Genomic DNA, 230,686 nt, shown 5'->3' with positions numbered 1-230,686 from the left:
CGCCAATTGCTACGGCTGTTGAAGTTGTGCTCTTGACAACACTGACATTAGGTGCAGATACAGAAATTACGACGGTGTTGGAGCTTGCGCTGCCGCTAAGCGGGCGGCCGCTTGGCAGAACAAATGCAAAGTTCGCAATAGCTTGATTTGAAAGCTGCTGCGGATTCGGCAGGGAATCAATGATGACAGAGAAGGTGACGGACACGGTAGCATTAGGAGCAACAGCACCAATATTGATGCCTGTTACAGGGTCAGTACCTGGCTGAGGCTGCCCTCCCACAAGGACACTGTTGGGCTCGAAGATTGCACCAAGCGGGATATTGTCAGTTAACGTCACATTCCCAGCAAAATTTCCTGTATTGCTGACGTCGATTCGGTAGCTGACGGTGTCCCCAAGCGTGGCGTTAATAGAATTTGCACTTTTAACGAGTGAGATTACGGGCTGATAGACAGGGGTATTAACGACATTGGACATCGTCATGCCCGAGAATACACCGGATGTAAAGGTAATATTTGCTTGGTTTCCGATTTGTCCGGAAACTGGAATAGAAGTAACGCTGAGCTTGAACGACACTGTTACCGTATTGGATGAAGGAATTAATCCAAGGGCAATTCCCGATGCAGGTACTCCAGGTGCAGGATTGCCATTTATCGTCAAGCTGCCAGCAATGAATGTTGCTCCGTCCGGCACAGGATCTGTAAGTACAACATTATTGATCGATTCAATGCCGCTGTTTGTTACGGCTACTGAATAAGTAATGATGTCTCCAAGCGCGGCATCGACCGTCGTTGTGCTTTTGACGACCGCTACGTTAGGTGCAGAAACGGGAACAGATAATACGTTTGATTGTGTGGAGCCATTCAGGAGCCTGCCATCTGGCGGTGTAAATGTATAAGCTCCTATGGCTTGATTCACAAGTACCTGCGGGTTTGGAAGTGTTGTAATTACTGTCGAATAGGTAACAGTTATCGGCACCCCGGGCAAAACGCTTCCCACATTAATGCCGGTTACAGGAGATTCTCCAGGATGCGGAACTCCGCCGACGACGACGCTGTTTGGCGCAAACGTTGTTCCAGTCGGAAGTATGTCAGTTAACGTGAGTATTCCTGCAAGATTCCCAGTGTTGCTTACAACTACAGTATAAGTAACGGTGTCTCCAAGCGTAGCATTGCTTGTATTCGCGCTTAATTGCAAAGAAATTTGCGGCTGAGTTACAGGAGTTGTTGTCGTATTGGACGAGGATGAAGCTGAGAATACACCTGATGTAAAACTAACGGTTGATTGATTCGTTATTTGTGTTGGGACTGCCATCGTTACTCTCACCTCAAAAGTTACGGTAGCCGAACCGCCAGGGGCGAGGGTACCGATTGGGATACCGGTGGATGGAGCTGAATCCGCCCGGGGAGTGCCGTTAATGAACACGCTATTGCTAATAAAGGCAATATTATCGGCTAAAGGATCGTTAACAACAACATGGTTAACAGGAGCAATACCGTTGTTGGTTACAATGGAGGTATAGGTAAAGGTATCGCCCACAACTACGGAAGTGGGTGCTGCAGATTTCACTAAATTTACGTTTGGCAGTGACACAGGTATTGATACGGTATTAGAAGCCGATGCCCCATTTAATTGACGACCGTCCGGCAGTGAGTAATTGTAGGGTGCACTTGCTTGGTTGACGAGAAATTGAGGTGAGGGCAGCGTTGCAACAGTTACGACAAAGCTGATTTCTGTCATGGTCCCAGGCAGTACATTCCCGATGGGTATCCCAGTTACAGGATTTAATCCGGGAAAGGGTACGGAATTTATGAGCACGCTGTTTGTATCGAAAACAGCGCCGGCTGGGATATTATCCGTTACGTTTACTGTTGCGCCAATATTACCGCTGTTTTGGACTCTTAATGTGTAAGTATAAGTGTCGCCTATCGTTGCATTTTGTGTGCTTGCAAGCTTAACAATAGAAATGATGGGCTGGTACACCGGAATTTGAACCGTTTCGGATAATGATGATCCTGTAAATGAACCAGATGTATAGCTGATGGCCGCACGATTAGATATGACAGCAGGATCGGGTAGCGATGTTACCTGTGCCTGAAATACGATAGTAACGCTGGCAGATTGATTAATGGTACCGATAGAAATGCCGACATTCGGGTTTGCAGTTGTTGCGACCCCGTTAATTGTTGCGCTTCCTGCAATGAAAGCTGCGCTGCTGGTCAACGTGTCGGAGATGTTGACATTTGTAACGGGTACGACACTGTTATTCACAGCAACAATCGTAAATGTCAAAATGTCACCTACAGCAGCTGCGGTGGCGTTGACAGCTTTAGTAATTGTGACATTTGGGGCTTGGGCAGTGAGCGTGATCGTATTGGAGCTGCTGCTTCCACTTAAGCTTCTGCCGCTAGGCAGCTGATAGGTATATAAGCTTGAGGCTTGATTGACCAAAGTTGGCGGCGACGGAAGCGAGCTTAACAAGATCTGAAATGAAATGCTGGATACGCCGGAAGCAGGCAAAGCGCCAAGTGAAATGCCTGAAACGGGACTGCTGCCGGGAAGTGCTGTTCCATTAATGATGACACTGTTTGGCACAAAGGTTGAGCCGGTTGGGATATTATCCGTTAAGGTCACTTGGGCAGCAATATTTCCACTGTTTTTTACGCTGAATGAATAGGTTATTGTTCCTCCAACAGTAGCGTTCGTAGGCGTACCGTTTTTTGTAATGCTGATAATTGGTTGATATACAGGCGTTGTTACGCTGCCAGACAGTGAGAGACCTGTGAAAACGCCAGAGCTGTAGGATACCGAAGCCTGGTTAACTAATGCACCTGAGCTTGGAATAGAAGTTGCGCGAATGGCAAAAGTAACGTTGACAGAGCTGCTTGGCGCAATGGTTCCTAAACTGATGCCGCTCGCGGGATTTGCAGTTGGTTTGGATACGCCAGCTACAATTACGCTCCCAGAGGTGAATTCCGCTCCAACAGGAATGATGTCTCCCAATGTGACATTGGTGACGGATTCGATACCGCTGTTCGTGACGACTAAGGAATAGGTTAATGTTTCACCTACAGCGATGTCGGTTAAGCTAGCGCTCTTCGTGACAACAACATTTGGAAGTCTTACAGGAACTGTAACCGTATTTGAAGATAATGAGCCGGGAAAGATTCTTCCGTCAGGTATTTGATACGTATAGGTGGCTGATGCCTGATTCACAAGCTGAGGTGGAGATGGCAAAACATTTACTTGCACTTGAAACGTGATCGTTGACGATCCCCCAGCTGCAATCGTTCCTATGGCTACTCCCGCAGATGGATTCGCACCTGCTACAACGACTCCGTTGACACGGAAGCTATTCGGTATAAAAGATGTTCCCGCAGGTATATTGTCCGTCAGGTTGACAATGGCTGCTGAACTGCCGGTATTCGCAACGAGCAGTGTGTAGACTACTAGATTACCAACTGTTGCGTTCTGTGTGTTCGCACTTTTTACAATAGATAAATTAGGGGCATAAACAGGGATAGTGACAGTATTTGATGGAATAACGCCTGTAATATTGGGACCGCCTGCTATGCTTTGAAACGTAAAGGCCGCATTGGCTGTGCTTGAAAGCTGAGCGTTGCTTGGCAAGGAGGTTACGGTAGCATGATAGGTAACGGTGATGGAGGTTGCCAGGTTTAATGAGCCTAGCGGCGCTCCGGTTCTTATGTCGAATGTCGGTTTCGAGACGCCGCCTACAACGACGCTGCCTGGTACGAACGTAACGCCAGCAGGCAAAGTATCGGTTAAGACGATACTGGCTGCGTTTGCTGTCCCTGAGTTGTTGACCGTGACCGTGAAGGTGATGATGTCGCCGATGGTAGGCCCTGTTGCATTCTCGCTTAGCGTTACATTGATAACGGGCGCATTAATATTGACTTGGATGGCATTCGCGTTTAGTACATAAGCATCCCCAGAGGTTGTAAGTGACAAAACGGCTGAGCTCTGGTTGTTCGTCAGCCTAGCGGAAATATCAACATTTGTAATATCCCAGCCCTGTCGACCGCCAATGATGTTCGTGCCGGGTGTGCCATTTATTTGATTGCGGTCCCCGAAAGTTCCAGTTGTGTTTAATGCACCGGAATCATTGTTAATTTGTGAGGCGAAAAAATTGTTAGCGAAATTGTTCGTGCCAGATAGAGCGACTAAGCTAGCTGCCGTCGGGCCGAACAACGCTTGATCACCTGTTCGGTTTGCATCTCCTTCCTGAGCGCTAAACAACGCCCTGCCACCTAAGGCTCCTGAGATCGGCGTGGCAAATCCGGTAATTGTCGTGTTGACCGCTGCCGAAGTGCTTTGAACCAAAATAGCGCCAACCCGCAGCGACATGTTGCGAAACGGAAGTGAAGGATTCTGATAAATGACGGCGAGGGTCCAGCCAGCATGGTTAGCAGTTGAATCGCCGGGAATAACAATCGTTCCGACTACGCCGCCTGTTATATATGTACCCGCACCGGCCGCCAGCACAAGCGAGGTGACATTGGCTGAACGAGTATAGCCAAGTGCGCCTCCCCCCAAATCGAACGTATTGCTAGTTGCTGCATCAGGAGTGATGCTTGAGGTTCCGAGCGGTGTAATAAACGTAACGGGATTGTTAATGGCTGCGGTTAGATTAACGGTTCCGTTGACATAGGTGCCGCCCCAAATAAGCTCTGCATAAAGAACAGTGCTTCCAGTGGGGAGAACGAGAACGGCGGCAGAACTATTCTCCAAATAGTTGCTCGTCGTTCCAAGCGGGTACGTGCCGTACCGAGCTGCTGTATTCGTAGTACTGAAAGCACCTATACTATCGGAAGTACCAGGGGTTCCAGCTACTTCTGAGCGGCTGAGACCTAGCGTATTCCCCGTAAATGTAATGGCGCCAGTTGCGTTTAATGTTGATCGGACGACCAGAGGTATCGTATTCACCCCCCTTCAAAAACTAACTTTCTTGGAAATATGAGTGGATAGATTAGCTTATGAGCCTTTAATCACAATTTTGTTTGTCTTTTTAAAATTATGTTTTTGAACTTTACAGCGTTGGTTTAATATCGTCCAAGAATAAAGTCTAATTCCGTCCAATTAAACGCTTTCATTTACAAGATATAATGATAAAAATGCTTTCAAAAAGTGAGGTTTGCGGTGATGAGACAGAAACAGATACAATGGTTTGCAAGCACGGAAACCAAGCGATGGTTCAATAAAACGATAGAGGAAGCCGGTAATGGAAACCATAATCTTACATTCTCAGGTGAGAGCTTTCAGCGGTTAGAAGGGTTTGGAGGCTGCTTTAACGAGCTTGGTTATGCTGCTCTGCAGCATCTGCCGGAGGAAGAACGCAGTCAAGTGATGCATGCGCTCTTTCATCCCGAAGGCGAGCATAAATTCAGTATTTGCAGGCTTCCGATTGGCGCTAGCGATTATGCACTGGAATGGTATAGCTTAAACGAAACAGACGGAGACTTAAGTATGGAGCATTTCTCCATTGCCCGTGATCAACAACATTTGATTCCTTATATTAAGGAAGCGCTAAAACTTAATCCTGAATTGAAACTGTTCGCCTCTCCGTGGAGCCCTCCGACCTGGATGAAATTTCCGAAGGCGTACAATTACGGCACGCTACGCTGGGAGAAAGAAATTTTAGAAGCGTACGCGCTCTATTTTGTAAAGTTTGTAGAGGCATACAAGGCAGAAGGCATTACGATTCACCAGGTTCATGTTCAAAATGAGGTGGTTGCGGATCAGAAGTTTCCTTCCTGCGTATGGACGGGCGAGCAGCTTCGTGAATTTATACGTGATTATTTGGGACCTGCCTTCGAGAGCCACGGACTCGATACAGAAATATGGCTGGGCACAATTAATGCGCCGGAAGCATGGGATGAATGGCTGAAGAAGAAGGCAACTGATTTTGATGCGTATGCCAATACGGTGCTAAGCGACCCTGAAGCTTATAAATATGTGAAGGGCGTTGGCTATCAATGGGCGGGCAAGCATGCTTTGCAGCGTACCGTCCAAAGCTATCCTGAGCTTCGTTATATGCAAACGGAAAATGAATGCGGTGACGGTGAAAACAGTTGGTTCTATGCAAGATATGTGTTTAATCTCTATCATCATTATTTTACGAATGGCGTGAACGCGTATATTTACTGGAACATGGTGCTGGAACCAAAAGGCCGCAGCACATGGGGTTGGGAGCAAAATGCGATGCTGACCGTAGACAAGGAAAAGCAGCTTGCCATCCGTAATCCGGAGTATTATGTGATGAAGCATTTTGCCCATTTCACTTCGCCTGATGATCGAAGAATAGGGCTGAAAGGTCCATGGTCAGGCAATGCGATTGCTTTCGAGAAGCCGGACGGCACACGCATCATCGTCTTAACGAATCCATTCAAGGAAAAAAGGGAGCTGCGTTTGTCCATCGGCTCCAAACTCCAGCTGCTTGAGCTGGAACCCGAATCCTTTCATACAATTGTCATTCCATGTGGATGATGAAAGCATATAAACTAACGCCAGCAATCGATGGGGCGTTAGTTTTTTGCACACAATAGCTAGAAGAGAAGCGGGAGGCGAGAGAGCAAATGTTGGCCAAGCTAATCCGTTTACTGACAGAACCCTTCCGTCGCAGTATTCGGAATAAATTGATTTTTACGATGATTTTTTTATCCGTTATTCCGATTATAGCGGTTACTGCCTTAGCCGCCGAAAACAACCGAAAGTCGATGGAAGCGGAAGTTATCGGAACGAATTTATCCAATATGAAGTGGACTGGCGTCTACTTGGGCGAGCAGTTCTCGCAATTGAACAATCTCGTTTATTCCGTACTCATCAGCCCTCATCTTAGTGATTATTTGGCAAGCACAGAGGGTTCACTGCTCATTAACCAATTCGCCGCTCAAAAAAATATTATGGATACGCTGAGCAATTTGTTTTATTCCGCAGGAAATCATGTCATCGGCGTTGAGCTGTTTTTGAAAGAGCCGCGGAAACTGTTTACCATAAGCGGGAATCAGTATGATTTGGAAACGTCGCCTGCAATCCCTTCTCCATATAAGCAGCTATTTGAGGAAAATAAAGATTTTCTTATTCAATCCAATACTTTGGATGAAGGTCACTTTCAATTGATTCGGAGCATTAACCGTTTTGAGAATCGGGAGAAGCTAGGCGGCATCTCGCTTAAAATTCGCTGGTCGATGCTTGATCAGACGCTCGATTTGATAGGCCGAGGCAAGGATCATCAGGTTCTGATCGCGAGCGAAGACGGAAATGTGCTTTATCAACGTTTCGGGGAGCGCCCGTCGGATAACATTATGCTGCGGATCAAGGAAACAACAGAGGATCAAGGTTATTTCCGCATGTCGAAGGAGTACGTGTTCTATAACACGATTGATCCCGTCGGCTTGAAGCTGATTACGATTATTCCGACCAGCTTTATTAATAAGAGCGCGCAATCGACGATGCGATTTGGCCTTATCGTAGGCGCAATTTCTATCGTACTGTCCATTTTGATTGCTATTTTGTTAGCATGGCGGACGGCCACGCCAATTGTTACGCTCGCAAGATCGATGCAGGGCCTTGGCATCATCAAGGAAACGGAGCTGCCTCAAAGCAATCGCGTAGATGAGATCGGCTTGCTTGAAACGAAGCTTTACAACATGTCCTACCGCATTAGAGAGCATATTAAAACGGAATACAGTATCAATCTGGAGAAAAAAACCGCGGAGCTTAAAGCACTCCAAGCGCAAATCAATCCGCATTTTTTGCAAAATACACTTCAAATGATCGGCAGCATGCTCTTTACGAAAAAACCTGCGGAGAGCTATGAAATCATTCGATCGCTTAGCGATATGTTTCGGTATGTCATTCGCGATCCCAACGATCTCGCCTCATTAAAAGCAGAAATCGATCATTTAAACAATTATATGCTTATCCAGAAGCAGCGTTTTTACTCCAAGCTTACCTATCACACGGAAATGGACGAGTCCTTGATGCTTTCTCCGATTCCGAAGCTGACGCTTCAGCCAATTGTTGAAAATGCTTTTTTCCATGGACTAGAAAATAAATCAGGTCATTGGGAGCTTAGCGTGAGCGTAGTGCGCGAGCATGATAAAGTTCGAATACGAATCCGTGACAATGGCGTCGGCATACGCGAGGATAAGCTTGCCGACCTGCAAAAGCGGCTTCACCAACATAGCGGACAGGTTTGGACGCACGGCAATCGCATCGGCATTCAAAATGTTGCGTCCCGCATTCAAATGCATTTTGGCCCAGACTATGGGATTACGATTGAAAGCGAGTTAGGAGCGGGAACGACGGTCACCGTCTCTATTCCAATAGCAGGGGGAGATCAGCATGCTTAAAGTATTTATTGTGGATGATGAGAGCTGGGCGAGAGACATAATCAAAGCGTTCGGAGAGTGGGAACGCCTCGGCATGGAAATTGTAGGAGAAGCAGAGGACGGTACCGAAGCGCTTCGAATGATGGAGGTTATGCAGCCTCATATTGTCATTACGGATATGCGGATGCCCGGAACAGATGGCGCTGCACTGCTGCAACAGCTTAATGATCAATTTCCAGCAATCAAGACGATTGTCGTCAGCGGGTATGATGATTTTCAATATGCCAAACATGCGCTTCGCTTCAAGGCGATGGATTATCTGCTTAAGCCTGTTGATCCGAAAGAGCTAAATACGGCACTGCAAAATTGCAAAAACGGGCTTGAAGCTGTTCAAATGGAGCGTGGAACAATATCACTGGATCTTGATATTTCATATACATTGGCTTCGTATAAGAAGCTTTTAAAGTTACGTTTCAATGAGCTGAATACAGATGGCGTTAAGACAACGCTTGATCAAATGATGAAGGAGCTTGAACAGAGCGGAATTACGAAAGCGTTCATGCTGGAGCAGGTTGTACAAGAGCTGCTTCTGCTGCTTAAGGAATTAATGAATGCTAATTCACAAGACAGCGACTCGCTGCATGCGCCGTATGGTCATGAAATCACCCAGTCAAGTGAGAATACAGCTGCTTTTCTTACCCATCATTATGTGACTACATTGGAGCAGCTTATTCATCAGCGGAAGTTCAAAAACAAATTGAATTTGGATGAAGTCAGGCTGTATATGGAAAAACATTATACGGAGCCGGTTACGCTGGAGCAGCTCGCTAGAGCTTTTTTTGTGAGCAAGGAATATTTGAGCAAAGTGTTCAAGCAGGAGTATGGGCGCAATGTCACGGATTATATGCTGCACCTGCGCATGGTGAAAGCGAAAGAGTGGCTGATGGATGAGAGCATTCCTATTAAAGCGATTGCTGAAATGGCGGGCTACGAGGATATCACCTATTTTTATCGAGTGTTTAAGAAGCATTTTGGCATCGCGCCAGGTGAGATGAGGAAGAGCAGCGAGGTTTAAAAATGTCCAACGAAAGAGTCTAATTCTGTCCAATTAAACGCTTTCATTTTTTAGATACAATGAAAGCGTAAACAAAACAAGCTTCTGGGAGGTCAAATGAGATGAAAAAATTAGTTAAAGGCTTACTCGTTACGATGCTCGCGACAACAATGTTAGCTGGCTGCGGCAGCAATACAAATAATGCTGGCAGCACAGATGGGGGAGCAAGCGGCGGCGGTGAAGCGAAGAGCGTAAAGCTGAAAATGTTCATTGCTCAGCCTCGTTTTAAAGAGCATTACGATAAATATATTGCTGACTTCGTAGCGAAAGAAAAAGCAGAGAAAAACATCGACGTGTCGGTTCAGCTCGAAATGCCGACAGCCGATAATGCGGCGCAAATTTTGAAGACGCGCCTTGCCTCCAATGATGCACCTGATATTTTCGCGCTTCATGCCATTAACGAAATTCCTTCTTACTACAAAGCAGGTTACTTAGAGGATTTATCCGATCAGCCTTTTGTCGGCAAGCTGCTGGACAGCGTTAAACCGTCGGTTACAACGACAGATGGTAAAGTCGTAGCCGTTCCTCTGGAAACATTGTCATGGGGCTACTTGTACAACAAAAAGATCTTTACGGATCTTGGCATTACGCCTCCAAAAACGTTGACAGAAATGAAAGCGGTTGTCGAGAAGCTGAAAGCGAATAAGGTAACGCCTTTTGTGCTTTCATATAAGGAAGCTTGGATTCCACAGCTAGTGCTGCCGCTCGCAGCAGGCGCACTTATCAATACGGAGGACGCTGATTTCATCGAACGGATGAATAAGGATGAAGGCTCCTTTACAGAGCTAAAAGCAATGTTCGACATCTTTGATCTTATTAATGCGAACGGAACGGAAAAAGCGACAGAAGTGGGCGGCGATGATGGCGCAGCAGCGTTTGCGGCAGGCAAAGGCGCAATGTGGCTGCAAGGTCCGTGGTACGCAGAAACGATTCTTAAATCCAATCCGGATCTTGATTTTGGCGTAGCACCGCTTCCAATCAATGACAATCCAGATGCGACACTTATTAACCTTAGCGCTTCGACTTCCCTAGCTGTCTCTAAGAGCACAAAAAACAAGGAAGTCGCGCTGGATTTCATCAACTACATTCTGGATGATACTGCTTCAAATGCTTTCTTCCAAGCGCTTAAATTCAACCCAATCTCCACTGTGCATACGTATGAGAGCTATCCATGGGTAAATGATGCAACAGCTTATGTGAAAGAAGGCAAGTCTTATCAAGACCCAGCTATTCCTCAATCCGTGAAGGATGAAGTGGGCAAAGGGCTGCAAGCATATTATGCCGGTCAATTATCGCAAGATGATGTACTCAAAGCACTCGATAAAGCTTGGAAATCGTACAACAAGGTAAATAAATAAACCACACATGCTCGGGATGAAGGGGAGACAAGGAGATTCTGCTTCGCTTCATCCCGATTTTAAAATATAAGAAAGTATATCATTTTCTCATACTTATCTTATATTTCACCGTCAAAGCTACTCAGCGTCTAAAGGACGCCGAAGACATCATTGCGCAGTAAAGACACATAGGAGAGGGGCGGATACTGTGCCGATCAAGAGCTACAAAAAATACATCTCGTTATTTACGTTTGTCGCGCCCGCTTTTATTTTGTACGCGATCTTCCTGCTGATTCCAACGCTCGGCGGAATGTTTTACAGCTTCACGGATTGGAATGGCTTGAATCGTGACTATGACTTTATTGGAATGGGCAACTTTATTGAAGCGCTAAGAGACGATCCCGATTTTGTCGGTTCGTTATTGTTCACCTTGAAGTATGTGCTGTTCATGGTTGTGCTGCAAAATGTATTTGCGCTGCTGCTGGCTGTATTTATTGAATCACGCCGCAAAAGCAAAGGTTTCTTTCGTACCATTTTCTTCATGCCCAACATGATAAGCACGATTATCAGTGCATTTATGTGGACGTTTGTATTCGCGCAGGTTCTTCCTCAGCTGGCAGAAAAGACAGCGCTTACGTTTCTGGACCAAGCTTGGATCGGTGATCCAAAAGTAAGTTTCTTCTCGATTCTGACCGTTTCCCTCTGGAACGGCGTCGGCTACATGATGATTATTTATTTGGCAGGGCTGCAGGGTGTGCCTCAAAGCTTGAAGGAAGCAGCTGTTATCGATGGCGCTACCGCTTTCCAAACGTTTCGCAATGTGACCTTGCCGATGATTTCACATGCGATTACAATCTGTTTCTTCCTTACGCTAAACGGCGCGTTTAAAGTGTTCGAGGTTGTATATGGCTTAACAGGCGGAGGACCAGGACGAAGCACACAGGTTATTACGATGAACATTTACGAGGAAGCCTTCTCAAACAACTTCCGATATGGTTATGCCAGCGCAAAATCGGTCATTCTATTCGTGATTATTCTCATCTTCACATTTATCCAAATTCGTGTCATGAAGAAAAGAGAGGTGGAAGCATGAGACAGAAGAAATCAACCTCCCTCCTTATTACCATTTTCCTGTCGATCGGGGCTGCGATCTCTTTTTTCCCGATTTACTTGGCGGTTATTAACTCGTTTAAGACACAAGGTGAGATGTTCAAGTCGTTCGTCTCGCTGCCATCGAAGATTCAATTCGATAATTATGTAAATGCTTTTCATCAAATCAATCTGCTGGGCAGCACACTCAACTCGATCATTATTTCGGTGCTCGGCATCGGCGGAATCATCTTTTGCGCATCGCTTGCTGGCTATAAGCTGTCACGTACGAGCGGAAAGATAAGCAATTTGATTTTTTTCCTGTTTATCGCTTCCATGCTTGTGCCGTTTCATTCGATTATGATTCCATTGACTAGAATGGCCAAAGCCTTGTCTGTTCAAGGCAGTACGTATGGGCTTGCAATCATATATATTGGACTTGGCGTCAATATGGCGATCTTTCTGTATCATGGCTTCGTGAAGTCTATACCTAAGGAGCTGGAGGAGGCGGCGCAAATTGATGGCTGCAATGAATATCAAACGTTCTTTAAAATTATTTTCCCGCTGCTTGTGCCGATTACAGTGACGATAGCGATTTTAGATTTCCTCTGGATCTGGAATGATTTCCTGCTGCCGCTGCTCATGCTGACGGACGTAAGCAATTACACACTTATCTTATCGACAAACACGCTGTTTGGTGAGTATAACAAGGAATGGTCGCTTATTTTGGCGGCGCTCGTACTGACTGCGATTCCAGTCATTATTATTTACTCCTTCTTCCAAAAGTTTATTATGCATGGGATTGCCGAGGGGGCTGTTAAAGGATGAATAAATTGTTATATGGCGTCGCTTATTATGACGAATATATGCCTTATGAGCGATTAGATGAGGATATTCGGATGATGAAGGAAGCAGGCATTAACGTGGTTCGAATCGCGGAATCGACATGGAGCACACATGAGCCGCAAAACGGCGTATTCGACTTCTCATCCGTAGACAGAGTGCTGGATGCGATGCACAAAGCCGGTATCGCCGTCATTGTTGGCACACCAACCTATGCCGTGCCTGCTTGGATGGTCAAAGAGCACCCGGATGTACTTGCGGTAACCCCTCGCGGACCGGGAAAATACGGCGCTCGCCAAATTATGGATATTACGAATGCTGCTTATCTTTTCTATTCAGAGCGAATCATCCGCAAGCTCATTAGCCGCGTAAGTACACATCCAGCCGTTATTGGCTATCAGACGGATAATGAAACGAAACATTATGACACGGCGGGGCCAAATGTTCAACTGCAGTTTGTCAAATATATGAGGGATACTTATGAAACGCTAGACGTCGTTAATCAGCTGTTTGGGCTTGATTATTGGAGCAATCGCATCAACAGCTGGGAGGAGTTCCCTTCCGTTGTCGGCACAATCAATGGCAGCTTAGGCGCGGAGTTCGCGAAGTTCCAGCGGAAGCTGGTAAATGATTTTTTGGCATGGCAGGTCTCTATCGTGAACGAATATAAGCAGCCGGGACAATTTGTAACTCAAAACTTTGATTTTGAATGGAGAGGCTACTCTTTTGGCGTTCAGCCTTCCGTTGATCACTTTGCTGCTTCGGAGCCTTTTGACATTGCTGGCGTCGATATTTATCATCCTTCGCAGGATGATTTAACCGGCATCGAAATCTCGTTTGGCGGCGACATGGCAAGATCGCTCAAAAACGATAATTACTTAGTGCTCGAAACGCAGGCACAAGCCTTCCCGCATTGGACGCCGTATCCCGGGCAATTGCGCTTGCAGGCGTTTAGCCACCTTGCTTCCGGCGCCAATATGGTCGCGTATTGGCACTGGCATTCGATTCACAATTCGTTCGAAACGTATTGGAAGGGGCTGCTCAGCCATGATTTTCAGCCTAATCCTGTTTATAACGAAGCTAAAACGATCGGTGCGGATTTTGCTAGGCTGAGCGAGGAGCTTGCCAGCCTCCGCAAAAACAATCAAGTGGCTGTAATGGTCAGCAACGAGGCTTTATCTGCAATGGAATGGTTTAAGCTTCCAGATGGAAAAACCTACAATGATGTTGTTCGCGCTCTCTATGACGAATTGTACAAGCTTAACGTCGAGGTCGATTTTATTCAGCCGACCTGCACCCATTTGGATAAATACAATATGATTGTCGTACCAGCGCTTTACGCTGCCCCTTCAGAGACTTTGGAGCGATTAAATGAATTCGTACGAAGCGGAGGACATGTGGTTTATTCGTTCAAAAGCGGCTTCGCCGACGAGGTCGTTAAGGTACGTACTTCACAGCAGCCCGGTATCATACAAGCAGCTTGCGGCATATCCTATAGCATGTTCGTAACGCCAAATCATGTCGGGTTAAAAGGGGCACTGATCGATCAGAGTATCGAGGCGAAAGAGGTTGAAGCGTGGATGGAGCTTATCACGCCAACAACCGCTGAAGTGCTGGCTTATTATGATCATGCGCAGTGGGGTGAATATGCAGCGATTACAAGAAATAACTATGGAAAAGGAACGGCTACCTATATAGGATGCTTGCCTAGCCCTGCTGTTATAAGACGTGTGCTATGCGAGGCTTTGCAGAATGCAGGTCTTTGGGGCGCAGAGCAAGAGCTTGTTTTTCCAATCATCGTGAAATCGGGCTTGAATACTAGCGGAAAGCATATACGATATTATTTCAACTACTCAAATGATACCGTTACATTTGACTACAAGCATCAGGACGGTACTGAGCTGTTGAATGGTAGTAAAGTTACAAGTGGACAACAGCTGGAGCTCGCACCATGGGGATTTCTCATCATATCAGCCTAAATAGTAGGAACCTTCCGATCACTTTTACTGTGATTTTGAAGGTTCTTTTGTACTTTGTAAGCGATTTAGGCGGGCTTCATGTTCTTGATCTTGACGCAACTTAATAACTTATGTATCATTACTTACGTAAAGTAACTAGGTCGGCGAACAAAATATGTACTCTTGCCTTGGATATAAATATAGGAAAGCGGTGTTTGAAATCAACGAGAAAATACAACAAGTTGCTCAGCCTTCGAAGGAACGAGCAGATGTGTTCGAATTTGGCATTTACACATTAGGTGATATAAGTACTGATCCTATCAGTAAAGTATCGCCAAATGCGAGAGAGCGTTTGAAGGAAATCGTCGCAGCTGCCAAGCTTGCAGATGAGGCGGGCATTGATGTATTTGGAGTGGGTGAGCATCATCGCTTGGACTTCGCTGTTACATCTCCACCTGTTCTGCTTGCTGCAATCGCGCAAGCGACGAAGCGGATTCGGTTAACGAGCGCAACGACGGTGCTTGGAACATCAGATCCAGTTCGAGTATTCGAGGATTTCGCTACACTTGATTTGCTCTCGGATGGACGCGCGGAAATTATTGCGGGACGAGGAGCGTATATAGAGTCATTTCCATTGTTTGGGTATGAGCTTGAGAGCTATAAGGAGCTCTTTCAGGAGAAGCTTAATCTGCTGCTTGCATTAAATGAAACCGAGCATATCACTTGGAATGGAAAATATAGAACGCCGCTGCTGAATGCTGAGATTGCACCTCGTCCAGAGCAGGCGCAGCTGCCCGTATGGGTCGGTGTCGGCGGTACGCCTCAGAGCGCGGAGCTCGCAGGAAGTCATGGTCTAGGAATGGCCCTTGCCATCCTTGGCGGAGATCCAGCTCGATTTAAACCGCTTGTAGACGTATATCGTGCTGCTGGTGTTCGCGCAGGCTATAAACAAGAAGCTCTAAAAGTAGCGATCACAAGCCATGGTTATATTGCCAACTCGACTGAGCAAGCAAAGGATGAATATTATCCTTATTATGCTCATTATGTAAGCCAGTTTATGGGAGGCAAGCAGAGGGGCGAGTCGATGGCACGCGAGCAATTCGAACAATTGGCAAGTCCAATCAATGCGCTGGCTGTAGGCAGCCCGGAAATGCTTGTTGAGAAAATTTTGGCGCAGCATGAGCTCTTTGGTCATCAGCGCTTCATGGCTCAGTTTGATATCGGCGGCATTCCGTTCTCAAAGGTAGCGGCTTCCATTGAGCTGCTGGCGACGAAGGTTGCGCCAGTTGTACGCAGAGAACTGAGCAAATAAAAGATTGCTAAGTCAGATTAATAGTGAATATGAAGACTGTTCAATGCCATGAAGTGGCGGCGGCAGTCTTTTTTTAATGTTATTGGATGTCCCATTTGGTTCATTATTTATTCGTGGTACGACTCATTTCGTTATTCAAATTGCTGGCAGCGAATACTATACTCGGTTTTATAGAATGATGTTCAAATACGGGAGGCGCTCACGATGGAGTTTTTAGATCTATTAACCAATCCGGACAATGTTGAAATGGAGTGGGAAGAGGGATGGGTTCGCGCGTCATTCCGTTCACGAGAATGGTATGCAGGCGAAACCGTCATTTCATTTGAAACGAGGGCTAATCGTATGGCCGTTCGATTAAGTGCAGGTCAGACGCCAGTTAGGCGGCTTCATCTGAGATGGCAGCGAGAACTGGACATCGGGGGCATTCGTGTTCTGGGTGACCAATGGGAACGAGGTTACGGTGATTTGGAATGGCGGGGTTTAGTTGCTGAGCGTGAAATGCCTTGGTATTTCCTGTTGTCAAAAGGGGGACGTACGCATGGTTATGGCGTAGAGACCGGTACAAGCTCCTTTTGTTATTGGCAAGCGGATGCAGGCGGAATTAGCCTGACACTTGATGTTCGCTGTGGTGAAGCGGGAGTGCTGCTTGGTGATCGAACGCTCGAGGCTGCGGTCATTGTAACGAGAGAAGGTGCGGAAGGCGAATCGGCATTCGGTGCGGCAACGGCTTTTTGCAGAATGATGTGCAAGCAGCCGATTCTGCCTTCACAGCCTGTGTATGGGGGAAACAACTGGTATTATGCCTATGGGAATAGCTCGACAGCTGAGATAATCGCAGATTCAGAGCGCGTGTCAGATTGGTCTTCTTCGGTCGATAACCGTCCGTTTATGGTCATTGATGACGGTTGGCAGCTCTGCAGCGGCGGGGGCAGCTGCAATGGTGGGCCTTGGGAACCCAATTATCAGTTTTCTGATATGCAGAAGCTGGCCAGCGATATGAAAGGAATCGGCGTTCGTCCTGGCATTTGGTGCAGACCGCTATTAGTCGCAAACAGTGTGCCAAATCATTGGAGAAGATATGGTGGCCACAATGTGGGCAGCATCTATTTGGACCCAAGCGTACCTGATGTGCTTGACTATGTAGGCAATGAAATTCGCAAGCTGCATGATTGGGGTTATGAACTGATTAAGCATGATTTTTCCACTTTCGATATTTTTGCCAAATGGGGCTTTGAAATGGGCGCATCAATGAGTAATCATGGTTTAGCTTTTGCTGATCGCACGAAGACGACGGCGGAAATTATTGTCGCTTTGTATAAGAAGATTGCAGAAGCTTCAGCGGACAGTTTAATTATTGGCTGTAATACAGTAGGGCACTTAGCAGCGGGCTTGGTTGAAATTCAGAGGACAGGTGACGATACGAGCGGTAAGGAATGGGAGCGTACACGTAAAATGGGTGTCAACACGCTTGCTTTCCGCATGCCGCAGCATGACACTTTCTTTGCGGCTGATGCGGATTGTGTTGGCTTGACCGACGATGTCCCTTGGCATTTGAACAAGCAGTGGCTGGAGCTATTGTCCGAAAGCGGAACACCGCTGTTTATTTCCGCAGACCCAAAGGCGGTTGGCGCGGAACAGGAAGCAGCGATTCGCAAAGCGTTCGAACGAGCGTCTAAACCGCTGCCGCCGGCTGAACCGCTGGACTGGTTTGATGATCGCTGTCCGTCTCGTTGGCAGATAGCCGGAGAGGAGCGGCATTTCAATTGGTATGCTGAACGCGGCGTACAATTGAATGAGCGTCCTCAAGTTACTCTGAGGTAGCAGAGGGAACGGAGCTGGATAAATGACCAGCATGAGGCTCCACCTCAAGCGGCGTTAAATAGCTTATCGTTGATTTATGCTGTCTCCGATAGGCGCCAGGCGTTAATCCTGACCATTTGGCGAACTGCCTAATAAAGCTTTGCACATTTTCGAATCCGATTCGGAATGCGATTTCTTCAAGAGGTATGTTTCGCATGACAAGCATATGCATCGCCTCTTGCTGTCTAATGATCGATAAATATTGACGAGGCGACATGCCGTACGCTTGTTGAAACAAACGGCCGGCATGTCTGCGGCTAATGCCTGTCTTAGCTGCAATGGTTTCAAGCCAGTTGCTCGTTGAGGAATCTGTACCGAGCTCATTGAAGGTGCTGATGAGCGCCTCAATTTCCCTCGCGATCCGATCAGCAAGCGGCTGTTCATTTGGTTCATTGATGGAGAGTAAGGCTTCGCTCTGCACGAACTCCTCCAAATGCACCAGCATTTCATTACAAAGCATAAAGACGCGGTGAGCAGAAGGATTCTGCTGCAAGCATGAAATAAGTGCTTTTAGCAGCGGATTCAGGCGTTCATTGAGCGGATGATCTCTCGCAAATAAATACTCTCCGCAAGCTCGAAAGGCGTAGAGCAGCTTGCTGTCCACATTTTGCAAATGAAGGACAAAACCGTGCATCGTCTGCTGATCGGGAACAATAAAGTCATGGAGCTTCATGGGAGGAATGAGAATAATATCACCTTCATGCTGCGTGAAGCTCTCGTTTCCAATACGAGCGATTTGATCGCCTGTTAGGACAATATTGATCTCCAGCATCCGATGATGGAGATGTAAATCGCATACAGGGCCTTGGCCGGCTTCGAACGTGCGCATGCCGTATAGGATAAGCTGTTCTTTATAATTAGGAAATGATTGGTTGAGGGCAGGATTAAGATTGCTCATCATAGCTCCTTTGTAAACGGAATTATTCATACCTTTATTATCTCTCTTACCGCTCAACAATAGCAATCCAAAGACAACCGAGAGGAATGAGACTATCGTGAAAATCGTATTGATTGGCGGAGGAAGCTTCGTATTTGCGCCAACGGTACTCGAAGATATCATCGTAAAGGAGAGGCTTGCAGGCTGTGAGCTTGTCCTTGTTGATCCAAATCTGGATGCGGCTGAAGGGATGGCAGCAGCTGCAAGAGAAATAGCAAGGCAGTTAGAGGTAGACATGCTTGCGACTGCAACGGTAAACAGACGAGAAGCGCTAATAGGTGCGGACTTTGTCATCGTATCCGCCTCGGTTCAAGGTGCACGCCGTTGGCAAATCGATTTTGATATATTACATGCATTAGGGATGGCCGATCAAGCAAGGGAATGTGGAGGCATGGGGGGCTTGATGAATGCTTTCCGGTCCATTACGCTGATCATGGATATTTGCCGTGATATGGATGAGTTGTGCCCGCAGGCGTGGATTCTGGATGTAACGAATCCACTGCCTCGTGTCGTAACGGCAGCAGCACGTTATTCATCGATTCGCATAGCTGGATTTTGCAATATTGCGTATCGGGGTGCTGAGGGCTACACATTCTTGCCAAAGCTGCTCGGCAAATCGGCCTCTGAGGTATCTATCGTAACTGCTGGACTTAATCACTTTGCATGGGTGATGGAAATAAAAGATAGCCGCACGGGTGAGGACCTTCTGCCTAAGCTTATCCAATATATTGAAGAGGAGAACTGGTCTGATCAAGATGAAGAGACGCAGCGCGAGCTTCGTATTTCTAAGCGATGGCTGCGCGAGTATGGGGCAATCGCGGCTGGACATGTTGATCATCATGCGGAATATCTTCCTTATCAAGAGGACATTCATTACACGACAGCACCTCCATATCATGGATCGTTCGAAGAACGCAGCAGACGCTTGGAAGAGCTGAAGCAGATTGGTGCAGGCAAAATGCATTATGATCGTTTATTTGACCATGGCAGCTGGGAGCATCCAGTAGCGCTTGCTCACGCGTTATATACAGGCAGCGGCCTTCAGATTGATATTTTGAACGTTAAGAATGACGGCGCAATACCGGGTTTTCCTTCGGATCGAATCGTAGAAATACCAGTAACCGTATCAGGCGGCATGATTCATCCGGTAGAGGTTCCAGATTTCCCAGAGCCGCTGCTTCAATTGTGCCGTGCGATTTCGGATGTTCATGAGCTTGTCGTTGAAGCAGCAGTGACGGGCAATGTATCTATTGCGAAAAAAGCGATAGACGCTGATCCGGCTATTGAAAATAAAGAGGCTGCTTATCAAGCTTTGGAGCAGATGCTCGAAAGCCATGCTGATTTACTGCCACAGTTTCATTCGTAATGTCTTTGCGAAATAGAACGATAGAAATGTTCACAGGAGAGCTCCTTCTTAGAAATAAGGCGGCTCTTCTTTTTATTGTTCTGGAATTTACATCCGATAAATGCGAATGCACATAGCCGCTAAGTGATGGAGATGGTACAATTATAGGAAAAATATTTAAGGGAGAGACGCATGGAAGTTTCTAGACTAGATGAATTAAGACAAGCGATCGATCAAATCGATCACGACATCATTTCCTTGCTTGCAAGGCGGTTTCAATTAACGGAAGAAGTGGGTATGTACAAAGCAGCAAACCATCTCGCTGCACAAGACCTGAGCCGGGAAGCCCAACAATTTGATAAAATAAAGAAACTTGCGAGCAGCCATGATTTAAATCCAGAGACAGCAGCTTCGATTTATAGATGCTTAATGGATGTTGTTATTTCACGGCATAAGGAAGTTGAGCAAGTTTACGCGCTGAACAATCGTGATTAGCTGATATAGAAATACAATATTATTTAACTACTGTGTGACGAAGAAAGGGATGGAAACGATGATTTTATATGAGAAGGAAGACGCATTCATATTGATCGCACAACATGATCATGCGAGAATATCCGGAGATCTTGTTTCTGCCTGGCAGAGCCAGTTATTTCATAGTGAGGAACGAAAAGATGAATTAGCTTACGCTGCATATGAGCATGATAGCAGCTGGATTGATTTGGACCGTATCCCGCTTTGGAATGATGCAGCAAATATGCCGTTTTCGTTCCGCGATTTTCCAGGCAACATCCGCTTTTTCTTCTATTCTTTGGATCATGTTCAGAAAACGAGCGAATACGCCGCTTTGCTCGGCAGTATTTTGTATACGACGCTTGCTGAAAGGTTCAGAAATGATGATACGATTACGTTTGTAGAACGTGAATTTGCAAGACAAAGCGCGATCATCGAGCGACTTCAGCTGGACGTTAGCCTGCTTCAGCTTCATGCGAAAACGCTGCTGCTTTGTGATGAGCTGTCGCTGTTTGTATGTATGGAGCAGCCGGGAACACCTCGAAATCAATATGAATGGTTTGCTAATGGGTTTCCCTATTGGTTCGATCGTACGGGACAAACCTCATTGATAGCGGATTGGAAGGATGAAACGACCATCCAATTGCATCCATTCCCTTTCAAACATGAGGTGGAGACTTCATTATCTTATAAAGAAGTAAGCAAGGCGGACATTGCTGTTTATGGGATCGCAGAAGCTTATCAGCGTGCAGAGCTGCTTGCGCATAAGATTCGTTTTCAGCAAGCGCCATAGGAATAGTCATCGCTAGAAAGAAGGATACCGCATACTTGCTGGTATCCTTCTTTTTTAATCCCTCGATACTTACTTAACAGGCCCCATTGAAGTGATTTCTAAATCTACCTTTACACGCACTTCAGCATTCGCAAATGCTTCACCCCAATGATCCTCTACCTTGCAAAATTTCTCGTATTCCTTTGCTCTTGCATACACTCCAAGCCCTATGGGATCGATTTTATGTTTTTGCAGTTTCTCGATAATGCTCGTAAATTGCTCCTGCATGAGAACAGCTACTTGTTTTTCCAGCTTTTTATCCTCCTTCTCTACATTGAAAGGGAATAGATGCTCGGAGAGACTGCCCCTTGTCTTCACGTGGATATCAAACTTGAATTTATTGTTTTCATAGGTAGTTTTGATTTTTGTTTTTATTTTGGCGCCAGTTAGGCTCAAAATATTCGTTTCGAATGGCCCGTTTACAGGCTCACCGGGAATGGGATAGGACAAGCTGAAGCCCGGTGCCGCTTGTTTCTGCAAAATACTTAGCAGGATCGTTTCTTGGGGGCCCAATGAAAGCTCATATTTGCCTTTCGGATTCAGCAAAGCGGAGCCTTTCAGCCTAACCTGATTATTGACGATCTTCACTTCTGCAATGTAAGGCGTTAAGCCTTTATCATAAAACTGCCTGTGAAATTCTTGGGCGGTCGTCGCATACGTTTCCGATTTTATCGATTTAGTGTCCACCATGCCTCTGAGAAGAATAGGAAGCAGCGGCTGATCAGGAGGATTTAGTGAAAATACCTCATCTAAAGAGCCATCAACAGCAATAACTCTGTCGGTTACTGTGTTTCTTGCATCACGAAACAACACATCAAGCATTGGAAACCAATCCTCGTAACTCAGAAAATGTCTGCCAAGGAGAATCACTTGGTAATTTCGACCTTGGATGGAGCCGCTTGATTGCGAGTCTTGAATCGCTTTGGATTGCCGAAGCGAATTAGCGCTGCCTGACGTTTCTTGACTCTTTTTCTTTATGTTTTTGCTGAAAACAGGAACGGAAGAATAAAAATGAAATTTCTCATTTTTATCCAAATCCATGCCAAGAGCAAGCGGTGTTGCCGCATTTTCTAAATACAGCTGATCCCCGCAGGCGGATGCAGTAAGGCAAATCGTAATGAACAAGCAACATACAAAAAAGAGGCGCAGCTTCATAGATCAGCCCTCCGGTGTATTCGTTTGTAAATGACCATGTATATCAGCAGTAGACTAGGGAGTATACATTCCATCCCAAAACCAAACCAAGTAAGCCATAATTCCATTTGATCGCTTTGCTTGAATGAGGGGATGTGAATTAAAGTAGCTATCGCAAGAATAATGCACAAGATGCGTAATGGTACACGATGGCTGCTTAGCCCGAAAACCTTGCTTATGCAAAAAGAGACGATATACATAGACGGAATCCAAACGAGTGAGAAGACGAACAAATAAAACGCGATGAAAGGCACCTCAATCCGTTCAATAAAGCGAAATTCAATTGTTTTGAGAATACTGATGATTGGATCATTATAAAGTGTGATTTCATGGGGACTGAAGTAAATGAAGCATATGATTGTAATAAATAGATGTACAGATAGGGTAATCGTATTGGATATAAATAGTGAAGCAGCAGCTTTATCCTTCTTAACTAAATAAGGATAAAATATAAAAACGGCAGCCAGGCCCAGATTCGGATAAATCGTTGCTTTCACCGCCGACAGGACAGGCAGCCAGCCTACTTTTAATATGGGCAGCAAGTTGAGCCAATGAGCATATTTGAGGGTAAATAGATAAACAAAGGGCAACCAGCATGATATGACAGCAACTAGTTCTGCATATCGTCCCAAGATGCGCGGTCCGTTTATAGCGATTTTATAAGCGGGTATTAACAGCAGAATCATGAGTATGTAGGACTGGGTGTTTGGCATCAGCCAAATTTTAATAATCAAGATAGTGCGCACAAGACCGTCGTACATAAGAGAGAGGAAAAACAAGGCCAACAATAGGGTGAATCCTTTGGCAAGCCATTTCCCCATCATTGCAGGCAGCGCATCAATTAATGTTTGATCAGAACAATGTCTCATCACCATAATAATGATATACCCGCATAGAAGACTGATGGCATAACCAATTAGAATGGAAATCCAGCCATCTGTTCCTGCTATTTCTGCTAATTTCCTCGGTAAGGAAAGGACGGCAACACTAATCTGAATACCGGAAATAATAAAAATAAATTGCATCGAAGTTATCGTATTACCTTCGGTGTTCGTCAATGTGCTCCATCCTCCTTCCGAGTGTTTGTTTGACGTTTTTCTTGAAGCGGGAGTGCGTTTTTTGGTCTTTTTTCCATCAGCCATAATGGTGCTCGTATTAGGGTATCCTTCAAATCTGAGAAACGGAGCGGAGCCAGTGGGCTTCCATAAGGCATACCAAGCGATTTAAGCGTTAATAAATGAGCGATCATCGTCATCAAACCAACGATGATCCCGACAAATCCGAACAGTGAGGATAAAATCATGAGCATGAAACGAATTAAGCGAACGGCTGCAACCATATCGTAGTTCGGCAAAATAAATGAAGAAATGGCTGTAAATGCTACAACGATAACCATAACATTGCTTATTAAGCCTGCTTGAACGACAGCTTGTCCAAGCACAATACCCCCAACGATGCCAACCGTCTGGCCAACGGGGGCAGGCAGCCGGACGCCAGCTTCACGGAGCATTTCCAAAGTGATTTCCATTATAATGGCCTCCACAAAAGGTGGAAACGGTACTTGTCCGCGTGATTCTCCCAGGGTGAGAAGCAGCTTCATTGGAATGATCTCGATATGGAAGGAAACAACTGCGATATAAAAGGCAGGCAAAAATGTAGCAGTAATAAATGCAAACATTCGCAGCAGCCTCAAAAAGGTTGCAATGGACCAACGAGTACTATAATCGTCGATGCTTTGGAAATAAGAGTAGAAGCTGACTGGAGCAACGAGTACGCTTGGCGAACGGTCGACGACAACGACACATCTTCCTTGCAAAATTTGCGATGCTGCAGAATCTGGCCGCTCAGTAAGAACGAATTGCGGGAAGAGTGAGTAGGGATTATCCTCGATCAGCTCTGCCAGCTCACCGGTGTTTAAAATGACGTCTACGTCAATCTTTTGAATGCGATCCTTAAGATCGTTTAACAATTGAGGATTCATTACATCCTCTAGGTAAATAATCGTTACGGAGGTCTGGCCGCGCCGACCGACAATCAGCCGTTTCATTTTTAATTCGCGATTCGGGATATAACGTCTGATCATAGCGATATTTTGGCCGCTGGTTTCGACAAAGCCTTGATGGGCGCCTTTTAAGGAGGCTTCCATTTGTGGATCTTCAATTGCCCGCTGCGGCCAGCCGCTTGTGCCAAGCACATAGGCCGCCTCTCTGCCGCTCACGAATAATATGGATTTGCCGTGCAGTATTGCTATCTCAATTTGGTACCAATTCGTTTCGGGTACGATTTGTCCAATGGTCATCATTAACTCATCACCGGGTTTTCCCCCGCTCGAATCTAGCTGCAAGGGACGAAGGACGTCACTATTAATTGCTGCTCCATCTGTCAGCCCATCGATGTATATGAGTGCTGCTTGCTCAGTTGTTTGCTTGATCGTTAGTTTCCTTATGACTAAATCGCTTGTATCCGAAAAAATTTCTTTTATACGTTCTATGTTTATTTTCAGGTCTGAGCTGATAGGTTCTGTTTGATCCATTGTTATCCTCCCATCCTCGCTGCCGTCTTGATTGATACACCTATTTTGCCACGGTTTACCATAGCTATACGCATGCAAAATAAATACCCCCTTGCGAAAGAGCAAGGGGGCATAATTGATGTTATATGTTATTTTGCTTTACTGACGGCCTATGAGCCTGATTTAAACAAAGTTGCAATCGAGCCGCCTTCGGTAATGATTTTAATGGCGGTTGCAAGGAGCGGGGACATCGGCAGTACGACAAATTTACTCGAATGCTCTTGACCGATACTGATCGTATCTGTAATAACGACTTCGCGGATGTTCGGATGATCCAGCTTCTCAAGCGCATTGGCTGAGAACAGGCCATGTGTTGCACATATGTAGGAATCATGCGCGCCTTTTTTCTTAAGCGCCTCTACGACGTTTACAATTGTGCTGCCTGTATCAATTAAGTCTTCAATAATAATTGGTGTCATATCTTCAACATCACCGATGATATGCGTGATTTCAGACTGATTATGAGCGGGACGATTTTTGATCATGATCGCAAATGGACAGTCCAGCAAGCCGGCAAGTTTCTCGGCTGTTGTAGCTCGGCCCGCATCTGGCGATACGACAACAGGGTTTTTAATGTTTTTGCTTCGCAAATAATCAATGATCAAATCGAGCGCCGTTAAATGATCGACTGGAATATCGAAGAAGCCTTGAATCGGATCAGCATGCAAATCGACGGTAATGATTCGGTTTGCTCCAACGGTAGTCAATACATCGGCTACCATCTTAGCGGAGATGGGCTCCCTCGGTGCCGACTTTCTTTCCTGACGTGCATAACCATAGTAAGGCATAACGATATTAATGGTTTTCGCTGATGCTCGTTTGGCAGCGTCTATCATGACGAGAGTTTCGATTAAATGCTCATTAACGGGATGGGATAGTGATTGGACGATGAATACGTCACAAGTACGAATAGGTTCTCCGTATGAAACATGAATCTCACCGCTTTGATGCCTTGATATTGCAACATTGCCTAGCGGGAGCTCAAGTTCTTTACATAACTCCTCAGCCAACTTCTGGTTCGAAGTGCCGGAGAAAATTTTAATCTTTTGCATGTGATCCTCCTAAATGGTAGCTACAAGATGCTACGTTAAACGACATTATTAGCTCAATCATAACAAACAAAACAAAAGAGGACAAATATTTGCTGAAACGACTTTTCTATTGGAACAAATAATGAAAGGTGATAAAGTGGATCAAGGAAAAAGTGCCACAGAATGAGATGCCCTACTTGCTTGCTCAGAAAAAAATCCAAACTCAAAATCAATTCACTGGCATTAAACGGCTTTGGCTGATCCTCTTGCTTGGATCGCTCTCCGCGTTTGGGCCGTTGTCCCTTGACATGTATTTGCCGGCGCTGCCGCAGCTAACGGATGATTTCGTTACAAGCGCGTCTCTTGTTCGGCATCAGCTAGCGGAATATTGCTTATCATGATATTAATTGACGCGCCGCTCGCTGCGATTCTTGTGCCATTGTTTTTTGTTGTAGCAAGCGTTGGTATTATTTCGACGACTGGCTTCTCCTTAGCAATGCAAAAGCATGGCTATGCTGCGGGAAGCGCATCTGCATTGCTCGGGTTATTATCCTTTACATTTGGGGGCATGATTTCACCGCTCGTAGGTCTTGGCGGCAGCGCAAATGCGCTCCCTATGGGAATTTGGATAGCCATTGCAGAGCTGGGTGCTGTAGCCTGTTATATTCTTTTGATCAAAAAGCCGTTTCGAAAGCGCTAATCCAACGAGCCTGCCATCCAGCTTAAGCAGTGCAAGCTGCTTTGGATCGGCTCTTTTTTTTGCTGTTCAGGTAGGTGTATAATGTGTGCTTAGAAGGAAGTGGAAGCATGTCCAGAGAAAAAAGAGCTTATGAGCTGGTCGCATTGAAGGAGATAGCAGAGACACTTAACAGCACAAACGACATGGATCAAATGCTGAATGATGTGCTTGCCAAGCTGCTTCAGGTTACAGGTTTTACTACGGGCTGGATATTTATGATTGACAATAAAAGTGAAAATCTTTGCGTGGCTACACATAATTTGCCTCAAGGTTTAGCGGCAAACAATCAGGCGGTCATGTGCGGCGAGGTTTGCTGGTGCATTGAAAGCTTTAAGCAAAACAAGCTGGATCAAGCGGTAAATATTATAGAATGCTCAAGAATTACATATGCCATAACGAACAAGCTTGGTGATAATGAGGGTGTTACTCATCATGCGACGGTTCCGCTAAGAGCAGGAACGGATCAATTCGGCTTGTTAAATGTTGCTGAAGCTGGCAAGGATCGTTTTACTGAGGAGGAGCTTGCACTTCTGCAAGCCGTTGCTTATCAGATCGGGACGGCGATTAAGCGAATCCGCCTGTATCAGGTGCAGGAGCAGCATGCGATTCATTATGCGAAGCTTGGTGATGTTATTCAGAAAATAAACGCCATACAAGATATAAATCATCTGCCGCTGCAAGCGGTGAGCCATATAGGCGATACGTTCAACTGGCAGCATGTATCGTTATTTATGTATGAACAAGAGCAATTATCGCTTCGCGCACATTATACAGACAATCACGTCCGAAAAGAGTGGCTTTCTCTTGCCATCGATCAAGGCGGGATGGTGAGCAAAGCGTTTCATGAGAATCGTCTTGTCAAACAGTCCGAATGCGACAGCAATTCCTGCTCGTCCTTATCATCCATAGGGATACCACCGTTCTCATCAGCAGTCGCAATACCGCTTCGCATTCGCAGCCGCCCGATTGGCGTTCTGTTTGTAAGCAGTCAGTTAGGCAAGCAGTTTGATGATTACTTAGAGGACTTCATGTATTCGCTTGGGGATCATTTCACGTTAAGCGTAGAAAATTTGCGGGTATATGAGCAGCGGCGCGAGCTCGCGCGCATGGAAGAGCGAAATCGAATGGCTAGAGATTTGCATGATTCGGTTATTCAAAAGGTTTTCTCTTTATCCTTTCTAGCGAAGGGCGCCGAGACGGTGCTGGCAGGCAAAGAACCTGTCGTGGAACGATCATTACAAGAAATAAGACAGCTGTCACAGGAAGCGCTGAAGGAAATGAGAACGCTGATATGGCAGCTGCGGCCGGCAGGTCTTGAGCATGGGTTGATTACTGCGCTTAAGCAATATGGCAAGAGCATGGATTTAACCGTGTATGAGAAGGTGGAGGGCGTTCGCGAGCTTCCGCGTGCGATTGAAGAAGCCCTTTGGAGAATCGGGCAAGAGGCGCTTAATAATGTAAGGAAACATGCAGATACGAATACCGTTTATGTGCGGCTCATCAAAACAGAGTCTCGCGCCTGCTTGGAAATTTTGGATCGAGGCCGCGGTTTTTCGCAAGAGAAGCGTAAAGGAAAACTGACCATGGGTATGCTAACGATGCGGGAACGTGCAGAAACGCTTGGCGGAGAGCTAACGATAACGGGCGGAAAAGGGCAACCTACAATGGTAACAGCTGTTTTACCAATTGCAACGGAAATGGAAATGTGGGAAGAGGAATGAGGAACTGTTTTGACGATAAAAATATTGCTCGTTGATGATCATCAAATTGTGTTGAAGGGAATTTCTTTTTTTCTAAGCATGCAGCCTGATTTTGAGCTGGTGGGTGAAGCGAATAACGGCAAGGAAGCGGTAGAAAAAGCTGCTGAACTAAAGCCTGATATCATACTGATGGATCTGAACATGCCGGTTATGGACGGGATCGAGGCGAGCAATTTAATCGCTAGGCAAAATCCGGATATTAAAGTGCTTGTGCTCACCAGCTTCTCGGATCGCAGTCATATCGTGCCTGCTCTACAATCCGGAGCTGCTGGGTATATGCTGAAGGATGTAGAACCTGATCAGCTTGCAGAAGCGATTCGCAGCGCCTATAAAGGGAATATTCAGCTGCATCCGGATATAGCGAGTGCGTTACTCGCTCAAGTATCGCCGCAGATTAGTTCGGTGAAAGGGCTGCCTATTCGTGAGTTAAGTGAAATATTGACTCCGAGAGAGCTAGAGGTGCTGCAATTGCTTACCAAAGGAATGAGCAACAAAGATATTGCTCACTCGCTCACTGTAGCGGAGAAAACAGTCAAAACGCATGTGAGCAGCATTTTAAGCAAATTGGATTTAACGGACCGAACGCAAGCTGCGTTATACGCGGTGCAGTTAATGCGAGAACCTGAATAACACGCTGACGTAAGACTATAGTCGTAAGACTAGCTCTCCGCCTTTGGCGGTTTTTTTATGTCGATTTTTCGGTCTATTTACCGATGATTGTTGCTCTAAAACTATATACAATTAAGGTACTTACAAAAAGTAAACACACATCTTGGAGGGAAATATACAATGAGTACAGTATTATTTATTAAAGCAAACGATCGCGGAATCGAACAAGCAGTCAGCGTTAAGCTATATCAATCTTTCCTAGACAGCTTTAAAGCTAGCCATCCAGAAGACACAGTGGTTGAGCTTGATTTGTTCAATGAAAACTTGCCTTACATGAACGCTGATATGATTAACGGCAACTTCAAAGCAGCTCGCGGTTATGACCTTACACCTGAAGAGCAAGCAGCTGTAGCTGTTTCGGACAAATATATGAACCAATTTCTTGCAGCGGATAAAGTGGTTTTCGCATTCCCGCTTTGGAACTTCACTGTTCCTGCAGTATTGCACACTTATATCGACTACCTTTCACAAGCTGGCAAAACGTTCAAATATACAGCTGAAGGCCCAGTTGGTCTGATCACTGATAAAAAAGTCGTATTGCTTACTGCTCGCGGCGGCATTTATTCCGAAGGCCCTGCAGCTTCGGTTGAAATGGCACATAACTTTATCCGCACAGTAATGGGCTTCTACGGTGTGACTAACCTAGAGAGCATCATCATTGAAGGTCACAACCAACTTCCTGACCAAGCAGAAGCTATTGTAGCAAAAGGTCTTGAGGAAGCAGCAGCATCAGCTGCTCGTTTCTAAAACAACCGTTTAAATGCGAAGGCAGCCGGATAATTTCGGCTGCCTTTTTGCATGTGGATGAATTCAAACCGTTAATAAAAATTTGCGGTGCGATACGTGATCGGGTACGATGGCGATAGGAGAGCATGGACGAAAAGGTGATAAATCAGAGCTGATACAGGAAGAGGTATGATGTCTATGGACTTGAAAAAGCTGCGTTATTTTATCGCAGTAGCAGAAGAGCTGCATTTTAACCGTGCTGCCCAAAAACTGAATATGACTCAGCCTCCACTGAGCCAACAAATTCAAGTTCTTGAGGAAGAGCTTGGTGTGAAACTTCTGGAACGAACCAAGAGACAGGTTCGACTTACGACAGCCGGTGCGATATTTTTGGAGGAATCGAGAAACATAGTTGCTCAATTGGAACGATCGATAAAGATGACACAACTTGCAAGTGAAGGGAAAATAGGCAATTTATCCATCGGGTTTGTGGATTCAGCAGCAGGCGGTATGATGGTCAATGTTCTAAAGAAATATCGAGAACGTTTCCCAGATGTACAGGTTACATTATCTGAAATGACATCTGCTGAGCAACTGAAAGCACTGCATGATGGAGAAATTGATGTTGGATTCCATCGGTTGCTGGACCCTTCAAAACATATCACATCCAAACTGTTCACGAACGAATCACTTGTTGCCGTATTACCCAAAACGCATCCGTTAGCCAATCAACCAACCGTTTCACTGCATTCATTGAGGGAAGAACCCTTTATCTTGTCACCACATCATATGGGGGCTTCATTTCATGACCTGATTGTAGATTTTTGCAGGCAGCATGGATTTCAGCCCCGCATCGTGCAGGAAGCTGTTCAAATGTACACGATTGTAAATCTGGCAGCTGCAGGCATAGGCATCTCAATTGTTCCCTCTTCGGTTTCCGTTTTTCAACGCAGTGATGTCGTATTTCGATCATTTGATGAGGATACACCGCGTGTCCCTCTTTATGCAGCCTGGAAAACAGAGAAGAGTGAAACGGTTCTGACTCATTTTCTAAAAGCAGTGGAGGAAACAGCCGCTAAACAGACAAGCTGATTTGTGTGAACGCTCTAACCTGTTTTACTAGCATCAAACTGAGCAACGTCTTTTAATATGTTATTTATTTGCACTACGATCTCAGCATCTAGACTAACTCCTGCCGCTTTTACGTTTTCCAATACCTGCTCCGGCTTAGAGGCGCCAATGATAACGGAGGACACCTGCGGATTTTGCAAAACCCACGCTACCGCGAGCTGTGGCAGCGTTAAGCTGCATTTTTGTGCAATCGGCCCTAGTTGTTCTATTGCCTGAAGGACTTCTTTATTCAACCATTGTCCTGCCAAACGTTTGAAAAACGGCGAACCAGCGGCCGTAGAAGCGCGCGAGCCTTCTGGAATTGGCTTGTCAGGTGCATATTTACCGGAAAGGATACCTTGCGCCAGTGGTGACCAGACAATCTGACCAATTCCTTCACGCTCGCAAGCGGGAATAACCTCGGCTTCAATAACCCGCCATAGCATAGAATATTGGGGTTGACTTCCAACAAAAGGAACTTTCAGCTCCCTTGCCAAAGCCGCTCCTTGCGTTATCTGATCTGCTGTCCACTCACTTACGCCGATATACAAAACTTTTCCTTGTCGAACCAAATCGGAAAACGCCACAAATGTCTCTTCAAGCGATACGGTCGTATCGAATCGGTGAGCGTAATAAATATCAATATAGTCCGTCTGTAATCTGCGAAGTGAAGCATGGCATGATTCCATAATATGCTTGCGTGATAACCCTCTATCGTTATGCCCATTCCCTGTTGGATGAAAAACCTTCGTGCACAATTCAATACTTTCACGACGTATTCCCTTTAAACAATGACCTAAGACCGATTCCGCCCTCGTCTCCGAATAAGCATCAGCTGTATCGAAAGTTGAAATTCCAGCGTTTAGTGCAGCATTTACGCATGTTTGTGCGGTGTTGTCATCCACTTGTGCACCGTGGGTTATCCAGTTTCCGAGAGCCACTTCGCTTACTAATAAGCCGCTTTTACCTAGTTTCCTATAATTCATGTTTCATTCCTCCTTTCAATGTAAATCTGATTATAGCAACCTATATTTAATATTGAAAATATATAATAATCGCATTATTAAGTTGATTTATGTATTAATGAAATCGAAGGACGAAAGGTTCTATTGTCGCTGGATATAAAAAAAGGTTGACTTGATAAGCGGATCAATGTTTTCATTATATAGACCGATCGTTATAATCGAGGAGTGAATCAATGTCGGAAAAACATAATACAAGGCATGCCATACTTGATACGGCAGCTAGGCTTTTTTTTACGCAGGGCTATCATGCGACGGGATTAAGCCAAATTATTAAAGAAAGTGATTGTCCGAAGGGATCTCTTTATTATTATTTCCCAAACGGCAAAGAAGAGCTTGCGCTGGAATGCATTAACTGCACGAAGGAGCTTGTGATTGAGAAATGGAGAAAGAAATTTGCCGATTATGAGGACCCTGCTGAAGCCGTTCAGGCTTTTGTATTTGATATGGCTGATGACGCAGAGAAGTTTGATTATAAGGGTTATATGCCGTTTAGCTTCTGGATGGCAGTCGAAACCTCATCGATTAGCGAGAAGCTGAGAGCAGCTGGACAAGGTGTATTTGCAGCATGGCAGAACGTGATTTCCGAGAGGCTGGTTCAACTTGGAATGGAAGAGACTAGAGCAGTTGAGGTTGGCGTCGTCACCGTTTCCTTATTGGAAGGTGCGCTTATTCTAACGCTGACGAATCGGGACAAGCAGCCGTTGTTATCCGCAGCGAAATGTTTGCCGTATATCATTAATAAATGTCCTTCTCTATGAGAAGTCATGAATAAATGCTAGATAGATAATAGGAGAGTGGAAGGCTTGCAAGCAACAATGACAGAATCGAAACAAAATACGGGGCAAAAATATAAAGTAATCCCCATTATGATTTCATTATTATTAAGCGGCTTTATCGGAATGTTTAGTGAAACGGCATTAAATGTAGCACTAAGCGATTTAATTCGCGTCTTTGATATCACGGCGCCAACGGTACAGTGGTTGACGACGGGATACTTGCTGACGCTCGGCATATTGGTTCCCGTATCGGGACTGCTGCTCCAGTGGTTCTCTACAAGGCAGCTATTCATAGCCGCACTTAGTTTCTCCGTACTAGGAACATTGGTAGCGGCGCTCGCACCAAGCTTTGAAGTTCTAATGGCTGCGCGTGTTATCCAAGCAGTCGGAACGGCGCTTTTGCTGCCGCTTATGTTTAACACAATTCTTATTATTTTCCCGGCTGAGAAGCGGGGAGCGGCAATGGGTGTAATTGGGCTTGTTATTATGGTTGCGCCTGCTGTAGGCCCAACGATTGCAGGACTCTTGATTGAAAACTTAAGCTGGCACTGGATTTTCTGGTTGTCGCTTCCGTTCCTAGTCATTGCACTATTATTCGGGATTATGTATATGCAAAATGTATCTACCATAACAAAACCGAAAATTGATATTTTTTCTCTCGTATTCTCAACGCTTGGGTTCGGCGGTATTGTGTTTGCCTTTAGCAGCGCGGGTGAAGGTGAAGGCGGCTGGGGCAGTACAAAAGTGATTGCGACCATGATCGTTGGTATATTGTCCCTTGCGATTTTCGCTGTTCGTCAATTGACGATGAAGCAGCCGATGATGAATTTACGGGCGTTTAAGCATCCGATGTTTGTTGTAGGAACGTTAATGGTATTTATTTGTATGATGGTTATATTATCTTCTATGCTCGTTCTGCCTATGTATTTGATCAGTGGACTTGGTCTTAGTGCACTGACAGCTGGCCTCATTATGCTGCCAGGTGGACTTATTAACGGAATTATGTCTCCCATTATGGGCAGCCTGTTCGATAAGTTTGGTCCTAAGTGGCTTGTTATTCCAGGTCTTGTCATCGTTGCCGCTGCGCTATGGTTCTTCTCAGGCATAACGACAGCATCAACGATTACATTAATTATTGTCCTTCATTCATGCTTGATGATCGGTATTTCGATGGTATGGATGCCTGCACAAACAAACGGGCTCAACCAGCTGCCACGCGAGCTGTACCCGGATGGTACGGCGATTATGAATACACTGCAGCAGGTCGCTGGCGCTATCGGTACCGCAGTTGCAGTAAGTATTATGACCGCAGGAATGACCGGCTTTATGAAGGATGTGGCTGATCCTACAGATCCAGCCAATGCTCCGCTTGCGTTGACAGCAGGAATTCAGAACGCATTTATTTTCGCTATGATTGTTGCCATTATCGGTTTGATCGTTGCTTTCTTCATTAAACGGGTTCATGTGAGCAAACAGCATTAATAGATTTGAATACCAGAGACAGTCTATGGGAATATGGACTGTCTCTTTTTTGATAGAACGATTGACTGTGAGAACAATTATCAATTACAATGATTGAAAATATGCTGTAGACAAGCATTTGCAATACTAAAGGCGGGTCAATCCATGAAAAAGATTTTACTTATTGAGGATGAAAGAAATTTAGCGCGTTTTATTGAGCTTGAGCTGCGTCATGAATCGTTTGAGACAGTTGTTACTTATGATGGCAATAGTGGTCTAGAGCGCGCCTTGCGAGAAGAATGGGATGTTATTTTATTGGATCTTATGCTGCCTGGCATGGACGGACTTGAGGTTTGCAGGCGTATTCGGGAATCAAAAGCAACACCTATTCTTATGCTGACAGCGAGAGACAGCGTTACAGACCGAGTATCTGGCCTTGACAGCGGGGCGGACGATTATATCCCGAAACCGTTTGCGATTGAAGAGCTGCTTGCACGTCTACGCGTTGTATTTAGGCGACAGGATATGATTGCATCAGATCAGCGTTCCATTTTGTCTTCTGGCGAGTTAAGTGTTGATTTAGACGCTAGAATCGTTAGCAGAGGCGAACAAATCATAGAGTTGACTAAGCGGGAATACGGATTGCTGCTTGCTTTCATGCAAAATCCAAACCGTGTCTTCTCACGCGAAACGCTGCTTGATACCGTATGGGGTTACGATGCGGCTGTCGATACGAATGTTGTTGATGTATATGTGAGATATTTGCGCAATAAGATTGATGTCCCCGGAGGAACGAGCTGCATTCAAACGCTGCGCGGTATTGGGTATGTGATGAAAAAATGAATAATTTGCGCGTAAGTTTCTCACGAATACCGATCGAGTGGAAGCTGACATTATGGTCGGCGCTGCTGTTATTTCTTTTATTTGCTGCGTACAATACCGTTCAATATATGTTTGTAGAGAAGTGGATGAATAAACAAGCAGAGACGAACACACAGGAAGACATGCGGGAAATATTAAACTATTTATTGGAAAAGGAGTTCACTTTCGAGCAATCGGAGCTGACTTCAATACGAAGCTTTCTTGAAAAAGTAAATGGTAAAAATCAGCTAATCCGCGTGCTTGATGAAGATGGAGCACCGATCATGATTGTCTCTGATAATCTAACAGAGCAGTGGTTAAGTGCTTATCCTTCTTCGAGTTTAGCTGCCAAAGGGTCGTGGTTTCTTGACCAAAACCTGCTGCTTATGCGCAGCCCTTTAACGATCTTCTCGTTTAATGGAACAATCGAAATTGTGAAAAACATCGAGGATTTTGAGAAGCTTAGTTCAGCTTTTTTTCGAATTATGTTAATTTGCTGTGTCGGTGCCATTATTATAAGCGGCATCGGCGGAGGATTGCTGGCGCGTCAGCTGCTAAAGCCGCTTCAAGCGATGAATGTTGCGATGACCGGCGTAAAGCAGAAGGGCTTACAAGAAAGGGTTCAGCTAAACGAAAATAAAAATGATGAAATTGCAACGCTCATGAAGCTGTTTAATGAAATGATGGATCAACTTGAGCGCTCGTTCGGGCAACAGAAACAATTTGTAGAGGATGCTTCTCATGAGCTAAGAACGCCAATTGCCATCATTGAAGGGCATCTCGCACTACTGCAGCGCTGGGGAAAGGATGACCCTGCAGTTCTGGAAGAATCTCTGCAAGCTTCGTCGCAGGAAATTGCTCGACTGAAAGGACTTGTACATGAGCTGCTGGCATTGTCTCGTGCAGAGAAAGAGCCGACTTACGGGAATGAGATGAGCAGCCATTCGAAGCAGAAGATGGAACAGCTTATTAGAAATGTAGAGGTGCTTCATCCGGAGTTCACTTTTCATGCTGATTTGAGTCTTTTGTCAGACGTAGATCTATTTGTGTCTGAGCAGCATTTGGAACAAATTATGCTCATCTTACTTGATAATGCAGTCAACTATTCGGGAGAAAGCCGAAGAATAGAGCTTTGTTGCTTGTTAGGGGAAACGGATGCTGTCATTCAAGTCACAGATTTTGGCGTTGGCATATCTGATCAGGATTTACCGCTCGTTATGAATCGTTTTTACCGCGCAGACCGTTCGAGGAGCGGCACAAGCGGCGGTCATGGACTCGGTCTGGCGATTGCGAACCGTTTGGTGCAACGATATGACGGTAGTTTGCTCATTGAAAGTAAACTTCATCAAGGTACCACCGTTTCAGCTGTTTTTAAACGAGTTACCCGAAAATGAATGTCGGGTAGCTTTTTTTTATTTTCACAGCATTTTCTCATTTTAGTAGGTTACAATAGGAACTGTTGAATTGGTGGTAATGATTTTCATTATCAAATTAAAAGTGGGAACGAGAGGTATGACCAAGATGAAAAAGAATTATATCGTAAGTGTCGTATTGTTAACGATGCTGACAGTGCTCGTATTAGCAGGTTGTGGAGCGAATAATGCAGGAAACGATAAGACGAATGCTTCTTCGCCATCGCCAGAGGCGAGCCCAGCAACGACTGAAGCAGCCGGTGGAAGTAATGATACGAGTAAGAATAACAACAAAGAGCAAGTCGTAAACGTGTTTACAGCAAGACACTATGATGTTGACAGCCAGTTGTTTGATGCCTTTACGAAAGAAACAGGCATTAAAGTCAATGAAATTAAAGGTACAGCAGAAGAGCTCGTTGAACGTTTGAAGCGAGAAGGAGAAAGCTCAGAAGCAGATCTGTTCATTACAGTAGATGGCGGCGTTCTAAATTATGCGAAGCAAAATGAAGTGCTTCAACCGATCCAATCCACAACGGTTGATAGTAATGTACCCGCAGAGCTGCGGGATAACGAAAATAATTGGGTTGGCATTGCAACCCGTGCACGCGTTATCGTTTATGCCAAAGATCGTGTGAAGCCGGAGCAGCTGTCCACCTATGAAGATCTTGCAAATGCCGCATGGAAAGGGAAAGTATTGGCGCGCTCGTCTGCCAGCCTTTATAATCAGTCGCTGCTTGCTTCATTCATCGAACTAAATGGAGAGCAAAAGGCTGAAGAATGGGCGAAGGGGATTGTAGCAAACTTTGCTCGTGATCCAGAAGGCGGAGATCGCGACCAAGCGAAAGCGGTCGTTGCTGGTCTAGGTGATGTTGCGATTATGAACACTTATTACGTTGGGCAAATGTTGAATTCGAAGGATATGGAAGAGGTTAAGGTTGCAGAGAAAATTGGCGTATTCTTCCCGAACCAAGAAACGACAGGCACACATCTTAACATCAGCGGTGTAGGCCTTACTAAGCATGCTAAGAATAAAGATAACGCTGTTAAACTGATCGAATTCATGACAGGCAAGGATGGGCAAACGCTGTTAACGCAAGGAAGCTTCGAATTTCCTGTAAATGCTGCTGCAGAAAAGCCTGAGTTGTTAAAGGGCTGGGGTGACTTTAAAACACAGAAGCTGGATTTCTCCAAGCTGGGCGATCATAACAAAAAAGCAGTCGAGCTTCTGGCTAAGGCAGGTTGGAAATAAAAATGATGGCTTCCATCTCTTTGCGAAATTTAAAGAGAATATTGAACGGCTGGGTTATATTGAGCGTAATAGGGGCCATCATGGCCCTTATTCCGTCTCTTTATATTTTTTTCGGTTTGTTTGACAAACCGAATGAAAACTGGCAGCAAATCAAAGAGTATATGCTGTTTGAATCTGTCGTTCAATCTTTATATCTTGTAGTAGGATCGGTGTTTTTCTCCGTTATCATCGGCGTGTCGCTTGCATGGCTTGTTGCAGCCTATGATTTCCCGATGCGGAAGTTCTTTCACTTTGCATTTTTGCTGCCACTGGCTATTCCACCATATATTGCAGCTTATACTTACGGTTCTATGCTGAGCTACACGGGCAGTATACAAGTTTTTATGCGAAATACGCTCGGCGTAACCCCTAACCAAGCTTATTTTGATATATTGTCCATGAAAGGCGCTATTTTCATATTTTCAATGTTTTTATTTCCTTACATTTATTTGATGACCAAAACCTTTATGGAGAAGCAAAGCGCAGCTTTCATAGAAAACGCAAGATTGCTCGGCAAAGGGCAGCTTCATATCTTTTTTCGAATCGTATTGCCTTTGTCGCAGGCTGCAATTATCGGCGGAGCCAGCCTCGTCGCATTTGAGGTACTGAATGATTTTGGAGTAACCAAACATTTTGGCATTGCTTCGTTTACTGCAACGATTTTCAAAACATGGTTTGGTATGTATGACGTTGATTCTGCCCTGAGATTATCTGCACTCCTAATGAGCGCTATTATTGGATTGTTTATTATGGAGAGACTCCTTCGCAGGCGAAAAATGTATCATTCCGCGACAAGCAAGCTTAATCCGCTTAAACGAAGGAAGTTATCCTATTTAGGGACAGCTGCTGCTATTTTTGTGAGCACGGTTATATTTGCCCTCTCGTTCGCTATTCCAGTAATTCAGCTCCTCGTTTGGGCGAGATGGACCTATCAAGATGTATTGAACAGCAAATTTGCACAGCTCGTCTCCAACACGCTTTTGGTTTCCATTGTTGCGATTACTGTGTTGATGCTGCTTGCCGTTATTGTCGCCAATGTAAGCCGCAGCCTGAATCGATCGCTTTTGTCGCTTGCAGCAACGAAGCTAATTTTAATGGGCTACTCTATCCCGGGTGCTGTTTTGTCCATTGGCGTGCTTGCTTTGTTTATTTCTCTAGACCATCAATTAAGCGGCGTCTACTCATGGTTAGGCTTTGGATCGAGCAAGCTCGTGCTCAGCATGTCGCTCGTGATGCTTATTTTCGCCTATGTAATCCGCTTCCTTGGTGTAGGATTTAATGCGGTGGAAGCGGGATTTGATAAAATAGGCAATCGTTATTCTGAAGCTTCCAGAACGCTTGGCATAGGTATGACGGCTACCTTCTTCAAAGTGGACTTGCCATTAATAAAAGGCTCCATATTAGCAGGCTTCCTGCTTACCTTTATGGAAATTATGAAGGAGCTGCCGCTGACGCTGCTGCTGCGCCCATTTAATTTTGAGACGCTAGCGACTAAAGCTTATCAATATGCAAGCGATGAGCAAATTCATCAAGCTTCGGTACCGTCTTTATTTATAATCACGGTGGGTATGGCAACTGTTTTTGTTTATCATTGGTTGGGAGAGAAGAAATCCAGATGAACTTTTTTGAGCTGACTAACGTTTCTTTTAGCTATGATAATGGGAAAAAGAGTGTATTAGAAAACTTTACGATGCAAATGCAGAAGGGTGAAGTTGTTGGAGTGCTTGGTCAAAGCGGTTGCGGAAAAAGCACGCTGCTGCGGATTATTGCCGGGCTTGAGATTCCTGCCTCGGGACGTATTGCCGCTGGCGGCAGGGTTTTAGTGGATGATCAGCAGTTTATTCAGCCTGAGCAGCGCGGCATAGGCATGGTTTTTCAGGATTATGCGTTGTTTCCTCATCTGACTGTCGGTCAAAATATATTATTTGGTTTGCATCGATTATCAAGAAAAGATAGATTCAAACGGCTGGATGAAATGCTGGAGCTGATCCAGTTAAAGGATTTCGTCAAGCGATATCCGCATGAGCTTAGCGGCGGTCAGCAGCAGCGTGTTGCTTTTGCTCGTGCGCTTGCCCCGTCTCCCTTGATGCTGTTGATGGATGAGCCATTCAGCAGTTTGGATTCACACTTAAAGCAAAGCATCAGGGAGGAGCTGAAGCAATTGCTTCACCAAGCCCAAATTACGTGTATGTTCGTCACCCATGATCAAGAGGATGCAGCTGCTATTTGCGATCGAATCATTCAAATCCCATATAGACAAACCCCAGCAATCCCGATATGATTGATTAAATAATCGCATAATTGAATAGAGAAGGTGCAAACAAAAGCATGCTTTTGTTTGCTTAATAGGGAAGTCCGGTTCAATGCCGGCGCGGTCCCGCCACTGTATGTGAAGAGTGATTCTCTGCAAATGCCACTGTCCGATTCAAGGATGGGAAGGTGTGAGAATCGCGTTGACGCACGAGCCAGGAAACCTGCCTTTTTTATTTTGTTTCTCATTCTTCGGGGGTAAAGAATGTGGAGGCGTAATCGTTTTGCAGGACGCATCATATATTTTAGTTATATACGGTTGCTATTCTTACATTCGACATGCAGATCCCCTAATAGAAGGGGGTCTTTTTTTTTATTGTTAAGGTTTGTGTGAATGAGATAAAAAGGAGTAGAAAAGAGACGATGGCAAAGATCTGCAAGAAATGGTTACCAAGCTTAATCATCCTATGGCTGGTGATTGGTTTATTAGCTGGCTGCGCCAGTCCGGCACAGAGCGTTAATTCCACTACCAATCAAGTGCAAACCAGCAACGAAGGACAAGTGGAAAAAGAAGCGGAGAAAGCCGCTGATGAGCAGCCAACGAGTACTTCAGCATCAGAAACAACAGAGGCAACGCAGTTGCCTAGCAAAGATCAAGATAAAGCGAAGGCAACTGACGACGCTGGCGATAAGCAAGCAACGCCTTCCCCGAAGCCGAAGCAGACAAATGAGCCGAAATTGGATGATCCCAAAACGAAGCCTACTGCTTCTGCGAAACCAAATAAAACAGATGGCGCGGCTACTGCGAAGCCCGTCACCCCTGCTGCTACGCCAAATCCTGTGCAGACGGTTACGATTTCTATTGTCGCGGACAAAGATACGGGAACGGTGCTCCCTCCAACAGCTGTAGAGTTCAAGAAGGATGATACCGTTCTTGATGTATTGAAGAAAATTACGAGAAAAAACAAAATACAAATGGAATACAGAGGTGTTAAAGGCGGTGCATATATTGAAGGCATCGATAATATTTACGAATTCGATTTGGGCGCGAAGAGCGGCTGGATGTACCGAGTAAACGGTGAGTTTCCTAACAAGGGCGCCGGGGTTTACAAGGTTAATGAAGGCGATGTTATTGAATGGTTGTACACGACTGATCTTGGCGAGGATATAGGAGCAAAATTCGATGAATAGTGCGTTCGGTTCGGTACATCCGGTTACGAGCTTCAGTTATTATGCAGGAGTCATTACATTCGGCATGCTCTTATTTCATCCTGTTTTCTTATTGACGTCACTTGCTGCGATTACGGTAATTATTGTCATTCATGGCGAAGGGAAGCGGCTGCTTAAGCTGCTTCCTTATTATGTTCTAATGGGCGGTTTAGTTGCTGTTCTTAACCCGCTGTTTTCTCATCGCGGGCGGCATATTTTATTTTATTTTATGGATCAGCCGATCACGTTGGAAGCTATTTTATATGGTGTGACGATGATGCTCTCTTTATTGTGCATTTTATTAGCCTTTGTATCGTTTCAGCAGATTGTTACGACGGAGAAATGGATGTATTTATTTTCAAGAGTCGCTCCGCGAACTGCACTGCTAACCTCGATGTCGATTCGGTTCGTACCGCTTTTCTTGCGGAGACTGGATCAAATTACTACGGTTCAACGAATAAAAGGGGTTTCGATTCTCGAAGGCAGCTTGAAAAAACGGAGCAAGGACGGCATGCTGCTTGTTCGTGTGTTGTTGACCTGGTCCTTGGAGGAGGCGCTTCAGACCGCTGATTCTATGAAAGCTAGAGGGTATGGCGCAGCTAAACGAAGCTCTTATGTCATCTATCGTATGGATCGTAGAGATTGGTATGTTCTATTGTTTCTTGGAGCAATGGCACTAGTATGCATTTGGGGCTGGATGCAAGGTTTTGGTGTGCTTACTATTTATCCGCGTCTGGAAACAATGCAGTTTCATAGGGGGGAAGGCATTGCATACGCTTGCTATTGCGCCTTTCTGTTAACACCAGTCGTACTTGAAGAAATGGAGAGAAGGTCATGGAAGTAATTCAGATTGATCAATTGACGTTCCATTATCCGGAATCAACGGTTGCAGCACTCGATAACATCACTTTAAATATCAAGCCAGGCGATTTTGTCGTTCTTTGTGGGGCATCCGGCTGCGGCAAAACGACGCTGCTTCGGCACTTGAAAAAAGAAACGCAGCCTACGGGGAAACGCTCAGGCACCATTAAGTATAATCGTGTATTGCTAGAGGAGCTGCCTGCGGTCGAGGCGGCTGAACATATCGGCATGGTGTTTCAAAATCCTGAAAATCAAATTGTGATGGATCAGGTATGGCATGAGCTGGCTTTTTCCATGGAAAATGTCGGTTATGGGCAAGCGGTTATGCGTAAACGACTAGCCGAAATGAGCCATTTCTTTGGGCTGGATGAGCTGATTAACAAATCCGTTCATGAAATATCGGGGGGACAGAAGCAGCTGATCAATCTTGCTTCAGTATTGCTGCTGCAGCCAAAGCTGCTTCTATTAGATGAGCCCACCTCGCAGCTTGATCCGGTAGCGGCACGAGATTTTCTGCAGTTTATTTATCGGCTGAATCAGGAAATGTCGATGACGGTTATTATAAGCGAGCATCGGCTGGAGGATGTTATTCCACTTGCAGATCGAATCATTCTGCTGGAGGAAGGCAAAGTGAAATATGACGCGCCGCCGAGAGAGCTATGCAGGCTCGTTGGTGCTGATGCAGCACAAAAAGAAATGCCATACCTGCCTTCCGTTACGAAGCTGTTTCTATCTACCCAGAAGGCTGGCAACCTACCAGAAGCAAATCAAATTCCGCTTACCGTGCGTGAAGGGAAGAAGTGGCTCTCCAATGATTTCGGTGTACATACAATAGCCGCAAATCAATCAGTAATCAACGAAAGCAGAGAGCTCGAAAAAAAGGAATGGCTGCTTGCTTGTGATGAAATAACGTTTAAATACGAAAAAGCGAGTGCAGAGGTGTTGAAGAAGCTGTCGCTTAACGTGTACAAGCATGAGTTTTTGGCGGTGCTCGGCGGCAACGGGGCTGGAAAAACTACGATGCTGCAAATGATGGCCGGATTATTAAAGCCGCAGCGAGGCAAGCTGAAGCGGGATAAATCGATTAAAGTCGGTTATTTGGCGCAAAATCCACTGCTTTATTTTAGCTACGATACAGTTGAAGAAGAGCTTCAGCGAATGGCGGATTACGCCAAACTCGATGATCGGGATCGGAAAATAGCTCAGGTTGTCGATTCCCTGCAGATTTCCTCTATTTTGCCGAAGCATCCTTATGATTTGAGCGGAGGAGAGCAGCAGAGAGCGGCGTTAGCGTTAGTGCTGCTAGGTGAGCCGGATGTTCTATGCTTGGATGAGCCGACAAAGGGGCTTGATCCCATAGCCAAGCAGCGAACAGCGGAGCTGCTGCAGCAGTTATGCGATGCAGGCAAAACCATAGTCATGGTCACGCATGATATTGAATTTGCTGCAGAGCATGCAACGCGCTGCGCGATGCTGTTTGATGGAGCAATATCTGCTGAGGCGGAGCCGGCACAATTTTTTGGCACTAATTATTTTTACACAACAGCCATCAATCGAACGGTGCGGGAATGGCTGCCAGAAGCGCTGACGACAGAGGATGTGATTGCAACGTGGGCAAAATAAAGCTCTGGTTCATAGCCAGCATTGGACTGTTCATCGCAGCTATGGCCTTATCCTCTGCCATTACCGATGATCATTATTTAATGCTAAGTATCGTGCTGCTATTTGTCACGATGATTCCTTTTTTTGCAAGGTTTGAGAGACGGAAGATCGAAGCGCGCGAGATTGTTATCCTTGCTGTGCTGGCGGCGATTGCGGCCATCAGCCGCGTACCGTTTGCACCGCTGCCGAGCGTTCAGCCCACATCTTTCGTCATCATTATTGCTGCGATTGTGTTTGGAGCTGAATCGGGCTTTATTATGGGCGCAATAGCTGCAGTCGTATCGAATATCTTTCTAGGTCAAGGCCCGTGGACGCCGTGGCAAATGTTTTGCTGGGGAATGATCGGGGCTAGTGCGGGGTGGCTGCGGCATACTTGGCTCATCAAAACAAAGACCGGCTTGCTCATATTTGGTTTCGGATGGGGCTTCTTGTTTGGCTGGATCATGAATATTTGGTTTATCATCGGATTGCCAGACGCGCTGAGCTGGAATTTGATTTTTGTTTCCTACATTCAAAGCTTTTATTTTGATCTTGCGCATGCGCTGTCCAATGTTTTTTTTCTTGCCGTGTTTGGGAGCAGCTGGATTGCCATATTGCAGCGCTTCAAGAGGAAATACGGTTTATTGGAATCATAGGTTATGTGCCGTTTCCCCCTCGAACCTATATTAATGCTACAATAGTATAAAAACACGAGGGGACGAATTCGGCTGCATAGCTAATTATATGCTCCGGAAAAAATGATGGATGATACAGAACCTCTTGCTACCAAACCATGCGTTATTTGCAAGGAAACGAAACCGCTCTCTGAGTTTCTGCGGCGAACGGGCAAACGAGCCGGCGCTGGTGCAAGGCGCGGTGCATGCCGAGCTTGCAGGCAAGAGAAAGCGGCTTTAGCTTCATTGCCTGATGTTCAACTTAATGATTATAAAGCAATACGAAGAAAAGCTCATCCCCGCAAACCATTCCCGGTTCCACCGTTGACATCCATAACGCTGCCGAATGATCCGGCAGTACTAAAGCCTACGCGTCAAGGTACGATTTGGATGAGAGGCAAGACGGATAAAGGACGGCGCTGGTATCAAGAAATTGAGCCAGAACTTGCGATAACGCTGGTGAAGGAGCATGCTGCGGTTATCGTCAATCGCCATACGATACGCCGATTGTTCAGCAATAAGGAATTCCGGCGCTACATCTTGGAGCGTGACCATCACGTTTGTTATTTTTGCGGGGAGCAGGGGGATACGATCGATCACATGCTGCCGCGCGCTAAGGGCGGGCATACAACGCCGGATAATTGCGTCTGTGCTTGCAATGCTTGCAACCAATCGAAGGCGGATCAAGACCTGCAAACGTTTATGAACAGTGATGAGCTTATTCCTTAGAAGCATTAATGAATGATTGAGTGATCCGTATGTTGTACTGCTTTCGTAACAACTGACGTTTATACAAAAAAAGACTGCATAGTTCGCCTTGATGAAGGGCGACTACGCAGTCTTTTTTTGTATTAGATGCCTGCACTTGACGCAAACAATTTAGCGAAACGGTTTAAAATCGCAGCAGCTTCCTTTTTGAGCAGCGGATCTTTCGAACGAAAATCTGTACCTTCATCTGTCGATTTTATTTCTGGTCCATATAAACGAGCTCCAACAATGAATTGAACCGCTTCTTCAGCCCAACCTGAAGTCTTGCCGCTCAGCTTCGCTGGAATGGGAGGGAAACCAAGAAAACGTGATAATCGATAGATAATGACAGCAGCTTCTTCCCTTGTAATCGTTCGGTCTGGTTCAAACCTCTGGGCTGAAGTACCGCTTAATACGTGAATCTCTAGCAAGGTTTGAATTTCTGTTTCATATGGATGAGCCTTTAGATCCGCGAAATTAGAGGGCTGGTGTGATTTGGTAATACCAGCTAGTTGTACAATCTGAGCTGCGAATTGTGCACGAGTCGTTTTTCCATCTGGTTCGAAAAGAGTAGACGTTTGATTCAAAACCCCGCCCAAATCACGTAAAGTATAAATGTCATCGGCATATGGATGATTGCGCGGTACGTCTGAATAGTTGGGTGATGGGGTTATGCGTTCGCACCAAGCATCAATAAGTAAATAATAAAAGTATGAGATATTGCCAGCTTCATCTTTTTTAAATGCGCCAAGTTTTCCATCTTCATCTTGGAACAGCAGCTCGCCAACGGGTTTTAGTTTCCTGGTGCTATTGGGTCCGGCAACGGATAAATAACCATCTTCAGCCTTTACTTTGTAATAAATGAGCGGGGCGCGCAAATACTGGTAGCTGCCTTCAAAGTGTGCTAATTGTGCCTTGGTAAGTGTAATAGCTGGCCGCTCTTTCTCTGTTTTAGGGTAATAATGATCCATAAACGCGGCGAACAGCTGCTCACGTATATCGCTGGCATCGCTGTTCGTTACAACAAATCCGCCTACCTTTTGTTCAGGCAGCAGCCACATCCACGAATGATAGCCCTCCAAATCTCCGCCCTTTCCAATGACAGTCTCACCATTGAAATGTTCTTGGAAAAACATCTCAAAACCTAAAGCCATGTTCGGAATTTCTGAATGAATGCCAACCTGTACCCGCTGCATCTCCTTAACTGTATTTTCCTGTAAAATACGATTTTCACCAAGCTTGCCGCCATTTAATTGAGCGAGCATAAATTTGCTCATATCCGTGCCTGTTGCGAACATGCCCCCGTCTGGCGCTATTGTAGGCATGAGCTGGTATTGCGGCCAAGGCTCCTTTAATTGGTTATAGCCGGTAGCAAGGTTTTCCAGTACTTTATCCGTCATCCGGAAATCACTGTTTGTCATTTGCAGCGGACGGAATATTTGATCATCAATGACTTGTTCGAATGGCTTGCCAGTCACATTTTGCACGATTAATCCTTGATAATTGAAAGCTAAATTATCATAGCGATAAGCCGCTCCCGGCTTACGCACGATGGTAGGTAAATTCTCTTTAATATATTGTTCGAGAGGATAGTCTTTGCGGGTCGCATCTGGAGCAGTCAACACATCTGTTTTGTCGAAACCTGTTGTATGAGTCAATAAATGTCGCATCGTTAGTTTGCTGCCGGTCTTATTGGGAATCGTCACACCTTTCAAATAGGGGCTTACATCCTGATCCAAATCTATTTTGCCTTCTTCTACGAGCTGCATGACGGCTGTTGCTGTAAACACTTTGGATATGGAAGCTATTCTGAACATGGTTTTATCAGGATCAACAGGTTTCTTGCTCTCCACATCGGCATAACCATAACCTTTGTTCAGCAGCACTTTATCATTGCCCACCACTACCACTGCACTTCCAGCTAGCGAGCTCGCAACCTCTGGACGTTTAAAGAACTCATCGACAAACGCCTCAACTTCCTTAGCATCCTTGGGGCCAGCTGCATCTGCTGCCTCAACGCTCCTTGCAGGAAATGAGATGGCTGAAAAGGCGATCACTGCTGCGAGCAGGGCGGGAGCCCAAGCTTTCCTGCTTTTCCTTCTTTGTTGAAACACCAACATCATTGATTTCCATCCTTTCGATTAATATGTAATTTATTTCCTCTTAACTTTAATGGAATCGCCGTTTCATCAAATCAGTCATTGGTCTAATTGTTACCTAGACTTTAGTCGAAAGGGTAGGTTTTGTTTGCAAGGTTTATGAAAATTGTTATTCGTTTGAGCTAGCAAATGAGACAAAGAGCAGCATTTATACGGCTAAATTCGACAATAACAAAAATATATTTTGTTATTATAAAGTTATTTATTATTTTTATTGCATAAATAATGTTATTTATGTTATCTTCTCAATAACGAAATGCTGCTTGTAAATTTACCCATGCAGCAAGATGCTCCTGTTCAAGTAACTTAGCTACTTACGTCTACTAAACGTAGAAAGGAGGTGGTTTATTTTTGAAAGCGTTTTCTGACGGGACTAATTATACTATCGCAAGGCGAATGTCCCAAAAGCATAGCTTCATCATTATGAATTAGAGGTGACGAATGAAATGGGTTTTAACTACCGATGGGGAACACGGAAGGTTTTGTTTTATGCTTTGATTCTAACGTATGTTATGGGTGCCATTCCTCTCTACCCTTATGTAAACGCGACTGCATCAGCTATTAAATATGAAGCAGCAAATGCAGAAGTAGAGGGCGCTGCACAATTCTTGACTACAACTGCAGGAGGTGACATTCAATATATTGGAAACGGTTACATTTCATTTTTCACTGGTGATCCTGGAGCAGCAACCTTTCATGTTCAAGCAGCAGCAGCTGGCTTATATAAGCTGAACATTGGTTATTACTCGCCTTATGGACGGAAGGTAACGTCGCTGCTCGTAAACGGTCAGAGCAACGGGGAGATTGAGCTGCCTGCAATTGCGGAGGCGGGCTCCGTTACAGCAGAAGCTTCCGCAGGGAAAGTTATGCTGAAGCAAGGCGACAATACGATTCGTTTTGAAAGAGGCTGGGGTTATTATGGCATTGAATACATTTCACTTGAATCCGCGGATACCGTTAATGTGCCAGATACCAGCCAATATGAAGCGGAAGCGGGGATTTTGGCGGGTGGAGCAGAAATACGCTCTACTGGAAACGGCTATTCCGGCGACGGTTATGTTTTTATTCCAGGAGGATCTGTTCAGTTAAATGTATCTGCTCCTGCTGAAGGCTTTTATACGCTGGATTTTGGTTACAGAGCTTCTTACGGCTTCAAAAAAACGCTAATAACCGTTAATAAAAATCAAGCCGGGGCTTCAGGGTTTGAAGTTGATCTTAATGAATCAGCTGAATTTGTTGAAATATCGGCAGGTAAGGTTTTTTTGAATGCAGGAAACAACACGATAACCTTTGATGCCAATTGGAGTTGGTATGACATTGATTATATAAAGCTCACTCCAATGCCTATCGAGAATAAAGAGCATCAGGTTCCAAAGTCGTTGATCAACCCAAATGCAACAAGGGAAGCGCGTGCGCTCATGAATTATTTAGTTGATAACTACGGCAAAAACATCATTTCCGGTCAGCAGGAATTATCTGATGCGGAGTGGATTTATGAAAAAACCGGCAAGCTTCCTGCGATGGTTTCCTTCGACCTTATCGACTATTCTCCTACTCGGGTAGCTCATGGTACGAAGTCAGAGGAAACAGAAAAAATGATGCAGTGGGCGGAGAGAGGCGGGATCGTATCCCTTTGCTGGCATTGGAATTCGCCAAACGGTTTAATCGATGTGCCGGGCAAAGAATGGTGGAGAGCCTTCTACACCGACTCCACAACGTTTGATGTTGAGTATGCGCTTAGTCATCCGGATTCAGAGGAGTATAAGCTGCTGCTCAGTGACATTGATGTGATTGCCATTCAGCTGAAGAGGCTTCAGGATGCGAATATTCCAGTTCTATGGAGACCACTGCATGAGGCAGAGGGAGGCTGGTTCTGGTGGGGCGCCAAAGGACCAGAGTCCGCCAAGCAGCTATATCGATTGATGTATGAGCGGTTAACAAACGAGCATCAATTGAACAATTTGATTTGGGTGTGGAACTCCGTGTCATCGGACTGGTATCCAGGAGATGATGTGGTTGATATTATTAGCACCGACATTTACAACCAAGCAGGCGATTATAGCCCAAATATTAATAAATATGATCGTCTAGTAGAGGTCGTCAAGGATCGCAAGCTTGTGGCGCTACCGGAGACCGGAACGATTCCAGATCCTGATTTGCTGCCTTTATATGGTGCAGACTGGAGCTGGTTCAGCACATGGACAGGTGATTTTATTAGGAACGGTATTTATAATTCGGCCGAGCATCTTACTCATGTCTTCAACCATGAATATGTCATTACGCTCGATGAGCTGCCCAGCAACTTGTCAACCTACGGCTTGAAAGCGCCAGAGTGGATCAATGCTGAGTTACAAGCAGCAAATGTCAATCAAACGAGCGCCACCTTGTCATGGAGCGGTGCATCAAGCGAGCAGGAAATCATAAATTATTTGATCTATAAAGACGGTATTCAACTGGCTGCGGTGAATGGCTCCAGCAGCAGCTATGAGGCGAGCGGACTAGCAGCGGGTACAAAATATACGTTTAAAGTAGAAGCGGTTACACGAGATGGAATTTGGAGCGTTGGCGGCCCTCAATTTGAAGTAACCACTTTGTCTGAGCCCATCGTAACGCCGTCTAATCCAGACACTAGCCAGCCTCCTGCAGCGGGATCGAGCAGCAAACAAACGATTCAGCTAAATAGCGCGGAGTTTGAGGCAGCTGTCGCCAAAGCTCAAAATAGTACAATCCTTGTTACCGGGACTCCAGCAGCAGGAGCTAAGGAGGTAAAGGTCAATATTCCAGCTGAGCAAATAGCCAAGGCTATAGACAAAGGTCTTGAGCGGATAGAAGTGAATATCGGTTATGCTGCGATTACAATTTCACTTTCCGAATTATCAAGCCATTTAAGCGGAACATCTGCAACGATTACGTTCACATTCTCTATTGTCGATCCATCCCAAATGAGCGATCTTGCCCAAGCTAAGATTGGTGGCGCGCAGGTTTATGATTTGAATCTTGACATTGACGGAAAGAAAATAACAACATTTCATGCAGTATCCTTAAAAGTTGCTTTGAATTATTCACTAGCCTCAGGCGCGAATCCAAACATGATCGTGACATACCACATCAAAGAAAGCGGCGAGCTTGAGGTTGTAAAAAACAGCTATTACGATGCAGCAACAAAAAAAGTTATTTTTCATCCCACTCATTTCAGTCAATATGCAGCTGCGGCAGTAGATGTTTCATTCAAGGATAAAGGCTCATCCGCAGCAAGCCAGGACACGATCGATTATTTGGCTGCAAGAGGCATCGTACAGGGAAAAGGCAATGGTTTATTTAAGCCTCTTGACCTTGTGACAAGAGCGGAGTTTGTTCAAATCATTATTCAAGCGTTTGATTTGAATGACGATACCGCCAGCAACACATTTAACGACGTTCCGAGTGATGGCTGGTATACCAAGGCTGTTTCAACAGCTCAAAAGCTCGGGCTTATTAGAGGAAAAGAAAACGGAAGCTTTGGTACGCGCGAAGCCATGACTAAGCAGGATGCGGCAGCAGTGTTGGAACGCGTCGCCAAGCTTATTGGAAGTACAGCACTCAAAAGTAATGATTCCATATTAGCAAAGTCAGTTGTGAACCGTGAGCAAGCGGCTGAAATGGTTTCTAATTTGATGCGGTTTCTCGATTAAGGAAAACGAAGAAAGCAGCAGATGATGAAAGGGGGTTGTAGGCTCTCATCAATATGTCATCGTCTTTAAAGTAACAGGCAGCCAGATCAAACACTAAGAACCGAGACTGCAAAAACAAAAAAACAGTTGGAGGGATTTAGTTATTATGATGATCAGGAGATTGAAAATGACGTTTATGCTTGTGCTTATGCTGGCTTTGGTAGTGCCTTTTATCGCAACTGAACAAACCCATGCGGCTAACGGTTTTTATGTAAGCGGAAACAATTTGAAGGATGCAAACGGGAACAACTTTGTCATTCGAGGTGTCAATAATGCTCACGCATGGTTTGATACACAAGCGTATGATGCGCTAAGCACGATTAGCTCGAAAAAAGCGAACGCTGTTAGAATCGTCTGGACGACAAGCGGTTCGGCATCGCGGTTGCAGCAAATTATCGATCGTTGCAAACAGCTCGGCATGGTTGCTATTGTTGAACTGCATGATGCAACAGGCTCTAACAGCGCAACTGCTTTAAATAATATGGCTAACTATTTTGCCAGCAGCGCGGTTAAAACGATTTTGACGAGCAATGAAAAGTATGTGCTCGTTAATATCGCTAATGAATGGGGCGATGGGAATCTTGCGGATACCGCTTGGCGCGATGCGTACAAGACGGCTATTTCAACCATTCGAAATGCTGGAATTCATAACACGATAATCGTTGACGCCTCAGGCTGGGGACAAAATTCTTCACCAATCAAAGCATATGGCAACGCACTCCTTACTCATGATCCGGATCATAATGTCATGTTCTCCATTCATATGTACGGCTCATGGAATGACTCTTCTCGGATTGGCACGGAGCTGCAAGCGATTAAAAATTTAGGTTTGGCTGTTATGGTTGGAGAGTTTGGCTATAACTACAATAACGGCAATAACAACTTGGGAAGTCAAGTTAATGCACAAGAGGTCATGAACCAAAGTCAGGCGAAAGGCATCGGTTATATGGCATGGTCATGGACAGGAAATGATTCGGCCAATTCGTGGCTGGATATGACGACAAGTGATTGGCAGACGCTAACTTCATGGGGCAATCTTGTCATTAACGGAACAAATGGCATTTGGGCTACTTCTATAAAAGCTTCCGTGTTTAACAGCAGCAGCAGCTCTACGTTGTACGATTTTGAAGGCGGAAATGCACAAGGGTGGACGGCATCAAACGTTGCTGGCGGGCCTTGGTCTGTAACGGAATGGGCGGCAAGCGGCAGCAGCTCGCTCAAAGCAGACGTTACGTTAGGCGGCGGTCAATTTTATTTGCAATATGCAGGTGCTAATAATTTCATTGGCAAATCTTCTGTTTCTGTTAAAGTGAAGCATGCTGCATGGGGAAGCTTTGGCAGCGGCCTGCAGGCGAAGCTGTTTATTAAGACGGGCTCCGCTTACACTTGGTATGACTCAGGAACGGTAAACATCAATTCATCGGGGTCATCTACGATTTCACTGAGCTTATCTGGAGTAGCCAATTTGGGTGATGTGCGTGAAGTAGGCGTTCAGTTCATTTCACCTACTAACTCAAGCGGATCAACTTCGGTTTATGTAGACAGTGTTGTGCTGCAATAACGAAATGGCTGGAGCGATTCACCGACGATTAATTTGTATAATAAAGCAGGACTTCCCGCATCGCCATTTCGAACGGATTTTTAAACGAAGCACTACTGCGAAAAGAGGATGACCGCGATGGTCATCCTCTTTTTATGTTTAATTTCTGAAAATAATCTCAGCTTGGATAAGGGTCCTCTCGTAGCTCGTTGTTGCGTTGAGTATTCTCCAAAGCATCTGATCAACAGCACGTTTGCCGAGCAGTTCCTTATCTACATTAACAGTAGCCAAAAAAGGAATCTGAGGATGGGTATTGTCAAAGCCGGTGAAAACGAGCGTTTCTGGAATATACATGCCGATATTTTTCAATGTATCTAACGCAAAAGAGGCAAATATATCATTGGCGCAAACAAATACTTCAGGTAAACCATGCTCCTCAATAGCAGCTTTGAATGTATCGTGAAAGTTTTCAATTTCCGGTCCCATTAGGGAAGGAATTTGCTTTAGTTCAATATCATTGTCCTCGAGAGCTGAACGGAAACCAAGGAATCGTTCATAGAAGCTTTGCGCATCTCTAATATTTCCTAAAAATTGATAGTTTTTGTAGCCTTTTGTAATGACGGCGTTCATTATTTCTCTCATGCTGGACAAGTTGTCTGTAAAAATCGAGTCGCAGTGAAAGTTTGGATCGTAATGATCGACCATTACGACAGGAATGCCGAGCCGTTTAATATCAAGCAACACAGAGGTAGAAATAGAGCCTACAGTAATAATGCCCATAATGGCTTCTGGGTTTAAAAGTGAGAACATGGAGTCGTTAGTAGGCTCGGTTAATGTAAGGATGTTAATGCCCTTTTGGTTCAGCCTTGTAGATATGCCGTTAAATATTGGACCCCAATATAAGGAATCAGTATTTTGATAACGAACATTTGGGAAAAGCACTAGTATGGTTCCGGACCAGCTTCGTGATTCTGTATCCATCAGTTCGCTTGAAACAGGAGGCGTCTGAGCGTCCTTAAAATAACCGAGCTGTCCTGCAGCTCTTAATATCACTTCTCTTGTTTGTGGACTAACCCCCGATTTCCCGGATAACCCTCGTGAGACTGCGAATTTTGACAACCCTGTATAATCGGCAATTGATTGAATCGTTACCTTCCGGCGCATAAATTTCATCCTACCTTAATTAGTTAGTTTGCCAAGCCATCTATATGTAAAGAAGTCCATTATTATATGTGAAGAAATGCTAGTCATTATTTTACCGTATTGTTACTAACAATTAAACTTGTTTTTTAATTGCTAAAAAACATTAAACATCATTATTTTATTTAGAGTTTTATTTAGGAAGTTCATTCACCTCAATGCTTTATTATTGTCTTTTTGTTATTTTGTTATGTAGATAAATATAGCTGTTTTTTCAAGGGTATACAAGCGATAAAACGGAATTTAACTTATTTTTTTAGAAATATTAGTGCATTTAGATAACAAATAAAAAACAATTGACCAGTTTTGTTTTTGATGTTATATTCGTTATGCAAAAAGAAATAACAAATTACGGAAATCAAATAACGAAAAGGCGGTGAAGTTAGCTGTTTGGTTTTTCAAAGTTTAGGAATGAAAGCGCTTTTAAATGGGGATTTTTACTTTATACCAACTGATGAATGTAAAAATGGGAGGTTCGGTCATGAGAAAAATACAAGGTTTGTCCATTTTGGTGTTATGTTTCATGCTCATACTTACAGCTTGCAGCGGCGGGAACGGCGGAAATAAAGGAACGAATAACGCTCCAAAAGAAAGCGCTGTCACTGATCCGACTGCAGCACCTGAGGAATCCACAGCAACACCAGAACCAGTCGATATGGGGGGACGCGTTATTAAAGTAGCTGCATGGTGGGATTTGACACCAGCAGGAGCTACGGCTTCCGAGAAAGAGCGTCTCGCTAAGATCGAAGAAGTTGAAAAAAAATATAATGTGAAAATCGAATTCGTAAACGTTCCTTTCGAAGAATACATGCCGAAGTTTACGGCTACTGTCCTGACAGGTGAGCCTTTTGCAGACATCGTTCAAATGGAATACAAAGCAGCATTGCCGGCTGTATTGAAAGGCCAGCTGCTTCCGATCAGCGAGTTTACAACTTCAGCTAATAACATCAACAACGATGCAAACTTGATGGCTAAAGCGCCTGCTATTGCTGGCGGCGAATATGCATTTGACAATCCAGGCTCAGGCGGTACAGCCATGCACTACAATCGCGATTTGTTCAAAAAACTTGGCCTTCCGGATCTTCAAGAGCTTTACACAGGCGGCCAATGGAACTGGGACAAGTTTTTGGAAATTGCAAAGCTAGCAACTAAGGATACAGACAATGACGGAAAAATTGACGTTTATGGCTTCTCAGGCTGGTCCATTGATATTTTCCGCAACTTTACTGCTGCAAACGGCGGCAAAATCGTTGACGAAGGAACAGGCGTTCAAGGCTTAACCGATCCAAAAACGATTGAAGCGGCAGAGTTTGTGAACCGACTATATAACGTTGAGAACGTTATGAAAATTAAAACAGGCGACAGAATGAATTATGAAGAATTCAACACGTTTAAAGACGGCGATGTAGCGATGTTCCAAGCACCGGTATGGAATATTGGTGATTTAACGTTCGATATCGGCGTTGTGCCTATTCCGAACGGACCTCAAGGAAGTCCAGAAGTTACGTATGCGAACCCGGGACAAGCGGCTAAATTTATTCCAAAAGGCGTAAAAGACGCGCAATTGGTTTACCAAATTTACGAAGAAACATTTGATATTACTCAAACCGAAGAGTTCCCTAGCCAAGAGTGGCTGGAAGGTCTCTACAATCACGAGGAAGATGTAGCTATGCAGCGTGATCATATTACGAACACAGGCCAAATCTTGCTGGATGATGCTTATCCTGAATTCCCGACTGGAAAGTTCGTTACAGATATTATCGTAAATAATCAATCAGTGACTGCGACTGCAGAGAAGTATAAGCCGGAAGCAGAAGCGTCAATAGCCAAGCTTTCTAAGTAATTGAAGGCAGCGGTTTAATGTATAGGTCGGGGGACGTCTTTCATGACTTCCCCCGATTGTATGAGAACGAGGAAAATAAATGCTAGAAGATATATGGGCTTATATTTCACCATCAAACGTGAGCTTCCCCGCCTATGGACGGAGAAACCGTTTATGCATGTAAGGAGGACCTCTGGTGATAAGCAATTTGCGGCTAACCAATATGGCAAGGAAGCTAGTCCCTTTTGTTTTGGCAGTTTTAATGGTGCTTCCGTCAGTGCCTAAGGCGCATGCAGTCGGCAGTTCGGATAATGCGCTGACGGAGGAGTCCGTTCAATCCGGATCGACGAACATCTCGGCTTATAATGAACAAAAATATCATGAATATGTCTCGCAATATGAGGCGGCTGCCCGTCCAGAGCGTGAAATCGTATTAGAAGCAATCAATTACAGCCATGTAGAGGGTGCTGAGTTCGAGAAGCTTAACAACTACGAGGGCATGGACGGATCTTCCTTGTTAACAGGCGAATCGGGCAAAGTGGAATGGTCATTTGATGTGACTGATGCGGGTCTTTATAATCTTTCTTTGCTCTATTATCCCATTGAAGGAAAAAGCTCAGCGATTGAACGGGATTTATTCATTGACGGAAAACGTCCGTTCAGAGAAGCTGCTTTCCTGCAGTTTGACCGTGTTTGGGATAATCAAGCAGCTCAAGTTGTTCAGGACAATCAAGGCAATGATCTCAGACCAAAGCAAGTGGAGAAGCCGAGATGGAGCGAGAAAACATTTCAAGATTCCGATGGTTACGAGAATGAACCCTTCTTATTTTATTTTTCGCAGGGCAAACATACGATTACGCTTGAATCTACACGGGAACCGATGGTCGTTAAACAATTGAAACTATTTCAACAGCCTGCTCCACTAACCTATGAACAGTTGCTTAAGCAGTATGAAGCAGATGGTATGAAGGCGACGAGCGGCCATTTGATTACGATTGAAGGCGAGGCTTCCACAGCAAAGTCTTCACCTACCTTGTATCCGCTAAGCGAGCGTTCAAGTGCTGCAGTATATCCTTACAGCTCTTCAAAAATAAAAATTAATACGATTGGCGGCTTGAATTGGCGTCTACCTGGTCAATGGATGGAATGGGAAATTGATGTCCCTGAAACGGGGCTTTACCAAATTGCCTTTAAAACGCAGCAAAACTTCGTTAGAGGTATTTATTCAACTCGTACATTAACCATTGACGGCGAAATTCCTTTTAAGGAAATGGAAAAGGTTGCGTTTCGTTATAAGAGCTCCTATCGGCTTGATGTGATGGGTGGAAAGTCTCCTTATTTATACCGCCTGGAAAAAGGAAAGCATACACTCAGGCTTGAGGTAAGCCTAGGCGAGTTTGCCCCGCTCATTCGAGAGGTTGAAAGCAGTCTTTATAATTTGAATGAAATGTATCGCAAAATATTGATGATTACGGGAACAAAGCCCGATGAATACCGTGATTATCAGATTGAGAAAAAAGTTCCCAACATACTTAACGTTTTTGAAGAAGAAAGTGAACGTCTTAAAACGATTGCCGCGCAGCTCGTCAAATTATCAGGACAATCCAGTGACCAAGAGGCTCTTCTAAAGACGATGTCACTGCAATTGGATGAGATGGTTGAGAAGCCGGATACCATTCCGAGAAGGCTTGGAGCCTACAAGACAAACACGGGCGGACTAGGAACTTGGGTTCAGCAAGCAAGGCAGCAGCCGCTTGAGATCGATGCGCTGTATGTCGCCTCACCAGATAAGAAATTCCCTAAAAAAGGGATGGGCTTCGCCGCGAATCTTAAGCATCAATCTGCAACTTTTATTTCTTCTTTCTTTACGGATTACAATCAGATCGGAAATATTTCTGAGGACGCCGACCAAAGGTCGATTACCGTATGGATCGGAAGCGGACGGGATCAAGCCAACACGATGAAGGCGATGATTGACGAAACCTTTACATCCGTTACCGGCATTAATGTCAACTTGAAGCTGGTAAACATGGGAACACTGCTGCCTGCAACGCTGGCGGGCCAAGGTCCCGACATCGCCATGCAGATTGAAAATGATTTGCCTGTTAACTTTGCGATGCGCAACGCTTCAACTGATTTGACACAGTTTGCTGATTTCGAAGAGGTGAGGGAACGTTTCCGTCCAAGCGCAGTTGTTCCATACAGCTATGATGGCGGGGTTTATGCGTTGCCGGAAACACAAACGTTCAACATGCTCTTTTACCGTAAGGATGTGCTTGATCAGCTGGATCTGGAAATTCCGCAAACTTGGGATGAAGTTTCTAATTTACTAGCCGTTCTAAGTAAAAATCATATGCAATTCGGTTTGCCAGTTGTGGCACAAGCTGCTGTTCAAGGGCAAAACATACCGCCAAACTCGATGTATGCGGCACTATTATTTCAGAATGGCGGACAGCTTTACCGCAATGATGGCAAAGAATCCGATCTAGATTCACGCATTGGCATCGAAACATTCAAGCAATGGACGGAGTTTTATACCGACTATAAATTAGAACGGGAATATGATTTCTCCAATCGCTTCCGTACGGGGCAGATGCCAATAGGCATTGCAGATTATACAACCTATAACCAGCTTTCTGTATTTGCGCCAGAAATTCGCGGCATGTGGGGTTTCGCCCCTGTTCCGGGAACCATACAGAAGGATGGCTCCATTAATCGTGAGGTGCCAAGCGGAGGCAGTGCTGTCGTAATGATGAAGAAGGCGAAGGACAAGGAAGCATCATGGGAGTTCATGAAATGGTGGACCAGCGAAGCGACACAAACGGTGTTTGGTCGTGAAATGGAAGGTTTGATGGGCGCAGCAGCCCGTTATCCGACTGCCAATATTAAGGCACTCGACAGCTTGCCATGGCCGGTTGCCGATTACGAAAACTTGAAGGCGCAATTTGAATGGGTACAAGGGGTGCCGGAAGTGCCAGGCGGATATTTCACAGGCCGACATTTGTTTAATGCATTCTATAAGACGGTTGTTGGTCAAGTGCAGGCGCGCGAATCGATTATGGACTATGTCCAATATATGCAGGATGAAATTACAACGAAACGAAAAGAGTTCGGGTTGCCGCAATAATGGAGGGAGGGTCAAGCGTGCAAAATTGGTGGAACCTGAAGCTGCGGGAAGTGAAAGCAAACAAACACTCCTACATATTGCTGGCGCCTTACATGGTTCTGTTCGCCGTGTTTACAGTACTGCCGGTTTTGGTGTCGGTGGTGCTTAGCTTTACGTACTTCAATATGCTGGAGTTTCCAAAGTTTGTCGGCTGGCAGAACTATACGCGCTTATTTCTAGATGATGATGTTTTCCTCATTGCCGTTAAGAACACGCTGTTGTTCGCTGTAATAACGGGACCGATTAGTTATATCGCGTGTTTTGTTTTTGCATGGATTATTAATGAGCTGTCTCCAAAGCTGAGAGCGATAATGACACTCGTATTTTATGCGCCGTCCATATCCGGAAACGTGTATTTTATATGGCTGATGATTTTCTCCGGCGATCGTTATGGTATTGCCAACGGTTTTTTATTGAAGTTGGGCATCATTTTGGAGCCGCTTCAATGGTTGAAAAAAGAGGAATACATTTTGCCGATCATCATTCTTGTTCAGCTTTGGCTTAGTCTTGGAACGGGCTTTCTTGCATTTATTGCAGGTTTGCAAACCGTTGACCGGACATTATATGAGGCTGGCGCAGTCGATGGCGTGAAGAATCGCTGGCAGGAGCTTTGGCACATTACATTGCCTTCGATGCGGCCGCAGCTGATGTTCGGGGCAGTGATTCAGATTACGACGGCATTTGCAGTGGCTGATGTTTCGATCGCTCTCGCAGGGTTCCCAAGCGTCAACTATGCAGCGGAGACGATAGTTACTCACTTAATCGATTTCGGTACTACCCGTTTTGAGATGGGTTACGCTTCTGCCATTGCTTCTGTGTTATTTATGATTATGGTGGGATCGAATCTCATCGTTCAAAAACTTCTTCGCAGGGTAGGTGAATAAGTTCATGAACTTCTCCTTTCGAATCCCGAGGAAACGGGTAAATCGATCGTTCTGGGGCAGCTTCTCGCTTTTTGTTTTGCTTACGGCGTTTGGTGCGTTCATGATCGTGCCGCTAATCTATGCGATCAATAATGCCTTTAAACCGTTGGATGAAATATTTATGTTTCCTCCGACATTATTTGTTCGAAACCCGACCATGAACAACTTTATCGATTTATTTGCATTGTTAGGCAATTCATGGGTTCCTTTTTCAAGGTATATTTTCAACACGGTTTTCATTACCGGCATGGGTATCATTGGACATGTACTGTTAGCGTCGGCAGCTGCTTATCCGCTAGCCAAGCATAAGTTTCCAGGTAAAAGCTTCATGTTCAGCATTGTCGTTTTATCCTTGATGTTTACGCCAGCCGTAACAGCTATTCCAAACTATATGATCATGTCATGGTTAGGCTTGATCGACACGTATTGGGCAGTCATCATTCCTGCTTTTGCTTATTCGCTTGGTCTCTATTTAATGAAGCAATTTATGGAGCAAATTCCTGATGTGCTGTTAGAGGCGGCAAAAATTGATGGAGCAAGCGAATATCGTATTTTCTGGACCATCGTAATGCCAAATGTAAAACCGGCATGGCTGACGCTAATTATTTTGCTTTTCCAAATTCTTTGGGGCAGCGATGGGAATGGCTTCATTTACAGCGAACAGCTTAAATCGCTGCATTTTGCAGCGAATCAAGTTGTGGCAGGCGGTATTGCTCGCGCAGGAGCGGCGGCAGCAGTAGCACTCATTCTGATGAGCGTTCCGATTACGCTGTTCGTTTTCTCGCAAAGTCGAATTATTGAAACGATGGCGACTTCAGGAATGAAAGATTAAAGGGGGGAATGCACTTGTCAGCGAAAAAATGGTTTCTCGTCATCGCGGCGGCTTCCCTAATGTTTATTACCGCAGCGCCTGCACCGGCGACTGCAGCGTCGACGCCATATGAGAGCTACAACTATAACTATTGGGAAGAAGCAGTTCCAGCACCGGCGGCTTATGTACCCAAACTCTCTATATCCGGAGCTGATATCGGCATCGGTGACTTTTTAGAGCCAAAGGATATGGTCGTGTCTGCAAGCGGGCTCATATACATTGTGGATAGCGGCAATGGCCGAATTGTTATTTTAGATGATCAGTGGAAAGTGAAAAACATCATTAACGAGTACGAGAAGGACGGAGAAAAGATCGGTTTTAAAAATCCGTCGGGACTATTCGTTGATGAGGAGGAGCAGCTTTATGTTGCGGATACGGACAACGGGCGAGTTGTCGTGTTATCGAGCGACGGTGAATTGCTTCGAATAATCGAGCAGCCCAAATCTGATGTTTTGGCAAGTGATTTTAAATTTATTCCGTTAAAGGTAACGGTAGATAAAGCCAAACGGGTTTATGTCGTAGCGCAAGGCATCTACGAAGGCATCATGCAGTTTGATGAGAAAGGCCAGTTTATCGGATATGTAGGGACAAACAAAGTGCAGCGGGACTATACGGAAGTCATATGGCGCTTGCTTTCAACCAAAGCACAGAAAGCGCAAATGGTGCTGTTTATTCCAACCGAGTTTTCGAATATCGATATCGATGCCAAAGGATTTGTCTATGCAACGAACATCGATCCTGACTCTAAGGAACCAGTAAAAAGACTTAATCCATCAGGTGAGGATGTGCTGAAGCGCTTCGGTTACTTCGATGTGCTAGGGGATATTTTGTTCAGGCGCGCTGTTGGCCCTTCCAAGCTAATTGATGTGAAGGTACTCGAAAACGGAATGTACAGCGTGCTTGACGGAAATCAAGGCAAAGTATTTACCTACAATGACGAAGGCGATTTGCTCTATGTGTATGGCGGTAAGGGAAATCAGCTCGGTACGTTTAAAATACCGGTCGCCGTCGAGCATTTGGGTGAAAAACAACTGGTGCTTGATCGTGGGAAAAGCAATATTGTCGTATTTGAGCCAACGAAGTTTGGTGCCAGCGTAAACGAGGCGGTGAAGCTGCATTACACCGGTGAGGATAAGCTGGCGGTACCGATTTGGCAAGAAGTGCTTCGGTTAAACAGCAACTACGATATTGCGTATATAGGCATTGGCAAATCATTGCTGATGGAGCGGAAGAACGGGGAAGCGCTCGAGTATTTCAAGCTAGGCATGGACCGCGATAGTTATTCCGTAGCTTACAAAAGGTACCGCAGGGAAGTAATGAAGGAACATTCAGGAACCTTTCTAACAATGCTGATCGTCCTAGCAGCTGCATGGCTTGCGTTCAAGCTGGTAAGCTCTCGTATGAAAAAGAGGAAGCTTATGATGTCGGACTTTGCATCGCAAACCGCTAAGGAGGGCAGATCGCTATGAAGCAGGATTTCATCAAGTTTCCGCTGCATTTAATCGTTCATCCTTTTGACGGCTTCTGGGATATGAAGTATGACGGGAAAGGAAAAGTAAAGGTCGCATTAGCTATTTTGCTGCTCGTCATCGTTTCTGTTATTTTACAAAATCAGTTTGCAGGTTTTCTGGTGAACTATAATGATCCACGTCATTTGAACAGCCTGACTCAGCTCGTTACGATTGTATTTCCTTTCTTTCTTTGGTGTATATCCAATTGGGCGATTACAACCTTAATGGATGGCGAAGGCAAATTCAAGGAAATTGTTATGGCGACGGGTTATGCGCTCGTTCCTATGGTCATTCTTTATGTGCCCATGACCATTGCGAGCCGGTTTATGGTACAGGAAGAAACGGCTTTTTATTATTTAGTCATGTCTATATCCACCATTTGGTTTCTAGCGCTTCTATTTGTCGGTACGATGACGGTTCATCAATATTCGGCGTTCAAAACGATTATTACGATGCTGCTGACGGTAATCGTAATGGGCATTATCGTATTCCTTGGGACGCTAGTGCTGAGTATGATGCAGCAAATTATCGATTTTATTATCAATATTTATCGTGAAATCATTTTCCGTACGTAAAGGAGGCCGCACCCGTGAAAAATCGTAAAAAGCTGGTTGCGGTGCTGGCCTGTACCGCAGCAATTTGTATCTTGGTCTGCTCCGTATTGCTATTCACCAGTCGTGGAGCTAAAGCCGTTAAAGCAGCCGCTTATATGAAAATGACAACTGAGCTGGAAGCTGGAGCCGCAATTAAGGAAATGCCTGATTCTTCAAAAGGTGTGCCAGGCATGCAGCTTGTAGCGGACAATTCCGAATTATCGTTATACTACAGCGCCGAAACGACAGAGGTCGCTGTGAGGGATAAACGGCAAGGCCAAATCTGGTACAGCAATCCGCCCAATCGGAGTGAGGATGCTATCGCATCGGGCTTCGAGAAGGAAATATTGTCTTCTCAGTTGACGGTACTGTTCCGGGATTCAATCGGTACGCTGGATACATTCACCAACTTCACGGAAAGTATCGCAAATAAGCAATTTACAGCTGAGAGCATTGAGAACGGCATTCGTATCACCTATACGATTGGCGATACGTCAATCGGCGTGGATGCCTTGCCAAGGTATATAAGCAAAGTGCGATTGGAAGAGAAGGTGCTCTCCAAGCTGGATGCGCCGACGGCCAAATATGTGGGATTGCGCTATTATCCCAAAGCGGACAATAAGGAAGTATTAGAGAGACTAGATGCGCAGGTTTCCAAGCCGCTTGTATTGAGCAAACTGACGGCGGCATTCGTCAAGGCTGGTTATTCCGATGAGGATCTTGCTTTCGACAATGAGGAAAATGGCGTTGCAGGCGGCGGCGAATCGAGCAAACCAAACTTCGTTATTCCTTTGGAATACCGCATTGATGGCGGTTCGCTGGTTGCATCCGTTCCAGTCAATCAGGTCAAAGAAAGCGGAGGCTATCAAATTCGCAGCATCGAGATGCTTAATTTCTTTGGCGCTGCAGATAAGGAAAACGAAGGATATATGTTCGTGCCGGATGGAACCGGAAGCTTGATCCATCTTAACAACGGCAAGGTAAAGGAAGAGCAATACGTACAAAGAGTATATGGCCTTGATCCGAACGATAACAGCTACCGCCGCGGTCAAGTAAGCGAGAGTGCTAGAATGCCGGTATTTGGGATGAAGGCAGGGAGCGCAGCATGGTTTGCGGTGATTGAAGAAGGTGATGCTGTTGCCAGCATCGCTGCTGATATCAGCGGTAAAAAAAATTCCTACAATTATATTCACAGCAGCTACTCATTGCGTGGAGAAGATGAGCTTGAGCTTTACACAGGCTCAAAGATTCAAGAAATCCAGCTGTTGAGTGAAGAGATTTATAAAGGCGATATTCAAATTAGGTACAGCTTTCTCTCTGGCGATAAGGCGAGCTATTCAGGAATGGCAGAGCTTTATCGTAACAGGCTTGTAGCTGAAAACAAGCTTCAGCCATTAAAAGATGATGATAGGCTTCCATTTTATTTGGATATTCTAGGAACGGTCGACAAGCGGAAATCATTCCTTGGCGTACCGTACAGCTCCGTCGTTTCCATGACATCCTTTGAGCAAGCCTCACAAATGGCTGAACAACTGAAGTCGGATGGGGTTGATCGATTGCTCATGCGTTACACAGGCTGGTTCGGCAACGGCGTCAATCATCAGACACCAGTAAAGCTGAAAGTGGACAGTGAGCTCGGAAGCAAGTCCAGCTTCATTAAGCTAGCGAATCAACTGGAGCAATCCGGCGGGATGTTGTTCCCAGATGTAGCCTTTCAGCAAATTTATCATGATGATGGAGGTTTTGTTCCATCCTCTGATGCATCGCGGTTCGTTACACGGGAGGAAGCAGAGCTTTATCCTTATAACCGAGCGCTTAATCGAATGGATATGCTATTAGGCTCGTATTATTTGTTGTCACCGGCAAAGCTTCCCTACTTCGTTGATACGTTTATGAAGAAATATGATTCGCTTGGCATGCGGGGAATATCGCTGCGGGATCTTGGAAACGTGCTGAGCTCGGACTTCCGTACGAGCAGAGTCATTCAACGCGAAACGGCTAAAAAAATCGTTGAGGATGAGCTGAGCAAGGTGGATGAGCGCGTCGATCAAACGATGCTTACGGGCGGAAATGCTTATGTATGGCCATTCGCAGATCATCTTATAAATGTGCCAACGTCATCCAGCGGCTTCGTGCTAACGGATGAGGAAGTTCCATTTTATCAAATGGTTATTCATGGATATGTCGATTATGCTGGCGGTGCGATTAACTTAGAGGATGAGCAGGATATTCAGCAGCAGCTGCTTCGTTCGGTAGAGCTTGGCTCAGCGCCGCATTTTTCATGGAGCTATGAACCATCGTCTAAACTGAAATTCACTCATTTTGACAAGCTGTTCTCTACCCATTACAAAGACTGGTACGATCAAGCGCTGTCGATGTATAAGGAAGCAAACGATGTGCTCTCCGGTGTGAGAAACGCTCAAATGGTGAAGCATATTCGCCATCAAGACGGTGTCGTAGAGATGCGATACAGCAATGGGAAATCAATTATTGTCAATTACACAGATAAGCAAGTCAGCGTTAACGGAAACAAAGTTGAAGCTCAAAACTATTGGGTAGGAGGTGAGCGTTAATGAATGGATATAAGCTAGCTTTGCGGCACAAACGCTCACTTCTAGGCGTAGCATTTATTTTCCCATGGCTGCTGGGCTTCATATTTATGTTTGCGACACCGCTCATCCAATCTATTAAATTCAGCTTCAGCAAGCTAACGGTGGAACCGACTGGATTTATATTGGAATCGGTTGGCTGGGCGAATTTTAAAGAAGCGTTGTTCGTGGATGCTACCTTCAATCGGATTTTGACCCAATCCGTTTCAGAAATGGTTTTGAATGTACCGATGATATTATTTTTCAGCCTTTTCTCTGCTACGCTGCTTAATCAGAAGTTTCGTGGCAGAATACTCGCGAGAGCGATATTTTTCCTTCCGGTCATACTCGCTTCCAATGCGATTTCAGCTGCAGAAACAGCGGGTCTTATTAATCTAGTAGGCGATTCATCGGTCGTAAGTGAAATGGGTGAAGCTTCTTCCACCTATAATATTATGTCGATGGTCATGATACTTAGCGACATAGGATTGCCGCTATCGTTCGTTGACTACATCGTTCAGGCGATTACTAGAATCTATGAGATTATTACAAGCTCTGGCGTGCAAATTCTTATTTTTCTAGCTGCTTTGCAGTCCGTTCCAGGTGCCATGTATGAGGTGGCTAAGATGGAAGGCGCTACAGCCTATGAATCGTTCTGGAAAATCACATTTCCATTAGTTAGCCCGCTCATTTTGACCAATGTCATCTATACGATTATTGATTCATTCTCGGGCAGCGCAGTTACGGATATGATTTTCTCGACGGCATTCACCACGCAAAACTTTGGGCTCAGCGCAGCGATGTCTTGGGTTTACACGTTGATTATAAGCGTTGTTTTGGTCATTATCGGAGTACTGCTATCGAGAAGAGTACATTACAACTGAGTGATTAACAAAGGAGGAAGCTGCATATGGAGGCTTCACAGGCTGTTCGCAACGAGGACAATAAATATCGGCTGCAGAAAATGAAAAATAAGACGATCGATACGTTGTACGCCATTTTTCGTTACGCGCTTGTTATTGGCATCTCGTACATCATCATTTATCCGCTGCTTATGAAGTTTTCTGTCGCTTTCAAAGACAAAGTCGATATTTACAATCCGACAATTTATATGGTGCCTGTTCACTTTACGCTCGACAACATCAAAATGGCGATGGATATTTTACACTACTTTCCTCTTCTAGGAAATACGCTTGTCTTTGTTATTGTGACTACGCTGCTAACGACAGCTTCTTGCGCGCTTGCAGGGTACGGTTTCGCCCGTTTTAACTTCCCAGGCAGCAATGTGCTGTTCGCTCTGGTCATATTAACGATTCTAGTTCCGACAAGCACGTTGATGGTTCCGATGTATCTTCATTTTAGAAGCTTTGACATACTCGGAGTCATTCATCTTGTGACGGGTAAGGAAGGCGTTAATTTGCTCAATACGTATTGGCCTTCTATTATAACGTCTGCGACGGCAATCGGATTGAAAGCGGGACTGTTCATTTATATTTTCCGCCAGTTTTTTAAAGGAATGCCTAAAGAGATAGAGGAAGCGGCATTGATTGATGGCGCTGGCGGAGTGAAAACATTTTTGAAAATCATGCTGCCGAACGCCGTTCCGCCAATCATTACTGTCGTGCTGTTCTGTTTCGTTTGGCAGTATAATGATACCTTTTTCACTTCGCTGTTCATGAGTGAATCCGCACTTATGCCGATTAAGATTTCGACATTGTCAGCCCAAGCGAATGCGTTGCTTCCAGGTTTGCTGGGGGTAGCGGCCGGAGGCGGTAATGTTAAGGCTGATCCGAACCATGTAGCAATGATTATTGATACGGGTATTTTGCTTGCTATCATACCGCTAATCATTTTGTACTTAGTCGTTCAGCGTTATTTCGTTGAAAGTGTGGAGCGGAGCGGTATTATCGGTTAGCAGGCAGTAGATTAAGTGAGGATATATAAATAGAAATGATAATGAAGGAGAGAAACCATAAATGTTGAATGTGAAGCAGCAATCCCGTTTCATAGTGGAACCTAAGCTCATAAACCCGAATGCAGACGATCATGCGAAAAGGCTGATGACCTATTTATGCGACATTTATGGAACTCGTATATTGACCGGTCAGCAAATCGGTGTAGTATCAACACCTGAGCTTGAAATATTGCATGAAGTGACTGGGAAATACCCAGCTGTTTATGGCTTTGATTTCATGAATTATTCACCCTCGCGCACAGAGCGCGGGGCCACATGCTCCGATACAGACATTGCGATTGATTGGTGGCAAAGCGGCGGCATCGTAACTTTTTGCTGGCACTGGAATGCGCCTAAGGATTTAATCGATTTGCCCCCTGACCGAACGTGGGGCAGCGGTTTCTATACAAAAGCAACGACGTTTGATGTGCAGAAGGCGATGAATGATAAAGAGTCAGAGGATTATAAGCTGCTGATCAGAGATATTGATGCGATTTCCTCCGAGCTGAAACGGCTGCAGGATGCAGGGGTACCGGTATTATGGAGACCTCTGCACGAGGCTTCAGGAGGCTGGTTCTGGTGGGGCAGCAAAGGGGCTGAGCCCTGCGTTCAATTGTGGAAGCTGATGTATGACCGAATGACGAACGTGCATAAGTTGAACCATTTGATTTGGGTATGGAATGGACAGCATGCGGATTGGTATCCGGGCGATGAGTACGTCGATATTATTGGAGAAGATATTTATCCCCCTGAGCAAAATTACGAGTCGCAGCTTGATCGTTTTGAGAAGGCACTCGCTTACACAAGCATGAACAAAATTATTGCTTTGTCGGAAAATGGACCGATTCCTGATCCTGATCTTATGCTGCAGGATCGCGCACTCTGGGCATGGAATTGCACGTGGTATGGCGATTTTGTCTACAATACAGTGAATGGACACCGAGTATATGCCGAGAAGTTTACAGATAGGGAACAGCTTATCAAATTTTATAATCACCCTTTCTCGTTAACGAAGGATGAGCTGCCTGATTTGAAAAATTATCAGCTGCGAGAATAGCGGGTGGATGACATTCATCGCAAGGACTAATACTTGTGCAAGGAGCACGCCATTTATGACTTTGTCGATTTGGAATCACAGAAGCAATCTGCATCGAACGCGGCATAGAATCCAAGAGGGACGCTTGACGGTGGGTTTTATTGGAGGCTCGATCACCGATGCAAGGCCGCGTCATAACTGGCCGGAGCCAGTCATTGCCTGGTTCACGGAGCAATACCCGGATCTGCGTATCACGGTTGAAAATGCAGCGATCGGAGCAACGGGCAGCGATTTAGCTGCTTTTCGCGCCAAACGTGATTTAATTGATACGCATTGCGATTTGGTTTTTATTGAATACGCAGTTAATGATGAAGGCGAGTCAACCTTGAAGCGCAATCGCTCGCGCGAAGGATTAATAAGGCAATTGCTCGCTGATGGCCAGCGCGATATCGTCATCGTATACACGTATTCGCAAAATATGTACAACGCCATTACACAGGGCTTGGTACCGGATACGATTAATGAATTTGAGCGGATAGCAGAGCATTATGAGCTAAGCTCGGTATGGATGGGTTTGTACGCTTTTGAGGAAGTCAAGAAAGGCAAGCTGCGCTTTGAAGAATGGCTACCAGATGGTCTTCATCCGACAAGCAGAGGAAGCTTGAGCTATGGGCAAAGTGTAATTGCATATCTCCAGAAGGAATTATCGCACGCGGATCACGCGGTGGAGGCTGATCAGGTTTCATACTTGATACCAAAGCCGCTGGATACACAATGCTGGGATGATGTATTCGACTTATCTTTTCATCACATTCATACGAGAGGTTCTTGGGCCATAAGGAGATGGCCTCATCTGGAGTGGATCGATCAAGTGCTCGAGACATCGGCCATTGGAGCAGAGTTGTCCTTCTCCTTCGAGGGAAGAGGACTCGTTCTTGGCTTTGACTTCGGGAGAAGCTCAGCTGAGTTTCGATACCGAATAGATGATGGGGAGTGGCAAGTGATGGAGCGGGAGAGGCCATCATGGGTCCAGGATGATGGGTGGTATCGCTTAAGCTGTTTCGGAGATGATTGGGTGAGCGGCCGTCACCGCTTCGAGCTTGAAGTCATTCATGGCAATCGACCAGAATGCACAGGCACTAATTTCCGGCTCGCGAAAGTGGGGATTATCAGGTGACCGCCTTAAGGAGCAGGCGAGTTGTCATTAGTGCGCTGGCTGTCTGCTTAGCGCTTCTAGGCGCCGCTTTAGTCGTTACATTGGCTGTGCTGCCAAGCTCAAACAAGGAAGAACCATTTTTGAAATACGAAGCGGAGTCCGGGCTGCTTCAAGGTACTATGGTTTCTCAAGAAGGGGAGGGCTTCTCTGGCTCAGGCTTCGTTACTGATTTTACGGATGAGCAGGACCAGTTAACGTTTGAGGTTGTTGCTCCAAAGGCAGTATTATACAATGTATGGGTCAGCTACCGGGCGCCAAATGGCAATAAAGTAGCTGGCATTTCATTGAATAATCAGCCCCACGGCGAATTGGTTTTACAGCCCAATGATCAATTTTCGGAGCTCAAGGCAGGGAAGCTGCTTTTACAAGAGGGCACGAATACGATTAGCCTGACTCGAGGCTGGGGTTATTACGATATCGACTATATTAAGCTGCAAAAGACGAAGCCTGAAACGAAACATCAGGTCTCTGGTGAATTAGTGAATGGGAATGCTTCTGCAGAAGCCAAAAAGCTAATGAATTATTTGGTGAAAAACTATGGCAAGTCGATGTTGTCGGGTCAAACCGAACTGGATAATGTTTCTTGGATTGAAAAGGTTACCGGTAAAGAACCAGCGATGGTCGGGTTTGATTTAATCGATTATTCCAAAACAAGAGCAGAGCACGGAGCTATCTCGTATGAAGTGGAAAAAGCAATTGGCTGGCATAAGCAGGGCGGCATTACAACCTTCTTATGGCATTGGAACGCTCCCACCGGCATAATTGACGAGCCGGGAAAAGAATGGTGGCGGGGCTTTTATGCTGATTCGGTAACCTTTGATTTGGAGAAAGCTTTGAGTGACACCGAATCGGAGGAGTACAAGCTGCTGCTAGCTGATATCGATACGATTGCCGTGCAGCTTCAAAGGTTAAAGGACGCCCATGTACCCATATTGTTTAGACCGCTTCATGAAGCAGAAGGCGGGTGGTTCTGGTGGGGAGCAAAGGGTCCTGAGCCGGCAAAGCAGCTTTACCGAATCGTATACGATCGACTGGTCAATAAGCATGAATTAAACAATCTCATATGGATCTGGAATTCGGTCCAGCCCGAATGGTATCCAGGAGATGACGTAGTGGATATCGTTAGTGTAGATAGTTATCCAACCCCTGGAGATCATTCTCCAGCCATTAATTATTTTGATAATCTCGTCGCTCTAGTCAGCAATAAAAAACTTGTTGCAATGACCGAAAATGGTTCCATTCCTGACCCGGACTTAATGAAAGCGTATGGTGCGAATTGGTGCTGGTTTGTCACCTGGGAAGGCGATTATTTAAACGATGGAAAACATAACAGCCAAGAGATTTTGAAAAAAATCTATAATCATTCAAATGTGACAACACTGGATGAACTTCCAGACTTGTTTGGTATGAAGAAAGCTGTAGATAAAGAAGAATGACAGGCGATAGGAAGACACATATTCTTAGGAGGACAAAATGAGAGAAACACAACTAGTGCTAAGTAATTGGAAATTCAAAGCTTGTCAGGAGCAAGAATGGATGGAAGCCATCGTGCCTGGCTGCGTTCATACGGATTTGCTGCGCAATGGCATCATTAAAGATCCTTTCTATAAAACAAATGAGCATGACTTGCAATGGATTGACAAAATAGATTGGGAATACGAGACTCATTTCGACGTAAATGATCAAATGTTAAATGCCTCAAGTATTGAACTCGTATTCGATGGATTAGATACGTATGCAGACGTTTATGTAAATGGCAATCATGTATTGTCAGCAGACAATATGTTCAGAACATGGAAAGCAAATGTAGCGTCTATGGTGAATGCCAAAGATAATGTATTGTTGATTAAATTCCGCTCCCCTGTGCAAGAGGATTTGCCGAAAATCGAGAAGCTTGGCTATAATCTACCAGCTAGTAATGATCAATCAGAACTTGGCGGACTGGGTGCTCAGAAGATAAGTATTTTTGCAAGAAAAGCGCCTTATCATTATGGCTGGGACTGGGGTCCACGATTCGTTACGAGCGGTATTTGGCGTGAAGCTAGACTAGAGGGCTGGTCCGACAGCAAAATTACCGATGTATATGTGAAGCAGGATCAGGTAAAGGCTTCGAAAGCTAGCTTAACAGTAGATGTGGAAATTGAGTCGGAGCATGAATGGAACGGCTTAGTGAAGTTAAGTGCAGGGGGACAAACTTGGGAGCAGGCTGCGCACTTAAAGCAAGGGATCAATGTGATTCAACTGCCTGTTGATATCGAGAATCCGAAGCTTTGGTGGAGCAGAGGACTTGGCGATGCTCATTTATATACATTTACAGCAGAGCTTTGCAAGGAAGAAGAGTTGATAGCTGCAAAGTCCGTTCGTACGGGTCTTCGCTCCATTCGATTGGTACGAGACAAGGATGAGGTAGGAGCCTCGTTTTATTTTGAGCTTAATGGCGTTCCTGTGTTTGCGAAAGGTGCAAACCATATCCCTAATGACAGCTTCATAACAGAAGTAACGGATGAGCGATATAGACATGAAATTGTTTCAGCTGCGGAATCGAATATGAATATGCTTCGGGTATGGGGCGGCGGTATATATGAGCAGTCGGTGTTCTATGAGCTTTGTGATGAGTACGGCATCTTGGTGTGGCAGGACTTTATGTTCGCATGCAGCATGTATCCTGGCGATGAGGCCTTTCTAGAAAATGTTCGCTTGGAAGCAGAAGAAAATGTGAAGCGGCTGCGCAATCATCCTTCCATCGTGCTGTGGTGCGGCAATAACGAGATTGATTCGGCTTGGGCACAATTTGATGAGAAGGGCGGCTGGGGCTGGAAAAAAGAATATACATCGGAGCAGCGCGCTGTCATTTGGTCGGACTACGAGGCGGTTTTCCATGACATTTTACCTGATGCGGTTGAAGCCTATGCGCCAGGAACACAATATTGGCCATCCTCACCGCTTATATCGCTGTCGGGGGACATTAACCAGCATGCGCATCCGCTATCTACAGAGGGAGATGTTCATTACTGGGGAGTATGGCACGCAGTTGAGCCATTCGAGAACTACAACCTGAAAATCGGCCGTTTTATGAGTGAATACGGCTTCCAGTCATTCCCTGAGTATGATACGGTGATGAAATTCGCAACGGAGCAGGATTTGGCTCTGGATTCTAAGGTAATGCGCGCGCATCAGAAGAATGGCGACGGCAACCGTCTCATTAAAGAATACATGGATATTTATATGAGCGAGCCTAAGGACTTCCCTGCTTTTCTTTATATGAGTCAGGTGCTGCAAGCAGAAGCGATGAAGATGGCGATTGAGGCGCATCGTCGCAGCATGCCATATTGCATGGGAACGTTATACTGGCAAATGAATGATTGCTGGCCAGTAGCTTCTTGGGCAGGCATGGATTATTACGGGAAATGGAAAGCTATGCAGTATTATGCGAAAAGGAGCTTCGCCGATACAATGCTGTCTTTTGACAAGACAGATGACGGCGTCATCAACATTCATGCAGTAACGGATTTGCTGGAATCGTTGAAAGGCGAGCTCAGATTATCGCTATACGACTTTGCAGGCGTGTTAATTAAGCAGGAAACCACTCAAGTGTCCATAACAGGAAATAGTGCAGCAATTGTAAGCTCGATAAACGAGCTGGAATGGCTGACAGGCTGCGAAGCAAACCGTGTTGTATTGTATGCAGAGCTGACCCAAGGCGGTAAGCTGATAGACAGCAAGGAACATTATTTCGTGAAAGCGAAAGAACAGAAGCTTGCTTCAGCGGTTATTCGAATTTCAGAGGTTGAAGGCAGCAACGGTACGTCGTTCTCGCTGGAGACGGATGTGCTTGCTAAGCAGGTCTGGATTACTGCAGAGCACGAGGGCATGTTCACGGACAATTTCTTTGATTTGATACCGGGTGTAGCTAAAATCGTAGAGTTCCGCTTGCGCGAAAGTGGAGAAGCAGCAAGTAAGCCAATTGCAGCGGGCAAGGTACAAGCTCGTTCAATGATCGATTTTTTGGCTGAGGACAAATAAAACGAAGTGAAAAAAACAGATAATAGGAGGCGCCTATAAGGGGTGCCTCCTTTTCTTAATGTTCAATACGATACTGCTTGAGCGGGAATATCGTCATTATTTCGACAATCTTGTCTCGCATTAACTCTTTACTGCGAGAAAGGATTAATGTATTATCGTAATAAAGGTTTTGACTTTATTTAGTAAGGGTGAAATGTATGAACGAGAAAATTGAAGTTAAACCACGAAAGGCATTGGAAGTGATGAAGCCCTACTCGCCAGGTAAACCAATTTGGGAGGTTCAGAGCGAATATGGCCTGCAGCATGTAATTAAGCTGGCCTCTAATGAAAATCCGTTAGGGCCTTCTCCAAAAGCGATAGAAGCCATTCAAATCGCCTTGAAAGATCTTCATCGTTATCCTGACAACCAGTCTCAGCTATTGAAGAAAACCATTGCCGATTATTACGACCTGCATGCAGATCAAGTCATTGTTACTAACGGCGGAGATGAGCTCATCACGCTTGTAGCAGAAGCTTTTTTGGATGCGGGTGATGAGATTATTGTGCCGGGACCTACATTCAGTGAATATGAGTTTGGTGCTCAGTTGATGGGAGCTAAAACAATCGTTGTCCCGCTCAATGATGCTTTTCAATATGATGCAGAAGCTATTGTTGCTGCAGTGACTGATCGTACCAAAATTATATATCTATGTTCTCCAAATAATCCAACAGGTACTTATGTAGCTCAAAAAGATTTGAAATATATCCTCGATACAATCCCAAAACGTATCATGGTTATGCTCGATACAGCTTACAGCCACTACGTTTCGGAGGAGCTGTATTCGGATGGAATGGAATTTGTAAGAGCAGGCTACCCGCTCATCGTGCTAAAAACCTTTTCGAAAATTTACGGTCTTGCAGGTATTCGAGTAGGCTATGGGGCTGCCCCTCAGAAAATAATTCAGAGCATTCTTCAAGTGAAGGAGCCGTTTAATGTTAATGCACTTGCCCAGACAGCAGCAGCATCAGCGATCGGTGATGAAGAGCATGTTTTAAGATCGCAAGCACTGGTTGCCAAGGAACGTGAGCGCATGTACGCTTCATTTGACCAGCTTGGAATCAAATATACGCAAAGTATGACCAACTTTGTACTTGCTGAGCTTGGGCCGGAATCGGAGTCCATCTACATGCGTTTAATGGCTAAAGGGATTATCGTTCGCCACGGAAAAACGTGGGGCTTGCCGCTCCATGTGCGTATCTCAATAGGTATGCCGGAAGAAAATGATCAGTTTATTGCCGCATTAAGCGAAATACTTGGTTCGGTTTAGTCTTTAGTAAATAATTATGCCGCGATGTTATTAAGAGCAGCCAACGAGTGGAAATTCGTCGGCTGCTCTTTTTTTGATCGATGCGATTAACCAGTAAATTCTTGAACCCATGCCCCTTTGTAATATCCAACTCCAATTTTAGTGAAACTGGATTTCAAAATATTTGCGCGGTGCCCAGGGCTGTTCATCCAATCCTTCATTACTTGATCAGGAGTAGGCTGGCCTTTAGCAATATTTTCACCAGCAGAACTGTACGTAATATTGAATTGTTTCATCATGTCGAAGGGAGAACCATAAGTTGGTGAATTATGATCAAAGTAGTTGTTGTTAATCATATCCTGTGCTTTAACCAAAGCCATTTTGGATAAAGATCCATCCATGCTGAGTGCAGGCAACCCTGATTTCGATCGTTCAGAATTGACGAGTTGGAGCACCTGCTGTTCATATTGTCCAGAGGAAGAAGGAGCTTTCTCCGCTGGATTTTGAGTCGTTGGATTTTGAGTGGTCGGGTTTTGAGTTGTTGGATTCTGTGTCGTTGGTTGTTGAGCTGGGTATTGACCTGGGTACTGAGACGGAAATGGATAAGGATACTTATTCACGAGTCCATTTGCTCCATCGCCCAACAGCCAATCTGGAATGTTGTTGTACTGCGAGCCCTTCATTGAAACGGTAGGATTCTTCATCATCGGTGTAGAGATTGAAGAGGCCTGGGTTGTGTGTGGAGTTGACGTAATAATAGGTGTTTTGGTTGATGTGTAACCAAGAGCAGAGTGCTTATTGGTTGACATCCTTGGATTTGACGAACAGCCTACAGCTAAAATAAGTAAAGCTAAAATGAAAAATTTCCGCATGTACATACTCCTCAACGTTAGAATAGTGTGCTTGCTACCCGATATATAATTTCCTGACCAAGCTGTTGTTATCCCGGAGAAAAAAGGGATTTAATCTTTTTTTAAAAGAAGACTTGCTTATTACAAATGCCTATGGTATATTATCAATACAAACAACAAATTTAACCTTGAATTCACATATTGAAAAGGTTGTCATTTGTATGATGATATCTTTTTCAATGTGTGATTTTTAGTTTTTCTGGAAAAAACATGTTAATATACTTTTGGAGGTAATCAATTATGGAACAAGGTACAGTAAAATGGTTTAACGCAGAGAAAGGCTTCGGTTTTATCGAAGTTGAAGGCGGCAATGACGTATTCGTACATTTCTCCGCAATCCAAGGCGACGGTTTCAAATCACTTGACGAAGGTCAACGCGTTGAGTTCAACGTAACTCAAGGCAACCGTGGACCACAAGCAGAAAACGTTGTAAAACTATAGTATCAAATCAAAACCCCTTAACTTCGGTTAAGGGGTTTTTTTTATACATTAATCAAGTTATAAATGATCCTTATAGCAGTGGCCATACCAGTAATGTATTTGCACCAGAAAACACAAAAAAACCAACTCGAGTGAATAAACGCTCGAATTGGTTTTAGAGTGGAAATATTAGCGAAGATTTGGAATGTTTACTTCTGGATTAACGTCTGCTTCATAATCGATGCCATCTGTCTCGAAACCGAACAGCTGGAAAAATTCACGACGATAACCTTCAAGATCAGAAAGATCATATACATTTTCTGTAGAGAGCTTAGCCCAAACATCGGCAACCTCAGCTTGGATTTCTGGTCTCATCTCCCAATCATCAACGCGGATAAGGCCTTTTTCATCAACCAGCGTTTCATTTTTGCCGTATAGACGTTCTGAGAATAAACGATACATTTGTTCAATGCAGCCCTCATGAATGCCTTTTTCTTTCATCACTTTATAAAGGGCGGAAATATAAAGTGGCACAACTGGAATCGCGGAGCTTGATTGCGTTACGAGCGCTTTGTTAACGGAAACGAATGCGCGACCGCCATTTGTGCTGAGCTGTTCATTAAGGCGGTGAGCCGTAGCTTCCAGATCATTTTTAGCAGCGCCAATTGTACCTTCACGATATACTGCATGTGTAATTTCAGGTCCAATGTAAGAGTAAGCAACTGTAGTTGCGCCTTCAGCAAGTGCTCCAGCTTTCTCAAGCTCGTCAATCCACATCTGCCAGTCCTCGCCGCCCATAACAGCAATCGTTTGACGAAGCTCGTCTTCTGTTGCCGGCTCGATTGTAGCTTGCGTTACATCGCCGTTATGGAAGTTAACGGTTTTGTTCGAATACGTGCCGCCAAGCGGCTTGATAACGGAAGAAAACGTTTCGCCTGTTTTTGGATGCGTACGGCGCGGAGAAGCAACGCTGTAGACAACGAGATCAATTTGACCTAGTTCCGTACGGATCAAGTCGATTGTTTTTGCTTTAATTTCATCAGAGAAAGCATCTCCAACGATGCTAAAAGATTTGCGTCCAGCAGCTGCAGCAGCTTCCTCGAAAGCAGCGGAATTGTACCAGCCAGCGGATGCTGTGCGTGCGCCTTCAGCAGCTTTGTCAAAATAAACGCCAATTGTATTAGCGCCAGCAGCGAAAGAAGAAACGATACGTGAAGCAAGACCATAACCTGTTGAAGCTCCAATGACGAGCACGTTGCGCGGGCCTTCAATGCTTGGTTGAGCGTTTACGTAATCGATTTGACGTTGTACTTGTTGTGCGCAGCCCTCAGGATGTGCTGTCGTACAAATAAAGCCACGTGTTTTTGGTTGAATAATCATATTAGAATATTCCTTTCCATAATGGAATTTGTTTGTATGCGTTATGTAACGGGACAACTCTCTCCCATTTTACCGATTTTTATGGAAGAAGGGAAGTTCTCCATTCGTGACAAAAGCATTTATTTGCACAATTTCTTATTTTTTCTCAAATAAATAAGCGCCAAGAAAGCATCTCTGCATTCTTGGCGCTTATTTATGTAGAAATTAACGACGTCCTGACAGCTGCTGTTCAGCCATTTGAACGAGCCGGCGTGTAATTAATCCGCCGATAGAGCCCATATCGCGAGTGGTCATATTGCCATAATATCCGTCTTGCGGAAGTTGAATGCCAAGCTCTTGGGCCACTTCATATTTAAGCTGCTCTAGAGCTGCACGGGCTTGCGGTATAAGAAGTTGATTCGTACGATTTGCCATCTTTTCTCAGCCTCCTTCTTGAACCTATTATGTGGATACGAGGGAGAGTTTATTCATATCATTCACCTAAATTTACCTCCTATTTTTGAAGTGAAATCATGCTAAAATGGTTAAACGGAAAGGGGGCGCCGTAATGTTCGTGGAACCCATGTTATTAACGGAATATGAAAAACCTTTTGATGATGATGATTTTATATTTGAACCCCTATTGGATGGACATCGCCTGCAGCTCTCCTTTATGGGAAGCAAGGCTGCTTTATATACTCGGCATTTCAATGAAGTTACGCGGCAGTATCCCGAATTACATAATGTACCGCTGAGGGAGCCTGCGGATGTTCTGTTAGATGGCGAGGTAACCTATGTAAACCCATTTACAGGAGCGATTGAGTTCGAGTCGCTGCAGGAACGTTACAGGTTGAAGAAGGAGCCGAGTATCCGTGAAGCCAAAAGGACGAAGCCGGTCCAGTTTTTTGTATTTGATATTCTTTATTACAACGGGCTTGATTTAAGGCAAAAACCGCTGCTTGAGCGAAAGCGGCTGCTGGAATATATTTTGGAGGATAATGCCTATTTCAAAAAGATGCTGTACGTGGAGCGAGAGGGTGCGGCTATTTTTGATCTTGTAAGAAGATCGGATTTGGAGGGCATTGCCTGCAAGCGCAAGGATAGCACCTACGCTGAGGGACGTCAGGAGAGCTGGCTAAAGGTGATAAATGATGATTATAAATCGTTATCGATGGCTTCAGATCAGAAAAAAACCTCAATTGCTGAGTAAAGGTATTATTAATATTCTTATTAATAACAACGAATTTGCGTAGATGATTTTATATGGAGTGAGATGAATGCTGTCGGCAAAAGCTGATGGCATTTTTTTGCGTTTATTTCTTTAACGAAGGAATGAAATACTGCCTATGAAAAACGGTTTTCAATCGAAAGGGGAGTTATGCGATGTTCAAATATTTTAGCAAACTGCTTGCATTGGTTCTTGTTTGCTTATTGCTTGTACCTGCACCATTAATTGTGGCTGCTGAAGGTAATACAGAACACGTTCAGATTATCTTGGATAGTGCAAACCAGAGCAAAATCAAATCCGATGAGAAAGGCATGTTTATTTTTTATTCATTTCATCCATAAAAGGAAAATATGATCATCTTATTGAATACATGTAAGATAGCGTGGTTATTCATTAAAGCAGAACAGGACGTGACTTCATTTTGATGTCTATTTTTAAGAATGAAATTGTCGAGAAAGAATATTGTCTTTGTTATGAGAAATGCTTGGACATGTTTGAAATGGAATACAAATCACTGTACCTCCCGACATCCTTCGGAGAAACCCATGTGTTATGCTTCGGCGATTCAAGTAAGCAGCCATTGCTGCTTCTGCATGGAATGACCATGAGCAGTACAATGTGGTATCCCAATATAAAGCAGCTGACTCAAGAACGCTGTGTATATGCAGTTGATGTAATGGGCGATTTTGGGAAGAGTAAACCAACAGCTGTAATAAAAAACAAGCAGGCTGCGCAGCAATGGCTTCTTGAAGTTTTGAACGCGCTCCTATTTGACAAGGTAGACATCGCTGGCCATTCTATGGGCGGCTTCTTAGCGCTTAATTTTTCAATCGCTTACCCAGACCGCGTTTCCAAGCTCATTCTTTATGCCCCTGCGGGTACCTTCCATAAAATAAGCTATAATTTTTTTATGAAGGTTTACCCTGCGTTATTGTTTCAATCAGAGAAATGGGTCGATAATGCTTTTCGTTGGTTCTCGGGCAGGGGGGAGCAGTTAACACCTATCTTTCGCACTCAAGTTATTGCAGGGTATCGCCATGCCAAGCCTCTTTTGCAGGTAATGCCTTCCGTATTTCCTATAGAGGAATTTCATAACTTCAAAGTTGCTACTTTGCTTCTTGTTGGAGATAAAGAGGTCATTTATCCTGCTTTGAAGGCAATAGCCTATGCGAAAAAAGCGATTCCTGGCCTTGAAGCTCATTTAATCGAAGGAGCAAGTCATTCACTAACGATGGAGCAAGCGGAAATAGTAAATGATTTAACGCTGCAATTTCTAAGAAAGTGATTTCGTTTTCTATTTCGTTTTCTATTAAGTTGTTTCATATCCCTTATATATGGTTAAGAATGTTATAGAAGCTTGCGATTGATTCACGATAAACAGAAAAAAAGCTGCTATCGCAAAGGGCGATAACAGCCAAATTCTATATTATAAAATTAATTTGTGACGCGTCTTGCTGTAACATAACTTTTGGACCAGTAGCTGGAGGTCATGTCCGACACGGTAACGCCAGTGCTTGTAGCGCTGTGGATAATTTTGTTGTTGCCTGCATAAATAGCGACATGGCTGATCGTCTTGCCATTCGTTTTAAAGAAAACAAGATCGCCCATGCTGAGTGAACCCTTAGGAACCTTCTTGCCAACCGTAGCTTGTGCTACAGATGTGCGTGGAAGAGAAACATCAAGTCCTTTGAACAAAAATTGAGTGAAAGATGAACAGTCAAAAGCGTATGTAACGCCTGCCGGTGCACCGAATTTATATGGAGTGCCGATAAATTCTTTTCCTGTAGAAACAAGATTAAGTGTTTCAGGTGTAGCTGCATGTGCCTTTGGAGCAAAAGTTCCGATTGTGAATGCCGATATGACGATAGCGCTGCAAATGCCTGCTTTGGCAATCGATTTCAGTAGGTGTAATTTTCTCATGCTGTCAGGTTGTCCCTCCGCGTTTCGTTTTATGTATTATGACTATAACACATCCGCAAAAGGGCTATTTTCACTCATGAGAACAAAAGGGCAGGTATAATAAGGATTATGAGCGATTATGAGAATTAAATGAAAAAATATTAATAATCCGCGTATTCCCGCGAATTAAGGCATATTTATGCCTCTTGCGCTTACTAGAAGCGTGTACCATTGCTCTCTCGTCATAAGTTCCGATTGCTTCACCGCATCCTTACAGGCTGCTATCCGCTTAGGATTTACAGTGCCGATTACAGGCTGAATACGAGCGGGATGCTTCATTAACCAAGCTAGTACGATGGCTTCCGGTGTCGTTTCATTTTCTTCAGCTATTTGTTGTACGAGAGCAGCTGTTTTCAATTCTGACTCCGATGCGTTTTCGGATACTCTTCCAGAAAATTTCCCCTGTGCCAGTGGCCCCCATGCTTGAATTTGTATATTTTCCATTTGCATCAATTCCATAAGACCTTCAGCAAAGTTGTCTTTTAAACCTGCCTTTTGGTTGACATGCACACCTTGATCGATGAAATCATGACGAAGTAGACTCATCTCCAGCTGATTTACGACAATAGGATCGGGCAGCGAGCGCTGCAGGAAACGAATTTGTCCCGGGCTCATATTGGATACGCCAAAGTTGCGAACCTTGCCGGATAATTTCAGCTTCGTAAAAGCTTCTGCAATTTCATCCGGCTCCATAAGCGGATCAGGACGATGAAGCAGCAAAACATCTAAGTATTCTGTGCCAAGCCTCTCCAATATGCCATCAACAGACGATAATATATGCTCTTGCGAGAAATTGAAGCGACCAGGTAAAATGCCATCCGAGAGCTGAATGCCTACTTTGGATTGAATGACGAGCTGCTCACGAAGCTTGGGCTGCTGTTTAAGAATTTGACCGAATACGGATTCTGCTTTGCCTCTTGTGTAAATGTCCGCATGATCATACATCGTAATGCCGATTGATAGCGCGGCTTCTATCGCTTCCTCTGCTTGCTTGATATGACTAGGGGTAATCGGGTCTGCAAGATCCCAGCTTCCGCCAAAACCCATACAGCCTAACACGAGACGGCTATCGGATATTCCACGACGCTCTAAAGGCATCATTTTCATTCGTAATCAACCTCCAAAATTTATATTCGCTCTGTGACGATTTCTATTATACCTTTCTATTTCTGTACATATAAGCACTGAAAAAAAGTTCACTAACTAACCTTAGGGCGTATAGGACATGGAAGCATCACCGTTTCATATGATAGATTGCAAGCGCTTCATATAGATGCTACATTACTAGTATTACATATCATTAGAGTAAGTTGATAAAAAAAGCATATCTATTAATAGGAGGAATATCGTTTGGCACTCATTACTTGCAACTTTTTTTCTGAGGCACTGGGCCTCAGTACATCGATGACCGTTATTTTGCCGCAGCAGACGACATCGCAAATTGGTATGAATAATCGCAGCAGTCAGAAGCTTCATAAAACGTTATATTTACTGCATGGCTTGTCTGATGATGATACCATTTGGATGCGCAGAACTTCTATCGAACGTTATGTAGCCGAGCAAGGTTTTGCGGTTATCATGCCGAATGTGCATCAAAGCTTTTATACGGATATGGCATATGGCAATAAATATTGGACGTTTCTAACCGAAGAGCTTCCGGCCGTTGCTCGTTCTTTCTTCCCTCTATCTGATGCCCGTGAAGATAATTTTGTCGCGGGCTTATCGATGGGCGGTTATGGAGCATTCAAATGGGCATTAAGGCATCCGGATCGTTTTGCCGCAGCTGGCAGCTTATCCGGTGCGCTGGATATGGCGGATATGGTGAAACGGAGCGAAATGACTGATCTGAAGCGTCTGTTCCATCTCATATATGGTGATAAAGAAATTAAAGGCACGGATGATGATTTGCTGCATCTTGTAGCGGGGAGTGCCAAGCTGGATTCGGCGGCTAAGCCTCTGCTCTATCAGTGCTGTGGTACGGAGGATTTTCTATACAATGATAATATCGCCTTCCGTAATGCGAGCGAGCAGGCTAATTATCCTTTAACTTATATTGAAGGCCCAGGCAATCATGAATGGAGCTATTGGGACACGCATATCCAGCAGTTCTTAGAATGGCTGCCAAAACAAAACGAATAAGAAGGAAGCTATCATGCCGAGAGGCTGGTAGCTTTTTTTTTATTCGAAGGGTTGCAAAATGTATCCGCTACCATTATGATTTGGTTAGGATTAACGTTTAAGTATTTGGATAAATAAATATGTTAATCCAACTATTTATCAAAGTCTATTTATTCTATTATATTGAAGCGAGGTCGATTCATTTGGCAAACCGCATAACCATTAACGCTGATTTGGCTGCAGGTACGATTAATCGCAATATTTATGGACATTTCTCTGAGCATTTGGGACGTTGTATTTATGAAGGGATATGGGTAGGAGAGGATTCTCCTATTCCGAACACAAACGGGATTCGCAATGATGTAGTTGCAGCGCTTAAGCAGCTGAAAATTCCAGTTCTTCGTTGGCCGGGGGGCTGCTTCGCGGACGAATATCATTGGAAGGATGGCATTGGGCCGCGCGAGTCGCGCAAGCGGATGATCAACACCCACTGGGGCGGTGTTGTTGAGAACAATCATTTTGGCACGCATGAGTTTTTGATGCTGTGTGAAATGCTGGAATGCGAGCCTTACATATCAGGAAACGTGGGCAGCGGCACCGTTCAGGAAATGTCGGAGTGGGTGGAGTACATGACATTTGACGGCGTATCGCCAATGGCAGAACTGCGTACAGAAAACGGCAGGGAAAAGCCGTGGAACGTGAAATATTTTGGCGTCGGCAACGAGAACTGGGGCTGCGGCGGCAACATGCGTCCTGAATATTATGCGGATCTGTATCGCAGATATCAAACCTATGTGCGCAATTATGGCGATAACAAAATCCATAAGATCGCTTGTGGTCCAAACGTAGATGATTACGGCTGGATGGACGTTGTCATGCGGGAAGCGCATGGGATGATGGATGCGATATCGCTGCATTATTACACCATTCCGGGTGAGTTTTGGACGCAAAAAGGTGCTGCAACAGGCTTCTCCGAGGATGAATGGTACGGTACATTAAAGAAAACCTTTTATATGGACGAGCTGATTACACGCCATTCGGCTATTATGGATCGTTATGATCCGAAGAAGCGGGTAGGCCTTATGGTTGATGAATGGGGTACGTGGTACGATGTGGAGCCGGGTACAAATCCAGGGTTCCTGTATCAGCAAAACACAATTCGTGATGCGCTGGTTGCTGGAATTACGCTTCATATCTTCCACGATCATTGTGACCGGGTACAAATGGCTAACATTGCTCAGGTGATCAATGTGCTGCAATCGGTCATTTTGACTGAGGGTGAGAAAATGGTGCTGACGCCAACATATCACGTTTTTGATATGTATAAGGTGCATCAGGATGCAACGCTTCTTACCACTTCGATTGACAGTCAGGATTATGCGCACAATGACCAGAAGATTCCGCAAGTATCCGTATCTGCTTCGAAGGACGCGAGTGGCCGCATCCATGTAAGCTTGTGTAATTTGGACAATCAGTCCGAAGCGGATGTGGAGATTGATCTTCGCGGCCTAGCAGGTGCAGGGCTTAAGGTTTCGGGTACAGAGCTTACAGCTTCCGTTAAGGACGCGCACAACAATTTTGAAAATCCGGAAGCTGTTGCGCCAACCGCATTCCAAGCTTTCACTGTTAATGGATCAAAAATTAGCGCGAAGCTCTCCCCAATGTCGGTAACGGTGCTAGAGCTGATCTCGGAATAGGGATACCTCCAGCGATGAGCAGCAAAAATGCGTGCAAAGGCTGTCGTGATGATTACCTTGTCACTGATGAGCAGATCGATCGGATTTTGGCGGCGCCGATGTTCCAGTCCGAAATTAGTGTGCCGGATGATGTGTACGAGCAGCGCCTACAGCAATGTAGAGGCTGCCCGAAGTTTCAATATGGTACGACATGTACCGTATGCGGGTGTTTCGTACGTATTGCCGCCAAATATAAAGAACGTGCTTGTCCGAATCCTGGGGATAGCCGCTGGCCAAAATATGCATGAAAATATATGATTAAGAATCTTAGAGCTGCTCTCTGTCTATATAGAGAGCAGCTCTATTTATTTTTAAAAAGGAACGGCGGAAATTCATAACTTTTAACCTGATATTGCAAATACATTCCAAATTCATCTTTGTACAATAAAACTATCGATTGGATTGCTAAATGGTTATGCACATCTCTCATTACTATTCTATGTAGATGAAAGGGACGATTTCATTGAAGAAATGTAAGCGTTTTATGTCGGCTGGTTTGATCGTTTTATTGCTTGCTATGGCACTCCCAAGCTTTGCGTTTGCAGCGGATACGCCGGTGTTCGCACTTACTCAGGAGAAATCGGATAAGGATATTAAAATTGTCGTTACTGCCGATAAGCTAACCGATATGTACGCTTATGAGGTGAAGCTGTCATTTGATGCAAAGAAGCTTCGTTTTAAGAGTGCCAGCAGCAGCATTGCAGGATTCTCGATATCGCCGATCGTCGAAGGCAATCAAATTATGTTTGCTGCGACGAAGATAGGGAACAAAGCAGGAGAAAATGGTAAAAGCGTATTATCAAGCTTTCTATTCGAGCCAATAGGAAATGGAGATACCGAGGTATTGCTCACAGATGCGAAGCTTGTAAAAAGTACCCTCGATTCCAGTACGCTGAAGCCTAATGTGAAGCTTACCGCTAACCTAGGAAATTCAGCATTTTCATTCAAAGATATTGCGGGGCACTGGGCAAAAGGATCCATTGAACGAGCTGTTAATCTAGGTTTTGTTAACGGTTATACGGACGGAACCTTCAAACCAAATGCAGAGGTTACCCGCGCGGAATTTGCAGCGATGCTCGTCCGAGCACTAGATTTGAAGGCTGATCTTGCAGCAGATATATCGTTTAAAGATGCAGGCAGCATACCAAGCTGGGCTTCCGCTTTCGTTGGAACTGCAGTAAAAGCTGGCATTATAACAGGGTACGAGGACAATACATTCCGCCCTAGCAAGCCAATTAATCGCGCGGAGATTGCGGTAATGGTCGTTAGAGCGCTCGAATGGAAGGTTGATCAGGCGAAAAAATCGTCGTTTGCAGATCGGAGCCAAATTCCAGCTTGGGCGGAGCCTTTTGTTGCGATGGCTGCCGAAGCGGGCATCATCAAAGGCAGAGGCGAAAATAAGTTTGCACCAAGCGCTAATGCGACTCGAGCTGAAGCCGTTACTCTCTTGCTTGCTTTGATTGACTCAAAGCAATGAAAAAAACGATTCTAGTGATTTCCGTTTTTTTGTCAGCTACGGTCTTGGGTTTGTTTTTCATATTAAATTCGGATCAAACGAGCGGCAATGCAGGCGATAAGCTGGATGCATCCGCGCTGGAGAGCGTATTAAGTGTGAATCAGGAAGCTGCTTTGCACCGCAAAGCGACTTCAGGAGTGAAGGCGCCTGCCTTTACGCTCAAGGATCTGAACGGAATAACCCACACCGTAGCGGGTGCAGAAGATAAACCGATTGTATTGCAGTTTTGGGCGAGCTGGTGTGAGGCATGCAGTGTTGAAGCCCCCACCTTAAGGAAGCTGCATGAGAAATACGAAGATAAGGTCGATTTTTATGGCGTGAATCTATCATCAGAAGAAAAACAAGCAAGCGCAATTGAAACGTTCATCGAGGAAAATGAATGGCGGTTTACGAATTTACTGGATGCCAATAAACGTGCCTCTTATTTATACGAGCTGCATGCGCTGCCAACTACGTTTATTATCGATACGGACGGCACGGTACTGGATACATTTCATTTGATAGATCCGATGGAGTTTGAGAGCAAGCTGGATATGTTAACGGAGGGGAGGTGAGCTTGCATCATATACTAGCAGCTGAATTGAAACGCAAGCTTAGCATGAGCTTGCGATTGCAAGAATTAAGATTGAGGAGTGAAGCTGGATGTGGTTCAGTGCCAGGCTGAAATCAATGATTGTTTTACCGCTCATTTTTTCAATGTATGTTAGCATTTTTCTGCCAGCAGTTCATGTAGAAGCTGCGACTGGAGCAGAGCCGGTTTTTTTCGAGGATCATTTCAATCGTTCCATCATTAATGAAAATTGGACGGTCATCGATGGAATATGGTCAACGGCAAATGGCAAAATGACCGGAGAAAGCGGATCGGGATCTAAAGCTTTGGTTAAGCAAACCGAAATACAAGATGGCACCGTGGAGGCAGATATAAGCCTTGCCAGTCGCAACGGTGATGCGGGATTGCTTTTCCGAACGGTTAGCGCAGCGCCAGGGGCGGACAATGTGAAAGGTTATTACGCAGGCATTTCCGCGCAAGGAACGGGCAGCGTATTTCTAGGCCGTATGGACAACAAATGGACTGAGCTGAAGCGAACTTCGATAGCGATTAATCCTAATGTAGTTTATCACTTTAAAGTTAGCGTTGCCGGATCGCAAATTAAGTTTTATGTCAATGATAAGCTGGTGTTGGAACAATCGGATACGACCTATACGAAAGGTCAGGTCGGCGTAAGGCTTTACCAATCCCAGCCGACCTATGACAATCTCAAACTTTCAAATGATAAGGGGGAGCTCGCATTTACGGATTCATTTGATGCCCCAGCGGATGGGCTCACATTGCCGAGTTGGCATGCTGCTCAAGGCGAGTGGGAATTGCAATCGGGCGGGATAACGGTAAACGCTGGCGCAAATCAGGCTTTGCTCGTAAAAGATACGGTGTTCACCGATTTTACAGTGGAGACTGATATTAAGCTGCCGCTAGCTGCGGGTACTGCAGGACTTTTGTTTCGAACTAAGCTAAGCGGTGAGGGAAAGGTGCTCCAAGGTTATTTTGCAGGACTGCGAAATGATGGAAACTTGGTTCTTCGCCGGCTAACGGATAAGTGGACCGATCTGAAAGTCGTTAAGGCGCTGGATACGGTCACTGCGAACAAGTTTTATCAATTGAAGGTCGTAACCTATGGGAATGGCATCAAAATATATGTGGACGATATGCATAATTCCATTCTGGAATACACCGATGACAGTGAACAAAAGTTTACCTCAGGCGGCATTGGGGTATGGGCGGATGAGTCTGAGCCGCTATTTGACAATTTTATTGCAACAGACTATGCCGTACCGGCGGAGTCGTTCCAAGAGCTGGTCAAAAATAAAGATCCGCTTGTACAAACACCGTTTGTGCCGCTTCCGCTTGGATCGGTCAAAGCTGATGGTTGGCTGCTTAAGCAATTAGAACTAATGAAGGATGGTGCAACCGGATACGCAGAGGATTTATACGGAGAGCTCAGCACAAATTCGGAGTGGCTGGGTGGAACAGCGCCAGAATCGAACTGGGAACGCCCTATCTATTATGTGAAGGGGTTGGTCGCGCTCGCTTATACGCTTGACGATCCGGAGCTGATTGCAAAGTCGCAAAAATGGGTCAATTGGATGTTGAATAGCCAGCGTGATGACGGCTTCTTCGGTCCTGCCAGCGACAATGATTGGTGGCCGCGCATGGTTGCTATTTATGTGCTCAAGGATTATTACGAGGCGACAAATGATAAGCGAGTGATTTCTTTTCTTACGAACTATTTTCATTACCAGCTGAACAATCTAGACCAGCGTCCGCTTAGGGATTGGGGACAAATCCGCAGCGGCGACAATATGAATGTCGTCCTCTGGCTGTACAACCGTACAGGAGATGAGTTTCTGCTGCAGCTCGTTGAGAAGCTGCATAAGCAAGGCGGTGATGAGACTGACATTTTTACGAACGACCATTTTTTAACAGCCGCTAAGATTAATCCTGATAACTTTTACTCGCAGCATACAGTCAACGTCAATCAATCGATTAAAACCCCCTCTATTTATTATCAACTATCGAACATTGAAGCAGATAAGCTTGCATTTCAAGCAGGCGTAGAGCATCTGAATCAATCACACAATCAAATTACCGGCATGAATTCAGGAACAGAGATGCTCGCAGGGTTAGCTTCAACGCAAGGGGTTGAGCTTTGTGCCATTGTGGAACGGGTACACAGCAACGCGGTTGCAGCCATGATTACCGGTGATCCGGCAATCGGAGATGCGCTGGAGAAAATTACTTTTAATTCGCTTCCGGGTGCAATGAGCAAGGATATTAAAACCCATCAATACTATTCGCTGCCGAATCAAGTGCAAAGCGGCGTAACCGATCATGGCTATAAGCAAAATTACGGAAATGGCACCGTACAATCGCCTTATTCGGGTTATCCTTGCTGTCGTTTCAATATGCATATGGGCTGGCCTTATTTTGTGAAGGACATGTGGGCGGGTACTTCGGATGGCGGGCTTGGCGTTATTGCCTATGGACCGAGCCGTGTATCAGCCAAAATCAATGGAGCGAATGTAACCGTTAAGGAAACGACGAACTATCCGTTCGAGGATCAAATTCGGTTTACGATTGAGGAAGCGTCCAAGAGTGTGAATTTCCCGCTGAAGCTGCGTATTCCGGAATGGACGGACAAAGCAGTTATCACGGTGAATGGGCAGCCGCAAGAGGCAGTAGTATCCGGCCAATATTTTACGATTGATCGGCAATGGACAAAAGGCGATACCGTTGTATTGACGCTGCCAATGGAGCTCAAAACGTCGTCTTGGGTCAACAATTCAATTGGCATCGAACGAGGACCGCTCGTATTCTCTCTGAAAATCGATGAGAACTGGGTAGAGCAGTCTAATCCAGCGCCGCAAGTGAAGGCGCCTGGCTTCAAGGAATACAGCATCAATGCGCAGTCCCCTTGGAATTATGGTTTGCTGCTTGATCGCGACAACCCAGCAGATTCGATTCAGGTCGTCGTATCCGATATGCCGGATAATCCGTTCATACAGGAGACTACCCCGATAAAGCTAATTGCGAAAGGGAAGAGAATCCCGTCATGGGGCAAAGCAGCTAACGGGGTATCAGCCGCAGAGCCGCCGGTTGGTCCTGTATTTTCCGCAGAGCCTACGGAGGAAATTACGCTTGTTCCGTTTGGAGCAGAAAACCTGCGGGTTACTTATTTCCCTGAGGTGACTGAGGAAACGGGCATTCAACCTTATAAATATGAGGCGGAAAACGCCCAGCTGTTCAAGGCGACGGCTCGCAGCAATAATGTGCATGCATCAGGCTCAAGCTACGTTGGCGGCATCGATTATGCCGACAGCTACGTTAACTTTAATCAGGTTGAGGTTCCAGCAGCAGGGACGTACAAAATGTTCATTTGGTACGCACAAAATACGGGGAATTATCAGCCAGCTGCTGCAAAAATTATGGTTAATGAAGGCGAAGAGCAGTCCTTGCAGCTCGCAGGGACGATTAATTGGGGCCGATTTATGGCTTCAAGCGTCAACGTTGAGCTGAAGGAAGGGGTTAACTCGATCAAGTTTATGCGGGGTTCTGGACCAAATCCAGGCTTTTATGAGCTAGACTACATCGCATTGTCAGCAGCTAGTAAAGAAGCTGTTGAGCCTTCGGATCAAGGGACAGCTGTACTGACAGGTGCTGCAAGCGTACCGAGCGGTGCTGATCTGAATCTTACCTTAGCGGTTCGAAATGTTACGGACAGTGTGTATCAGAGCGTTTATGCGCAGGACGTTACGGTAACCTTTGATCCAAGCAAACTAAGCTTCTCGGGTGCGGCATCACTACGAGAGGGGCTGAATGTACTTGAACCCAAAGAGCTTGAGCCGGGCAAAATTCGGATATTAGCCTTTGGAGAGGGGGCAGCCCTTTCACCAAACGAAGACTGGCTGAAGCTGACTTTCCGAGCTGGCATAGCAGATGAAACGGTAAATACCTCTATAACGGTAACCGACGTTAAGCTTGCAAACGCAGAAGGGCAGGAGCAGCTGCTGCTTGAAGCTCAGCATCATCTTCAGATACAGGCAGCTCCGGGTGATAAGTCTGCACTGCTGGCGGCGTTATCGCAAGCGCAGGCTTTGTATGATGGAGCGGAAACAGGAACAGAACCGGGACAATATCCTCCTGCGATGAAGCAGCAGCTGCAATCGGCTATCAACAAAGCAAAGCTGGTTGCTGATGACGAGAAGGCAACGAAAGCTGAAATTGCAGCCGCGATGACGAAGCTGAATGCTGCAGTAGAAGATTTCCTTGCCGGTGTCATCAAGCCAAGTAACGGTGACGTGAATCATGATAATAAAATTACTGTTGGCGATTTGGCGATTGTAGCTTATTCGTATGGCAAATCCAGCAGCGATCCGAATTGGCAGCAGTTCCAAAAGGCAGATTTGAATCATGATGGCAAAGTGGATATTGAGGATCTTGCATTACTCGCTCGTTTGATTCTTGGCTAAACGGTACAAGGGGGAAGGCGCATCACTTCCTCCACTAGATTTGGGTATCGATACTATGAATCTTTGGAGGTTCCGTTCATGTTGAATATAAGAAAAACAATGAGTACGCTTGTGGCATTATCTATGATATTTAGTATAGTAGCTTCCGCAATCTCCTTTGCACCCCGGGCTGCGGCAGCAGATGCAGGGGGGATGGCAGCTTCGCAGCAGCATGGGCTGATGGCTGAATATTTCACTGCGGGAGGGCCGCCCAATTTTGCTTTTGGAACCTTTAAAGGAGCTGGCTACGATTCGAATTTGGATATTTCCAATTTAGAGCCGGCTATCAAAATGTTTACAGGACAAGAAGATCGCGTCGGCATCAGATGGACGGGTTTCATTCAGCCTAAGCTTTCTGAGGACTATACCTTTTACATTACAGGTGATAATGGCTTCCGACTTTGGGTTGATAATAAGCTTACGATCGACCACTGGATAGCGGACTGGGACAAAGAGCAAACTTCAAAGCCTGTCACTTTGGTTGCAGGTCAGAAATACAGCATTAAGCTGGAGTTGTTCGAAGACACGGGCGGCTCGAATGTTCACCTGCGCTGGTCTAGCAAGAGCTTAGCGAAGGAGGCAGTTCCAACAGAAGCGTTTTACTTGCCAGACGGTTTCGCGCTTGGAGGTATCGTGTCCGAGGATGGTTTGCAAGTTGAGCTGCCATTCCAACAATCTTTGAAGCCAATCACTGCTGAATTTGTTAAGCATCTGAAATTGCGTATCGTGACGGGCGATTTGCCTATTCTGTCGGCAGCTTTGAAGGATGGGGACGATAAAGTCGTCACCGTACTGCTGAAAGATCCAATGTACTCTAAGGATGTAGGCAATGTTAAAGTAATCTACGATGGCAAAGGCGGACTGGAAACGGTGGCGGGAGCTGCTGTAGCTAGCTTCGATAAACCTGTCTACAATGGTTCGAAATATCAGATCATGTCCCCTTGGGCGGAGGATGTAGACAAAGAAAACGTACTGCCTGAATACCCAAGACCACAATTAGCGCGTGAAAAATGGATGAATTTGAATGGGGAATGGGAGTTCCAAGCAGCCCAGAAAGGAGAAGCTGTTCCTGTAGGTCAAGTGCTGAAGGAGAAAATTCTTGTTCCGTTTGCAGCAGAAGCAAAGCTTTCGGGCATTAACCGCGTTGAGGATCTCATGTGGTATAAGCGCTCCTTTACCGTACCTGAGAGCTGGGATGGTGAGCGAGTGAAGCTGAATTTTGGCGCGGTTGATTACTTGGCAACGGTGTATGTCAATGGACAATCGGTAGGCAGCCATAAGGGAGGTTATACCTCATTTAGCTTTGATATTACGGATTATCTTGTGCCTGGGGAAAATGAGCTTATCGTCCATGTACTGGATGAGACGGATATGGGAGCAGACCAAGCGGTTGGCAAGCAAACGGTCAAAAAACTCGGCGGCATTTGGTATACCTCCGTATCGGGTATATGGCAAACGGTGTGGCTTGAGCCTGTAGCCGCTGCACATATCGATAAACTCGACATGGTAACAGATATTCAAAACGGCATCTTGAAGCTGAAGGCAGCTGCTATCGGCGTTGAAGGACAAACGATTGAAGCAGTTGTTTTGGAAAATGGAAAAGTGGTGGGAACCGCAACAGGAGCAGCTGGAGCTGAGATTGCAGTGGCAGTTCCAAATTCACGGCTTTGGTCCCCAGATGATCCTTATCTATATGATTTAAAGGTGTATCTGAAGGATGGAGCACAAACGGTAGACGAGGTTTCAAGCTATTTTGGCATGAGAGAGATTACGCTCGGCAAGGTAGACGGTATAACAAGGCCGCTAGTAAATGGGAAATTCGTCTTCCAGATGGGTCCGCTTGATCAAGGTTTTTGGCCGGACGGCATATACACGGCACCTACGGACGAAGCATTGAAATTTGATATCGAGGCGGTTAAACGCGTCGGCATGAATACGATTCGCAAGCATATTAAGGTGGAGCCTGCACGCTGGTATTATTGGGCAGATAAGCTAGGCGTACTCGTATGGCAGGATATGCCTAGCCTTGAGGATCGTCAAGGAAATAAAGGGTCAGATATTACACAAGCAACGAAGACGCAGTGGTTTAAAGAATACAAAGAGATGGTCGATCAATTGCGCAGCGTGACATCGATCATTGTGTGGACGGTGTTTAATGAAGGCTGGGGACAATTTGATCAAGGCGGGCAAATGACGAAGGATGCTACCAGCTATGTAAAAAGCCTTGATTCGACTAGGCTCGTTAACAGCACAAGCGGCTGGTGGGATGCGGGCGTCGGCGATTTGAATGATATTCATCGCTATCCTGATCCCGGCGCTCCGAATTACAGCGATACAAGGGCAGCTGTGCTTGGCGAATATGGCGGTTTAGGCTTGCATGTCCCAGGGCATGAATGGAGCCCACTCGTATTCTCCTATCAATTAATGAATAGCAAAGAACAGCTGACTTCTACTTATATCGCCTACATCAACAGGCTGAAGCAGCTGAAGGAATCAGGCCTGAGCGCAGCCATTTACACACAAATTACAGATGTGGAATATGAAATTAACGGCTTATTGTCTTACGATCGCAAGGTTGAAAAAATGGATTTTGATCGAATTGCGACCGCGCACCGTGAGCTCATCGGCACAGCAACCAAAGGGGATTTGCTCGCTGAAATTGCCAGAGCAGAAGGAATGCTGAATCTCGCGAAAATAGGCGCAGGAGCCGGCGAATATGAGAAATCGACTGCTGATTCCTTTAAGGCTGTCATTGATTTAGCTCGCGAGACAGCTCAAGATGAGGCTGCAATGCCTGCACAAATTCAAACAGTCCTTAAATCTCTCCAAAACGCGCGTGAGCAATTTTTTGTATCGGTAAACGATCCCATTCCGGCGGGTTCTTCCGTTGATCCGTTTAATGAGGCGACGCTAGACAGAGCTTGGTCTGTCTTTAAGGCAGACAACTCCAAATGGTCGCTGACACGCAAACCAGGCTTTTTAAGCTTGGACACTTCACCAGGCGACACATTCGGAAATTCAAATAACTTGCCGAACATATTTTTAAAGGATGCGCCAGCAGGCGACTTCGTCATTACAACAAAAGTGGAAGCTCCTGTACGCAAAAACTTCCAGCAAGCGGGACTGTTCATTTGGCAAAATGAGGACAATTACGTTAAGCTGAGCCATGTTTGGGATACGGAAGCTACAACTGGCAAAAGCCTCGAAACCGCATATGAGAAAAATGCGGTTTATGTTAAAGCGACAAACATGGTCAGCCATCCAGGTTACGATACGTCCTATTTGCAAATCAAGAAGGTAGGCAATGTCGTTTCTACTTTCTATTGGGATGGCAGCGCATGGAAACCTGCGGCAGACCCGATGACTGTTAATTTAAGCAATTTGAAAATCGGCTTCTATGGTTTATCTTCGGGTGATAAAACGTCAATCCAAGCGAATTTCGATTATTTCTCGGTTGGTCCTGCTCAATTGTCGGATAAAACAGCGCTTCAAGCGGCAGTTGTATCTGCTGAAGCCAAACTTAATTCCGCTGTTGCAGGTACAGAGCCCGGTCAATATCCGCAGTCTGCAAAAGATGCATTTGCTGCTTCAATCGCAACAGCTAAAGACGTATTGGCTCTTGCAACTGCAGATCAAGCGGCAGTAGATGCAGCGTTGGCGGCACTCGGCAAATCGGTTGCTGACTTCGCAGCTTCTGTAGTACCTCCTGCTGTGAAAGACGCGACAGCTACGATTGCCGGAGCGGCACTGGTGAAAGCGGGTCAATCCTTCGATGCAACGGTTGGATTGTCAGGCGTAACGGAGGAGAAATATTCAAAGCTGTATGCGCAAATTTTAACAGTTAGCTTCGATGCTGCGAAATTAACGCTGACTGGCGCAACCTCCTTGCAGCAGGATTTCAGCATCCTTGAGCAAAAGGTTATCGAGCCCGGCAAGGTGAGGATTGTAGCTGCAGGTCAAGGCAAAGGCATTGATGCCAATTCGGAATGGCTGAAGCTGAGCTTCTTGGCAGCTGTTACGGGGAGCACAGGCAATACAGCCATTCAAATTAGCGACTTTACAGTTGCTAATAGCTTGGGAGAAGAACTTGAAGCAAAATCAGCATCCCATACGCTGCAAATTAGTGCCGTTGTTGATGTGACGGGCTTAAATCAGGCAATAGCCGCAGCGGAAGCCATTTATGATGGAGCGGTAGTCGGCACACAGCCTGGTCAATATCCGGCAGCAGCAAAAGCAGCGTTCGGTGAAGCCATTGCCACAGCGAAAGCCGTTGCCGTTAACCCGAATGCAAGCGAAGCGCAAGTGAGCGCAGCTATTGCTCAGCTAAGTGCGGCAGTGACGACGTTCCAAGCTTCCAAATTGTCAGGCGATATTAATAACGACAATAAGGTATCGATTGGCGACCTCGGCATCGTAGCATCTGCATATGGCAAAACAAGCGCAGATCCGAATTGGTCGCAATATAAGAAATCCGATCTAAATGCGGATGGCAAAATTGATATTGTGGATATCGCGATGCTTGCAAGATGGATTCTGGGGTAACATTTCGTTAGATTCTGCTTACAATAAAGAAGAGGGTGACCCGAAGCAACGGACTGCTTGGGTTCCCTCTTTTTTTTGTCGGCTTTTGTGGGTTTAAGTTATTAATATGGATGCTGATAATACTGATGGCCATACATTTGATTGTAATAGCCTTGGTTAGGTTTAGCTTGGTTAGATTGAATAGCTTGATTAGGCTGATATGCTTTATTGGACGGCAACGTTTGGTTTGGCTGCAATACTTGATTGGATTGCAATACTTGATTCGATTGCACTGGAGCTTGCTGCTGCATTGGAGCTTGATTAGGCTTTTGCATATTTTTGCTTTGGCCTTGTACGGGATTATAGCTGCAATTGCTCGGAGGTCCCAAAATAACGGTGTCCTTTAAAGGTGCTAATGCATTTTCTAATTTTTCTTGATCTAAGCAGTAGGTATACGCAAGGATGTTGGTTGGAGTTAATCTTAAAATATCGGAGCCAAAAATAACTTCTGGGATTGGCGCATCAAAGATGGCTAGCAGATGAGTATTATCGACGGTCGCCATTTCATAGTGCCACCAGCCTTGCGGAATGTTGACGACTTGAGCAGGTTGTACCAAGTAATGAAGGAACTCGTTCGTAAAAGGGTTCATAAGCGCTATTTCTGCTGATCCTGATATGCAATATACGAGTTCAGAGGCATTCTGATGGTAATGAGGCTCAACGACATTGCTTTTGCTAAGGTAGATATCAAGAAGCGACGAATTGCCTAACGTATTCAATTGCTTCACTGAAAGCAAGTTGATGTAGTTGTATGGATCTTTTTTGAAAAAAGTACTATTGTTCAAATCATAAGCAAATTCCGTTTGTGGAGACGTATAGTCCATATAAGAAGTCATTTGTAAATCCTGCCCCTCTTTCATTAGCTGGTTAAATGTTTACTGGGATAGGATATGTGTTTGCCCATATGATGGTGAAGGTTACTGGAAAAAAACAAGGCAGACAAGTGCATGAATAACGATGCACTCGTCTGCCTATTCGTTTATTTATAGCTTGGGAGCCAGCTGCCATGAGCTTCGATGAGCTCATCACAAAGCGATACAATGTCATCCATAGACAATTCTGCTGAGGTATGCGGATCAAGCATTGCAGCGTGATAAATATGATCCCGCTTGCCAGTAATTGCCGCTTCGATCGTTAATAGCTGCGTGTTGATGTTCGTACGGTTTAATGCTGCAAGCTGTGGCGGAAGGTCGCCAACATAGGTTGGTGTAACGCCATTCGCATCAACGAGGCATGGCACTTCTACGCATGCTTCCTTCGGCAGATTCGTAATAAGTCCAGTATTCATCACGTTGCCGCCAATTTTGAACGGGTTGTTCGTTTCAATTGCTTCGAGAATGTAAGAAGCATATTCATGGCTGCGGCAGTGCTCCAGCTTGCTGTCATTAATAAGTGAATCGCGCATGGATTTCCAGCCTTCAATTTGACTAACACAGCGGCGAGGATACTCATCGAGAGGAATGTTGAAACGCTCGATCAGCTCTGGATAGTTCCGTTTGATGAAGTATGGATGGTATTCCGCATTGTGCTCGGAAGATTCGGTGATATAGTAGCCGAATTTCAGCATGAGCTCGTAACGAACCATATCATGATGTTTCTCCAATTGCTTCTCGGCTGCACGGCGTTTGATTTCCGGGTAAAGATCAACTCCGTCTTTGCTTGCTTCAAGCAGCCATGCCATATGGTTGATGCCTGCAATTTTGTACTTAACGCCCGTTGTGTCCATACCCAAATGATCAAATAAATGCGGTACACAAACTTGTACACTGTGGCATAAGCCAACCGTTTTCACGCCGCCATAGGTGTTCATGACATTCGTGAGCACGGCCATTGGGTTGGTGTAGTTAAGGAACAGGGCATCTGGACAAACCTCGTTAATATCGCGAGCGAAATCCAGCATCACAGGAATCGTGCGTAGATTACGGAAAATGCCGCCAATGCCTACGGTATCGGCAATCGTTTGGCGCAAGCCGTATTTTTTTGGAATCTCGAAATCGGTAATCGTACACGGATCATAGCCGCCAACTTGAATGGCGTTTACGATGTATTTGGCTCCGCGAAGCGCTTCTTTCCGGTCGGTATAGGCTTTAATCTGGCAAGTGCTTTCACTTGTTTTTTTAATATTAAGCAGCATTTGCTCGGAATCGAGAAGACGCTCCGCATCAATGTCAAATAAAGCGATTTCAAAACCTTGCAGTGCAGGTGTTTGCATGACATCTCCAAGAATGTTTTTGGCAAAAACACTGCTTCCTGCGCCGATAAAAGTAATTTTAGACATTAGACAATAGCCTCCTATTGGATGATTGCTGACTCCTTTAGTATAAGGAGAACAACTGCAAATGAATATGGAAGGAACGAAGCATTATATGGAGAAATGTTGCATCATTTAGTATGCTTAGAGAAGTCAGCTTATTGGAGGTGCATGGATGGAAACGCATCATCGTATAACCATGAGTATTAATACAGCTCCGCTGAAAGGCGAAATGTCGGTCTTGTTCAGCGGAATCGGCGAACCGGTCGCGGGCCATTTTATAGGACCGGCTGTTCATGATTATTATTTAATTCACATTGTACTGGATGGGGAAGGCACATTTGAAGCGCTGGGGAAGACGTACTCTTGCAGCGCGGGGGATGCCTTCATCATTTTTCCGGATATTTTGGTCAAATACGAGGCAAGCCTGCACAATCCTTGGAAATATACATGGGTAGCCTTCTCGGGAGATATCGTGGAAGCTTCTCTTCGTTCGATTGGGATCACGCCAGACCTTGCTGTTATACGTGGATTCTCGCTGCCGACGATTTATCGGATGTTTCGGAAAATACGCAAAGGTATGGAGAAAACGAATGCCCCAGCGCTTGGCAATATGGAAGCTTCGGGCTGGCTGAGATTAATATTTCATGAGCTTGGACGAATGAACCTTACGAGAATAACCGAAGAGATCGTACCAGAATCTCGTTCTTACCGCCAAATTGATCAGGCAATTCGCCTCATATCGCTCCAATATGGACAGCAGCTCTCTATTGAAGGAATCGCTCAAACACTCGGCTATCATCGCGCGCATTTAACGAGGCTGTTCAAGGATGCGACGGGGCTGCCGCCCATGCAATATTTACAAAAGGTACGAATGAAGAAAGCAGAGGAGCTGCTTGAAGGCGAGCTTACGATCGCCCAGATTGCCTCATCTGTTGGATTTAATGACCCGCTCTTTTTTACGAAGCAATTTCACAAATGGAGCGGACAATCGCCTACGGAATTTCGGAAGAACTTGAATAAGCAATAGAACGATAAACGAGCGGAAAATAGATAGATGGGCATTCGAATGCAGTGGATAATTTCTCCATAAATGCAACCTAAGTAATCATTAAAGAGTCTATGATGATGAGGATGAAGAGGAGGGATTTTTGGTGAGGTTCAAGATTTGGTTTGTTTTGCTAGCAGCGGTTTGCATTCTTAGTGCTTGCGAAAAGGAAGAGAATAATGGAACAACGAATAGCAGTGGGAAAGTGGTCTCTAGCGTGTCTGAGGAGATGCAATCTTCCAATCAAGAAAAACAGTTATCAGATGATATGAACGAAGTTATTTCAAATTATATTATTCAAAAATACGATTCCGTCTCCTCTCAAACGGAAAAACAGTTTGAGGTGCATGAGGTTTATGGCACAAGCGAATCATCGGGTATCATTACGGTGTATATGTATTCCTATTTTGGCGGATTTAATAAATTTTCGGGGCTAGAAATTCAAGCAGGGCATTCCTTGCCTGCGGTCATTCGCTTGAAGAAAAAAGCAGAGGGATATGTTGTAACCGAATATACTGAACCGAAAGACGGCAGTCTTTATCAATCTTCGTTGAAAAAAATGTTTCCCAAAAAGTATTTGGATATATTGCATAATAAAAGCGGCATTTTAGAGAATTTGCAAAAAGAAATGGACAATAAAGTGCAGCAATGGTTGGACGAATAGTACTGCGAATCACCCGTCCCAACGGGTTTATTTTAAGATAAAAATCAAGAAACTAGCAGTTACTTTAAGTATAGTATGTATATTTCATATAATATAGTGACCTTTTTTTCACTACTTACATAATGATACAAACTTCTCTAGAATAGAGATGCGAGCGTGCTTAAGGCAGCATTTCGATTGCTATTTTACAATTCATGAGGAGATGAGTAGAGATGCAATTTCGTCATTTAGGGAAAAGTGGATTGAAGGTTAGTGAAATCAGTCTAGGAAGCTGGTTGACATACGGCGGTTACGTAGAACGTGAAAATGCGGTGAAAGCGATTCAAACAGCCTACGGGCTTGGCATTAATTTTTTTGATACAGCGAATGTATATGAGAGAGGGGAAGCAGAGAAGCTGATGGGAGAAGCGCTTCGTGCTTTTCCACGGGAATCTTATGTGCTCGCAACGAAAGTGTTTGGACAGATGGGTGATGGTCCAAATGATCGGGGACTATCCCGCAAACATATTATGGAGCAGTGCAATGCCAGCCTGAAACGGCTTGGAGCAGATTATGTGGATCTATATTACTGCCACCGCCATGATCCAAGTACGCCAATGGAAGAGACGCTTCGTGCGCTTGATGATCTGGTACGCCAAGGCAAAGTGCTGTACGTTGGCGTTAGCGAATGGACAACCGCGCAAATGGTGGAAGCGCATGCAATTGCTGATCGTTACTTGCTCGACCGAATCGTAGTTAACCAACCGATTTATAATATGTTTAACCGTTATATCGAGAAGGAAGTCATTCCTTACGGAGAGCGCGGCGGTATTGGACAAGTCGTGTTCTCGCCGCTCGCTCAGGGACTACTGACGGGCAAATACAGTTCCGTGAATGATGTGCCTGCGGACAGCCGTGCAGCGAAGCTTGATGGCATGCGCAAAGGTGTGACGGAAGAGAAAATCAATAAAGTGCGCGAGCTGAGCGTGGTGGCAGCAGAGCTGGAATTAACGGTTGGTCAGCTGGCGCTTGCTTGGATTTTGCGCCAGCCGAATGTATCTAGTGCACTCGTTGGAGCTAGCAATCCTGCACAGGTGGAAGAGAACGTGAAGGCATCTGGTGTCGTGCTAAGCGCTGATATTACGGAGCGGATTGAACAAATATTAGGAGCATAAGAAGGAGTGAATGAAGTGCCGAAAGTAGTTGTTACAGGCGGCAGCGGCATGCTGGGGAAATGGGTAGTTAAGCATTTTGTTGAGCAGGGATACGTGGTTGTGAATGCGGATGTGAAACATCCAGCCGAACCGCTATGCCGTACCGTAATCGTTGATTTGAACCATTTGGGTGAAGTGTACGGCGTATTGGCTGGGGCGGATGCCGTTGTGCATTTGGCTGCCATTCCAGTTGCGTACTCGCATCCGAATGAGATTACCTTTCACAACAATGTGATGTCTACCTACAACATATTGGAAGCTGCAGCGGGTCTTGGCATCCGCAAGGCAGTTATTGCTTCGAGCGAATCCTCTTATGGCCTCGTATTTGCCAAAGAGAAGTTCGGGCCTAAGTATGTTCCCGTCGATGAAGAGCATCCGCAGCTTCCTGAGGACAGCTATGGCTTGTCCAAAATTGTAAATGAACAAACAGCGGATATGATAAACCGTAGAACAGGCATGCAGGTTGTTTCATTCCGCCTAGGCAATGTTATTGCACCAGAAGCGTATGAGCGATTCGAGTCATTTATCCATGATCCCGAGCAGCGCGAGCGCATTCTATGGAGCTACATTGATACGAGAGATGCGGCGGAAGCTTGTCAGCTCGCTATTGAAGCAGAGGGGCTCGGAAGCGTGGCGCTTAATCTTGCAGCGGATGATAGCAGCATGGCGCTGCCAAGCCGTGCGCTAATGGCAGCTCGTTTCCCTCAGGTCAATGATTTCCGCAAGCCGCTGGAGGGGAACGAAACATTGCTCTGCAATGAAAAGGCTAAACGTCTACTCAACTGGAAGCCAAAACATCAATGGCGCGATTACGTCAACGGGTAAAAGGAAAGTCGAGTCTGAGAAAAAAATTATACGTTGAACGTTATTTTAGGACTGTTTTGGGGTAAACATGCTTATAAGCGAAAGGAGCTGATGAAGCATGTTAGATAATGAAAACAAGCCGCAGGAGGTTCCTGAGACAAATCCAGGACAGGAGCCGGAAATTATCCCCCCGGATTCGCCGGTAATTAAGCCCGACCAGCCTATTCCGGAAATTGAGCCGCAGACGATCCCGGAAATTAAACCGGAGGTTGAACCTGAGATCAAGCCGGACATTCCGCCTGAGGTTCCACCAAAGCAATACTAGAGTTAACGTTCATATGCAATCAACAATTAAGGCCGGATTTCTCCGTAAAAGGAGGAGCTCCCGGCCTTTTTTTGTTTGTATATTTGTCCAAACACCACAAGTTATGGCTCCATATACTGCTTAGAGAATAGGTTATGGAGGTGTGAAGCAATGATTACGATTAGTTTATGCATGATTGTAAAAAACGAGGAGCAGGTACTGGAAAAATGCTTAAACTCCGTCAACGACCTAGTTGAAGAGATCATAATTGTAGATACGGGATCAACAGATAAGACAAAGGAAATTGCAGCTAACTACACAAGTCGAATCTTTCATATGGATTGGAATGACGATTTTTCGGCTGCGAGAAATTTTTCTTTCAGCCACGCTGCTCAAGATTATATTTTATGGCTCGATGCAGACGATTGGCTGCAAGAAAACGATAGAACGAAGCTCAGCTTGCTTAAACAAACGATAGATCCAACTGTGGACTCCGTCAGCATGGATTATTATGTTGGATTCGATCCTCTTGGACAGCCTACAGCTGTCATTCAAAGAAACCGGCTGGTGAAGCGTTCCAAGCAATTTCAGTGGCATGATCCCGTGCATGAATATTTGGCAGTTGAGGGAAATGTGATCTTCTCTGATATTGCTGTGAGTCACGGGCGCGTCCATACAAACTCGGAACGAAATTTGCGTATTTATGAAAGAATGCTTGCGAAAGGAGACGTTCTCTCCAATCGGCAATTGCTGCACTATGCAATGGAGTTAACCGCTAATAATTATTTTGAAAAGGCAATTGAGATTTATGAAGCTATTATTTCTGATCGCGCAAGCTACTTTGAAGATCAATTGCTAGCTTGTGATCGAATGGCTCATTGTCATCATGAGCTTGGCAATAAAGAGCAGGAGCTGCATTCTCTTATAAAAACATTCAACTATGATATCCCGCGTGCTGATTACGTATGCCGTATCGCTTATTATTTTCAGGAAAACTATGATTATGAGAAAGCGATTAACTGGTACCAATTGGCACTGAAGCTGGAAAAACCGGAAAAACGTCTGCTTGGCATTAATCACATGGCTTGGACATGGTTTCCCCATTTGCAGCTAGTGGCCTGTTACGGCAAGTTAGGGAAACTAGAGCATGCGTATAAACATAATGAGATTGCTCTTTCGTATGCCCCCACGGATACAAACCTATTAGACAACAAACAATTGCTAGAGAAACGACTAGGCAAAAGAAAGGCTGGAAGCTAGCAGGATCATAACTATGTTACTCTTTATTTTTAATAAAACAGCCTGATTCATCTTTGCTAGACAAGTACCGTCTCTATTAATCGATTCGATCCATATAATAATGTATTGCTAGAACAACTAGTTTTGTTACTAGCTAAATAAATAGGGTTAGAAGGAGGGAAAAGCATGACTGTTACAAGAGCAAGGAAGGTAAAACAAAGCAGTAAAAGGCTTATCTGCAAAGAGGTTGTCTGCAAGCGACCTGTCAGCAAGAAATTGATCTGTAAGCCAGTGAGAAGTCGCAAATCCGCGTTCAGAGCTGTTTCTGGAATCGATCAGAATCTTCTTGATGGTACAACTGCCAAAGTTCTTTATCAAGTGGAAGAGTTGGATCTCAACAATGAATACAACCCGGCTAACTCAACTTTTCGTCCAAAACAAAAAGGCGTTTACGCTCTTTTTGCAAGTGTCTTCTTTCAAACGGTTACGGTCACAACCTTTACGCTTGATTTGGAGATAAGAGTAAATGGCGTGCCAAGAATTTCAGATCAAGAAGATTTTACAAATACAAGCGGCATTATAGAGGCCAGTGGTCTTGTACAATTGCAGGCTCGTGATCGAGTACAGGTTTTTGCTACCGTTTTGAATAAGAATGTCCAAATCCAAAGCGGTTTAGCTACTCGTTTTGAAGGAGCAAGAATAAACTAAAAAAGTGCCTGGAGGTTTCCTCTAGGCACTTTTTTACAAGCTTAGCTAGAGTGAAGTGATTTCCTTCACGGATCGACGAATAATCAGCTCTGCCGGCAAAACGATTTTTTTCCATGGCAGCGCTGCTTCACGCTCTTGTATGCGGTCAACTAGCATTTGCATGCCCATGTAGCCGAACTGATAAGCCTGCTGAGCGGCTACGGTAAGGAATGGTTCTACTTCTGAATAAGGTCCAAGATCATCAAAGCAAACGATGGACATATTGTCAGGAACGCTCATTCCGCGTTCACGGAACAGTCGTAAAATTTCTACAGCAAGCACATTGTTGCCCGCAACGATAGCCGTTGGAGGAGGGGAGAGCTGATCGAACCACTGGCCCATTTCGGTCAAATCGTTTAAAGGACCAAAGCTGGTCTCAAATACATATTTCTCGTTGTAGTCCAGGTCATTGAGCTTCATGCCGTCTTGATAGCCTTGCAGTCTTAATCTCGCACTGGAGATGGAGGAAGAACCATTCACCATCGCTATTGTGCGATGCCCTTGTGAGGCTAGATGCTCAACAAGTCTTCTTGCACCGTCTCTGCTGTCACCAAGCACGATATCGCAGTCAATGCCCGGCACCTCACGGTCAAGCAGTACAAATGGCACATTATGCTTGCGCAGCGAATTTAAATGAGGAAGAGAGGGATCGCCAGCAGGAGCGACAAGAACGCCGTCAACGCGAGTCGTCAAGATGGTCGTCACATAATCGGCTTCTTTTTCCAGATTTTCGTCGCTGTTCCCAAACAGCAGACGATAACCCGAACGTTTGGCAGCATCTTCCGCTCCGCGTGCGAGCGTCGTATAGAAAGGGTTCATAATATCAGTTATGAGCAGGAATAGCAGCTTCGTTTGCTGGAGTACGAGGCTTCGCGCCGTTTGATTCGGAACATAACCCAGCTCCTCCATAACACGAGTTACCTTCGTTCTCGTTTTTTCGCTTATTTTACCAGTGTTATTGATAACTCTGGAGACGGTCATAGCGGAGACGCCTGCCTTAGCGGCTACATCATATATCGTTACCATTTCGTAATCCCCTTATGGATAAATCGTAGATTCTATCATACAAAAAAGTAGTCATTGACAGCAAGCCTTATTGTTGTTATTTTAATGTTATCGGTAACATTATTATAACATAATGGAGGTTTTAATATGACAGATACTAGCTTTCGTTTTCAATCAGGGTTTCCAAAGATAGGTATTCGACCAACGATTGACGGAAGAAGAAAAGGCGTTCGCGAATCGTTGGAAGAACAAACCATGAACATGGCAATCGCGACTGCTAAGCTTTTATCGGACAATTTGCGTTATCCAAACGGCGAACCGGTTGAATGTGTCATCGCTGACAGCTGTATTGGCGGAGTAGCTGAAGCAGCAGCCTGTGCGCAAAAATTTGCAACCTCTGGCGTAGGGGTATCGATAACGGTAACCCCTTGCTGGTGCTATGGCACGGAAACGATGGATATGGATGCAAGCATTCCGAAGGCGGTATGGGGCTTTAATGGGACAGAACGTCCAGGCGCGGTGTATCTGGCAGCTGTACTATCGGGTTACGCGCAAAAAGGGCTTCCAGCCTTTGGCATCTATGGTGAGCATGTTCAAGATTCTGGCGATACTTCCGTTCCGTTTGATGTGAAAGACAAACTGATTGGATTTGCGAAAGCAGGCCTGGCGGTTGCTTATATGCGCGGTAAATCGTATTTGTCGATGGGTTCTGTATCTATGGGTATCGCCGGTTCAATCGTAAATGACGCTTTCTTCCAAGAATATCTTGGCATGCGTACCGAGTACATCGATATGACTGAATTTGTACGCCGTATGGAAGAGAACATATATGATACAGCGGAGTTCGAGAAAGCGCTTACCTGGGTGAAGGAGAAATGTATCGAAGGAGCGGATAACAATGCTGCGGATATCCAGACGTCAAGAGAGCGTAAAGATGAGGACTGGGAAACGGTTGTGAAAATGACGCAAATCGCCCGTGATCTGATGATTGGCAACCCTGAGCTTGCCAAACTTGGCTTCGGCGAGGAAGCTGGCGGCCATAACGCGATCGTCGCTGGATTCCAAGGTCAGCGGCAGTGGACGGATCATTTTCCAAACGGTGATTTCATGGAATCCATACTTAATTCATCATTCGATTGGAACGGCATAAGGGCGCCTTATATGGTAGCTACGGAAAATGACAGCTTAAATGGCGTGGTAATGCTCTTCGGATATTTGCTTACGAATACCGCTCAAATTTTTGCCGATGTCCGCACGTATTGGAGCCCAGAATCTGTGGAGCGAGTCACGGGACACAAGCTGGCGGGTGCAGCTGAGAACGGTTTGCTCCATCTGATCAACTCCGGTTCAGCAACGCTTGACGGAACAGGAGAGCAGACGAAGGATGGCGAACCGGTCATGAAGCCGTTCTGGGAAATATCAGAGGAAGAAGCGCAAAAATGTTTGGATGCTACGTCATGGCGGCCAGCTTCGGTCGAATATTTCCGCGGAGGCGGTTACTCCTCTGATTTCTTAACGCGCGGCGGCATGCCGATGACAATGTCTCGCATTAATTTGGTGAAGGGCATTGGCCCCGTACTACAAATCGCAGAAGGTTATTCGGTAGAATTGCCGCAGGATGTCCATGACACACTCGACAAACGTACCGATTCGACGTGGCCGACAACATGGTTTGCACCAATCTTGACGGGTGAAGGGGCTTTCGGTTCCGTTTATGAGGTAATGGATAATTGGGGTGCAAATCACGGCTCTATCAGCTATGGACACATCGGAGCTGATTTAATTACGCTCGCTTCGATGCTGCGGATTCCGGTTAATATGCATAACGTTTCGAGAGAACGTGTATTCCGCCCAAGAGCATGGGGATTGTTCGGTACGGCGAATCCAGAGAACGCCGATTACCTAGCTTGTCAAAATTTCGGGCCTATCTACAAATAAATCGGAGGTTTTACAATGAGCAGCACGGACATTCGCAACGAGCTATGCAAATATGCTCGCAAAACAGTAACGAACAAGCTGGTTGTAGGACCAGGCGGCAATATTAGCGCGAAGTTTGAAGGCAAAATGTATCTTTCGCCAAGCGGATTTGCTCTTGATGAGGTTGAGCCGCATCAATGGGTCGAGGTAGATATTGAGACTGGGGAAATAACAGATATCGGTCTTCGTCCATCATCTGAGGTGCTGATGCATCTATATGCCTATCGTGCTAATCCGGATATTGGGGCAATCGTCCATACGCATCCGCCATATTGCATTGCATTCACGTTAGTTGAGCAGGAGCTTCCAATTATGTTTCCAGATCAAGCAGCGCTCGTTGGCAAGACGGTGTACGTTCCATATGTGCTTCCGACGACGGATAAGCTCGCTGATGCATACGTAGCGAAAGTAAATGAAGCAAGCTCAGTACTGCTTGGCAACCATGGCTTAGTAACGTCTGGTCGCAATTTACGCGAGGCTTACTATCGTACGGAGGTCGTTGAGGAAAGCACAAAAATTTATTTGATTGCCAAGGCGATTCGTGAGCCTAAGGTGCTGACGACAGAAGAGTTTGAAGAGATCGCATCGCTGGAGAGCGAAGCTTACCGCATCGAATTACTGCAAAAGATGAAGTGATTCGGTGCCCATTCGTGAAGCGCTAGCTTTAGTTAAAGGAGGCTTTAAGCATGACGAAGCTTGCGACTGTGCTCGCGTTTGATTTGGGCGCAAGCAGCGGCAGGGCGTTAATCGGCGAGCTGCTGCTTGATAAGGCAAGCGGTCAGCGCTTGCTGAAGGTGACGGAAATTCATCGTTTTCCGAATCAGCCGGTTTCTGTACACGGTCATTTGCACTGGGATATTTTGCGCCTGCTGCATGAGCTGAAGTTTGCCATTCGCAAAGCCTTTCAAGAAGGCTACGCTCCGCAAACGTTAGGCATTGATACATGGGGCGTAGACTTTGGGCTGCTCGATAATAATGGCGAGCTGCTTGGCAATCCATATCATTACCGTGATTCGCAAACAGATGGAATAGTAGAAGAGCTGCTCGAACGGTTTGGCAAAGACCGATTATATGAGCAGGGCGGCTTGCAGTTTATGCCCTTTAATACGATAAACCAGCTGTATGCGATGAAGAAGGCGGCATCGCCGAAGCTTGCGGCAGCTAGAACGCTGCTGCTTACGCCTGATTTGCTTGCTTATTTCTTAACAGGCGTGAAGGTGTGCGAGTTTACCATGGCGACGACTACGCAGCTATACAAGCCTAAGGAACAGCAATGGAATATAGAGTTAATGGATGAGCTGGGCATTCCAAATCGGTTGTTTCTTGATCCGATTCATCCGGGTACGAAGATTGGACAGTTAACGGCAGAGGTTTGCGCCGAGCTGGATGTCCCTCCGATTACAGCGGTTGCTGTTGGAACGCATGATACCGAATCAGCGGTTGCAGCTGTTCCTGCGGATGGTGAATCGGGCTTTGCATATCTAGTTTGCGGAACATGGTCGCTGCTTGGGACCGAGCTTGCAGGTCCAAACGTCTCAAGAGAAGCGCAAGATCTTGATTTCTCTAATGAAGGAGGCGCTCAGGGAACCTATCAGCTGCTCAAAAACATTATGGGACTTTGGATATTGCAAGAGTGCAAACGGGAATGGGAGGAGCAGGGGAACGATTGGACGTTTGCAGAAATCGTGACGCAAGCGGAAGCGGCTGAGCCTTTCCGCAGCTTTATCCATCCCGACGATCCGATGTTTTTTGCACCTTCCGGCATGATCGGGCGCATACAAGCTTATTGCGAACAAACGTCTCAGAAGGTTCCGCAGTCTATAGGTGAAATTACTCGCTGCATTTTGGAGAGCTTGGCATTAAGGTATCGGCAGGCGCTGGCTCAAATGGAAGAATTGACGAAGCAGCGTTTTGATGGCTTGCATATGGTTGGCGGTGGCATTCAGAATAGGCTGCTTTGCCGCCTAACGGCTAATGCGATTGCCCGTCCGGTTTGGACGGGACCAGTAGAAGCAAGTGCGATTGGCAATATGCTCATGCAGCTCGTCGCGCTAGGTGAATGCGGCAATCTTCAAGAAGCAAGGAAGCTTGTAGCTGCATCGTTTAAGGTAGAGGAATTTGCTCCTGAGCAGCAGAATGAGTGGAATTATGCGTTCGAAGCTTATGAGCGTGTTGCTAGAGTCAAATAACTCATATGATTATATCGATACCGGGAGGAGGAGGTTAGCATGCTGATTGGGATATCGAAACTGATTTCTCCAGAGCTGCTGAAGGTGCTCAGCGAAATGGGACATAGCGACGAAATCGTGATTGCCGACGGCAACTTTCCCGCGGCAAGTCATGCCAAGCGGCTCATTCGTGCGGATGGGCATGATGTACCAGCGCTGCTTGACGCTATTTTGCAGCTGTTCCCTTTAGATCAATATGTTGAGAAGCCAGCAGCACTTATGCAGGTGGTTCCGGGTGATACGGTTGAAACCCCAATTTGGGAGCAATACCGCTCGATTATCGAGCAGCGTACCGGTCTATCGGAGCCATTTGAGCAGGTCGAACGTTTTGGATTTTACGAGCGGGCGAAGCAGGCTTATGCGGTAATTGCTACAGGTGAGAGTGCGCTTTATGCCAATCTTATTTTGAAAAAGGGCGTTATTTAAAAATACCGACTAATTATGTTTCATATTATGGCTTCATATTTGGAGGCTGCCTTCACGGTTAAATACCGAGGGCAGCCTCTTTCTATCTCTACAACTAGACAGCAAGCCAGCCATCTACTATGATTTGTATATGAAACCGCTCTCATAAAAATATCCTATTTTGTCGGCAGGAGGAAAATAGGTTGCGCAAATCGATAATTGTTAGCTTGTTTGCAGTGTGCTTGGTCATCTTGTTTTTTACGCTGACCTCCATGGTTAAAGTGTTCTCCTCCGAATTGATTGAACCTGCATTAACGGCAGAGCAGCACAATAGCTACCGCCTTGTCCTCATAACGAGGGAGCTGGATACCCCTTTTTGGGCGAAGGTGGAACGGGGCGCTAAAGCTGCAGCAGAGCAAAATGGTGCAAGTCTTGAGGTGTGGGGGACATATGGCACAAATCGGGATGATTTTCTGAAAAATATTGAGGTTGCGATTGCTTCTAAAGTAGATGGAATCATCGTACAGGGGCTTGATACGGACGAATTTAAAAGTTTAACAAAGGTGAAGGCGGCAAGTAGAGGTATACCCGTCATAACGGTAGCGAACGATGTGCCGATGAACGAGAGTTTGCGCAGAACGTATGTAGGCTCGGATCATTTGGAAGCGGGGAGCATGATTGCGCGGCAGATGGTGTCGGATATGGGCTTTGTGGGCAAGGTGGTTTTGATGGTGTCAGATCGTCAGGAATACTTCCAAAGAACGCGCTTAACGGGCATATTGAATGTACTGAACGCCTACCCGAAGATTATAACCAAGATCGTAGCTGCAGGAGATTCCCGTGAGGATGTGGCGGCGGCAACAAATGAACTGCTTAATGAGGAGCCGGATGCGGATGCGTTCATCGCAGTTTCGGCGAATCATGCGGGTTCGATTATTCAGGAAATAAGCAAGCGAATGCGAGTGGACAACTTTTTTATCTATTCCTTCGATGATTCACCGGAGACGCTTACGTTGATGCAGCAAGGAAAGATAGATGCCTTAATTGCGCAATCCCCAGAGGCGATGGGCGAGGAAAGCATCGCACTCATGATCAAATGGCTGACAGGCGAGCAGGTTCCACTAAACCCTGACGGTTACTTCACAGATATTCGGGTCATGCGGGCGGAGGATGCCAAATGAACAGCATTCAGCGTAAAATATTGACGATGTCGTTAATCGTGCTGTTTATAATGGTTACGATTTGGATGGTGCTCACCTACTATAATCAGAAGACGCAGGAGCAATACAATGATATTTTGCAGCGTTATTTGCGCATGAATGAGGTGACTGATCGCAGCCATCAGACGATTACGGCATTAAATGATTATTTGCAGAAGCCAACAGCACTCAAGCAGCAGACGCTGAATCAAAGCAAGGAAAACATAATGATGGCGAAGCAGCAAACGATAAGCCTTCGAAATAAGGATAATGCTTTTACGCTGACGAGCTTTATCAATATGATTGATAGCTTGGTGGCGTCGGCGGATTTGTCAGTCATGTTTTTGGAGCAAGGCAATGGGGAGCAATCAGCTGAAAAATTTGAGGAAGCGACCCGCATCGACAAATACATAGCAGAGACCACAGTAACGCTCATCGACAAGGAAGTACGGACGTACGATGCTTTTTACCGCGGCATTATTGAACAAAGCGCGGAGCTGAAGCGGCTTGGCATATGGCTGCTTTCACTAATCACGATTATGCTGCTGCTGTTTACTTATTGGTTTTCGCTTAGCATTACAAGACCTATCCAGAAGTTGACGATAGCTGCAAAGGAATTATCGCGCGGCAGATTCGATAAGCCTATAGCAGTACACTCCAATGATGAAATTTCATTCCTCGCCAAAACCTTTGATCGCATGCGGATCAATATTAACAATCTCATCTCCGAGATTCAGCAGAAGGCACAGCTCGAAAGCGAGCTTCAGCAGAATAAGCTGCTCCTGAAGGAAAGCCAGCTTATTAGCCTTCAAAGCCAGATTAACCCTCACTTCTTATTCAACACCTTAGATATTTTATCCAAAAAAGCATACCTAGACGGCTCGGAGGAAACGAGCGATCTGATTGCCAACGTAGCGGGCTTGCTTCGTTATAATTTGCGCCGACTTGACAGGGCAGTCACGCTTGAAGAAGAGCTGTCTGTCATATTGAAATACATCGAAATTCAAAGTGCGCGTTTTACAGATCGGCTTAGATTTGTACTAGAGGTGGATGAGAGCTGCCTGCAGCTGCTGCTGCCCTGCTTAACGCTTCAGCCCATTATCGAAAATGCAGTCATCCATGCGGTTGAGCCGCTTGAGGATGGAGGCACGATTTCACTTCGCATCTATGAGAAGGATAATCTTGTTCTTATTGAAATTGAGGATGATGGCACAGGCATGACGGCGGAGAAGGCCAATCATATTTTGACAGAAGGTGGAAATGCGGATGGCGTAGGCCATTCAACGGGGATCGGCTTCAGCAACGTAGTGAAACGGCTGAGGTTGTTTGTCGGTGACGACGACGTTATAGAAATTAGAAGTGCGCCGCAAGAGGGAACGAAGGTAACGATAAAAATGCCAATCGTAGGGAGTGCAGCTGAGCATGTTGAAATTGTTAATCGTTGACGATGAGCAAGTAGAACGGGAAGGCTTGCAGGCTATTTTGCAAAAAGGTTTTCCTTCTTGTCAATTTATGCAAGCAAAAAATGGGGCTAGAGCCATCGAGACGGCAAGCGAGTGGCAGCCTGATCTTATATTGATGGATATCAAAATGCCCGGCGTTAACGGCATCGAAGCAATCGAGAAAATCTCGGTGTTTCTGCCTTCGGCCAAATTTATTATGGTCACCGCATACGACACGTTTGACTATGCAAGGCAGGCTATCAAGCTTGGGGTTAAGGATTATTTGCTAAAGCCAAGCAAGGCAAGTGAAATCACAACAACCATTGGCAAGGTCATAGAGGAGATTATGCGTGAAAAAAGCGAGCTCGCGCTCAGGCAATACGAGGAGGAAGCGCTGAGGAAAGTGATGCCTATTGTCGAATCAGATGTCGTGACACAGCTGCTCTTCGACCATGTGCATGATGTCCATATCGACGATATGCTGGGGCTGCTTGGCAGAGAGCGGACAAGCGAGGCATTTGTTATGCTCGTCATGCTGCCAATCCATTCAACGTCAGAAGTTCTGTATGGTGAGATTAAAGCGAAGGTGAGACAAGCTGGAAGCGGCTGGGTAGGTGCGATGTCTGCTCGGCAAATTCCAATCGTCATTTTTCGAGATGCCAGTAAAACCTATCGTGCTCAAGCAGCCTCGCTTGTCCAGCAGTTTTTACTGCTGCGGCAGCGCGAAGTTGGCGGAGATTTATTTGTTGGAATCGGAGATTCCTATAAGGGATTAGAAAACGTGAAGTTGTCATATCAAGAAGCTTTGCTTGCAACGGCTAATGCCTCGCTGCCTGCGAAACATCAATTTTATGGTGAAATCGAATCTCGTAGTCCCTTTGCGGGCGGGTATCAAGATAAACAAACGGAAAAACAATTTGTCGATCACATTCGATTAGGGAAATGGGATATTGTACGCAAGATGGTGATGGAGCTAATCGTCGTCCATGATCAGCATCATGCTTCCTTGGAGCAATCTGCCCAATGGGTGCTGGAGAGATTGTGGATTATAGCCCGTGTCGCAGAGGAGATGGGGATCGAAGTGGAGAAGCCGTTATTTTCGTTCCAAGTGACGCAGTATCAGCAGCTGCGTACAGAAACGGAAAGCTTGCTTACTAAGCTGATCGAAGGTATCGTCACTCATCAGAGCAGAGTACAGCCGGATGCGGCTTTGCAAATGAAGCAGTATATCATTGAGCATTCAGAGAAGGATATATCGCTGGAGCTGATGTCGCAGCGATTTGGCTTAAGCCCTTTTTATATGAGCAAAATGTTCAAGGATCAGGAAGGCATGAATTATATCGATTTTTTAACCGAATGCAGAATTGAGAAGGGCAAGAAGCTGATGGCTGATCCCGATCGAAGCTTAAAGGAAATTACTTATGAGATTGGCTATAACGATCCTAATTATTTCAGCAAGGTGTTCAAAAAGGTATGTGGAGTATCGCCGACCGATTACCGCAGAGCCATCCTTGGCAAAAGAGCCTAAGCAGGGCTGTTCGCCTTAAAAAAATGCAGACGATAGCAAAAGAGTACTGGAAGATGGCGGCTCTCTGCTTCCAGCGCGATGTTATATTAGAAATGTAAGCATTTACATTTTTTTATAAAAGGGAGCGAAGAAAATGGGGAAACGGTTTACAAGAGGCGGGGTTGTATCGCTTGTACTAGCTCTAGTCATCGTAATTTCGGCATGCTCTAGCGGCAATGGAAACAATGGGAACGCGGGGTCCAAGTCAACCGATAAAGAAGCAACAACAAAAACGAACAACGTAAAATCAGGCGACGACAAAATTGTAATCGGCCTTTCACTCGATACGCTGCAAGAGGAACGCTGGCAGCGCGACCGTGATTTGTTCATCGCAGCAGCCGAGGCGCTTGGCGCTAAGGTAGAGGTGCAAGCAGCAAACAGCGATGACGCGAAGCAAATTTCTCAGGCAGAAAACTTAATAAGCCAAGGTGTAGATGTGCTAGTCGTCGTCCCTCATAATGCAGAAGCAACGGCAGCGATTGTTGAAAAGGCTCATGCGGCCGGTATTAAAGTGCTTGCTTATGATCGTTTAATCAAAAACTCTGATTTGGATCTATACATCTCCTTCGATAATGAAAAGGTAGGCGAAATGCAGGCTGAGGCGATTATTAAATTGGCTCCAAAAGGGAAATTCGTATACATCGGCGGTGCCGAGACGGATAATAACGCCCATTTATTTAAAAAAGGCGCATTTAATATTTTGCAGCCGCTCATCGACAGCGGTGACATCCAAATCGTATTCGATCAATGGACGAAGGATTGGAACCCAGCTAACGCGCTGGCTAATATGGAGAATGCGTTAACTGCTAATGATAATAAAATCGATGCTGTAGTCGCAGCGAATGATGGTACAGCAGGCGGTGTTATTCAAGCGCTTGCAGCGCAAGGGCTGGATGGAAAAATTCCTGTTTCTGGCCAAGATGCCGAGCTTGCGGCAGCACAGCGTATCGTTGAAGGAACACAAACGATGACGGTATACAAACCAATTAAGGATTTGGCTGAGAAAGCGGCCGACCTTGCAGTGAAGATGGCCAAAGGCGAGGATGTAGGCGCTGATAAAACAGTTAACAATGGTAAAATCGATGTGCCGTCCGTGCTGCTTAATCCAGTAGCTGTAGACAAAACGAACATGGATGCTACCGTCATTGCAGACGGCTTCCATTCCAAGGACGATGTTTACAAAAACGTGAAGTAGCTGCTTGACTAGGTAAGGGGGAAGAAGCGGGGTGCCATGACGCTCTTCCCCTCTTTGCCATTTGCGGAGGTGAGGAAGGAATGACGGCGGCATTAGAAATGCGTAATATTACGAAGCAATTTCCTGGCGTTAAAGCGTTGAACGACGTGACCTTTTCGGTGAAAAAAGGAGAGGTGCATGCACTGTGCGGTGAGAACGGAGCAGGAAAGTCGACGCTCATGAAGGTATTGAGCGGTCTATACCCGCACGGCACCTACGATGGGCAAATACTCATTAACGGTGAAGAGAAGCGCTTCGATAAAATAAAGGACGCGGAAGAAGCGGGTATTGCAATTATTTATCAGGAGCTTGCTCTAGTAAAGGATTTATCGATTGGCGAAAATTTATTTCTCGGCAAAGAACCAGCGGTATTCGGAATTATTAACTGGGAGCGCGTATTCAAGGAGAGCGAGCGGTGGCTGAAGGAAGTCGGCCTTCTGGATGTGAATCCAGAGCAATTGATCGGCGGCCTTGGCATCGGCAAGCAGCAGCAAATCGAAATTGCAAAGGCATTGTCTAAGAATGCGAATATTCTTATTCTCGATGAACCTACAGCTGCTTTAACGGAGCAGGAAGTTGATATATTGCTTAATATTTTGCGTGAGTTTAAAAAACGCGGCGTTACTTGCATTTACATTTCTCATAAGCTTAACGAGGTGTTTGCGATTGCAGATACCGTTACGGTACTGCGAGATGGTCTGGCGGTTGGCACATACGACGTGGCTGATGTGAATGAGGATAAAGTCATTTCACTGATGGTTGGACGCGAGCTCAAGGAGCGATTCCCGCGCGTGGAAGCAAAGCCCGGCGAAGTCATGCTCAAGGTGACGGATTATACGGTTATGAATCCAGAGCGGCAAGGTAAAAAAGTGATCGATCATTTAAGCTTTGAGGTGCGCAAAGGTGAAATATTAGGCATTGCCGGTTTGATGGGAGCGGGGCGAACGGAGCTGGTCATGAGCTTATTCGGTTCTTATCCAGGTCAAAGCAATGGAAAGGTTGAGATCGACGGGAAACCTGTAAAGATTAAGCATACGCGGCATGCTATAAAAGCTGGACTGGCGCTCGTTTCGGAGGATCGAAAAAAGTATGGGCTTGTTCTTGGCATGGATATTAAAAGCAATGTCAGTCTAGCAAGCCTTGCAGCTATATCCTCAGGCGGGGTGCTTCGCCCTAATGAGGAGATTGCGGCAGGCAATCAATATTTGAACTCTTTACGAGTGAAAGCGAATTCAGTGGAGACGATTGTAGGAACTTTAAGCGGCGGCAATCAGCAGAAGGTCGTACTCGGCAAATGGCTGATGACGAATCCGAAAATTTTAATTTTGGACGAACCGACGCGGGGCATCGATGTTGGCGCCAAATTTGAAATTTATAATATTATGAACGAATTGCTTATGCAGGGCGTGTCCATCATTATGATATCGTCCGAACTCCCAGAGCTGCTAGGCATGAGCCACAGAATTATCGTCATCGCAGAAGGAAAACAAACGGGTGAGTTTAGGGCAGAGGAAGCAACACAAGAGATGATTATGACGGCTGCTACGGGAGGAAAAGGACGATGAGCATGAATCAAGAAACGGTGATAAGCCAGACAAAAACGAAGCAGCGGCCGCAATGGCTGAAATTTGACGCACGCGCGTATACGATGATCGGGGCATTAATATCGATTTGGGTTTTATTCTCGCTGCTGCATGACCGGTTTCTATCGCCGACGAATATATCAAACTTGTTTCTACAAATGTCGGTTACCTCTATACTGGCTATCGGAATGGTGCTCGTCATCGTCGCAGGGCAAATTGACTTGTCGGTTGGCTCCCTTGTCGGCTTGACGGGTGGTATCGCAGCAATTCTAAACGTGTGGTACGAGTGGAATACGATACCGGTTATTTTAGCTACCTTAGGTGTGGGTGCGGCGATCGGTTTTATTCAAGGCTGGATTATCGCTTATCGGGCGGTGCCGGCGTTTATTGTGACACTTGGCGGGATGCTCATATTTCGGGGTATTTTGTTTGGTACAACCGGTAGCGTTACGATTGCTCCGCTGACGCCATCGGTGAAAGCCATTGGTCAATCTTATGTGGGGGATATTATCGGATGGATATTTGGCATTACTGCTTTAGCCATTGCGGGATATCTTGTCATGCGGAAGCGAGCAGCAAGAGCTAAATTTGGCTTTGATGTTGAGCCGTTTGCCGTCAGCGTGCTGCGATTAGGCGTCATTGGCGCCATTGTTATTGGATTCGTTTATTTAATGAACAGCTACAAAGGTATTCCTGTTCCATTTGTTATGGTTATTGTGCTGGCACTTATTTTTACGTTTATATCAAAAAATACGACCTTTGGCCGTCAAGTATATGCGATTGGCGGCAATCCGGAAGCTGCGCGATTATCAGGCATTAATATTAAGCGCCGCATATTGCTCGTGTTCGTTCTCTGCAATACGCTAGCAGCCATAGCTGCACTAGTGCTGACTGCTCGCTTAAATGCAGCAACAATGAGTGCAGGTCAGAACTATGAGCTGGATGCCATTGCGGCTTGCGTAATCGGCGGAACGAGCTTGATGGGCGGTACGGGCACCATCGTTGGCGCGATTATTGGAGCTCTCGTAATGGCCAGCTTAGATAACGGGATGAGCTTAATGAATCTTGAATCCTTCTGGCAGTATATCGTAAAGGGCGGCATACTGATTCTTGCGGTGTACGTCGATATTTACACACGGCAGCGCAAGAAGGTTTAAGTGTGAATTCAGGCAATGAGCTAAGCTTGAGCATCAGGGAGTTTTGCTGGGAAACCGTTTCTCCCTGATGTCCTGCTAATCTATCATTTGAAATATTCCTCGCGCAAAAGACTGTAATAAGCGATGTCCTCATATACATCCCACTTTAGGAAATGCTGGCGGAAAGTGCCTTCGTATTGCATGCCGTTTTTTTTCATAACGCTTGATGAGGCAGGATTTTTTGTCATGGCAGCTGCAACAATTTTATTAAGTGCAAGCTCCTCGAACCCAAACTGTAAAACTCGTTTGACGCCTTCTGTAACATACCCCTGATTCCAGTACCGTTTGCCTAACCAATAACCAAGCTCAGCTCTTTTATGATTATTATTTATTGTCATGCCGATGCTTCCCATAAACGTATGGTTTCTTTTATCGATCAGAGCAAATGTGTAGCCTGTTCCTTCTTGATCAATTTCAGCGCGTCGGGCAATAAAGGCAGCAGCTCCGCCTTCTGGATAAGGATAAGGAATATTTAGAGTGGTGCTTGCAACATCAAAATCGTTTATTAGCTGCTGTAGTTCCTCGGCATCTCCAGCTTCAAATGGTCTGAGTATTAATCTGTCGGTATGAAATACAGTCATAGCATGCACCTCCAAATTGTAAATTTTAATTAAGTATAAAGAAAAAAATGGAAGTTGCAAGGGTTTTTTATTGATTATTTAGAGCGATAAAGCATTCGAAAGGCTTTTGGTTTCGTGCTCGTGTGTTTCGTGAAGCAGCGAACAAAATAAGGAAAGGAGCCGAAGCCTGTTTCTTCAGCTATTTTGCCGATAGGTTCATTCGTGTGGATAAGCAGCCGCTTCGCTTGCTCAATACGGTGGCGCGTGACGTACTCAAGGGGAGTGCACCCAAATGTTTTTTTCATACAAATCGCAATATAATTGGGGTGAAAATGCAGCTCCTCTGCCATTTTCTTATAACTAAGCGGGTCTTGATAGCTGCGCCGGAGGAACAGAGCGGTTGCTTCGGCAATTTGCAAATAAGGACTATCCACCGCCGATTGATTTTGATCCTGAAGCAGTTGGAGGAGGATGTGGAAAATTTGCTGCTGGGTCCACCGCGATTGGGCAGAGGGCTGCTCCTGCAGTTTCAGCAGCTCGCGTATTTTCTCTTCAATGGCATGAGGGACAAGCAGACGCTTCTGCTTTGGAAGCTGGAAAGGGAAATACTCGATCGGAGCAAAGGGCTGCCCCTCCTGTGAAATGGAGAAAGGCAGCCGTTCATGTGATTCACTCCAATCACCGACCGTTTGAAAGTGCAGCCAATAAAAATGGGTTTCCTCGGTGCAGGGCATAGTCGTTCGATGAGAACGGTCAGGTCGAAAAATAGCATAATGGCCTGCCGAAATATTGAACTCCTGTCCTTCTTCCTCCATGTATAAACTACCGCGTGTTACGTATATAAGATCGAATACGCCAATGTTTGAACGATCAGCATGTCTGCCAAGTATAGGATAAGTGTCCTCGCCGCCATGAATGAAATGAGGCATGGGGGGACAAATGAATTGTAACATTCAGGCTTCACTCCTTGCTTAGTCATTACGGGATAATCATATGCGATAATTGCAGTTTGAGTAAAGATACGATAAAACCAAGATGTTGTGATTGGATAAAAAGTGGTTGAGATCAGCTATCCAATCGGGCAAGTCCCGCATGGTATATTCGGTATGCATTCATCATGGCATGAAGGAGTGGTACAGAAGCATGGGACAATTACATGAAGCATTTGGGGCGCTGCCGCTTGGCAGCATTAAGGCAGAAGGCTGGCTGTATAATCAGCTTCGAATACAAGCGGACGGACTTACGGGTCATCTGGAGGAGCATTGGGCGGATGTTGGCCTGAACAATGGTTGGATAGGAGGGGAAGGCGAGAGCTGGGAGCGCGGCCCCTATTATTTGGACGGGCTGCTGCCGCTTGCGTATATACTGGGCGACGAGAAGCTGATCGCGAAAGCGAACCGTTGGATAGAATGGTCGCTCGCCAGCCAGCAGGAGAATGGCTTTTTTGGGCCTGCACATATTACGACGGTTAATAATGACCTGGATAAGAAGCAGGACTGGTGGCATTTCATGATTATGCTTAAGGTGATGATGCAATATGAGGAGGCAACGAACGATGAACGAATCGTTCCATTCCTTAGCAAATTTTTCGGTTATGTAAGCTCGATTATTGAGGAGCAGCCTTTGCGCGGCTGGGCGAAGTCTCGCGGTTCCGAAATGCTGTTATGTATTTTATGGCTATATAAGAAGACGGAAGATGCGGAGCTGCTCAAGCTGGCTGATATTGTTGCCCGTCAAACACTGGATTGGACGGATATTTTCCATGACTTCCCGTTCTGGAGAAAAGTGGAGCAATGGGATTTTCGAACACATGTTGTCAATGTGGCGATGGGTATCAAGATGCCAGGCATCTTATATGAGCTGTATGGTGAGAGTGTTCAGCGTGATGCGGTTCATCGCGGCATAGACAGCTTGATGACTCATCATGGGCAAGCGCATGGCATGTTCTCCGGCGACGAATGGCTGTCGGGTACACATCCAAGCCAAGGGGTTGAGCTTTGCGCAGTCGTTGAGTATATGTATTCGATGGAGCAGCTTACTCGGATTTTTGGCGAAGGGCGATTCGGTGATATATTAGAGAAGGTGGCGTTCAACGCGCTGCCAGCTACGATTTCAAAGGATTGGAGCGCGCATCAATATGATCAGCAGGTGAATCAAATTGTTTGTAATGTAGCGCCTAGAAATTGGAGCAATGGGCCAGATGCCAATCTATTTGGCTTAGAGCCTAATTTTGGCTGCTGTACTTCAAATATGCATCAGGGATGGCCGAAGTTTGCTTCTCATCTGTGGATGACGGATGCAGCCGGAGGTTTGGCAGCTGTATCGTATGCTCCATGCCATGTCCAAACGTCAGTTGCAGACGGCGTTGCAGCTGAGGTGCGAGTAAGCGGACAATATCCTTTCCGTGATGAAGTGACGATCGAGCTAGTGCTTGAACGTTCCGCTACTTTTGCTATTTCACTGCGTGTGCCGGAATGGTCCGTCAATTCGAGCCTGCTTGTGAACGGTGAAACTATTGTTTTAAACCCAGTAAAAGGTTACGCGCGAATTGAACGGGAATGGCAAGACGGTGATAAGCTGCTGCTGAAGCTGCCTATGGAGGTTCGTACCGTTTCGCGTAATTTGTACGCAGTAAGCGTAGAACGTGGACCCTTAGTCTACGCTCTGCCGCTGGTGGAAAACTGGCAGCTGCTTAGGCCGCGTGAACGGTTTCATGACTGGGAAATATATCCGGGTTCTCCATGGAAATATGGCCTGCTTGCGGACACGAGCTTTGAGGTAATAGTGAGCGAAGATGCGATTCCCTATCAGCCGTTTGATGCGGCTGCTGCGCCGATCCGCTTGAAAGCAAGCGGCAAGCTTGTTGCAGAATGGCGGATGGAAGGCAACAATGCGGGTACTCCGCCTCTTAATCCGGATACAGAGGGTCAGCCGGTGACTGAGCTGGAGCTGGTGCCATATGGCAGCGCGAAGCTGCGAATCGGTGAATTCCCACTGCTTGGAGAGCGAAAGCCGGTTATTTGGAGATAAGCAAAGTGACATCGCACGCTTTACAACAAAATGGCGGTGCAGGAGTTCCTGCACCGCCATTTTTCTATTAAGGCTATATTTTATACTTATTTCTGCATCATCATTTTTTCTTGAAAAACGCATTGAAAAGTTCAGCTGTTTTTTTCTGGTCAGGCGAGATCGAGAAGAGAACAAAATCTCCGTTGCGCAGGATTTGATAGTTTAAAGCTTGTTCGTATTGATCTTGCACATAGGTTTCGAATACTTTTTGCACAGCCTCGGCACGTTTCTTGAACAGCGCTTCAATGTCGGAAAAGTCTTTCTCTGACTTGAGCTGAACGACGGAAAACTCTCCAGCTTGAATCATTATCATCGGTTGATAGAAAATGCCGTCAATCAGCATCGTTTCCGGGTCTATGCCATAGCTGTCTTTTATTCGTTCGCCTTCAACTTCCGAAAGCGACCCAAGCCCTGCATCGGCTTTTATTTTGGCTGCGATATCAGCAACGGTGACCGCACCAGATGGATTGCCTGGATCTGGTTTCGTCGTCGGCTTCGGTGTAGGAGACGGCGTAGCAATCGGCAGGGTGGATGGCTTCGGTGTAACCGTTGGTTTAATGATCGGCTTCTCGGTTGGTGTCTCATTGTTTGGCTTCTCAGTTGGTACTGGAGAGGCTGGGTTCTTGGTCGGCTTTATGGTTGGCAAAGGTTTAGCTGAGGCTGCTGGTTTCTTCGTTGGTTTCGCAGTCGCAGCAGGTTCATCAGTTTTTGCTGGTTGTTTAGTTGGTGCAGGTGTGGCCGTCTCTACAGCATCCGTTGGAGCTGTGGTGGCTGTCGGCGCTTCAGTAGTTATATCCTCAGTCGCAGTAGGGAGTGGTGCCTCGGTAGGCTTGTCCGTTGCGGTATTTCCACCTGATATTGAAGAACTGCTCTCGTCATTATTCAATGGTTTGCCGGCGCTGCTGCAGGCAGCTGCAATGACCGTTATGAGTATAACCATGGATATGACGGAGAAGTATTTCGTTTTAAGCATAAACATCCAATTATCTCCTTTAATCATCGTTGTAAGTAAGACGCAGGCAAAGGCCAAAAGGTTGCTGTACGCTCATCTGCCGCTATTGCAGCTTACGTGCCTGCGAGGGGGTAATCCCTTTGTACTGCTTGTATAGCTTCGTAAAATAGTTCGGATTCTCACAGCCTACCTTTGCTGCAATTTCAGTAATCGTGTCATTGCTTTCGCGCAGCAGCCGCTCGGCTTCATTCATGCGATTGACATTGACATATTCGACGAAGGTGCGTCCTGTCAGCTTTTTGAACAGCTTGCAAAAATGGTAGGGATTGAGGCTGACTTGCTTGGCGGCCTGCTCAATCGACATTTTTTCGCGAAAATCAGATTCAATACGCTGAATGAGCAGCTTGAAGCGGTCGCGATTGACAAAGTACGGTTCCGCCGGCATGCCTACCAGCTGACGCTCGATGAAAGTGCGGGAAAGAAGCGTAAATAGAGCATAGAGCTTTGATTTGACGATAAGCTGATAGGCTGGCGGCTTGGCAATCAGCTCGGTAATTGCTTCTTCCAGCAGCGAGTAATGCTGAAGGCAGGACTCATCCTGCTCGGCCGGCTTTACGGGATAACGAAGCCTACCCTCCAAATAAGGCGCAACAAACTGCGCATGCAGCGGATCATGCACCCAATCATTGAAGAGGGATGCGTTGAAGACGATACAATCGTAATAAATATTGTCGTAACCCAGTGCATAGCCGACATGAAGACCGCCGCCTGGGATGAGCAGCACTTCTCCGGGCTTGACGACAAATGGACGGCTGTCGATATGGAAGAGAGCACTGCCTTCTCTCATGATGATAATCTCGAAATGCTCATGCCAGTGTAAATAAAGGAAACATTCATTTGGCGTTACATTATAGGCACGGTTTTGGAAGAGCTGAAATGGATACGCTTTTTGCTCTAGACGCGTATTTTCCCATAGCTCTTTCGGATAGCTCATCTACAGCACCTCCAACACAAGATTCGACTAGTATTGCGCAAGATTGTATAGAGAAATATGCAAAACTCCTAGTTATAATGAAGTTGTTGAGAATACTATAAGCCAATATTGGAGTGATATACAAGGATGAATAACAAATTGAGAATTGGAACGCTTGTCGGCGGAGGGAATGCGGATCAGATCATTCCACAAATCGTAAAGCACGGATTTGAATCGTTTAACTTAACTTTCTGGCAAACGACTGGTGAAACAGATCTTATGGAGATGGCTAAACGGGTAAGAGCGCTCGCAGATGAACATGACTTTGTGGTTCCAGCTGTAAGCGTTTTCGGAAACCCACTAACGGGAGAAGGAAACAACGCAGATACGCTTGCGAGCTGGGAGCGTCTGATTGATCATGCGCATCTGTTTGGAGCTGATATTGTATCTGGGTTCACAGGCCGCTTGACGAATCAACCGATTGACGAGTCCATTCCGAAATTCAAGGAAGTTTTCGGAGAGCTCACACGCAGAGCAGCGGATAAAGGTGTACGGATTGCTTTTGAAAACTGCGATATGGGCGGAACCTGGGCGACAGGCGATTGGAATATTGCCCATAACCCGGCAGCCTGGGAACTTATGTTTAATGCGGTGCCGCTGGACAACATCGGATTGGAATGGGAGCCTTGCCACCAAATGGTCAGCTTAATCGATCCGATTCCGCAGCTGCGCAAATGGGCGAATAAGGTGTTCCATGTGCATGGCAAAGATGCAACAATTGCATGGGATATCGTGAAGGAGCACGGGGTACACAGCAAGCAGCAGTTTGTATGGCACCGTACACCTGGTTTTGGCGATACCAACTGGAAAGATATTATTACGATTTTGAGACAGAACGATTATAAAGGCACAATTGATATTGAGGGCTGGCATGATCCTGTTTATAAGGACGAGCTGGAAATGACGGGACAAGTACATGCGCTTAATTATTTGAAAAACTGCCGCGGCGGCGATTTTGTTCCTAACCCGGTATAGAAAATAATAGAGTTCAAAAAAGGAGAGAATACAATGTCGATTAAGCATCGTGTAGTCGTAGCCGGCTGCGGAGGCATGGCGAATACTTGGGTAGACTACGCCAAAGAACGGGAAGACACTGAAATTGTCGGGCTTGTTGATATTAAGGAAGAGTTTGCGCAAGCGATGGCTGAACGCAAGGGACTTCATTGTCCAACCTTTACCGACATTAAAAAAGCGATCGCGGAGACAGATGCAACGATCGTATTTGATGTGACCATTCCTGCAAGCCATTATACAATCAGTACGACGGCTCTAGAGATGGGCTGCCATGTATTCGGAGAAAAGCCGCTTGCAGAATCGATGGCTGATTGCAATGCAATCGTACGTATTGCTGCCGAGTCGGACAGAACACATGCCGTAATGCAAAATCGGAGGTTTGACCCGCGTATTCGTGCATTTCGGCAATTGCTTGAGGAGGGCACGATCGGCAAACCAGGTTTTGTAGGCGCAGACTTTTTTCTAGGCGCACATTTTGGCGGGTTCCGCGATGCGATGGACAGCCCATTACTGCTGGATATGGCGATTCATACCTTCGATCAGGCGAGATTTATTATTGGTGCTGATCCTGTTTCTGTCTATTGTCATGAGTTTAATCCTCCAGGCTCTTGGTATGCAGGAAATGCCAATGCGATATGTATTTTTGAGATGTCCGACGGTTCCGTATTTAATTATCGCGGGTCTTGGTGCGCGGAGGGGGCGTCCACAACATGGGAGGCTTCTTGGAGAGTAACTGGCGAGCATGGTACAGCGATTTGGGAAGGAGATAACAACCCGTACGCGGAGATCGTGGTTAGCGGTGACCAGAGTGGGAAATTCATACGTGACTATAAACGAGTAGAATCCCAGCTTCCTGAAATGGAAAATACGCATCATAAAGGCTGTTTGGACAATATGTTCGCTTCGCTTGAGGCAGGCAGCAAGCCGGAAACGGATTGCAGCGACAATATTTATAGTATGGCGATGGTTCTGGCATCACTTGAGAGTGCAAAAACCGGTCAAAAGGTACAAATTGCTGGCTTTATGGAAGCAGCCGCAGGCAAATAAATCATAGGTAAACAAAAGAGTGACTCCTAGCTGATGCAGCTGCGGGGTCGCTCTTTTGTTTTGCATAAATGTCCGAATTCATTAAAAAAAGACCTATATTTCTAAATACGAACGATGGTCGTTTTTTCTACAATTGGAGGTGAAAACGGAAAGAGGTGAAGGACCATGGGCACCGATTATGTGCTGCATATGAAAGGAATTAGCAAATCGTTTCCTGGCGTCAAGGCGCTTTCAAATGTTGATTTTGGTCTCAGGAAAGGCGAGATCCATGCGCTCATGGGAGAGAACGGCGCAGGAAAATCGACGTTGATTAAAGTAGCGACCGGCGTGCACAAATGGGATGCTGGAGAGGTGTTGCTAGCTGGCAGGACGATAGCTCCAAAATCTCCGCTGGAAGCACAGCGGCTTGGCATAAGTACGGTATATCAAGAGGTCAATTTATGCCCAAATCTCAGCGTGGCTGAGAACATTTATATTGGTCGTCATCCCAGAAAACGCGGATTAATAGACTGGGACAAAATGTACCAAGGCAGCGAGCGGCTGCTGGAGCGTCTAGACCTTGCGATTGATGTTAAGCAAACATTATCGCATTATTCGGTTGCTATTCAGCAAATGGTAGCCATTGCGAGAGCTGTTGATATTTCGAACGGTATTCTTATATTGGATGAGCCTACGTCAAGCCTTGATGCGAATGAGGTTAAACAGCTGTTCAAAGTTATGCGCATTCTGAAGCAAGAGGGCATGGGCATCTTATTTGTTACTCATTTCCTAGACCAGGTATATGAAGTAACCGACCGGATTACGGTGCTGCGCAATGGGATGCTCGTCGGCGAATACTTAACGAAGGATCTGACCAAAACAGTGCTTGTGTCCCATATGATCGGCAGGGAATGGAGCGTAGAAGAAGCAACAGGGAAAAAGGCAGTAGAGCGAACGGCTGGCGGAAACTTTTTGGAGGCCAGCTCGCTTGGCAAACGAGGCAGCATTAATCCTATCGATCTTCAGATCGGGAAAGGGGAGGTGCTTGGTCTTGCAGGACTTCTTGGCTCTGGCCGAACAGAAATCGCTAAACTCATCTTTGGCATCGACAAAGCGGATGAAGGCAGCTTGACCATTGACGGCGAGCTTATTTCTTCTATGTACCCGCAGAAAGCTATTCAGAAAGGGCTTGGATTCACGCCAGAGGATCGCAAAGTAGCAGGCATCATAGGAGAGCTTACCATTCGTGAAAATATCGTTTTGGCGCTGCAAGCCCGTAAAGGCCTCTTCTCATTCATACCGCTGCGCAAGCAAAAGGAAATCGCCAATCATTACATTGAGCTGCTAAAGATCAAAACGCCAAGCGCGGAGCAGAAGATTGAAAATCTAAGCGGCGGAAATCAGCAAAAGGTTATTTTGGCGAGGTGGCTTGCTACGCAGCCGAAGCTGCTTATTCTGGATGAGCCGACACGCGGAATCGATGTTGGTTCCAAGATGGAAATCCGCAAGCTCATTCTTGATTTGGCGGCAACAGGCATATCGATCCTCATCATATCGGCGGAGCTAGAGGAAATCGTTCAATGCTGCAATCGGATTATCGTTTTACGCGATCGGATTAAGATCGGCGAGGTCGCCGGCGCAAACATGCGCGAGAACATTATTATGGAAATGATTGCGAAGGGAGCGGAAATGTATGGCGGGTCTGACGGGATTGGCGCGTAGTTTAAGCAAGCAGAAAATCATTTGGCCGATTCTGGCACTCGCTGTATTGTTTCTTTTCAATTTGATCGTCATCCCTGATTTTTTTCGAATGGAATGGAAGGACGGTCATTTATTCGGCAATTTGATTGATATTTTGAAAAATGGATCGCCGCTCATCATCATTGCTATTGGCATGACTCTAGTCATTGCTAAAGAGGGAATTGATATATCCGTAGGATCAGTTCTCGCTATTTCGGGGGCTATCGCGGTATTTATGCTCGATGGGTATCCACTTTGGCTTGTCATTCTAGCGGGTGTATTTGCAGGATTATTATGCGGATTATGGAATGGGATGCTGGTTGCGATGATTGGCATTCAGCCGATGGTGGCTACCTTAATTTTGCTGACGATTGGCCGAGGAATCGCTCAACTAATTACGAGCGGGCAAGTGCTTACGACTAACGATAAGGCGTATCAGTTTATTGGAAAAGGGCATTTGCTAGGGATGCCGTTTCCGCTGTTCATTGCAATGGCTGTATTTTTACTCGTATATCTATTCAAAACGCGTACCGCGTTCGGACTTTTTCTAGAGGCTGCTGGCGGCAATAAGACAGCGAGCAGCTATGCGGGTATACGTCCTAAAGTAATCTTCATGACCGCATATACGATTACGGGCATTTGCGCCGGTATTGCCGGCATTATTATTAGCGCAAACGTAGCAAGTGCCGATGCGAACAATGCTGGACTGTGGATAGAGCTGGATGCTATTTTAGCTGTCGTAATTGGCGGAACCTCGATGCGTGGCGGACGCTTCTACCTTGGCGGAACGATCTTCGGAGCCTTGTTCATCCAAAGCTTGACGACGACGATTTATTCTTTGGGTGTTGAGCCTTCCAGCATTTTGCTCGTTAAAGCGGTTGTTGTTATTATCGTCTGCTTGATTCAATCCGACTTATTCCGGCAGTCATTCAAATTGGTGAAAAAGAAGGTGGCGGCATAATGAAGCTGATTTCTCTGAAAATTAGCCATAACAATATTATTGTTTTGGCTACGCTGCTTCTTTTGTTTATTTTGTACGGGTCAGGTGCTGCGCTTTACAAGGGCTTTTTCTCCATGCAAGTATTTTTGAATCTTTTTATAGACAATGCCTATCTCATTATTGTGGCCACAGGCATGGCATTCGTCATTATTAAAGGCGGCATCGATTTATCCGTGGCTTCGGTCGTTGCGCTGATCAGCATGGTGTCGGCGTCACTCTTCCAGCATGGGGCAAACGCGCTTGTTGTAACGATCGTTGCTCTCGTCATTGGTACGCTGTTTGGGGCAGGGCAAGGGTATTTGATTCAGCGCTTTCAGCTTCATCCTTGGATTGTCACGCTGGCGGGAATGTTCCTCGCTAGAGGGATTAGCTTTCTCATCAGCACGGAGAGTATCGTTATTAGCAATTCAGTTTATGTGAAGCTCTCCCAATACAAAATTTATTTGTGGGGCGATCATTTTATAACGATTAGTGTCGTCATTGCGATTGCCGTTGTTATCGCTGCTCTCCTGATCGGGCGGTATTCCTCCTTTGGCAGGGCGGTGTATGCGATTGGCGGCAGTGAAAAGTCTGCTGTTTTGATGGGGCTGCCTGTTGCTCGAACGACGATTCTTGTATACACCTTAAGCGGTTTGTTTTCTGCAATTGGGGGCATCGTGTTTACACTTTATATGCTGTCGGGCTATTCGCTGCATTTGATGGGTATGGAAATGGATGCGATTGCGTCGTGCGTTATTGGCGGTATTTTGCTCACTGGCGGATTTGGTTATTTGATCGGGCCAACGCTCGGCGTGCTTTGTACAGGCATTATACAAACGATCATTATGTTTCAAGGGACGCTCAGCTCTTGGTGGACCAAGATTACTATTGGATTTTTATTGTTTCTTTTTATGGCTTTTCAACGAATTATTGTGATGAGAAAAGAAAAAAACGCCTTGCCAGCTTCCAAAAATAAACCGAAATTTGAAAATAAAGTCGTTAATTTGTAAATACAGAACATTTGCAACATTTGTATATTGAGAGTGTAGCCAATACAAGTTCGATAGGGAGGAAATAAGAATGAACAGAAAGAAACCGTTTATCGTCACGATGCTAGCTGCGATTATGCTGGTAGGCTTGATCGCCGGTTGTGGCAACAACAGCAATAATGGGGGCAACAAACCAGTAAGCGGAAATGCAACAAACAAGCCAACAGAGAATGCGGCAACGGAAGCACCACCGGAAGCGAACAAGAAGCTGGTTGTAGGATTCGCGCAAATCGGTGCGGAAAGCGGCTGGCGTGATGCTGAGACCGATTCGGTTAAAGCGACATTTAGCGAAGACCCGAACTTCGAGCTGAAATTCTCTGACGCACAGCAAAAGCAAGAAAACCAAATTAAAGCGATCCGTACGTTTATCGCCCAAAAAGTAGATGCCATTGGACTTGCGCCAGTCGTAGAGTCAGGCTGGGAAACGGTATTGAAGGAAGCTAAAGATGCGAATATTCCAGTGTTTTTGCTAGACCGCGGCATTACAAAAGGCAATGAGGACTTGTATGTATCGTTTATCGGTTCCGACTTTATTCTCGAGGGTCAAAACGCAGCGAAATGGATGATCGATGAGTTTGGCGCTGGCGCTCAGGTCAACATCGTTCAATTGGAAGGCACAGTAGGTGCAAGCGCAGCGAATGACCGTAAAAAAGGATTCGAGGATGCGATTGCTGGCGAAGCCGGCTACAAAATCGTTTATTCCCAAACAGGCGATTTCACTCGCGCCAAAGGCAAAGAGGTCATGGAAGCTTATTTGAAAAAGGATAAAAACATCCAAGTTGTCTACGCACATAATGACGATATGGCGCTAGGCGCGATTCAAGCGATTGAAGAAGCGGGCTTGAAGCCAGGTACAGATATTAAAATTATAGGCGTTGACGGCATTAAAGCAGCTTTTGAAGCGATTGCAGAAGGTAAAATGAATGTTACTGTAGAATGTAATCCATTGCTGGGACCACAGCTGAAGCAAGCGATTCTCGATTACAAAGCTGGCACTACGCTCGAAAAATGGATTAAATCGGATGAGGACGTTTATTTCGGCCAAAAAGCAATCGATGCGCTGCCAAATCGCAAATATTAATCATTATGGCAATTGAAGATAGGTAAATTACGAGACTGCAGAAGAGAAAAATCTCTTATGCAGTTTCGTTTTTCGCATTTCAAAGGAAATGATCACTATTTGATGAGGACGGATTGAATGTTTATGCTAAGCGGTTTATTTGCGAATCGTAGTATCCGTTTCAAGCTTTTATTTTATTTCGTCATCATTACTTTATTTTCAATCGCTGCGCTCAGCATTCTGGGCAGCACCTTATACAAAAATGCTATTGAAGAGGAAACGAACGCACATACGGTGCAAATGATGAATCAGGTAAAAAACCACATTGAAGTATATATAAAAGAAATGGATAACATTATTTATTATTTGTCACAGGACGCGTCGGTCATCGAATTTATGAGAAGGTCGAATAATGAATCAGGGCAGCTGAAGCTGCTGGATTCTAAGGTGAGGAAACTTCAGAGGGTCTATATAGAGAAGCATGTAGAAATTGCTGGAGCAATGATTGTGAGCCGCAACAACCAATTCGCAAGCAGCGGTTTAGAGCCGATTACGAGAGATTTTATGACGGAAGAGCAGTGGTATAAGAAGGCAGCTCTTCAGCCGGAGCATATTCATTTGTTCAGCCATCCGATTGGGAGAAATATTAGAGCAGAGCAAAATTTAAGCGCTGATCAGGTGCTGTCGTTCGTGCGGGCTGTAAAGGACCCGTTGACCGGCCAAGTGCTTGGCGTTATTTTGATCGATATGAAATTAGACATTATTCAGGCGATTGTAGAATCGGTATCGCTAGGGAAAAGCGGCTTTATTTTTATTATGGATGAGAATGGCGGTGTCGTGTATTCGCCAGTCAATCCGATTGTGTACCGCATTTCGGGCGATTGGATGGAGGGGCGCTCTGGCAAAGTCATTCGCCAAGTTAATGAGCTTGAATACCAGATGATCTATAATACCTTTCCAGAGTTTGATTGGCGAATCGTCGGCGTGTTTCCGCTTAAGGAGTCGCTTCAAGTTGTTGCGGACATTCAATTTTATACCGTTATTATTGCGCTGGTCACGCTGCTGCTTGCCTTTATGGCATCTTGGTATTTCACTAATGCGATCGTTCGTCCCGTTGGGAAGCTGCGCAGTTTAATGAAGAAGGTAGAAGAAGGAGAGCTTCATCTGCGCTTTCCTAGTAAAACGAAAGATGAGATCGGACAGCTGGGCAATAGCTTTAACCATATGGTGCAGGAAATTGACAATTTGATTCAACTCGTATATTTGGAGCAAAGGGAGAAACGCGAGGCCGAGCTGAAAATATTGCAAGCACAAATTAAACCCCATTTCCTCTATAACACGCTGGATACGATTCAGTGGATGGCACAGGACCGGGATGCCGATGATATCGTCGATATCGTAGTTGCCTTAACTCATCTCTTCCGAATCAGCCTTAGCAAAGGACGAGAGGTTATTCCGCTTAGCGACGAGATTCAGCATGTGGAGAGCTATTTGATTATTCAAATGGCCAGATATGAGGATAAGTTATCCTTCGAGATCGACATTCCGCAGGAGCTGCAGACGCTAAGCGTGCTCAAAATCATTTTGCAGCCGCTCGTCGAGAACGCGATCTATCATGGCATCAAAGAAAAGCTGGCTAAAGGCACGATTCGTATACATGGCTCTGCAGAAGACAATAAGCTGGTTCTCGTCGTTGAAGATGACGGCGTCGGGTTTGAAGCGGAGCGGCTGATTCAGATGAATGAATCGTTTCATGCTATCCGGCAAAGCGGCGAGGATCGAGGTTATGGATTGTACAATGTGAATGAACGAATCAAGCTGTCATATGGCTCTGGTTATGGTCTTACCATTGAGAGCGAGCGGGGACAAGGCTCCAAAATCGTGGTAAAACTACCGTTAATGGTTGGATAACTTGAAATGGCTGGGGGTATGGAGATGTGGAAGCTGCTTATAGCGGATGATGAGCCCAAGATTCGCAGAGGATTAGCCAAGGTGCTTCCTTGGGAGGAGCTTGGCATAGAACTGGTAGGCGAAGCCGAGAACGGCTTGCAAGCGCTTGAGCTTGCGGAAGAGCGTAAGCCTGATATTTTGTTTGTTGATATTTGCATGCCATTTGTAGACGGGCTGGAGTTCATTGAGCGGCTGCGGCAAACGCTGGAACGCAGCATTGTGATTGTTATTTCAGGACATGATGAGTTTCGTTACGCACAGCAGGCCGTAAAGCTGCATGTATTTGAATATATGCTCAAGCCTGTAATGAAAAGCAAGCTGGAGACTGTTGTACGCAAAGCAATCAGCGAGCTTGAGCAGAAACGAGACAAGGAGCAAAAGCTGGAATGGATGGATAAGCAGCTCAAAACCAATTCCGTCGCGATTCGGGATACGTTTTTGTTGAAATGGCTGGAAGGCATTATTGCGCCTGAGGAAATTCATAATCAGACCGCCTTCCTAAGGCTTGGCTGGGTAGATGCTGTCGGCATGATCGCCTTTAAGGTGATTCAAAACGTGGAATCCGGCAAGGCGATGCGCGTGTGGGACCGCGACCTTCTGGAGTTTGCTTTGAAAAACATTACGGAGGACCTGCTTGCTGGCAATGGAGCAGGCAATCATGTTGTGCTTAACGATAAGAAAGGTCAAATCATCGTCATGGGCTGTATAGACAGCTATAACGAATGGCTCAAGTTAGGACAGAAAATTCAAGATAAAATGGAAGCGCTTCTTGAAAAAACGATTATTTTTGAGCAGCAGGCAGTGGAGAGTATCGAAGAGTTTCCGAAGCTGTACCGTACGTTGTCAAGAGAGCTTGGCAGCAAAGGCAGTTTGTCTCCGATCGTTATTTTGACGAAAAAATTTATTGATCGTAATTTCTACATGCCTTCGCTGACGCTTGGTGATGTCGCTGAAGGTGTGCAGGTTAGTCCTACTTATTTAAGCAAGCAGCTGAAGCGGGAGCTTGGGCTTTCTTTTATCGATTATTTGACAGAGGTTCGAATTCGGAAAGCGATTCAATTGATGAGCGATCCCATGTTCAAAGTGTATGAAATTGCAGAGAAGGTAGGGTACAGCAGCCAGCATTATTTCAGCAGCGCCTTTAAAAAGGTGACTGGAACCTCGCCGATGGTCTATAAGAAAGGGATACGTTCATGATTGGAAGAAAGGCAGCAGGTTTTCTTATCCTTTGCTTGATTTTTGTGGCTTTGGTTGTATGGACGAGGGCGTGCGTAATGAACGAAAAGGTTGTGAAAAATGACAGCGGATACAATTATTTGATCGGGGTGTCCCAGCCCAATTTGAGCGAGCCTTGGCGCGTGGCCATGAATGAGGAAATTCAGCAGGAGGTCAGCAGGCACTCGGATATGCGGGTCATCTTCACCGATGCCGCGCAAAGCAGCGAGCAGCAGGCGAAGGATGTGAAGAAGCTGGTTGGATATGGCGTCGATCTGCTCATCATATCGCTTGATGATCCAGTAGCTCTCACACAAACAGTAAGCTCCGTTTACGAGAATATTCCTGTTATCGTGCTCGGAAGAGGCGTGACAGGATATGATTATACGCTATATGTCGGTACGGACGATGAAATGATTGGCAGAAAAGCAGGCGAATTTGCAATGGAAACGCTGGGTGAGTCGGGCGGTAAAATTATTGAAATGCAAGGGTTGGCCGGTTCTCCGACCGTTGAAGAACGCAGCAATGGATTTAGGGAAGCGATTCATAATTCCAAACTTAGCATCGTGCAGACGATGAATGCGGATTGGCAGCGCGATCGAGCGGAGGATCTGCTAACGGATTGGTTAAAAGATCAACCCGAGGTTGACTTAATCTTTGCCCATAATGAAGCGATGGCGTTAGGCGCATATCGTGCAGTACAGAAGCTTGATAGGAATGATATTAATATTATTGGCATCGATGGCGTCAATTCTGAAAACGGCAGCCTGCTGCTCGTCTCGGAGAACAAGCTGACAGGCACTTTTACAAGTCCCCCTGGCGGCAAGGAAGCGATTCGTTATGCGGTCGATATATTGAATAAAGAAAAGGGAATTCCCAAAAAAGTTATTTTGCGCAGCCAGAAAATAACGAATCAACTGGAGGGGAAGGGCGAGCCGCGCGTTACGCATTCACCAGCGCCTACGCTCCAAGAGGCACAATCTCCGATTGTATTAGGGTTTGCACAGGTGGGTACGGAAAGCGGCTGGCGAATCGCAAATACAAAGTCGGTGATTAATGCGGCAAAGGAAGCAGGCGTGGAGCTGCTTTATGAGAATGCGGAGCAGTCGCAGGATAAACAAATTGAACTGATTCGGCAGTTTATAAAGAAAAAGGTGGATGTGATCGCCTTCTCACCGAAGACGGAGACCGGCTGGGAAGAAGTATTGAAGGAGGCGAAGGAGGCAGGAATTCCAGTCATACTGTCTGATCGTGAAGTGAACGTAAGCGATGATACGCTGTGGACAGCTTACATCGGTTCAGATTTTCGCGAGGAAGGCAGAAGGGCGGCAAGATGGTTGATTCAAGAGGCAGAGGAAGGACAAAGCTATCAATTCGTCGAGCTGCAAGGAACAGCGCACTCTGCACCAGCTGTTGGGCGGATGCAAGGGTTCAAGGAGGTTATCGAAACCGATAAAAACTTCACCTTGCTTGAATCATTGCAAGGCGACTTTACGAAGAAGAAGGGCAAAGAGCTGATGGCGGCGGCGCTGAAACGGCATGGCTCTGCGATAAACGTCGTTTATTCCCATAATGATGATATGGCTTTAGGCGCTATTGAGGCCATTGAGGATTTTGGCTTGCGGCCGGGTAAGGACATTACGATTATCTCTGTTGATGCTACTAAGTCAGCTCTTAAAGCATTAAGTATCGGAAAGCTTAACTTTGCAGTTGAATGCAATGCGCTGCTTGGTCCTCAGCTCATGAAGGCGGTTAAGGATTTGTCAGAGGGCAAGGAGCTTCCGATGAAAATTATTACTGCTGAAGGTGTTTTTACGCAGGAATCTGCCAAAATGGCGCTAGCAAGCCGTGAATATTAATAGAAGGAGAGGCTGTTAAAGTTGACAAGGTATGCCATCAAGAGCAGAATAAAAATATTACACTACGAAATGAGGCATAGCCCATGTCAAACCTTATTGATAGAGTGAAAAAGCTATCAGCAGGTTTTGATGAAGAAACGTTGCGAGCGATTGAAATAAACCCTTTGCTTGTCGAAGCGGGTGCCCTTCAAGCGGTAGCTCCATATATAAAGGAAAAGCAGTATAGTCAGGTTGTTATTGCTGCGGATGCGATTACATACAACATTGCTGGGAAACAACTTGAGGAAGCCATTGCAGCGCAAGGTATTTCTGTTCATGTGACGATTATAAAGGCGGACCGCCAAGGCGATGTCATTGCGGATGAAGCATCGATCGTGCAGCTCTTATTGGACATTCAACTGCGCAAAGCACAGGTAGTCATTGCAGCAGGCTCAGGAACGATACACGATATCTCTCGTTATGCCGCTTATACAGCGGGCATTCCCTTTGTATCTGTTCCGACTGCGCCATCTGTTGACGGCTTCAATTCCAAAGGAGCACCGATTATTATTCGCGGTGAGAAGAAGACGATCGCAGCCATTGGCCCCGATGCGATATTTGCTGATTTGGAAATCCTCGCAGCGGCGCCAGCAGTCATGGTAGCTGCTGGTTTTGGCGATATGCTGGGGAAATATACATCGTTATTTGATTGGAGCTTTGGCGCAGCTGAAGGCGGTGAGCCCTATTCAGAAGAGGTTGCTGAAATTACGCGTATTGCACTTAACAAATGTGTAGAGAATGCTTCTTTAATTGCTACCCGTGACCAGCAAGGCATTCGCATACTTATTGAAGCGCTTATTGATTCCGGCCTTGCCATGCTCTTATTCGGTCAATCGCATTCGGCGTCCGGATCAGAACATCATTTGTCGCATTTCTGGGAAATGGAATATATTCGCCTTGGCAAAAGACAGCTGCTGCACGGTGCAAAGGTTGGCGTAGCCTGCGCGGAAATTTCCAAGCTATATCACCAGCTTGCTGCTGAAGAAGAAGGTCTAGCTTTTACAGCTAATCCTGAGAAGGTACGGGAGGCCATTGCCGCACTTCCGGATGAAGCCCAGATTAGAACGTGGCTGAAGCAGGTTGGCGGTCCGACAACGACGGAGGAGCTTGGAGTTGATACGGAGCTGCTCACGGCAAGTTTGCAGAAAGCCCATCTCGTTAGGCCAAACAGATATACGTTACTAAGCGCGTATAATTCTATTTAAGCAAAAAACGGCTCCATCCTTTGAAACAAGGATGGAGCCGTTATTATTTTGGAGTGATTTAATTTAGAAGTTGAAATTATCTGGATCTGGGCCAAAACGGTGATCTTGGTTAAGCGCACTGATTTGAGCCATTTCCTCAGACGTTAGCGTGAAATCGAAAATATCTCCATTTTCTTTAATGCGAGCCGGAGTAATCGATTTTGGTATCGTAACGACCTCGTTTTGCAGATCCCAACGAAGCACCACTTGAGCAGGCGATTTGCTGTATTTGGCAGCAATATCAGCGAGCACGCTTTGATCCAGGTTTCCTTGCATAAGCGGGCTCCAAGCCATTAGCTGAATGCTGCGGCTCTTGGCAAAAGCGTGAAGCTCCGTTTGTGTAAGAAGCGGGTGGTATTCCACTTGATTGACCATAGGAACAAATTCACCTGCTGTAATGACATCCTGTAGATGATGGATTTGGAAGTTGCTCACGCCAATTGCACGTACATAACCGTCACGGTACAGCTTTTCAAGCGCGCGCCAAGTTTCCAAGTACTTATCCTTTACAGGCCAGTGGATGAGCAATAGATCAACAACTTCAATGCCAAGTTTCCGTCTGCTGTCTTCAAAGGCAGTCAGCGTGGAATCGTAGCCTTGATGAGCATTCCAAATTTTTGTCGTTACAAAAATTTCGTCGCGCGCGATCCCGCTGTTGCGAATACCAGCGCCAACCCCCTCTTCATTATTGTAAGCTGCTGCTGTATCGATGCTTCTATAACCAGCTTCAATCGCAGAGGCGACCGTTCTTTCCGCTTCCCCATCATCTTTCACTTTCCAAACGCCAAGGCCAAGCCAAGGCATTTTTACTCCGTTACTTAATGTGGTATGTGCTGTTAGGGCATGAGTCATTTATCGTAACCTCCAGTTAAAGTGATAATTCCAAAATAGCTTTAACATCTTGTTTTTCCAAACGCTTGAATGAACCAATCGTGCCATAACGTACAGCTTCCTCAGCCATGCGATCCAGTTTGTCGCTTCCGATCTCAAAGTCGGCAAGACGTGACTCAGCGCCAATTTTCGTGAAGAAATCACGAGTCGCTTGAATGCCTTCAAGAGCGATTTCGTTGTCTGATTTGCCTTCTGGATTCACATTCCATACACGAGTTGCATATTGAACGAAACGATCCACCCGCTCTTCATAAACGTACTTCATCCAGTTCGGGAAAATAACAGCCAAGCCTGCGCCGTGCGGAATATCGTAAATGGCGCTCACTTCATGCTCAATGCCGTGCGAAGCCCAGTCATTGCTCATGCCAACGCTGATAAGACCGCCATTCAAAGCCATCGTACCACACCACATAAGGTTCGCGCGAGCAGCCGCATCCTCAGGGTTTTCAAGAGCTAACTCAACATTCTCAATTACCGTTTGCAAAATGGATTCGCAGAAGCGCTCCTGCAGCGGAGTATTTGGCGTTAAGCTGAAATATTGCTCGAACACATGGGACATGATGTCCACAGCGCCGTTAACGGTATGGTTGCGAGGAACCGTGTACGTAAGCGTAGGATCGAGAATCGAGAATGCAGGATACGTATGCGAGCTGCCAAAAGCACGCTTTAAGTTTTCTTCCCAGTTCGTAACGACCGAAGAGCCGTTCATTTCCGAACCTGTTGCAGCCAGTGTCAAAATCGTACCAAGCGGAAGCGCTTTTTGAATAACAGCTTTGCCTGTGAAGAAATCCCATACATCGCCTTCATAAGGAACACCTGCAGCGATAGCTTTGGCTGCATCAATAACGCTGCCTCCACCAACGGCTAGAATGAAATCAACGCCTTCAGCGCGGCAAATGTCGATCCCTTTTTTGACGGTAGTTAAACGCGGGTTTGGTTCAATATTAGGAAGCTCGTGCACCTTGATGCCAGCTTCTTGAAGAAGGCTTACGGTTTGATCGTACAAGCCTGTTTTTTTGACGCTGCCTGATCCGTAAACGAGCAGGACTGTTTTGCCGTATTTGGAGGTTAATTGGCCTACTTGCTTGGCTGTACCTTCACCAAACACAATATGAGTTGGATTAACGAATTGAAATGAGTTCATCTTAATTCCTCCTAAAACTATTTAGATAACTAAAAAGGTAACTAAATATCTTTTGAGTTATGTATACGCCGTTTATTTTAGTTAATTCTACTCCATAAGTCAAGGTGGAGCAGGGAAGTGTTGAAAGGATAACTTTTTAGTTATATAATGATTTGAAATTAGCTAGAGACAGGGGAAGCAGCAATGGAAATTGAAGTGAGCAGCCGCAATATGAAGTTTCTTGAATGCTTCTCATCACACACACGGGTCAAAATGATTGAATTGCTAGGCGTGCAGCCTATGAATATAAAAAGCTTATCCGAGGCGCTAGATATAAAGTCTCCTATCGTTACAAGACATATTCATATGCTGGAGGAAGCCGGCATTGTTCGCAGCGAAAGCGTGGCGGGCAAGCGCGGCATGCAAAAGATATGCCATCTCCAGCTGTCGCAGGCGATGCTGGTTTTTAAGAGTGAACCAGTCACGGACGAAACGAAGCGTTACTCGGTTTCACTTCCCGTGGGACATTATTCTTCGTACCAAATTAAACCAACCTGCGGACTGGCATCCGATACTCAAATGATCGGGATGTGCGATGATCCGCGTTATTTTGCCGATCCAGAGCATGTCCATGCTAAAGTCTTATGGTTCGGTTCAGGATTTGTGGAATACCGTATACCTAATTATATGGTGAACAACGAAATGCCAGAGTCGCTCGAAATCGCGATGGAGATCTGTTCGGACACGCCTTGCAGCGTCAACCACCTGCCATCGGATATTGCTTTTACGATTAACGGTGTCGGTGTTGGAACGTGGACGTATCCAGGCGATTTTGGAAGCTCGCGAGGGTTGTATACTCCCGAGTGGTGGCATAAAAATATTCAGTATGGATTTATGAAAACGATCCGCGTCAATCAGCAAGGATCTTACATTGACGGGATAAAAGTATCTGATGTTACGATTGGCGAGCTAATGCTCGCGTATGACAAAGAAATTTTATTCCGCATCTCATCCAGCACAACGACGAGAAATTGCGGCGGCGTTACGCTGTTTGGCAAAGGATTCGGAAATTATAACCAAGATATTGAAGTGACGCTGCGCTGCCAGTAAGGAATGCTGCGTAGTGTATATAATGAAGAGATGCCCCTTTAGGTTTTTGACAACCTTGAGGGGCATCTTTTTTTGTTTGTCTACTAAGTATATGCTTGCTGCCCGTAATTGTGGGAATAGCTTGTAAGTCGAAAAAATAAAAAGAAAACGACAAATATACATTTTTGTTTGTGTTTGAAATAATCGTATTCAAACACAAACAAATGTGGTATGATCAATTCAAACAAATACAAAACATCATTCGGAGGTATATCCATGGTACAAAGTTTGTGGGAAAACGAAAAAGCATCGCAGTTGGAAGGCGGATTGGCTGAGCTCGTATATCGCTCCAACATCATTGGTGCAGATCGCAGAGTTTGCAATTACGGCGGCGGCAATACATCTAGCAAAACAATCGTAAAAGATTTCCGCGGTCGCGACGTTGAAGTGATGTATGTGAAGGGCAGCGGTTCGGATCTTGCTTCTATGAAAGCAGGCAATTTTACTGGACTGCGGATGGATGATATCCGTCCATTATTTGAACGTGCTGAAATGCCGGACGAAGAGATGGTTGCTTACCTAGTCAACTGCATGATCGATTCGAAGCACCCGCGTGCGTCGATTGAAACGCTATTGCATGCTTTTCTTCCATTTAAACATGTGGATCATACACATCCCGATTCTATTATTAGCTTGTGCTGTGCGGATAACGGCAAAGCGCTTGCGAAGGAAATTTTCGGCGACCGTTTCGTCTGGGTTCCTTATGTACGACCAGGCTTCAATCTCTCCAAAATGATTGCCGAGGGTGTTCTTGCCAATCCAAATGCCGAGCTAGTGCTGATGGAAAAGCACGGCCTTGTTACTTGGGGCGAGACAAGCGAGGAATGTTACGCGCAAACGATCAAAATCATTTCCGAGGCAGAGGCATTCATTGAATCTCGTTTTGACGAGGCTTCATTGTTTGGCGGCGTGAAATACGAGGTGCTCGAAGCTGATGTTCGCAAAAGCGTAGCTGCACAGGTTATGCCTACAATTCGCGGCGCAGTGAGCGATGCGAAGAAGATGATTTTGACATTTGACGATGAAGCGGATGTGCTTGCATTCGTAAGCGGGAATAATTCTCCAACATTATCGCAGGTCGGCGCTGCATGTCCGGATCATTTGGTGCATACGAAGGTTGTTCCATTGTTTATTGACTGGACGCCAAATGCAGAGGATATCGATGGTTTGAAGGCGAAACTATCAGAAGGAATCGCTGCATATAAAGAGCAATATAAAGCTTATTTTGAACGCAACAAAAATGAAGGCGACGTCATGTTTGAAGCAGCGCCTCGCGTCATTCTAATTCCGGGTATCGGTATGATCAACACCGGCAAGAGCTGGGCGATGGCACAAGTGAGCGGAGCGCTATACCACCGTGCGATTGCCGTGATGCGCGGCGCAACAGCATTAGGTGATTTCGTATCGCTTAGCGAGAACGAGTCGTACAACGTGGAATACTGGCCATTAGAGCTTTACAAATTGTCGCTTGCTCCGGCTGAGACGGAATTTTCGCGCAAGGTTGCTTTCATCACAGGCGGCGCTGGCGGTATCGGAAGTGAAACAGCACGCCGTTTAGTATCAGAGGGTGCGCATGTTGTGCTTGCAGATCTTAATCTTGAAGGCGCGCAAAAGGTTGCCTCAGAGATTAATGAGAAGTTTGGCGAATGCCGAGCAACAGCCGTGAAAATGGATGTAACGAGCGAAGAGCAGGTCAAAGCTGCTTATGCGGAGACAGCACTTGCTTACGGCGGCGTGGACATTATCGTGAACAACGCTGGTCTTGCGACTTCAAGCCCATTCGACGAGACATCACTTAAGGAATGGAATTTGAATATGAATGTGCTTGGAACAGGTTATTTCCTAGTCGCTCGCGAAGCGTTTAAATTAATGAAGCAGCAAAGCATTGGCGGCAACATGGTGTTCATCGGATCGAAAAACTCTGTGTACGCGGGTAAAAATGCATCTGCTTATAGCTCGGCAAAAGCGCTTGAAGCTCATTTGGCACGCTGTATCGCAGCTGAGGGCGGCGAATTCGGCATTCGTGTAAATACGATTTTGCCGGATGCGATTTTGCAGGGGTCGGCAATTTGGAACGGCAGCTGGCGCAATGAACGTGCAGCGGCTTATGGCATTGAGCCGGATCAGCTGGAAGAATACTACCGCAAGCGCACGACGCTGCTCGTCAACATTTATCCGCGCGACATCGCAGAGGGCATTGCATTTTTTGCCTCCTCCAAAGCAGATAAAACAACAGGCTGTATGTTAACTATTGACGGCGGCGTACCTGCTGCATTCACCCGTTAGGAGGTTAGGCGATATGATCCAAGGGAGAGGCGAGAAATCTTGGTATATACCGGATGGTTATATACCGCCAGACAGCACGGGAACGCTTACCAGCCATGAATCGATATGCGTGCTGAATTGCTCCACCGAAGAAGCCATTATTCATATTACGATTTATTTTGAGGATCGCGAGCCGATGGAAGATATTCAAGTTGTTGTTCCTGGCAGACGAACAAACCATATCCGAACCAGCTCATTAATGAAGGAAGGGGCGTCGATTCCAATCGGCGTTCCTTACGCCATTGAGGTGCTGAGCAATATTCCAATCATTGTACAATACAGCAGATTAGATTCGACGCAGGCAGAGAATACGTTGATGTCTACGATGGCTTTTCCAATCAAATAGGTTCAAAATATAAATGAGAGGGTGTTCCATAATGACTGATCGCGCTTATACGTTTTTTGAGGAGCAGCAGAAAGAAAGAGGCATTAACATTGAAGAGGTAAAAGCAAAATTGAAAGCGCTCAAAATCGAAACACCTTCATGGGGATATGGTGATTCCGGTACTCGTTTTAAGGTGTTTCAGAAGGAAGGCGTGCCTCGCAATCCGTTTGAGAAATTTGAGGATGCTGCACAGGTGCATCGTTTGACAGGAATCGCTCCGTCTATCGCTATCCATATTCCTTGGGATAAGGTAGAGGATTACGGCAAGCTTAGAAGTCATGCGGAAGATCTTGGACTATCGATTGGAGCGGTAAATCCGAATCTATTCCAAGATGAAGACTATATGCTTGGAAGTGTAACGAATTCCGATGCTGCAGTGCGCCGGAAAGCGACTGATCACTTGCTTGAATGCGTAGATATTGCCAAGGAAACGGGCTCGCGTGAATTTAGCTTATGGTTCGCCGACGGTACAAACTATCCAGGACAAGGACATATCCGCAAGCGTAAAGCTTGGATGCAGGAAGCTTTGGCCGAAATGTACAGTGCGATGACGCCTGACATGCGTATGCTGATTGAATACAAATGTTTCGAGCCGGCGTTCTATCATACGGATCTTGCGGACTGGGGCATGGCTTACAACTTGGCGCAAAAGCTAGGGCCGCAAGCGGAAGTGCTTGTTGATACAGGCCACCATCTGCCAGGCGCGAACATCGAGCATATCGTTGCTTATTTGCTGGACGAGAAACGTCTGGGAGGTTTCCACTTCAACAGCCGCAAATATGCGGATGATGATCTAATTGTAGGTTCTGTGAATCCTTATGAGCTGTTCTTGATTTTCTATCAAATTTTGAGCGCAACAGGCGATGCGGATGCTGCTGTTCGCGGCAATGCAGAAAGCATTACGTATATGATTGACCAGTCGCATAATATTGAGCAAAAAATCCCTGCCATGCTGCGCTCCGTCCTTAACGTGCAAACCCAGCTGGCAAAGGCGCTGCTCATTAACCATGATGAAGTGAATGATGCTGCTGAACGCAATGATGTTCTTGGCGCTGAGGATGCTGTGCGCCGCGCATTTGAATTCGATGTTACACCGCTTTTGCACGCGATTCGCGAAGAGCAGGGCTTGCCGCATGATCCAATGAAAGCATACCTAAGCAGCAGCTATGGCAAAGACATATTGGCGAGAGGCAAGGGCGGTGCCAGCTGGTGACCATCCTTGCTTACGATCTCGGAGCAAGCAGCGGAAGAGCGCTGCTTGGCAGGCTGAATAATGGCAAGATCGAGGTAGAGGAGCTGCACCGGTTCTCCAATGATCCGGTGCAGGTCGGCGATCGACTGCACTGGGATATTTTGCGACTGCTACATGAGTTAAAGCAAGCGCTGCTGCTAGTTAAGCATCGCGACATTACGCTGGACAGTCTTGCGATTGATTCTTGGGCCGTTGATTTTGGCTTGATTGGAAGCAATGGGGAGCTGCTTGGCAATCCTTATCATTATCGCGATCATCATACGGATGGCGTAATGGAGCAGGTAGTAGAGGAATTGACGGCAACGGGGATATTTGCGAAGACGGGTATTCAGTTTCTGCCGTTTAATACGATTTACCAGCTGGCTGCTTTGAAGAAGGCAGATTCACCGCAGCTGCGGGATGCCAAACATTTTCTAATGATTCCGGATTTGCTCCGATATTTTTTGACGGGTGAGAAATATAATGAGTTTTCCAACGCAACGACAACGCAGCTGTATAACCCTGTTACCGGCAGCTGGGACGAGGAACTGATTCGCTCGATTGGCATTTCGCCGGAACTGTTCGGTGAGGTTGTACAGCCAGGGGCGAAGGTTGGCAGCTTGCGAGCTTCCCTATGCGAGGAGCTTGGCATAGAGTCCGTTCCTGTTTATGCAGCAGCGGAGCATGATACGGGCTCAGCGGTTGCCGCAGTGCCTGCACTTGAAAAGTCATTTGCTTACTTAAGCTGCGGCACTTGGTCGCTTATGGGTACAGAAGTCGACGAGCCAGTCATTAATGAATTGTCGCAGCAGCTGAACTTTACGAACGAAGGCGGCGTTTATGGCACGTATCGTTTGCTGAAGAACATTATGGGGCTGTGGATTTTGCAGGAATGCAGACGTTCATGGGAGCGGGCAGGAATTTCTTATACGTTCCCCGAATTAGTAAAGCTTGCCGAAGAAGCTAAGCCATTCGCTGCGTTTATTGATCCGGATGATCCGTTGTTTTTGCACCCAGGTGATATGCCTGCTAGAATAACGGAGTATTGTTTGCGCACAAGGCAGAAGGCACTTGCTGATACAGGGGCGATTGTACGGTGTATTTTGGAGAGCTTAGCCTTGAAGTACCGAAATGTGCTAGAGTTAACAGAGCAATTGTCTGGTCAAGCTTTCAGCGGTTTGCATATGGTTGGCGGCGGCATCCAAAATACGCTGCTCTGCCAATGGACTGCAAATGCGATTGGCAAGCCGGTGTGGGCAGGGCCCGTGGAAGGCAGCGCAATTGGCAACATGATAGTGCAGTGGATTGCCAATGGTCAGATTGCTGATATTTGGGAAGCGCGCAAAGTGATACGCGAGTCATTCCCAGTTGATGTGTATGAGCCAGAGCAGCATGAGGCTTGGGAGAGCGCATATCGTGCTTTTAAAGAAACAACAGGAATCGCTTAAGCAGCGAATACAAATATAAGTAAGAAAGAGGTACGTTATGCTGGTCCATGAACGATACGATAAAATTGTACAGCTGGTAAATGAGAGAGGCAGCATCCGGGTTACGGAGCTGAGCGAGCTATGTCAGGTGACCGAGGAAACGATTCGGCGTGACCTTGACCGCTTGGAGCAAGCCGGACGTTTGCGCCGCTCCCATGGCGGTGCGGTTAGCGTAAAGGATCAGCAGCCGGAAATTCCGTATTTCGAGCGGGAGATTACGCATGCGGAGGAGAAAAAACGAATTGCTGTGGAAGCGATTAAGTTGATTCAGCCGAATGAGCGTATTTTGCTTGATGCGAGCTCGACGGCTTGGTATATGGCGGCAAGCATGCCGGATATTCCTCTAACGGTGCTAACCAACTCCATCAAAGTTGCGATGGAGCTGAGCAGCAAAGAGAAGATTGAAGTCATCTCGACGGGCGGCATTTTGGCTTCGCGTTCATTGTCCTATGTTGGTCCGTTAGCCGAGCGTTCTCTTGATGCATATCATGTGGATAAAGCATTTCTCTCCTGCAAAGGTGTCCATTTGGAGCGCGGCGTAAGCGAGTCGAACGAGCTGCAAGCACGTATCAAGCACAAAATGGTAGGTATGGCGGATCAAGTTATTCTGGTCGCCGACTCCAGCAAGTTCGGCGTTCAAGCGTTTACCCATGTGGCTGATTTAGATGATGTAGATGCAATCATTACGGATGAGCGGCTGCCAGCAGCGATCTTATCGCAGCTTAAGGAAAAACAAATTTCCGTTACAACGGTGTAGAGCATAGATGGCGCTGGCTTCAGTAGAAGCGCAGCGCCATTATTGTTGTATAGTATAGGGTTACTGGCGAAAGTGAGCTGTAAGAGTTTATATGTTCTTACAGCGGTAAAAGTGGCGTTTCAGAGTGCTTGTAAGCACATATAGGTTCTTATTGAGCAACTTAACAGGCTGGTTACCTACGAAAGAATGCTGTAAGCGCATATGTGTTCTTACAGCGTTGAAAGTCACGTTCATGAGTGTCTGTAAGCACCAATAGGTGCTTATTGAGCAACTTAACAGGCTGGTTACCTACGAAAGAGAGCTTTAAGCACATATGTGTTCTTACAGCGGTAAAAGTGGCGATTCTGAGTGCTTGTAAGCACAAATAGGTGCTTATTGAGCAGCTTAACAGGCTGGTTACTTACGAAAGAGAGCTGTAAGCGCATATGTGTTCTTACAGCGGTAAAAGTGGCGATTCTGAGTGCTTGTAAGCACATATAGGTGCTTATTGAGCAACTTAACAGGCTGGTTACCTACGAAAGAGAGCTTTAAGCACATATGTGTTCTTACAGCGGTAAAAGTGGCGTTTCTGAGTGCTTGTAAGTACATATAGGTGCTTATTGAGCAGCTTAACAGGCTGGTTACCTACGAGAGAATGCTGTAAGCGCATATGTGTTCTTACAGCGTTGAAAGTCACGTTCATGAGTGTCTGTAAGCACCAATAGGTGCTTATTGAGCAACTTAACAGGCTGGTTACCTACGAAAGAATGCTGTAAGCGCATATGTGTTATTGCGGCGGTAAAAGTAGCGTTTCTGAGTGCTTGTAAGCACAAATAGGTGCTTATTGAACAACTTAACAGGTTGGTTACCTACGAAAGAATGCTGTAAGCGCATATGTGTTCTTGCGGCGGTAAAAGTGGCGTATCTGAGTGCTTGTAAGCACATATAGGTTCTTATTGAACAGCTTAACAGGCTGGTTACCTACGAAAGAATGCTGTAAGCGCATATGTGTTCTTACAGCGGTAAAAGTTACATTGTTGAGAGTCTGTAAGCACCTATAGGTGCTTATTGAACAACTTAACAGGTTGGTTACCTACGAAAGAATGCTGTAAGCGCATATGTGTTCTTGCGGCGGTAAAAGTAGCGTTTCTGAGTGCTTATAAGCACAAATAGGTGCTTATTGAACAACTTAACAGGTTGGTTACCTACGAAAGAATGCTGTAAGCACATATGTGTTCTTGCGGCGGTAAAAGTAGCGTTTCTGAGTGCTTGTAAGCACAAATAGGTGCTTATTGAACAACTTAACAGGCTGGTTACCTACGAAAGAGAGTTGTAAGCGCATATGTGTTCTTACAGCCGTAAAAGTTACATTGTTGAGAGTCTGTAAGCACCTATATGTGCTTACAGAATACAGCGGCAGTTTGGTTATCAGCGATAGAGAGCTTTAAGCACATGTGTGTTCTTACATCTAAAACATTTTTCACATAAAAAATTTTACCAAACTTGTCTGACAACCTGATATTATAGAAGTATAAGTTACGAAAGGGGTGCGGGTATGAAGGTCTCATTATTTATTACTTGCTTAAGCGATGCGTTATATCCAAGGGTCGGCGAAGCGATGGTGCGCTTGCTGGCAAAGTACGGTGTTTCATTGGAGTTTCCGACGGTGCAAACCTGCTGCGGACAGCCGGCCTACAACAGCGGCTATTGGAAGGAAGCGAGGGAGTCTGCCAAAACGATATTGGATGCGTTTGAAGACAGCGACTTCGTTATTTCACCATCAGGCTCCTGCACGGGAATGATTCACCATTATCCGAAGCTGTTCGAGGATGATCCGGTCATGCTGAAAAGGGCCAACAAGCTTCAGATCAAGTCTTATGAATTCACACAGTTTCTGGTGCAGGTGCTTGGCGTTACGGATGTTGGCGCTGCATTTCCTCATAAAGTGACATATCATCCTTCCTGCCACGGCAGTCGGATACTTGGCGTAAAGGATGAGCCGCTTGCGCTTATTCAGAATGTGAAGGGACTTGAGCTTGTACCGCTCCCATTTGCTGAGGATTGCTGCGGCTTTGGCGGAACATTCGCTGTCAAGATGGCTGATATTTCTGGCGCAATGGTGACGGAGAAGGTCGATCATGTGCTGGAGACGGAAGCGGAAGTGTTGGTCGGGCTAGATATGGCTTGTTTACTCAACATTGCTGGAAACCTGCGTTATCGCAACGAACCCGTCCGTGTTATGCACTTGGCTGAGTTGCTATATGAAGGGGTGAAATAAGATGGCTGTCGTGAAAAAGGAAGCTACAGTAAAAGCAAGAGCGGATCTTGCACTCAACGACGAATTTTTGCGCAAAGCGGTGCGATTCACAACAGAACGGCTGCGCAATGGGAAGAAAAAAGCGACTGACGAGCACGGGAATTGGGAAGAATGGCGGGAGCGGGGCAGACAAATTCGTCTTCATACGATCGCGCATTTGGATTATTATTTGAATCTGTTTGTGAACAATGCCCGCGCAAACGGCGTTCATGTCCATTTTGCGAGTACGGCTGAGGAAGCGGTCAAGCTGACGCTAGACATAGCAGAGCATGCGAATGCGAAGTCGGTCGTCAAATCCAAGTCAATGGTTTCAGAGGAGCTGCATCTTAATCATGCGCTTGAATCCATTGGCGTTGAAGCGGTAGAAACCGACTTAGGCGAATATATTATTCAGCTTGCAGGTGAAATGCCATCCCACATCGTCATCCCAGCCATTCACAAAAACCGTTATCAAATCGCCGAATTGCTGTCCAAGGAGGCTGGTTATACGCTGCCGCCGGATACGACGGCGCTTGCAGGTTTCGTTCGCAAAAAGCTGCGCGAGAAGTTTTTGGAGGCTGAGATCGGGATGACCGGCTGCAACTTTGCGATTGCGGAGACGGGATCGATGGTGCTTTTTGAAAATGAAGGCAATGCTCGGATGGTGAGTACCGTCCCTAAAACGCAAGTTACGTTGATGGGTATGGAGCGAATCATTCCATCGTGGTCTGATCTTGAGGTGATGGCTACATTGCTGCCGCGCTCGGCAACTGGACAAAAGCTGACGATGTATATGAATGGCATTACAGGCCCGCGCCGCTCCGAGGATGCAGACGGCCCGGACGAAATGCACATCATTATAATTGATAATGGCCGTTCTTTGCAGCTTGGCGATCCTGAGTTCCAAGAGCTGCTCAATTGTATTCGCTGCGGTGCATGTCTGAATGCTTGTCCGGTATATCGCCACATTGGCGGTCATGCTTATGGCAGCACGTATAGCGGACCAATTGGAGCCGTGCTTACGCCGTCCTTGAACAAAAACATCGCCGAATGGGATGATGTCGCCAATGCTTCCAGCTTATGCGGCGCTTGCTATGAGGCATGTCCGGTCAAAATCCCCCTTCATGATATGCTTGTTTATTTACGCAGACGCAAGGTGGAAAGTGGAAATGGCAGCAAAATGGAGTCCATCGGTATGCAAGGCTTCGCCACCGTTATGGGCAATTCCTCGCGACTTGGCGGGGTACTGCGACTCGGTAAGCTCGGTCAGAAGCTCGTCGTACGAAGCGGCGTCATTAAGACGAAGCTTGGGCCGCTAAAGGGCTGGAACACTTATCGTGTGACACCTAGCCTGCCGAAGGAATCGTTCCGTGATCGCTGGGATACGCTTGATCAGGAGCTGAAGCAGGGTTTAAAACAGATGGAGCCGTCCATGCAAAATCGGATGGAGGAGCTTGTACGTACTCGTGAGCATGAGGAGAAGCAAAGTAAAGGAGGACATGGTCATGGCTGAGACACATAAACAATGGCTGGAAAAGCTTGAAGCAGATTCACGGGCGAAACAGGAGCTTTTTATGAATGATATTGCGGCAAAGCTGAGGCATCCGAGAATGACACATAAGCCGCAGCATCCTTTTCGCGGTGCTCCCGATTTTTGGAATTCATTCGAATGGCCGGAAGAAGAGCGAATCAAACAGTTTACAGACAATTTTCTTTCAGTAGGCGGTCATGTAGCCCGTCTTCCATCGATGGATGATGTGAAATCCTTTATCGTTTCCAAAGCGGAGGAAATGAGTGCTAAATATATTATTCGTCAAAATCAGCCAGAGCTGGATGAACTCGATCTTGAAGGCGCTTTGAAGGGTTCGCAGGTATCAGTGTGGAATACGGATGCTGAGCAGCATTGGCGCGCACGTGCAGCTGAAGCAGATTTTGGCATCGTGATCGCGGATCATGCCGTTGCCTATACGGGTTCAGTTACCGTATTATCAGCTCCGAATAAAGGGCGGTCCGTCAGTTTGCTGCCAACCGTACTTATTATTATTATCCCGATCGAACGTTTAAAAACGAGGCTTGGCGAAGTGCTCGTGACGTTTGATGAAGCGGGACGCGAGCAGCTGCCAGCAGGTATTCATTTTATTACTGGCCCAAGCCGCTCATCCGATATTGAGAATGATTTGACTATCGGTGTTCACGGACCAGGCATCGTGTATGCGCTGTTAGTAGGGTAGCTGTAAAGTAAAAAGGTAGGAGAAGCGGCTTGACGTTGTTAGAAGGCAGTGCATGCCGTTTAAGGTTGGAGGTGAGAGGTTATTCCGTCATTAGAAGTAGAGAAGCTGTCAAAACGCAATCATTACGAAGAAATTACCGAGCAAGTGAAGCGTCTTATTATAGATGGCAAATTAAAAGTGGGAGATAAGCTTCCCTCTACGAAACAAATGTCCGAGCAATTTGGGGTAGGGCGCTCGACTACCCGCGAAGCGCTGAGCGCACTTAAAGCGATGGGCTTGATTGAAATTCGGCAAGGAGGCGGCTGTCGCGTCATTCGCAGCGTACCGATTGATATGGAGCTGCCGGAGCTAGCGTCTCTTCGTATGAACCGAAAGACAGTGCTGGAATTACTGGAAGCTCGCGAATCGCTTGAGGTTTCCAATGCTGCAATCGCAGCTGTAAAGCATACGGATGAGGATCTTAAACAGCTGAGCCAAATTATCGATGAGATGGAGCGTGCCGCTGGTGATGAGTCCGAAGGTGAGAGACTGGATCTACGATTTCATCTCACGCTTGCCAATGCGACCCATAACACGATCATGGTACGTTTGTTCGAATCGATTATGAATCATATCGAAACAGCTATCCATGACATTAGGCGGGTGGAGCTTTATTCGAGCGCGGCTGTAGCGGAACGACTTTATAGGGAGCATTCTACAATAGTTGAAGCGATTGCGAAAAAGGACCCTGAGCTTGCAGCTGAGCGAATGAAGCAGCATTTGAAGCATGTTGAGAGCATCGTGCTGAAGCATTTGGGAGAGAGGTAGCTAAGTTGTGCTTTCAACAGGATAGAATGAAATGCTGCCCTGGGGGCAGCATTTTCATCGTGAATTTGCTTGAGGGGTCACTAATAATGTCTTACCTAATTAAGATATTTGCTTGTTGCTCGGCATGCAGAAGGTGTTCCCTAACACGGACGACCTCGCCGATAATAATTAGAGCTGGGCTAATCAAATTCATAGTGACGGCGAGTGTATGAATATTTGCAATGGTTCCGATAATCGTTCGCTGATCCTTTGTCGTTCCTCGTTCGATGATAGCCACAGAAGTCGTAGTTGCTTTTCCGTGTTTCAGCAGCTCTTCTCTAATGAATGGCAACTGGTTAACTCCCATATAAATGGCAAGCGTATCGACGCCATGCGCAAGTAAATCCCATCGGATTGGCGATTTGTCATTATGACATCGGCTGCCGGTCACGCAAGCGAAGGAGGCTGCGTAGTCACGATGTGTTACAGGTATACCTGCAGCGGCGGCTGCGCCGATCGCAGATGTAATGCCTGGCACGATCTCGTAAGGAATTCCCTTTGCGGCAAGCTCGAGTGCTTCTTCGGCGCCGCGTCCGAAGACGAACGGGTCTCCGCCCTTTAGGCGGACGACCTTTTTTCCTTCCAAAGCATGTTTAATTAGTGCCTCATTTATAATATTCTGCGGCATCGCATGATTGCCTGGTGACTTGCCGCAGTAGATTAGTTCGGCATCGGGTCCGGCATAGTCAAGCAATTCCTTATTGACAAGCCGATCGTACAAAATAAGATCAGCGATCTGAATACGGCGCATTGCTTTGACAGTAATAAGTTCAGGATCTCCAGGGCCTGCTCCGACGATATAGACGATACCATTCGTGTTTATCTTCATACGCTACTGATTTCCGCGGTATTCAAAACCGATTTTTCTGAAGGAACGTATGCGTCTTTGTTACAGATCGCTTCCGCGAGATAACCGCAAACCACCATTTGAAAGGCTCTTAAAGTAGCTTTTGCTATTCCGGCTTCGACCATGGCATTCAGTACTTCGGTAGGCTTTACATACGACATACATCATTCCACCTTATATCTTTATATAAATGGAGCCGCTTTTGTGGTCGATTTCTGTTTCAAAGGTTTTAATACAACCGTCATCAGGCTCTTGTGCATTGCCGCTCTTAAGATCAATCTTCCAATCGTGTAGCGGACAATGGACGGTTGAACCACAAACCATACCCTCTGACAGTAAACCGCCTTTATGAGGGCAGCTGTTCTCTACGGCAAGTACACTTCCGTCTGTCAGACGGAACATCGCGATTTCGAATTCTTTGACTTTAATTCTACGTGAGCCTTTCACATCAATGTCGGAAAGGTTAGCTACCAATAGCTTCGTTGTCATAGGTAAATCCTCCTACATTTGTACCGGCTGCGCGCCAGGTAATTGCTCGAAATTTTTACGTAAGTTATCATTCTCGACGATTTGTTTCCAAGGGTCGGTCGTTAAGCTGAGCGTTTTCTGAATACGTTCCACAAGAGCGAGGCGGTCTTCACGGTTCTCGAGCGCTTTCTTAATGGGAGCAAGGCCTATACGCTCCACCCAGTGTGCGGTACGCTCGTTCCACGTTGCGTTTTCACGGTAATATTGTAAAAAAGCAGATGACCATTCCATAACTTCATCCTCAGTTTTAACGATGCAGAGTAGATCAGTAGCTCTTACTTTCACGCCTCCGTTCCCGGCGATATGAATTTCCCAGCCTCCGTCGATAGCAATGATACCAACATCCTTGATTGTAGCTTCCGCGCAGTTACGTGGACAACCGGATACCGCCAGTTTTACTTTGGCAGGTGCCGTCAAACGCTCGAATGCTTTCTCCAATCGAATGCCCATACCCATAGCATCCTGCGTGCCGAATCGGCAAAAGGTGGATCCGACACATGTCTTCACGGTACGCAGTGTTTTGCCATATGCGTGACCGGATGGCATATCGAGCTCTTCCCATATTTTTGGAAGATCCTCTTTTTTGACCCCAAGTAGATCGAGCCTTTGTCCTCCAGTGAATTTAACTAAAGGAACTTCAAATTTCTCAGCGACCTCTGCAATTTTCTTTAGGTCTGCAGGAGACGTTACGCCACCATAAATGCGTGGTACGACCGAATATGTGCCATCCTTCTGAATGTTCGCATGGTATCGTTCATTCGTAAAGCGTGATTCCTTTTCATCGACATATTCCTCGGGATATAACATGCCTAGATAATAGTTAAGTGCAGGGCGACACTTCGTGCAGCCTTCTGGATTATGCCATTCGAGCACATTCATAACCTCTTTGGTACTCATTAGACGCATCCGAGTCATTTCTGAAACAATTTCATCACGGCTAAGCGTTGTGCAGCCGCATATACCTTCCTTTACAGGTTCGCCAATAGCATCGCCAGCATATAAGTTAAGTAGGCCTTCAACTAAAGCCTTACAACCGCCGCAGGAAGCGGAAGCTTTCGTGCAGGATTTAATGGCGCCGACGGTAGTACAGCCTTTTGTTGTAATTGCTTCGGCGATCATTCCTTTTGAGACACCGTTACAACCGCAGATGATTTCATCATCAGCCATGGCTTCAAGCCTGTTATTGCCCGAGGACTGCCCCATAAGATCAGAGGATATGCCGAGCAACAGCTCCTTCTCGCGTCCTGTGATAGATACTTCGTTCTTAATAGAAGCAAAAAATTCCGCGCCATCTGATATGTCACCGAAGAGTACTGCTCCGACCAGCATTCCGTCTTGAATGACAATTTTCTTATACGTACCTGCCAAATCGTCTTGAAACTTTAGCGCGCGTGTACCAGGAGCATCACTGAAACGTCCTGCTGAGAACACATCAACGCCTGATACCTTGAGCTTGGTGGATGTGACTGATCCCATATAGCCTGTCGTTTCGACGTTTGCCAAATGCTTGGCTAGTACAGCCCCTTGCTCGTATAGCGGAGCTACCAATCCATAGGTAATGCCGCGGTGCTCAGCGCATTCCCCAACAGCGTAAATACCAGGAATATTGGTTTGCATAAAATCATTGACAACGATACCACGATTAACTTCAATGCCACTGGCTCTAGCCAGCTCGATGTTTGGCCTGATTCCTACTGCCATAACCACCAAATCACCATCAACCTCAGTGCCATCGGTAAAGGTTAGCCCGGAAGCGCGTCGTTTACCTTTAATTGAAGCAGTGCTTTTCTTCAAAAGAAACTGCATGCCCTGTGCTTCTAGTTCACGTTGCAACATCTTAGATGCTGCTTCATCCAATTGTCGTTCCATTAAATAGGGATGAATATGAACAACGTTTACTTCCATTCCTAGATGAAGAAGCCCGCGAGCGGCTTCAAGACCGAGCAAACCGCCACCGATCACGACTGCTTTCCTATAATTTTTGGATGCATCGATCATCGCTTCGCAATCATTAATGTCTCGAAAGCCGATGACGCCTTCCTTGTCAGCGCCGGGCAGTGGCAGCATAAATGGATTGGAGCCAGTTGCGATAATAACCGCATCGTATTCCACTTCAATGCCTAAGTGAGAGGTAATCTTTTTACGTTTTGTATCAATGTTTGTAACCTTATGTCCAGTATGCAGTTTAATGTTATTTTCTTTGTACCATTCCCAGTCATTAATGACGATTTCATTCATATCCGCTCCTCCGGCAAGGACTGAGGATAACATAATGCGGTTGTAATTGGGATGAGGCTCGGAACCAAAAATTGTAATGTCGTAGCGCTCCGGGGCAATCTTGAGAAGATGCTCAATTGTTCTGACACCCGCCATACCATTGCCGATAAGTACTAATTTTTTTGAAACAGCCATAGTCTACCTCTCCTCTTCATCTCTGTCTGTTTGAAAATAAATAAAGCCTGCTTCATGTTCAAGGAAGGATGTACGTCTCCCTAGATCACGAAAGCAGGCTTCTTTGCCGCTTCAAACGAATACACCATTGTATTCGAGAATGTTTGGTTTCTAATAGCGTAAATATACAATGACACAGCACTGAATGTCAATATATATAACATCAAATTAATAAAAATCTGATTATCGACAAAAAAGAGGTTTTTGTGTTATATATAGTAACAATGATATTGATTGGTGTTGAGACTTTTCTAAAGTCTAATAGGAGGGAGTGCTTCTATTTGCGTTCTTTGTTAGTGGTGGATCGTACTGTGACAACGGGAGCAGAAGCAGCTTCTTATATGGAACTAATTCCTGAAAATCAAACGCTAAAATATAGGCTTACAACCTTTGGTTATCATGTCGTATGCATAAATGACGCGAAAAAGGCTGGAAAACACTTAAGCAGCGCAGATGCAATTATTTTACACTTACCATTGAATGACACTAAAACTTGGGGTGAGGTTCTTCTGAAGCAGAGGTCTTTGCCCATGCTCTGGTGGTGCAGTGCCTCGATGGCTTCTTTATCCGCAGCTTTTTGCGAGGATGAAGTGCCGATTGACGGGATTTTGACAGCTTCAATGAGTGAGCAAGAACTTCACTGGGCACTTCATTTCGCATCCAAACAATATTTCTTGAGGCAGCAATGGCAGAATGAACGTAAACAGCTGGAGAGCCGGCTTGAGGAACGGAAGTGGGTTGATATGGCAAAGGGAATCTTGTGCAAAATTAAAAATATTTCCGAAGCTGAAGCATACGATTTGCTTCGTAAGCAAGCGATGAATGAACGCAAGCGTATGGTTGACGTCGCAACGTCAATTGTTAAGGTTTATCAAATCCTTCAAGATTCAAAATAAAGGAGCCATACGATGATTACGAATCTATTAAAGGAAGTTGCCAGAGGTAAGAGGGGCGCCCGCGATCTAAGTTACGAAGAGGCGCTGGGAGCAGCGAATGCCATTCTAGATTTGAAAGCTACCCCAGCACAAATCGGTGCATTTTTTATAGCTGAACGAATGAAGATGGAGAGTGTTGAAGAGCTTGAAGCGTTCGTGTCTGTCTGTCGTAAACATGCTTATCGAACTTCTCTGCAGCAAGGACTAGATTGTGCTGGGCCATATGACGGGCGGAAGAAGTCGTTCTTTAGTACGTTTGCGACGGCCTTTCTGATTACAGCGGCTGGACTTCCGGTCACTCTCCATGGAACAGCGTCGTTACCTCCAAAGTGGGGGATAACGCTGCACGATTTACTTTTAGAATTAGGAATAAATGCGGAGCTTGTTCCACGTGAGCAGATTTTAAAAGCAGCGATGGATACGGGTGTGCTTTATGTTCCAGCTGAGCAATGGTGCCCACCACTGAAGCAATTGCGTTCGATTCGATTAGAGCTTGGCATGCGAACGGTGCTCAACACGGCGGAGAAGCTAATCGATTACTCCCATTCCCCTTATTTGGTATTCGGCGTTTATCATAATACAGTCTTTGCAAGAATGGCTCAATTGGCCACTAATTTACGGTATAGAAAAGCACTCATTGTACAAGGGGTGGAAGGATCTGAGGATCTGTTCATCGAGCGTCCGACTCGTACGTATATCGTCGAGAATGGTGAATCTAGTCTTCAAATTATCGATCCCGGCACGTATGGATTAGAGACTCATATCCCTGACGCGGATTGGACTCCAGCTGAGCAAATTCGTATAACGGAAGCTGTCCTGCAAGGGGAAGGACATATTGCCTTCGTCAACCAGGTGCTTTTAAATGGGGCGGTACGACTGCAGATCGCAGGGAAGGTGGACTCTATAGAAGAAGGGATTTATACATGTAAGCATTTGCTTGATACAGGTGCTCCATGGGAGCTTTATAGCAAATGGCAAGGCGCGATGCGCGGTAGCGGCATTGCCATTCTATGAGGGTCTAACGGAATTAGCGATCGGATCGATTGCGTAATAATTACTGTACTGAGGAGATGGCGAGCTGCTTCAAACTCCGAAACGGCTGTACATAAAGAACTCTTTAAATGACGAAAAAATACCCTTGGATTAAGCAAACAGCTTAATCTAAGGGTATTTGGTTCGGATATAAGAAAGTGTATCATTTTCTCATCCTTATCTTATATTTCACCGTCAAAGCTACTTCAGCGTTTAAGGACGCCGAAGGCGTTTTTGCTTGAACTAATCAATTAATTCCATATTAAACATTAACTTGAGAAGCATCTGTGATAACGTCTAGACGGGCTTTACCGCCTTTAGCCATCCATTTATGTTTCCATTTCGATTGCATGACCGTTAACAAAATAAGAGATGCCAGCGTCACAAAGCTGAGGATCAAGAAGCCGGAAGTATATGAGCCGGTAAATTGATAAAGATTTCCGAGAATGAGAGGGAGCGCATACCCGCCTAAGCCGCCAGCAGCCCCGATAATACCTGTCATGAGGCCTAGTTCGCTGCCAAAGCGCTGCGGTACAAGCTGGAATACAGAACCGTTTCCTGCGCCGAGACACATCATTCCGATGAAAAGTAAAGTAATGACAACAGGCAGTGTGGGCAATGATGCTACTGCAGCAAGCATCAAACCTGCGCCGCCGTAAAGAATAGTGAGCATCCTTGCGCCGCCAATCCGGTCTGAAAGATAACCGCCGACGGGTCTAAAGAAACTGCCTGCAATGACGCAGAAGGTTGTGAAATCAGCGGCTCTGACTGGCGATAATCCATATTGTGTGTTGAAGAAGATGGTCAAATAGTTGGAGAGTCCGACGAATCCGCCAAAGGTTACGCAGTAGAAAGCACAGAACACCCATGCATCACCTTGTTTTAAAACTTGTGCATATTGTGATAGCTTCTTAGGCGCAGGACGGTTCGGACTATTTTTGGCAAAGATCGTGAAGATAATAAAGACGATTATGATCGGAATGAGAGCCAGTCCAAAAACCATTTCCCAGCTGCCGTAATGCTGCGCCAAGCGGTTAGCAAACAAGGTAGAAATGACTGTGCCGCTATTTCCAGCCCCAGCTATCCCCATTGCAAGTCCTTGATGCTCCTTGGAATACCACTGGCTGGCAAGCGGCAAGGCTGCAGCAAATGAGGCGCCAGCAACGCCGAGCAGAAGGGCTACGATATAGAGCTGATCCAAGGAATGCACGAATTTCCAGCCCATTATTAATGGAATAAGAGTAAAGAACATTCCGAACTGAGCTGTTCGTTTGGGGCCGATATAATCGGTCATGAAACCTAACACTAATCTTAAAATAGAACCTCCTAATATAGGAAGAGCTACGAGGTTTGCTTTTTGAACAGGGTCCATCGGATAATCGGCCGCAATAATGACGCTGAGAGGACCAATAAGCACCCAAATCATAAAACTCATGTCAAAATAAAGAAATGCACTAAATAAGGTAGGTTTGTGCCCGCTTTGCCAAAATCCTTTTCTCTCCATCCCAATCTCTCCCTTTTCTAATGGTATAAACTAAAAAAGCCGCAATCCGTCCTTATTAAGGAACGAAATACGGCTTCATTGCCATAGGCAGCACATCATTGTGCGACCTCTTGTATGCATTGGATCACAAACTTTGTAACCCCAACTCGAATTATAGGTCGGCGTAATATTTATGTCAATATACATTACATATAAATATTTTTCGGTAAAATGATTCTGGTTACGTTATATATGTTGACATGTAAAATAACATGAACTAATCTATATATTATAGAACGAGTACAGCACAGTGGCGTGCTAACTCTTGCGGCAATGATGCCTTTTCCCAGACGCGGGAAAGGGCTTTTTCTGTTCATTTTAGTACAAATCATTAGCTGGAGGGATAACATGTCGGTCCTAAATCCAATTCAACCGCTTACGGCATCCGTATCAATCGCTTTAATGAAATTGACAAGAGAAATGAAGGAGCCGATATGTGAAACGGTATCGTTAGAAGATTGTATATCCAGAGTACTTGCTCATGATTTTGAAGGCCCATTCTCCTTGCCGCCTTTCCGCCGAGCCGCAATGGATGGATACGCCATTTACGCAGCTTCGTCGGGAGGTGCAAGCAAGGAAAGGCCGGTGTTATTACAGGTTAAAGGGGAAATTCGGTCGGGTCAATCAGAGCATATGTACGATATGGAGTCAGAAATGATGACTGCGGTTCGTATTTTCACCGGTGCTCCCGTGCCTGCTGGCTATGATGCGATTGTCGTGCAGGAAGCAGCACGCGAACGAATGGACCTGCGAGGTTTTTCATCCATTCAAATTGATCGTGCTTACCCAAAAGGGCAACACATTGCCGAGAAGGGCGAGGATGTCCTAAATGGGATGAAGGTGCTATACCGTGGAACGGCTATCAAATCGAAAGAAATCGCCATTTTAGCTTCTTTTGGGCAAACAGAAGTACAGGTATATAAAAAACCTCTCGTTACGATTATTCCGGTTGGGGATGAATTGCTTGTGCCAGGCGACAGCTTGCAATCCGGAAAAATTTTTGACGCGAACAGCTTCATGGTAAGCGCTCGGCTTAGGGAGCTTGGAGCCGCGGTCATTCGTCAGAGGCCTATACCCGATTGCCGGAAAACGATAGAAAACGCACTTAAGGCGGCGCTAGAGCAATCAGAAATGATCGTAACTACAGGAGGTGTATCGGTTGGTGATTACGACTTCGTAAAGCTGGCAGCGGAAAGCATCGGCGGTATACCTTTGTTTACTAAAGTTGTCATGCGGCCGGGAACACCTACATCTGCCTATCGCTTTGGATCTAAGCTGCTCATATGCTTATCCGGGAATCCATCTGCATGCTTCTCAGGTATCGAGCTGCTGCTTCGTCCCGCAATATTAAAGGCTGTGGGAAGAAATGATTTTCGGTCCGAGTGGATGGAAGGGCGTCTAATCGATGCCATAGACAAACCGTCCCCTTATCCAAGATATGCGAGAGCATTTGTCTATCGCTCGGAGAAGGAATGGATGGTAGAGCCGCTGCGTCATGATAAGTCCGGTAATGTTGCTGCCTTCGCTAGAGCCAATGCTATCGTACAAATACCAGCCGGAGGGGCCGGCGCTTCAGCTGGGCAAGAAGTTCGCTTTGTTTCATTAACAATCTAGGAAATTGCACGAGTGGATGTGAACTAGATGAGTAGAGAGAAGCTAGTCGTTATAGGAAATGGAATGGCAGGTATGAAATGTGTCGATGAAATCATCAGGCTTGCGCCAAATAAATTCCGAATTACGGTATTTGGCAATGAGCAGCATCCGAACTATAACCGTATTTTATTATCAAAGGTGCTTCAAGGAGACTCTTCTATTGACAGCATCGTCATTAATGATTGGTCTTGGTATGAGGAACGGGGAATTCATCTTTATACAGGCGAGACCGTCGCTCATATTCATTCGGATTCACAATATGTAACGACCTTATCCGGCATTCGAGCCGATTATGATCATCTCATTATAGCAACCGGCTCTTCAGCCTTTATACCGCCCATAGCAGGAGTTCATAAATCTGGTGTCATATCGTTCCGTAACATTGATGATTGCAAGACGATGATCGAATACGCAAAAAAATATAAAAAAGCTGCCGTTATCGGCGGTGGCTTACTAGGGCTTGAAGCTGCACGAGGTTTGTTAAATCTCGGCATGGAGACAGATGTCATTCACAATGCACCTTATTTAATGAATCGTCAGCTCGATCGTATGTCATCCGACATGCTTCGCAAAGAATTGGAAGAGCAGGGCATGCGATTCTGGCTGAGCAGGGAAACGGAAAGCATTACCGGACTAAATCGCGCCAAAGGCATACGCTTTACGAACGGCAGTTCATTAGAAGCAGATTTGATCGTCATTTCCGTAGGAATCCGTCCAAACGTCGAGCTGGCCCAAAAGAGCGGCATCGATACCAATAGAGCGATCATCGTGGACGATTACATGCGAACGAGCAAGCCCTATATTTATGCTGTTGGAGAATGCGCGGAGCATCGCGGCGTCGCATATGGATTAGTTGCACCGTTATATGAGCAGGGTAAGGTGCTGGCCAAAAGCATTTGCGGACATATTTCAGAGCCCTACTTGGGCTCGGTACCTTACGCACAGCTCAAGGTTTCGGGGGTCGAGGTTTTTTCAGTTGGTGAAATTCGTCCGGAAGAAGCAGAGACAGCAATTCAGCAGTTTGATGGCATTCGTGGAACATATAAAAAAGTGACAATGAAAGAAGGTACGGTTCGCGGAGCTATATTGTTTGGCGATACGGCCGAAGGAACAACCTTGCTTGGCTTAGTGAAGAGAAGGGCAGCTGTTGCGGAGCTTATTGCTCCTCCGAGTGTGGGAGGCAGCAGTGCAAACGATGAACTAGCTGCTAATATGCCAGAGCGTGAGACAGTCTGCGCCTGTAATGCAGTAAACAAATCTGCTATCATGTGCGCTGTAATTGAAGATGGACTGCAAACGCTCGAACAGGTTCGAGACCGTACGAAAGCTTCAAGTTCCTGCGGAGGCTGCCGTCCCATCGTCGCAGCCATCGTCCACTATTCGCTTCAACATGGCAAAGGTGCTTTGGAAGCAGCGGTTCCACCCATTTGCAGCTGCACCGATACCAGTCACGAGATGCTGAAACAATATATTGCTGCCAATCAGACGTCTACTATTCATGAATTAAAAACAACATTAGGCTGGAAAAGTTTTTCCGGCTGCAACGTTTGCTCATCTGCCCTACAATATTATTTAGAGCTTTATCATCCAGAGACTACAATTCGTGACAGAAATATCACAGCTGAATGCAGCTTCAATGTAGACACAGCTCCTACAAATCCAGATTTAATAAGTGGTCTCCATGCAGAGTTTGATTCGGTTTCCCTTAGGAGTGAGCTGCAAAGCTGCTGCGCAAGCTTACTTTTCCCAGCACCAGTAAAGGCAGCCATTACGTCCAGCATTCAATATCCGGTTGGGATACTTGTTCATGATATCGGAATTACAGGAGCGCCAGCAGGGTGGGAAATTTATGCTGGAGGGCATGCAGAGCATCCCGTTAAGCAAGGGCAACTTATCGCTGTAGCAGAGTCAAATATGCAAGCATTGGCATTGTCAGCAGCACTCCTCCAGCTTTACCGGGAGAATGCCGAATTTGGCGAGCGGATGTGGAAATGGGTGGAGAGAGCAGGCATCATCGATATTAGAGAAATCATTCTCGATAGCCGCTGCCAGGTAGAGCTTAACCGCCGCGCACAGTTAGCTGCCGCAGCGCAACAAAGGATGGAAGGACTTGGTGAGGGCATATGCAGCAATCGTTAGGTATTCATATGAGCAAGGATTCAGGCTTCGTCATGGATACGCAATGTCCGTTTTGCAGTGTGCAATGCAAGATGCGCATAACGAAAGAACTGCCTGTTCTAGGCTCAAGCAGGCCTTCGTATGTGATTGAAGGAATTGCTAATGCTGCTTCGGAAGGACGTCTATGCGTGAAAGGCATGAATGCACATCAGCATGCAACTAGTACAGAGCGTCTGCTTCAGCCATTAGTAAGGAAAGATGGTCAGCTTGTCTCTGCATCATGGGAGGAAGCATTAAGCACCATTAGCAGCAGATTCCAAGCCATCGCCAAGGAGTATGGCCCTGATTCCCTTGGCGTATATGGAGGTGGGTCGCTGACTAACGAGAGCGCCTACTTGCTCGGGAAGTTCGCCAGAGTTGCGCTCGGAACAAAGTATATCGACTATAACGGTCGATTTTGCATGTCTGCTGCAGCGTCTGCTGGCAACAAAACCTTCGGTATCGATCGAGGACTGACCTGTCGATTATCCGATATTCCGCTTGCTCGGTGCATTATTTTGGCAGGAACGAATATAGCCGAATGTCAGCCCACATTGATGCCTTATTTCACAAAAGCAAAAGAAAATGGAGCCATCATCATCGTTATTGATCCGAGAGTTACGGCAACGGCAGCGATTGCCGACATCCATTTACAGCTTAAGCCCGGTACAGATGCTGCACTCGTTAATGGATTGCTGAAGGTGCTGGTGGATGAGAAGCTGATAGATGAAACGTTCATTTCGAGAAGAACCAATGGATTTGCTGAATTAAAGGATCATCTATCCGGCATTCAGCTGGAAGAAGTGGCCGATTTAACGGGCTTAAAGGTAGCTGCTATTCAAAAAGCGGCGATGGCGTATGGACGCGCGGAAACCGGCATTATTTTCACTGCGAGAGGTGTTGAACAGCAGACTGACGGCCATGTAGGAGTAAGAAACTTTTTGAACCTCGTACTTGCTACCGGAAAAGTCGGCAAATCTGGATGCGGCTACGGCGCCGTTACCGGACAGGGCAATGGGCAGGGTGGAAGAGAACATGGACAAAAAAGCGATCAATTGCCAGGGTACCGGAATATAGAAGACGAGCAGGACCGCTCATATGTGGCTGGCGTGTGGGGAATTGATCCTACTGAGCTGCCGCGAAAGGGTGTGTCCGCGTATGAAATGATGGAGCTTGTTCATCAGCGCGTTATTCGTTCACTGTTCGTGATGGGCTCTAATCCAATCGTATCAAATCCAAATGCTAATTTAGTCGAGAAAGGATTACAAAACTTAGATTTTTTAGTGGTAGCGGACATGTTTTTGTCAGAGACGGCTAAATTGGCCGATATTGTATTGCCGGTCACGGCGTACTTAGAGAATGACGGTACCTTGACTAATCTGGAAGGCCGAGTGCTTTTAAGAGAATCTACGATCGCTTCGCCAGGTGAGACAAGGCATGACTGGTCTATTTTGTGCCAAATAGCCGAAGAATTGGGCAAGAAGAGATATTTCTCCTTCCAATCTGCCGAACAAATCTTTGAGGAGCTGCGACTTGCAAGCCGTGGCGGGTTAGCGGATTACTATGGTATTACTTATGATCGGTTGCGGCGGGAAGGCGGCATCTATTGGCCATGCACCTCTACCGAGGAGGATGGAAATCAAGGCATGATGTTTACTGATGCCTTTGCACATTCGGATGGAAAAGCGATCTTTATGCCAGTGGCCAGCCGTCTTCCTGAGGAGATACCTAGCGAAAAATATCCGCTAACGATGACAAACGGGAGAGTACTGTCTCACTACTTGACGGGTGTTCAAACACGTAAAAGTCCGTCTTTAGCTGCACGAAATATCGAAAACTATATTGAAATTCATCCGAAAACTGCTCAAAAGCTTCGAGTTGAGGATGGCGAATGGGTGGAGGTGACTTCACGCAGAGGCAGCTTCAACGTTCGAAGCAGAATCACCGATAAGATTAGGGAGGATACCGTATTTGTACCCATGCACTGGGGCGGTGTGCAGAACGTGAATAAGGCAACTAGTCCCGAGCTGGATCCCCATTGCAAAATGCCGGGCTTCAAAACATCAACCGTTGCGATAACAACGCTGCGTTTACGGAAATAAGAGAAGGATCTTTATAAGCTGCCAACATTGGAGCAAAGCGGTCCTTTCTTGCGTCTTGCATGACATGAAGGTCGCGCGTGGTTTACAACTATATACGGAGGGGATAGGCATGAGCGTTACTGTTTGGAAAGCATAACGAAGTTTAGGACTTTGTTTTCCCGTCCAGGGCTCACTGTTTATTTTTTGTAGGTCAGTCTAAAGTTTTATTTATAAAAAACGCTACGTTGAAATATACAGATGGAGGTGGACTGTAGGGATTCTTTATCCAAAAAAGCCCGATTACCGCACAGACCATCATTATGGCTGTCGGAATCGGGCTTTTTTTGTTATTTAGCTATTTGATTGTAGCCAAGTATTTATTAATGAATGCTTTGGCTTTGTCTGGATTTTTGCTATCGACTCTAATGCCGATAATCATGTTTTCTTTGTACAGCGGAAGCTGGTTGACCAGTGCACTCTTGCTCAGATCAATTCCGTATACATGCTCTTGTGTATCCTCGTCGGTCTTAAGCTTCTTCGAAAGGCTGTCAGTCATGTACGGCTTGAACACTCCGTTAACATCGTCGTCTAGCTTCATAAGCATTCCCTGAACGCCGATCCAATCAAAAATGCTCTCATCCATAATATATACATCCGGATGCTCAGTAGCTAGTACGAGCACTGCTTTCTGCATATAGGCAAATTGAGATTGCTGGTCTTTCGGGACAAACGTAAGCGTAGAAACAAATCTCTTCCATTCGGGAAACGCTGTCAAAAGAGCGGTTTCAATAGGCTCTTTCTTAGGCGCATCATCCTTCAGCATGTAATTGCCCATAAATGATACGTTCAAATCGACGGGCGGCAAATTAGCGAGCCGCTCTTGTTCTTCACGATAGTTCATGAAGCTGATTACACCATAAATAATAAGTGCTACCGCAGCGATGGCTCCGAGCGTGTGAAACTTGTAATAGCGCCAGAAATGATCCATTTTCTGAGCTTGTCCAGCCATCTTCTTGTATTTACCGTACTCTTGCTCGTTGAAGGCATCGGTTAGCTTGCGATCCTCGTACTCGAGAATCAGTCGATATGCTTTCGTAATCGTTGCAAAAGATTCATCCGCATCCCCCGCGTTATCCTTCTGCAGCTGTGCTCTGGAGCGTGATTGACGCATAAGTGTCGTATAACGCTTCTCCACTTCCTCTTTGGCCGCAAGTTCTGGCAGCCCCATCGTTTCATAGGCTTGTTTTAACTCGTCCACTTGTGTCACCTCAATTAGTAAATAGCTCCTATATGATTCCTATCTATTAGTATACGGAATTCCGCGGGTAACGCAAATTTTGACGAATTTATTACTATGGAATTTTTCTCTAATGCATAACTAGTAGAGATCCATCGAGTGAAAAAGATAAGGCACTGCGCTTCTTCATAAGGCAATCAAACGCAGGTGGACTGAATTTTGAACAAAAACCCCTTCTAATTCACTTCCTATCTTGCCGTATTTTGATATTCTAGAATGACATAAATAAACCGTTAGGATGGTGCCTTAATGACTGTTTCGCTTAAGTTTGATTTTGGTATCGGCAGCGCTCCCGCTTCACCTTATATACAAGTACTGCCGAATACGATCTATAACAAAGACGCAGGCTACGGTTTTGAGTCAACCCTGCGTATAAGCTCACGGAATAGAGAAGAGGCGGATCGTCTTCGCGGAGCATTCTGTATTCCACTTGAAGCCGCGTTTGTTGTTGATCTGCCAAATGGCTGCTACACGATAACAGCTACGATAGGCGATGCCATTGCGCCAACCTCTACAACGTTAAAATATGGCGTAGGGCGCATAGTGCTGCACAAGGCTGTTACATCAGCAGGACAATATGCGGTGCACAGCTTCACCGTCAAAGTAACCGATGGACGGCTGCGGCTTGCCTTCTCAGGAGTAGCGCCGCGAATTAATGCACTTCAGATTGACGAGGCGAAGCAAGCGACGACGATTTATTTGGCGGGAGACTCAACCGTAACCGATCAAGATACGTTCCCATATGCCGGATGGGGGCAGATGCTTCCGCTGTATTTTAAGACGGATGTAGCGATTGATAATCATGCCATGTCGGGAAGAAGCTCACGAAGCTTTATTAACGAAGGGCGATTGGCAGCAATCATGGAGCAAATAAAGCCGGGCGACTATTTATGGATTCAATTCGGACATAATGACGAGAAGCCGGATGAAGAGCGGGCAACTGAACCGTTTGTCAGCTTTAAGGAGATGCTGGCCGTTTATGTAGAGGAATCAAGGGCACGCGGTGCAAAACCTGTATTAATTACACCGATGCATCGCCGCAAGTTCGACGAGCAAGGCAGGATTATCGATACTCATGGTGATTATTTGCTCGGAATGAAGCAGCTTGCGGCAGAGCTGGATGTTCCGTTGATCGATTTGGCTGCAAAGAGCAAAGATTTGTATGAGCGTTTGGGAGACGAGCCGTCTAAAGCGCTGTTCATGTGGGCTTATCCGGGAGAATTTATTCATTTTCCTGATGGCGCTCAGGACGACACACATTTTCAAGAGCTTGGCGGCATTCAAATTGCTGGATTAGTAGCAGAAGGCGTGCGTGAGCTCGCTTTATCGCCGCTGCTTTTGTATTTAAAGGGGCGTTAGAAGCGGCAGCGGCGGTGAAGCTAAATAGCTGAATTATTGACATACGAAGAGGCTGTTCCACATGTAGATAAATCTACTTGAGGAGCAGCCTCTGTGGCTTCTTTTATGCTGAAAAACGATGGATGATGGCTGGAATTTCACGTAAATCATGACATATCGCATCTGGAAATTTAATCGTGAGGTCATTGCTCTTCAAAATCGTTCGCATCCCTAATTCGTTCGCCGGAATAATGTCAGCCTTGAGATTATCGCCAATAAAAACGGACTGCGCAGACGAAGAGTTTAAATTAGAGAGCGACAATTGAAAAATAGCATGATCAGGCTTTCGCAAATTAACCGCACCTGAAATGACAATGTCATCAAATAGCTCCATAATACCGAGAGCAGTTACTTTGTTCCTCTGATAAAATTCCCTGCCATTCGTAATCATGCCTAATTTATATCCATGCAGCTTTAAGGAGAGAAGCATTTCATTCATGCCGGGAAACCCGACGCTGTATTGATGAAAGTGATTGTTTAAATCATCGAGCATTGGCGTAAATAGAGCATCTTCAATCTTGAAAAATCCGATTAACTCGTTATAAACATCTTCTTTGGGTATGAGTCTATTATTTAATTCAGTAAACTTCGCTATAAATTCATCTCTGTCTGCAATGAAGGCATGGAGTGCAAAACGTTCATACTGATCCTTTGCAAAATTGATCAACGATTGGTTTTTATCAAGCAAGGTCTGGTCTAGGTCAAAAATTATCGTATCAATGGTGTTCAACGGTTCACCTCCGTCTGTTCTTGCGAAACAACATCGTATTTATTAGGTGGTGTTTAATAGATCGCTATGTCATCCATTTCATAAGGGTAATCCATTTGTTTTTTAATGCTTTTCACCTCATGCTCTTCTAAGAAAAAACCAATGATGTAAAGACCCAAATCAATCGAGGTGGCGACTCCTCCGGCTGTAATGACATTGCCGTCCCGTACAATACGCGAGTGAATAACCTCTTTGCAGTAGGGCTCTAATAAATCATAGGCGTAAGGATGGGTGGTCGCGTTTTTATTGGTCAGATAACCAGCAGCTCCAAGCAGCAGTGATCCTGTGCAAACCGATACGATATACTTCGCCTGCTGAGCCTCCTTTATCCAAGCGGTGAACGATTCATCAAACCTTAATGCTCTTGTTCCAAGTCCACCGGGAATGAAAATGAGGTCATATTGCGTGAGATCCGGCTTGACTTGATTGACTTTAATCGTCATGCCAAGCTCGTCAGTAACCTCATCCTGCAGCCCACAAATATCCCAAGAGAACTTTTTTGTTGATTCGTAGTACTTCAAACGAGTGATGACATCATAGAAGCCGACAAAATCCAAAAAAGTAACGCCATCAAATAAAATAAAAGCTATTTTCATCGATGCAGCACCTCTTTTCTTTATTGCAATAATATTACAAATATGGACTTCGGTATAGATTAAAGTGTCAAAAAAGCGGATCGAAGGCTCGATTCTGTTTCTCTTATCGACTACAATAGCAAAGACGATATTGTAGTATAAGTGAGGGAAATCGATGTTTGATCCAACTGTTTATGAAAATTTGAAAGTAGTCTTTGAGAATCAGCTCTATGATTTGGATACGCTCGACCGGAAAATTGATATTATCAACCGGGTAGATCGTCTAGAGCTGGCGGTTATGTCGCGAGAATTTATGCTGGAGTTTAAGCTTGCTGAATATGCTGGGGTGTCTGCGGAAATTCAGCTGACTGCTTCGCTGAAGGATTTGGCGGCGGAAATATTGGAGCTGACGGGCGAGACCCCTGCATGCTCGCTTCGAATTCGTTTCTTCATGGAAGTGACGGATGTCGCTACGCAGTGCAGCCAAATTAAGCAAGTCATGCAGCGTATTTGGGAGCCGGATATAGAACCGACACAAACGATAAGCTACCTTTTTGGCACGGAGCTGCCTACCTATTCGAATGTAATCGAGCTTGGCTTTAGTCGCAAAATAGGCGAAGAGCAAATGGAGGATATTCCGGAGCTAATTGATCATGTCCTTAAGACTTTGATGAAGCTGAAAGAGATTGCTGGATAGATGTTTTTTTATATTTCAGCCCTCTAAGTTCCTAATATTTACAGTGAAATACTGTCTGTTTCTTTAAGCAAGAAGCTATGCTATAGTACTTGTGAATGAACAACTGAAGAAGAAACTCCGAAGCTGTTGTCTACGGACAATGATAGCTCTCGGGAGAGGTTCGCGAACTCCCTCTATAAAAAACTATGCGAAACGATTGTCCCATTAGGTGACATCGTCGTTTTCGCGTTCGGCGCGAAGCGGGTTTTTTAACGCTTCGCGCCGTTTCTTTGGTTTTTTATGTACATACGAAGGAATTCAAGCGATCTCAGGTCTTCTCACATCAGAGAGGGAGATGCAGCATGAAATCAGAAAAAGCGATCGTTGTGTTTAGCGGCGGTCAGGATAGCACGACCTGTTTATTTTGGGCAATGGAACGATTCGCGGAGATAGAGGCCGTTACGTTCAACTATGGGCAGCGGCATAAGCTTGAGCTGGATTGCGCGGCGGATATTGCCAAGGAACTTCAGATTAAGCATCATATTCTTGATATGTCCCTTCTTAATCAATTGGCACCTAATGCACTCACAAGAGACGAAATCGCGATTGAGCAAAAAGAAGGAGAGCTGCCTACAACTTTTGTTGATGGCCGCAATCTCTTATTTCTTACGTTCGCAGCAGTGCTTGCAAAGCAGCTTGGTGCGAAACATATCGTAACAGGAGTATGCGAAACGGACTTTAGCGGATATCCGGACTGCCGGGATATATTCGTAAAGTCGTTGAATGTGACGCTGAACTTGTCGATGGACTATCCGTTTGTGATCGATACACCGCTTATGTGGCTGAACAAAGCCGAGACATGGAAGCTTGCGGATGAGCTGGGCGCCTTCGATTTTGTCCGTGAACGCACATTGACCTGCTATAACGGGATTATTGCGGATGGTTGCGGAGATTGTCCTGCTTGCCAGCTTCGAAGGAATGGGTTGGACGAATATTTAGTCCAGCGCATTTAGGGTGAAGCGATGATGCAGCAGATTTATCCGGCCGCACAGCATAGCTATAGTTATGAGCTTAATAAGGATTTTCACTTTGCAGCAGCTCACTTCGTACCGAGTGAAGAGGCTGGAAAATGCCAGCAGCTTCATGGCCATACGTATTATGCGAATGTAACAGTTGCAGGCGATGAGCTTGACGAGGCAGGTTTTCTTGTCAACTTCGCCATAATTAAAAGGTTGATTCATGATCGTTTTGACCATTCTTTGCTTAATGACGACAACGAACACTTTAGCAATGTGTTGCCCGATCGTTTTCCTACGACTGAAGTGGTAGCACGAACGATTAGCGACATCGTTCAGCGCCATTTGGATGGTACTGTAAATCGTCCGCAATGCGTTCAAGTCTTTTTGCGTGAAACGCCGACGAGCTATTGTATTTATCGTCCGAAGCGGGAGGCGGTCTAACGATGCCATCCAATAAACGAATTCCTGTAATGGAAATATTCGGCCCAACGGTCCAAGGAGAAGGTATGGTTATTGGCCGGAAAACGATGTTCGTTCGTACTGCTGGCTGCGATTACAGCTGCTCTTGGTGCGATTCGGCATTTACTTGGGACGGCAGCGGCAAAGAAGATATTCGCATGCTGACAGCATTTGAAATAATAGAGAAATTAAAAGAAATAGGTGGAAATACGTTTGAGCATGTGACGATTTCCGGCGGCAATCCCGCACTGCTCCCGCAGCTGGGTGAATTTGTTGATGAGCTCCATAAACAAAACATCAGCGTTGCACTGGAGACACAAGGGAGTCGTTGGCAGGACTGGTTTTGGTCGATTGATGAGCTCACTTTGTCGCCTAAGCCGCCGAGCTCTGGCATGAAGACAGACTGGTCGAAGCTCGATGAAATCGTGTCCAAACTGAATCGGAAATCAACTAGCTTTTGCTTAAAAACAGTCGTTTTCGACGAGGATGATCTAGAGTACGCGACATACGTTCACCTCAGGTATCCAATGGTTCCATTTTATTTGCAGGCAGGCAATGGAAACTTGCAGGAAACGGAGCCGCAGCTCATGCTTCCTTATTTATTGGAGCGTTATGAATGGCTAATCGAGAAGGTTATGCCGAATCAGGATTTAAAGCGGGTGCACGTTCTGCCGCAGCTTCATACCTGGGTATGGGGCAATAAGAAAGGCGTTTAATTCAAAACAGCTATGAGAGGCGGAAACGAGCATGGAAGGAAGAAGCAAAGAGGAGCTGAGCGGTGTGACGCTGCTAGGCAATCAAGGAACACAATATTTGTTTAACTATGCACCGGAAATTTTGGAGGCCTTTGATAATAAGCATCCGAATCGCGATTATTTCGTGAAATTTAATTGTCCGGAATTTACGAGTCTTTGCCCGATGACGGGACAGCCGGATTTTGCAACCATTTATATATCATATATTCCAGGTGACAAAATGGTAGAGAGCAAGTCGCTTAAGCTGTATTTGTTCAGCTTCCGCAATCACGGTGATTTCCACGAGGATTGCATGAACATTATCATGAATGATTTAATTGCGCTGATGAGTCCAAGATATATAGAAGTTTGGGGTAAATTCACACCGCGTGGCGGCATATCCATCGATCCGTATTGCAATTATGGCCAGCCTGGCACAAAATATGAGCAAATGGCCGAGCACCGCCTCATGAATCATGATTTGTACCCAGAGAAAGTGGATAATCGTTAATTTAGAATTGCAGCTCAAATTAGTGAAAGAGATACATTTATGATAGATTTTTCTGAATTGCCCGACTAAGGTCTAGGTGAATTTCATGCCTGAAGTCCATTTCAATTATTCTATTAAAGTCTATACTTAGTTTAGAGTTACTAGAGAATAGGTGGACAAACGATGATTAAAAATGCGATATGTATGTCTGTACTGCTTTGCACCATAGCATCGGCGTTAACGAACTTTGGAGTATCTCCCGTTCGAGCGCTAGCAGCTCCAAGCGCGTCACAAGCTGAATATATTAGTATAGATAATATGATTGAGCCCTTCTTGTTGCAGCCGAAGCAGGATGAAAAGGCATGAAAGCTGTTTTAACACAAGCCTAAGCTTGCATGAAAGCATGACTAATTAGCAAACGCCGCGACCTATATGGAAACGGCGTTTGCTGTTTCTAATAGAATGCAATCAGCTCAAGCGCTGTCTATCCCTATAAGCAAAATGATTGGTTGGGCCATGTCCGCTCCCAATCCCCAGCTTATCTTCAATAGCGGCTTGAATGAAGGCTTTGGCAGTTCTTATAGCTTCAAGTACAGGTTTGCCTTGAGCAATTTCTGCTGCAATCGCAGCGGAGAAAGTGCAGCCTGTGCCGTGAGTATGCTTAGTGTCGATACGTTTGCTTTCCAAATATACAAATTGTTCTCCATCATAGATGAGATCAACGAGCGGTTCGCTGCTTGAACCATGTCCGCCCTTAATGACAACATAGCTTGAGCCCATCTGATGCAGTATTCGGGCAGCTTCCTCTCGATCGCTTAACGTCCGGATCGGGATTCTTGCGATAAGCTCAGCTTCTGGAATGTTAGGAGTCGTTATAAGCGCGAGCGGCAGCAAATGCTTGATCAGTGTCTGAATAGCTTCTTGCTGAAGCAGAGGAGAACCGCCTTTCGCTACCATGACAGGATCAATGATGAGCTTATGCCAGTTATATTGTTTTACTTTCATTGCAACGATCTTTATAATTTCTGCGCTGAACAGCATGCCTGTCTTAACTGCGGATGGCTCCAGATCCTCGCCGATCGAATCGAGCTGGCAGCTAATAGCCTCAGCTTCCAGCGGGTAGATGCCCTGAACGCCAAGCGTATTCTGCGCAGTCACTGCGGTAATAACCGACATGCCATAGGTGCCGAGCTCTTGAAATGTTTTTAGATCAGCTTGAATACCTGCGCCGCCGCCGGAGTCCGAGCCTGCAATCGTAAGTGCTTGATATCTTCTCATCCGTGCATCTCCTTCGAAAGAGTAGAATTAATTTACAAGTTTGAAAAAGCATCCTCAGCTTTTATATTGTCTGGCAGCAAGTCGTTATCGACGAGCCAATCCCTAACATTAGACCAAGAAGCAGGCTCCTGATATCCAAATGATTGCTTCCCTGCATCCATGAGAGGCAGAAGAATGTCCAAGCTTTTTGTCTCGATTTCTTGATCGAGAGGGGAGGTCTGGTTCTCATGCTCAAATAAAATCGACAACGATTTTTGTTTATTTTCAGCTACAAATTGTTGACCCTCCGTAATGGCTGCGATGAAGCTTTTGAACAACGCCTGCTTATCAGCTAGTCCTTGCTCACTTGCTACAAGCACAAGCTCGTAATAATCCGGCACGCCAAAATCAGTTGGGTTTATCGCCGTCATGGGATGCCCTTCCTTGGCAAGCAGCAATTGCTCATGATTAATAAATCCGCCGATGATCGCATCTACCTTCTTGGTTGCTATAGCTGGAATAAAGGAAAAACCAACGTCAATCATTTCCACATTTTGCGGGTCACCGCCGTCATGCTTAATCATGGTGCGCATCATTGCTTCATACAGAGGGATGGAGGAGAAGCCTACCTTTTTACCAACAAGGTCCTTTGGTGATTTGGCGTTTCCGCCTTCTGGTACCATTAGATGATTAAGCGGATGCCTGACGATTGCAGCAATGGATTTAACAGGTATATCCTCGCCGCGAGCCATCAGTACCTGTGGCTGGTAGCTGAGCGCCAAATCAACCTTGCCGGCAGCCACTAGCTTCAACGCATCATTTGTATCCGCGGGCATTTGAATGTTAACCTCTAAACCATGCTTCGCAAAATAACCGTTTGTTTGAGCCGCATAGAGGAAGGAATGCACCGCATTTGGATACCAGTCGAGCATTATGCTAATAGTCTGAGGATTTTGTTTTGTCGAAGTGTCCTCGGGCTTGTTTTCAGTTGGGGCAGCGTTGCTGCTGCACCCATTAAGCACGAGCAGCAGAGAAGCAAGCATTGGAATTATCCATTTCATTTTTGCTTTGATGATCATGTATTGAACCTCTTTCTCTTTAGTATTGATTTCTCCAATAGGACAATGGCAGCAAATAATAAGATGCCAATGAGGGATAGCAGAAAAACGGATGCAAACATGGAATCAGCGTTCAAATTGCTGGACATTCGGCGGCTATAGTAGCCTAGGCCTTCACTGCCTCCAAGCCATTCACCGATGGTGGCGCCGACAACGCAATAAACGATCGATAACTTAAGTCCTGAGAAGAAGGACGGTAGGGCGATGGGGACTTGTATTTTTCGGAAAATACCCCAGCGAGTTGCTCCCATTGTCAGCAGCAGCTCTTCATATTCGCTACCGCTTTTCTTAAGACCGTCATAGGTGCTCACAACGATAGGGAAAAAAGCAGTCAAAAAAACAACAGCGACCTTGCTCCAAATCGTATAGCCAAACCACATAATGAAAATTGGCGACAGAGCGATAAGCGGGATGGTCTGACTGATGACGACAAACGGGTACAGCGCCTTCTCCAGTATTCGGAAAGTGTACATGCCTGCTGCGAGCGTAGTCCCAATAATAATCGACAATAGAAAACCGAGGGACACTTCTTTAAGCGTAGCCAGCAGATGTTTGCCAAGCAGCAGATGGCCATCTTCGATTAATGCCTGAGCTATTGAGCTAGGTGACGGCAGTATGTAGGGTGGAACCAATCCGAGCTGTGCGACCGCTTGCCAAACGAGCAGTAAGCTAAAGAGCAGCAGTATAAATAGTCCGTAATGGCTCAGCCACTGGTTAATTAGAGGTTTGCGCATGCAGTCTTCGCTCCAAATCTTGCCGCAGCTTGATGAAGTCGGGTTCATAATTTTGCTCATAGTGTCTTGGTCTCGGCAAAGGAACGACTATTTCCTGTATCCCTTGCGCTTCGCTAGCAGCACCTGGCAACAAATAAATGCGGTCGCTCAGCAATATCGCTTCCTCAAGATCATGTGTGATAAAGAGTACTGTTATTCCAAGATCGCTCCACAGCTCGAGCAGCCACTTATGCATGCCGCGTTTGGTCATGGCATCAAGCGCGCCAAACGGTTCGTCCAGCAGCAGCAGCTCTTGTCCGGTTACTAGCGTGCGCAGAAAAGCTGCCCGCTGTCGCATGCCGCCTGACAACTCGTCAGGGTAAGCTTGTTCATAGCCTGCCAGTCCGAAGCGAGCAAGCAGCTCTATGATTTGGATCGTGGTATAATGGGGATTGCTGCGTGCCAGCTCAAGTGGAAGCAGACAATTGCCGAGTATTGTTCTCCATGGCAGAAGAAGATCCTTTTGCGGCATATAAGCAATTTTGCCGAGACGATTGGGGGCAGGCTTGCCATGCAGCCTAATTTCACCTAGGCTAGGCTGAAGCAATCCGGCCATGAGCTTAAAGAGAGTGCTTTTGCCTGAGCCGCTAGCACCGATGATAGAGACAAACTCACCTGAGTAGGCTTGAAGCGAAAGATTAGACAGTATAGATGTTTCAGCAAGCTTGTCGTAGGTGTAGCTTACTTGGTGAAGTGAGATTATAGCTGTAATACGCATCCCTCCGTAAACAAATAAAGACCCACCCATTTCCGAGGGGAAATGAGCGGGTCTAACGATCACACAAGGCTTGCGCGCATGGATGAATGCTTTGCTGCTCCACTTCCCTCCGCTGGAATGATCCAGATCAGGTTCCAAGGGTCCGGAGCAGTTGCTCCATCTCAGCCGGTAGGCTCCCCTAGTGAAATAAATAGGTTTATATGCAATTTGTATTTTTTCTACTATAGCATACACTGGATAGATGTAAACCATAATTATCCGAAAAGGCGTTGGACAAATGAAAAATTTACTCGTAACGGGCTACCGAGCGCATGAACTTAATATTTTTAGCCAGAAGCATGAGGGCATTGTTTATATAAAAAAAGCGCTGACAGGCAAGCTGGTTCCGCTTATAGAAGATGGGCTTGAGTGGGTGATTACCCCGGGTCAATATGGCGTGGATTTGTGGGCGTGCGAGGTCGTGATTGCGCTGAAGGAAATTTATCCTCATTTGAGACTTTCAATTATTTCGGCATACAGCAATCCGGAAGAGAAATGGAAGGATGATAAAAAGGAGTTTTATCAGCAGGTTTTAAAAGGGGTCGATTATTACGCTTCGGTCAGCAACCAGCCGTATAATGGCATTTGGCAGTTTACGGCTAGGGACGAGCTGCTGTTTCGGAAAACGGACGGTATTCTGCTCGTTTATGATGAGGATGCAGGCGAGGGCAGCCCCAAGTTTTTTAAAGAAAAAGCGTTAAAGAAACAGCAGGCAGAGGGCTATGGTTATTTCAGCATAAGCTCGGAGGATATTCAGAGCATTGCGGATGACGACAACCTGTATTCGGAAAATTAACGATGCATGGTAGTTGAGTAAGGGGAGTTTATTTCATGCTGGCAGGCAGAGACCTGTCAGTTTTTTTTATGCGCCAAGCTTACTGTTTGTATTTTCAAGATTATTGTGTTTGACAAATAATAGGTGGCGTATTATTATCTTATTAGATAAATATCTAATTAGACATTAGTTAAATTTGTTTGGTGGAGGAAGAGGTGGCGAACGGTGCAATTAGATAAGGTGGTAGCCTATCATAAGGCATTATCCGATTCGACGAGAATTAAATTGTTGATTATGCTGGCTGAAGGTGAGCTTAATGGACAGGTGCTCGCAGAGAAATTAGGCGTGACTCCTGCTACGATTACGCATCATGCGACCAAATTAAGAGAGGCCAGCTTAATTAATGAACGCAGAGAGAAAAACACGATTTATTTTTCGTTGAACCATTATTTTATTAAGAGCAACGCTAATGCGGCGGCGGAGCTCATTTATCGGAATGCAGGTACAGAGAAGGGAGTGGACAACATGGAGGATAGCAATAAGAAACTGAAGGATTCAGTCATCCGCAACTTTTTTACAGCTGAGGGTAAGCTGAAGCATATGCCGGCTCAGCATAAGAAAAAATTGATCGTGCTTCAGCATATGGTTTCTCATTTGACGAGAGGGAAACAGTATACAGAGAAGGAAATTAACGAATTTATCAAAGGTTATCATGACGACTTCGCAACCATTCGCAGAGAGTTCATTATGCATCAGTTGATGTTTAGAGAAAATGATATATACGAATTGAATCCGCAAGAAATATGGGCGAAGTGGGAGATTCTTTCGTAAGCGGAAGTTGTTTATGATAATAACGGACATCAGATGCCTTATTTGCTTTATTTCTCTCTTATTGGCCGTAGTTGCGGACATGAAGGCCGTTATTTGGCTCTAATCGTTATAAAAGGCTGCGATTTCTGCCAAATAACGGACTCTATGTCCGTTAGAAGTAAAACTGAACTCATCGAGCGGCTGCTGTGCTACTGCGTCATAAAGGAAAAGTAATTTTTTTATCGAATGTAGTAGCATCTGAAGGATATCTGAAAGATAAAGTACATAATAAGAGTGGATTACAAAAGGAGCGAATACATATGGCGTTGGCAGAAGGTACAAAAGAAAACCCATGGAAATTAAAAACACCCCCTCAGACATCTGAATATGAAATTTATAAGGATGAAAAAGATGGTAAAGAAATTTTAGTATGCACAGTTGGGAAGACGGTCTTGCATTATGATTTCCGCTGCATTGATGACTTAAGCGCGATGCTCAAACAACATGGTGACTGGATTGAGCTTGGCAGCGCCGATGAGCAGAAGCCTGCTAAAGAGGGCACTATTGAAGCATGGGGACGCTCGTCTGAAAACCCGATTGGCGGCTGGTATGGATTGAAAAAAGGGTTGCGCGGCAGATTCGGAATGTATCTTCCACCATTGATGGAGAAGCTGGGGCTTGCAGAAGTAGAGCATAATCCAAGGAATAATCGGATGAAGTCTATTTAATCTCAGTGGAGTGAAAACTCGAAAAAGGATGAGGAATCTACAATCCTATTGTATGTGAGTATTGAGTTCGAGTGATTGGCTGCCGTAATGGCAGCTTTTTTTTATTGTAAGAGTGATTGAGAACTTACAAATATTTGTATATATTTATTTAAAAAGAATGATTAGGAGGGTTATTCCTTGACATCCTTACATTTGAAACCCGATAAACTAAAACCCGGAGATACCATTGGAATTGTTTCACCATCCTCGCCTGTTGCTTTTTATTGCCCTAACAGATTGAATCGTGGAATAGCTGCTTTAGAAAATATGGGATTTAAAGTAATTACAGGACAGCATAGCAGGAAGAGAACAGGTCACACGGCTGGCAGCCTAAATAATCGTTTGGAAGATTTTCATCATATGATTCGTGACCCTGATGTAAAAGCAATTATCGCTACAATCGGGGGATACAATTCACATCAACTGCTTGAAGAATTAGATTATTCGCTCATTAGCAGCCATCCAAAAATTATAATGGGGTATAGTGATATCACTGCACTTTTAGCAGGCATACATGCGAAAACAAATCTAATTACATTTATGGGACCTGCTATTATGCCGCAATTTGGAGAATTTGGTGGACTTATTGATTTTACATACCATTCCTTTGTGAGAACATTAATGAAAGATACACCAATAGGAATGATTGACTCCAGCGATCATTGGACAGAGGAACATTTAAGCTGGGACATTGACGATTCACGCCCTAGAGCGACGATACCTAATACGGGCATGAAGATTTTAAAGCCGGGGCATGCGAGAGGACCAATTCTAGCTGCGAATATGGGTACACTTCTGCTGCTGGCAGGTACGCCCTATTTACCAAGCTTCGAGGGCAAAATTTTGTGTCTGGAAGAAGACGAGAGTGAGCAGCCAAGTACAATTGATAGATATGTTACACAATTTCGCCAGATGGGTATCTTTGATCAAATTTCCGGTCTCATTATTGGAAGATTCCAATCGATTGTAGGATTTAATGAAGATGATTCATTGCAAGAGCTGCTGCAGAATGCAACGAGAGGATACGATTTTCCGATCATATGTGATGCGGATTTTGGTCACACGGACCCCATGATTGTACTTCCAAATGGTGTTGAGGCTAGTTTGCAAGCTAATGAGGAACGAGGGATACTTTTTTCGATTGAAGAATCCGCCGTGCAGTAATAAAATCTACTATATGTCATTTATTTCAATACATGAAATTGTGAATATTATTTTGGACAGATATCAGCAGCTGATTTAAACTAGAATAGAATTCAAACGTTAATTTGGAGGGGAAAATATGAAATTAGAAAATCAAAAAGAGATCCTGACAATCGTTAATTCAGATGTTACAGCTTCCAGCTTCAAAAATGTTTGTGCGGAGCAGGTCACGCTTAACTGTTGTAACCTTAGCGGTATGAATATGAATGATGTGAATTTAACGGGATTGCATATCTCAGATGCTAATTTGAGTGAGTTTGTCATTGACGGTGCACAGTGGGGCGGAGCCCATTTTCGCAACATTGGATTCGGCAATCCAAGTCAGCCTGATGTTGAATTCAACAGAACACCTGTGCAATTAACTAATTGTAATTTACATCAAAGCGTATTTACGGATTGCAATTTGAAGAATGCTAAATTGGACAACTGCGATATTTCTGGTTTAACTATAAACGGAATTGATATCGAAAGTTTAATTAAACAGTTTGAATCTATGGAGAAAAAATAGGAATATAGAAATTTTATTCAGCGAGGCACGATCACTTAAAGCCGTAAAAAGTTCGCCAACTAGGCAGCCTTTTGCGGTTTTTTTAGAATCAATGGGGTGAGTTTTTTTATTAGGAGTTGTTCGCGATTTTAGAGGTGTCAGTAACGGACATAGGATACGTTATGGCTGTGAAAAGGAGCATAAATATAACTTTTGAAGCTGAATAAGGTCCTCTATGTCCGTTAGTTCGCAAAAAAGGGTGGAAATGTGGCAAATAGAGTACCTGATGTCCGTTAACAAAGCAACATTGTTCTAAATTGTCACGTCTCAATGGTATCTGATCGCAAAATAGGAGGAGAGCAGCTATTCGAAACCATATTTTAACTGCTTTGCCGATTCATTTGTTGGCATGGGCTATGATTCTTTCGGCAATGTTATTTGATCCATTTCGTTGGTTTTTAAACCCCATCGTTAATAACACTCCAGCATTTTTAACTGTTTCAAGATGGTTGGCTCAATCATTATTCATAACGGGCCTAATTGGCTTTTCCATATATAAGTTAAGAACGAGCCCCCAGCTGACAAGAAAAGATTTGAATGTAGTTTCCGTACATGTTTTATTTTCTATTGTTCATATTGCTGTCGTTAGTGCAGGTATTTTTATTGCGGTAGGCTTTGAAGATTTATAGTGAATTTTTATCTTACATAAGCAAATGGATGCTGCGAATTAAATGTATTTCTATATGAAGGCTGCCGAAGGGCAGTCTTTTTGTATTGTTAGGTCGGCCTGATTGAGCAGTGAAATTGAAGAAATTGGTCATATGGACGAAGTTGATAAGGCAGTTCTTGAGTGGTGCAAGGTTATCTCTGCTAAAGGTAAAAACGAATGAAATATTGTATGACAAAATAACGATGACATCCGAGCAAAGAAAAACTTAATAAATAAAATATATTTATTGACACTTTCATTTTTTAGCTGGTATACTATGGAACATTACTCATACCCGATTAAAAACATCGGAATTAGAAACATGGAGGCAATGTTCATGAAAAACACAAAAGCATCATACACAAAACTGCTAGTAGCACTCCTCTTATCTTTCTCTGTTATCTTTACACAATCAGCAGCCTTTGCGGCTCCGTCTGAAGCAGCGGCACTAAAGGAAGATGGCGCAGCACAGTATAAGCAGTTTTTGAAAGAAAAATTTAATGTCAGCCTCTCCAGCAAAGTGACGAAGGGTGAATTCATTGAAGCAGTAGCTGATATTCTTGGTTACGAGCCATCAGGCAAAGAGGTCACTTTCTCCGATGTAAAGTCAGATAACAAGCTTTATCCTGCAGCGGCGGCTTTGTATGAGAAAGGCATTTTGTCTGGCCCGGCCATTCAAGGCGATCAAGTACTTACAAGCGCTGTAGCGGTTTCCATTGCGGTAAGAGCAGCAGATTTGAAGGAGCTTGCTTATACATACCCGGCTGTTAAAGTAAACAAAGTACTAACGAAGCTGAACGTTAAAAGCAGCGCGCTTGGCACAAAAGGTGCGCAAGAAGTTGCAGCAGCAGTAGATACAGGCTTGCTGCCAGCTGAATTTTACACAGGCTTCAAACCAAAAAATGCAGCAAGCGATCAATTGATCCACACATTGCTTGGTAAAGTGCTTATTACAAAAGGTCTTTACAAAAAGTATATCGGTTATGTTAACGACAACGATATTTTCCAAAAGCTAAGCAGCGCTTACGAAACTTCTGATATTATCGATGCGCCTAAGCTGCAAAAGCTGGTAAATACTGCTTTGGAGCAAAGCTTGATCACAGGCTACAACATCAAGGACTCCCGTTTCAATGCTAACTTCATCGATTCTTTGTCTCTGATTTACGGTCATTCCGATTTTAATCACGCGATTCAGCTTATTGGTTTGCTTCGCAGTGAAGGCCTAAATGCGAAAGTGCAATTCGAGCCAAAAACATCCGCATTTATTTTTCTAGCGGAATGGGGCAATCCTGGTCCAAACGTAGTTAAAATTTCAAATGGCAACTATATTTCGTATTCCAAAGAGTATGACCTTGAATTTGAATTTGCAACTGCGGCAGATAAAGCAGCTTTCCAAGACGTTGTTCTAGCTTATGCGAAGAAAGATGAAGAGGATCAAGCAGGACTTATCGTTGCATCATGGTGGCAGCCGCTCTACTACTCACAAACTGCACTAAAGGATTATGAAATTATTACGAACAACTTTATTACAGATCCAGACAGCCCTTATACAGTTAACCCGTTCTCGCTTAATGAGGATTCTGCGAAGGTCGTTGCAGGATTTAAAGCCATTGATCCTAATGTCAACATTACGCCTACTCAATTTTGGGTAGATAAGCCATTCTTTAGATATTTGCATAACGAAGCGGCTTAATAAGATTATTTGGCAAAATAGTTACGATGAAGCAGCCCTGACCATCATTGATGGTTAGGGCTGCTTTGTGTTATCGTTCAAGAAAAGGAGCTGGTATTTGATGACTGCAATTGCGCATGCTTTGGAAGCAAAGTTCAGGGAGCACGCCAATCCGGAGACGGCTCAGCCTATGGAGGCTTACATGCGCGGCCAATTTATATTTCTTGGCCTAAAGACTCCGGAGCGAACACAGCTGCTGCGCGAATTTTGGAAGCAAAATGAAAAGCCGAAGGGCGAGGAGCTGCTGCAAACAGCAGAGCAGCTATGGCAGCTGAACGAGCGAGAGTTCCATTATGTAGCGATGGGTTTGATGGAAAGATACAGCAAAGAGGCTGAGCCTTCACATATCGACAGGCTGGAGCGGTGGGTAACGACCCATTCTTGGTGGGATACCGTTGATTTTCTGGCAGCGCATTTAGTCGGCAGTCAGCTCTCGAAATATCCGGAATTAACAGCGAAGTATACGGAGCGCTGGATCGATTCAGATCAGATGTGGCTCCGCAGAACTGCTTTGTTGTTTCAGCTTAGGTACAAGCATGATACGGATACAGATCGGTTATTTGACTACATACGCCGCACGAAGGACGAAAGCGAGTTTTTCATTCGCAAAGCGATCGGCTGGGCGCTTAGAGAATATGCAAAAACCGATGCAGCCTGTGTGCATCGGTTTGTAGAAGAAACGCCGCTCTCGCCGCTTAGCAAGAAAGAGGCGTTAAAGCATATCGTTTAGCTTAACGTCGATTTGACTCATCGAGCTGCTGCTTTGAAGAGAAATAGTACAGCCACGATGCTGCAATGGCGAAGGCGGCAATGACGCCCATTCCCCAAAATATATTTGAAAATGCACGGTCAAGCGGAACATTGCTTTGTGCCGCGAGAACGATACCGCTAATCGCTACGCTGAAAGCGCCGCTAATGAATTGCGACAGCTGGAATAAGCCCATTCCAGCACCTACATGCTCACTTGGTAAGATTCTTGACAGCTCGTTCGAAACGCCAGAGTTTAACGCGGAGAAACTAACGCTCATCACGATATAAATGGCCATGATAACGTAGATGGATTGATCCGCGAACAAGGCGAAAGAAACAGCAGCGAGCAAGAGAAAACAAGGAGATAGCCGAAGCAGCAAGCTGTTGCCGTGTTGATCAATGATTTTTCCAATGCGATTGGAGGAAAGCATAGCTACAATGGCTCCCGGAAAAATAATGAGACCTGCTTGACCTGGTGTCAGCTTGAACAGGTGAATAAGCACCTGAGGCAGCAGAAAAAGTGTGGAAAAATTGTTAATGTAAGATACAACACCTAGTGTAATCAGACGAATATACCTTTTATTGCGGAACAGAGTAGGCTGAACAAAAGGATTTACTGCACGATTAATCCGTATCCAGAATAAGATTAGTGCAAGTATTCCGCCAATAAGAGCAATCAAGAAATGGTTCGTAATATAGAGCAGAACACCTGTGGAACCAATTCCGACAAGCGCGGCACCGAGGATATCGAAGGACCCCTTGTTCGATGCTTCAACCGGCAGCAGTCGATAAAACACAGGAATGAGTAAAAGTGAGATTCCAGTAACGATAAACAGATCGTTCCAGCCTAAATATTGTGTTATAGCACCGCCGATGACGGGGCCTAAACCAAGGCCAAGCGAGGCAGCCGAAGTAATGAGTGCCATGGATTTGCCCCGGCGAGCAAGTGGAATAAATCGTGTAATGAGCACGATGGTTAGACTAAGGACAGAGCCCGCTCCGCAAGCTTGAATAAGGCGCGCGACAAGCAGCAGTACATAATGATGACTAAAATAACCAAGCACAGATGCACCGCCCATGGCGATTAAGCCAATCGTGAGCAGCAGACGAATCGGAACAAAGTCAGAGAGTCTGCTGTAGGTAATCGATGAAATGGCAAATATAATGGAATAACCCGTTATGATCCAGGAAGCTGCCGATGGGGATAGCATAAACTGAGCCGTTACTTGGGGCAAGGCCAGATTAAACATCATCGTATTCATGATCACAATAATTACGGTTAAACCTAGCAGTGGGATAACGAGACCGTCTCTAAAGGCGGGCCGCTCCTCGGTGAATAAGGGTGGGGCAATAACAGCGGCACTGTTTCTCATATAGAACCTCCAAAGTTGTCTCTTTATCTATTTTCATTGTACGAATATTATCGTACAATGAAAATATAGCATGAGCTATGGTATAATGCAATAAGTACTTAATGAGAGAGGTGCGAATGCCTTTGAAAATATTATTCCATCCCAATCGTGAGGATATTGAGCTTACTTCTGTTTTATATGCATTAAGTGATCCTATTCGGCTTAGCATTGTTGTCGCTATCGTTAAGCATGGCGAGCAGTCCTGCGGTCACTTTGATCTTCCTGTCGTAAAGTCTACAATGACGCATCATTTCCGTACATTGCGTGAAGCGGGTGTAGTGAATGTTAGAAAGCAAGGCACCCAGCATTTTTTGACGCTGCGCACTGAGGATTTGGATGCTCGCTTTCCAGGCCTGTTAACGGCCATTATTCAACCGGCTTCTGTATAGACGAAAGTAAGGACTATTTCTTTTCTCGCCCATATACGCTAAAATAAGGCTGTACTTTGGCAACGAGAGAAGGAACAACTGTGGGTACACGCAAAGGCTTAAAACTTCGATTCGTCTTGGGGCTGTTCGTAATCGGCTCTGTTATCATAACCGCCATCATCGGCGGTTATTTTGCATGGACGACAAACAAGACTTCACTAACGTCGGGTTATTTGGAAAGCAATTATCAATATGCGCAAAAGCTGTCCTCTAATACGAAAGAATTATTGGATATTATTAGCAACAATGTTGATGCCATAGCGGCAAGAGCAGGCATACAAAATATATCGCAAAAGGAATTGGATAGCTGGTACGATGCGAATGAGCAATATTTTAATGCGATTATCATTGTGGATTCCAATCGTAAAGTGATGTTATCTAGTTTGTCAAGCGGAGGAGTCAAGGCAGGGGCAGTGCTGAACTCTTACGCAGCGAAGCAAGCGGTTGAACAGAAAAGACCGCTTATTTCAGAGCCTTATGTGGGGACAACAACGAACCAGCTTCTTATGCTAATTTCTTCACCCATATTTAATGAACAAGGCGAATATGAAGGTTTTGTAGCTGGAACCATTTATTTGAGCGAGAGCAACGCGCTTAGCAAATTGCTCAACGAACATTTTTACGGAAACGGCTCTTACGTCTACGTAGCAGATAAGCAAGGCCGCCTTATCTTCCATCCGGACCATCAGCGAATTAATGAAAAAATTGCTTCAAATGAGGTTATTAATAAGGCATTAGCTGGACATAGCGGATCGCAGGAGATCGTTAATTCAAAGCAAAATCGTTATTTTGCGGGTTATGCAAACGAGTCGATAACCGGTTGGGCAATCGTAGCACAAACGCCTGCTTCAATTATTGATAAGCCGTTAAATGAATTGATATGGAGTATACTGCTGCAATTTCTCCCGTTGTTTATCGTCATCCTGCTGCTTGCGTGGTACGTTTCCCATTTAATATCGAAGCCTCTATTTGAACTAGCTGCTTTCTCAGAGGAAGCAATTATATCAACAAAGGCGATACGTTCCAAAATGCCCAAAACAAATTCTTACATCTATGAAGTGAGACAGCTTAATCAAAGTATAAATAACCATTTTAATTTACTGAACAAGGAAATTCGATTGGATGGGCTTACTGGACTTGCGAATAGGAAAACATTTGATTTGACCATTCAGGAGTGGATTGCCGAGGATATACCGTTTGCGCTTATACTGCTGGATGTTGACCATTTCAAAAAAATTAACGATCAGCACGGGCATCTTATAGGAGATGAAGTATTAATCTATACAGCTGCGCAAATAAAAGCATTTTCCAGAAGTCACGATCTTAGCTTCCGCTACGGCGGTGAAGAGTTTGGCATACTGGTTAAGCTAGGAAGCATTCCTACTGCAACCAATATTGCGGAGCGGCTTAGAGAAGGAATCGCTGCTGGCGCGAGTCCGACTGGCAGTCCAATCTACGTTTCGATCGGCATTTCAATGTCGAGTGGGAAGGTGAAGGATGCGAAGGAAATAATTGAAATGGCGGATCAAGCGCTTTATCGCTCGAAGGAAGCGGGCAGAAACCGAACAACGGTGTACGACAATAAGCCATTAAGCGGACGAGAGGATTAGTTGTTCGGTTAAGGCTGCTCTGCTCTATACGCCATTCATCCTAAATAGAAAATCATACTGGTTTGTTTAACAGTACTCTAAAGCAATATAACGTTCCCCACATAGTTGAGCTAATAGCAGTAGAGCTGGGCGTCGCCTCAAATTCGCCGCCATATGTGAGTCCTGCAGATTCGGCGGCGCGTTTGAGCTGCTGCAAGTCAACTGTCGGATAATCGAAGGTTAGCGCGATCCGGCCTCCTGGTTTCACTGTTCTTGCGAATTCTTTTAAGCTGAGGTCCTGATCCACATGTCTTAGATGCTCAAGCACAGAAATACAGAAGATGATGTCAAAATAATTATCCTCATAAGGCAGGTCAGTTATACTTGCCTGAGCATATTGAACCTTGGACCAGCCCTGGTGGTTGGTTATTAACTGGAGAGCTGGCTGTCCTATGTCCTGAATAATTTCCTGAGAAATAGCCTCCCACGAGCTAATGCGCGCATCGAAATCGCAAGCATGCACTTCCTTGCAAACGCCGCCCAAATAAAATTTTAATGGGTGAGAAATGCCGCAGGCTGCATCCAGTACGATATCATTTGGTGAAATGAGCGTTCGGCACCATTCATACTCATAGGGACGGCTCCACCAGGTTTCAGGCAAAGGATAGATAAGCGTATCTATCCTCGGATCAGTCGATGTGAAGAAACGTGCTTCTTCGCGGCTGTGCTCATTTGGATTTAACATGCATTATTTTCCTCCCGCAAACGTGATTATATGGCAAGTTCACATGCAAGGCTCATTTTTCAAGCTTATGATGCAAGGGAAAGATTATGTATTTTACGTGTTTGTATGATGGGAAAAGGGGTTGAATAGATGGGTGCGTCATTCTCATTTCAGACGTTTCCGCGAATAGAGACGGATCGTTTTATTTTGCGAAAAACAGAGCAGCGGGATGTGCATGAATTGTTTGAGCTCTATTCCAATGATGATGTTGTCAAATATACACCGCTGCTGCCTTTCTCCGCAGAAGACGAGGCATGGCAGGAAATGAATTGGCATTTGGAGATTTATGCTCTACAAATAGGCATCAGATGGATAATTGAAGAGAAGAGCTCGGGTAAAGTAATCGGCACCTGTGGGTTTTTACATTATTTGAAGGAGCATGCGCGTACGGATTTAGGTTATGATCTATCTCCAAGCTACTGGCGGAAAGGGATTATGAGTGAGGTAGCGGCTCCCATTATCGCTTTTGGCTTCAACAGAATGAAGCTGCATTGCATCGAGGCAAAGGTAGATCCGTCAAACACTGCATCGATCAACCTGCTCTGTAAGCTCGGTTTCAAACAGGATAGTCAGCCAAGGGAATTTGAGTTTGAGGATGGGAATTTTATTGAGCTGCTTGTATTTACGATGCTGCGCAAGGAGTTTGAATTATTGCACGCACGTTAGCGTCTTTCGCAAAGGACGTTTTCATCGTATAATAGGAGGAAGCGAGCCGCAGGAAGCTAAGTTTATGCTTGCTCGGTGGTGCTGCTTTATAATACTTTTTTTTGGGAGGCATTACTAATGTCTATTAGCAAGGCGAGAAAAGCAAGGCAGAAGCTGGCGCAGCAAGGGCGCATGACGCCGGATGCACTGCGGGGCAGCTGGCTGGGCGTCAATCCAACGATCAAACGTACACCTACTTTGCAGGAGAAGCAGGCGAAGCTGAATAAGAAACACCGAAGGAATCACGCGAATTACAGCGATGGTTCCTTTTGTATTTATAGGGGTTGTTTGGTTTGGGCGAAGCAGGTTAGCTGACTTTGAATTTCGTAATTTTACTATGGTAATATGAAGACGTACATAATGAAGTACTTTAAAGTAATGACAGCAATACCCTTGTAAGCACGCAGTCGTGCTTACAAGGGTATTCATTTTTTTGGGTAAAGCGAAGAGGCAGTTGTTAGCGCGAGCGAGCCGCATTTTTAAGCATGTTGTATTACATTGGGTTTGGTAAAAATTGATTTATGCCTATGTCATGCAACGGATACGAATCCATGACTCGCAAACAATCGTGCCAAGCAGGATTAAAAGTTAACTTTTGGGTAATAGTAAATTAACTTGCATCAAATCCTCGCTCCTCGCTATAATAAGAACAAACGTTCTTATTTGGAGGGGTGGCAATGGCCGCTAAAGAGGAAGAAGCCCGCGGAAAAGTCAGAATGGCAGCTAATCCACCGATACAGACCGAGGAAGAGCTTGTGCTGGTGAAGCAGTACGTTTTGCTTGGCATTGTTATGCGTATTTTGGATCATGATATACGTGTGATCGGCACTTCAGCCATTAAACTGCCGCGGTTCTATGAATCGATGATGCGCGGCATGCAGGATCGGGTGCTGCTCGACCTCGCTGGAATTAGAAGGAAATTCCGCGAAACAGGAATAAAGGTGTATGAGGAGAAGCGCGAAGCCGATGGTTTGCATGCCGAATATGTGTGCAGAGGGTACCATCATCGTTTTTTTATGCTGTGGGGCTTTGTAAAAGCGGAGTCTGAACGGGTGTTAAAACAGTATTTGTCCAGCTAATTTTGTAATTGTTCATGGTTTTGTCAAAATAACAAAAAAACTTTTCAGCTTTCCGTAGTTTAAGGTTGAGAACTTCGGACGATCTTATGTAATATAAGAGGTAGACATTATGATCGCAAAGGGGAGCACATAGCAATGCATAAGTGGATTATGTTTACTGTATTCGCAGCGGCGTCTTTGCTGGGCTTATATTTGCTCACATTCGCACTGCCAGCTAAGCCGGTTGATGAGTCTGCCTCGTTGCCAGAGGGCATGACTTTATTGAAGGTTGTAGCGTCCAACGATTTTGTATTTGATCAAAAAGAGTACAAAGTTAAAGTTGGAGACAAAGTTAGACTAAAACTTTCCAACAAAAGCGGTATCCACGGGATGCATATTGACGAGCTTAAAGTAGCTTTGGATAACGATCACCCGGAAACAGATTTGGAATTTAAAGAGCCAGGTACTTACAGAATCTATTGTTCCATTCCATGCGGTCAAGGACATACAACGATGGAATCGACTTTAGTGGTTGAAGCAGCCTAGTGCGTAATTGATTCATGTGCTGTAGAAATGAGAAAGGAGCCGAAAGGCTCCTTTTTGCCTAAAATAAAGCTATCGTGCTGAACGAGGATGATGCTCTTTGTCACGGCTGCGTACGATAAGCACGTCGGCGAGAAAGCCAAGCAGCGCCCATGTAGCAACAGTAAGCACATACATGAGCAAGACGTTAACCTCGTGCACGTCAACAAATAAATCAACGACCCAAGCGGGAATGCTAAACATGAAGAAAACAAGATTGTGCGGGTCGTAACCCGTGGAGTTGAACAAGCAGATAGCTAGTCCAATAACTGTTGCAACAATTGTAACCGGATAGCGCATAACGTACACCGAGCCCCTTCGTGTTAAAGATTGCCGTAATGCGACTGCATAGGTTATTATGTGACAAATAGACAAAAGTTATGCGTCAATATTAGAGGAGGAACTAAATAATGCTTACTCATATCGTATTTTTCAAATTAAAAGATGGCAGCGCAGAGAGCGTAGCGCGTACCGCACAAGTGCTTAGGGATATGGAAGGGCAAATCGATGTATTAAAGTCGATTGAGGTTGGCGTGGATGTTGTGCATTCGGAGCGTTCTTACGATATCGCTCTTATTACGAAGTTCGAATCTTTGGAAGCGCTAGAAGTGTATCAAGTGCATCCTGTACATAAAAAAGTTATTGAACACATGATGCAAGTTCGTGAAGCTTCCGTCAGCGTTGATTTTGAAAGCTGAGAGGCAGGTTGAGCAGTTATGAGCGACATGAGGGATGTATACGAAATATTTACTTATTTGCTTGTTATCATATTTAGCAGCATTATTATGGTGGCGTGGCTGAAACGCAAAGGGAAAAAAAAGAAGCAAGGCTGAAAGCGGGCGACTGATTGATGTATTATGTGAATCGTGAACAAATAGCGGTAAGGTTGAATTCGATTACTGAAATTGCTTCGGCGCTGGACTCGCTTGCCGCTAATTGGCAGGGAACGGTGCTGGAGGGGCTGGCGCAGGAAAGAGCGCTGCATCTGGCTATTGAAACCGTAACAGATGTTGGCAGCTTCTTGATCGACGGGTTTATTTTGCGGGATGCGAGTAGCTATGAGGACATCATCGATATTACTGGCGAGGCAGGCGCGTTTCCGCTTGAAATGCAGGCGACGCTGACGGACCTTGTAAAGCTTCGCAAGCCGTTAGTGCAGGACTATTATGTTTGGCCGAGAACTGAGCTTCATCCGCTTACGAAGACGCTTACTACTCTGCTGCCTGCCTTTAAGCAATCGATTGATGATTATTTAGAACGCGAGCTGTAGGCGTTTTTGCTATTTGCATGTAAACCATTACAATTGCAGAACAAGCATAGATTGTGACTTTATGATTGTTTTACGCTTGATTTACGAAAAACTAAAAATACGTTACAATGACGCTATCAAGCCTGCAAAGGTGGTGAAGGGTTGAAGCGGATGAAAACGGCAAGTGCATCAGATATAACGGCAGCTTCGCGCGGTGATCATTCCACGCGAGAGCGCATATTGATGCTGCTGAAAACAGGCGGCAGATTGAATGCTGGTTCCTTGTCAAGCGAGCTCGGACTAACGGAAATGGCAATCAGGCGGCATATGTATGCACTAGAGAGCGAAGGCAGCGTGAATATCGTATCGGTGCGGCAAGCCATGGGCAGACCGCTCCATGCGTATGAGCTGACAGCTGAGGCGGATGAGCTTTTCCCAAAAAATTATCATATGCTCGCACTCGACTTGCTGGGCGAGCTCGCTGATGACCCGGATACCGCAGCGCTTATTGACCGGATGTTTGATGGACGCAAGAACAAGCTGCTCGAGCGTTATGAGCCGCGGATGGCGGGGAAGAGCTTGGAGCAGAAGGTGAGTGAGCTCGCAGCGATTCAGAACGCTGGAGGGTACATGGCTGAAGTGGAACCACAAAGCGATGGCAGCTATATGTTGTATGAGTATAATTGTCCGATTGCTCAAGTTGCCGGCAAATATTTGCAAGCTTGCAAATGTGAGCTCTCCTTGTTTAAATCGCTGCTTGACGTGCCTGTTGAACGAACGGAATGTTTGGCGAAGGGCGGCGGCAAGTGCAGCTACCATATCGGTTAATGAAATAAATAGAGGTTGTCTTTGCAAATCGGAGAAGATTTGCTGAGGCAGCCTTTTTTTGTTGCAAATGTGGAAAAAGCAGTGATGCTTTATCATTTTTATTTCGGTTGTGTCATGACAAGCCCATGCTGCTTATACTGTCATTACGCAAGTGGGCATTCGTCTAGGAGCATATACGTATGATCCTGCAATTGATAGAGGAGGAGGGATGCAGGCATGGTCATGATGTGGAGCGCAGCGGTAGTTGCTGGAGCATTTGTCATTCTAGTTGGCGGTATACTCATTGCCTTGCGGTCGGCGCTAAGCAGAGTGAAGCAAGTGCAGGCTGAAGCGGAGGTTATGAGGCAGGACCTCAGTAAGTTATCCGCTGAGATTGGCGGGCTTGTGCAGCCGACCGAGGAAGCGATTCGCGCGGTACACCGTCAGCTGCAAGCCATGAGCAAGCTATTTGAAGCGGCAGGGCAGGTCGGCGGAGCAATTGCCCACACGACATCGACGGTTGAGCGGGTAACGTCTATATTATCGGAGTCGGCTGAGCAGCATGCGAAGCGGCACGAGACGAAGCGGCAGGTCGGTGAGGCGCTTGAATGGGCAGAGCTAGGGATGGCGGCATGGCAGCTGTGGCAAACTAGCCGAAAGGCAGCAACGACTGCCGAAGATGAGCATGGACCTGTATTCGAATCGGAATCTTAAGTCAAGGTGCTAAGGTCGAAGAGCACGCTAAACACGAAAGGAGCAAAAACAATGACAACACGTAAACAAACAAAAGGATTTTTTCTCGGCGCATTAGCTGGAGGTGTTGTAGGCTCGATTGCTGCATTGTTGCTAGCACCGAAGCCGGGCAAGGAATTGCGTCAGGATATTTCAACAGGTGCGCAGAAGGTTGGAGAAACGACGGTTAGAGTTGCAGGTCAAGTAGGCGATACGACGGGCCGTATTGCTAAACAGATCAGCGGCCAAGCGATTCAAATTGCCGATCGTACGAAACAAGCGGCAAGCAGCGTTGTAAGCACGGTAAGAGGCCGCAGCAAGGGTACCGAGGAAACAGAAGCGGTTAGTGGCGATATTGCTTTTACAGAAGAGGGCAATGAGCAAGCAGCAATTGCAATTGAAGCAGTAGAAGCCGGAGAAACAGAAGCTGCTACAGCAAAGGAACAATAGAGACTTAGTGGTAGTTGCAACATACGTAAATTAGGCAATGGGTAAAATGGTTCAATCGCATTATACAAAAAGACAAACGGCAGGGAGCGAAGTCTCCTGCCGTTTGTTTTTTTATTCACGTGTATGGATAGGGGTTAGCCAACAATATGGTTGTGGACGTAATTGGATACGGGACGAAGCAAGCTTGCGAGCGGCTCCATATTGTAGTCGTTCATCGATGGTGAAGTTGCGGTAATGGCTTCGCCTGGCCCTACTACAGAAATTTCATCATCTAATCGACCGACGAACGCACCGTCATGAATGATAGCACCTTCACCGATAATGGCGCGATGGAGCGTAACATTTCTTCCAATTCTGGCTCCCGGCATGATGATGCTCTCATAAATTTCGCTGTTAACGCCTATCGTAACGCCTGAGCAAATGATAGAGCGTGTTACTTCTGCTTCCACAGCGCATGCGGGGTGGAGGATGGAGTCGGTAATTGATGCTTCGTGGCTTAAGTAAGGCTTTTCGCTAGACTGGTTTGTTCCGGACTGAGCTGGCCACTTGGCTGCACCAAGCTTTAGCTCGCCATCCAGCAGGTCCATGTTGGCTTCCCATAGGCTGTTGATTGTGCCGACATCCCGCCAGTAGCCGTTATAAGGATAAGCGATCATATTGGTTTTGGAGGAAAGAAGAGCAGGAATAATATCTTTGCCAAAATCATGAGTTGACGCTTCCGAAGCAGCATCTTCAATGAGTATTTTTTTTAAGTCTGCCCAGCGGAATAAATAAATGCCCATGGAAGCTAAGTTGCTGCGAGGATCCGAAGGTTTCTCATGAAAGGAATTGATCCGAAATTGTTCATCAGTTTCTAAAATGCCGAAGCGGCTTGCCTCGCGCCAAGGAACTTGTTTAACGGCGATCGTAACGGCTGCACCGCGATTTTTGTGGAATTCAAGCATAGGCTTGTAGTCCATTTCGTAAATGTGGTCGCCCGAGAGGATTAGTACATGCTCAGGAGCTTTCTCATCGATAAAGTCGATGTTCTGATAAATAGCATCGGCCGTTCCTGCATAGCCCTCTAAACATTTTCTTGAAGAAGGGAGGAAGGTTACTCCGCTATTCGCTTGATCCGTTTGATAGCCGTTCGTGGATTGATTTACATATTTATGAACGCTTTCGGCGCAGTACTGCGTAAGCACGCCAATCGTAGTAATATTTGAGTTTGCACAATTGTTAAGTGGAAAATCAATCATTCGGAAGCGATCGCCAAAAGGTACGACAGGTTTGGCAAACTGACTTGTGAGCGGGGCTAGGCGCCGCCCTTCTCCACCGGCTAACAGCATAGCAATACATTCAGTATGGTTCTTCAATTCAATTTCCCCCTGACCAGTAAGTGTAGTAGTGTTGGCTCTGTTTCTTATATGGAGTCATTAACCTTTCATGGTGACTTTGAAACCGATACGGAGAAAAAAAGGGGGAAATAGAAAAGTGAAAAGGGCTCTTGCTCCGCCAGTTAGACGGTACAAAAGCCCTCAGATGATTAGATATTTCTATACAAAATTCGGAAGTCATGCGGGCCGAGCTCAAGCTGAAGCTGCTCTTCGAATGTGGCGACTTCTTCATTCGAGAGCGCATCTTTCCAGTCGTCCACCTCCATTGGATGCTTAAGCTTAACGGTTTCTTCGGTATGGTTAATCCAGATGGTGAAATGTTGCTTGGCGTTTAAGCGTTCATAAATGAAGGCGCCGCGTTCGTTATCTGCAAATAAGAAGCGGAATCGTCCATCACGAAGAACGGTATGCTGCTTACGTAGGGCGATGAGGAGCTGATAGAAATCAAACAGCTCGCGGTCCTGTTTGTCCGTATCCCATTCCATGCATTTGCGGCAGTCTGGATCATCGCCGCCATCCATTCCAATCTCGTCGCCATAATAGATGCAAGGGATACCCATAGAAGTCATCATGAATACAACGGCTTGCTTTAAACGCTGCTTGTCTCCATTTAAACGAGTTGACGCACGAGGTGTGTCATGACTGGATAGGAGGTTGAACATCGCCTCATTGGTTTGCTGAGGATATCGCATTAGTAAATGGTTGATTTGATCGGCGAAATCCGATGCTTTTCCTTCGGAGGAAGCAAAAAAATCCAAGATATGCTGCGCAAATGGGTAATTCATCGAAGAGTCAAACTGATCACCATGCAGCCAGTTAAGCGCATTGCTCCATACCTCGCCGATAATAAAAGCATCCGGCTTTTCAGCCTTAACGGCATGACGGAAATCCCGCCAGAAAGCATGATCAATTTCGTTGGCAACATCGAGCCGCCATCCGTCGATATCTGCTTCCTTAATCCAGTGCACAGCAACATCAAGCAAAAATTGTTTTACTTCCGGATTTGCGGTATTCAGCTTCGGCATATTGCCATAAAATCCAAACGTAGCATAATTTGCTGTACCGTCTTTGACCTCTACAGGGAAGCCATTCAAATGAAACCAATCCTTGTACTTCGAATTTTCTCCATTTGCCAGCACGTCTTGGAAAGGTGGAAACTGCTCGCTCGTATGATTAAAGACAGCATCCAAGACAACTCGAATATTTAGATCATGACAAGCGCTAACCAGCTTCTTAAGCTGCTCGGCATCTCCGAACTGCGGATCGATTTGCATATAATCGACCGTATCATATTTGTGATTTGAAGGTGCTGTAAATAATGGCGTCAAATAAATCGCCGTCACTCCGAGGTCCGTCAGATGCTTGAGATTATCCATTATGCCTTGCAGGTCGCCGCCAAAGTGGCTTTCGCCGCTCGGCGCTTCACCCCAGGGCTGTACGTGGTCGGGGTCGTTGGCCGTATCGCCATTTGCGAAGCGGTCGGGCATAATTTGATAGAAAACAGCTTCCTTTGCCCATTCAGGCGCATCAAACAAATCGACCGTATGAATAAAAGGAATTTCAAAATATCCGCCAGCTGGGGCGGGCTGCTCCTCAAAGATGCCATTCTCGATGAGCCATAACGTTTCTTCGCCGCTGCGTACACGAAAGCCGTACGAAAAACGCCGAAACTCCGGCTTGATGGCAGCTTCCCAATAATCAAAGAGGGAATCGGCAGCTATTTTTTCCATCGGAACATCATGATGATGCTGATCCCAGTCGTATTTATCTCCTGTTACCGCAACAGCCTCATCAACGTCATTTCTTTTGGTGCGGAGCCTGAGATGGAAAGTATCGCGATCGTATGCATATGCCCATTTCAGATCCGATGAATGATGTAAACATTCTTTAAACAATGGCGTTCGCCCCTTATCATATGGTCTTCTATCTATTCTTAATAATTGCTATCCGCGCAGCAAAGATTCTGCTCCGTCTATGTAAACGGTAGTGCCTGAGACATGGTCCGAATCATCGGATGCGAGGAATAATGCAAGCTTGGCCACTTGAGCTGCGCTGCCAGGCCCATCTTCCAGCGGCTGGCTGCCTTCTGGATATTCAACGGGAATCGACACACTCTCGAGCTCTGGCGTTCGCTCCGTATTTTGCTCGATATTCGTCTCAATAGCTCCGGGGCAGATGGCATTCACGCGAATTTTGTACTGGGCAAGCTCCAAAGCAGCCATCTTGGCAAAAGCGACCTGTCCAGCCTTCGTGCTGCTGTAGGCGCTGAAACCGATATTCGAGAACACCCGATTACCATTTATGGAGCTGGTGATAATAATGCTTCCGCCTTTATCCTTTAACAAAGGGATAGCGTGTTTTACAGTTAGAAATGTGCCGGTGAGATTAACTTGAAGCGTCGTATTCCAATCTTCGATATCCATCAGTTCAATCGGTGTTAATACACCGTTAATACCTGCATTGGCAAATACAATGTCTAGGTGTCCATAATGCTCGCGTGCTTGTCGAAAAGCGTCTGCAAGCTGAGCTTCATTGGAAATATCAGTTTCAATAGGCAGGCAGTCGACATTGTATTCTCGAACACTGCGGCATACCTGCTCCATGGCGGATTCTTTAACATCAAGCAGAACCAAATTGGCGCCTTCCTTCGCGAATTTCAAAGCTGCTGCCTTACCAATACCAGAGCCTGCCCCGGTAATGAGAGCGACCTTTTCTTGTAAACGGCCGATCGGATATTTCGCTTTTGTCATCTGAACGCCCTCCTTTTTGTTATCAAACCAAATGCAATGCTCCACATTGTTTCTACACGTATGTACCCGATCTGAGATGATCTAAACCGAATACTAAAGGCTGCACCCATTTATTCCTTTGCATTATTGCTGGATTAACTAAAAAAGGACTGTCAATGCTACCTATCGTAGTCATTGACGGTCCTTTGTCATTTACATTGAGCTTTCAACATGAAATTTCACACCGCTTGTCCGAAATGTCGATAAGATACTGGTACGTTTTTGTGCCTGTATTCATATGCTATTTTGTCTCTATTCATCACATTATGTTTAGGAAAGCGGTGTGTTTGTGCAGCAACCGATTGCAATACTGGACTCAGGCGTTGGCGGCCTCACCGTTGCCAAGGAAGTTATGCGCCAACTGCCGCGAGAAAAAATCCTTTACTTTGGAGACACGGCTCGAACGCCTTATGGACCGCGTTCTTCAGAAGAGATTGTTCGTTTTACGAGGGAAATCGTCGATTACTTAATTCAGTTTAATCCGAAAATGATTGTTATAGCATGTAACACAGCAACGGCGGCAGGACTTGAAGACATTCGCTCAAGAGTCGCGATCCCGGTTGTTGGGGTCATTGATCCTGGTGCAAGAGCAGCTATCGGCCTTACAGCTACGGGTTATGTTGGTGTCATCGGCACAGAGGGAACGATCAAAAGCGGTGCTTATGAGCAAGCCTTAAAGACGTTGTCGCCGAAGGTGCAAGTGATAAGCGAAGCGTGTCCGAGATTTGTGCCGCTAGTGGAAAAGGGGAATTTTCGTTCCTTTGAAACGTACGAAACGGTGCAGAGCTCCATTGGGCATTTGCGGCGTTTTCCAATGGATACGCTAATACTTGGCTGCACGCATTATCCTTTTCTAGCAGAAACCATATCCGAGGTGATGGGCCAGAGCGTGAATCTCATCAGCTCAGCGGACGAGACGACACGCGAGATCAGGAGTATTTTGGAAAACAATGACCAGCTTGCGAGCGAGGAAAAGGAACCGGTGCATCAATTTTTTTGCAGCGGAAATCCGCGGATGTTTCAATCCATTACTCAGCAGTGGCTTGGAAAGCAGATTGAACTAACGCCTGTAGTTTGGCAAATACCCAATATCATTTAAATGATAAGAAACTGAAGCCGGGCTTAAACATAGCAAGGCTTCTTTTTGTTGATTGCTACATAGGACAAGTAAGACCTTGCATAGCATGATAGGAGCAAATTTATGCAGCTGGGGGCGATGGTTATATACTCCTTACAAACGTATGGCTATCTTGATTTAGTGGAGGGTGTTCGGCAGCTATCAGGCAGATACTCGTTTTTATCGGCACATATTATTGGGGAGAGCGTAATGGGCAAGCCGTTATTGGCGCTCCGCTGCGGCAACGGGCCGCGTCAAATTCATATGAACGGCTCTTTTCATGCAAATGAATGGATTACCTCTGCACTGCTGATGCGCTTCGTTGCTGATTTGTCGGCAGCTTATTGCAGCGGGGAGCGAATGGGTGGACAGCAAGTGGCGGATTTGTGCAAAGACGTGACTTTATGGGCTGTCCCGATGGTAAACCCAGATGGTGTGGAGCTCGCACAATACGGAGCATTGCCGAGGCATCCTTATTATCAGCAGCTAATGGAATGGAATGGCGGCTCCGATCAGTTCAGCAACTGGAAGGCCAACATTAGAGGCGTTGACTTAAATGATCAATTTCCTGCGTTTTGGGAAGAAGAGTGCAAGCGCAGAGGGGTAGAGGGACCTGGACCACGCGACTATCCAGGACCGTATCCGCTAAGTGAGCCGGAGGCGAATGCCATGGCTCAATTTACGAGTAGAATCGGTTTCGATGCGGTTCTTGCTCTTCATACGCAGGGGCGGGAAATCTATTGGAATTATCGTGACTATGAGCCGGCAAATGCAGAGCAGCTTGCCAAACGGCTCGCTCAGGCAAGTGGATATGAAGCGGTAAAGCTGACTGGCAGTGATGCGGGTTATAAAGACTGGTTCATTCATCAATTCCGCAGACCTGGCTTTACAGTGGAAGCGGGCTATGGCGAAAATCCGCTGCCGATGAGTAATTTTGATCAAATTTATGTGGAGCTGCAGCCGCTGCTGCTAGAGGCGCTTCGCCTTTAGCGGCCGCTGGCCTCTAGTAGTTAATTACGCCATGCTTATGCTATACTAATCGGAAAAGGTCAGCAAAGGTGGGATTTCATGCGCAAGTTGCTGTCGCTGCGCCATTGGCAGCGTACGTTTGTCCGTATTTTTCAGCTGCTTCGATCAAAGGATGTTTCACTGCTGGACAAGCTGATTTTTTCCGTGCCTGTTTTTCTTTACTGGGTTTTGCCGGATGTCATGCCGTTCATGCCGATTGACGACATCGCGGTTACGATGGTGCTTGCCGAATGGTTTGCCCGTAGAATGGAGAGCAAGTATAATATAAAATAATAACGATTGCCGCAAGGCCTAACGATAAGAGGAGCTGGATAATTTATGAACTGCAAAATTTCAAAAAATGCTGCTAAAGTTCTGCAAGTAGAGCTGGACAAGCCTGAAAACGAAGGTAAAAAGCTGCGTATTTATGTCACTCATTCGCACGGCGACCATGCTCATTACGGTATGGGAATCGACGAGCCGACTGAGAAGGATATTGTTGTATCCACTGACAAAGGGATCGATGTTATTTTGGAGAAAGACAATGCTTTTCTGGACGGCGTTCGCATCGATTATTTCTATGTGCCTGAAGAAGGTTTTGCCGTTACGAATCCAACCAAGGGCAACCACGGTGATCACTAGCATTTTTCCGTATTCGGTTGAGACAGGACGATGAATTATGGCTAACGATATAATGGTTTGCGACAAATGCAAGCATACGAAGATCAAATCGATTTTGCCCAAGCTGCAGAAGCTGGCGCCGGACACAGAGGTTCGTGTAGGCTGCAAATCGTACTGCGGGCCATGTGCCCGCTATGCATTTATTTTTGTTAATGGACGGTACATTAAGGCGCCTTCAGAGGATGAGGTCATCGAGAAGATCATTCCTTACATCAAGAAATAAATAACAATATTAATATTATAGAACGACATACACGACAAGACCCTGCGACAGTTTGATTTCGTAGGGTCTTTGTATTTTCATACGAGGAGCCAAACGAAAGGAGTGCGAGCGTGGACATTACGACGCCTCAGCTTTTATATCATGGAACCACAAGCGATACTGTTCAATCATTTGGGCAGAAGCTGTTGAATTCACCCTATTGGCGGCCGGGGAAAGATTTTGGAGAAGGATTGTATACGACAATATCGGCTGAGCAAGCACGCAAATGGTCACATAAGGCAGCAAAGGAGTCATGGGACGGCGGTCGTCCATGTGTGCTTGTCGTAGAACTGACCTCGGTACCGGAGCAGGTCGAGCCTCTCTTGTTTTTATCCGATTCACCAGCATGGGCGTCCTTCATTCTTGCTCACCGCAAGGCAGCGGTCAAAGGTACTGATCCCTGTGATGCGCATCCAGACATTATCATCGGTCCTATGGCGGACAATGACACTGGAAAAATCGTACATAAAGCAGTACAATTAAAGAAAGATGAGCAATGGTTTTATGAGCAAATTACAGTGTCGCGCAAAGGCAGGAAGCTCGATTCGCTGCGGCTCGGCAATCAGGTCGTATTTTGCTCCGAACGGTGGGAATCTCATTTGAAACTAGTCGGCTACCATATTTATACGGGAAGCAGGTGGATGTATCATGAAAGTGAAAACACAGGTCAGGTTAAGCTTATATGAACGCGGAATTGCTGAGGCTTTAGCTGCCGAATACGGCTATACCGCAGCGGATGCAAGAGAACTTGTCGTCGAATATATTCAGGTTATCCGCAAGCTTAGCGGGTATGACAATTGTGCCCAGTATGCTCAGCTGCTCGATCGTGCGCGTCGTATGAACCATTCCCCAGCGCAGTGGCTTGAACGAATCCAAAGCGTGGAGAAAGGCGAAATGAGAGACAGAGGCATTGATTCGGAACAGCGGCAATATTTGCAAATGAAATAGGACCCCGCGATGTGTATCGCCCGGGTCCTTTGTTTATCCTAAGAGAAATACATATGCTTCGTTTGAGAAAACTTAGGGGGAAAAGAATGCTGAAGCCAGCACGTTATTACCTATTTGGGCTAGTCCTAGCGCTTGCCTGTTTGGCTGCAGCAGAGCTCATTTGGCTGCCGGCCCCGCTGAAGACGTCTGGCGGGATACAGTGGATAGAAATGATCGATTGGTTGTTCAATATATTAGCCCTTATACCGATTAGCTGGGCGGTTGGTGCCTTGCTCGGGGTTTGGCAGCAGCGGAAAAGAAAAGGCTGGACGCTTATTTTACAGCTAATACGGCTTATAATCGCGGGACTAGGCATAATTGGAGCAGGTTATGTGCTGTTCGCGCCAGAGAAGCTGTTCCAGATGCTGCTGATTATTGGCGCTGCTGCACCGCTAGTGTTTGTAGATATGCTTCTTACTGAAGCGTTAGAGCGGTCGCGAGCGGCGAAGGCATTGAATATAGGAGGGAATCGTTCGAACGCTCCCAAGAGGCTTCTAAGCCCTCTGTGGCTGCCAAAGCGCGGGGTGGTCACTCTAACGATTACGATAGTGCTTCTATTGGTGTTGCTCTGCCCTACCGGCTATCGCGTCACATACCCGGGGATGACGCTCAATATGAATCGTTATGCGCATGTAGAGAAGAGCGAAAACAGCGGAGGAACGGTAAACGGCATACTCGTATTCGAGAGGCCGGCCGTACCGGCTGATTGGCTGTATGCCAAGCTGCTTCCGATGTATAGCTTCGAGAAAATACCAGAAAATGAACCGCCGCTGACGGAATCGTACACGCAAGTCGTTCATATGAAAACAGATGCCAATCGTGTTGCAGCAGCTGTTGCCATGCAGAAAGCAGGCGTTGGAGGCGGAATTAAGCCAGATGGCATTCGAATTATTGCCATCGTAAAGGATAGTCCAGCTGAGCAGAAGCTGCAAGCTGGCGATATTATTGATGCGATGAATGGGCAAGCGGTTAAATCGATTGGCGAGATGACCGACTACATGGAGAAAGCGGTAGAGCCTGGCGAGTCGGTACAGATTACGCTAAGGAGAGCAGGAGTTCAGACACAGGCAGAGGTTAAGACGAAGGCTTCAGCTGATTCGCCAGAGCGAGCGGTGTTCGGCATATCGGTGCAAACAGAGCTGCTTCTCGATATCCCGCTTAACATCGATTACAAACGCTTTATGGCGCATATTGGAGGTCCATCTCATGGGGCGATGCTGACGCTGGCTATTATTGATCAACTGACACCGGGCGGCGTTACGTATGGCAATCAGGTGGCGGGTACAGGTACAATTGAAGCAGATGGCTCGATTGGTTTAATTGGCGGCATCAAGCAAAAGGCTTATGCCATCAGCCGGACGGATGCGGATGTGTTTTTTGTGCCAGCAGAGCTGGAAGGAGATGCTCGAAGCGGAGCGCCTGATCTCAACATTGTGCCAGTGAACACGATTGACGATGTGCTCAATTGGCTGTCTGAGCATAAAAAGTAGCTAAATGTGAAGGAATGTTAGGTATACCGAATATAAAAAAGAACCTTTAAATCCACTATTGAATGTGGATTTGAAGGTTCTTTTGTTTTGCTTTTTCATAGCTTACCAAGCTGCAACGTTAACGACCAGCTGTCTCAAGCCCATTGCTGCTGCGAGCTTCTGTAGCGGTTTGCTCCTTGAAGTCAGCGATGAGATTGTTCATGACGATTTGATCCGACATGTTCAGCTCGGTGCGCGAGTCTTCAAAGGCACTTATGCAGCCGCTGACTGGTATGGATGCTTTGTCTTGGATGTTCCAGCATGCTCCGTTCTCAGCGATGCCATCTGCTGAAGGCATAAAGTAGAGGGTACCATCAGTGAAGGCTCCGTTTCTTTGTACGACCTTCTTGCCAAGGAGAGGATTTTCCATAAGCAGAGGCATGCCAATTAAATATTGATTAGCCGTCGAGATGCCGAGCAGATGCATAATAGTAGGCGTTACATCCAACTGACCGCCTACATTCGTATACGTTCCTGCATGCTCGTTCTTTGGCAAATGTATGAGCAGAGGTACCTGTTTCACAATCATTTGACGCTCTAAATCATTCAGCGGTTTGCCAAGGAAAGTCTCAAACAACGACCAGTCATTAATTGAGTTGTCGTGATCCCCGTACATGACGAGAATCGTATGATCCCAAAGCCCTTCTGCTTTCATTCGATCAATCAGCTCACCGAGCGCGGCGTCTACATAATGAATTGACTGCAAATAATCCCCCATTAACGTACCATCCAGCTCGCCAAGGTTAAGCTTTTGCTCCTCTTCCGGCATCGTGAACGGATAATGGCTGGAGAGTGTGATCAGAAAGGAGTAAAAGGGCTGCTTCTGATCGGCAATGACGTCAAAGGATTGTCGGAAGAAAGATTTGTCTCCGAGAGCCCAGCCGATTTTTTCATCTAGTTGAAAATGCTTTAAGCTGTAAAACTGATCATATTGCATGTTTTTGTACATCGTATTTCGGTTCCAAAAACCACCCTCATAAGAGTGGAAGACGGATGTCCCATAATCGTTTGCTTTCAAGGTGCTGGACATGCAATCGAATTCGTTTGGTGCATATTGGATGAAAACCGAGCCGTTCGTGACGGGCTGCATAGAGCAGTTTGCCATGAAATCGGCATCCGAGGTTCTGCCTTGAGCGGTTTGTTGATAAAATTGACTGAAATAGGCGCTCTGCTCAATTAAATCGTTTAAATTCGGGGTAATTTCTTGACCGCCGATTGATTTATTAACCATGAAGTTTTGGAAAGCTTCGAGCTGCAGCATAATGACATTGCTGTCTTTATATGCGCCAAATAAAGCATCCTGTTCAAGCGTTTTCCGCTGGTCGCCGCGTTCTTGAATCCAGTTTTTTGCACCCGAATACTGCTCAGCGGTAACCGTCTCCGCATCTAGCCAGTGTTGTTTTACATACCGATACACATCATAGCCATGAAAACCAAGCGCACCCGTCATGTTGTAGATGGACAGATTCCACCAATTGCCGACCAAAATACCTTGTCCCCACGTACGCTTCGCTTCATTTACGTTTGTGAAAACAAGCGATGTTCCGATGCCAAAAATCACAGCGCTTAGAACGATGCGGACGATTGCCTTTTGCATGCCAGCAGGCTTGCGACGATACTCATTTGCTTGACGAAGATCACTCGGCCCTCGCCATAATGCGTAAATCGCAAAGGGAATGATAATAATCCAATCAAGGAACAAAATAAAATCCGTCGCTCGGAGAAGTGTGCCGATACTCTCGCCTAAGGAGTCCACTTGACTGAACTGAAGCAATACGGGAACGGAGATCAGATCTTGAAAGTAGCGATAATAAATAATATCGGCATACAAAACAAAGGATGCGATCAGGTTCAACACGATAAGTGCAACGATCCGTCCGCGTGCAGGCAGCCATATAGTCCAGAAGCTGAACAATAAAATGGCTCCGAGCTCGATAAGGGCATCTTTATCGGTCATTTTCATTTTTGGTACGTCAAGAATGGCATTGAATAGATAAACCTTCGCCATCATCACAGCCACAAATAAAAGCAAGTCTACAGCCTTCAGCCGCTCGAGCCCTATCAAAATCTTGCTCATCAAGCGGCGTAAAGCCGAGTGGTTATTATATAACATCTATAAAATATCCTTCCTCTTTCGTTACTATCGATTTCCGCGAGGGGGAAGCGGGCCAAAAAATTGCAAGTAATTACACTCGATACGTCCATTAAACAGCTTCCGCTTCTTATCCGCAGGACGTCCAAAATAGTGCTCGATTGTCGTAGATGGGCTAATCGAGAAATACGACCAAGTTGGGTAATGGAGCGCAGTCAATCCGAACTGACGCAGCGCAGCCTCTGCTTGTACATCATCGCCGAGACGTTCGCCGTATGGCGGGTTCGTAATAATGACGCCGTAATCGCCTTCAAGCTTCACTTTGGCAACAGGCTGTACAGTAAGCTTGATTTCTTTGCCGAAACCAGCTTTCTTAATAGCCGCTTCTGCGATTTCAATCGCTCCTGGATCAATATCAGAACCTGCAATTTGAAGCGGAACATCATCTTTGACCAAATCAAATGCCTCATCGCGCGCTTCATCCCACAGCTCATTCGGAATAAGCGGCCAGCCTTCGCTGTTAAAGCTTCTGCGCAGTCCAGGTGCGATGTTCCAGCCAATCATTGCTGCTTCAATCAATATCGTGCCGGAGCCGCAAAACGGGTCATAAAGCGGCCGATCAGGACGCCAGCGGCTAAGCTGAACAAGAGCAGCGGCAAGCGTTTCCCTAATTGGAGCTTCGGTTGCTACTTTCCGGTATCCACGTTTATGCAAGCCATCGCCTGTAGTGTCCAGTGTCAGCATGGCACGATCATTCATAAGCGTAACTTCTATTACATAACGTCCGCCGTTTTCGGGAAACCATTCGGTACCATAACGTGCAGACATTTTATCAACGACCGCTTTTTTTACGATACTTTGGCAGGCAGGTACGCTTGTCAGCTGAGATTTTTGTGAGCGGCCATTTACAGGGAATTCACCGTCATTCGGAATCCATGTCGGCCAATCAAGCGCTTTGGTGCCTTCAAACAATTCATCGAAGGTGGTAGCAGGGAATTCTCCCATTTTGATTAGAATTCTGCCTGCTGTGCGCAGCCAAAGATTGGTGCGGCAAATATCGATAGGACCGCCTGTGAAATTAACGCGTCCGTTCTCTACCTGAAGATCGGTATAACCTAGATCCTTCAATTCACGTGCAACAACCGCTTCAAGCCCCATTGGCGCAGTTGCGATCAATTGTAACTTTTCCATTTTACACTCTCTTTTCATTAATTCTTGGTGACCTTAGCTTCATATCTAAAGCATAAGCTTGTAACCCCGTGAACAAAAACATACAATCAAGTATAGGACAAACTAGCTTGTTTTTACAAATTGTAAAATTGGAGAGAGTAGAATGACGTTGCAAAATGAACAATATGTGGATTCGCTTTATGTGGCAGATGCTGATCTCGAGCGTACAAAAGCAGGTATAGCGGCTAATGGAATGCCGGATATATCAGTTGCTGATGGGTATGGCAGGCTGTTAACGATGCTTGTATCGCTGTCGAAAGCACAAAATATTATTGAAATTGGAGCACTAGGCGGCTATAGCGGCATTTGCTTGGCACGGGGCTTGCAAGAGGGCGGTAAATTAGTATCGCTTGAGCTGCTGCAAAACTATGCTGATCTAGCCAAGCTGCATATGGAAGAAGCAGGACTCGGAGATAAGGTAGAGTATATGGTCGGTGATGCGAAGCAAAGCCTTGCGGAGCTGAAGTCTGCTGACAGGAAGTTTGATTTCTTTTTTATTGATGCAGATAAAGAAGGATATCCCATCTATCTGGACTACGCGATTGCACTCGCTAAACCGGGAGCGATTATTGTAGGCGATAATATTTTACTGCGCGGAAGAACGATCGATCCAGCTAAGGAAGGTCCAGCGGTTCGTGCCGTGCGCTCTTTTAATGAGATCATCGCAACAGACGATCGTTTGCAGAGCACGATATTGCCGGGCTACGATGGATTAGCGATAGCGATTGTGAAGTAATAGTAATGAAGCAAGCCTTGATCCACTTCGGTCTGATGCTGAAGGGGTTAGGGCTTGTTTTTTTTGAGCGTCGGTTGGATGGTTGGATTGTTGTTGATGCTTAGAGGATGCGTTAAGCGCATATGTGTGCTTATCGGGTGCGAGTAGCGTTGATTTGAGGCTGTAAGAACCTGTGTGTTCTTATTGCGAGAATTTGGTGTGTTGGGAGTGCTCGAAGTAGGCTTTAGGCGCATATGTGTGCTTATCGGGTGCGAGTAGCGTTGATTTGAGTACTGTAAGAACCTATGTGTTCTTACAGGGTGAATATGGTGTGTTGGGAGTGCTCGGAGTAGGCTTTAAGCGCATATGTGTTCTTATGGGGTGGGAGTAGCGTTGATTTGAGTGCTGTAAGAACCTATGTGTTCTTACAGGGTGAATATGGTGTGTTGGGAGTGCTCGGAGTAGGCTTTAAGCGCATATGTGTGCTTATGGGGTGGGAGTAGCGTTGATTTGAGTGCTGTAAGAACCTATGTGTTCTTACAGCGAGAATTTAGTGTGTTGGGAGTGCTCGATTGGTGCTGTAAGCGCAAATTTGTGCTTATGGAGTGGGAGTAACGTTGATTTGAGTGCTGTAAGCACATATGTATTCTTACAGCGAGAATTTAGTGTGTTGGGAGTGCTCGGAGTAGGCTTTAAGCGCATATGTGTGCTTATGGGGTGGGAGTAACGTTGATTTGAGTGCTGTAAGCACATATGAGTTCTTACAGCGAGAATTTAGTGTGTTGGGAGTGCTCGGAGTAGGCTTTAAGTGCATATGTGTGCTTAATGGGTGGGTGTAACGTTGATTTGAGTGCTGTAAGAACCTATGTGTTCTTACAGAGTAAAAGTAGCATGGTTTGGGTTTGAACTCAATTAGCACCAATGAGTGCTTACAACAAAAGTACATCACTTATTTAAAAGGGGTCATGAAGGAATTACATTTCCTTCATGACCCCTTACTGTCTCAAAAACCGAGTCAGCCGTCCTTGCCTTGCTGCTTAGGCAGCGGTCGTTTACGAAGCAGCGACTGCCATACCCATCCAGCGTTAATCATGAGCATGACCGCTGATACAAGAAACAAACCTTTAATGCCGATCCAACCGGAGAGGGCACCACCCGTGATCGGGCCAATCATGTTGCCTAGACTCATTGTGCTGGTGTTGAAGCTGTAGGAACGGCTCTCCATGCCGTCCGGTGTGTATTTTCGAATAAGGGAGTTTACGGCTGGGATAAGCCCCCCGAGAAAGATGCCAAGAAAAAAGCGGGCAATGAGCAATTGCCATACGGTGCCTGCCATCGCTTGTGGAATAAAGGCGAGCGACGAACCAACAAGCGCTACGCCAAGTACTCGTTCTGCGCCGATTCGGTCACTAAGCTTACCGAGCAGCGGCGAGGACACGAGATTAGAGAGACCGGTGACTGATCCGACGAAGCCTGCCAAGAAAGCAAGGTTGGCCGTTGTCCCGTGAAGCTCCTGAACATAAAGCGGAATAAGCGTCATTGGGCTCATCATAGCGAATTGAATGAGAAAAGTGACGGCAAATAACGCAGTAAGCTGAGGAATGCCGCTTAACTTTCGAAAACCTTCGATGACGGAGGCTTGCACGCGAGCAGCTGCTTTCATGCGGTCAAACGGTTCTTTTACAACAAATAGAGCAAGCAGCGAGGCTGCGAACAGCAAAGCTCCTGTCAGGTAGAAGATCGGCCTAAAGCCAATAGTATCCGCGAGCAAGCCGCCAATAAATGGGCCAAGTATCGTTCCGGCAATGCCTCCTGATTGAATCGTTCCCATCGCGAAGCCCATCTTGTTTTTAGGCGTTGTTGCGGAAATTAATGCGATAGAAGCAGGGTTGAAGCCGGATATTGTCCCATTCACCATACGAAGCAGCAGCAAGTGCCATGGAGTTGTGGCAAATCCCATTAATACCATAACGATGGACATACCGAAACCAGAGCGGAGCAGCATCATTTTGCGACCGTACCTGTCAGCCATCTTTCCCCATATGGGTTGAAAAATAAATGACGTCACAAAGTTGCCCGCAAAAATAAGCCCAGCCCACACGCCGATCTCATGCTTATCGGTTAAACCTAAATCAAATTGCAAATAGAGGGACAGGAACGGAATGATCATCGTCATCCCAGCCATAACGAGAAACTGTCCGAACCACAACACGATCAGATTTTTTTTCCATTGTTCCATAAGAAAATTATAACATATGTAATCAAGGCAGCAAAAATGGTTCTAATGACTTATTAAATCTACATATTAATGTCGAAACTCGTTCTTTTGTCATAGAAAAATATACCTAGCTATAGTAAACTGAGATTAGAAGAAAAAGGAATTAATTATGTCGATGGTGGCTATGAAGAAGCGGGTGAGGAATCACAAATGAGATTTTATAAGAAAGCAGAAGGACAAGCGGGCTTTTCACTTATTGAAGTGCTAGCTGCATTTACAATACTATCCATCGTTGCTCTAGCAATGACAGCATTTTTCACGAATGCACTCACCTATGCGAAAGGGAATCAGAATAAGACAGTTATGGTGAATCTAGCACGGAATGCTTTGTTTTATATGGAGAAGCAAGAATTTGATCCGATCAAAAAATACTTTGTTGTGGATGGCAAAACAGAGATTTCATGCGGGGCGACAAGCTGCTCTGAAGAAGTGAAAAAGCTGGTTTCGAATGGGGATATATTATTTGAGGTTCTTCACCCAACGATTAACGGTGTTGCATATCAAATATCGATTGAATATCAGAAAGACATTATGACCGATCTTTCGCTTCAAGGAAAAACAGCGAATTATTTAATCCCGATTAACGTTCTTGTAGAGCCTATTGGGGGCAGCAACAATGCTCGTGAGGTAACAAGGGTGGAGGGCTACATAACAAATGAGAAAATACGTTAGTAAGCTACGAAATGAAGAAGGAATTTCATTAATTGAACTCATCGCATCAATGGCTTTGCTTTCGATATTTGGAGGAATCATATATTCCGTTCTCGTCTTCGGAATTGGCACTTATAACAAGATCGAGATTGAAAACTCGTTGCGTGATGAGGGAGATTTAGTTATGTCCTCCGTTATTAACGAGTTGTATACTTTTGCGCCAGATTTAATAGGGTCAACGGGGTATGGTATTGAATTGTCCAAAAACGATCCCACCGAAGTGAAGATGATCAAGATCGATAATGGCGAAATAATGGTAGGAAACCGCGATCTCAAAATAAAGTCAACGATTGCTCCAGCGTCTACCATCAAACTCATTTGTGAGAAGCCTGGGGCATGCAGTACAGGACTTATTGAGATTAAGCTTGTACTTAATCAAACCCACGCTGGAAAAACACAGCAATTAGCATTAGAAAGTAAATTTGGATTCTAGGAGATATGCCATGATTCGAAATGAACGCGGCTATGCGTTATTGCTCGTTATTTTTATGATTCTTTTATTTACGATATTAGGGACAGCCATTTTAGGTGCTAGTTTAGGCGGAGCAACTCGAACAGAGACGCGCGAGAACGATGTGCAAAGCCTTCATCTAGCAGAAAAGTCTCTTAATCAAGCCGTGTCTTATCTGATTTCCGAATATGATGGACGAGAGGATATTAGCTCAGAGGAATTACAGAAATATATGACTCAAATTCAGAATTTGGATAATTTTAAAGCGAAGCTTACGAGTACAGAGTTGGATGGGGCTAATGCAGAGATAACTGATATTAAGGTGGAAAGTGGAAGCAACCTTCAAAGTTACAAGCTTAAGCTTACCTCTGAAGCTGTTGTAAATGGAGTTAAACGAAAAATGGTTCAGCATGTCTTGATTGATTCCTATCCAGAATTTCTGCAGTATGCCTATGGTTCGGAACAGGATGTTATTATTAACGGCTCACCGTATGCAATGGGTAACGTCTATGCAGGGCATGAGTTGAAGATTTCCAACCGAGCAGAATATAGGTATAAATCACTGGGAGATCGGCAGCTTACTCATTATCCAAGGCTAGATGGAAATCTATTTGTGCCTTCATTTCATGCCATCAAATATTTTGAAAGCACTGATAAAGCTCAGCCGGTCGTTTATAAAAGCTTATCGACAAATGATGAGAGTGAACTTCAAAGAGTTCTCGGTATTAAATATGAAAATATTCATCTTAAGGATAATGGCAAATTCAGATCCATTAATATTGATGAGTCATTTATTGACAAAGCCATTGAAGCAACCAGCAACAGTATTGGCGTTCGAGAAAAGCTGAAAACGGTATTTAATGCAAATAATATGAATCCTTTTATAGATGAACTCAGTAGTATGGGATTGAAAAAAGTTGCAATTGTGACGCAACCGACGCTTCCAAATCAAGATGACCCGCTTGATGTAGCTAGATACGAGGCTGAGATCATTAAATATGAGGAATACATAAATGTATTCAATTCGGTTTTATCGGAATCCATCATACATCAAGGGAATCTGACTTTAAACGGGGTAGATTTTAAAAAACTCACCTATTCAGAAGATGCAAGAAATTCAGGGAAATGGTTTATCGTAAATGGTGATTTGACGATTGTTAATCTTAGTTCTGATTACTTAGATCTTAAAGCTAATATACTTGTAACGGGCAACGTGTCGATTAAAGGTAAAAAGATTAAGGTGGACAGCACGATTTTTTGTTTAGGAGCAGGCTCAAGTTCTAATGAGACAACGATTGAGGATGCTGAACTAAAAGGAGATCAAACGGACGGGACAACGAAGCAGTTGGTACTCATTTCAAAGAAAAACATTTTGCTAAATCGATTTGATGCCTTCACGAATTATGGGAAATATGAAGGGGAAGGCATTAAAAAAAATAGACTAGATGCTTTCTTTTATACAGAAGGCAAAGCGGAGCTCTACGGGGTAGGTTCAACGTTTTGGTTGAACGGCGGTTTTTTTGCAAAAGGCGACCTAACCATTAATGCTGTTTTAGGGAATGTGAAAGAAAAATCAGATGAATCAGGTATAGACTTTCCATTGCAAGATAGCAGTGTAGGCAAGCTGGACTCTAGATTTATTGTGGAATACAATAATAAGATCTTTGAAGACCAGTACTCAGGTTTGCCTCGCGTCAAGCAAATAAGTGTAATGGTTGGAAGTAAGCAATTAGGAGATTAATAAAGATGCGAATAGCCTTCAGAGTACGCAGTCCTATACTCTGAAGGCTATTTTTTGCGTCATGATGATGAAAAGAAAAAAAGCCGCCAAGCTATTGCTGCTTGGCGGCTTTGACCGTTAGTATCTGTCTGTTCCGTCTGTCGGAGAAGGCGGATAGGTGACGATAATAGTAATTTGAGCATTGACCTTTGGATCATGTGAGTAGACTACTGTAATCGTTGCTGAACCAGGCTTAAGGGCCTTTATTTTACCGTCAGAACTAATGCTAACGATTGAAGAATCGCTGCTACTCCAAACTAGTGAATCCTTAATGTTTGTTTTACCATTAGTAGGATCTGAACCGAGTTCATTCCACAATTCCAACTCTGTTCCAGGAGTAACTGTTTTAGTGTTCGATAATTTCAATTTAACTTGGTTTACTTCAATGGTTAGCTTGTTAGAGACGTAAATACGCCCTGCGTTCGTCGTCACCGTTAGTTTAACTTCTACATTGCCAGCTTTTATGCCTTTAAGTGTTGCAGAGGTTTGTGTTTGTGAAGCCAAAATACCATTCGCATTTCCTTCTGTAACACTCCAAACTGCTGTTTTAATCGGGTCATTGCCAGAAGCAGGAAAGACAGCCGATAATGCAATGCTCGTACCTAATGGAATATTACTTGGTCCACTAATGACTGGGTTCGGTAATGTCACGGTTACTAATGCATTTTTGGATATCCCACTGCCATCCGAAGCTGTAACTGTAATCGTTGCTGCTCCAATGCCAACCCCTGTAATTTTACCGTCACTTCCGACAGTTACAATAGAGGTATCGCTCGATGACCAGGTGACCGCTTTGTTTTTTGCATCAACTGGATTAAACACAGGTGTCATTTGCTTTGTTTCGTTAAGTAAAAGCGTTGCATCAGCTAAATCGATACTTATTAGTTTCTTGTATACCGATATTGTCTTTGTCGCGGTATATTCTCTTTTTTTGTTCGTTACAGGATCTGTCTGATCAGTAGTCACCTTTAGGGTAATGGTTGCATCCCCAGCTGATAATCCCTGTACATTCGTTGAGCTGCCGCTGGTGTTGATTAAGCTTATATTTCCAGTGTTTGATGTGACTTTCCAGTTATAGGACGTGATATTCTCATAATCTGCTGTAAATAGCTTTGATTCCAGAATAATGGATTCATTGACAGCGACAGTTTCAGGGCCTGTAATATTAAGCCCTGGGCTAATAACGGTAACGACTGCGCTTGTTGTAATTTTACTGCCATCAGTTGTTGACGCAGTTATGTTTGCGGTACCTGATGTGATGCCTGTAATAATGCCAGTACTGCTATCGATGGAAACAACAGAAGGACGATCAGACGTCCAAATCAGTTGTTTATTAGTAGGTTCTTCAGGCGTAAATACGGGAATCAAAGGCAGTCTGTCACCTACTAAAATCGTTTTATTATTTACAGTCACCGTCTTGATTTTAGTAATTGCTTTTAATACATAATGTGGGAATTGCAGCTTTTTGGATGCCTGCTCACCAATATCTTTAAAATCTAATACGGCATCAAGTAATGGATAAGACCCGTCTTTTTTCGGTGTAACCGGAATATTGAAAGTAAACGGATTAGCTGTGTATGTGTTTCCAGAAAGCGTGTATTTGATATCATCAATTGTTCCAGTGACAGTGTAGCCTGTAGCCAAATTACCGATTTTTCTAAAATTAGACGGGAGAGCTCCTATCTCTAAATTAGCAGGAAACGTCTCATTAAATTTCAATGAAGTGATGATCATTCGATCAGGTGCAAGAGCCACGTTTCTGTTTATTGGTTTAGGTGTCAGCGTGTATGTGAAGGTTGCTGCTGTATCCTTTTCAACGGTCTCCTGATCGACATTACTGGAAACGGTGCGATTCAGTTCAAGGTTGGAGGAGACTTTAACAACCTTTACATTTATGAATTTAACAACTTCAGCACCTTTAGCATCGCTTGCGATAATTTGGACTTTCAAATCTCCGCCGTTTGGAAGAGGATTAGTAACGGTCTTATTCACGGTTGATCCTGACAGAATCTTTTCGTTAGTTGTTACAGGATAAGATTTTCCGTTGTATATCAGATTTATTGATGTTGTTAGTTCTCGATCGTTCAAGTCGAAATCCTCAGCCTTGTAGTTAATCAGAAGATCCTGATAGGAGGGGATAAAGTTATTGTCGGCTTGATTATACTCAATTGGACTGAAGACAGTCAGTTGAGGAGCATGATTAGATCCCATAAATGCTCTATACATGGTATTGATAAACAACTTTTGTTCCCACGCTGGGAAGCCTCTATTTGTATGACCTGAACCTGAATAGGTCACATTGCCTTTGGAATACGTGTAATAATGATTCCAGCTGTCACCAGAAGTACGGACACCACCGATCATATTGTACCAAGGGATAACAGTAGCGTCCTCTAAATCAAGAGTGAAATACTGGTTGTGCGTCGTAGCGACCTGTGTGGATTCGTTTAATAAAAAAGGGTATTGCGTTAATAGTCCTTCATTTACTTTTTCTGTTGATGTAGCTTGTAGTGGATTTCCGAGTCCCATGTCTGTACGTGGGGCAATTTGTCCAGTTGTCGTTTGGAATTTATTGAGCCAGTTTTGACTTTCGCTATTATTATTCACAAAGATAGTATCATGCGTAAACATAACGCTCTGACCTGTACTTATGAACTGCTGTACAGCAGCTGTTGCGTTATTACCGATTGGTGCAAAGTTGTTGTACTCATCGACAAATCCGAATATGAGCATGTCATATTTTCCGTTTAATGTGTTGTACCCGCTGTTATTAAAATTTGTTATTGAGGTCGTATCGATCGTAATGCCATAATCATTAGTTATTAAATCTTTTGATTGTAAATTATTGTTTAGATTGCTGTCGTTTGTGTTTTTGTTCGGCAATACTTGAAGTACTTTAATATTAATTTTCTCATCTTGGAAGCGGTATACCCCAGTTTGAATATCTTTTAAAGGACTGCCGAATTCTGATAGCTCGAGTCTCCAATACTGAAGACCAGAGTATCCGGGTGGAAGCTTATACGTAAGCGTACCGCTTTTCTCTGTAACCGTTTGAGAAGTAACAAATTGTTCAGCACCAAACGGCAGAGAGCTGTCAGTTCCAATATATAAGTTTAAATTAATGTTTTTAGAAGCGACATCGCCAAGGTTATCGACTGCATACTTAAATGTGATGATCTCATCAGGAGAATACTTTTTTGTCGAAGTTGATGTGTAGCCGTCAGGCTTCTCGGTTAAGGTGAGTAATGGTCGGATATTCCCTTTATCAAGAAGATTGATTTTCGATACAAAATTAGTCTGGCTAGAAATGTCATTATTGTTCACAAAAATTACGTTGCTTTTAGTCTTTCCTGCTTGGTTATAGATGGCGAAGTTCTTTTTCAAAAGAGCTTCTTTTTTGTTATTACCGCTTCCAAGATCGTCTTGGTACAGTAATCCTTTTTTGCTTCTGTCTGTAGAATCGCTATAGAGAATAACTGGGAGTCCTTTGTCAACGAAGTTTTTAATAATCTCTGTTGCTTTTAATTGAGTAATATCATTTTGCTTGCTCGCAGTATTATGGGCACTTGACGTAGAGCTTTGAGTAGGGAGTGTGATACTATAACTACCCTTGCCAATATATATCGCGTCATAATTACCATCTAACTGTTCTCGTGATGCTACAAACTGTTTCATTTTTAACGTTTTTAATGTGATTAGGGAATTACCACCGATGATGGCGTTCAAATCAGAAGCACCTGATTCTGTAATTTCCAATACGTTTATAGTAGGGCGGAATTTTTTGGAGGGTAAAGTGAATTTTTGATTATTATTCGCATCAGAAGTAATGGGGGTTTGAACTACAAGTGTTGCGGACCCTACTTCTACGTAGCGTTGATCCAATTTGCTGTTTTTAATCGTTTTAAATGTAACAGTACCATCAGTAAGTATACTTCTTACAAATTTTTCTGTTTCGCTAGGATCATTTTTGGCAGCCAAAGTTAATTTATAGATCGTATTGGCATTGTTTGATGTGGAATAAGAAAGATATTTATTACTGCTCTTAGACTTAATAGATACAATATTATCTCCATGATCCTCGAGTTCGAATAACTCATCAAAGAAATATTGGTTTGTATTAACGCTAATTGAATCATTCTTCACGGAAACAAACTTCGAATTATTACTCAATGTAATTGTAGTGCTAGGCACTGCTGCTTTAACTAAGTAAGGCTTAACCCCGATGTATGTAAAAGTCATAGCTAGTATCGTAATAATGCAAACGATTGAAACTCTTTTCCTCAGAAATGATAGATTCATGATCCTTTCCTCCTTATAAACTAAAATCAAATGAGTCTTATTACCTAAAAATTGCGATGAAAACTGTTGTAATTTGCCATATGTAGGATATAATCAGTGTAAGCGACAACGCTAGTTGTTGCAAGATAAACTAGCGAAATACATATAAGAGTACGGATATTGTAGATTTAAAGATAGGATTCAATATTAAGTAGGTATATAGAACCAATTATATAAAACTATTTATTTGCATTGGAATAGGGATAGAGATAGGGGTTGAAGCTGTGGCGGCAATCAAAAAAAGACTAGGAGATTTGCTTGTTGAGAGCTTGCTGATTTCTGAGGAGCAGCTGCAGGAAGCGTTGCGTGAGCAGAGTAAGACCAAGCAAAAGCTGGGTGACTTGCTCATTACACAAGGTTATATTACCGAACAGCAACTAATAGAGGTTTTAGAGTTCCAACTCGGTATCCCACATGTGAGTTTATACAAATTTCAAATAGATCCGGCAATCGCTCAAATTATTCCAGAGAGCATGGCAAGACGTTACCAAGCTATCCCGATTCAAAAAGAAGGCGGAAGGCTAATGGTCGCGATGGCCGATCCGCTTGATTATTTTGCAATAGAAGAATTGCGAATGAGCACAGGTTTCCGTATCGAACCAGCCATCTCAAGCAGAGATGAATTACAACGAGCTATTGCTCGTCATTACGGTCTTCAAGATTCCATGAATCAGATGCTGGTCGATCTTTCTTCTTCGGATGATATTCAAGAAATAGAAGTGATGGATGAAGATTCGCCGGTCGTTCGCCTTGTGAATCAGATGATTCAGCAAGCCGTTCAACTAAGGGCATCGGATATTCATGTGGACCCAGGCGAGATGCAAATATCGATTCGATATCGGGTGGATGGTGTGCTTAGAACGGAGAAGACGGTTCCGAAGCAAATGCAAGGCTTCATCACAGCCAGGCTCAAAATTATGGCAAAGCTCAATATTGCCGAACGCAGACTGCCTCAGGACGGGCGCATCAAGATGCAGGTTGATTTTAAAAATGTCGATATTCGCGTATCCTCACTTCCTACAATACACGGTGAAAAAATTGTATTGCGGATTCTCGATTTAAGTACAGGTGTGAAGGCGATTGACCAGCTGGGCTTTAACGAGCATAACTTCACCTTATTTAAAGAGATGATTGACAAGCCATACGGGATTTTGCTTATAACTGGCCCTACAGGCAGCGGTAAAACAACTACTTTATATTCTGGACTTCAGCATTTGAATCAGGAAGATACGAATATTATTACGATTGAAGATCCTGTTGAGTATCAGCTGGAAGGCATCAATCAGGTGCATGTGAGTCCGAATATCGGGCTGACATTTGCAGCAGGACTGCGCTCTATTTTGCGGCAAGATCCGAACGTCGTTATGGTGGGCGAAATTCGAGACAGCGAGACGGCAGAAATTGCGATCCGTGCATCGTTGACGGGGCATTTGGTATTGTCGACTTTACATACGAATGATTCAGTTAGTACGATTACCCGTTTTAGAGATATGGGTGTTGAGCCCTATTTGATTGCTTCCTCTCTCGTAGGCGTTGTTGCACAAAGGCTTGTCCGACGCGTTTGTGCGGACTGCAAGCAGTCGCATGCCGTGACCGACCAAGAACGAATATTTTTGAGAAGTCGTTCAATTGAGATAGAGACGCTTATAAAAGGCAAAGGCTGTGGAAGCTGCAACAATACTGGATATCGCGGCCGAGTTGCTATTCACGAGGTATTGTTTGTGAATGATGAGCTGCGCGAGCTTATTAACGAAGGGGCATCCGTTCAACAATTGCGTGAAGCGGCAGCAGGGCAAGGCATGATTCAATTGATGGACGACGGCTTGGAAAAAGTAACACGTGGGATTACGACGCTGCAGGAAGTGCTGCGCGAGACGGTAGCACATTAGGCGGAGGGTGGTAACATGTCTGCAAAAGAGAAAATAATGGATCTGCTTAGGCAAGCCCATGAGCAGAAAGCATCCGATCTTCATATCTCGGTTGGTTCTGCCCCAACATTTCGGGTAAACGGCAGTTTAAAAACAAGTGGAGTCGAACCTGTTAACTCAGAGGAAGCTATGGCAATGGCGGGTTCGATGCTTAATGAGCAGCAAATGCAATTTTTTCAGGATCAAGGTGAGATTGATTTCTCCTACAGCATGACGGGCTATTCCCGTTACCGGATTAATATTTATCGGCAGCAGGGGAATGTAAGTATTGCGGCAAGATTAATACCGACGCAAATTCCTACATTGGAGCTGCTTCAGCTTCCGCAGATGATTGCGCCTCTTGCCAATAAACCTCAAGGGTTAATTCTTGTGACGGGCCCGACAGGGAGTGGGAAATCGTCAACACTGGCTGCATTTTTAGGTTATATCAATCGAACGCAGAAGAAACATATTATTACGCTGGAAGATCCGATTGAATACGTACATAAGAGCGAAGGGTCGATCATTGATCAGCGAGAGGTAGGCAGTGACACAAGAAGTTTTTCCAATGGCTTGCGTGCTGCACTCAGGCAAGATCCAGATGTCATTTTGGTAGGGGAAATGCGAGATTTGGAGACGATTGCTGCTGCCGTAACGGCTGCAGAGACAGGTCACCTCGTGCTCGCTACATTACATACTACGGATGCGCCTCAGACGATTGATCGAATTATCGATGCTTTTCCAGGTCATCAGCAGGCGCAAATTAGAGCACAGCTAGCTGCGGTTCTAGTGACAGTCATATCTCAACGTTTGTTTCCTCGAATAAACGGTCAAGGCAGAATTGCTGCGACAGAAATTCTAGTCAATACTCCGGCAGTAGCAAACTTAATTCGTACAGAGAAGGTTCATCAAATTAGAAGCGTGATGCAGACGAGTCGAGCGTTAGGGATGCATACTCTCGATATGTCTATTAAGGAATTGCTGCAAAAGGGCATGATTGATCCACTGGTAGCCAAATCTTATTTGGTGGAGGGAGGACTCTAATGCCGCAATATAACTATCAAGTCAAGGCAAACACCGGACGGCTGATTAAAGGCAAGCTCTCGAGCATGGATAAAGCTTCTGCAGTGGAGGAGCTCCGCAAACGAGGCTTAAAGGTGTTGTCGGTTCAAGAGGTTCGATATACGGTCTTATCGACCGAGCTATATATTGGGAATCCAGTAAAAGGGATTCATTTCATTATTTTTTGCAGACAGTTTGCAACGCTCATTCGTGCAGGTGTTACACTCGTCGAGTCAACCGCCATTTTGTCTGAGCAGACGGAGAGCAAACCACTGAAAAAGGCTTTAGTCGATGTGAACTCGTCCTTGCTAAGAGGGGTTTCGTTCTCACAAGCAGCGCAGGAGCATAAACGAATTTTTCCACCAATGTTCATCAGCATGGTACGTGCAGGCGAGGAAACGGGAGATTTAGAGGGCACGCTGGATCGACTTGCTGTATTTTTCGAAAAAGCACATACGACGAAGGAAAAGATCAAATCGGCGATGACCTATCCGATCGTAGTTGGCATAATGTCTCTCGCGGCGGTCGTCTACTTGCTACAAGGTGTTGTGCCGCAATTCGTCACGATGTTTGCTTCATTTGACGCTGAATTGCCAATGATTACGAAAGTCGTATTGTCATTGAGCGATAGTATATCTAATCAGTGGTATATATGGGTGCTGGCTCTAGTAGCTATCCTCACTGCCTATCAATTTGCGATACGCTCGGAGCGAGGAAGTTACTTTATTGATTATGCGAAGCTGAAGATTCCGATTTTCGGCAAGCTGCTCCAAAAGGGCGCCATCGCTCAAATGACTAGGACACTTTCTTCCCTGTATGCGAGTTCCGTGCCGGTATTGCAGTCTCTAGCTATCGTAGAGCAAGTAGTTGGCAATAAGGTAATCGGAGAAGTAATCCGCAAATCAGGAGACTCGCTAAGACAGGGTAGTCCGTTATCCGATCCGCTCAAAAAATCTTGGGTGTTCCCGCCGCTCGTAACACAAATGATAGCGGTCGGAGAGGAAACTGGGGCGCTCGATCAGATGCTCTCGAAAGTAGCTGATTTCTATGAAATGGACGTTGACAACACAGTTGACCGTCTTAAGTCGTTAATAGAGCCGCTATTAATTGTATTTCTGGCTGGCGTTGTTGGTTTGATCGTTATGGCGATCATGCTGCCGATGTTTAGCTTATATTCTACTGTTGGGTAAGCACAGGATGCGATGAGTCCGCTCATCTATCTGCTGCTATTCATAAATAAACTATTTTCAGGAGGAATTACAAATGCAAATGTTATTGAAACGTTTTAAGAAGGAAGAGAAAGGTTTTACGTTAATTGAGCTCTTGGCGGTAATCGTTATTTTGGCTGTTATCGCGGTAATCGCGGTTCCTTTGATTGGGAATATGATTAGCAATTCTAAGGAAAAATCAAATTTAGCAACAGCACGACAAATTTACGATGCAGCTCGTTTGCATGCAACTGCTACTGCTAATGGTGAGTTAACAGATGTAACGTTGTCAACACTTCAAACAGATAAATATCTAGATGCTCCATTATATTTACCGAGTACTAAAGAAGCTCTAAATGCTACAGAAACTAAGATTGATGTAAGTGAAGAGGCAGGAGCATATCTAGTGTTGGCAACAGGAACTACAACATTAGTGAAAATATCGTATACAAAAGCACAAATAATGTCTCAGTAAGCATTTAGAATTCTGTGATTCGAAAGATGGGATGATCCACTTTCGAATCACTTATTTTGATATAGAAAGTGACCTTATAAAATGAACCTTTTTATCACCATCTACATATTCATCCTCGGCCTCATCTTTGGTTCTTTCTTTAATGTAGTAGGACTACGAGTCCCAATGAAACAATCAATTGTTAATCCGCCTTCGCAGTGCCCGAATTGCGGAAACCGCTTGAAAGCTAGAGATCTTATTCCAGTATTAAGCTGGCTGTTTGCTAGAGCAAAGTGCAGACAATGCAGTGTTCCGATATCTGTTGTTTATCCGCTTGGAGAATTAACGACAGGTCTTTTGTTTTTATGGATATACCTAACTTTTGGAATTTCATGGGAAATGGTAGTTGGTCTATTGCTCGTCAGTATGGGAGTAATTATCACCGTTTCTGATTTGAAATATATGCTTATTCCGAACCGAATTTTACTTGCTTTTGCGCCGCTGTTTATCATTCTTCGTCTTATTTATCCGCTGGACTCCTTTTGGGTTCATGTGTGGGGAGCTCTGCTTGGCGGGGGTATTCTTCTGCTGGTCGTAATCGTGACTCGCGGCGGGATGGGAATGGGCGATGTGAAGCTGATTATGCTGCTCGGCTGGATTGTTGGATTTAAAAATTTAATTCCAGCTTTTATGATTGCTTGTTTTGCAGGAACTCTCGTAGGTGGGGCGCTCTTGCTGATGCGTATCGTGCAGAGAAAACAGCCTATACCCTTTGGCCCTTTTCTTGTGTTTGGCGCATTATTAGCCTTTGCTTATGGTGAGGATTGGATTTCGTTTTACTTATCGATATTTGAGTAGCAGGATGTGATGATTAATGATTACGGGATTGAACCGAATAGGTTTGACAATCGATCATACAGGTGTTCGATATGTGAAAGCGAAGAAGAAAAAGGGCTGGGAAATCGAAAAAAGCGGCTTTTTGCCTTTTGCAGCAGGATTAATTGTAGAGGATCAATTTACAGCGGTGGAGGAGCTTCGTAATCAGCTTAAGCACTGGGTAAAAGCTGAAAAGTTAACAGGGGCATTTGTTACTGTATCGATACCGACTTCTCAAGTGATTATTCGTAAGCTTATTATTGAATCGTCAAATGCAAAGGAATTAAAGCAGCTGATCGAGCTTGAAATCGAAACAGCCCTTCATTTGCCTTTTGAAAAACCAGTATACGACTATGTGATCATATCTTCAGCAAATGATAGAAGTGAAGTGCTCGTTTATGTGTCGCCGCTCAAATGGATTCAGCAATGCGTGGCACTATTAGAGGGTGCAGGTCTAAAGGTAAAGTATGCTGAATTAGCTTCTACTGCTCTAGCACGGGCTATTAAAGAGAAAAATGATACAAAGCTAGAGAGCACGATGCTTATTAATTTGGATGATTCAAATATTGAAATTTATATGTTCCATAATAGCCAGCCCGTATTTATGCGAGTCATGAATGAATATGAGCAGCTAGCGATCAAAGAGACGGGACTTGCTCCGGAATTAATAGCTAGCATCAATGCGGAAATTTCGAGACTATTAAACTTTTATCAATATAGTATTCACGAGGGCCAATCGAAAATAACCCATACGCTTGTAACAGGCAATGTAATAGGAAAAGAGCAGCTCGTTAGTGAGTTCAGCTTGCTGCAGCCGGACATGCTGGTGGAAAGCCAAAGCTTTGCTTCCTCATCACCTCAGATGAAAGGCAATGAAGCGGACGAATACCGCATGGCTTTTGGACTTGCGATTAGAGAAAACAAGGATAAGGCTATAAATCTTCTTCCAGAGAGAATCATTAACAAGAAGCAATTTTCTGCTCAGCTTGTCGTTGCAGGTGTCTTATGGTTTGCATGCCTAATCGTTATTGTGTCCTTGTATGCAGGGGCTAGCTCAAGTTTGAAAAAGCAAACGAAAGCAGCTGACGCTTTGACGCAAAGCAATGCTCTATTAGAACAAGAGCTCGCTAATCTAAACAAGCAAAGTCAGCTCGATGTTGATCCAGAGTCAGTTATTAAGAGCATTCGAGAGCATAGACAAGATGCCGTTGTTGTCCTTGATCAATTGCAAGACCATTTGCCAGCGCTCGCTGCTATTCAAACGATGGAGTACAGCAAGCCGGGCTCCATAGCACTTATCGTGAAATTTGTTGATATGAAGGATGTTGCTGATTATTTAAATGTTTTAAGGACGCTGCCTTTTTCGGGTGGTGCGCTGCTTCAAGGTTTTACAGGGACAGAAACGCAGCAAATCGCCCGCTTCGAGATGAAATGGAAGGGTCAGCTGGAAAGCGAAACACAAGAAACTACGGGAACGACAGAAGAAGGAGGAGTTGCTGCTAATGGATAACAACAAAAACCATTCGCTCATCATCCTCGCGATCATGCTGATGTTTCTCATTTTGCTAGTAAGCTATGTGACGATGCTTCAACCGGCTTATAAGAAACTTGGGGACAAAAAAGATCAGGTTGTTCAACTACAAAAAACGACCGAGCTGCTGACCAAAGCACTTAGCAACAAAAAGGAAAAAGGGAAATTGCCCGAGCAAGAGATTCAAGCAACTTTGCCGCTTTGGGACAATACGGAGCAAATGATTATCAGTTTGAAGGAGATCGGACTGAGTACACAAACAAAGCTGAGCAGTGTTTCATTTAGTGTATCGGAAACGAACCAATTGAACACTTTAATTGGAAGTAAAGAACCGATGTATCCAAGTGTAAAAGAGTTGAAGACGCAGTTAGTCATACAAGGCAGTTATGAACAGATACGAAGCTGGCTTGTTGAGGTTCAGAAACTGCCACGTTTGGTCATCGTTGATAATATCCGATATTCAATGGCGATTAGCGGATCCATTTCTGCAGAAATTTCAATTACAGCCTTTTTTGATCCTTCGTATGCGTTTATGCTTGATAATCCGGTTTTGCCAAAAGCAGCTGAATAATGCTGCTGCTAATCACGAATAAATAAAAGCGCGAGTACGATTTGGTGTTGATTTCCAAGTCTCTCGTGCTTTTTTTATTTGAACATTCATACATCCTTCATGCAACCTGCTGCTGATTGTCATACTATTGTCATAGGAAGTGGAGTGTCGGCGGTTGTTAGGTTTGCGGAAAAAGGGCATAATGGAAGCATAGGAAAATACATAGAAATGGGGAACGGGAATGTCTTATAACGACCGTTTCATACGGGCTTGCCGGAAGGAACAAGTAGATCAATTACCTGTATGGTACATGCGACAAGCGGGACGATATGATCCGGAGTATCGCAAAATAAAAGAGAAGTATTCTTTGCTTGAAATATGCAAACAGCCTGAGCTTGCGGCTGAAGTAACGATGATGCCGGTTCGTAAGCTGGGTGTCGATGCAGCTATTTTGTATTCTGATATTATGAATCCAGTAGCATCTATCGGAATTGATTTTGATATTGTAGCTAATATTGGGCCCGTAATTGCGAACCCGATTCGTTCGGCTGCTGATGTTGAGCGCTTGAAGCCGATTGATGTGGAAGGCGATCTAGGCCATGTCATTGAGACGATTCGGATACTGGACCGTGAGCTGGAAGTGCCGTTAATTACGTTCGCTGGTGCACCATTCACCATCGCCAGCTATTTAATTGAAGGAAGGCCTTCGAAAAACTATTTGCGGACGAAAGAAATGATGTACAGCGAGCCGGAGCTATGGCATGAATTGATGCGTAAGCTTGGCGACATGGTCATCACTTATTTGCGCGCGCATATCGCGGCAGGCGGTAAAGCCTTTCAATTGTTCGACAGCTGGGTAGGCGCTTTGACGCCAGCGGATTTCCGGAAATTCGTCTTGCCGACGATTGAGCGTATTTTTGCAGAATTGTCAGACTTGCCGCAGCCGAAAATTTACTTCCCAGGCGTAAGCTCGGGAGAGCTGCTTCCAGAACTATTAAATGTCAAATCAGATGTCATCGGTCTCGACTGGCGGATTTCGATTGCAGAAGGCCGTCGGAGACTGGATCATGGTTTTGCCGTGCAAGGCAATCTAGATCCTACAATTCTGACTGCACCTATTAGCGTAATTGAGTCCTATGCGAAAGAGATCATTGATAGCGGAATAGAGGAGCCAGGATTTATTTTCAACCTTGGGCATGGTTTGTTCCCTGAAGCATCACTCGAGAAGCTGGCTCAGTTAACTGCATTCGTACAATCGTATTCTAAAAAGGCAATCGCTGCACGCAGCCATAAGGAGACTAGTCATGTCTGAGCATAAAGCGAAACAAATAGGCGTACTTGTAATGTCCTACGGAACGCCGGAATCGATGGATGATGTTGAAACGTATTATACGCATATTCGCCGCGGAAATGCACCAACGCCTGAGCTGCTTGCTGAGCTTAAGGGTCGTTATGAAGCGATTGTAGGCGGGGTTTTCCCACTGCGTGAAAATACGAACGGTCAGGTTGCAGGCTTGCAGGACAAACTAGAGCAGCTGGCTCCTAATAAATTCACATGCTACCAGGGCTTGAAGCACGCAAAACCGTATATTGAAGACGGTGTTGAGCAAATGGCGAAGGACGGCATCACACAAGCGGTAGGAATCGTACTTGCGCCACATTTTTCAACGATGAGTGTGGGCAGTTATATTAAGCGTGCGGAAGAAAAGGCGAAAGAGCTAGGTATCGCGATGACTTTCGTAAAGCAATACCATATGCATCCGAAATTGCTTGAGGCGCTTACGGATCGCGTTGTAGCTGGATTAGAACGCTTGGATGCTGCTACAGATGGTGAAGAGCGTGTGAAGGTGCTTTTTAGCGCGCATAGCTTGCCTGAAAAAATTCGTGAGCTTGGTGATCCTTATGAGCAGCAGCTGCTTGAAACTTCCGCAGCGGTTGCGAAAGCAGCTAACGTGAAGGATTGGCAGTTTACTTGGCAAAGCGCAGGTCGGACAAGAGACCCTTGGCTTGGCCCTGATATTTTGGAAACATTGCCAGTGCTCGCTGAAGAGGGTGTAAAAGCAGTACTTGTTGCACCAGTTGGTTTCGTATCAGATCATTTGGAAGTGCTGTACGATCTTGATATTGAAGCACAAGCTGCTGCGAAAGAGCTGAATATGACTTTGGATAGAATTGCGATGCTGAATCGTGATCCTTTATATATGGAAACATTGGCAGAATCGGTCATCGAGGCTTTGGACAGCCAAGGGAAGGAATGAATGAGATGCGGAGAATCGGAAAACCTGATCGAATTGTCATTATTGGCGGAGGGATCAGCGGACTGAGCTCCGCTTTTTATTTGCAGCGGGAAGCGGAGCGGCAAGGCAGGGAGCTGGAGATAACCATTGTAGATGGGGCTCCTGCCTTAGGCGGAAAAATTAATACGCTGCAGCGTGACGGGTTCGTCATCGAGAAAGGGCCGGATTCTTTTTTGGCGCGCAAACTTGCCATCATTGATTTGGCGGAGGAGCTAGGCATTGCGGACGAGCTTACGACAACGAATCCAGGAGCGAAAAAAACATATATTTTGCATCAAAGAAAGCTGTTTCCGATGCCTGCGGGACTCGTGCTTGGGGTTCCGACTGAAATTGGGCCATTCGTGAAAACAGGCTTATTGTCATGGGGCGGCAAGCTGCGGGCGCTGATGGATTTGGTGCTGCCTGTTCGCAAGGAGCAAAGCGATGAGTCGCTTGGCGGTTTTTTGGAACGGCGAGTGGGCAATCAAGTGATGCGGCGCATCGCGGAGCCGCTGCTTGCAGGTATTTATGCAGGTGATTTGAAAAAGCTAAGTCTGCAAGCTACGTTTCCGCAATTTGCCGCGTCAGAGCGCAAGCATGGCAGCCTGATTCGCGGCATGCAGCATAACCGTAAAGTGAGTGCTGCTGCAGGAGCGCTTCCAGCCGTCGCAAAGGGTGGAACTTTTTTGACGTTTAAGGGTGGTTTGTCTTCGCTAGTTAACGCACTAGATAAAGCTTTGAGCAAAATGCAGCGACGACTCAGTACAAAAGTTGTGGAAATTAAACGATGTGCGGATCTAGCATTAAGCAGCGATCAAGCTGTTTCTAGTGCGTCAGAGGGAGCACGATATGAGGTTGTCCTTGATAGCGGGGAGACGCTGTGGGCGGATCAAATCGTGATGACGGCACCTGCATATAACGCGGTAGAGCTGCTTGCGCCTTTGACAGAAGTTAATGAGCTGCGCGCTATTAATTATGTATCCGTTGCGAACGTTGTACTGGCATTTGATAAAGCGACGTTTGGGCTCGATTTTGACGGATCGGGATTTGTAGTGCCTCGCTCAGAAGGTTTGCAAATTACTGCTTGCACATGGACATCAAATAAATGGCTGCATTCGAGTCCGAATGACAAGGTGCTGCTTCGCTGCTATGTCGGACGGTCGGGTGATGAAGAAAGCGTTAGACTTCCGGATGCTGAGCTTATTAAGGCTGTGCGGCGAGATATTGAAGAAACAATGGGCATAAAGGCAGAGCCTTTGTTTGTTGAAATTACGAGGTTGCCGCGCTCCATGCCGCAATATCCGGTGGGTCATGTTGAGAATATGAAACAGCTGCGAGAACGCTTCGAACAGGAGCTGCCAGGAGTTTGGATTACAGGTGCAGCATTCGATGGAGTAGGTCTTCCGGACTGCATAAGACAGGGCAAGGAAGCTGCTCAAGAACTATTAAAGTAAGCTCGCAATAATAGTTCTCCCCGCGATGGTGGATCATTGCTATAATGGAAGAGTCTAGCTATTCATAGACTTTGATTCTATTAAAGAGGAGCCATCTTCCATGCACATATCACGTTCTGAAACGCATCAGCAGGATAGGTCTAAACGTAAAAAGAGGCTTCGAAGACTCATTTTCGTTAATTTGTCGCTGCTAGGCATCATTATAATCGTATTAGGTGCCTGGCTAGCGGCTGAAAATTCAGATAAGCTCAAAGGTTTGTTAAGCTTCGCAGGTGATGGGAATAAAGGACAAAATCAAACGGTTAACACAGGTGATAAAGGTTCAGAAAAAGAGCCGGATTTAACAGAAGACGTCGATTTGTCTGGAAATGACACAGAATCCAATCTACCGAATGAAGAGGAAGTTACTTCTGCTATAACGGATCCTAACGGTGCCGGCAGCGAGGAAGAGAGAATCAGCCTTTCCTTTGTAGGGGATTTGCTCGTTGCTGATTATGTGAGCGCCATCACTGCCCGTGAAGGCTATGAGTATCTCTATCAACCTGCAATGCTGTACCTAAGCGAGCCGGATCTGACGGCTGGCAATTTGGAATTTCCAGTAACGAAGCGTGGTACTCCAGTAACAGGAACGCCGTATGTGTTTAAAGGTTCGCCTGATGTTCTTCCATCGATACGCAATGCAGGCTTTGATGTTTTGAGCTTAGCCAACAACCATGCGCTTGACCAAGGGGTTGAGGGCATGCTCGACACGATGAAATATTTGGATGAAGCAGGCCTATCGCATATGGGGGCGGGCAATAATGATACCGAGGCTTTCACTCCGGTTATCAAAGAGGTTCGGGGCATTAAAGTAGCTTATATTGGCCTCAGCAAAGTCGTGCCGTTCTCTTCATGGAAAGCGGATAAAAATGTGGCTGGATTAGCTGAAACCTACGACACTCGGCGCGCGACGGAAGCGATTGCGAAAGCAAAGAAGGAAGCCGATATCGTTGTCGTGATGGTGCACTGGGGCAAGGAACGAGTCGATCAGCCCGAGCCATATCAAAAAAATTTTGGCAAACAATATATCGATGCGGGAGCAGATCTGGTGATCGGAAGTCATCCGCATGTGCTGCAAGGCTTCGAAATGTATAAAGGCAAATGGATTGCATACAGTTTAGGAAACTTTATTTTTAGCTCATATCCCAAGGAGACAGCGGGCGAGACCGGTGTTCTTGACGCTTTATGCACAAAAAACGGGGATTGTGAGATGACGTTTCATCCGATGTTTACAGTTAATGCGCAGCCTACTCCATTAGAGGGAGAAAAAGCAAAAGCGTTACTCGATCGGCTAACATCGGTCTCCTTTGGCGTAAAGCTGAATGAGGATGGACGCATTACACCTGAAAAATGAGCCGAGTGAGAGGATGAGCGTTTAATGAAAAATCCGTGCGTAGCGCACCGAGGCTGGTCTAGCCGCGCGCCGGAAAATACGATGGCAGCTATACGATTGGCGCTTGCTGATCCACTAATTGAATGGATTGAAATTGATGTTCATCTTTCAAAGGATCATGTACCGATGGTGATTCATGATTATACGCTGCGCAGAACGACAGATGGAAAAGGCGATGTGAAAAAAAAGACGGCTGACGAGCTTGCTGAACTGGATGCAGGAAATTGGTTTTCACAAAAGTATCAAGGCGAGCATATTCCGACGCTTGCTCAGGTGCTTAAAGAATCGGTCGGACACTGCAAGCTTAACATCGAGCTGAAGACGGATGGCATCCGTTATCCGTTGATCGAGCAGAAGGTGCTTGAATGTATTCAAGCATATAAAGCGGAAAGTGAAGTGGTCATCACGTCCTTTCATGAAGGGACATTATACCGAATGAAGCGCCTATGCAGCCAAATTCGTACCGGTATTATTATAGACGGCTGGCGGAATTCGCTGCCTAAGGAGCTAAAAGAGCTTGGAGCAGATTTTTTATCGATCAGCTATTCCAAGCTAAACAAGGAACGCGTCGAGCTTTTGAAAAATGCAGGCATTCAAATTATGGCCTGGACGATCAATGAGAAACGTGCGATCCGTAAAATTGCTGCACTTGATCCGGAATTATTAATATGTACAAATTACCCGGAACGCTGGCATGAGCTGCGGGCTGAAAGTATGGAATTAGAAGTAGTGAATAGAAAAAAATGATTAAAATTAATAAATAGAGTGAAAAGAATATGATAGCAAGCATTTATGGGGTTGTGTATAAGCAGGAGGTTGCTCGCTAGATGGTAGGATGGATAGATGAATGGTGGTTGCGTCTGATTATCGGCTTAGTGGGCAGCTGCTTTATTGCGGCAGCAGCCTATCATGTGAAATCATTGTCTGCTTCAGGCGCGTGCTCGGCGATCGTAATGGGAACCGGCTTCGTAACACTAGGTGAACCGGTCTGGTTTGGATTATTGATCGGTTTTTTTGTTTCATCGAGTGTATGGTCGAAGTGGAAGAGAAAACATAGAGCGAAGGAAGCTGCTGAAGCCAAATATGCAAAGACTGGCCGCCGTGATGCCGGGCAAGTATGGGCAAATGGCGGCGTAGGACTCTTATTGTGCGCCGCTCATGCAATCTGGCCTGATGAGGGGTGGCTATTCGCGTACATCGGCGTGATGGCTGCTGTAAACGCGGATACATGGGCCACGGAGATCGGGGCCTTAAGTAAGACGGCGCCGCGATCGGTGACGAGCGGCAAGCCGGTCACGCCTGGAACGAGCGGCGGCGTCACGCCGCTCGGCAGCGCAGCAGCGCTCGCAGGCGCCGTGTTCATCGGCGCCGTTGCCGCGCTGCTGCTTGCGGCCCCGCAGCCAGCAGAGGCTGCTGCGGGTACGCTTGGCGGCGCGGCGGCGGTATATATC

194 protein-coding genes, 1 pseudogene and 3 riboswitches (1 of these 198 cut by a window edge) are annotated in these 230,686 nt (G+C 45.4%); of the genes and pseudogenes, 150 read left to right on the top strand and 45 right to left on the bottom strand.

All coding sequences use genetic code 11. The features are described 5' to 3' along the window. A protein-coding gene (locus ACIFSR_RS01585; RefSeq protein WP_430054358.1) for a DUF7507 domain-containing protein crosses the window boundary here: on the bottom strand, positions 1-4,945 show its 5' portion. It extends 1,763 nt beyond the left edge of the window; the window shows 4,945 of its 6,708 coding nt (coding positions 1-4,945); it begins with the start codon at positions 4,943-4,945; its stop codon lies off the left edge, out of view. 216 nt (positions 4,946-5,161) lie between these two features. On the opposite strand from ACIFSR_RS01585, the gene ACIFSR_RS01580 reads away from it, so the two are divergent. The 9 genes from ACIFSR_RS01580 to ACIFSR_RS01540 all read left to right on the top strand — a co-directional run bounded on the left by ACIFSR_RS01580 (position 5,162) and on the right by ACIFSR_RS01540 (position 17,826). After that, complete coding sequence (locus ACIFSR_RS01580) at positions 5,162-6,505, top strand: glycoside hydrolase family 30 protein (RefSeq protein ID WP_430054356.1); 1,344 nt, start codon at positions 5,162-5,164, stop codon at positions 6,503-6,505. Positions 6,506-6,594: 89 nt separating this feature from the next. Continuing rightward, positions 6,595-8,373 carry a sensor histidine kinase gene (locus tag ACIFSR_RS01575; protein WP_339203751.1) on the top strand — a complete coding sequence of 593 codons (1,779 nt, stop codon included), beginning with the start codon at positions 6,595-6,597 and terminating at the stop codon, positions 8,371-8,373. Next, positions 8,366-9,427: a response regulator transcription factor gene (locus ACIFSR_RS01570; RefSeq protein ID WP_430054353.1), complete on the top strand. Its 1,062-nt coding sequence runs from the start codon at positions 8,366-8,368 to the stop codon at positions 9,425-9,427. Before ACIFSR_RS01575 ends, ACIFSR_RS01570 begins: the two co-directional genes overlap by 8 nt. A 101-nt stretch (positions 9,428-9,528) precedes the next feature. Beyond that, positions 9,529-10,824 carry an ABC transporter substrate-binding protein gene (locus tag ACIFSR_RS01565; protein ID WP_430054350.1) on the top strand — a complete coding sequence of 432 codons (1,296 nt, stop codon included), beginning with the start codon at positions 9,529-9,531 and terminating at the stop codon, positions 10,822-10,824. A gap of 187 nt (positions 10,825-11,011) precedes the next feature. After that, positions 11,012-11,896, top strand: a complete 885-nt coding sequence (locus ACIFSR_RS01560; protein WP_339203747.1) for a carbohydrate ABC transporter permease — start codon at positions 11,012-11,014, stop codon at positions 11,894-11,896. Beyond that, positions 11,893-12,720 (top strand): carbohydrate ABC transporter permease, encoded by an 828-nt coding sequence (locus ACIFSR_RS01555; RefSeq protein WP_339203745.1) that lies wholly within the window; start codon positions 11,893-11,895, stop codon positions 12,718-12,720. Before ACIFSR_RS01560 ends, ACIFSR_RS01555 begins: the two co-directional genes overlap by 4 nt. Further along, positions 12,717-14,714, top strand: a complete 1,998-nt coding sequence (locus ACIFSR_RS01550) for a beta-galactosidase (RefSeq protein ID WP_430054348.1) — start codon at positions 12,717-12,719, stop codon at positions 14,712-14,714. The genes ACIFSR_RS01555 and ACIFSR_RS01550 overlap by 4 nt, the downstream gene beginning before the upstream one ends. Before the next feature lie 199 nt (positions 14,715-14,913). Further along, positions 14,914-16,005 (top strand): LLM class flavin-dependent oxidoreductase, encoded by a 1,092-nt coding sequence (locus ACIFSR_RS01545; protein ID WP_339209694.1) that lies wholly within the window; start codon positions 14,914-14,916, stop codon positions 16,003-16,005. A 204-nt stretch (positions 16,006-16,209) separates the two neighbouring features. After that, complete coding sequence (locus tag ACIFSR_RS01540; RefSeq protein WP_430054346.1) at positions 16,210-17,826, top strand: hypothetical protein; 1,617 nt, start codon at positions 16,210-16,212, stop codon at positions 17,824-17,826. On the opposite strand, the gene ACIFSR_RS01535 is transcribed toward ACIFSR_RS01540, so the two are convergent. Next, positions 17,813-18,793 (bottom strand): helix-turn-helix domain-containing protein, encoded by a 981-nt coding sequence (locus ACIFSR_RS01535; RefSeq protein WP_430054344.1) that lies wholly within the window; start codon positions 18,791-18,793, stop codon positions 17,813-17,815. The two genes, ACIFSR_RS01540 and ACIFSR_RS01535, sit on opposite strands and share 14 nt — an antisense overlap. Positions 18,794-18,860: 67 nt before the next feature. On the opposite strand from ACIFSR_RS01535, the gene ACIFSR_RS01530 reads away from it, so the two are divergent. From ACIFSR_RS01530 to ACIFSR_RS01520, 3 genes are all read left to right on the top strand, one after another. Continuing rightward, positions 18,861-20,168: a hypothetical protein gene (locus ACIFSR_RS01530; RefSeq protein ID WP_430054341.1), complete on the top strand. Its 1,308-nt coding sequence runs from the start codon at positions 18,861-18,863 to the stop codon at positions 20,166-20,168. 171 nt (positions 20,169-20,339) lie between these two features. Next, a complete protein-coding gene (locus ACIFSR_RS01525; RefSeq protein WP_430054340.1) occupies positions 20,340-20,642 on the top strand; it encodes a chorismate mutase in 303 nt (100 codons plus the stop codon). Positions 20,643-20,691: 49 nt separating this feature from the next. After that, positions 20,692-21,453 carry a DUF3891 family protein gene (locus ACIFSR_RS01520; RefSeq protein ID WP_430054339.1) on the top strand — a complete coding sequence of 254 codons (762 nt, stop codon included), beginning with the start codon at positions 20,692-20,694 and terminating at the stop codon, positions 21,451-21,453. A gap of 69 nt (positions 21,454-21,522) precedes the next feature. On the opposite strand, the gene ACIFSR_RS01515 is transcribed toward ACIFSR_RS01520, so the two are convergent. The 4 genes from ACIFSR_RS01515 to ACIFSR_RS01500 all read right to left on the bottom strand — a co-directional run bounded on the left by ACIFSR_RS01515 (position 21,523) and on the right by ACIFSR_RS01500 (position 26,310). Then, positions 21,523-22,647, bottom strand: a complete 1,125-nt coding sequence (locus ACIFSR_RS01515) for a Ger(x)C family spore germination protein (RefSeq protein ID WP_430054336.1) — start codon at positions 22,645-22,647, stop codon at positions 21,523-21,525. After that, positions 22,644-23,744, bottom strand: coding sequence for a GerAB/ArcD/ProY family transporter (locus ACIFSR_RS01510; RefSeq protein ID WP_430054333.1), 1,101 nt, complete (start codon positions 23,742-23,744; stop codon positions 22,644-22,646). The genes ACIFSR_RS01515 and ACIFSR_RS01510 overlap by 4 nt, the downstream gene beginning before the upstream one ends. Further along, on the bottom strand, positions 23,741-25,219 hold the full coding sequence (locus ACIFSR_RS01505; protein WP_430054331.1) for a spore germination protein: 1,479 nt from the start codon (positions 25,217-25,219) through the stop codon (positions 23,741-23,743). Before ACIFSR_RS01505 ends, ACIFSR_RS01510 begins: the two co-directional genes overlap by 4 nt. Before the next feature lie 149 nt (positions 25,220-25,368). Then, complete coding sequence (locus ACIFSR_RS01500; protein ID WP_076266664.1) at positions 25,369-26,310, bottom strand: ribose-phosphate diphosphokinase; 942 nt, start codon at positions 26,308-26,310, stop codon at positions 25,369-25,371. Between the two features lie 152 nt (positions 26,311-26,462). Between ACIFSR_RS01500 and ACIFSR_RS01495 the strand changes: the two genes are divergently transcribed. The 6 genes and pseudogenes from ACIFSR_RS01495 (at position 26,463) to ACIFSR_RS01470 (ending at position 31,275) form a co-directional block, all read left to right on the top strand. Then, on the top strand, positions 26,463-26,690 hold the full coding sequence (locus ACIFSR_RS01495; protein ID WP_430054329.1) for a hypothetical protein: 228 nt from the start codon (positions 26,463-26,465) through the stop codon (positions 26,688-26,690). Then, positions 26,672-26,989 (top strand): annotated as a pseudogene (locus ACIFSR_RS01490) (MFS transporter); the annotation flags it as partial. The gene ACIFSR_RS01495 and the pseudogene ACIFSR_RS01490, both read left to right, overlap by 19 nt. Positions 26,990-27,096: 107 nt before the next feature. Further along, positions 27,097-28,749, top strand: a complete 1,653-nt coding sequence (locus ACIFSR_RS01485; RefSeq protein ID WP_430054327.1) for a GAF domain-containing protein — start codon at positions 27,097-27,099, stop codon at positions 28,747-28,749. A gap of 9 nt (positions 28,750-28,758) precedes the next feature. Continuing rightward, a complete protein-coding gene (locus ACIFSR_RS01480; RefSeq protein ID WP_076266668.1) occupies positions 28,759-29,418 on the top strand; it encodes a response regulator in 660 nt (219 codons plus the stop codon). Positions 29,419-29,577: 159 nt separating this feature from the next. Beyond that, the gene (locus ACIFSR_RS01475) at positions 29,578-30,204 is read left to right on the top strand and encodes an FMN-dependent NADH-azoreductase (RefSeq protein ID WP_076266669.1); all 627 of its coding nucleotides are present in this window, start codon (positions 29,578-29,580) and stop codon (positions 30,202-30,204) included. Positions 30,205-30,381: 177 nt separating this feature from the next. Further along, positions 30,382-31,275, top strand: coding sequence for a LysR substrate-binding domain-containing protein (locus ACIFSR_RS01470; RefSeq protein ID WP_430054325.1), 894 nt, complete (start codon positions 30,382-30,384; stop codon positions 31,273-31,275). A 14-nt stretch (positions 31,276-31,289) separates the two neighbouring features. Here the strand turns inward: ACIFSR_RS01470 and ACIFSR_RS01465 are convergent, their stop codons facing one another. After that, the gene (locus ACIFSR_RS01465) at positions 31,290-32,279 is read right to left on the bottom strand and encodes an aldo/keto reductase family protein (protein WP_430054322.1); all 990 of its coding nucleotides are present in this window, start codon (positions 32,277-32,279) and stop codon (positions 31,290-31,292) included. Between the two features lie 212 nt (positions 32,280-32,491). Here ACIFSR_RS01465 and ACIFSR_RS01460 point away from each other — a divergent pair, with 212 nt between their 5' ends. The 12 genes from ACIFSR_RS01460 (at position 32,492) to ACIFSR_RS01405 (ending at position 45,480) form a co-directional block, all read left to right on the top strand. Then, the gene (locus ACIFSR_RS01460; protein WP_430054319.1) at positions 32,492-33,076 is read left to right on the top strand and encodes a TetR/AcrR family transcriptional regulator; all 585 of its coding nucleotides are present in this window, start codon (positions 32,492-32,494) and stop codon (positions 33,074-33,076) included. Between the two features lie 57 nt (positions 33,077-33,133). Continuing rightward, positions 33,134-34,576 carry a DHA2 family efflux MFS transporter permease subunit gene (locus ACIFSR_RS01455; RefSeq protein ID WP_430054635.1) on the top strand — a complete coding sequence of 481 codons (1,443 nt, stop codon included), beginning with the start codon at positions 33,134-33,136 and terminating at the stop codon, positions 34,574-34,576. Positions 34,577-34,720: 144 nt separating this feature from the next. After that, positions 34,721-35,398 (top strand): response regulator transcription factor, encoded by a 678-nt coding sequence (locus ACIFSR_RS01450; protein WP_339203725.1) that lies wholly within the window; start codon positions 34,721-34,723, stop codon positions 35,396-35,398. Then, entirely contained in the window at positions 35,395-36,810 is a 1,416-nt protein-coding gene (locus ACIFSR_RS01445) for an ATP-binding protein (protein WP_430054317.1), read from the top strand. The genes ACIFSR_RS01450 and ACIFSR_RS01445 overlap by 4 nt, the downstream gene beginning before the upstream one ends. Before the next feature lie 127 nt (positions 36,811-36,937). Beyond that, positions 36,938-38,077 carry a Fe(3+) ABC transporter substrate-binding protein gene (locus tag ACIFSR_RS01440; RefSeq protein ID WP_430054315.1) on the top strand — a complete coding sequence of 380 codons (1,140 nt, stop codon included), beginning with the start codon at positions 36,938-36,940 and terminating at the stop codon, positions 38,075-38,077. A gap of 2 nt (positions 38,078-38,079) precedes the next feature. Then, the gene (locus ACIFSR_RS01435) at positions 38,080-39,735 is read left to right on the top strand and encodes an ABC transporter permease (protein WP_430054313.1); all 1,656 of its coding nucleotides are present in this window, start codon (positions 38,080-38,082) and stop codon (positions 39,733-39,735) included. Continuing rightward, positions 39,732-40,397: an ABC transporter ATP-binding protein gene (locus ACIFSR_RS01430; protein WP_430054311.1), complete on the top strand. Its 666-nt coding sequence runs from the start codon at positions 39,732-39,734 to the stop codon at positions 40,395-40,397. The genes ACIFSR_RS01435 and ACIFSR_RS01430 overlap by 4 nt, the downstream gene beginning before the upstream one ends. A 14-nt stretch (positions 40,398-40,411) precedes the next feature. Continuing rightward, a riboswitch (cobalamin riboswitch) is annotated at positions 40,412-40,612 on the top strand. A gap of 177 nt (positions 40,613-40,789) precedes the next feature. Next, a complete protein-coding gene (locus ACIFSR_RS01425; protein WP_430054309.1) occupies positions 40,790-41,557 on the top strand; it encodes a DUF4430 domain-containing protein in 768 nt (255 codons plus the stop codon). Beyond that, positions 41,550-42,419, top strand: a complete 870-nt coding sequence (locus tag ACIFSR_RS01420; protein ID WP_430054306.1) for an energy-coupling factor transporter transmembrane component T — start codon at positions 41,550-41,552, stop codon at positions 42,417-42,419. Before ACIFSR_RS01425 ends, ACIFSR_RS01420 begins: the two co-directional genes overlap by 8 nt. Continuing rightward, the gene (locus ACIFSR_RS01415; RefSeq protein WP_430054304.1) at positions 42,410-44,059 is read left to right on the top strand and encodes an ABC transporter ATP-binding protein; all 1,650 of its coding nucleotides are present in this window, start codon (positions 42,410-42,412) and stop codon (positions 44,057-44,059) included. Before ACIFSR_RS01420 ends, ACIFSR_RS01415 begins: the two co-directional genes overlap by 10 nt. Then, complete coding sequence (locus tag ACIFSR_RS01410; protein ID WP_430054301.1) at positions 44,047-44,733, top strand: ECF transporter S component; 687 nt, start codon at positions 44,047-44,049, stop codon at positions 44,731-44,733. Before ACIFSR_RS01415 ends, ACIFSR_RS01410 begins: the two co-directional genes overlap by 13 nt. A gap of 102 nt (positions 44,734-44,835) precedes the next feature. Then, positions 44,836-45,480: an HNH endonuclease gene (locus tag ACIFSR_RS01405; protein ID WP_430054299.1), complete on the top strand. Its 645-nt coding sequence runs from the start codon at positions 44,836-44,838 to the stop codon at positions 45,478-45,480. A gap of 122 nt (positions 45,481-45,602) precedes the next feature. Here the strand turns inward: ACIFSR_RS01405 and ACIFSR_RS01400 are convergent, their stop codons facing one another. Further along, on the bottom strand, positions 45,603-47,621 hold the full coding sequence (locus tag ACIFSR_RS01400) for a serine hydrolase (RefSeq protein ID WP_430054297.1): 2,019 nt from the start codon (positions 47,619-47,621) through the stop codon (positions 45,603-45,605). Positions 47,622-48,103: 482 nt separating this feature from the next. On the opposite strand from ACIFSR_RS01400, the gene ACIFSR_RS01395 reads away from it, so the two are divergent. Both ACIFSR_RS01395 and ACIFSR_RS01390 read left to right on the top strand, forming a co-directional pair. Beyond that, a complete protein-coding gene (locus ACIFSR_RS01395) occupies positions 48,104-51,328 on the top strand; it encodes a glycosyl hydrolase (protein ID WP_430054296.1) in 3,225 nt (1,074 codons plus the stop codon). Between the two features lie 166 nt (positions 51,329-51,494). Continuing rightward, positions 51,495-52,928, top strand: a complete 1,434-nt coding sequence (locus ACIFSR_RS01390) for a cellulase family glycosylhydrolase (RefSeq protein WP_430054294.1) — start codon at positions 51,495-51,497, stop codon at positions 52,926-52,928. 138 nt (positions 52,929-53,066) lie between these two features. On the opposite strand, the gene ACIFSR_RS01385 is transcribed toward ACIFSR_RS01390, so the two are convergent. Beyond that, positions 53,067-54,071, bottom strand: a complete 1,005-nt coding sequence (locus ACIFSR_RS01385) for a LacI family DNA-binding transcriptional regulator (RefSeq protein ID WP_339203713.1) — start codon at positions 54,069-54,071, stop codon at positions 53,067-53,069. Between the two features lie 517 nt (positions 54,072-54,588). Here ACIFSR_RS01385 and ACIFSR_RS01380 point away from each other — a divergent pair. From ACIFSR_RS01380 to hisC, 14 genes are all read left to right on the top strand, one after another. Next, complete coding sequence (locus ACIFSR_RS01380; protein WP_430054292.1) at positions 54,589-55,950, top strand: ABC transporter substrate-binding protein; 1,362 nt, start codon at positions 54,589-54,591, stop codon at positions 55,948-55,950. 202 nt (positions 55,951-56,152) lie between these two features. Beyond that, positions 56,153-59,056, top strand: a complete 2,904-nt coding sequence (locus ACIFSR_RS01375; protein WP_430054633.1) for an extracellular solute-binding protein — start codon at positions 56,153-56,155, stop codon at positions 59,054-59,056. 17 nt (positions 59,057-59,073) lie between these two features. Next, a complete protein-coding gene (locus tag ACIFSR_RS01370; RefSeq protein WP_430054290.1) occupies positions 59,074-59,979 on the top strand; it encodes a carbohydrate ABC transporter permease in 906 nt (301 codons plus the stop codon). Positions 59,980-59,983: 4 nt separating this feature from the next. Next, the gene (locus ACIFSR_RS01365; protein WP_076266688.1) at positions 59,984-60,850 is read left to right on the top strand and encodes a carbohydrate ABC transporter permease; all 867 of its coding nucleotides are present in this window, start codon (positions 59,984-59,986) and stop codon (positions 60,848-60,850) included. 8 nt (positions 60,851-60,858) lie between these two features. Continuing rightward, a complete protein-coding gene (locus ACIFSR_RS01360; protein ID WP_430054287.1) occupies positions 60,859-62,358 on the top strand; it encodes an NHL repeat-containing protein in 1,500 nt (499 codons plus the stop codon). Next, entirely contained in the window at positions 62,355-62,975 is a 621-nt protein-coding gene (locus ACIFSR_RS01355) for a Yip1 family protein (RefSeq protein ID WP_339203708.1), read from the top strand. Before ACIFSR_RS01360 ends, ACIFSR_RS01355 begins: the two co-directional genes overlap by 4 nt. Before the next feature lie 14 nt (positions 62,976-62,989). Continuing rightward, complete coding sequence (locus ACIFSR_RS01350; RefSeq protein ID WP_430054285.1) at positions 62,990-65,566, top strand: DUF5696 domain-containing protein; 2,577 nt, start codon at positions 62,990-62,992, stop codon at positions 65,564-65,566. After that, on the top strand, positions 65,566-66,465 hold the full coding sequence (locus ACIFSR_RS01345; protein WP_076266692.1) for a carbohydrate ABC transporter permease: 900 nt from the start codon (positions 65,566-65,568) through the stop codon (positions 66,463-66,465). The genes ACIFSR_RS01350 and ACIFSR_RS01345 overlap by 1 nt, the downstream gene beginning before the upstream one ends. A gap of 26 nt (positions 66,466-66,491) precedes the next feature. Further along, entirely contained in the window at positions 66,492-67,496 is a 1,005-nt protein-coding gene (locus ACIFSR_RS01340) for a carbohydrate ABC transporter permease (RefSeq protein ID WP_076266693.1), read from the top strand. 61 nt (positions 67,497-67,557) lie between these two features. Next, positions 67,558-68,592: a glycosyl hydrolase gene (locus ACIFSR_RS01335; protein ID WP_430054282.1), complete on the top strand. Its 1,035-nt coding sequence runs from the start codon at positions 67,558-67,560 to the stop codon at positions 68,590-68,592. A 55-nt stretch (positions 68,593-68,647) separates the two neighbouring features. Next, positions 68,648-69,748 carry an SGNH/GDSL hydrolase family protein gene (locus tag ACIFSR_RS01330; protein ID WP_430054280.1) on the top strand — a complete coding sequence of 367 codons (1,101 nt, stop codon included), beginning with the start codon at positions 68,648-68,650 and terminating at the stop codon, positions 69,746-69,748. Beyond that, positions 69,745-71,223: a glycosyl hydrolase gene (locus tag ACIFSR_RS01325; RefSeq protein ID WP_430054277.1), complete on the top strand. Its 1,479-nt coding sequence runs from the start codon at positions 69,745-69,747 to the stop codon at positions 71,221-71,223. The genes ACIFSR_RS01330 and ACIFSR_RS01325 overlap by 4 nt, the downstream gene beginning before the upstream one ends. A 37-nt stretch (positions 71,224-71,260) precedes the next feature. Beyond that, complete coding sequence (locus ACIFSR_RS01320; RefSeq protein WP_339203700.1) at positions 71,261-73,810, top strand: beta-mannosidase; 2,550 nt, start codon at positions 71,261-71,263, stop codon at positions 73,808-73,810. A 197-nt stretch (positions 73,811-74,007) separates the two neighbouring features. Continuing rightward, positions 74,008-75,117 carry a histidinol-phosphate transaminase gene (hisC, locus tag ACIFSR_RS01315; protein WP_430054275.1) on the top strand — a complete coding sequence of 370 codons (1,110 nt, stop codon included), beginning with the start codon at positions 74,008-74,010 and terminating at the stop codon, positions 75,115-75,117. Positions 75,118-75,203: 86 nt separating this feature from the next. Here hisC and ACIFSR_RS01310 read toward each other — a convergent pair whose 3' ends face one another. Continuing rightward, entirely contained in the window at positions 75,204-75,968 is a 765-nt protein-coding gene (locus tag ACIFSR_RS01310; protein WP_430054273.1) for a CAP domain-containing protein, read from the bottom strand. A 279-nt stretch (positions 75,969-76,247) separates the two neighbouring features. Between ACIFSR_RS01310 and ACIFSR_RS01305 the strand changes: the two genes are divergently transcribed. Next, positions 76,248-76,448: a cold-shock protein gene (locus ACIFSR_RS01305; RefSeq protein WP_054024035.1), complete on the top strand. Its 201-nt coding sequence runs from the start codon at positions 76,248-76,250 to the stop codon at positions 76,446-76,448. Between the two features lie 168 nt (positions 76,449-76,616). Here ACIFSR_RS01305 and fabV read toward each other — a convergent pair whose 3' ends face one another. Next, positions 76,617-77,807, bottom strand: a complete 1,191-nt coding sequence (gene fabV / locus ACIFSR_RS01300; RefSeq protein WP_339203697.1) for an enoyl-ACP reductase FabV — start codon at positions 77,805-77,807, stop codon at positions 76,617-76,619. Between the two features lie 204 nt (positions 77,808-78,011). Further along, positions 78,012-78,221 (bottom strand): alpha/beta-type small acid-soluble spore protein, encoded by a 210-nt coding sequence (locus tag ACIFSR_RS01295; RefSeq protein ID WP_076266703.1) that lies wholly within the window; start codon positions 78,219-78,221, stop codon positions 78,012-78,014. A 133-nt stretch (positions 78,222-78,354) separates the two neighbouring features. On the opposite strand from ACIFSR_RS01295, the gene ACIFSR_RS01290 reads away from it, so the two are divergent. From ACIFSR_RS01290 to ACIFSR_RS01280, 3 genes are all read left to right on the top strand, one after another. Next, positions 78,355-78,996, top strand: coding sequence for an ATP-dependent DNA ligase (locus ACIFSR_RS01290; protein WP_339203696.1), 642 nt, complete (start codon positions 78,355-78,357; stop codon positions 78,994-78,996). A 173-nt stretch (positions 78,997-79,169) separates the two neighbouring features. Further along, a complete protein-coding gene (locus ACIFSR_RS01285; RefSeq protein WP_430054269.1) occupies positions 79,170-79,355 on the top strand; it encodes a hypothetical protein in 186 nt (61 codons plus the stop codon). Between the two features lie 149 nt (positions 79,356-79,504). After that, complete coding sequence (locus tag ACIFSR_RS01280) at positions 79,505-80,299, top strand: alpha/beta fold hydrolase (RefSeq protein ID WP_430054267.1); 795 nt, start codon at positions 79,505-79,507, stop codon at positions 80,297-80,299. A 149-nt stretch (positions 80,300-80,448) separates the two neighbouring features. Here ACIFSR_RS01280 and ACIFSR_RS01275 read toward each other — a convergent pair whose 3' ends face one another. Both ACIFSR_RS01275 and ACIFSR_RS01270 read right to left on the bottom strand, forming a co-directional pair. Further along, entirely contained in the window at positions 80,449-80,934 is a 486-nt protein-coding gene (locus tag ACIFSR_RS01275; protein ID WP_430054265.1) for a C40 family peptidase, read from the bottom strand. Between the two features lie 165 nt (positions 80,935-81,099). Further along, positions 81,100-82,080: an aldo/keto reductase gene (locus ACIFSR_RS01270; protein ID WP_339203694.1), complete on the bottom strand. Its 981-nt coding sequence runs from the start codon at positions 82,078-82,080 to the stop codon at positions 81,100-81,102. A gap of 243 nt (positions 82,081-82,323) precedes the next feature. On the opposite strand from ACIFSR_RS01270, the gene ACIFSR_RS01265 reads away from it, so the two are divergent. The 7 genes from ACIFSR_RS01265 (at position 82,324) to ACIFSR_RS01235 (ending at position 95,949) form a co-directional block, all read left to right on the top strand. Further along, a complete protein-coding gene (locus tag ACIFSR_RS01265) occupies positions 82,324-83,112 on the top strand; it encodes an alpha/beta hydrolase (protein WP_339203693.1) in 789 nt (262 codons plus the stop codon). Positions 83,113-83,294: 182 nt separating this feature from the next. Next, entirely contained in the window at positions 83,295-84,788 is a 1,494-nt protein-coding gene (locus ACIFSR_RS01260) for an alpha-N-arabinofuranosidase (protein WP_339209692.1), read from the top strand. Between the two features lie 14 nt (positions 84,789-84,802). Then, a complete protein-coding gene (locus ACIFSR_RS01255) occupies positions 84,803-85,075 on the top strand; it encodes a DUF6171 family protein (protein ID WP_339203692.1) in 273 nt (90 codons plus the stop codon). 215 nt (positions 85,076-85,290) lie between these two features. Next, positions 85,291-86,304, top strand: coding sequence for an S-layer homology domain-containing protein (locus ACIFSR_RS01250; RefSeq protein ID WP_430054261.1), 1,014 nt, complete (start codon positions 85,291-85,293; stop codon positions 86,302-86,304). Continuing rightward, complete coding sequence (locus ACIFSR_RS01245; RefSeq protein WP_430054259.1) at positions 86,301-86,897, top strand: TlpA family protein disulfide reductase; 597 nt, start codon at positions 86,301-86,303, stop codon at positions 86,895-86,897. Before ACIFSR_RS01250 ends, ACIFSR_RS01245 begins: the two co-directional genes overlap by 4 nt. 88 nt (positions 86,898-86,985) lie before the next feature. Continuing rightward, positions 86,986-91,368 carry a beta-L-arabinofuranosidase domain-containing protein gene (locus tag ACIFSR_RS01240; RefSeq protein WP_430054256.1) on the top strand — a complete coding sequence of 1,461 codons (4,383 nt, stop codon included), beginning with the start codon at positions 86,986-86,988 and terminating at the stop codon, positions 91,366-91,368. 78 nt (positions 91,369-91,446) lie between these two features. Continuing rightward, a complete protein-coding gene (locus ACIFSR_RS01235) occupies positions 91,447-95,949 on the top strand; it encodes a sugar-binding domain-containing protein (RefSeq protein WP_430054255.1) in 4,503 nt (1,500 codons plus the stop codon). A 101-nt stretch (positions 95,950-96,050) separates the two neighbouring features. On the opposite strand, the gene ACIFSR_RS01230 is transcribed toward ACIFSR_RS01235, so the two are convergent. Both ACIFSR_RS01230 and ACIFSR_RS01225 read right to left on the bottom strand, forming a co-directional pair. Further along, the gene (locus tag ACIFSR_RS01230) at positions 96,051-96,824 is read right to left on the bottom strand and encodes a cupin domain-containing protein (RefSeq protein WP_430054253.1); all 774 of its coding nucleotides are present in this window, start codon (positions 96,822-96,824) and stop codon (positions 96,051-96,053) included. Between the two features lie 143 nt (positions 96,825-96,967). After that, complete coding sequence (locus tag ACIFSR_RS01225) at positions 96,968-98,266, bottom strand: alpha-glucosidase/alpha-galactosidase (RefSeq protein WP_339203686.1); 1,299 nt, start codon at positions 98,264-98,266, stop codon at positions 96,968-96,970. Positions 98,267-98,414: 148 nt separating this feature from the next. Between ACIFSR_RS01225 and ACIFSR_RS01220 the strand changes: the two genes are divergently transcribed. The 7 genes from ACIFSR_RS01220 (at position 98,415) to ACIFSR_RS01190 (ending at position 104,199) form a co-directional block, all read left to right on the top strand. Beyond that, positions 98,415-99,269, top strand: a complete 855-nt coding sequence (locus ACIFSR_RS01220) for an AraC family transcriptional regulator (RefSeq protein ID WP_339203685.1) — start codon at positions 98,415-98,417, stop codon at positions 99,267-99,269. A gap of 124 nt (positions 99,270-99,393) precedes the next feature. Then, a complete protein-coding gene (locus ACIFSR_RS01215) occupies positions 99,394-99,951 on the top strand; it encodes a hypothetical protein (protein ID WP_430054249.1) in 558 nt (185 codons plus the stop codon). Between the two features lie 212 nt (positions 99,952-100,163). Continuing rightward, positions 100,164-101,105, top strand: a complete 942-nt coding sequence (locus tag ACIFSR_RS01210) for an aldo/keto reductase family protein (RefSeq protein ID WP_339203683.1) — start codon at positions 100,164-100,166, stop codon at positions 101,103-101,105. Between the two features lie 15 nt (positions 101,106-101,120). Beyond that, entirely contained in the window at positions 101,121-101,969 is an 849-nt protein-coding gene (locus tag ACIFSR_RS01205; RefSeq protein ID WP_430054247.1) for an NAD-dependent epimerase/dehydratase family protein, read from the top strand. 97 nt (positions 101,970-102,066) lie between these two features. Then, complete coding sequence (locus ACIFSR_RS01200; protein WP_339203681.1) at positions 102,067-102,273, top strand: hypothetical protein; 207 nt, start codon at positions 102,067-102,069, stop codon at positions 102,271-102,273. Positions 102,274-102,423: 150 nt separating this feature from the next. Beyond that, on the top strand, positions 102,424-103,512 hold the full coding sequence (locus tag ACIFSR_RS01195) for a tetratricopeptide repeat-containing glycosyltransferase family 2 protein (protein WP_430054244.1): 1,089 nt from the start codon (positions 102,424-102,426) through the stop codon (positions 103,510-103,512). Between the two features lie 165 nt (positions 103,513-103,677). Then, entirely contained in the window at positions 103,678-104,199 is a 522-nt protein-coding gene (locus ACIFSR_RS01190) for an ABC transporter permease (protein ID WP_430054241.1), read from the top strand. 45 nt (positions 104,200-104,244) lie between these two features. Here ACIFSR_RS01190 and ACIFSR_RS01185 read toward each other — a convergent pair whose 3' ends face one another. Then, positions 104,245-105,264, bottom strand: coding sequence for a LacI family DNA-binding transcriptional regulator (locus ACIFSR_RS01185; RefSeq protein ID WP_076266721.1), 1,020 nt, complete (start codon positions 105,262-105,264; stop codon positions 104,245-104,247). A 126-nt stretch (positions 105,265-105,390) separates the two neighbouring features. On the opposite strand from ACIFSR_RS01185, the gene ACIFSR_RS01180 reads away from it, so the two are divergent. From ACIFSR_RS01180 to ACIFSR_RS01135, 10 genes are all read left to right on the top strand, one after another. Next, positions 105,391-107,181 carry an L-fucose isomerase gene (locus ACIFSR_RS01180; protein ID WP_430054238.1) on the top strand — a complete coding sequence of 597 codons (1,791 nt, stop codon included), beginning with the start codon at positions 105,391-105,393 and terminating at the stop codon, positions 107,179-107,181. A 15-nt stretch (positions 107,182-107,196) separates the two neighbouring features. Further along, positions 107,197-107,856 carry a class II aldolase/adducin family protein gene (locus ACIFSR_RS01175; RefSeq protein WP_339203676.1) on the top strand — a complete coding sequence of 220 codons (660 nt, stop codon included), beginning with the start codon at positions 107,197-107,199 and terminating at the stop codon, positions 107,854-107,856. A 50-nt stretch (positions 107,857-107,906) separates the two neighbouring features. Next, on the top strand, positions 107,907-109,409 hold the full coding sequence (locus tag ACIFSR_RS01170; RefSeq protein WP_339203675.1) for a rhamnulokinase: 1,503 nt from the start codon (positions 107,907-107,909) through the stop codon (positions 109,407-109,409). A gap of 39 nt (positions 109,410-109,448) precedes the next feature. Beyond that, positions 109,449-109,874, top strand: a complete 426-nt coding sequence (gene fucU, locus ACIFSR_RS01165; protein WP_339203674.1) for an L-fucose mutarotase — start codon at positions 109,449-109,451, stop codon at positions 109,872-109,874. 182 nt (positions 109,875-110,056) lie between these two features. Further along, positions 110,057-111,034: a substrate-binding domain-containing protein gene (locus ACIFSR_RS01160; RefSeq protein WP_339203673.1), complete on the top strand. Its 978-nt coding sequence runs from the start codon at positions 110,057-110,059 to the stop codon at positions 111,032-111,034. Continuing rightward, positions 111,031-112,497 carry a sensor histidine kinase gene (locus ACIFSR_RS01155; protein ID WP_430054234.1) on the top strand — a complete coding sequence of 489 codons (1,467 nt, stop codon included), beginning with the start codon at positions 111,031-111,033 and terminating at the stop codon, positions 112,495-112,497. The genes ACIFSR_RS01160 and ACIFSR_RS01155 overlap by 4 nt, the downstream gene beginning before the upstream one ends. Further along, on the top strand, positions 112,475-114,022 hold the full coding sequence (locus ACIFSR_RS01150) for a response regulator (protein ID WP_430054231.1): 1,548 nt from the start codon (positions 112,475-112,477) through the stop codon (positions 114,020-114,022). The genes ACIFSR_RS01155 and ACIFSR_RS01150 overlap by 23 nt, the downstream gene beginning before the upstream one ends. Positions 114,023-114,155: 133 nt before the next feature. Further along, positions 114,156-115,256 carry a D-xylose ABC transporter substrate-binding protein gene (gene xylF / locus ACIFSR_RS01145; protein WP_339203670.1) on the top strand — a complete coding sequence of 367 codons (1,101 nt, stop codon included), beginning with the start codon at positions 114,156-114,158 and terminating at the stop codon, positions 115,254-115,256. Positions 115,257-115,336: 80 nt separating this feature from the next. Beyond that, entirely contained in the window at positions 115,337-116,860 is a 1,524-nt protein-coding gene (locus ACIFSR_RS01140) for a xylose ABC transporter ATP-binding protein (RefSeq protein WP_339203669.1), read from the top strand. Positions 116,861-116,862: 2 nt separating this feature from the next. Beyond that, positions 116,863-118,035 (top strand): sugar ABC transporter permease, encoded by a 1,173-nt coding sequence (locus ACIFSR_RS01135; RefSeq protein ID WP_339209691.1) that lies wholly within the window; start codon positions 116,863-116,865, stop codon positions 118,033-118,035. A gap of 83 nt (positions 118,036-118,118) precedes the next feature. On the opposite strand, the gene ACIFSR_RS01130 is transcribed toward ACIFSR_RS01135, so the two are convergent. Both ACIFSR_RS01130 and ACIFSR_RS01125 read right to left on the bottom strand, forming a co-directional pair. Continuing rightward, positions 118,119-118,655: a GNAT family N-acetyltransferase gene (locus tag ACIFSR_RS01130; RefSeq protein WP_430054228.1), complete on the bottom strand. Its 537-nt coding sequence runs from the start codon at positions 118,653-118,655 to the stop codon at positions 118,119-118,121. Between the two features lie 74 nt (positions 118,656-118,729). Further along, entirely contained in the window at positions 118,730-119,587 is an 858-nt protein-coding gene (locus ACIFSR_RS01125; RefSeq protein ID WP_339203667.1) for a helix-turn-helix transcriptional regulator, read from the bottom strand. Positions 119,588-119,777: 190 nt separating this feature from the next. Here ACIFSR_RS01125 and ACIFSR_RS01120 point away from each other — a divergent pair, with 190 nt between their 5' ends. After that, positions 119,778-121,664: a beta-L-arabinofuranosidase domain-containing protein gene (locus ACIFSR_RS01120; RefSeq protein WP_430054225.1), complete on the top strand. Its 1,887-nt coding sequence runs from the start codon at positions 119,778-119,780 to the stop codon at positions 121,662-121,664. 100 nt (positions 121,665-121,764) lie between these two features. On the opposite strand, the gene ACIFSR_RS01115 is transcribed toward ACIFSR_RS01120, so the two are convergent. Both ACIFSR_RS01115 and ACIFSR_RS01110 read right to left on the bottom strand, forming a co-directional pair. Continuing rightward, on the bottom strand, positions 121,765-122,682 hold the full coding sequence (locus tag ACIFSR_RS01115) for a DUF4358 domain-containing protein (RefSeq protein ID WP_430054222.1): 918 nt from the start codon (positions 122,680-122,682) through the stop codon (positions 121,765-121,767). Positions 122,683-122,758: 76 nt separating this feature from the next. Beyond that, entirely contained in the window at positions 122,759-123,649 is an 891-nt protein-coding gene (locus ACIFSR_RS01110; protein WP_430054220.1) for an AraC family transcriptional regulator, read from the bottom strand. Between the two features lie 126 nt (positions 123,650-123,775). Here ACIFSR_RS01110 and ACIFSR_RS01105 point away from each other — a divergent pair, with 126 nt between their 5' ends. The 10 genes from ACIFSR_RS01105 to ACIFSR_RS01060 all read left to right on the top strand — a co-directional run bounded on the left by ACIFSR_RS01105 (position 123,776) and on the right by ACIFSR_RS01060 (position 136,824). Beyond that, entirely contained in the window at positions 123,776-124,663 is an 888-nt protein-coding gene (locus ACIFSR_RS01105; RefSeq protein ID WP_430054217.1) for a sugar phosphate isomerase/epimerase family protein, read from the top strand. 33 nt (positions 124,664-124,696) lie between these two features. Next, positions 124,697-125,749, top strand: coding sequence for a Gfo/Idh/MocA family protein (locus ACIFSR_RS01100; RefSeq protein WP_339203662.1), 1,053 nt, complete (start codon positions 124,697-124,699; stop codon positions 125,747-125,749). A 165-nt stretch (positions 125,750-125,914) separates the two neighbouring features. Further along, positions 125,915-127,450, top strand: coding sequence for a sugar ABC transporter ATP-binding protein (locus ACIFSR_RS01095; protein WP_430054214.1), 1,536 nt, complete (start codon positions 125,915-125,917; stop codon positions 127,448-127,450). Next, positions 127,422-128,429: an ABC transporter permease gene (locus ACIFSR_RS01090; RefSeq protein WP_430054211.1), complete on the top strand. Its 1,008-nt coding sequence runs from the start codon at positions 127,422-127,424 to the stop codon at positions 128,427-128,429. The genes ACIFSR_RS01095 and ACIFSR_RS01090 overlap by 29 nt, the downstream gene beginning before the upstream one ends. After that, positions 128,429-129,457, top strand: a complete 1,029-nt coding sequence (yjfF, locus tag ACIFSR_RS01085) for a galactofuranose ABC transporter, permease protein YjfF (RefSeq protein WP_076266740.1) — start codon at positions 128,429-128,431, stop codon at positions 129,455-129,457. Before ACIFSR_RS01090 ends, yjfF begins: the two co-directional genes overlap by 1 nt. Positions 129,458-129,527: 70 nt before the next feature. Then, complete coding sequence (locus ACIFSR_RS01080; RefSeq protein ID WP_339203659.1) at positions 129,528-130,577, top strand: ABC transporter substrate-binding protein; 1,050 nt, start codon at positions 129,528-129,530, stop codon at positions 130,575-130,577. 117 nt (positions 130,578-130,694) lie between these two features. After that, entirely contained in the window at positions 130,695-132,467 is a 1,773-nt protein-coding gene (locus ACIFSR_RS01075) for a cache domain-containing sensor histidine kinase (RefSeq protein WP_430054208.1), read from the top strand. A gap of 24 nt (positions 132,468-132,491) precedes the next feature. Then, positions 132,492-133,703, top strand: coding sequence for a response regulator transcription factor (locus ACIFSR_RS01070; protein WP_430054205.1), 1,212 nt, complete (start codon positions 132,492-132,494; stop codon positions 133,701-133,703). A 77-nt stretch (positions 133,704-133,780) separates the two neighbouring features. Further along, positions 133,781-135,580 carry a substrate-binding domain-containing protein gene (locus tag ACIFSR_RS01065; protein WP_430054202.1) on the top strand — a complete coding sequence of 600 codons (1,800 nt, stop codon included), beginning with the start codon at positions 133,781-133,783 and terminating at the stop codon, positions 135,578-135,580. Positions 135,581-135,663: 83 nt separating this feature from the next. After that, positions 135,664-136,824, top strand: coding sequence for a sn-glycerol-1-phosphate dehydrogenase (locus tag ACIFSR_RS01060; RefSeq protein ID WP_430054201.1), 1,161 nt, complete (start codon positions 135,664-135,666; stop codon positions 136,822-136,824). Positions 136,825-136,887: 63 nt separating this feature from the next. Here ACIFSR_RS01060 and ACIFSR_RS01055 read toward each other — a convergent pair whose 3' ends face one another. Together ACIFSR_RS01055 and ACIFSR_RS01050 are read right to left on the bottom strand one after the other, a co-directional pair. Then, positions 136,888-137,715, bottom strand: coding sequence for an aldo/keto reductase (locus ACIFSR_RS01055; protein WP_430054199.1), 828 nt, complete (start codon positions 137,713-137,715; stop codon positions 136,888-136,890). Positions 137,716-137,731: 16 nt separating this feature from the next. Next, positions 137,732-138,898, bottom strand: coding sequence for an iron-containing alcohol dehydrogenase (locus tag ACIFSR_RS01050; RefSeq protein WP_076266747.1), 1,167 nt, complete (start codon positions 138,896-138,898; stop codon positions 137,732-137,734). A 183-nt stretch (positions 138,899-139,081) separates the two neighbouring features. Between ACIFSR_RS01050 and ACIFSR_RS01045 the strand changes: the two genes are divergently transcribed. The 10 genes from ACIFSR_RS01045 (at position 139,082) to ACIFSR_RS01000 (ending at position 151,524) form a co-directional block, all read left to right on the top strand. Next, on the top strand, positions 139,082-139,987 hold the full coding sequence (locus tag ACIFSR_RS01045; protein WP_076266748.1) for an ArsR/SmtB family transcription factor: 906 nt from the start codon (positions 139,082-139,084) through the stop codon (positions 139,985-139,987). A 255-nt stretch (positions 139,988-140,242) separates the two neighbouring features. Continuing rightward, complete coding sequence (locus tag ACIFSR_RS01040) at positions 140,243-142,312, top strand: bifunctional aldolase/short-chain dehydrogenase (RefSeq protein WP_339203653.1); 2,070 nt, start codon at positions 140,243-140,245, stop codon at positions 142,310-142,312. A 13-nt stretch (positions 142,313-142,325) separates the two neighbouring features. Continuing rightward, entirely contained in the window at positions 142,326-142,697 is a 372-nt protein-coding gene (locus ACIFSR_RS01035) for a sensory rhodopsin transducer (RefSeq protein ID WP_339203652.1), read from the top strand. 31 nt (positions 142,698-142,728) lie between these two features. Then, positions 142,729-143,949 (top strand): L-rhamnose isomerase, encoded by a 1,221-nt coding sequence (gene rhaI / locus ACIFSR_RS01030; RefSeq protein WP_430054196.1) that lies wholly within the window; start codon positions 142,729-142,731, stop codon positions 143,947-143,949. Then, complete coding sequence (locus ACIFSR_RS01025; protein WP_430054193.1) at positions 143,946-145,415, top strand: rhamnulokinase; 1,470 nt, start codon at positions 143,946-143,948, stop codon at positions 145,413-145,415. Before rhaI ends, ACIFSR_RS01025 begins: the two co-directional genes overlap by 4 nt. A 37-nt stretch (positions 145,416-145,452) precedes the next feature. Continuing rightward, positions 145,453-146,211 (top strand): DeoR/GlpR family DNA-binding transcription regulator, encoded by a 759-nt coding sequence (locus tag ACIFSR_RS01020; protein ID WP_430054191.1) that lies wholly within the window; start codon positions 145,453-145,455, stop codon positions 146,209-146,211. A 1,534-nt stretch (positions 146,212-147,745) separates the two neighbouring features. Continuing rightward, a complete protein-coding gene (locus ACIFSR_RS01015; protein ID WP_430054189.1) occupies positions 147,746-148,468 on the top strand; it encodes a (Fe-S)-binding protein in 723 nt (240 codons plus the stop codon). 1 nt (position 148,469) lies between these two features. Then, a complete protein-coding gene (locus ACIFSR_RS01010; RefSeq protein WP_430054188.1) occupies positions 148,470-149,999 on the top strand; it encodes a LutB/LldF family L-lactate oxidation iron-sulfur protein in 1,530 nt (509 codons plus the stop codon). Beyond that, positions 149,992-150,717, top strand: a complete 726-nt coding sequence (locus ACIFSR_RS01005; RefSeq protein ID WP_430054186.1) for a LutC/YkgG family protein — start codon at positions 149,992-149,994, stop codon at positions 150,715-150,717. The genes ACIFSR_RS01010 and ACIFSR_RS01005 overlap by 8 nt, the downstream gene beginning before the upstream one ends. 81 nt (positions 150,718-150,798) lie before the next feature. After that, a complete protein-coding gene (locus ACIFSR_RS01000) occupies positions 150,799-151,524 on the top strand; it encodes a FadR/GntR family transcriptional regulator (protein WP_339209690.1) in 726 nt (241 codons plus the stop codon). 91 nt (positions 151,525-151,615) lie between these two features. Here the strand turns inward: ACIFSR_RS01000 and cobA are convergent, their stop codons facing one another. The 4 genes from cobA to nirB (ACIFSR_RS00980) are packed head-to-tail and all read right to left on the bottom strand — an operon-like array spanning position 151,616 to position 155,350. Then, positions 151,616-152,392, bottom strand: coding sequence for a uroporphyrinogen-III C-methyltransferase (gene cobA / locus ACIFSR_RS00995; RefSeq protein ID WP_430054185.1), 777 nt, complete (start codon positions 152,390-152,392; stop codon positions 151,616-151,618). Continuing rightward, entirely contained in the window at positions 152,389-152,571 is a 183-nt protein-coding gene (locus tag ACIFSR_RS00990; protein WP_339203645.1) for a hypothetical protein, read from the bottom strand. The genes cobA and ACIFSR_RS00990 overlap by 4 nt, the downstream gene beginning before the upstream one ends. A 13-nt stretch (positions 152,572-152,584) precedes the next feature. Beyond that, positions 152,585-152,899: a nitrite reductase small subunit NirD gene (gene nirD, locus ACIFSR_RS00985; protein ID WP_430054183.1), complete on the bottom strand. Its 315-nt coding sequence runs from the start codon at positions 152,897-152,899 to the stop codon at positions 152,585-152,587. A 12-nt stretch (positions 152,900-152,911) separates the two neighbouring features. Further along, complete coding sequence (nirB, locus tag ACIFSR_RS00980; RefSeq protein ID WP_339203643.1) at positions 152,912-155,350, bottom strand: nitrite reductase large subunit NirB; 2,439 nt, start codon at positions 155,348-155,350, stop codon at positions 152,912-152,914. 320 nt (positions 155,351-155,670) lie between these two features. Here nirB (ACIFSR_RS00980) and ACIFSR_RS00975 point away from each other — a divergent pair, with 320 nt between their 5' ends. Both ACIFSR_RS00975 and ACIFSR_RS00970 read left to right on the top strand, forming a co-directional pair. After that, positions 155,671-156,285, top strand: a complete 615-nt coding sequence (locus ACIFSR_RS00975) for an ANTAR domain-containing response regulator (protein ID WP_339203642.1) — start codon at positions 155,671-155,673, stop codon at positions 156,283-156,285. Positions 156,286-156,297: 12 nt separating this feature from the next. After that, a complete protein-coding gene (locus tag ACIFSR_RS00970) occupies positions 156,298-157,338 on the top strand; it encodes an anthranilate phosphoribosyltransferase (protein WP_430054180.1) in 1,041 nt (346 codons plus the stop codon). A 280-nt stretch (positions 157,339-157,618) separates the two neighbouring features. On the opposite strand, the gene ACIFSR_RS00965 is transcribed toward ACIFSR_RS00970, so the two are convergent. Then, on the bottom strand, positions 157,619-158,860 hold the full coding sequence (locus ACIFSR_RS00965) for a nitrate/nitrite transporter (RefSeq protein ID WP_430054178.1): 1,242 nt from the start codon (positions 158,858-158,860) through the stop codon (positions 157,619-157,621). Between the two features lie 387 nt (positions 158,861-159,247). On the opposite strand from ACIFSR_RS00965, the gene ACIFSR_RS00960 reads away from it, so the two are divergent. The 3 genes from ACIFSR_RS00960 to nasC are packed head-to-tail and all read left to right on the top strand — an operon-like array spanning position 159,248 to position 164,811. Continuing rightward, on the top strand, positions 159,248-160,513 hold the full coding sequence (locus ACIFSR_RS00960; protein WP_430054175.1) for a molybdopterin molybdotransferase MoeA: 1,266 nt from the start codon (positions 159,248-159,250) through the stop codon (positions 160,511-160,513). A gap of 27 nt (positions 160,514-160,540) precedes the next feature. Further along, positions 160,541-162,691: a nitrite reductase large subunit NirB gene (gene nirB / locus ACIFSR_RS00955; protein WP_430054174.1), complete on the top strand. Its 2,151-nt coding sequence runs from the start codon at positions 160,541-160,543 to the stop codon at positions 162,689-162,691. Then, positions 162,676-164,811, top strand: coding sequence for an assimilatory nitrate reductase catalytic subunit NasC (gene nasC / locus ACIFSR_RS00950; protein WP_430054172.1), 2,136 nt, complete (start codon positions 162,676-162,678; stop codon positions 164,809-164,811). The genes nirB (ACIFSR_RS00955) and nasC overlap by 16 nt, the downstream gene beginning before the upstream one ends. Before the next feature lie 334 nt (positions 164,812-165,145). On the opposite strand, the gene ACIFSR_RS00945 is transcribed toward nasC, so the two are convergent. Then, a complete protein-coding gene (locus ACIFSR_RS00945; protein WP_339203636.1) occupies positions 165,146-166,048 on the bottom strand; it encodes a J domain-containing protein in 903 nt (300 codons plus the stop codon). Between the two features lie 288 nt (positions 166,049-166,336). Here ACIFSR_RS00945 and ACIFSR_RS00940 point away from each other — a divergent pair, with 288 nt between their 5' ends. Continuing rightward, a complete protein-coding gene (locus ACIFSR_RS00940; RefSeq protein ID WP_430054169.1) occupies positions 166,337-167,446 on the top strand; it encodes a rhamnogalacturonan acetylesterase in 1,110 nt (369 codons plus the stop codon). Between the two features lie 103 nt (positions 167,447-167,549). Here ACIFSR_RS00940 and ACIFSR_RS00935 read toward each other — a convergent pair whose 3' ends face one another. Both ACIFSR_RS00935 and ACIFSR_RS00930 read right to left on the bottom strand, forming a co-directional pair. Then, positions 167,550-168,215: an HAD family hydrolase gene (locus tag ACIFSR_RS00935; protein ID WP_430054166.1), complete on the bottom strand. Its 666-nt coding sequence runs from the start codon at positions 168,213-168,215 to the stop codon at positions 167,550-167,552. Positions 168,216-168,268: 53 nt separating this feature from the next. Next, positions 168,269-168,850 (bottom strand): DJ-1/PfpI family protein, encoded by a 582-nt coding sequence (locus ACIFSR_RS00930; protein ID WP_430054163.1) that lies wholly within the window; start codon positions 168,848-168,850, stop codon positions 168,269-168,271. 154 nt (positions 168,851-169,004) lie between these two features. Between ACIFSR_RS00930 and ACIFSR_RS00925 the strand changes: the two genes are divergently transcribed. The 6 genes from ACIFSR_RS00925 to ACIFSR_RS00900 all read left to right on the top strand — a co-directional run bounded on the left by ACIFSR_RS00925 (position 169,005) and on the right by ACIFSR_RS00900 (position 172,573). Next, positions 169,005-169,526, top strand: coding sequence for a hypothetical protein (locus tag ACIFSR_RS00925; RefSeq protein WP_339203632.1), 522 nt, complete (start codon positions 169,005-169,007; stop codon positions 169,524-169,526). A gap of 149 nt (positions 169,527-169,675) precedes the next feature. After that, a riboswitch (PreQ1 riboswitch) is annotated at positions 169,676-169,719 on the top strand. Between the two features lie 148 nt (positions 169,720-169,867). Next, entirely contained in the window at positions 169,868-170,518 is a 651-nt protein-coding gene (gene queC / locus ACIFSR_RS00920; RefSeq protein ID WP_430054160.1) for a 7-cyano-7-deazaguanine synthase QueC, read from the top strand. Positions 170,519-170,527: 9 nt separating this feature from the next. Next, the gene (gene queD / locus ACIFSR_RS00915; protein WP_076266764.1) at positions 170,528-170,965 is read left to right on the top strand and encodes a 6-carboxytetrahydropterin synthase QueD; all 438 of its coding nucleotides are present in this window, start codon (positions 170,528-170,530) and stop codon (positions 170,963-170,965) included. Positions 170,966-170,967: 2 nt separating this feature from the next. Next, the gene (queE, locus tag ACIFSR_RS00910; RefSeq protein WP_430054157.1) at positions 170,968-171,699 is read left to right on the top strand and encodes a 7-carboxy-7-deazaguanine synthase QueE; all 732 of its coding nucleotides are present in this window, start codon (positions 170,968-170,970) and stop codon (positions 171,697-171,699) included. Between the two features lie 31 nt (positions 171,700-171,730). Then, complete coding sequence (gene queF, locus ACIFSR_RS00905) at positions 171,731-172,228, top strand: preQ(1) synthase (RefSeq protein ID WP_339203627.1); 498 nt, start codon at positions 171,731-171,733, stop codon at positions 172,226-172,228. A gap of 162 nt (positions 172,229-172,390) precedes the next feature. Beyond that, positions 172,391-172,573 carry a hypothetical protein gene (locus tag ACIFSR_RS00900; protein ID WP_076266766.1) on the top strand — a complete coding sequence of 61 codons (183 nt, stop codon included), beginning with the start codon at positions 172,391-172,393 and terminating at the stop codon, positions 172,571-172,573. 102 nt (positions 172,574-172,675) lie between these two features. On the opposite strand, the gene thiD is transcribed toward ACIFSR_RS00900, so the two are convergent. Genes thiD through ACIFSR_RS00880 form a run of 4 tightly spaced genes read right to left on the bottom strand, consistent with a single transcriptional unit; the run spans position 172,676 to position 176,073 of the window. Further along, positions 172,676-173,485 (bottom strand): bifunctional hydroxymethylpyrimidine kinase/phosphomethylpyrimidine kinase, encoded by an 810-nt coding sequence (gene thiD / locus ACIFSR_RS00895; protein WP_430054156.1) that lies wholly within the window; start codon positions 173,483-173,485, stop codon positions 172,676-172,678. Positions 173,486-173,517: 32 nt separating this feature from the next. Continuing rightward, positions 173,518-174,543 (bottom strand): ABC transporter substrate-binding protein, encoded by a 1,026-nt coding sequence (locus ACIFSR_RS00890; RefSeq protein WP_430054153.1) that lies wholly within the window; start codon positions 174,541-174,543, stop codon positions 173,518-173,520. Then, positions 174,540-175,316: an ABC transporter permease gene (locus ACIFSR_RS00885; protein ID WP_339203623.1), complete on the bottom strand. Its 777-nt coding sequence runs from the start codon at positions 175,314-175,316 to the stop codon at positions 174,540-174,542. Before ACIFSR_RS00885 ends, ACIFSR_RS00890 begins: the two co-directional genes overlap by 4 nt. After that, positions 175,297-176,073 carry an ABC transporter ATP-binding protein gene (locus ACIFSR_RS00880; RefSeq protein WP_339203622.1) on the bottom strand — a complete coding sequence of 259 codons (777 nt, stop codon included), beginning with the start codon at positions 176,071-176,073 and terminating at the stop codon, positions 175,297-175,299. The genes ACIFSR_RS00885 and ACIFSR_RS00880 overlap by 20 nt, the downstream gene beginning before the upstream one ends. An 87-nt stretch (positions 176,074-176,160) precedes the next feature. Next, positions 176,161-176,263: riboswitch (TPP riboswitch) on the bottom strand. An 87-nt stretch (positions 176,264-176,350) separates the two neighbouring features. Between ACIFSR_RS00880 and ACIFSR_RS00875 the strand changes: the two genes are divergently transcribed. The 7 genes from ACIFSR_RS00875 to ACIFSR_RS00845 all read left to right on the top strand — a co-directional run bounded on the left by ACIFSR_RS00875 (position 176,351) and on the right by ACIFSR_RS00845 (position 183,325). Continuing rightward, positions 176,351-176,908, top strand: a complete 558-nt coding sequence (locus ACIFSR_RS00875) for a DUF1273 domain-containing protein (RefSeq protein ID WP_076266769.1) — start codon at positions 176,351-176,353, stop codon at positions 176,906-176,908. Between the two features lie 204 nt (positions 176,909-177,112). Next, complete coding sequence (locus ACIFSR_RS00870; protein ID WP_430054150.1) at positions 177,113-177,718, top strand: metalloregulator ArsR/SmtB family transcription factor; 606 nt, start codon at positions 177,113-177,115, stop codon at positions 177,716-177,718. Positions 177,719-178,017: 299 nt separating this feature from the next. Beyond that, on the top strand, positions 178,018-178,425 hold the full coding sequence (locus ACIFSR_RS00865) for a DUF6855 family protein (RefSeq protein ID WP_430054147.1): 408 nt from the start codon (positions 178,018-178,020) through the stop codon (positions 178,423-178,425). A 177-nt stretch (positions 178,426-178,602) separates the two neighbouring features. Then, a complete protein-coding gene (locus ACIFSR_RS00860) occupies positions 178,603-179,628 on the top strand; it encodes a S66 family peptidase (protein ID WP_339203618.1) in 1,026 nt (341 codons plus the stop codon). A 118-nt stretch (positions 179,629-179,746) separates the two neighbouring features. Next, positions 179,747-180,175, top strand: coding sequence for a pentapeptide repeat-containing protein (locus tag ACIFSR_RS00855; protein WP_430054145.1), 429 nt, complete (start codon positions 179,747-179,749; stop codon positions 180,173-180,175). A gap of 1,025 nt (positions 180,176-181,200) precedes the next feature. Beyond that, positions 181,201-182,556, top strand: coding sequence for a hypothetical protein (locus tag ACIFSR_RS00850; RefSeq protein WP_339203613.1), 1,356 nt, complete (start codon positions 181,201-181,203; stop codon positions 182,554-182,556). Between the two features lie 100 nt (positions 182,557-182,656). Then, positions 182,657-183,325, top strand: a complete 669-nt coding sequence (locus tag ACIFSR_RS00845; RefSeq protein WP_430054142.1) for a DNA alkylation repair protein — start codon at positions 182,657-182,659, stop codon at positions 183,323-183,325. 1 nt (position 183,326) lies between these two features. Here ACIFSR_RS00845 and ACIFSR_RS00840 read toward each other — a convergent pair whose 3' ends face one another. Then, positions 183,327-184,718 (bottom strand): MFS transporter, encoded by a 1,392-nt coding sequence (locus tag ACIFSR_RS00840; RefSeq protein ID WP_430054140.1) that lies wholly within the window; start codon positions 184,716-184,718, stop codon positions 183,327-183,329. Between the two features lie 122 nt (positions 184,719-184,840). Between ACIFSR_RS00840 and ACIFSR_RS00835 the strand changes: the two genes are divergently transcribed. Then, positions 184,841-185,146 carry an ArsR/SmtB family transcription factor gene (locus ACIFSR_RS00835; RefSeq protein WP_339209689.1) on the top strand — a complete coding sequence of 102 codons (306 nt, stop codon included), beginning with the start codon at positions 184,841-184,843 and terminating at the stop codon, positions 185,144-185,146. Between the two features lie 80 nt (positions 185,147-185,226). Then, positions 185,227-186,795 carry a sensor domain-containing diguanylate cyclase gene (locus ACIFSR_RS00830; protein ID WP_430054136.1) on the top strand — a complete coding sequence of 523 codons (1,569 nt, stop codon included), beginning with the start codon at positions 185,227-185,229 and terminating at the stop codon, positions 186,793-186,795. Between the two features lie 52 nt (positions 186,796-186,847). Here the strand turns inward: ACIFSR_RS00830 and ACIFSR_RS00825 are convergent, their stop codons facing one another. After that, entirely contained in the window at positions 186,848-187,519 is a 672-nt protein-coding gene (locus ACIFSR_RS00825) for a class I SAM-dependent methyltransferase (protein WP_430054134.1), read from the bottom strand. A 129-nt stretch (positions 187,520-187,648) separates the two neighbouring features. On the opposite strand from ACIFSR_RS00825, the gene ACIFSR_RS00820 reads away from it, so the two are divergent. The 4 genes from ACIFSR_RS00820 (at position 187,649) to ACIFSR_RS00805 (ending at position 189,867) form a co-directional block, all read left to right on the top strand. After that, positions 187,649-188,224, top strand: coding sequence for a GNAT family N-acetyltransferase (locus ACIFSR_RS00820; protein WP_339203607.1), 576 nt, complete (start codon positions 187,649-187,651; stop codon positions 188,222-188,224). 117 nt (positions 188,225-188,341) lie between these two features. Next, positions 188,342-188,578: a hypothetical protein gene (locus ACIFSR_RS00815; protein WP_430054131.1), complete on the top strand. Its 237-nt coding sequence runs from the start codon at positions 188,342-188,344 to the stop codon at positions 188,576-188,578. A gap of 362 nt (positions 188,579-188,940) precedes the next feature. Next, entirely contained in the window at positions 188,941-189,342 is a 402-nt protein-coding gene (locus tag ACIFSR_RS00810) for a hypothetical protein (protein WP_083681694.1), read from the top strand. A 135-nt stretch (positions 189,343-189,477) separates the two neighbouring features. Then, a complete protein-coding gene (locus ACIFSR_RS00805) occupies positions 189,478-189,867 on the top strand; it encodes a cytochrome c oxidase subunit II (RefSeq protein ID WP_054024112.1) in 390 nt (129 codons plus the stop codon). A gap of 69 nt (positions 189,868-189,936) precedes the next feature. Here the strand turns inward: ACIFSR_RS00805 and ACIFSR_RS00800 are convergent, their stop codons facing one another. Continuing rightward, complete coding sequence (locus ACIFSR_RS00800; protein ID WP_339203605.1) at positions 189,937-190,203, bottom strand: hypothetical protein; 267 nt, start codon at positions 190,201-190,203, stop codon at positions 189,937-189,939. Between the two features lie 110 nt (positions 190,204-190,313). Between ACIFSR_RS00800 and ACIFSR_RS00795 the strand changes: the two genes are divergently transcribed. From ACIFSR_RS00795 to ACIFSR_RS00775, 5 genes are all read left to right on the top strand, one after another. Further along, positions 190,314-190,601: a Dabb family protein gene (locus tag ACIFSR_RS00795; protein WP_339203604.1), complete on the top strand. Its 288-nt coding sequence runs from the start codon at positions 190,314-190,316 to the stop codon at positions 190,599-190,601. Positions 190,602-190,753: 152 nt separating this feature from the next. Beyond that, positions 190,754-191,173: a DUF86 domain-containing protein gene (locus ACIFSR_RS00790; protein ID WP_339203603.1), complete on the top strand. Its 420-nt coding sequence runs from the start codon at positions 190,754-190,756 to the stop codon at positions 191,171-191,173. A 150-nt stretch (positions 191,174-191,323) separates the two neighbouring features. Next, on the top strand, positions 191,324-191,980 hold the full coding sequence (locus tag ACIFSR_RS00785) for a helix-turn-helix transcriptional regulator (protein WP_339209688.1): 657 nt from the start codon (positions 191,324-191,326) through the stop codon (positions 191,978-191,980). Between the two features lie 216 nt (positions 191,981-192,196). Next, positions 192,197-192,673, top strand: a complete 477-nt coding sequence (locus ACIFSR_RS00780; protein WP_339203601.1) for a DUF948 domain-containing protein — start codon at positions 192,197-192,199, stop codon at positions 192,671-192,673. Positions 192,674-192,724: 51 nt separating this feature from the next. Further along, complete coding sequence (locus tag ACIFSR_RS00775; RefSeq protein ID WP_430054128.1) at positions 192,725-193,141, top strand: YtxH domain-containing protein; 417 nt, start codon at positions 192,725-192,727, stop codon at positions 193,139-193,141. Positions 193,142-193,275: 134 nt separating this feature from the next. On the opposite strand, the gene ACIFSR_RS00770 is transcribed toward ACIFSR_RS00775, so the two are convergent. From ACIFSR_RS00770 to ACIFSR_RS00760, 3 genes are all read right to left on the bottom strand, one after another. Further along, positions 193,276-194,496 (bottom strand): sugar phosphate nucleotidyltransferase, encoded by a 1,221-nt coding sequence (locus ACIFSR_RS00770; protein WP_339203598.1) that lies wholly within the window; start codon positions 194,494-194,496, stop codon positions 193,276-193,278. A 170-nt stretch (positions 194,497-194,666) separates the two neighbouring features. After that, the gene (locus tag ACIFSR_RS00765; protein WP_339203597.1) at positions 194,667-196,412 is read right to left on the bottom strand and encodes an alpha-glycosidase; all 1,746 of its coding nucleotides are present in this window, start codon (positions 196,410-196,412) and stop codon (positions 194,667-194,669) included. Between the two features lie 48 nt (positions 196,413-196,460). Continuing rightward, entirely contained in the window at positions 196,461-197,267 is an 807-nt protein-coding gene (locus tag ACIFSR_RS00760; RefSeq protein ID WP_339203596.1) for an SDR family oxidoreductase, read from the bottom strand. A 328-nt stretch (positions 197,268-197,595) separates the two neighbouring features. Here ACIFSR_RS00760 and racE point away from each other — a divergent pair, with 328 nt between their 5' ends. The 8 genes from racE to ACIFSR_RS00720 all read left to right on the top strand — a co-directional run bounded on the left by racE (position 197,596) and on the right by ACIFSR_RS00720 (position 202,851). Further along, the gene (racE, locus tag ACIFSR_RS00755; protein ID WP_339203593.1) at positions 197,596-198,405 is read left to right on the top strand and encodes a glutamate racemase; all 810 of its coding nucleotides are present in this window, start codon (positions 197,596-197,598) and stop codon (positions 198,403-198,405) included. Positions 198,406-198,507: 102 nt separating this feature from the next. Further along, positions 198,508-199,413, top strand: a complete 906-nt coding sequence (locus ACIFSR_RS00750) for a M14 family metallopeptidase (RefSeq protein ID WP_339203591.1) — start codon at positions 198,508-198,510, stop codon at positions 199,411-199,413. A gap of 78 nt (positions 199,414-199,491) precedes the next feature. Next, on the top strand, positions 199,492-199,725 hold the full coding sequence (locus tag ACIFSR_RS00745) for a hypothetical protein (protein WP_076266789.1): 234 nt from the start codon (positions 199,492-199,494) through the stop codon (positions 199,723-199,725). 45 nt (positions 199,726-199,770) lie between these two features. Then, complete coding sequence (locus ACIFSR_RS00740) at positions 199,771-200,073, top strand: iron-sulfur cluster assembly accessory protein (protein ID WP_339203589.1); 303 nt, start codon at positions 199,771-199,773, stop codon at positions 200,071-200,073. Between the two features lie 37 nt (positions 200,074-200,110). Beyond that, entirely contained in the window at positions 200,111-200,335 is a 225-nt protein-coding gene (locus ACIFSR_RS00735) for a DUF1450 domain-containing protein (protein ID WP_076266791.1), read from the top strand. A 110-nt stretch (positions 200,336-200,445) separates the two neighbouring features. Next, on the top strand, positions 200,446-201,060 hold the full coding sequence (locus ACIFSR_RS00730) for a DUF3990 domain-containing protein (protein ID WP_339203587.1): 615 nt from the start codon (positions 200,446-200,448) through the stop codon (positions 201,058-201,060). Further along, positions 201,023-201,322 (top strand): hypothetical protein, encoded by a 300-nt coding sequence (locus tag ACIFSR_RS00725; protein ID WP_076266793.1) that lies wholly within the window; start codon positions 201,023-201,025, stop codon positions 201,320-201,322. Before ACIFSR_RS00730 ends, ACIFSR_RS00725 begins: the two co-directional genes overlap by 38 nt. 86 nt (positions 201,323-201,408) lie before the next feature. Beyond that, positions 201,409-202,851, top strand: a complete 1,443-nt coding sequence (locus tag ACIFSR_RS00720) for a PDZ domain-containing protein (RefSeq protein WP_430054122.1) — start codon at positions 201,409-201,411, stop codon at positions 202,849-202,851. 118 nt (positions 202,852-202,969) lie between these two features. Here the strand turns inward: ACIFSR_RS00720 and ACIFSR_RS00715 are convergent, their stop codons facing one another. Continuing rightward, positions 202,970-205,003 carry an LTA synthase family protein gene (locus ACIFSR_RS00715; protein ID WP_430054120.1) on the bottom strand — a complete coding sequence of 678 codons (2,034 nt, stop codon included), beginning with the start codon at positions 205,001-205,003 and terminating at the stop codon, positions 202,970-202,972. A gap of 27 nt (positions 205,004-205,030) precedes the next feature. Beyond that, entirely contained in the window at positions 205,031-206,173 is a 1,143-nt protein-coding gene (locus ACIFSR_RS00710) for a THUMP domain-containing class I SAM-dependent RNA methyltransferase (protein ID WP_076266796.1), read from the bottom strand. Between the two features lie 142 nt (positions 206,174-206,315). Between ACIFSR_RS00710 and ACIFSR_RS00705 the strand changes: the two genes are divergently transcribed. Next, positions 206,316-206,948: an O-methyltransferase gene (locus tag ACIFSR_RS00705; RefSeq protein WP_339203580.1), complete on the top strand. Its 633-nt coding sequence runs from the start codon at positions 206,316-206,318 to the stop codon at positions 206,946-206,948. Positions 206,949-207,942: 994 nt separating this feature from the next. On the opposite strand, the gene ACIFSR_RS00700 is transcribed toward ACIFSR_RS00705, so the two are convergent. Beyond that, positions 207,943-209,166 carry an MFS transporter gene (locus tag ACIFSR_RS00700; RefSeq protein ID WP_430054116.1) on the bottom strand — a complete coding sequence of 408 codons (1,224 nt, stop codon included), beginning with the start codon at positions 209,164-209,166 and terminating at the stop codon, positions 207,943-207,945. A 189-nt stretch (positions 209,167-209,355) separates the two neighbouring features. Between ACIFSR_RS00700 and ACIFSR_RS00695 the strand changes: the two genes are divergently transcribed. The 3 genes from ACIFSR_RS00695 to ACIFSR_RS00685 are packed head-to-tail and all read left to right on the top strand — an operon-like array spanning position 209,356 to position 212,108. Then, positions 209,356-209,877 carry a type IV pilus modification PilV family protein gene (locus ACIFSR_RS00695; RefSeq protein ID WP_430054114.1) on the top strand — a complete coding sequence of 174 codons (522 nt, stop codon included), beginning with the start codon at positions 209,356-209,358 and terminating at the stop codon, positions 209,875-209,877. Further along, complete coding sequence (locus ACIFSR_RS00690) at positions 209,861-210,349, top strand: PilW family protein (protein WP_430054113.1); 489 nt, start codon at positions 209,861-209,863, stop codon at positions 210,347-210,349. The genes ACIFSR_RS00695 and ACIFSR_RS00690 overlap by 17 nt, the downstream gene beginning before the upstream one ends. Before the next feature lie 10 nt (positions 210,350-210,359). Then, entirely contained in the window at positions 210,360-212,108 is a 1,749-nt protein-coding gene (locus ACIFSR_RS00685; RefSeq protein WP_430054111.1) for a hypothetical protein, read from the top strand. A 117-nt stretch (positions 212,109-212,225) separates the two neighbouring features. Here the strand turns inward: ACIFSR_RS00685 and ACIFSR_RS00680 are convergent, their stop codons facing one another. Further along, positions 212,226-216,446 (bottom strand): DUF5057 domain-containing protein, encoded by a 4,221-nt coding sequence (locus ACIFSR_RS00680; protein WP_430054109.1) that lies wholly within the window; start codon positions 216,444-216,446, stop codon positions 212,226-212,228. 263 nt (positions 216,447-216,709) lie between these two features. Here ACIFSR_RS00680 and ACIFSR_RS00675 point away from each other — a divergent pair, with 263 nt between their 5' ends. From ACIFSR_RS00675 to ACIFSR_RS00615, 13 genes are all read left to right on the top strand, one after another. After that, on the top strand, positions 216,710-218,374 hold the full coding sequence (locus ACIFSR_RS00675; protein WP_430054107.1) for a GspE/PulE family protein: 1,665 nt from the start codon (positions 216,710-216,712) through the stop codon (positions 218,372-218,374). Positions 218,375-218,389: 15 nt separating this feature from the next. Further along, positions 218,390-219,436, top strand: coding sequence for a type IV pilus twitching motility protein PilT (locus ACIFSR_RS00670; protein WP_430054104.1), 1,047 nt, complete (start codon positions 218,390-218,392; stop codon positions 219,434-219,436). Next, the gene (locus ACIFSR_RS00665) at positions 219,436-220,644 is read left to right on the top strand and encodes a type II secretion system F family protein (RefSeq protein ID WP_430054101.1); all 1,209 of its coding nucleotides are present in this window, start codon (positions 219,436-219,438) and stop codon (positions 220,642-220,644) included. Before ACIFSR_RS00670 ends, ACIFSR_RS00665 begins: the two co-directional genes overlap by 1 nt. 73 nt (positions 220,645-220,717) lie before the next feature. Then, positions 220,718-221,137 (top strand): type II secretion system protein, encoded by a 420-nt coding sequence (locus tag ACIFSR_RS00660; RefSeq protein ID WP_430054098.1) that lies wholly within the window; start codon positions 220,718-220,720, stop codon positions 221,135-221,137. 81 nt (positions 221,138-221,218) lie between these two features. Then, on the top strand, positions 221,219-221,974 hold the full coding sequence (locus ACIFSR_RS00655) for a prepilin peptidase (protein WP_430054095.1): 756 nt from the start codon (positions 221,219-221,221) through the stop codon (positions 221,972-221,974). Positions 221,975-221,990: 16 nt separating this feature from the next. Then, complete coding sequence (gene pilM, locus ACIFSR_RS00650; RefSeq protein WP_430054093.1) at positions 221,991-223,502, top strand: pilus assembly protein PilM; 1,512 nt, start codon at positions 221,991-221,993, stop codon at positions 223,500-223,502. Continuing rightward, entirely contained in the window at positions 223,495-224,094 is a 600-nt protein-coding gene (locus tag ACIFSR_RS00645; RefSeq protein ID WP_430054091.1) for a hypothetical protein, read from the top strand. Before pilM ends, ACIFSR_RS00645 begins: the two co-directional genes overlap by 8 nt. A 220-nt stretch (positions 224,095-224,314) precedes the next feature. Then, complete coding sequence (gene hemE / locus ACIFSR_RS00640) at positions 224,315-225,385, top strand: uroporphyrinogen decarboxylase (protein WP_339203558.1); 1,071 nt, start codon at positions 224,315-224,317, stop codon at positions 225,383-225,385. Beyond that, the gene (hemH, locus tag ACIFSR_RS00635) at positions 225,378-226,331 is read left to right on the top strand and encodes a ferrochelatase (RefSeq protein ID WP_430054089.1); all 954 of its coding nucleotides are present in this window, start codon (positions 225,378-225,380) and stop codon (positions 226,329-226,331) included. The genes hemE and hemH overlap by 8 nt, the downstream gene beginning before the upstream one ends. A gap of 5 nt (positions 226,332-226,336) precedes the next feature. Beyond that, positions 226,337-227,803 (top strand): protoporphyrinogen oxidase, encoded by a 1,467-nt coding sequence (gene hemG, locus ACIFSR_RS00630; protein ID WP_430054087.1) that lies wholly within the window; start codon positions 226,337-226,339, stop codon positions 227,801-227,803. Positions 227,804-227,903: 100 nt separating this feature from the next. Then, positions 227,904-229,196, top strand: a complete 1,293-nt coding sequence (locus ACIFSR_RS00625) for a CapA family protein (RefSeq protein WP_430054086.1) — start codon at positions 227,904-227,906, stop codon at positions 229,194-229,196. Positions 229,197-229,220: 24 nt separating this feature from the next. Then, positions 229,221-229,982, top strand: a complete 762-nt coding sequence (locus ACIFSR_RS00620; protein WP_339203551.1) for a glycerophosphodiester phosphodiesterase — start codon at positions 229,221-229,223, stop codon at positions 229,980-229,982. 80 nt (positions 229,983-230,062) lie between these two features. Further along, positions 230,063-230,686, top strand: a 624-nt coding sequence (locus ACIFSR_RS00615) for a DUF92 domain-containing protein (protein ID WP_430054084.1), incomplete at its 3' end; no start/stop codon positions are given.

The sequence above is a fragment of the Paenibacillus sp. NRS-1760 genome (assembly GCF_050467785.1).
In the GTDB taxonomy this organism is placed as follows: domain Bacteria; phylum Bacillota; class Bacilli; order Paenibacillales; family Paenibacillaceae; genus Pristimantibacillus.
Note: the sequence above shows the minus strand (reverse complement) of the source record. Positions and strands in the feature narration are given on the sequence as shown.

What these genes read in the sequence shown, in the direction of transcription:
- ACIFSR_RS00840 (WP_430054140.1), bottom strand. Translation starts at nt 184,718, where the DNA reads ATGAGAAACAGTGCCGCTGTTATTGCCCCACCCTTATTCACCGAGGAG.
- ACIFSR_RS00705 (WP_339203580.1), top strand. Translation starts at nt 206,316, where the DNA reads ATGACGTTGCAAAATGAACAATATGTGGATTCGCTTTATGTGGCAGAT.
- queE (WP_430054157.1), top strand. Translation starts at nt 170,968, where the DNA reads ATGCCATCCAATAAACGAATTCCTGTAATGGAAATATTCGGCCCAACG.
- ACIFSR_RS01405 (WP_430054299.1), top strand. Translation starts at nt 44,836, where the DNA reads ATGATGGATGATACAGAACCTCTTGCTACCAAACCATGCGTTATTTGC.
- ACIFSR_RS01330 (WP_430054280.1), top strand. Translation starts at nt 68,648, where the DNA reads ATGACTTTGTCGATTTGGAATCACAGAAGCAATCTGCATCGAACGCGG.
- ACIFSR_RS00990 (WP_339203645.1), bottom strand. Translation starts at nt 152,571, where the DNA reads ATGTCGTATGTAAAGCCTACCGAAGTACTGAATGCCATGGTCGAAGCC.
- hemE (WP_339203558.1), top strand. Translation starts at nt 224,315, where the DNA reads ATGTCTTATAACGACCGTTTCATACGGGCTTGCCGGAAGGAACAAGTA.
- ACIFSR_RS00940 (WP_430054169.1), top strand. Translation starts at nt 166,337, where the DNA reads ATGACTGTTTCGCTTAAGTTTGATTTTGGTATCGGCAGCGCTCCCGCT.
- ACIFSR_RS01245 (WP_430054259.1), top strand. Translation starts at nt 86,301, where the DNA reads ATGAAAAAAACGATTCTAGTGATTTCCGTTTTTTTGTCAGCTACGGTC.
- ACIFSR_RS01220 (WP_339203685.1), top strand. Translation starts at nt 98,415, where the DNA reads ATGGAAACGCATCATCGTATAACCATGAGTATTAATACAGCTCCGCTG.
- ACIFSR_RS01020 (WP_430054191.1), top strand. Translation starts at nt 145,453, where the DNA reads ATGCTGGTCCATGAACGATACGATAAAATTGTACAGCTGGTAAATGAG.
- ACIFSR_RS00965 (WP_430054178.1), bottom strand. Translation starts at nt 158,860, where the DNA reads ATGGAGAGAAAAGGATTTTGGCAAAGCGGGCACAAACCTACCTTATTT.
- ACIFSR_RS01575 (WP_339203751.1), top strand. Translation starts at nt 6,595, where the DNA reads ATGTTGGCCAAGCTAATCCGTTTACTGACAGAACCCTTCCGTCGCAGT.
- ACIFSR_RS00855 (WP_430054145.1), top strand. Translation starts at nt 179,747, where the DNA reads ATGAAATTAGAAAATCAAAAAGAGATCCTGACAATCGTTAATTCAGAT.
- ACIFSR_RS01180 (WP_430054238.1), top strand. Translation starts at nt 105,391, where the DNA reads ATGACAGATACTAGCTTTCGTTTTCAATCAGGGTTTCCAAAGATAGGT.
- ACIFSR_RS01035 (WP_339203652.1), top strand. Translation starts at nt 142,326, where the DNA reads ATGATCCAAGGGAGAGGCGAGAAATCTTGGTATATACCGGATGGTTAT.
- ACIFSR_RS00850 (WP_339203613.1), top strand. Translation starts at nt 181,201, where the DNA reads ATGAAAAACACAAAAGCATCATACACAAAACTGCTAGTAGCACTCCTC.
- xylF (WP_339203670.1), top strand. Translation starts at nt 114,156, where the DNA reads ATGGGGAAACGGTTTACAAGAGGCGGGGTTGTATCGCTTGTACTAGCT.
- ACIFSR_RS01010 (WP_430054188.1), top strand. Translation starts at nt 148,470, where the DNA reads ATGGCTGTCGTGAAAAAGGAAGCTACAGTAAAAGCAAGAGCGGATCTT.
- ACIFSR_RS00715 (WP_430054120.1), bottom strand. Translation starts at nt 205,003, where the DNA reads ATGTTATATAATAACCACTCGGCTTTACGCCGCTTGATGAGCAAGATT.
- ACIFSR_RS01430 (WP_430054311.1), top strand. Translation starts at nt 39,732, where the DNA reads ATGAACTTTTTTGAGCTGACTAACGTTTCTTTTAGCTATGATAATGGG.
- ACIFSR_RS01475 (WP_076266669.1), top strand. Translation starts at nt 29,578, where the DNA reads ATGAGTACAGTATTATTTATTAAAGCAAACGATCGCGGAATCGAACAA.
- ACIFSR_RS01290 (WP_339203696.1), top strand. Translation starts at nt 78,355, where the DNA reads ATGTTCGTGGAACCCATGTTATTAACGGAATATGAAAAACCTTTTGAT.
- thiD (WP_430054156.1), bottom strand. Translation starts at nt 173,485, where the DNA reads ATGAGAAGATATCAAGCACTTACGATTGCAGGCTCGGACTCCGGCGGC.
- ACIFSR_RS01105 (WP_430054217.1), top strand. Translation starts at nt 123,776, where the DNA reads ATGAATAACAAATTGAGAATTGGAACGCTTGTCGGCGGAGGGAATGCG.
- ACIFSR_RS01185 (WP_076266721.1), bottom strand. Translation starts at nt 105,264, where the DNA reads ATGGTAACGATATATGATGTAGCCGCTAAGGCAGGCGTCTCCGCTATG.
- ACIFSR_RS01450 (WP_339203725.1), top strand. Translation starts at nt 34,721, where the DNA reads ATGAAAAAGATTTTACTTATTGAGGATGAAAGAAATTTAGCGCGTTTT.
- ACIFSR_RS00865 (WP_430054147.1), top strand. Translation starts at nt 178,018, where the DNA reads ATGGCGTTGGCAGAAGGTACAAAAGAAAACCCATGGAAATTAAAAACA.
- hisC (WP_430054275.1), top strand. Translation starts at nt 74,008, where the DNA reads ATGAACGAGAAAATTGAAGTTAAACCACGAAAGGCATTGGAAGTGATG.
- ACIFSR_RS01285 (WP_430054269.1), top strand. Translation starts at nt 79,170, where the DNA reads ATGTTCAAATATTTTAGCAAACTGCTTGCATTGGTTCTTGTTTGCTTA.
- ACIFSR_RS01065 (WP_430054202.1), top strand. Translation starts at nt 133,781, where the DNA reads ATGAACGAAAAGGTTGTGAAAAATGACAGCGGATACAATTATTTGATC.
- ACIFSR_RS01485 (WP_430054327.1), top strand. Translation starts at nt 27,097, where the DNA reads ATGTCCAGAGAAAAAAGAGCTTATGAGCTGGTCGCATTGAAGGAGATA.
- ACIFSR_RS01390 (WP_430054294.1), top strand. Translation starts at nt 51,495, where the DNA reads ATGACGTTTATGCTTGTGCTTATGCTGGCTTTGGTAGTGCCTTTTATC.
- ACIFSR_RS01380 (WP_430054292.1), top strand. Translation starts at nt 54,589, where the DNA reads ATGAGAAAAATACAAGGTTTGTCCATTTTGGTGTTATGTTTCATGCTC.
- ACIFSR_RS01565 (WP_430054350.1), top strand. Translation starts at nt 9,529, where the DNA reads ATGAAAAAATTAGTTAAAGGCTTACTCGTTACGATGCTCGCGACAACA.
- ACIFSR_RS00680 (WP_430054109.1), bottom strand. Translation starts at nt 216,446, where the DNA reads ATGAATCTATCATTTCTGAGGAAAAGAGTTTCAATCGTTTGCATTATT.
- ACIFSR_RS01355 (WP_339203708.1), top strand. Translation starts at nt 62,355, where the DNA reads ATGAAGCAGGATTTCATCAAGTTTCCGCTGCATTTAATCGTTCATCCT.
- ACIFSR_RS01200 (WP_339203681.1), top strand. Translation starts at nt 102,067, where the DNA reads ATGTTAGATAATGAAAACAAGCCGCAGGAGGTTCCTGAGACAAATCCA.
- ACIFSR_RS00875 (WP_076266769.1), top strand. Translation starts at nt 176,351, where the DNA reads ATGAAAAATTTACTCGTAACGGGCTACCGAGCGCATGAACTTAATATT.
- ACIFSR_RS01295 (WP_076266703.1), bottom strand. Translation starts at nt 78,221, where the DNA reads ATGGCAAATCGTACGAATCAACTTCTTATACCGCAAGCCCGTGCAGCT.
- ACIFSR_RS01115 (WP_430054222.1), bottom strand. Translation starts at nt 122,682, where the DNA reads ATGTTTATGCTTAAAACGAAATACTTCTCCGTCATATCCATGGTTATA.
- ACIFSR_RS01280 (WP_430054267.1), top strand. Translation starts at nt 79,505, where the DNA reads ATGTTTGAAATGGAATACAAATCACTGTACCTCCCGACATCCTTCGGA.
- ACIFSR_RS01175 (WP_339203676.1), top strand. Translation starts at nt 107,197, where the DNA reads ATGAGCAGCACGGACATTCGCAACGAGCTATGCAAATATGCTCGCAAA.
- ACIFSR_RS01445 (WP_430054317.1), top strand. Translation starts at nt 35,395, where the DNA reads ATGAATAATTTGCGCGTAAGTTTCTCACGAATACCGATCGAGTGGAAG.
- nasC (WP_430054172.1), top strand. Translation starts at nt 162,676, where the DNA reads ATGCAGCAATCGTTAGGTATTCATATGAGCAAGGATTCAGGCTTCGTC.
- ACIFSR_RS00795 (WP_339203604.1), top strand. Translation starts at nt 190,314, where the DNA reads ATGCTTACTCATATCGTATTTTTCAAATTAAAAGATGGCAGCGCAGAG.
- ACIFSR_RS00900 (WP_076266766.1), top strand. Translation starts at nt 172,391, where the DNA reads ATGATTAAAAATGCGATATGTATGTCTGTACTGCTTTGCACCATAGCA.
- ACIFSR_RS01580 (WP_430054356.1), top strand. Translation starts at nt 5,162, where the DNA reads ATGAGACAGAAACAGATACAATGGTTTGCAAGCACGGAAACCAAGCGA.
- ACIFSR_RS01525 (WP_430054340.1), top strand. Translation starts at nt 20,340, where the DNA reads ATGGAAGTTTCTAGACTAGATGAATTAAGACAAGCGATCGATCAAATC.
- ACIFSR_RS01100 (WP_339203662.1), top strand. Translation starts at nt 124,697, where the DNA reads ATGTCGATTAAGCATCGTGTAGTCGTAGCCGGCTGCGGAGGCATGGCG.
- ACIFSR_RS01570 (WP_430054353.1), top strand. Translation starts at nt 8,366, where the DNA reads ATGCTTAAAGTATTTATTGTGGATGATGAGAGCTGGGCGAGAGACATA.
- ACIFSR_RS01465 (WP_430054322.1), bottom strand. Translation starts at nt 32,279, where the DNA reads ATGAATTATAGGAAACTAGGTAAAAGCGGCTTATTAGTAAGCGAAGTG.
- ACIFSR_RS00960 (WP_430054175.1), top strand. Translation starts at nt 159,248, where the DNA reads ATGTCGGTCCTAAATCCAATTCAACCGCTTACGGCATCCGTATCAATC.
- ACIFSR_RS00710 (WP_076266796.1), bottom strand. Translation starts at nt 206,173, where the DNA reads ATGGAAAAGTTACAATTGATCGCAACTGCGCCAATGGGGCTTGAAGCG.
- ACIFSR_RS01500 (WP_076266664.1), bottom strand. Translation starts at nt 26,310, where the DNA reads ATGCAAAAGATTAAAATTTTCTCCGGCACTTCGAACCAGAAGTTGGCT.
- ACIFSR_RS00930 (WP_430054163.1), bottom strand. Translation starts at nt 168,850, where the DNA reads ATGAAAATAGCTTTTATTTTATTTGATGGCGTTACTTTTTTGGATTTT.
- ACIFSR_RS01135 (WP_339209691.1), top strand. Translation starts at nt 116,863, where the DNA reads ATGAATCAAGAAACGGTGATAAGCCAGACAAAAACGAAGCAGCGGCCG.
- yjfF (WP_076266740.1), top strand. Translation starts at nt 128,429, where the DNA reads ATGAAGCTGATTTCTCTGAAAATTAGCCATAACAATATTATTGTTTTG.
- ACIFSR_RS01130 (WP_430054228.1), bottom strand. Translation starts at nt 118,655, where the DNA reads ATGACTGTATTTCATACCGACAGATTAATACTCAGACCATTTGAAGCT.
- ACIFSR_RS01240 (WP_430054256.1), top strand. Translation starts at nt 86,986, where the DNA reads ATGTGGTTCAGTGCCAGGCTGAAATCAATGATTGTTTTACCGCTCATT.
- ACIFSR_RS01435 (WP_430054313.1), top strand. Translation starts at nt 38,080, where the DNA reads ATGATGGCTTCCATCTCTTTGCGAAATTTAAAGAGAATATTGAACGGC.
- ACIFSR_RS01395 (WP_430054296.1), top strand. Translation starts at nt 48,104, where the DNA reads ATGGGTTTTAACTACCGATGGGGAACACGGAAGGTTTTGTTTTATGCT.
- ACIFSR_RS00750 (WP_339203591.1), top strand. Translation starts at nt 198,508, where the DNA reads ATGCAGCTGGGGGCGATGGTTATATACTCCTTACAAACGTATGGCTAT.
- ACIFSR_RS01055 (WP_430054199.1), bottom strand. Translation starts at nt 137,715, where the DNA reads ATGACTCATGCCCTAACAGCACATACCACATTAAGTAACGGAGTAAAA.
- cobA (WP_430054185.1), bottom strand. Translation starts at nt 152,392, where the DNA reads ATGAAGATAAACACGAATGGTATCGTCTATATCGTCGGAGCAGGCCCT.
- ACIFSR_RS01090 (WP_430054211.1), top strand. Translation starts at nt 127,422, where the DNA reads ATGGCGGGTCTGACGGGATTGGCGCGTAGTTTAAGCAAGCAGAAAATC.
- ACIFSR_RS01210 (WP_339203683.1), top strand. Translation starts at nt 100,164, where the DNA reads ATGCAATTTCGTCATTTAGGGAAAAGTGGATTGAAGGTTAGTGAAATC.
- queD (WP_076266764.1), top strand. Translation starts at nt 170,528, where the DNA reads ATGATGCAGCAGATTTATCCGGCCGCACAGCATAGCTATAGTTATGAG.
- ACIFSR_RS01040 (WP_339203653.1), top strand. Translation starts at nt 140,243, where the DNA reads ATGGTACAAAGTTTGTGGGAAAACGAAAAAGCATCGCAGTTGGAAGGC.
- ACIFSR_RS01340 (WP_076266693.1), top strand. Translation starts at nt 66,492, where the DNA reads ATGGAGGCTTCACAGGCTGTTCGCAACGAGGACAATAAATATCGGCTG.
- ACIFSR_RS01310 (WP_430054273.1), bottom strand. Translation starts at nt 75,968, where the DNA reads ATGCGGAAATTTTTCATTTTAGCTTTACTTATTTTAGCTGTAGGCTGT.
- fabV (WP_339203697.1), bottom strand. Translation starts at nt 77,807, where the DNA reads ATGATTATTCAACCAAAAACACGTGGCTTTATTTGTACGACAGCACAT.
- ACIFSR_RS01335 (WP_430054282.1), top strand. Translation starts at nt 67,558, where the DNA reads ATGTTGAATGTGAAGCAGCAATCCCGTTTCATAGTGGAACCTAAGCTC.
- ACIFSR_RS01095 (WP_430054214.1), top strand. Translation starts at nt 125,915, where the DNA reads ATGGGCACCGATTATGTGCTGCATATGAAAGGAATTAGCAAATCGTTT.
- nirB (WP_430054174.1), top strand. Translation starts at nt 160,541, where the DNA reads ATGAGTAGAGAGAAGCTAGTCGTTATAGGAAATGGAATGGCAGGTATG.
- hemH (WP_430054089.1), top strand. Translation starts at nt 225,378, where the DNA reads ATGTCTGAGCATAAAGCGAAACAAATAGGCGTACTTGTAATGTCCTAC.
- ACIFSR_RS01385 (WP_339203713.1), bottom strand. Translation starts at nt 54,071, where the DNA reads ATGCGCCGGAAGGTAACGATTCAATCAATTGCCGATTATACAGGGTTG.
- ACIFSR_RS00690 (WP_430054113.1), top strand. Translation starts at nt 209,861, where the DNA reads ATGAGAAAATACGTTAGTAAGCTACGAAATGAAGAAGGAATTTCATTA.
- ACIFSR_RS00970 (WP_430054180.1), top strand. Translation starts at nt 156,298, where the DNA reads ATGATTACGAATCTATTAAAGGAAGTTGCCAGAGGTAAGAGGGGCGCC.
- ACIFSR_RS00790 (WP_339203603.1), top strand. Translation starts at nt 190,754, where the DNA reads ATGTATTATGTGAATCGTGAACAAATAGCGGTAAGGTTGAATTCGATT.
- ACIFSR_RS00805 (WP_054024112.1), top strand. Translation starts at nt 189,478, where the DNA reads ATGCATAAGTGGATTATGTTTACTGTATTCGCAGCGGCGTCTTTGCTG.
- ACIFSR_RS00685 (WP_430054111.1), top strand. Translation starts at nt 210,360, where the DNA reads ATGATTCGAAATGAACGCGGCTATGCGTTATTGCTCGTTATTTTTATG.
- ACIFSR_RS01150 (WP_430054231.1), top strand. Translation starts at nt 112,475, where the DNA reads ATGTTGAAATTGTTAATCGTTGACGATGAGCAAGTAGAACGGGAAGGC.
- ACIFSR_RS00645 (WP_430054091.1), top strand. Translation starts at nt 223,495, where the DNA reads ATGGATAACAACAAAAACCATTCGCTCATCATCCTCGCGATCATGCTG.
- ACIFSR_RS01235 (WP_430054255.1), top strand. Translation starts at nt 91,447, where the DNA reads ATGTTGAATATAAGAAAAACAATGAGTACGCTTGTGGCATTATCTATG.
- ACIFSR_RS00815 (WP_430054131.1), top strand. Translation starts at nt 188,342, where the DNA reads ATGTCTATTAGCAAGGCGAGAAAAGCAAGGCAGAAGCTGGCGCAGCAA.
- ACIFSR_RS00670 (WP_430054104.1), top strand. Translation starts at nt 218,390, where the DNA reads ATGTCTGCAAAAGAGAAAATAATGGATCTGCTTAGGCAAGCCCATGAG.
- ACIFSR_RS01015 (WP_430054189.1), top strand. Translation starts at nt 147,746, where the DNA reads ATGAAGGTCTCATTATTTATTACTTGCTTAAGCGATGCGTTATATCCA.
- ACIFSR_RS01365 (WP_076266688.1), top strand. Translation starts at nt 59,984, where the DNA reads ATGAACTTCTCCTTTCGAATCCCGAGGAAACGGGTAAATCGATCGTTC.
- ACIFSR_RS01195 (WP_430054244.1), top strand. Translation starts at nt 102,424, where the DNA reads ATGATTACGATTAGTTTATGCATGATTGTAAAAAACGAGGAGCAGGTA.
- ACIFSR_RS01540 (WP_430054346.1), top strand. Translation starts at nt 16,210, where the DNA reads ATGGAGTTTTTAGATCTATTAACCAATCCGGACAATGTTGAAATGGAG.
- ACIFSR_RS01460 (WP_430054319.1), top strand. Translation starts at nt 32,492, where the DNA reads ATGTCGGAAAAACATAATACAAGGCATGCCATACTTGATACGGCAGCT.
- ACIFSR_RS00825 (WP_430054134.1), bottom strand. Translation starts at nt 187,519, where the DNA reads ATGTTAAATCCAAATGAGCACAGCCGCGAAGAAGCACGTTTCTTCACA.
- ACIFSR_RS01520 (WP_430054339.1), top strand. Translation starts at nt 20,692, where the DNA reads ATGGAAACGATGATTTTATATGAGAAGGAAGACGCATTCATATTGATC.
- ACIFSR_RS01045 (WP_076266748.1), top strand. Translation starts at nt 139,082, where the DNA reads ATGGAAATTGAAGTGAGCAGCCGCAATATGAAGTTTCTTGAATGCTTC.
- fucU (WP_339203674.1), top strand. Translation starts at nt 109,449, where the DNA reads ATGCTGATTGGGATATCGAAACTGATTTCTCCAGAGCTGCTGAAGGTG.
- ACIFSR_RS00810 (WP_083681694.1), top strand. Translation starts at nt 188,941, where the DNA reads ATGGCCGCTAAAGAGGAAGAAGCCCGCGGAAAAGTCAGAATGGCAGCT.
- ACIFSR_RS01555 (WP_339203745.1), top strand. Translation starts at nt 11,893, where the DNA reads ATGAGACAGAAGAAATCAACCTCCCTCCTTATTACCATTTTCCTGTCG.
- ACIFSR_RS00740 (WP_339203589.1), top strand. Translation starts at nt 199,771, where the DNA reads ATGAACTGCAAAATTTCAAAAAATGCTGCTAAAGTTCTGCAAGTAGAG.
- ACIFSR_RS01060 (WP_430054201.1), top strand. Translation starts at nt 135,664, where the DNA reads ATGTCAAACCTTATTGATAGAGTGAAAAAGCTATCAGCAGGTTTTGAT.
- ACIFSR_RS01075 (WP_430054208.1), top strand. Translation starts at nt 130,695, where the DNA reads ATGTTTATGCTAAGCGGTTTATTTGCGAATCGTAGTATCCGTTTCAAG.
- nirB (WP_339203643.1), bottom strand. Translation starts at nt 155,350, where the DNA reads ATGGCTGTTTCAAAAAAATTAGTACTTATCGGCAATGGTATGGCGGGT.
- queC (WP_430054160.1), top strand. Translation starts at nt 169,868, where the DNA reads ATGAAATCAGAAAAAGCGATCGTTGTGTTTAGCGGCGGTCAGGATAGC.
- ACIFSR_RS01190 (WP_430054241.1), top strand. Translation starts at nt 103,678, where the DNA reads ATGACTGTTACAAGAGCAAGGAAGGTAAAACAAAGCAGTAAAAGGCTT.
- ACIFSR_RS01375 (WP_430054633.1), top strand. Translation starts at nt 56,153, where the DNA reads ATGGCAAGGAAGCTAGTCCCTTTTGTTTTGGCAGTTTTAATGGTGCTT.
- ACIFSR_RS00845 (WP_430054142.1), top strand. Translation starts at nt 182,657, where the DNA reads ATGACTGCAATTGCGCATGCTTTGGAAGCAAAGTTCAGGGAGCACGCC.
- ACIFSR_RS01425 (WP_430054309.1), top strand. Translation starts at nt 40,790, where the DNA reads ATGGCAAAGATCTGCAAGAAATGGTTACCAAGCTTAATCATCCTATGG.
- ACIFSR_RS01470 (WP_430054325.1), top strand. Translation starts at nt 30,382, where the DNA reads ATGGACTTGAAAAAGCTGCGTTATTTTATCGCAGTAGCAGAAGAGCTG.
- ACIFSR_RS00660 (WP_430054098.1), top strand. Translation starts at nt 220,718, where the DNA reads ATGCAAATGTTATTGAAACGTTTTAAGAAGGAAGAGAAAGGTTTTACG.
- ACIFSR_RS01125 (WP_339203667.1), bottom strand. Translation starts at nt 119,587, where the DNA reads ATGTTACAATTCATTTGTCCCCCCATGCCTCATTTCATTCATGGCGGC.
- ACIFSR_RS01155 (WP_430054234.1), top strand. Translation starts at nt 111,031, where the DNA reads ATGAACAGCATTCAGCGTAAAATATTGACGATGTCGTTAATCGTGCTG.
- ACIFSR_RS00700 (WP_430054116.1), bottom strand. Translation starts at nt 209,166, where the DNA reads ATGGAACAATGGAAAAAAAATCTGATCGTGTTGTGGTTCGGACAGTTT.
- hemG (WP_430054087.1), top strand. Translation starts at nt 226,337, where the DNA reads ATGCGGAGAATCGGAAAACCTGATCGAATTGTCATTATTGGCGGAGGG.
- nirD (WP_430054183.1), bottom strand. Translation starts at nt 152,899, where the DNA reads ATGACAACGAAGCTATTGGTAGCTAACCTTTCCGACATTGATGTGAAA.
- ACIFSR_RS01255 (WP_339203692.1), top strand. Translation starts at nt 84,803, where the DNA reads ATGAGCAGCAAAAATGCGTGCAAAGGCTGTCGTGATGATTACCTTGTC.
- ACIFSR_RS01320 (WP_339203700.1), top strand. Translation starts at nt 71,261, where the DNA reads ATGAGAGAAACACAACTAGTGCTAAGTAATTGGAAATTCAAAGCTTGT.
- ACIFSR_RS01535 (WP_430054344.1), bottom strand. Translation starts at nt 18,793, where the DNA reads ATGAATAATTCCGTTTACAAAGGAGCTATGATGAGCAATCTTAATCCT.
- ACIFSR_RS01440 (WP_430054315.1), top strand. Translation starts at nt 36,938, where the DNA reads ATGAAAAAGAATTATATCGTAAGTGTCGTATTGTTAACGATGCTGACA.
- ACIFSR_RS01550 (WP_430054348.1), top strand. Translation starts at nt 12,717, where the DNA reads ATGAATAAATTGTTATATGGCGTCGCTTATTATGACGAATATATGCCT.
- ACIFSR_RS00725 (WP_076266793.1), top strand. Translation starts at nt 201,023, where the DNA reads ATGAAAGTGAAAACACAGGTCAGGTTAAGCTTATATGAACGCGGAATT.
- ACIFSR_RS00760 (WP_339203596.1), bottom strand. Translation starts at nt 197,267, where the DNA reads ATGACAAAAGCGAAATATCCGATCGGCCGTTTACAAGAAAAGGTCGCT.
- ACIFSR_RS00890 (WP_430054153.1), bottom strand. Translation starts at nt 174,543, where the DNA reads ATGATCATCAAAGCAAAAATGAAATGGATAATTCCAATGCTTGCTTCT.
- ACIFSR_RS00820 (WP_339203607.1), top strand. Translation starts at nt 187,649, where the DNA reads ATGGGTGCGTCATTCTCATTTCAGACGTTTCCGCGAATAGAGACGGAT.
- ACIFSR_RS00735 (WP_076266791.1), top strand. Translation starts at nt 200,111, where the DNA reads ATGGCTAACGATATAATGGTTTGCGACAAATGCAAGCATACGAAGATC.
- ACIFSR_RS01415 (WP_430054304.1), top strand. Translation starts at nt 42,410, where the DNA reads ATGGAAGTAATTCAGATTGATCAATTGACGTTCCATTATCCGGAATCA.
- ACIFSR_RS01360 (WP_430054287.1), top strand. Translation starts at nt 60,859, where the DNA reads ATGCACTTGTCAGCGAAAAAATGGTTTCTCGTCATCGCGGCGGCTTCC.
- ACIFSR_RS00885 (WP_339203623.1), bottom strand. Translation starts at nt 175,316, where the DNA reads ATGCGCAAACCTCTAATTAACCAGTGGCTGAGCCATTACGGACTATTT.
- ACIFSR_RS00655 (WP_430054095.1), top strand. Translation starts at nt 221,219, where the DNA reads ATGAACCTTTTTATCACCATCTACATATTCATCCTCGGCCTCATCTTT.
- ACIFSR_RS01225 (WP_339203686.1), bottom strand. Translation starts at nt 98,266, where the DNA reads ATGTCTAAAATTACTTTTATCGGCGCAGGAAGCAGTGTTTTTGCCAAA.
- ACIFSR_RS00785 (WP_339209688.1), top strand. Translation starts at nt 191,324, where the DNA reads ATGAAAACGGCAAGTGCATCAGATATAACGGCAGCTTCGCGCGGTGAT.
- ACIFSR_RS01270 (WP_339203694.1), bottom strand. Translation starts at nt 82,080, where the DNA reads ATGAAAATGATGCCTTTAGAGCGTCGTGGAATATCCGATAGCCGTCTC.
- ACIFSR_RS00780 (WP_339203601.1), top strand. Translation starts at nt 192,197, where the DNA reads ATGGTCATGATGTGGAGCGCAGCGGTAGTTGCTGGAGCATTTGTCATT.
- ACIFSR_RS00880 (WP_339203622.1), bottom strand. Translation starts at nt 176,073, where the DNA reads ATGCGTATTACAGCTATAATCTCACTTCACCAAGTAAGCTACACCTAC.
- ACIFSR_RS01345 (WP_076266692.1), top strand. Translation starts at nt 65,566, where the DNA reads ATGAATGGATATAAGCTAGCTTTGCGGCACAAACGCTCACTTCTAGGC.
- ACIFSR_RS01305 (WP_054024035.1), top strand. Translation starts at nt 76,248, where the DNA reads ATGGAACAAGGTACAGTAAAATGGTTTAACGCAGAGAAAGGCTTCGGT.
- ACIFSR_RS01515 (WP_430054336.1), bottom strand. Translation starts at nt 22,647, where the DNA reads ATGAAGCTGCGCCTCTTTTTTGTATGTTGCTTGTTCATTACGATTTGC.
- ACIFSR_RS01070 (WP_430054205.1), top strand. Translation starts at nt 132,492, where the DNA reads ATGTGGAAGCTGCTTATAGCGGATGATGAGCCCAAGATTCGCAGAGGA.
- ACIFSR_RS01230 (WP_430054253.1), bottom strand. Translation starts at nt 96,824, where the DNA reads ATGACTTCTTATATGGACTATACGTCTCCACAAACGGAATTTGCTTAT.
- ACIFSR_RS01275 (WP_430054265.1), bottom strand. Translation starts at nt 80,934, where the DNA reads ATGAGAAAATTACACCTACTGAAATCGATTGCCAAAGCAGGCATTTGC.
- ACIFSR_RS00620 (WP_339203551.1), top strand. Translation starts at nt 229,221, where the DNA reads ATGAAAAATCCGTGCGTAGCGCACCGAGGCTGGTCTAGCCGCGCGCCG.
- ACIFSR_RS00925 (WP_339203632.1), top strand. Translation starts at nt 169,005, where the DNA reads ATGTTTGATCCAACTGTTTATGAAAATTTGAAAGTAGTCTTTGAGAAT.
- ACIFSR_RS00745 (WP_076266789.1), top strand. Translation starts at nt 199,492, where the DNA reads ATGCGCAAGTTGCTGTCGCTGCGCCATTGGCAGCGTACGTTTGTCCGT.
- ACIFSR_RS01505 (WP_430054331.1), bottom strand. Translation starts at nt 25,219, where the DNA reads ATGGATCAAACAGAACCTATCAGCTCAGACCTGAAAATAAACATAGAA.
- ACIFSR_RS00625 (WP_430054086.1), top strand. Translation starts at nt 227,904, where the DNA reads ATGCACATATCACGTTCTGAAACGCATCAGCAGGATAGGTCTAAACGT.
- ACIFSR_RS01110 (WP_430054220.1), bottom strand. Translation starts at nt 123,649, where the DNA reads ATGAGCTATCCGAAAGAGCTATGGGAAAATACGCGTCTAGAGCAAAAA.
- queF (WP_339203627.1), top strand. Translation starts at nt 171,731, where the DNA reads ATGGAAGGAAGAAGCAAAGAGGAGCTGAGCGGTGTGACGCTGCTAGGC.
- ACIFSR_RS01140 (WP_339203669.1), top strand. Translation starts at nt 115,337, where the DNA reads ATGACGGCGGCATTAGAAATGCGTAATATTACGAAGCAATTTCCTGGC.
- ACIFSR_RS01005 (WP_430054186.1), top strand. Translation starts at nt 149,992, where the DNA reads ATGGCTGAGACACATAAACAATGGCTGGAAAAGCTTGAAGCAGATTCA.
- pilM (WP_430054093.1), top strand. Translation starts at nt 221,991, where the DNA reads ATGATTACGGGATTGAACCGAATAGGTTTGACAATCGATCATACAGGT.
- ACIFSR_RS01420 (WP_430054306.1), top strand. Translation starts at nt 41,550, where the DNA reads ATGAATAGTGCGTTCGGTTCGGTACATCCGGTTACGAGCTTCAGTTAT.
- ACIFSR_RS00695 (WP_430054114.1), top strand. Translation starts at nt 209,356, where the DNA reads ATGAGATTTTATAAGAAAGCAGAAGGACAAGCGGGCTTTTCACTTATT.
- ACIFSR_RS00775 (WP_430054128.1), top strand. Translation starts at nt 192,725, where the DNA reads ATGACAACACGTAAACAAACAAAAGGATTTTTTCTCGGCGCATTAGCT.
- ACIFSR_RS01170 (WP_339203675.1), top strand. Translation starts at nt 107,907, where the DNA reads ATGACGAAGCTTGCGACTGTGCTCGCGTTTGATTTGGGCGCAAGCAGC.
- rhaI (WP_430054196.1), top strand. Translation starts at nt 142,729, where the DNA reads ATGACTGATCGCGCTTATACGTTTTTTGAGGAGCAGCAGAAAGAAAGA.
- ACIFSR_RS00665 (WP_430054101.1), top strand. Translation starts at nt 219,436, where the DNA reads ATGCCGCAATATAACTATCAAGTCAAGGCAAACACCGGACGGCTGATT.
- ACIFSR_RS01120 (WP_430054225.1), top strand. Translation starts at nt 119,778, where the DNA reads ATGGGACAATTACATGAAGCATTTGGGGCGCTGCCGCTTGGCAGCATT.
- ACIFSR_RS00800 (WP_339203605.1), bottom strand. Translation starts at nt 190,203, where the DNA reads ATGCGCTATCCGGTTACAATTGTTGCAACAGTTATTGGACTAGCTATC.
- ACIFSR_RS01400 (WP_430054297.1), bottom strand. Translation starts at nt 47,621, where the DNA reads ATGATGTTGGTGTTTCAACAAAGAAGGAAAAGCAGGAAAGCTTGGGCT.
- ACIFSR_RS01080 (WP_339203659.1), top strand. Translation starts at nt 129,528, where the DNA reads ATGAACAGAAAGAAACCGTTTATCGTCACGATGCTAGCTGCGATTATG.
- ACIFSR_RS01050 (WP_076266747.1), bottom strand. Translation starts at nt 138,898, where the DNA reads ATGAACTCATTTCAATTCGTTAATCCAACTCATATTGTGTTTGGTGAA.
- ACIFSR_RS01455 (WP_430054635.1), top strand. Translation starts at nt 33,134, where the DNA reads ATGACAGAATCGAAACAAAATACGGGGCAAAAATATAAAGTAATCCCC.
- ACIFSR_RS00720 (WP_430054122.1), top strand. Translation starts at nt 201,409, where the DNA reads ATGCTGAAGCCAGCACGTTATTACCTATTTGGGCTAGTCCTAGCGCTT.